Source organism: Paenibacillus provencensis (genome assembly GCF_042678545.1).
Lineage (GTDB): Bacteria > Bacillota > Bacilli > Paenibacillales > Paenibacillaceae > Paenibacillus > Paenibacillus provencensis.
In genome coordinates, this window is the sequence record NZ_JBHTKX010000001.1 from 2,536,176 (window position 1) to 2,766,861 (window position 230,686).

At 44.8% G+C, this 230,686-nt stretch carries 232 protein-coding genes, 2 tRNA genes, 2 pseudogenes and 2 riboswitches (2 of these 238 only partly in view); of the genes and pseudogenes, 54 read left to right on the forward strand and 182 right to left on the reverse strand.

Features of this window, described 5'->3' with window-relative positions; all coding sequences use genetic code 11:
* Positions 1-180 carry the final stretch of a cytochrome C oxidase subunit II gene (locus tag ACFQ3J_RS12210; RefSeq protein WP_251581877.1) on the forward strand. It extends 204 nt beyond the left edge of the window, so only the last 180 of its 384 coding nucleotides appear in the window; its start codon lies off the left edge, out of view; the stop codon is at positions 178-180.
* A gap of 65 nt (positions 181-245) precedes the next feature.
* On the opposite strand, the gene ACFQ3J_RS12215 is transcribed toward ACFQ3J_RS12210, so the two are convergent.
* From ACFQ3J_RS12215 to ACFQ3J_RS12240, 6 genes are all read right to left on the reverse strand, one after another.
* The gene (locus tag ACFQ3J_RS12215) at positions 246-3,191 is read right to left on the reverse strand and encodes a hypothetical protein (RefSeq protein ID WP_251581878.1); all 2,946 of its coding nucleotides are present in this window, start codon (positions 3,189-3,191) and stop codon (positions 246-248) included.
* A gap of 145 nt (positions 3,192-3,336) precedes the next feature.
* A complete protein-coding gene (gene pheT, locus ACFQ3J_RS12220) occupies positions 3,337-5,787 on the reverse strand; it encodes a phenylalanine--tRNA ligase subunit beta (protein ID WP_251581879.1) in 2,451 nt (816 codons plus the stop codon).
* Positions 5,788-5,844: 57 nt separating this feature from the next.
* Complete coding sequence (gene pheS, locus ACFQ3J_RS12225) at positions 5,845-6,879, reverse strand: phenylalanine--tRNA ligase subunit alpha (RefSeq protein WP_251581881.1); 1,035 nt, start codon at positions 6,877-6,879, stop codon at positions 5,845-5,847.
* A 458-nt stretch (positions 6,880-7,337) separates the two neighbouring features.
* Positions 7,338-9,248 carry a ribosomal protection-like ABC-F family protein gene (gene abc-f, locus ACFQ3J_RS12230; protein ID WP_251581883.1) on the reverse strand — a complete coding sequence of 637 codons (1,911 nt, stop codon included), beginning with the start codon at positions 9,246-9,248 and terminating at the stop codon, positions 7,338-7,340.
* Positions 9,245-9,496 carry a hypothetical protein gene (locus ACFQ3J_RS12235; RefSeq protein ID WP_139236941.1) on the reverse strand — a complete coding sequence of 84 codons (252 nt, stop codon included), beginning with the start codon at positions 9,494-9,496 and terminating at the stop codon, positions 9,245-9,247. Before ACFQ3J_RS12235 ends, abc-f begins: the two co-directional genes overlap by 4 nt.
* Before the next feature lie 152 nt (positions 9,497-9,648).
* Complete coding sequence (locus ACFQ3J_RS12240) at positions 9,649-10,800, reverse strand: SGNH/GDSL hydrolase family protein (RefSeq protein ID WP_091154363.1); 1,152 nt, start codon at positions 10,798-10,800, stop codon at positions 9,649-9,651.
* 470 nt (positions 10,801-11,270) lie between these two features.
* On the opposite strand from ACFQ3J_RS12240, the gene ACFQ3J_RS12245 reads away from it, so the two are divergent.
* Positions 11,271-11,744, forward strand: a complete 474-nt coding sequence (locus ACFQ3J_RS12245; protein ID WP_091154361.1) for a ferritin family protein — start codon at positions 11,271-11,273, stop codon at positions 11,742-11,744.
* 122 nt (positions 11,745-11,866) lie between these two features.
* Here ACFQ3J_RS12245 and ACFQ3J_RS12250 read toward each other — a convergent pair.
* From ACFQ3J_RS12250 to leuB, 12 genes are all read right to left on the reverse strand, one after another.
* A tRNA-Gly gene (locus ACFQ3J_RS12250) sits at positions 11,867-11,937 on the reverse strand.
* 10 nt (positions 11,938-11,947) lie between these two features.
* Positions 11,948-12,021: transfer RNA gene (locus tag ACFQ3J_RS12255), tRNA-Pro, on the reverse strand.
* 266 nt (positions 12,022-12,287) lie between these two features.
* Positions 12,288-14,420, reverse strand: a complete 2,133-nt coding sequence (locus ACFQ3J_RS12260; RefSeq protein WP_091154358.1) for a putative bifunctional diguanylate cyclase/phosphodiesterase — start codon at positions 14,418-14,420, stop codon at positions 12,288-12,290.
* A gap of 325 nt (positions 14,421-14,745) precedes the next feature.
* Positions 14,746-15,708, reverse strand: a complete 963-nt coding sequence (locus tag ACFQ3J_RS12265; RefSeq protein ID WP_244533125.1) for an aldolase catalytic domain-containing protein — start codon at positions 15,706-15,708, stop codon at positions 14,746-14,748.
* Between the two features lie 96 nt (positions 15,709-15,804).
* On the reverse strand, positions 15,805-17,109 hold the full coding sequence (locus ACFQ3J_RS12270; protein WP_251581884.1) for a DUF4129 domain-containing protein: 1,305 nt from the start codon (positions 17,107-17,109) through the stop codon (positions 15,805-15,807).
* Positions 17,110-17,112: 3 nt separating this feature from the next.
* Positions 17,113-18,222: a DUF58 domain-containing protein gene (locus ACFQ3J_RS12275; protein WP_251581885.1), complete on the reverse strand. Its 1,110-nt coding sequence runs from the start codon at positions 18,220-18,222 to the stop codon at positions 17,113-17,115.
* A 3-nt stretch (positions 18,223-18,225) separates the two neighbouring features.
* Entirely contained in the window at positions 18,226-19,197 is a 972-nt protein-coding gene (locus tag ACFQ3J_RS12280; RefSeq protein ID WP_251581886.1) for an AAA family ATPase, read from the reverse strand.
* Positions 19,198-19,325: 128 nt separating this feature from the next.
* On the reverse strand, positions 19,326-20,843 hold the full coding sequence (locus ACFQ3J_RS12285) for a leucyl aminopeptidase (protein ID WP_251581887.1): 1,518 nt from the start codon (positions 20,841-20,843) through the stop codon (positions 19,326-19,328).
* Positions 20,844-21,048: 205 nt separating this feature from the next.
* Positions 21,049-22,152, reverse strand: coding sequence for an ATP-binding protein (locus ACFQ3J_RS12290; protein ID WP_091154350.1), 1,104 nt, complete (start codon positions 22,150-22,152; stop codon positions 21,049-21,051).
* 478 nt (positions 22,153-22,630) lie between these two features.
* Entirely contained in the window at positions 22,631-23,047 is a 417-nt protein-coding gene (locus ACFQ3J_RS12295; protein WP_091154347.1) for a hypothetical protein, read from the reverse strand.
* A gap of 277 nt (positions 23,048-23,324) precedes the next feature.
* On the reverse strand, positions 23,325-23,864 hold the full coding sequence (locus tag ACFQ3J_RS12300; protein WP_091154345.1) for a peroxiredoxin: 540 nt from the start codon (positions 23,862-23,864) through the stop codon (positions 23,325-23,327).
* A gap of 289 nt (positions 23,865-24,153) precedes the next feature.
* Positions 24,154-25,233, reverse strand: a complete 1,080-nt coding sequence (leuB, locus tag ACFQ3J_RS12305; RefSeq protein WP_251581888.1) for a 3-isopropylmalate dehydrogenase — start codon at positions 25,231-25,233, stop codon at positions 24,154-24,156.
* A gap of 232 nt (positions 25,234-25,465) precedes the next feature.
* Here leuB and ACFQ3J_RS12310 point away from each other — a divergent pair, with 232 nt between their 5' ends.
* Complete coding sequence (locus ACFQ3J_RS12310) at positions 25,466-26,446, forward strand: aldo/keto reductase (RefSeq protein ID WP_091154340.1); 981 nt, start codon at positions 25,466-25,468, stop codon at positions 26,444-26,446.
* 120 nt (positions 26,447-26,566) lie between these two features.
* On the opposite strand, the gene ilvC is transcribed toward ACFQ3J_RS12310, so the two are convergent.
* The 3 genes from ilvC to ilvB form a co-directional block, all read right to left on the reverse strand.
* A complete protein-coding gene (gene ilvC / locus ACFQ3J_RS12315; RefSeq protein WP_251581889.1) occupies positions 26,567-27,559 on the reverse strand; it encodes a ketol-acid reductoisomerase in 993 nt (330 codons plus the stop codon).
* A 199-nt stretch (positions 27,560-27,758) separates the two neighbouring features.
* Positions 27,759-28,241, reverse strand: a complete 483-nt coding sequence (ilvN, locus tag ACFQ3J_RS12320) for an acetolactate synthase small subunit (RefSeq protein ID WP_170862348.1) — start codon at positions 28,239-28,241, stop codon at positions 27,759-27,761.
* Between the two features lie 3 nt (positions 28,242-28,244).
* On the reverse strand, positions 28,245-29,990 hold the full coding sequence (ilvB, locus tag ACFQ3J_RS12325; protein ID WP_091154334.1) for a biosynthetic-type acetolactate synthase large subunit: 1,746 nt from the start codon (positions 29,988-29,990) through the stop codon (positions 28,245-28,247).
* A gap of 585 nt (positions 29,991-30,575) precedes the next feature.
* Between ilvB and ACFQ3J_RS12330 the strand changes: the two genes are divergently transcribed.
* A complete protein-coding gene (locus tag ACFQ3J_RS12330; RefSeq protein ID WP_091154332.1) occupies positions 30,576-31,028 on the forward strand; it encodes a GNAT family N-acetyltransferase in 453 nt (150 codons plus the stop codon).
* Positions 31,029-31,076: 48 nt separating this feature from the next.
* Here the strand turns inward: ACFQ3J_RS12330 and ACFQ3J_RS12335 are convergent, their stop codons facing one another.
* The 9 genes from ACFQ3J_RS12335 to ACFQ3J_RS12375 form a co-directional block, all read right to left on the reverse strand.
* Positions 31,077-31,493, reverse strand: coding sequence for a hypothetical protein (locus tag ACFQ3J_RS12335; RefSeq protein WP_091154330.1), 417 nt, complete (start codon positions 31,491-31,493; stop codon positions 31,077-31,079).
* 149 nt (positions 31,494-31,642) lie between these two features.
* Complete coding sequence (locus tag ACFQ3J_RS12340) at positions 31,643-32,617, reverse strand: ABC transporter permease (RefSeq protein WP_091154328.1); 975 nt, start codon at positions 32,615-32,617, stop codon at positions 31,643-31,645.
* Positions 32,618-32,619: 2 nt separating this feature from the next.
* A complete protein-coding gene (locus ACFQ3J_RS12345; protein ID WP_251581890.1) occupies positions 32,620-33,699 on the reverse strand; it encodes an ABC transporter permease in 1,080 nt (359 codons plus the stop codon).
* A complete protein-coding gene (locus ACFQ3J_RS12350; protein WP_251581892.1) occupies positions 33,692-35,236 on the reverse strand; it encodes an ABC transporter ATP-binding protein in 1,545 nt (514 codons plus the stop codon). Before ACFQ3J_RS12350 ends, ACFQ3J_RS12345 begins: the two co-directional genes overlap by 8 nt.
* A gap of 140 nt (positions 35,237-35,376) precedes the next feature.
* Positions 35,377-36,411 carry a BMP family lipoprotein gene (locus ACFQ3J_RS12355; RefSeq protein ID WP_251581894.1) on the reverse strand — a complete coding sequence of 345 codons (1,035 nt, stop codon included), beginning with the start codon at positions 36,409-36,411 and terminating at the stop codon, positions 35,377-35,379.
* Positions 36,412-36,849: 438 nt separating this feature from the next.
* Complete coding sequence (gene rplT / locus ACFQ3J_RS12360) at positions 36,850-37,209, reverse strand: 50S ribosomal protein L20 (protein ID WP_076311718.1); 360 nt, start codon at positions 37,207-37,209, stop codon at positions 36,850-36,852.
* Positions 37,210-37,250: 41 nt separating this feature from the next.
* On the reverse strand, positions 37,251-37,451 hold the full coding sequence (rpmI, locus tag ACFQ3J_RS12365) for a 50S ribosomal protein L35 (protein ID WP_091154319.1): 201 nt from the start codon (positions 37,449-37,451) through the stop codon (positions 37,251-37,253).
* A gap of 30 nt (positions 37,452-37,481) precedes the next feature.
* The gene (gene infC, locus ACFQ3J_RS12370; protein ID WP_091154317.1) at positions 37,482-37,976 is read right to left on the reverse strand and encodes a translation initiation factor IF-3; all 495 of its coding nucleotides are present in this window, start codon (positions 37,974-37,976) and stop codon (positions 37,482-37,484) included.
* A 270-nt stretch (positions 37,977-38,246) separates the two neighbouring features.
* Positions 38,247-39,485, reverse strand: coding sequence for a glycosyltransferase family 2 protein (locus tag ACFQ3J_RS12375; protein WP_091154315.1), 1,239 nt, complete (start codon positions 39,483-39,485; stop codon positions 38,247-38,249).
* A gap of 615 nt (positions 39,486-40,100) precedes the next feature.
* Here ACFQ3J_RS12375 and ACFQ3J_RS12380 point away from each other — a divergent pair.
* A complete protein-coding gene (locus ACFQ3J_RS12380) occupies positions 40,101-40,628 on the forward strand; it encodes a phosphatase PAP2 family protein (protein WP_091154313.1) in 528 nt (175 codons plus the stop codon).
* A 53-nt stretch (positions 40,629-40,681) separates the two neighbouring features.
* Entirely contained in the window at positions 40,682-41,815 is a 1,134-nt protein-coding gene (locus tag ACFQ3J_RS12385) for an MGDG synthase family glycosyltransferase (protein ID WP_091154311.1), read from the forward strand.
* A gap of 143 nt (positions 41,816-41,958) precedes the next feature.
* On the opposite strand, the gene trmB is transcribed toward ACFQ3J_RS12385, so the two are convergent.
* Together trmB and ACFQ3J_RS12395 are read right to left on the reverse strand one after the other, a co-directional pair.
* Complete coding sequence (trmB, locus tag ACFQ3J_RS12390) at positions 41,959-42,687, reverse strand: tRNA (guanosine(46)-N7)-methyltransferase TrmB (protein WP_091154309.1); 729 nt, start codon at positions 42,685-42,687, stop codon at positions 41,959-41,961.
* 181 nt (positions 42,688-42,868) lie between these two features.
* The gene (locus ACFQ3J_RS12395) at positions 42,869-43,066 is read right to left on the reverse strand and encodes a hypothetical protein (protein ID WP_251581895.1); all 198 of its coding nucleotides are present in this window, start codon (positions 43,064-43,066) and stop codon (positions 42,869-42,871) included.
* 301 nt (positions 43,067-43,367) lie between these two features.
* Between ACFQ3J_RS12395 and ACFQ3J_RS12400 the strand changes: the two genes are divergently transcribed.
* The 4 genes from ACFQ3J_RS12400 to ACFQ3J_RS12415 are packed head-to-tail and all read left to right on the forward strand — an operon-like array spanning position 43,368 to position 46,903.
* Complete coding sequence (locus ACFQ3J_RS12400; protein ID WP_251581896.1) at positions 43,368-44,321, forward strand: TIGR01212 family radical SAM protein; 954 nt, start codon at positions 43,368-43,370, stop codon at positions 44,319-44,321.
* A gap of 1 nt (position 44,322) precedes the next feature.
* A complete protein-coding gene (locus tag ACFQ3J_RS12405; protein WP_091154302.1) occupies positions 44,323-44,907 on the forward strand; it encodes a tRNA (mnm(5)s(2)U34)-methyltransferase in 585 nt (194 codons plus the stop codon).
* A gap of 56 nt (positions 44,908-44,963) precedes the next feature.
* A complete protein-coding gene (locus tag ACFQ3J_RS12410; RefSeq protein ID WP_251581897.1) occupies positions 44,964-45,935 on the forward strand; it encodes a type I phosphomannose isomerase catalytic subunit in 972 nt (323 codons plus the stop codon).
* Positions 45,936-45,979: 44 nt separating this feature from the next.
* Entirely contained in the window at positions 45,980-46,903 is a 924-nt protein-coding gene (locus ACFQ3J_RS12415; RefSeq protein WP_251581898.1) for an alpha/beta fold hydrolase, read from the forward strand.
* Between the two features lie 176 nt (positions 46,904-47,079).
* Here the strand turns inward: ACFQ3J_RS12415 and ACFQ3J_RS12420 are convergent, their stop codons facing one another.
* The 4 genes from ACFQ3J_RS12420 to ACFQ3J_RS12435 form a co-directional block, all read right to left on the reverse strand.
* Positions 47,080-47,607: a YfiT family bacillithiol transferase gene (locus ACFQ3J_RS12420; protein ID WP_251581899.1), complete on the reverse strand. Its 528-nt coding sequence runs from the start codon at positions 47,605-47,607 to the stop codon at positions 47,080-47,082.
* Between the two features lie 107 nt (positions 47,608-47,714).
* Complete coding sequence (gene odhB, locus ACFQ3J_RS12425; protein WP_251581900.1) at positions 47,715-48,983, reverse strand: 2-oxoglutarate dehydrogenase complex dihydrolipoyllysine-residue succinyltransferase; 1,269 nt, start codon at positions 48,981-48,983, stop codon at positions 47,715-47,717.
* Positions 48,984-48,989: 6 nt separating this feature from the next.
* A complete protein-coding gene (locus ACFQ3J_RS12430) occupies positions 48,990-51,902 on the reverse strand; it encodes a 2-oxoglutarate dehydrogenase E1 component (protein ID WP_251581901.1) in 2,913 nt (970 codons plus the stop codon).
* A 654-nt stretch (positions 51,903-52,556) separates the two neighbouring features.
* A complete protein-coding gene (locus ACFQ3J_RS12435) occupies positions 52,557-54,284 on the reverse strand; it encodes an ABC transporter ATP-binding protein (RefSeq protein ID WP_251581903.1) in 1,728 nt (575 codons plus the stop codon).
* Positions 54,285-54,561: 277 nt separating this feature from the next.
* On the opposite strand from ACFQ3J_RS12435, the gene ACFQ3J_RS12440 reads away from it, so the two are divergent.
* Both ACFQ3J_RS12440 and ACFQ3J_RS12445 read left to right on the forward strand, forming a co-directional pair.
* The gene (locus ACFQ3J_RS12440; protein ID WP_091154287.1) at positions 54,562-55,647 is read left to right on the forward strand and encodes a Gfo/Idh/MocA family protein; all 1,086 of its coding nucleotides are present in this window, start codon (positions 54,562-54,564) and stop codon (positions 55,645-55,647) included.
* 114 nt (positions 55,648-55,761) lie between these two features.
* Positions 55,762-56,307: a cysteine hydrolase family protein gene (locus ACFQ3J_RS12445; protein ID WP_251581905.1), complete on the forward strand. Its 546-nt coding sequence runs from the start codon at positions 55,762-55,764 to the stop codon at positions 56,305-56,307.
* A 152-nt stretch (positions 56,308-56,459) separates the two neighbouring features.
* Here the strand turns inward: ACFQ3J_RS12445 and ACFQ3J_RS12450 are convergent, their stop codons facing one another.
* The 3 genes from ACFQ3J_RS12450 to ACFQ3J_RS12460 all read right to left on the reverse strand — a co-directional run bounded on the left by ACFQ3J_RS12450 (position 56,460) and on the right by ACFQ3J_RS12460 (position 58,442).
* Entirely contained in the window at positions 56,460-56,762 is a 303-nt protein-coding gene (locus ACFQ3J_RS12450) for an antibiotic biosynthesis monooxygenase family protein (protein WP_091154283.1), read from the reverse strand.
* 40 nt (positions 56,763-56,802) lie between these two features.
* Positions 56,803-57,282, reverse strand: coding sequence for a DinB family protein (locus ACFQ3J_RS12455; RefSeq protein ID WP_170862347.1), 480 nt, complete (start codon positions 57,280-57,282; stop codon positions 56,803-56,805).
* Positions 57,283-57,368: 86 nt separating this feature from the next.
* On the reverse strand, positions 57,369-58,442 hold the full coding sequence (locus tag ACFQ3J_RS12460) for an undecaprenyldiphospho-muramoylpentapeptide beta-N-acetylglucosaminyltransferase (protein WP_251581907.1): 1,074 nt from the start codon (positions 58,440-58,442) through the stop codon (positions 57,369-57,371).
* Between the two features lie 124 nt (positions 58,443-58,566).
* On the opposite strand from ACFQ3J_RS12460, the gene ACFQ3J_RS12465 reads away from it, so the two are divergent.
* From ACFQ3J_RS12465 to ACFQ3J_RS12480, 4 genes are all read left to right on the forward strand, one after another.
* On the forward strand, positions 58,567-59,757 hold the full coding sequence (locus ACFQ3J_RS12465) for a MalY/PatB family protein (protein ID WP_091154276.1): 1,191 nt from the start codon (positions 58,567-58,569) through the stop codon (positions 59,755-59,757).
* Between the two features lie 440 nt (positions 59,758-60,197).
* Complete coding sequence (locus ACFQ3J_RS12470) at positions 60,198-61,160, forward strand: ABC transporter permease (RefSeq protein WP_379292911.1); 963 nt, start codon at positions 60,198-60,200, stop codon at positions 61,158-61,160.
* Positions 61,161-61,175: 15 nt separating this feature from the next.
* Positions 61,176-62,045, forward strand: a complete 870-nt coding sequence (locus ACFQ3J_RS12475; protein ID WP_091154271.1) for a carbohydrate ABC transporter permease — start codon at positions 61,176-61,178, stop codon at positions 62,043-62,045.
* 66 nt (positions 62,046-62,111) lie between these two features.
* Positions 62,112-63,740 carry an extracellular solute-binding protein gene (locus tag ACFQ3J_RS12480; protein ID WP_251581909.1) on the forward strand — a complete coding sequence of 543 codons (1,629 nt, stop codon included), beginning with the start codon at positions 62,112-62,114 and terminating at the stop codon, positions 63,738-63,740.
* Between the two features lie 74 nt (positions 63,741-63,814).
* On the opposite strand, the gene ACFQ3J_RS12485 is transcribed toward ACFQ3J_RS12480, so the two are convergent.
* Together ACFQ3J_RS12485 and ACFQ3J_RS12490 are read right to left on the reverse strand one after the other, a co-directional pair.
* Entirely contained in the window at positions 63,815-64,456 is a 642-nt protein-coding gene (locus ACFQ3J_RS12485; RefSeq protein WP_091154267.1) for a hypothetical protein, read from the reverse strand.
* A gap of 168 nt (positions 64,457-64,624) precedes the next feature.
* Positions 64,625-66,079, reverse strand: a complete 1,455-nt coding sequence (locus tag ACFQ3J_RS12490; protein WP_251581910.1) for an N-acetylmuramoyl-L-alanine amidase family protein — start codon at positions 66,077-66,079, stop codon at positions 64,625-64,627.
* Between the two features lie 798 nt (positions 66,080-66,877).
* Between ACFQ3J_RS12490 and ACFQ3J_RS12495 the strand changes: the two genes are divergently transcribed.
* Positions 66,878-68,314 (forward strand): amino acid permease, encoded by a 1,437-nt coding sequence (locus ACFQ3J_RS12495; protein ID WP_251581911.1) that lies wholly within the window; start codon positions 66,878-66,880, stop codon positions 68,312-68,314.
* A 4-nt stretch (positions 68,315-68,318) separates the two neighbouring features.
* Here the strand turns inward: ACFQ3J_RS12495 and ACFQ3J_RS12500 are convergent, their stop codons facing one another.
* The 15 genes from ACFQ3J_RS12500 to ACFQ3J_RS12570 all read right to left on the reverse strand — a co-directional run bounded on the left by ACFQ3J_RS12500 (position 68,319) and on the right by ACFQ3J_RS12570 (position 79,441).
* Positions 68,319-68,807, reverse strand: a complete 489-nt coding sequence (locus ACFQ3J_RS12500; RefSeq protein WP_091154259.1) for an NUDIX hydrolase — start codon at positions 68,805-68,807, stop codon at positions 68,319-68,321.
* A 26-nt stretch (positions 68,808-68,833) separates the two neighbouring features.
* Positions 68,834-69,262 (reverse strand): hypothetical protein, encoded by a 429-nt coding sequence (locus ACFQ3J_RS12505; protein WP_091154257.1) that lies wholly within the window; start codon positions 69,260-69,262, stop codon positions 68,834-68,836.
* Positions 69,263-69,468: 206 nt separating this feature from the next.
* Positions 69,469-70,251 carry a Cof-type HAD-IIB family hydrolase gene (locus tag ACFQ3J_RS12510; RefSeq protein WP_091154255.1) on the reverse strand — a complete coding sequence of 261 codons (783 nt, stop codon included), beginning with the start codon at positions 70,249-70,251 and terminating at the stop codon, positions 69,469-69,471.
* A 67-nt stretch (positions 70,252-70,318) separates the two neighbouring features.
* Positions 70,319-70,966 (reverse strand): ribonuclease H, encoded by a 648-nt coding sequence (rnhA, locus tag ACFQ3J_RS12515; protein ID WP_251581912.1) that lies wholly within the window; start codon positions 70,964-70,966, stop codon positions 70,319-70,321.
* Between the two features lie 122 nt (positions 70,967-71,088).
* Positions 71,089-71,766 (reverse strand): methyltransferase domain-containing protein, encoded by a 678-nt coding sequence (locus ACFQ3J_RS12520; RefSeq protein WP_244533123.1) that lies wholly within the window; start codon positions 71,764-71,766, stop codon positions 71,089-71,091.
* Positions 71,767-72,004: 238 nt separating this feature from the next.
* A complete protein-coding gene (locus ACFQ3J_RS12525; protein ID WP_251581913.1) occupies positions 72,005-72,481 on the reverse strand; it encodes an NUDIX domain-containing protein in 477 nt (158 codons plus the stop codon).
* Between the two features lie 265 nt (positions 72,482-72,746).
* Positions 72,747-73,391 carry a histidine phosphatase family protein gene (locus ACFQ3J_RS12530; protein WP_251581914.1) on the reverse strand — a complete coding sequence of 215 codons (645 nt, stop codon included), beginning with the start codon at positions 73,389-73,391 and terminating at the stop codon, positions 72,747-72,749.
* 14 nt (positions 73,392-73,405) lie between these two features.
* Positions 73,406-73,750: an SdpI family protein gene (locus ACFQ3J_RS12535; protein WP_251581915.1), complete on the reverse strand. Its 345-nt coding sequence runs from the start codon at positions 73,748-73,750 to the stop codon at positions 73,406-73,408.
* Positions 73,751-73,859: 109 nt separating this feature from the next.
* Positions 73,860-74,705, reverse strand: a complete 846-nt coding sequence (locus ACFQ3J_RS12540; protein ID WP_251581917.1) for a nucleotidyltransferase domain-containing protein — start codon at positions 74,703-74,705, stop codon at positions 73,860-73,862.
* Between the two features lie 22 nt (positions 74,706-74,727).
* Positions 74,728-75,153, reverse strand: a complete 426-nt coding sequence (locus ACFQ3J_RS12545; protein ID WP_251581919.1) for a GNAT family N-acetyltransferase — start codon at positions 75,151-75,153, stop codon at positions 74,728-74,730.
* A gap of 1 nt (position 75,154) precedes the next feature.
* Positions 75,155-75,883, reverse strand: coding sequence for an FAD-dependent thymidylate synthase (gene thyX, locus ACFQ3J_RS12550; protein WP_251581921.1), 729 nt, complete (start codon positions 75,881-75,883; stop codon positions 75,155-75,157).
* Between the two features lie 202 nt (positions 75,884-76,085).
* Positions 76,086-76,559 carry a DinB family protein gene (locus tag ACFQ3J_RS12555; protein WP_091154231.1) on the reverse strand — a complete coding sequence of 158 codons (474 nt, stop codon included), beginning with the start codon at positions 76,557-76,559 and terminating at the stop codon, positions 76,086-76,088.
* A gap of 27 nt (positions 76,560-76,586) precedes the next feature.
* The gene (locus ACFQ3J_RS12560) at positions 76,587-77,168 is read right to left on the reverse strand and encodes a DJ-1/PfpI family protein (protein ID WP_251581924.1); all 582 of its coding nucleotides are present in this window, start codon (positions 77,166-77,168) and stop codon (positions 76,587-76,589) included.
* Between the two features lie 491 nt (positions 77,169-77,659).
* Positions 77,660-77,941 (reverse strand): DUF6171 family protein, encoded by a 282-nt coding sequence (locus tag ACFQ3J_RS12565; protein WP_091154226.1) that lies wholly within the window; start codon positions 77,939-77,941, stop codon positions 77,660-77,662.
* Positions 77,942-77,959: 18 nt separating this feature from the next.
* Entirely contained in the window at positions 77,960-79,441 is a 1,482-nt protein-coding gene (locus ACFQ3J_RS12570; protein ID WP_251581926.1) for an alpha-N-arabinofuranosidase, read from the reverse strand.
* A gap of 304 nt (positions 79,442-79,745) precedes the next feature.
* Here ACFQ3J_RS12570 and ACFQ3J_RS12575 point away from each other — a divergent pair, with 304 nt between their 5' ends.
* Positions 79,746-81,482 (forward strand): ABC transporter ATP-binding protein, encoded by a 1,737-nt coding sequence (locus ACFQ3J_RS12575; RefSeq protein ID WP_251581928.1) that lies wholly within the window; start codon positions 79,746-79,748, stop codon positions 81,480-81,482.
* Entirely contained in the window at positions 81,475-83,331 is a 1,857-nt protein-coding gene (locus ACFQ3J_RS12580) for an ABC transporter ATP-binding protein (RefSeq protein WP_379292920.1), read from the forward strand. The genes ACFQ3J_RS12575 and ACFQ3J_RS12580 overlap by 8 nt, the downstream gene beginning before the upstream one ends.
* 137 nt (positions 83,332-83,468) lie before the next feature.
* Here ACFQ3J_RS12580 and ACFQ3J_RS12585 read toward each other — a convergent pair whose 3' ends face one another.
* Both ACFQ3J_RS12585 and ACFQ3J_RS12590 read right to left on the reverse strand, forming a co-directional pair.
* Positions 83,469-84,284, reverse strand: a complete 816-nt coding sequence (locus tag ACFQ3J_RS12585; RefSeq protein ID WP_091154217.1) for an endonuclease/exonuclease/phosphatase family protein — start codon at positions 84,282-84,284, stop codon at positions 83,469-83,471.
* Between the two features lie 7 nt (positions 84,285-84,291).
* On the reverse strand, positions 84,292-85,956 hold the full coding sequence (locus ACFQ3J_RS12590; RefSeq protein ID WP_251581929.1) for a PTS transporter subunit IIBC: 1,665 nt from the start codon (positions 85,954-85,956) through the stop codon (positions 84,292-84,294).
* Positions 85,957-86,308: 352 nt separating this feature from the next.
* Between ACFQ3J_RS12590 and ACFQ3J_RS12595 the strand changes: the two genes are divergently transcribed.
* The 3 genes from ACFQ3J_RS12595 to pgmB all read left to right on the forward strand — a co-directional run bounded on the left by ACFQ3J_RS12595 (position 86,309) and on the right by pgmB (position 90,593).
* Positions 86,309-87,331: a LacI family DNA-binding transcriptional regulator gene (locus tag ACFQ3J_RS12595; protein WP_091154213.1), complete on the forward strand. Its 1,023-nt coding sequence runs from the start codon at positions 86,309-86,311 to the stop codon at positions 87,329-87,331.
* Between the two features lie 298 nt (positions 87,332-87,629).
* Positions 87,630-89,912, forward strand: a complete 2,283-nt coding sequence (locus ACFQ3J_RS12600) for a glycoside hydrolase family 65 protein (RefSeq protein WP_251581930.1) — start codon at positions 87,630-87,632, stop codon at positions 89,910-89,912.
* Positions 89,913-89,936: 24 nt separating this feature from the next.
* The gene (pgmB, locus tag ACFQ3J_RS12605; protein ID WP_091154209.1) at positions 89,937-90,593 is read left to right on the forward strand and encodes a beta-phosphoglucomutase; all 657 of its coding nucleotides are present in this window, start codon (positions 89,937-89,939) and stop codon (positions 90,591-90,593) included.
* A gap of 86 nt (positions 90,594-90,679) precedes the next feature.
* On the opposite strand, the gene ACFQ3J_RS12610 is transcribed toward pgmB, so the two are convergent.
* The 6 genes from ACFQ3J_RS12610 to ACFQ3J_RS12635 all read right to left on the reverse strand — a co-directional run bounded on the left by ACFQ3J_RS12610 (position 90,680) and on the right by ACFQ3J_RS12635 (position 96,753).
* Entirely contained in the window at positions 90,680-91,447 is a 768-nt protein-coding gene (locus ACFQ3J_RS12610; RefSeq protein ID WP_251581931.1) for a hypothetical protein, read from the reverse strand.
* 30 nt (positions 91,448-91,477) lie between these two features.
* Positions 91,478-92,044: a hypothetical protein gene (locus tag ACFQ3J_RS12615; RefSeq protein WP_251581932.1), complete on the reverse strand. Its 567-nt coding sequence runs from the start codon at positions 92,042-92,044 to the stop codon at positions 91,478-91,480.
* Between the two features lie 58 nt (positions 92,045-92,102).
* Positions 92,103-93,248 (reverse strand): DUF4269 domain-containing protein, encoded by a 1,146-nt coding sequence (locus ACFQ3J_RS12620; protein WP_251581933.1) that lies wholly within the window; start codon positions 93,246-93,248, stop codon positions 92,103-92,105.
* 242 nt (positions 93,249-93,490) lie between these two features.
* Positions 93,491-94,759: a cytosine deaminase gene (locus ACFQ3J_RS12625; RefSeq protein WP_091154198.1), complete on the reverse strand. Its 1,269-nt coding sequence runs from the start codon at positions 94,757-94,759 to the stop codon at positions 93,491-93,493.
* Positions 94,728-96,005, reverse strand: coding sequence for a cytosine permease (gene codB, locus ACFQ3J_RS12630; RefSeq protein WP_091154196.1), 1,278 nt, complete (start codon positions 96,003-96,005; stop codon positions 94,728-94,730). The genes ACFQ3J_RS12625 and codB overlap by 32 nt, the downstream gene beginning before the upstream one ends.
* 232 nt (positions 96,006-96,237) lie before the next feature.
* On the reverse strand, positions 96,238-96,753 hold the full coding sequence (locus ACFQ3J_RS12635; RefSeq protein ID WP_251581934.1) for an SRPBCC family protein: 516 nt from the start codon (positions 96,751-96,753) through the stop codon (positions 96,238-96,240).
* Positions 96,754-96,816: 63 nt separating this feature from the next.
* Between ACFQ3J_RS12635 and ACFQ3J_RS12640 the strand changes: the two genes are divergently transcribed.
* The gene (locus tag ACFQ3J_RS12640; protein ID WP_251581935.1) at positions 96,817-96,996 is read left to right on the forward strand and encodes a hypothetical protein; all 180 of its coding nucleotides are present in this window, start codon (positions 96,817-96,819) and stop codon (positions 96,994-96,996) included.
* Between the two features lie 13 nt (positions 96,997-97,009).
* On the opposite strand, the gene ACFQ3J_RS12645 is transcribed toward ACFQ3J_RS12640, so the two are convergent.
* Positions 97,010-97,339 carry a hypothetical protein gene (locus ACFQ3J_RS12645; protein WP_251581936.1) on the reverse strand — a complete coding sequence of 110 codons (330 nt, stop codon included), beginning with the start codon at positions 97,337-97,339 and terminating at the stop codon, positions 97,010-97,012.
* A gap of 351 nt (positions 97,340-97,690) precedes the next feature.
* Between ACFQ3J_RS12645 and ACFQ3J_RS12650 the strand changes: the two genes are divergently transcribed.
* Both ACFQ3J_RS12650 and ACFQ3J_RS12655 read left to right on the forward strand, forming a co-directional pair.
* Entirely contained in the window at positions 97,691-98,752 is a 1,062-nt protein-coding gene (locus ACFQ3J_RS12650) for a YeeE/YedE family protein (RefSeq protein WP_091159006.1), read from the forward strand.
* Between the two features lie 12 nt (positions 98,753-98,764).
* On the forward strand, positions 98,765-98,989 hold the full coding sequence (locus ACFQ3J_RS12655; protein ID WP_091154190.1) for a sulfurtransferase TusA family protein: 225 nt from the start codon (positions 98,765-98,767) through the stop codon (positions 98,987-98,989).
* A 313-nt stretch (positions 98,990-99,302) separates the two neighbouring features.
* On the opposite strand, the gene ACFQ3J_RS12660 is transcribed toward ACFQ3J_RS12655, so the two are convergent.
* Both ACFQ3J_RS12660 and ACFQ3J_RS12665 read right to left on the reverse strand, forming a co-directional pair.
* Positions 99,303-99,872 carry a histidine phosphatase family protein gene (locus ACFQ3J_RS12660; protein ID WP_251581937.1) on the reverse strand — a complete coding sequence of 190 codons (570 nt, stop codon included), beginning with the start codon at positions 99,870-99,872 and terminating at the stop codon, positions 99,303-99,305.
* 30 nt (positions 99,873-99,902) lie between these two features.
* Positions 99,903-100,772, reverse strand: coding sequence for a serine hydrolase (locus ACFQ3J_RS12665; RefSeq protein WP_251581939.1), 870 nt, complete (start codon positions 100,770-100,772; stop codon positions 99,903-99,905).
* Positions 100,773-100,999: 227 nt separating this feature from the next.
* On the opposite strand from ACFQ3J_RS12665, the gene ACFQ3J_RS12670 reads away from it, so the two are divergent.
* The gene (locus ACFQ3J_RS12670) at positions 101,000-102,034 is read left to right on the forward strand and encodes a CdaR family transcriptional regulator (RefSeq protein WP_251581941.1); all 1,035 of its coding nucleotides are present in this window, start codon (positions 101,000-101,002) and stop codon (positions 102,032-102,034) included.
* Positions 102,035-102,216: 182 nt separating this feature from the next.
* Here ACFQ3J_RS12670 and ACFQ3J_RS12675 read toward each other — a convergent pair whose 3' ends face one another.
* The 3 genes from ACFQ3J_RS12675 to ACFQ3J_RS12685 form a co-directional block, all read right to left on the reverse strand.
* Positions 102,217-103,356, reverse strand: coding sequence for a glycerate kinase family protein (locus ACFQ3J_RS12675; protein ID WP_251581943.1), 1,140 nt, complete (start codon positions 103,354-103,356; stop codon positions 102,217-102,219).
* A gap of 64 nt (positions 103,357-103,420) precedes the next feature.
* Positions 103,421-104,719, reverse strand: coding sequence for a GntP family permease (locus tag ACFQ3J_RS12680; protein ID WP_251581944.1), 1,299 nt, complete (start codon positions 104,717-104,719; stop codon positions 103,421-103,423).
* 564 nt (positions 104,720-105,283) lie between these two features.
* Complete coding sequence (locus ACFQ3J_RS12685) at positions 105,284-105,832, reverse strand: hypothetical protein (RefSeq protein WP_251581945.1); 549 nt, start codon at positions 105,830-105,832, stop codon at positions 105,284-105,286.
* A 437-nt stretch (positions 105,833-106,269) separates the two neighbouring features.
* Here ACFQ3J_RS12685 and ACFQ3J_RS12690 point away from each other — a divergent pair, with 437 nt between their 5' ends.
* A complete protein-coding gene (locus tag ACFQ3J_RS12690; RefSeq protein ID WP_251581946.1) occupies positions 106,270-106,929 on the forward strand; it encodes a pentapeptide repeat-containing protein in 660 nt (219 codons plus the stop codon).
* A gap of 115 nt (positions 106,930-107,044) precedes the next feature.
* The gene (locus ACFQ3J_RS12695) at positions 107,045-108,277 is read left to right on the forward strand and encodes an RtcB family protein (RefSeq protein WP_251581947.1); all 1,233 of its coding nucleotides are present in this window, start codon (positions 107,045-107,047) and stop codon (positions 108,275-108,277) included.
* 277 nt (positions 108,278-108,554) lie between these two features.
* Here the strand turns inward: ACFQ3J_RS12695 and ACFQ3J_RS12700 are convergent, their stop codons facing one another.
* The 6 genes from ACFQ3J_RS12700 to ACFQ3J_RS12725 all read right to left on the reverse strand — a co-directional run bounded on the left by ACFQ3J_RS12700 (position 108,555) and on the right by ACFQ3J_RS12725 (position 111,031).
* A complete protein-coding gene (locus ACFQ3J_RS12700) occupies positions 108,555-108,896 on the reverse strand; it encodes an LptM family lipoprotein (protein WP_251581948.1) in 342 nt (113 codons plus the stop codon).
* A gap of 55 nt (positions 108,897-108,951) precedes the next feature.
* A complete protein-coding gene (locus tag ACFQ3J_RS12705; RefSeq protein WP_251581949.1) occupies positions 108,952-109,476 on the reverse strand; it encodes a hypothetical protein in 525 nt (174 codons plus the stop codon).
* A gap of 53 nt (positions 109,477-109,529) precedes the next feature.
* Positions 109,530-109,676 (reverse strand): hypothetical protein, encoded by a 147-nt coding sequence (locus tag ACFQ3J_RS12710; protein WP_170862344.1) that lies wholly within the window; start codon positions 109,674-109,676, stop codon positions 109,530-109,532.
* Positions 109,670-110,263 (reverse strand): HAD-IA family hydrolase, encoded by a 594-nt coding sequence (locus ACFQ3J_RS12715; RefSeq protein WP_251581951.1) that lies wholly within the window; start codon positions 110,261-110,263, stop codon positions 109,670-109,672. The genes ACFQ3J_RS12710 and ACFQ3J_RS12715 overlap by 7 nt, the downstream gene beginning before the upstream one ends.
* Positions 110,264-110,302: 39 nt before the next feature.
* A complete protein-coding gene (locus tag ACFQ3J_RS12720) occupies positions 110,303-110,734 on the reverse strand; it encodes a hypothetical protein (RefSeq protein WP_251581953.1) in 432 nt (143 codons plus the stop codon).
* A gap of 168 nt (positions 110,735-110,902) precedes the next feature.
* On the reverse strand, positions 110,903-111,031 hold the full coding sequence (locus tag ACFQ3J_RS12725; protein WP_280142841.1) for a hypothetical protein: 129 nt from the start codon (positions 111,029-111,031) through the stop codon (positions 110,903-110,905).
* Positions 111,032-111,356: 325 nt separating this feature from the next.
* Here ACFQ3J_RS12725 and ACFQ3J_RS12730 point away from each other — a divergent pair, with 325 nt between their 5' ends.
* On the forward strand, positions 111,357-112,073 hold the full coding sequence (locus ACFQ3J_RS12730) for a metallophosphoesterase family protein (protein WP_285850032.1): 717 nt from the start codon (positions 111,357-111,359) through the stop codon (positions 112,071-112,073).
* Positions 112,074-112,241: 168 nt separating this feature from the next.
* Positions 112,242-113,498 (forward strand): cytochrome P450, encoded by a 1,257-nt coding sequence (locus ACFQ3J_RS12735; protein WP_251581955.1) that lies wholly within the window; start codon positions 112,242-112,244, stop codon positions 113,496-113,498.
* A gap of 70 nt (positions 113,499-113,568) precedes the next feature.
* Here ACFQ3J_RS12735 and ACFQ3J_RS12740 read toward each other — a convergent pair whose 3' ends face one another.
* From ACFQ3J_RS12740 to ACFQ3J_RS12770, 7 genes are all read right to left on the reverse strand, one after another.
* Positions 113,569-114,045 carry a hypothetical protein gene (locus tag ACFQ3J_RS12740; RefSeq protein WP_251581957.1) on the reverse strand — a complete coding sequence of 159 codons (477 nt, stop codon included), beginning with the start codon at positions 114,043-114,045 and terminating at the stop codon, positions 113,569-113,571.
* Between the two features lie 27 nt (positions 114,046-114,072).
* On the reverse strand, positions 114,073-114,672 hold the full coding sequence (locus tag ACFQ3J_RS12745) for a hypothetical protein (protein WP_251581959.1): 600 nt from the start codon (positions 114,670-114,672) through the stop codon (positions 114,073-114,075).
* A gap of 4 nt (positions 114,673-114,676) precedes the next feature.
* Positions 114,677-115,087 (reverse strand): GNAT family N-acetyltransferase, encoded by a 411-nt coding sequence (locus ACFQ3J_RS12750; protein ID WP_251581961.1) that lies wholly within the window; start codon positions 115,085-115,087, stop codon positions 114,677-114,679.
* A gap of 328 nt (positions 115,088-115,415) precedes the next feature.
* Positions 115,416-115,817 carry an RDD family protein gene (locus tag ACFQ3J_RS12755; protein ID WP_091154149.1) on the reverse strand — a complete coding sequence of 134 codons (402 nt, stop codon included), beginning with the start codon at positions 115,815-115,817 and terminating at the stop codon, positions 115,416-115,418.
* A 152-nt stretch (positions 115,818-115,969) separates the two neighbouring features.
* Complete coding sequence (locus tag ACFQ3J_RS12760; protein ID WP_091154147.1) at positions 115,970-116,470, reverse strand: YcxB family protein; 501 nt, start codon at positions 116,468-116,470, stop codon at positions 115,970-115,972.
* A gap of 142 nt (positions 116,471-116,612) precedes the next feature.
* Positions 116,613-116,798: a hypothetical protein gene (locus tag ACFQ3J_RS12765; RefSeq protein ID WP_251581963.1), complete on the reverse strand. Its 186-nt coding sequence runs from the start codon at positions 116,796-116,798 to the stop codon at positions 116,613-116,615.
* A gap of 527 nt (positions 116,799-117,325) precedes the next feature.
* Positions 117,326-118,108 carry an MBL fold metallo-hydrolase gene (locus ACFQ3J_RS12770; protein WP_251581965.1) on the reverse strand — a complete coding sequence of 261 codons (783 nt, stop codon included), beginning with the start codon at positions 118,106-118,108 and terminating at the stop codon, positions 117,326-117,328.
* Between the two features lie 330 nt (positions 118,109-118,438).
* On the opposite strand from ACFQ3J_RS12770, the gene ACFQ3J_RS12775 reads away from it, so the two are divergent.
* Positions 118,439-119,065 (forward strand): hypothetical protein, encoded by a 627-nt coding sequence (locus tag ACFQ3J_RS12775; protein ID WP_251581967.1) that lies wholly within the window; start codon positions 118,439-118,441, stop codon positions 119,063-119,065.
* 33 nt (positions 119,066-119,098) lie between these two features.
* Here the strand turns inward: ACFQ3J_RS12775 and ACFQ3J_RS12780 are convergent, their stop codons facing one another.
* From ACFQ3J_RS12780 to ACFQ3J_RS12795, 4 genes are all read right to left on the reverse strand, one after another.
* Positions 119,099-119,431, reverse strand: coding sequence for a DinB family protein (locus tag ACFQ3J_RS12780; RefSeq protein ID WP_251581969.1), 333 nt, complete (start codon positions 119,429-119,431; stop codon positions 119,099-119,101).
* A gap of 140 nt (positions 119,432-119,571) precedes the next feature.
* Positions 119,572-121,182, reverse strand: a complete 1,611-nt coding sequence (locus ACFQ3J_RS12785; RefSeq protein ID WP_251581971.1) for a PH domain-containing protein — start codon at positions 121,180-121,182, stop codon at positions 119,572-119,574.
* Positions 121,179-121,676 (reverse strand): PH domain-containing protein, encoded by a 498-nt coding sequence (locus ACFQ3J_RS12790; protein WP_251581973.1) that lies wholly within the window; start codon positions 121,674-121,676, stop codon positions 121,179-121,181. Before ACFQ3J_RS12790 ends, ACFQ3J_RS12785 begins: the two co-directional genes overlap by 4 nt.
* A gap of 188 nt (positions 121,677-121,864) precedes the next feature.
* Complete coding sequence (locus ACFQ3J_RS12795; RefSeq protein ID WP_311286238.1) at positions 121,865-122,383, reverse strand: HD domain-containing protein; 519 nt, start codon at positions 122,381-122,383, stop codon at positions 121,865-121,867.
* Between the two features lie 206 nt (positions 122,384-122,589).
* Here ACFQ3J_RS12795 and ACFQ3J_RS12800 point away from each other — a divergent pair, with 206 nt between their 5' ends.
* Positions 122,590-123,027, forward strand: a complete 438-nt coding sequence (locus ACFQ3J_RS12800; protein ID WP_251581975.1) for a hypothetical protein — start codon at positions 122,590-122,592, stop codon at positions 123,025-123,027.
* 221 nt (positions 123,028-123,248) lie between these two features.
* Here the strand turns inward: ACFQ3J_RS12800 and ACFQ3J_RS12805 are convergent, their stop codons facing one another.
* The 14 genes from ACFQ3J_RS12805 to ACFQ3J_RS12870 form a co-directional block, all read right to left on the reverse strand.
* Complete coding sequence (locus ACFQ3J_RS12805) at positions 123,249-123,686, reverse strand: hypothetical protein (RefSeq protein ID WP_251581977.1); 438 nt, start codon at positions 123,684-123,686, stop codon at positions 123,249-123,251.
* Positions 123,683-123,886 carry a hypothetical protein gene (locus ACFQ3J_RS12810; protein WP_251581979.1) on the reverse strand — a complete coding sequence of 68 codons (204 nt, stop codon included), beginning with the start codon at positions 123,884-123,886 and terminating at the stop codon, positions 123,683-123,685. Before ACFQ3J_RS12810 ends, ACFQ3J_RS12805 begins: the two co-directional genes overlap by 4 nt.
* Positions 123,887-123,904: 18 nt before the next feature.
* Positions 123,905-124,336, reverse strand: coding sequence for a GNAT family N-acetyltransferase (locus ACFQ3J_RS12815; RefSeq protein ID WP_091154120.1), 432 nt, complete (start codon positions 124,334-124,336; stop codon positions 123,905-123,907).
* Between the two features lie 42 nt (positions 124,337-124,378).
* The gene (locus ACFQ3J_RS12820; RefSeq protein WP_251581981.1) at positions 124,379-125,116 is read right to left on the reverse strand and encodes a WecB/TagA/CpsF family glycosyltransferase; all 738 of its coding nucleotides are present in this window, start codon (positions 125,114-125,116) and stop codon (positions 124,379-124,381) included.
* A gap of 97 nt (positions 125,117-125,213) precedes the next feature.
* On the reverse strand, positions 125,214-125,372 hold the full coding sequence (locus ACFQ3J_RS12825) for a hypothetical protein (protein ID WP_379292938.1): 159 nt from the start codon (positions 125,370-125,372) through the stop codon (positions 125,214-125,216).
* 211 nt (positions 125,373-125,583) lie between these two features.
* Positions 125,584-129,294, reverse strand: a complete 3,711-nt coding sequence (locus ACFQ3J_RS12830; protein ID WP_251581983.1) for a non-ribosomal peptide synthetase family protein — start codon at positions 129,292-129,294, stop codon at positions 125,584-125,586.
* Positions 129,295-129,314: 20 nt separating this feature from the next.
* Positions 129,315-131,078, reverse strand: coding sequence for a methyl-accepting chemotaxis protein (locus ACFQ3J_RS12835; protein WP_251581986.1), 1,764 nt, complete (start codon positions 131,076-131,078; stop codon positions 129,315-129,317).
* Between the two features lie 166 nt (positions 131,079-131,244).
* Positions 131,245-131,329: riboswitch (cyclic di-GMP riboswitch) on the reverse strand.
* 256 nt (positions 131,330-131,585) lie between these two features.
* Positions 131,586-132,080: a GNAT family N-acetyltransferase gene (locus tag ACFQ3J_RS12840; protein ID WP_251581988.1), complete on the reverse strand. Its 495-nt coding sequence runs from the start codon at positions 132,078-132,080 to the stop codon at positions 131,586-131,588.
* Positions 132,081-132,103: 23 nt separating this feature from the next.
* Positions 132,104-133,594 (reverse strand): GNAT family N-acetyltransferase, encoded by a 1,491-nt coding sequence (locus ACFQ3J_RS12845; RefSeq protein WP_251581990.1) that lies wholly within the window; start codon positions 133,592-133,594, stop codon positions 132,104-132,106.
* Positions 133,595-133,643: 49 nt separating this feature from the next.
* Entirely contained in the window at positions 133,644-134,153 is a 510-nt protein-coding gene (locus ACFQ3J_RS12850; RefSeq protein WP_251581992.1) for a cysteine hydrolase family protein, read from the reverse strand.
* A gap of 103 nt (positions 134,154-134,256) precedes the next feature.
* Positions 134,257-134,574, reverse strand: coding sequence for an AAA family ATPase (locus ACFQ3J_RS12855; RefSeq protein WP_251581994.1), 318 nt, complete (start codon positions 134,572-134,574; stop codon positions 134,257-134,259).
* 38 nt (positions 134,575-134,612) lie between these two features.
* The gene (locus ACFQ3J_RS12860) at positions 134,613-135,233 is read right to left on the reverse strand and encodes an NUDIX hydrolase (RefSeq protein WP_251581996.1); all 621 of its coding nucleotides are present in this window, start codon (positions 135,231-135,233) and stop codon (positions 134,613-134,615) included.
* Between the two features lie 32 nt (positions 135,234-135,265).
* Positions 135,266-135,814, reverse strand: coding sequence for a GrpB family protein (locus ACFQ3J_RS12865; protein WP_251581998.1), 549 nt, complete (start codon positions 135,812-135,814; stop codon positions 135,266-135,268).
* Positions 135,815-135,873: 59 nt separating this feature from the next.
* A complete protein-coding gene (locus tag ACFQ3J_RS12870) occupies positions 135,874-136,509 on the reverse strand; it encodes a hypothetical protein (protein WP_251581999.1) in 636 nt (211 codons plus the stop codon).
* 162 nt (positions 136,510-136,671) lie between these two features.
* On the opposite strand from ACFQ3J_RS12870, the gene msrA reads away from it, so the two are divergent.
* Complete coding sequence (gene msrA / locus ACFQ3J_RS12875) at positions 136,672-137,187, forward strand: peptide-methionine (S)-S-oxide reductase MsrA (protein ID WP_251582000.1); 516 nt, start codon at positions 136,672-136,674, stop codon at positions 137,185-137,187.
* 96 nt (positions 137,188-137,283) lie between these two features.
* On the opposite strand, the gene ACFQ3J_RS12880 is transcribed toward msrA, so the two are convergent.
* From ACFQ3J_RS12880 to ACFQ3J_RS12965, 18 genes are all read right to left on the reverse strand, one after another.
* Entirely contained in the window at positions 137,284-138,153 is an 870-nt protein-coding gene (locus tag ACFQ3J_RS12880) for a phosphotransferase family protein (RefSeq protein ID WP_251582001.1), read from the reverse strand.
* A 21-nt stretch (positions 138,154-138,174) separates the two neighbouring features.
* Positions 138,175-139,146, reverse strand: coding sequence for an ROK family protein (locus ACFQ3J_RS12885; RefSeq protein WP_251582002.1), 972 nt, complete (start codon positions 139,144-139,146; stop codon positions 138,175-138,177).
* A 386-nt stretch (positions 139,147-139,532) separates the two neighbouring features.
* Positions 139,533-140,081, reverse strand: a complete 549-nt coding sequence (locus ACFQ3J_RS12890) for a GNAT family N-acetyltransferase (protein WP_251582003.1) — start codon at positions 140,079-140,081, stop codon at positions 139,533-139,535.
* A gap of 42 nt (positions 140,082-140,123) precedes the next feature.
* Positions 140,124-140,489: a DUF4180 domain-containing protein gene (locus ACFQ3J_RS12895; protein WP_091154095.1), complete on the reverse strand. Its 366-nt coding sequence runs from the start codon at positions 140,487-140,489 to the stop codon at positions 140,124-140,126.
* A 136-nt stretch (positions 140,490-140,625) separates the two neighbouring features.
* Complete coding sequence (locus ACFQ3J_RS12900; protein ID WP_251582004.1) at positions 140,626-141,639, reverse strand: bifunctional glycosyltransferase family 2/GtrA family protein; 1,014 nt, start codon at positions 141,637-141,639, stop codon at positions 140,626-140,628.
* A gap of 1 nt (position 141,640) precedes the next feature.
* Entirely contained in the window at positions 141,641-142,624 is a 984-nt protein-coding gene (locus ACFQ3J_RS12905) for a phosphodiester glycosidase family protein (protein ID WP_251582005.1), read from the reverse strand.
* A 186-nt stretch (positions 142,625-142,810) separates the two neighbouring features.
* A complete protein-coding gene (locus tag ACFQ3J_RS12910; protein WP_251582006.1) occupies positions 142,811-143,584 on the reverse strand; it encodes a class I SAM-dependent methyltransferase in 774 nt (257 codons plus the stop codon).
* Between the two features lie 200 nt (positions 143,585-143,784).
* Positions 143,785-144,042, reverse strand: a complete 258-nt coding sequence (locus ACFQ3J_RS12915) for a GrpB family protein (RefSeq protein ID WP_251582008.1) — start codon at positions 144,040-144,042, stop codon at positions 143,785-143,787.
* 59 nt (positions 144,043-144,101) lie between these two features.
* The gene (locus tag ACFQ3J_RS12920) at positions 144,102-144,329 is read right to left on the reverse strand and encodes a GrpB family protein (protein WP_311286241.1); all 228 of its coding nucleotides are present in this window, start codon (positions 144,327-144,329) and stop codon (positions 144,102-144,104) included.
* A 70-nt stretch (positions 144,330-144,399) separates the two neighbouring features.
* Positions 144,400-144,897, reverse strand: a complete 498-nt coding sequence (locus ACFQ3J_RS12925; protein WP_251582010.1) for a GNAT family N-acetyltransferase — start codon at positions 144,895-144,897, stop codon at positions 144,400-144,402.
* A 19-nt stretch (positions 144,898-144,916) separates the two neighbouring features.
* Complete coding sequence (locus ACFQ3J_RS12930) at positions 144,917-145,234, reverse strand: NIPSNAP family protein (RefSeq protein WP_251582012.1); 318 nt, start codon at positions 145,232-145,234, stop codon at positions 144,917-144,919.
* A 141-nt stretch (positions 145,235-145,375) separates the two neighbouring features.
* On the reverse strand, positions 145,376-145,774 hold the full coding sequence (locus ACFQ3J_RS12935) for a YdcF family protein (protein WP_379292947.1): 399 nt from the start codon (positions 145,772-145,774) through the stop codon (positions 145,376-145,378).
* Entirely contained in the window at positions 145,774-145,971 is a 198-nt protein-coding gene (locus ACFQ3J_RS12940; protein WP_251582014.1) for a hypothetical protein, read from the reverse strand. The genes ACFQ3J_RS12935 and ACFQ3J_RS12940 overlap by 1 nt, the downstream gene beginning before the upstream one ends.
* A gap of 158 nt (positions 145,972-146,129) precedes the next feature.
* Complete coding sequence (locus tag ACFQ3J_RS12945) at positions 146,130-146,621, reverse strand: GNAT family N-acetyltransferase (protein ID WP_251582016.1); 492 nt, start codon at positions 146,619-146,621, stop codon at positions 146,130-146,132.
* A gap of 42 nt (positions 146,622-146,663) precedes the next feature.
* On the reverse strand, positions 146,664-147,176 hold the full coding sequence (locus ACFQ3J_RS12950; protein ID WP_251582018.1) for a GNAT family N-acetyltransferase: 513 nt from the start codon (positions 147,174-147,176) through the stop codon (positions 146,664-146,666).
* A gap of 343 nt (positions 147,177-147,519) precedes the next feature.
* A complete protein-coding gene (locus ACFQ3J_RS12955) occupies positions 147,520-147,807 on the reverse strand; it encodes a nucleotidyltransferase family protein (RefSeq protein WP_251582020.1) in 288 nt (95 codons plus the stop codon).
* A gap of 227 nt (positions 147,808-148,034) precedes the next feature.
* Positions 148,035-148,502: an 8-oxo-dGTP diphosphatase gene (locus ACFQ3J_RS12960; RefSeq protein ID WP_251582729.1), complete on the reverse strand. Its 468-nt coding sequence runs from the start codon at positions 148,500-148,502 to the stop codon at positions 148,035-148,037.
* A 22-nt stretch (positions 148,503-148,524) separates the two neighbouring features.
* Positions 148,525-149,073 carry a GNAT family N-acetyltransferase gene (locus tag ACFQ3J_RS12965; protein WP_251582021.1) on the reverse strand — a complete coding sequence of 183 codons (549 nt, stop codon included), beginning with the start codon at positions 149,071-149,073 and terminating at the stop codon, positions 148,525-148,527.
* 322 nt (positions 149,074-149,395) lie between these two features.
* Here ACFQ3J_RS12965 and ACFQ3J_RS12970 point away from each other — a divergent pair, with 322 nt between their 5' ends.
* Positions 149,396-149,653, forward strand: coding sequence for an excalibur calcium-binding domain-containing protein (locus ACFQ3J_RS12970; RefSeq protein WP_379292951.1), 258 nt, complete (start codon positions 149,396-149,398; stop codon positions 149,651-149,653).
* A 36-nt stretch (positions 149,654-149,689) separates the two neighbouring features.
* Here ACFQ3J_RS12970 and ACFQ3J_RS12975 read toward each other — a convergent pair whose 3' ends face one another.
* The 20 genes and pseudogenes from ACFQ3J_RS12975 to ACFQ3J_RS13070 form a co-directional block, all read right to left on the reverse strand.
* On the reverse strand, positions 149,690-150,085 hold the full coding sequence (locus tag ACFQ3J_RS12975) for a VOC family protein (RefSeq protein ID WP_251582022.1): 396 nt from the start codon (positions 150,083-150,085) through the stop codon (positions 149,690-149,692).
* A gap of 744 nt (positions 150,086-150,829) precedes the next feature.
* Positions 150,830-151,303 carry a VOC family protein gene (locus ACFQ3J_RS12980; protein ID WP_251582023.1) on the reverse strand — a complete coding sequence of 158 codons (474 nt, stop codon included), beginning with the start codon at positions 151,301-151,303 and terminating at the stop codon, positions 150,830-150,832.
* A 12-nt stretch (positions 151,304-151,315) separates the two neighbouring features.
* Complete coding sequence (locus tag ACFQ3J_RS12985) at positions 151,316-151,819, reverse strand: DinB family protein (protein ID WP_251582024.1); 504 nt, start codon at positions 151,817-151,819, stop codon at positions 151,316-151,318.
* A 94-nt stretch (positions 151,820-151,913) separates the two neighbouring features.
* A complete protein-coding gene (locus ACFQ3J_RS12990) occupies positions 151,914-152,360 on the reverse strand; it encodes a GNAT family N-acetyltransferase (protein ID WP_251582025.1) in 447 nt (148 codons plus the stop codon).
* A gap of 51 nt (positions 152,361-152,411) precedes the next feature.
* A complete protein-coding gene (locus ACFQ3J_RS12995) occupies positions 152,412-152,804 on the reverse strand; it encodes a hypothetical protein (protein ID WP_251582026.1) in 393 nt (130 codons plus the stop codon).
* A gap of 66 nt (positions 152,805-152,870) precedes the next feature.
* Positions 152,871-152,966 (reverse strand): annotated as a pseudogene (locus ACFQ3J_RS13000) (GNAT family N-acetyltransferase); the annotation flags it as partial.
* Positions 152,967-152,996: 30 nt separating this feature from the next.
* On the reverse strand, positions 152,997-153,494 hold the full coding sequence (locus ACFQ3J_RS13005) for a hypothetical protein (protein ID WP_251582027.1): 498 nt from the start codon (positions 153,492-153,494) through the stop codon (positions 152,997-152,999).
* Positions 153,495-153,618: 124 nt separating this feature from the next.
* Positions 153,619-154,056 (reverse strand): GNAT family N-acetyltransferase, encoded by a 438-nt coding sequence (locus ACFQ3J_RS13010; protein WP_251582028.1) that lies wholly within the window; start codon positions 154,054-154,056, stop codon positions 153,619-153,621.
* 2 nt (positions 154,057-154,058) lie between these two features.
* Positions 154,059-154,583 carry a low molecular weight phosphatase family protein gene (locus tag ACFQ3J_RS13015; protein WP_251582030.1) on the reverse strand — a complete coding sequence of 175 codons (525 nt, stop codon included), beginning with the start codon at positions 154,581-154,583 and terminating at the stop codon, positions 154,059-154,061.
* Positions 154,584-154,885: 302 nt separating this feature from the next.
* Positions 154,886-155,371 (reverse strand): DinB family protein, encoded by a 486-nt coding sequence (locus ACFQ3J_RS13020; RefSeq protein ID WP_251582031.1) that lies wholly within the window; start codon positions 155,369-155,371, stop codon positions 154,886-154,888.
* Between the two features lie 112 nt (positions 155,372-155,483).
* On the reverse strand, positions 155,484-155,879 hold the full coding sequence (locus tag ACFQ3J_RS13025; RefSeq protein ID WP_251582032.1) for a hypothetical protein: 396 nt from the start codon (positions 155,877-155,879) through the stop codon (positions 155,484-155,486).
* Positions 155,880-156,149: 270 nt separating this feature from the next.
* On the reverse strand, positions 156,150-156,878 hold the full coding sequence (locus ACFQ3J_RS13030; RefSeq protein WP_251582033.1) for a prolyl oligopeptidase family serine peptidase: 729 nt from the start codon (positions 156,876-156,878) through the stop codon (positions 156,150-156,152).
* A 147-nt stretch (positions 156,879-157,025) separates the two neighbouring features.
* Entirely contained in the window at positions 157,026-158,390 is a 1,365-nt protein-coding gene (locus tag ACFQ3J_RS13035) for a tyrosine-type recombinase/integrase (protein WP_251582034.1), read from the reverse strand.
* Positions 158,391-158,532: 142 nt separating this feature from the next.
* Positions 158,533-158,694: a hypothetical protein gene (locus ACFQ3J_RS13040; RefSeq protein WP_251582035.1), complete on the reverse strand. Its 162-nt coding sequence runs from the start codon at positions 158,692-158,694 to the stop codon at positions 158,533-158,535.
* A 192-nt stretch (positions 158,695-158,886) separates the two neighbouring features.
* Positions 158,887-159,291 (reverse strand): GNAT family N-acetyltransferase, encoded by a 405-nt coding sequence (locus tag ACFQ3J_RS13045; protein ID WP_251582036.1) that lies wholly within the window; start codon positions 159,289-159,291, stop codon positions 158,887-158,889.
* Between the two features lie 96 nt (positions 159,292-159,387).
* The gene (locus tag ACFQ3J_RS13050; protein ID WP_251582733.1) at positions 159,388-159,909 is read right to left on the reverse strand and encodes an NUDIX hydrolase; all 522 of its coding nucleotides are present in this window, start codon (positions 159,907-159,909) and stop codon (positions 159,388-159,390) included.
* Between the two features lie 202 nt (positions 159,910-160,111).
* The gene (locus tag ACFQ3J_RS13055) at positions 160,112-161,620 is read right to left on the reverse strand and encodes a peptidase G2 autoproteolytic cleavage domain-containing protein (protein WP_251582038.1); all 1,509 of its coding nucleotides are present in this window, start codon (positions 161,618-161,620) and stop codon (positions 160,112-160,114) included.
* 232 nt (positions 161,621-161,852) lie between these two features.
* Positions 161,853-163,622 carry a B12-binding domain-containing radical SAM protein gene (locus ACFQ3J_RS13060; protein WP_251582040.1) on the reverse strand — a complete coding sequence of 590 codons (1,770 nt, stop codon included), beginning with the start codon at positions 163,620-163,622 and terminating at the stop codon, positions 161,853-161,855.
* 44 nt (positions 163,623-163,666) lie between these two features.
* Positions 163,667-165,547 carry a DNA helicase RecQ gene (gene recQ, locus ACFQ3J_RS13065; protein ID WP_251582042.1) on the reverse strand — a complete coding sequence of 627 codons (1,881 nt, stop codon included), beginning with the start codon at positions 165,545-165,547 and terminating at the stop codon, positions 163,667-163,669.
* Between the two features lie 243 nt (positions 165,548-165,790).
* Positions 165,791-166,621 (reverse strand): MetQ/NlpA family ABC transporter substrate-binding protein, encoded by an 831-nt coding sequence (locus ACFQ3J_RS13070; RefSeq protein ID WP_091154010.1) that lies wholly within the window; start codon positions 166,619-166,621, stop codon positions 165,791-165,793.
* 208 nt (positions 166,622-166,829) lie between these two features.
* On the opposite strand from ACFQ3J_RS13070, the gene ACFQ3J_RS13075 reads away from it, so the two are divergent.
* Positions 166,830-167,864 (forward strand): RluA family pseudouridine synthase, encoded by a 1,035-nt coding sequence (locus ACFQ3J_RS13075; RefSeq protein ID WP_251582044.1) that lies wholly within the window; start codon positions 166,830-166,832, stop codon positions 167,862-167,864.
* A gap of 348 nt (positions 167,865-168,212) precedes the next feature.
* Positions 168,213-169,085 (forward strand): adenosylmethionine decarboxylase, encoded by an 873-nt coding sequence (gene speD, locus ACFQ3J_RS13080; RefSeq protein ID WP_251582046.1) that lies wholly within the window; start codon positions 168,213-168,215, stop codon positions 169,083-169,085.
* Between the two features lie 180 nt (positions 169,086-169,265).
* Here speD and ACFQ3J_RS13085 read toward each other — a convergent pair whose 3' ends face one another.
* A complete protein-coding gene (locus ACFQ3J_RS13085) occupies positions 169,266-169,586 on the reverse strand; it encodes a hypothetical protein (protein ID WP_251582047.1) in 321 nt (106 codons plus the stop codon).
* A 226-nt stretch (positions 169,587-169,812) separates the two neighbouring features.
* On the opposite strand from ACFQ3J_RS13085, the gene ACFQ3J_RS13090 reads away from it, so the two are divergent.
* From ACFQ3J_RS13090 to ACFQ3J_RS13110, 5 genes and pseudogenes are all read left to right on the forward strand, one after another.
* Positions 169,813-170,268: a MarR family winged helix-turn-helix transcriptional regulator gene (locus tag ACFQ3J_RS13090; protein ID WP_251582048.1), complete on the forward strand. Its 456-nt coding sequence runs from the start codon at positions 169,813-169,815 to the stop codon at positions 170,266-170,268.
* Positions 170,269-170,310: 42 nt separating this feature from the next.
* Complete coding sequence (locus tag ACFQ3J_RS13095; RefSeq protein ID WP_251582049.1) at positions 170,311-171,063, forward strand: SDR family NAD(P)-dependent oxidoreductase; 753 nt, start codon at positions 170,311-170,313, stop codon at positions 171,061-171,063.
* A 25-nt stretch (positions 171,064-171,088) separates the two neighbouring features.
* Complete coding sequence (locus tag ACFQ3J_RS13100; RefSeq protein ID WP_251582050.1) at positions 171,089-171,223, forward strand: SDR family NAD(P)-dependent oxidoreductase; 135 nt, start codon at positions 171,089-171,091, stop codon at positions 171,221-171,223.
* A pseudogene (locus tag ACFQ3J_RS13105) lies at positions 171,220-171,393 on the forward strand (SDR family oxidoreductase); the annotation flags it as partial. The gene ACFQ3J_RS13100 and the pseudogene ACFQ3J_RS13105, both read left to right, overlap by 4 nt.
* A gap of 149 nt (positions 171,394-171,542) precedes the next feature.
* Positions 171,543-172,103, forward strand: coding sequence for a GNAT family N-acetyltransferase (locus tag ACFQ3J_RS13110; RefSeq protein WP_251582051.1), 561 nt, complete (start codon positions 171,543-171,545; stop codon positions 172,101-172,103).
* 110 nt (positions 172,104-172,213) lie between these two features.
* Here ACFQ3J_RS13110 and ACFQ3J_RS13115 read toward each other — a convergent pair whose 3' ends face one another.
* The 3 genes from ACFQ3J_RS13115 to ACFQ3J_RS13125 form a co-directional block, all read right to left on the reverse strand.
* Complete coding sequence (locus ACFQ3J_RS13115; RefSeq protein WP_091153996.1) at positions 172,214-172,501, reverse strand: GNAT family N-acetyltransferase; 288 nt, start codon at positions 172,499-172,501, stop codon at positions 172,214-172,216.
* Positions 172,502-172,674: 173 nt separating this feature from the next.
* Entirely contained in the window at positions 172,675-173,445 is a 771-nt protein-coding gene (locus ACFQ3J_RS13120) for a class I SAM-dependent methyltransferase (RefSeq protein WP_251582052.1), read from the reverse strand.
* A 143-nt stretch (positions 173,446-173,588) separates the two neighbouring features.
* Positions 173,589-174,653, reverse strand: coding sequence for an NAD(P)-dependent alcohol dehydrogenase (locus ACFQ3J_RS13125; RefSeq protein ID WP_251582053.1), 1,065 nt, complete (start codon positions 174,651-174,653; stop codon positions 173,589-173,591).
* A 227-nt stretch (positions 174,654-174,880) separates the two neighbouring features.
* On the opposite strand from ACFQ3J_RS13125, the gene ACFQ3J_RS13130 reads away from it, so the two are divergent.
* From ACFQ3J_RS13130 to ACFQ3J_RS13140, 3 genes are read left to right on the forward strand one after another with little or no spacing between them, the layout of a single operon-like run.
* Positions 174,881-175,561 carry a GntR family transcriptional regulator gene (locus ACFQ3J_RS13130; protein WP_251582055.1) on the forward strand — a complete coding sequence of 227 codons (681 nt, stop codon included), beginning with the start codon at positions 174,881-174,883 and terminating at the stop codon, positions 175,559-175,561.
* A 22-nt stretch (positions 175,562-175,583) separates the two neighbouring features.
* The gene (gene uxuA, locus ACFQ3J_RS13135) at positions 175,584-176,681 is read left to right on the forward strand and encodes a mannonate dehydratase (protein WP_251582057.1); all 1,098 of its coding nucleotides are present in this window, start codon (positions 175,584-175,586) and stop codon (positions 176,679-176,681) included.
* A 5-nt stretch (positions 176,682-176,686) separates the two neighbouring features.
* Positions 176,687-177,541: an SDR family oxidoreductase gene (locus ACFQ3J_RS13140; protein ID WP_251582735.1), complete on the forward strand. Its 855-nt coding sequence runs from the start codon at positions 176,687-176,689 to the stop codon at positions 177,539-177,541.
* A gap of 426 nt (positions 177,542-177,967) precedes the next feature.
* Here ACFQ3J_RS13140 and ACFQ3J_RS13145 read toward each other — a convergent pair whose 3' ends face one another.
* Positions 177,968-178,921: a glycoside hydrolase family 43 protein gene (locus tag ACFQ3J_RS13145; protein ID WP_379292964.1), complete on the reverse strand. Its 954-nt coding sequence runs from the start codon at positions 178,919-178,921 to the stop codon at positions 177,968-177,970.
* Between the two features lie 324 nt (positions 178,922-179,245).
* Between ACFQ3J_RS13145 and ACFQ3J_RS13150 the strand changes: the two genes are divergently transcribed.
* The 3 genes from ACFQ3J_RS13150 (at position 179,246) to ACFQ3J_RS13160 (ending at position 181,606) form a co-directional block, all read left to right on the forward strand.
* Complete coding sequence (locus tag ACFQ3J_RS13150) at positions 179,246-180,163, forward strand: ArsR/SmtB family transcription factor (protein ID WP_091153980.1); 918 nt, start codon at positions 179,246-179,248, stop codon at positions 180,161-180,163.
* Positions 180,164-180,377: 214 nt separating this feature from the next.
* Positions 180,378-181,148, forward strand: coding sequence for a threonine/serine exporter family protein (locus ACFQ3J_RS13155; protein WP_251582059.1), 771 nt, complete (start codon positions 180,378-180,380; stop codon positions 181,146-181,148).
* Between the two features lie 35 nt (positions 181,149-181,183).
* The gene (locus ACFQ3J_RS13160; RefSeq protein WP_251582738.1) at positions 181,184-181,606 is read left to right on the forward strand and encodes a threonine/serine exporter family protein; all 423 of its coding nucleotides are present in this window, start codon (positions 181,184-181,186) and stop codon (positions 181,604-181,606) included.
* A gap of 137 nt (positions 181,607-181,743) precedes the next feature.
* Here ACFQ3J_RS13160 and ACFQ3J_RS13165 read toward each other — a convergent pair whose 3' ends face one another.
* The 3 genes from ACFQ3J_RS13165 to ACFQ3J_RS13175 form a co-directional block, all read right to left on the reverse strand.
* Positions 181,744-182,250 carry a GNAT family N-acetyltransferase gene (locus tag ACFQ3J_RS13165; protein WP_091153976.1) on the reverse strand — a complete coding sequence of 169 codons (507 nt, stop codon included), beginning with the start codon at positions 182,248-182,250 and terminating at the stop codon, positions 181,744-181,746.
* A gap of 106 nt (positions 182,251-182,356) precedes the next feature.
* Positions 182,357-183,232 (reverse strand): SDR family oxidoreductase, encoded by an 876-nt coding sequence (locus tag ACFQ3J_RS13170; protein WP_251582061.1) that lies wholly within the window; start codon positions 183,230-183,232, stop codon positions 182,357-182,359.
* Between the two features lie 243 nt (positions 183,233-183,475).
* Entirely contained in the window at positions 183,476-184,660 is a 1,185-nt protein-coding gene (locus ACFQ3J_RS13175) for a PQQ-dependent sugar dehydrogenase (protein WP_251582063.1), read from the reverse strand.
* A gap of 205 nt (positions 184,661-184,865) precedes the next feature.
* On the opposite strand from ACFQ3J_RS13175, the gene ACFQ3J_RS13180 reads away from it, so the two are divergent.
* Complete coding sequence (locus ACFQ3J_RS13180; RefSeq protein ID WP_251582064.1) at positions 184,866-185,957, forward strand: M24 family metallopeptidase; 1,092 nt, start codon at positions 184,866-184,868, stop codon at positions 185,955-185,957.
* A 130-nt stretch (positions 185,958-186,087) separates the two neighbouring features.
* Here ACFQ3J_RS13180 and ACFQ3J_RS13185 read toward each other — a convergent pair whose 3' ends face one another.
* From ACFQ3J_RS13185 to cobD, 12 genes are all read right to left on the reverse strand, one after another.
* Positions 186,088-187,485: an L-cystine transporter gene (locus tag ACFQ3J_RS13185; RefSeq protein ID WP_251582066.1), complete on the reverse strand. Its 1,398-nt coding sequence runs from the start codon at positions 187,483-187,485 to the stop codon at positions 186,088-186,090.
* Positions 187,486-187,910: 425 nt separating this feature from the next.
* On the reverse strand, positions 187,911-189,554 hold the full coding sequence (locus ACFQ3J_RS13190) for a cobyric acid synthase (RefSeq protein ID WP_244533112.1): 1,644 nt from the start codon (positions 189,552-189,554) through the stop codon (positions 187,911-187,913).
* Between the two features lie 19 nt (positions 189,555-189,573).
* Complete coding sequence (cobS, locus tag ACFQ3J_RS13195) at positions 189,574-190,389, reverse strand: adenosylcobinamide-GDP ribazoletransferase (RefSeq protein ID WP_251582067.1); 816 nt, start codon at positions 190,387-190,389, stop codon at positions 189,574-189,576.
* Positions 190,386-190,940, reverse strand: coding sequence for a bifunctional adenosylcobinamide kinase/adenosylcobinamide-phosphate guanylyltransferase (gene cobU / locus ACFQ3J_RS13200; RefSeq protein WP_251582068.1), 555 nt, complete (start codon positions 190,938-190,940; stop codon positions 190,386-190,388). The genes cobS and cobU overlap by 4 nt, the downstream gene beginning before the upstream one ends.
* Positions 190,937-192,022, reverse strand: a complete 1,086-nt coding sequence (cobT, locus tag ACFQ3J_RS13205; protein WP_251582069.1) for a nicotinate-nucleotide--dimethylbenzimidazole phosphoribosyltransferase — start codon at positions 192,020-192,022, stop codon at positions 190,937-190,939. The genes cobU and cobT overlap by 4 nt, the downstream gene beginning before the upstream one ends.
* 204 nt (positions 192,023-192,226) lie before the next feature.
* The gene (locus ACFQ3J_RS13210; protein ID WP_244533243.1) at positions 192,227-192,961 is read right to left on the reverse strand and encodes an ABC transporter ATP-binding protein; all 735 of its coding nucleotides are present in this window, start codon (positions 192,959-192,961) and stop codon (positions 192,227-192,229) included.
* Positions 192,962-193,083: 122 nt separating this feature from the next.
* Positions 193,084-194,130, reverse strand: coding sequence for a FecCD family ABC transporter permease (locus ACFQ3J_RS13215; protein WP_251582070.1), 1,047 nt, complete (start codon positions 194,128-194,130; stop codon positions 193,084-193,086).
* The gene (locus tag ACFQ3J_RS13220; RefSeq protein ID WP_251582071.1) at positions 194,127-195,134 is read right to left on the reverse strand and encodes an ABC transporter substrate-binding protein; all 1,008 of its coding nucleotides are present in this window, start codon (positions 195,132-195,134) and stop codon (positions 194,127-194,129) included. Before ACFQ3J_RS13220 ends, ACFQ3J_RS13215 begins: the two co-directional genes overlap by 4 nt.
* A gap of 194 nt (positions 195,135-195,328) precedes the next feature.
* Positions 195,329-195,545: riboswitch (cobalamin riboswitch) on the reverse strand.
* A 134-nt stretch (positions 195,546-195,679) separates the two neighbouring features.
* The gene (locus tag ACFQ3J_RS13225; RefSeq protein WP_311286267.1) at positions 195,680-196,354 is read right to left on the reverse strand and encodes a histidine phosphatase family protein; all 675 of its coding nucleotides are present in this window, start codon (positions 196,352-196,354) and stop codon (positions 195,680-195,682) included.
* Positions 196,336-197,319 carry an adenosylcobinamide-phosphate synthase CbiB gene (gene cbiB / locus ACFQ3J_RS13230; protein ID WP_251582074.1) on the reverse strand — a complete coding sequence of 328 codons (984 nt, stop codon included), beginning with the start codon at positions 197,317-197,319 and terminating at the stop codon, positions 196,336-196,338. The genes ACFQ3J_RS13225 and cbiB overlap by 19 nt, the downstream gene beginning before the upstream one ends.
* The gene (locus ACFQ3J_RS13235) at positions 197,316-198,074 is read right to left on the reverse strand and encodes an adenosylcobinamide amidohydrolase (RefSeq protein WP_251582076.1); all 759 of its coding nucleotides are present in this window, start codon (positions 198,072-198,074) and stop codon (positions 197,316-197,318) included. Before ACFQ3J_RS13235 ends, cbiB begins: the two co-directional genes overlap by 4 nt.
* Before the next feature lie 3 nt (positions 198,075-198,077).
* The gene (cobD, locus tag ACFQ3J_RS13240; RefSeq protein WP_091153945.1) at positions 198,078-199,166 is read right to left on the reverse strand and encodes a threonine-phosphate decarboxylase CobD; all 1,089 of its coding nucleotides are present in this window, start codon (positions 199,164-199,166) and stop codon (positions 198,078-198,080) included.
* Positions 199,167-199,598: 432 nt separating this feature from the next.
* Between cobD and ACFQ3J_RS13245 the strand changes: the two genes are divergently transcribed.
* Positions 199,599-200,600, forward strand: a complete 1,002-nt coding sequence (locus ACFQ3J_RS13245) for a lipoate--protein ligase (protein ID WP_091153942.1) — start codon at positions 199,599-199,601, stop codon at positions 200,598-200,600.
* Positions 200,601-200,645: 45 nt separating this feature from the next.
* Positions 200,646-201,446: a Cof-type HAD-IIB family hydrolase gene (locus ACFQ3J_RS13250; RefSeq protein WP_091153940.1), complete on the forward strand. Its 801-nt coding sequence runs from the start codon at positions 200,646-200,648 to the stop codon at positions 201,444-201,446.
* 100 nt (positions 201,447-201,546) lie between these two features.
* Here ACFQ3J_RS13250 and clpP read toward each other — a convergent pair whose 3' ends face one another.
* The 3 genes from clpP to ACFQ3J_RS13265 form a co-directional block, all read right to left on the reverse strand.
* A complete protein-coding gene (gene clpP / locus ACFQ3J_RS13255) occupies positions 201,547-202,131 on the reverse strand; it encodes an ATP-dependent Clp endopeptidase proteolytic subunit ClpP (protein ID WP_091153938.1) in 585 nt (194 codons plus the stop codon).
* 18 nt (positions 202,132-202,149) lie between these two features.
* A complete protein-coding gene (locus ACFQ3J_RS13260; RefSeq protein WP_251582078.1) occupies positions 202,150-202,956 on the reverse strand; it encodes an RNA polymerase sigma factor in 807 nt (268 codons plus the stop codon).
* A 196-nt stretch (positions 202,957-203,152) separates the two neighbouring features.
* On the reverse strand, positions 203,153-204,094 hold the full coding sequence (locus tag ACFQ3J_RS13265) for a DMT family transporter (protein ID WP_091153933.1): 942 nt from the start codon (positions 204,092-204,094) through the stop codon (positions 203,153-203,155).
* Positions 204,095-204,225: 131 nt separating this feature from the next.
* Here ACFQ3J_RS13265 and ACFQ3J_RS13270 point away from each other — a divergent pair, with 131 nt between their 5' ends.
* Positions 204,226-205,731, forward strand: a complete 1,506-nt coding sequence (locus tag ACFQ3J_RS13270; protein WP_251582081.1) for an aminotransferase-like domain-containing protein — start codon at positions 204,226-204,228, stop codon at positions 205,729-205,731.
* A 132-nt stretch (positions 205,732-205,863) separates the two neighbouring features.
* On the opposite strand, the gene ACFQ3J_RS13275 is transcribed toward ACFQ3J_RS13270, so the two are convergent.
* From ACFQ3J_RS13275 to ACFQ3J_RS13315, 9 genes are all read right to left on the reverse strand, one after another.
* The gene (locus ACFQ3J_RS13275) at positions 205,864-206,643 is read right to left on the reverse strand and encodes an MBL fold metallo-hydrolase (protein ID WP_091153931.1); all 780 of its coding nucleotides are present in this window, start codon (positions 206,641-206,643) and stop codon (positions 205,864-205,866) included.
* 40 nt (positions 206,644-206,683) lie between these two features.
* A complete protein-coding gene (locus tag ACFQ3J_RS13280; protein WP_251582083.1) occupies positions 206,684-207,133 on the reverse strand; it encodes a hypothetical protein in 450 nt (149 codons plus the stop codon).
* Between the two features lie 228 nt (positions 207,134-207,361).
* Positions 207,362-208,426, reverse strand: coding sequence for a sulfate/molybdate ABC transporter ATP-binding protein (locus tag ACFQ3J_RS13285; protein ID WP_251582084.1), 1,065 nt, complete (start codon positions 208,424-208,426; stop codon positions 207,362-207,364).
* A 308-nt stretch (positions 208,427-208,734) separates the two neighbouring features.
* Positions 208,735-209,316 carry a TetR/AcrR family transcriptional regulator gene (locus tag ACFQ3J_RS13290; RefSeq protein WP_091153925.1) on the reverse strand — a complete coding sequence of 194 codons (582 nt, stop codon included), beginning with the start codon at positions 209,314-209,316 and terminating at the stop codon, positions 208,735-208,737.
* Positions 209,317-209,319: 3 nt separating this feature from the next.
* The gene (locus ACFQ3J_RS13295) at positions 209,320-209,952 is read right to left on the reverse strand and encodes a YigZ family protein (protein WP_251582740.1); all 633 of its coding nucleotides are present in this window, start codon (positions 209,950-209,952) and stop codon (positions 209,320-209,322) included.
* A gap of 124 nt (positions 209,953-210,076) precedes the next feature.
* Positions 210,077-211,432, reverse strand: coding sequence for a glucose-6-phosphate isomerase (locus ACFQ3J_RS13300; protein ID WP_091153923.1), 1,356 nt, complete (start codon positions 211,430-211,432; stop codon positions 210,077-210,079).
* Positions 211,433-211,692: 260 nt separating this feature from the next.
* Complete coding sequence (tkt, locus tag ACFQ3J_RS13305; protein ID WP_091153920.1) at positions 211,693-213,744, reverse strand: transketolase; 2,052 nt, start codon at positions 213,742-213,744, stop codon at positions 211,693-211,695.
* Positions 213,745-214,317: 573 nt separating this feature from the next.
* Positions 214,318-215,214, reverse strand: a complete 897-nt coding sequence (gene purU / locus ACFQ3J_RS13310) for a formyltetrahydrofolate deformylase (RefSeq protein WP_091153917.1) — start codon at positions 215,212-215,214, stop codon at positions 214,318-214,320.
* Positions 215,215-215,245: 31 nt separating this feature from the next.
* Positions 215,246-216,373 (reverse strand): deoxyribonuclease IV, encoded by a 1,128-nt coding sequence (locus ACFQ3J_RS13315; protein ID WP_091153915.1) that lies wholly within the window; start codon positions 216,371-216,373, stop codon positions 215,246-215,248.
* 400 nt (positions 216,374-216,773) lie between these two features.
* Here ACFQ3J_RS13315 and ACFQ3J_RS13320 point away from each other — a divergent pair, with 400 nt between their 5' ends.
* Positions 216,774-217,250 carry a DUF2621 domain-containing protein gene (locus tag ACFQ3J_RS13320; RefSeq protein ID WP_091153912.1) on the forward strand — a complete coding sequence of 159 codons (477 nt, stop codon included), beginning with the start codon at positions 216,774-216,776 and terminating at the stop codon, positions 217,248-217,250.
* 194 nt (positions 217,251-217,444) lie between these two features.
* Positions 217,445-218,347, forward strand: a complete 903-nt coding sequence (locus ACFQ3J_RS13325; RefSeq protein WP_251582085.1) for a TIGR01777 family oxidoreductase — start codon at positions 217,445-217,447, stop codon at positions 218,345-218,347.
* Between the two features lie 10 nt (positions 218,348-218,357).
* On the opposite strand, the gene ACFQ3J_RS13330 is transcribed toward ACFQ3J_RS13325, so the two are convergent.
* The 10 genes from ACFQ3J_RS13330 to ACFQ3J_RS13375 form a co-directional block, all read right to left on the reverse strand.
* Complete coding sequence (locus ACFQ3J_RS13330; RefSeq protein ID WP_251582086.1) at positions 218,358-220,313, reverse strand: DUF6382 domain-containing protein; 1,956 nt, start codon at positions 220,311-220,313, stop codon at positions 218,358-218,360.
* 181 nt (positions 220,314-220,494) lie between these two features.
* Positions 220,495-221,049 carry an A24 family peptidase gene (locus tag ACFQ3J_RS13335; protein ID WP_251582087.1) on the reverse strand — a complete coding sequence of 185 codons (555 nt, stop codon included), beginning with the start codon at positions 221,047-221,049 and terminating at the stop codon, positions 220,495-220,497.
* Positions 221,050-221,065: 16 nt separating this feature from the next.
* A complete protein-coding gene (locus ACFQ3J_RS13340; protein WP_251582088.1) occupies positions 221,066-222,073 on the reverse strand; it encodes a TadE/TadG family type IV pilus assembly protein in 1,008 nt (335 codons plus the stop codon).
* A gap of 42 nt (positions 222,074-222,115) precedes the next feature.
* On the reverse strand, positions 222,116-224,329 hold the full coding sequence (locus tag ACFQ3J_RS13345) for a TadE/TadG family type IV pilus assembly protein (protein ID WP_251582089.1): 2,214 nt from the start codon (positions 224,327-224,329) through the stop codon (positions 222,116-222,118).
* 6 nt (positions 224,330-224,335) lie between these two features.
* Positions 224,336-225,007, reverse strand: coding sequence for a TadE family protein (locus tag ACFQ3J_RS13350; protein ID WP_091153899.1), 672 nt, complete (start codon positions 225,005-225,007; stop codon positions 224,336-224,338).
* Positions 224,994-225,179, reverse strand: a complete 186-nt coding sequence (locus ACFQ3J_RS13355; RefSeq protein WP_091153897.1) for a Flp1 family type IVb pilin — start codon at positions 225,177-225,179, stop codon at positions 224,994-224,996. Before ACFQ3J_RS13355 ends, ACFQ3J_RS13350 begins: the two co-directional genes overlap by 14 nt.
* Before the next feature lie 12 nt (positions 225,180-225,191).
* Positions 225,192-226,067, reverse strand: coding sequence for a type II secretion system F family protein (locus ACFQ3J_RS13360; RefSeq protein WP_379292982.1), 876 nt, complete (start codon positions 226,065-226,067; stop codon positions 225,192-225,194).
* Positions 226,068-226,081: 14 nt separating this feature from the next.
* Entirely contained in the window at positions 226,082-226,876 is a 795-nt protein-coding gene (locus ACFQ3J_RS13365) for a type II secretion system F family protein (protein ID WP_091158984.1), read from the reverse strand.
* 8 nt (positions 226,877-226,884) lie between these two features.
* Positions 226,885-228,138, reverse strand: coding sequence for a CpaF family protein (locus ACFQ3J_RS13370; protein WP_091153895.1), 1,254 nt, complete (start codon positions 228,136-228,138; stop codon positions 226,885-226,887).
* On the reverse strand, positions 228,135-229,337 hold the full coding sequence (locus ACFQ3J_RS13375; RefSeq protein ID WP_091153892.1) for a nucleotide-binding protein: 1,203 nt from the start codon (positions 229,335-229,337) through the stop codon (positions 228,135-228,137). Before ACFQ3J_RS13375 ends, ACFQ3J_RS13370 begins: the two co-directional genes overlap by 4 nt.
* Positions 229,338-229,554: 217 nt before the next feature.
* Here ACFQ3J_RS13375 and ACFQ3J_RS13380 point away from each other — a divergent pair, with 217 nt between their 5' ends.
* The gene (locus ACFQ3J_RS13380; RefSeq protein WP_091153890.1) at positions 229,555-230,307 is read left to right on the forward strand and encodes a thermonuclease family protein; all 753 of its coding nucleotides are present in this window, start codon (positions 229,555-229,557) and stop codon (positions 230,305-230,307) included.
* Positions 230,308-230,458: 151 nt separating this feature from the next.
* On the opposite strand, the gene ACFQ3J_RS13385 is transcribed toward ACFQ3J_RS13380, so the two are convergent.
* On the reverse strand, positions 230,459-230,686 hold the 3' portion of the coding sequence (locus ACFQ3J_RS13385; RefSeq protein ID WP_091153887.1) for a thiol-disulfide oxidoreductase DCC family protein. The gene runs 189 nt beyond the window's last position; only the last 228 of its 417 coding nucleotides appear in the window; the start codon falls outside the window, past its right edge; the stop codon is at positions 230,459-230,461.

Here is a 230,686-nt window from a genome sequence, read left to right on the forward strand (position 1 = left end):
TATGAGAATGTAGAAGGAAACCACGGAATCATTGTACCCGGTCTAAGCCTTCAGCTTGATCGGAATACAACATCAAAAGTCATCACACCGGAAGAAACGGGTGAATTTGAAATCGCATGTTCCGTATTTTGCGGCACGGGTCATTCCACAATGATATCTAAAATCATAGTAGAAGAATAATGGGTAAAAAGCCTGTCCAGCATCGGATTAGATGTTTAAGACAGGCTTTTTCTATAGAGAATGAATCAGCTCTGATCTTGCTCAATCAGCTCGATCCATTCGTTATACTCTGTCTGAAGCTTCGTGTATTCATCTTGCAGCTGGCGATATTCATGAGCCAGATTCTCCGACTTGTCCTGCTGCATCTCACGCTCCACTTCAAGAAGCCGCAGCTGGTGAGCCGTTACCTCGTAACGTTCAACGACATCCTGCAATTCGGACTCAAGGGCCTTCTTCTCCCCTTGTAAGGAATTCAAGCTAGATAAGGCTGTATCCTTCTGTCGTTCCAGCTCAGCCAGCCGATCATCACCTGCGGCAACTTGCTTCTGCCAGCTGCTGACCTCATCAGCTAACTTGCTGCGGTCTTCTTCCCATTCCTGCTGCTGTGCAGCCAGTTTCTCATATTTGGACTGGAATTCCTGCTTCTGACGCAGCGCTTCTTCCTGAAGAAGCATCCAATGCTGCTCCTTATGAGACCACTCTTCGAGCTCAGACCTTAAGCTCTTCTCATGTTCATTCCATTGGTTCTGCTCCGCACGCAGTGAGGATACGGCTTCCTCAAGCTCCTCGTATTTGAGCTGCCATTCAATCGCCTCTTCCTCAGCTTCATTCAGCAAAGATTGACGTTTCGACAATTGATCCTTGACTTTGACATGCTCGGATTCAATAGCAAGCCATTGTTTGCGAATATTAGCCTGCTCTTGTTCGTATTCTGAAATGAGCTGCTTGTACTTTTGTTCCTGACTAACCGATTGCTCATAATCAGCCTGCAGTGCTTCATATTGCTTCTGCAGATCCGGGAGCTGTTTGGACAGTGCTTCTCGTTCTGATTGTACACGCTCCATCTCTACAGCTGCTTGCTCCAGCTCGCTGCGTACAGTTTGCAGCTCTGCTTGTGTCTGCTCCAAACGTTCGGTCGCTTCAAGAAGCTCTGTCTCCAGCTCACTGATCTCTTGTTTATGCTGCTCGGCTGCCATTCTCCAGCTCTTCTCGCTGCCCGATAGGGAGGCTACCTCGTTCTGCAATTGCCGGGTTGCCGCATGAGCCTGTTCCAGCACTTTCTGTAGTCGCCGCTGTTCCTGCTCAGCCTTCTCACCTGCCTGTTTAAGACTGGAAATCTCGCGCTGACTGACGGTATGCTGTTCCTGGACCTTGCGAAGCTGAGCAGCGCTTGCAGCTTCTTTATCTATTGCATCCTGTATTTTGAGCTTGAGCTGCTCAGCCGTCTCCTGTGCCTTGGCTGCCTCCTGCTCCGCTGTGCGGAGTTTAGCTTGAAGGGAGGAACTGTTATTCTTCACATCGGATATCTGCTGTTCAAGCTCCTGGATACGGCGAGTATGCTTAAGGATCGTATCCTGCCCTTGTGAAGCAATGGATTCAAGCTCGGTAGCACGAGCCTGCTCCTGTTCCAATCTTCCGGTAAGCCCCTTCAGCTTATCTTCTTCCTCAGCAAGCTGGGCAAGAGCTTCCTCAAGCTGATTCTCCGCTTCAGCCCGTTCTTCCTCAAGCTGCTTCTGAAGCAGTTCAATATCTTGCTTAAGCTTATGTTCTCGCTCATTATGCGAACGCATAAGCTCTTCCTTAACGGAGTTCAGCTCTTCTCGATATTGCTCATAAGCTGCTGCTTCCGCTCGCTCCGCTTCTTGAACAGCCAAGCTCTCCGCTTCCTTAAGCCGTTCCTCCATCTCGCTCTTCGATTCGCTCAGTCGCTCCTCATAAGCTTCCTTGACTTCGGCAAGATCGCTGTCTGCTTGCAGAAGCTGACTATTCAATTCTTTAACGGATTTCTCCAGCACCTTGATCTGCTCCTCAGCTTGAGCCTTGATTTTGAGGAGATCGGCACCCTTAGCCTCTTCATCCAGCAGCATCTGTGTTATTTCATCAACCTGCTGCGCTTCGGCCGCTGCCTGAGCCTTGATGGACTCGACTTCTTGAAGCTGTTCTTCCTTGAACGCATTTAACTTCGCTGCAGCATCCTCCTCTGCTTGGAGGATACGCGCATCCGCCGATGTCCGTACTTCTTGAATTTTGATATTTAACTGACCAAGCTTATCTTCGCTCGCCTTCAGTGCATTCTTCCATTCCTGCTCCTTGGAACTGAGCGTCTTCTGCCATTCTTGTTCCTTCAGATTCAGCTGCTGCTCCAGCTTGTCATACTTAGCTGCTGCTTGATCTGTTAGTTCCTTCAGCTTGGCTTCATGCTGTTTCTGAAGTGCTGCCTTCTCCGATTGCAGTCTTGACTCTAACTGATTCCGCTCCTCCAGAACTTTGTCCGCTTGTGCGGTCTTCTGCTCAAGCAGCTTCCGAAGCTCCCGCTCCTTGGCAGCAGCTTCTTCGATAAGCTTGTTATGCCTCGCTTCCTGCTCGGCAATTTCATTCTTGCGCCTTGCTTCAAACTGCTCTGTCAGCTCTTTCTGCTTCTGCTGTGTCTGCTGTTGCCACTTCTTCTCATTCTGCTGCGAACGATTGAGGAGCTCATTATAGCTGTGTTCCGCTTTCTTCAGCTCCTCCTCTCGAAGGAGTGTCTTCGACAGCGCTTCTTCCAATTGAGATTTTAATGCACGCTGCTCTTCATTACGCACCTTCTCCAGCTGGGCGAGTGCCTGCTGGGCATTTTGCTTCTCTTTATCCAGAGCAGCTCTTGCTTGTTCGAGCTGCTTTAATTTCTCCATCTGCTGTTCATAGGTATCCTGAAGCTTAGCCAACTCGCTTCCCAGCTGTGTCTTCTCGCCAGTTACCATCTTCAGCTCATTCTTAACCTGTTGAACCTGCAAAGATTCCTCTGCCATATGTACTGCAGTCAAAACGGCAAGTCTCGGCGTATCCAGTCTGGAATGGGTCTTTGATATGGCGTTCATTCTTTCGTCAACCAGGCTTGCAACCTGTTTCATATATTCGGCACTGCTGCCGACCAATTTATAAGAAGTCCCGTAGATGTCTACGGTGACGCGAGTACGATTAGGTGTAGTCACAGTTGTGCCCTCCTTCATGTCTGTCTTGTTGATTCTAAGTTGAAAAAAAATCACATCGAACCTTGATGTTTAAGGATTCGATGTGACTTAGGGCAATTCCTGCAATTTTTTTCTCAAAAAATAAAGGGTAAATCAGGAAAAAAGCTTATTTGCGAAGTTCCGCTCCTGTTTTATCGGACAGATCTGTCAGCACTTTTGTATGAACCGCTGTAATTTCTTCTTCGGTTAGTGTGTGATCCTTGTGACGGTATGTTAGTGCAAGGGCTATACTCTTCTTGCCTTCTCCCACTTTCTCCCCTGTATAAATATCGAATACTTGAACAGATTGAAGCAATTCACCGGCAGATTCCCGGATCGAAGACATCAAGACGCCAGCTTCTATCGACTGCTCTACAACCACTGCAATATCACGGGAAACTGCAGGGAAGCGTGGCAGTTCACGATAGACAAGTGGAGGAAGAGCTTGATCATACAAGGCTTCAAGTGACAATTCGGCGATATACGTATCTCCCAGATCATAGGCCAGCTGAAGCTCAGGATGGACTTGACCAAGTGTTCCTACGAGGACCTGATCCTCCCCGGAAACATTCAGATAAATGGAAGCCGAGCGTCCAGGGTGATAGTCCTTCGGCTGATTCGCAGCGTAGCTGATCTGTCCTTCGAGTCCGAGGTATGCAAATATGGATTCCACAGCACCCTTAAGATCAAAGAAATCGACCTTCTCAGCTGTAATATTCCACTGCTTCTCAATTCGATTGCCGGACAAGAGCAGTGACAGCACTGGAATTTCCTTAGGCTGCTTCGTCAGCGTCTCTTCTTCTGTATAAAAAACGCTGCCGATCTCATACAGGGCGAGGCTCTCCTGCTTGCGATTGCGATTGTACTGCGCTGCTTCCAGCATTTGAGGAAGTGCGCTTGTTCTGAGCACGCTCTGTTCTTCACTCATCGGCATAGCGAGCTTCACAGAGTAGCTGCCTGCTGTCAATGCTGAAAATTGTGTCGCCCGCTCAGGATTAACGAAGGAGTAACTAATCATCTCCTGATATCCTCCATTAGATAAAAGACCACGCAGTGCTCTGCGAATCACCTGAGGCTTGGTGAGCGATCCTGGTGTAGTAGGTCCTTCGATAACCGTTGTTGGGATATTATCGTAGCCGTATAGACGGGCAACTTCCTCAATAAGATCTACATCCCGAGTAATATCTCCCCGGCGTGTAGGTACAGTGACATGAAGCTCATTCTGAGGAGCAGCTTCATATGTGAAATGCAGACGATCAAAGATGGCTTGAATTGCCTCAGCAGATAGCGATGTACCTAGATAGCTATTCACTTTGGAAACAGACAGGGCAATAACTCGTTCTTCATTTGATCCTGCTGTGGACTCCACGATTCCAGGATGTACGTTTCCTCCAGCATACGCACTGATCAGGGATGCAGCACGGTTCAGTGCAGGAATAACAGAGCCAGGATCTACATTCTTCTCAAAACGAAGACTGGATTCGGAGCGCAGTCCGAGTTCGCGGGATGTCTTACGTACGGTCGTGCCGTCAAACTTAGCCGATTCCAACAAGATATTGGCTGTATCGCCCGTAACTTCAGAATTCTGTCCGCCCATTACACCGGCAATCGCCACCGGTTTAACACCATCCGTAATCAGCAGCATCGAGTCTTTCAGCTTGCGTTCCTGATCGTCGAGCGTTACAAATGTTTCACCATCTGTTGCTTGACGAACGACGATATTGCCCCCCGACAGCTGATCCGCATCAAAGGCATGCAGCGGCTGACCATATTCCAGCATCACGTAGTTGGTAATGTCCACAATGTTATTAATTGGACGAATACCAGCTGCTATCAGGCGGTTTTGCATCCACAGTGGGGATGGTTTAATCGTAACTCCACTAATATATCTAGCCGAGTAATGAGTACACAGCTCAGGCGCATCGACTTGTACCGAGATATGATCCGCTGCCGCTGAGCCAGACTCATTGATATCTGCTTCTGGTACCGGCAAAGTAACATCTCTGCTCAAAATGGCACTAACTTCGTAAGCAGCTCCAATCATGGACAATGCATCCGAACGGTTTGGCGTAAGATCAAGCTCAAGCACATGATCATTTAGACCCAGCACCTGCTCGATCGGTGTTCCTACTTCAAGCTCAGCTGGAAGAACGAGAATCCCTTCCTGCAGCTCTTTAGGCAAGAGCTTGTCATTTAGACCGAGCTCTTTGGCAGAACAAATCATTCCTTGTGACAGGACACCGCGAAGCTTGGCTTTTTTAATTTCAAGACCGCCTGGCAGCTTTGCTCCGACAAGAGCTACAGGAACCTTCTGACCTGCATCTACATTTTTCGCTCCGCATACGATCTGAAGCTCTTCCGCAAGTCCTGCATCGACTTTACAAATGTTCAGCTTATCCGCATCTGGATGCTTCTCCTTGCTGGTTACGTAACCCACGACAACTTTGGTCACACCTTGATTCCGATTTTCTACAATATCAATTTCAATTCCCGCACGTGTGATGCGTTCAGCCAAATCCTGCGGTGCAACACCCTCTAGAGAAATATAATCAGATAACCATTCTGTTGATACTCTCACGTTACGATCACTTCCTTCTATTTATATAGGCTTCTAATCCAGCCTGGTTAAATGTAATTATAGTCTGGCAAATTGCTTCAGGAATGAGAGGTCACTGTTATAGAAATGGCGAATATCGTCAACACCATATTTCAGCATCGCAATCCGTTCTACACCCATACCAAATGCAAAGCCGCTGTATTCCTTAGGATCGTAGCCGCCCATCTCAAGTACGTTAGGATGAACCATACCCGCTCCTAGAATTTCAATCCAGCCGGTTTGTTTACACAAACGGCAGCCAGCTCCGCCACACTTAATGCAGGTAACATCGACTTCAACACTAGGCTCCGTGAATGGGAAGAAGCTGGGACGAAGACGAATTTCGGTATGTGCACCGAACATTTCACGCACGAACTGGAGCAAAGTACCCTTGAGGTCACTCATCCGGATGTTTTTGCCGACGACAATTCCCTCTACCTGATGGAACTGGAAGGAATGCGTAGCATCATCGTCATCTCGCCGGTACACTTTACCTGGAACGATGACCTTTACAGGGGATTCGCCTTGCATCGCTAGCATCGTTCGAACCTGTACAGGAGATGTATGTGTGCGCATCAGAATATCTTCTGTGATGTAGAAGGAATCCTGCATATCACGGGCCGGGTGATTCTTCGGCAGGTTGAGCGCTTCAAAATTGTAATAGTCCATTTCAACTTCTGGACCTTCAGCCACTTGATATCCCATACCTACAAATATATCCTCAAGATCCTGAATAACCTTCGTTAGTGGATGGAGCCCGCCTTCTGGCAGACGGCGTCCCGGCAGCGTAACATCAATGGTTTCCTTCGCTAGACGTTTCTCCGTTTCTGCTCTTTGGAATGCTTCTTGCTTCTCCTCAATCACTGCTTCAATGGCACCACGAACGTCGTTTGCCACCTGTCCAATTACCGGACGTTCTTCTGCACTCAGGGCACCCATACCGCGCAAAATTTCAGTAAGCGCACCTTTTTTTCCTAGATATTTCACTCGGATATCGCCAAGTGCTTGTGCATCATTTACGCCTGCGAGCTCAGCAAGCGCATCGCTCTTTAAAGCTTCTAATCTTTCTTTCATGGCGTTCAAATAGCCTCCTTCATAGCCCTAAGATTTTGATCAACAAAAAAAGGCCTTCTCTCCCGATGAAGGGACGAAAAGACCGTGGTACCACCCTTGTTAGATTCATGTACAGCTGTTCACATGGCCATGTTCAGCCATATCCGCTATACGATTTCAATCTCACTTTAGCACGTTCATAACGGGACGTGAACCGGTATCCTCTACTGACAAACACAGTATACGGCACATACCGTTATACCCTGTTCGATGTTCAAGGAACAGCTCCGGAGCGAACTTCGACAGCCTGATTTCGTAGAAACGCTCTCAATCTCTGGCGCTTCCTCCCTGTACAAAAGCACTGTGTACTCTTCTCCATCTTAGCATTTTGTTCATTTAAGTCTTGCCTAGTTTGCTACATTATTATACGCAAATGTGTCTTCTCTCGCAAGCCCTGCAGGCAAAATAGGCTGTCTCCTCTATTTGAACGAACCCTTATCCTTCTTCTGCAGCGCAGCCAGTTTGGAGCGAAGCTCCCGAAGCTCCTGCAGCGTTGCACTGTCCATATAATAAGATTGTACATCAGCGGGTTGCCCAGGATTTGCTTGATCATAACTAGACCCTGTCAGCAATTCATTCAAACGATGCTGCAGCTGAATGCGCAGGTCTTCCTCCTCACGCTCCTCAGGCGTTTCACTTTTCCTAACCAAATGTTCTTCATATTCCTCTACCGTTCCATCAAATATGCGCAAGGGCTCATGCTTACCCATTTGAAGCAGCTGATTGGCCAGCTTTCGAACAAGCGTTCGATCGTGAGACACAAATACTAAAGAGCCTTCGTAGCTGAGCAGCGCTTCCTCCATCACTTCTCTAGTATCAATGTCTAAATAATTGGTTGGTTCATCGAGGACGAGCAGGTTAGAGCCGCTGAAGTACAGCCTTATAAACGCTGCTCTGCATTTCTCGCCCATGCTCAAATCGCCAATCTTCTTAAACACATCATCCCGTGAAAATAAGAAATTGCCCAGCATGGTCCGTGCTTCCGTTTGTGTCATGAATGGATTAATGAGCAAGCTGTCCAGCAAGGTCATCTCGGGCTGAAGTCCTTCAAGCTCCTGCGAAAAATAACCTATTTTGGTTCTGGCATGAAGGTTTACCTCTCCCTTTTGCGGAGACAGCTCTCCCGTGATAAGCTTTAACAGGGTTGTTTTTCCGGCACCATTCATTCCTTGGAGTGCAATCCTCTTTCCCCGTTCAACGGCCAGGTCGACACCGGAGAATACAGGAGTCTGACTACCAGGATAAGTGTACTCTACGTCTCTTAGCTGTACAAAGTTCCTTGCTCCAAATTCCCCTTCCTTTAATTCCACACTGACTTTAGGTCCCTCTCGCGGCCTTTCAACTCGTTCTCCCTCGAGCCTTTCAAGCTGCTTCTGCTTCGCATGATATCTTGATATATTTTTATTGGCTCTTGCCTTGTAATAGCTCGCTGCTATTCTTGATTCTGTGACATTACCTGCATTTCGGTGTGATATCTTAAACCATTCCTGATATTTCCGAATGGACTCCTCCAGTGCTTTTTTGGCAAGCTCCTGTTGACGATATTTAGCAGCCTGCTCTCTCTTCTCGCGCTCCTTCTGCTCTTTGTATTCCTCATAGCCCCCCGGATATTTACGGGTTCCCTCATAAGTAAGCTCACAAATACTCGTGGCTACCCGATCCAAGAAGGTCCGGTCATGCGATACAAAGACGAGCGTGCCTGAATAGGACAGCATCCACTCTTCCAGCCAGGTCATACTCTCATGATCGAGATGATTGGTCGGTTCATCCAGAATAAGCAGTCTCGGTTTTCTGGTTAACAGCGCGGCCAGGCGCAGCCTGGTCTTCTGACCTCCACTAAGTGAAGAGAAGGGGCGATCCCACAGCACTTCGCCAATACTGAGATGTGTCATCATTCGCTCAAGCTCTGCTTCTCTAGCATAACCACCGAAGGCTTCGTATTGCTCGAGTATCTCTCCGTAGCGCTCAAGCGAAGCCGGGGAAGAATCAGGCTCAGAAGCGAGCCGTTCCTCGGCCTCCTGAAGCTCCATTTTTAATGCTCCCCAAGTTCCACTCTCTACAAAGGCAATCTGTTTAACACTCCAATGCTCCTCGGGTTTAAAGTCCTGACGCATGAATCCGATTTCCTCAGACTCAAGATGGACGGTCAGAGTACCTGCCGTCGGCTGCTCACTACCCGTCAGAATGTTTAGCAGCGTAGTCTTACCACAGCCATTACGCCCAAACAGTGCAATACGCTCAGACTCGTTAACCTCCATATTGACATGCCCGAACAATGTCTTACCGTTCCAATCCTTACTAATCTCACGCATATGAATAAGTGTTGTCATACCGTATCTCCCTCTTTCTGTACAAAGCTAAAACACCGCAGGCAAGGAGCCTGCGGCTTAGACGTTCGTCTATAGAAAAAGCGTACTTTAGAGGATGGGAGTACAGGTAAGTACACCTGTCTTAACGTGAGCACAGTAGAGCTGACCGGTCCAAGTATACAGCCAAGCCATGAACGGACAGCACAAATAACCACACGCATTCCATCAGTAGAATTAAGCACACTTGCCCCTAGATACGTCAGCCGCATACAGCTAACCTGCTTCACCATCGGTTTACAGTTATCTTCAGGATTTCGTGTGTTTTACTCCATGATACGTGTGGTTACCTCTCATTCATCATCATTGTTCTTAGTATAGCATGAACTTTTAGAAAGGCAAATATGCAAATGCCTATTTAAGACTACAACGACTTCTCCTGAAACCATTTCAGGAAAGCGTCAGCTACCTGTTTACCTGCTTCCCCATTCGGGTGTGGATCAAATTCATTACTCATATACTTTTGCTGAATACGGTACTCCTCTGGCGCTGTGCAGGACAATAACTCCGCAATATCAAATACATAATCCACGCCTTCAGGCGGTCTCGTGCGAATCGTCTCATTTACCGTACGCCAGTTTTCTTCCCTGTGCTCTGCAAAATTAAACGGAGGTACGGTGAAAAGAATAATTTGAGGCTCTGCCCCCGGCTTCTGCTTCAGCTTCTGGACAATGGATGTCAGATCTTCTAGCAGCTCCTCGCTGGTGCGTGCGCCAATATCAATATCATTGACACCCAGCACCAATGCTACAATATCTCCTTGCCGTGCTTTCTGAAGCCACGAACCATCTGCAGCCGCATCATAGGCCCTTGCCCAACCTGAACCGATGTTCCAAACACTGTTTTCTGCATTTAATCCAGCTGCTATACGTGCTACCCAGTATTCATAGCCATCTTTTAAAGTTCTTACTCCCTGGGTAATAGAGTCTCCCAAGAAGATCATTCGATGCTTCACATCTCGTTTGTATCCTATGAATGCCGGCAAGACCAGCTGGTTCTCCAGCGGTGTAAAGGATGTGCCCGTGTCCTCGGAAGCATGGATCCCTTCTGCAGCATAGGAAGAGACAAGCAGCCCTTCTGTGTTGTATGGAAAAGACTTCCCTGCCGCCTCCGTCGTAATAGTCCAAGTAAATACCAGATCACGCCCCGGCAGCACATCGATCGTGACAGCATCACTCCAAAACTGTTCTCCCGGCTGTACTTGCTTGGTATATTCCCCTTCAAATGTGATCGGGGTGCCCGAGCCTGGAACAACACTCCCATCTCGATTTTCCTGACTGACAGCCACATAGGCGGACTCGATCTTCCATTCTCCGCCAGCCATGCTCCCTCTTGCTATAGCACCAACATCCCAGGTGGAATCCACCGCATTGCTATGCCAAAATTTCATTTCCAGCGGACCGTTCTCTCTAAGCCTGATGTACGTTCGATATGTACGTGTGAATGCGGTTTCCTGAATCATTATAAAATTCGTTGCCGTTGACACGGCAGTTGCAGATACGTATTCCCCTAGCATTTCGATCCATCCTTTTATTCATGATGATATTGGGTCAAGTTTAACTAATCTTCACCATTATACTCCAGCCTCAAAAAACTTTGCTACTCCACATGGGTAAAAAGCCTCACGACGAACCATATGTAAAATGACCGGATATTAGCTGTATTTACATATATTTTTACTGTATAGGGAACGCTGTTCTAAGTAAAAGGAGGTTTTTGTATGCTTAATGCAAATTACTGGCTTAAACACCCTGCACATAATTATGTTCTCATAGTGATTGCAGCCAGTGAAGAGATCTGATGAATGAAATGAAAGAGGATTTGAGTATATTTACTGATCTGAAACCCAGAATTGCCGCGAGTTTTATTTGGTCATATATGGTATAGCTCAGGGTACATTCATTATTATGCATAAGAAGATGATTCAGTTACCTTTTTAGGCATTAGTGCATATATTGACCATTATAAAACTTGGAGGATATTCATATGTACTTACCATACCCTTATTGCTATAGATCTGCCTTCACACCAATATGGTCAATCTCCACTACTGAAGCCATCGAATTAATCAAAGAGGCTGTACAAGGCGAAAGAAACGATGAATTGTTCTATAACAGTCTAATTAATCTTGCTCCTGATCCATATCAAGCCACAATAATCACTGGAATAAGAAATGATGAACGTGAACACAACAGAATGTTTCGACAAATGTATACAGATTTAACGGGACAAGAAATTACGGGAGTGAGTAATGAGCAGCCCGAACAAGTCGAATCTTATCTTAGTGAATTGCAAAAAGCTTTTCAGGGAGAATTAGAAGCGGTTGAGAAATACAGAAAAATTTGGTTTGGCCTTCCACAAAGTATATACAAAGATACGGTTTGGGGAATCATTCTTGATGAACAAAAACACGCAGATAAATATAATAATCTAATAGCTTACAACCTATCAAAAAAATGAACGTCTGAAATTATAGGCAATCGCTCTATTACTTCGAATAATGCATACTGAAAGAATATATCGAATTATAAGCAAACAAAAAACCCCTGCAGGGCAAGGGTTTAAAGTCTTTATAAATGTGAAGCGGGTGATGGGAATCGAACCCACGCTACCAGCTTGGAAGGCTGGAGTTCTACCATTGAACTACACCCGCATATATACAATCGGGATGACACGATTTGAACATGCGACCCCCTGGTCCCAAACCAGGTGCTCTACCAAGCTGAGCTACATCCCGTCATCGTTATGTACTACATTGATTATTTGGTGACAAATATTAATATATCACTATAAGGTATTCCTTGCAATACTTTTTTGATGAAGAGAAGCATTAGAAGCTTTCTAGATAGAATGAACTCACAGATTAAAAAGATGAAATTTGTACCCTTTCGGTGCTAAATTAAACACAATGCTGCGAATCCATTTCTCAAATCATTAGAGCAATAATGCTGATCCTAACTAATATAATTATGTACGTATCACGTTCATTCTATCTAGTAAATTCTAAATACATACTACCGCCTTTAAGAATCGGGCTTCAAAATCTTCAGACTTTAGAGGTTTGCTGAAAAAGTACCCCTGACCTTCATGACAATGCTGCTCCTGCAGAAACTGCAGCTGTTCTTCATTCTCTACACCTTCAGCCGTCACCTTTAGCTGTAAATGCTTAGCCATAGAAGTAATGGTGGACACGATCGCCTTGTTGCTCCGATCCTCCATGAGCTCACGTACGAAGGACTGATCAATCTTTAAGCGATCGATCGGAAGCTTCTTAAGATAATGCAATGAGCTGTAGCCGGTGCCGAAATCGTCAATGCTGATCTGTACACCTAACTTCTTGATCCGATCGAGAACATCAATTCCTTGATCATAGTCCAGCATCGTGCTTTCTGTAATTTCCAGCTCCAGACATGTCGGATCAAGCCCCGTTTCGAGCAGAACACGCTGAATCCGATCGATCAGATGCACATCCTGAAATTGCCTGATGGACAGATTCACAGAGATAGATAAAGATTTGTATTGCTGCTGCCATTTTCGATTTTGTGCACATGCCGCCTCAAGAACCCATTCCCCCAGCGGAACAATAAGCCCACTCTCTTCAGCAATAGGAATAAAATCTGCCGGCGAAATCGTCCCTTTTACCGGGTGCTGCCAGCGAACCAGCGCCTCAACACCAACGACCTCGTTCGTTCTTAGATCGACTTGCGGCTGATATTCCAAGTAAAACTCTCCTCGCTCCAGGCCCTTTCTGATATCATGCTCCATTTGCAGGCTTTTCTGCGCTTCCCGCTTCATCGAGGCTGCATATCGGTTCAAGTCCATTCCATGATCCTTCGCAAAATGAAGTGCTGTATTCGCATTTCGAAGTAATTCTTCAGGTGAGCTTCCGTCAAATGGAAACAAGCTAATGCCGGCAGAAGGGGTAAGATACAGCTCACGGTCTCTCAATAGTAATGGCTCTTTGAATTGCTGTAGGATTTCACTTACTTGCCTGTTTAATAATTTCGTTTCTACAAATTCGCTTAAGACAACAGCGTATCGATCACTGTCCAGTGAGAACACCTCTATTTTACCGCCTCTGTATTGCTTTAGGCGTTCCCCTGTTTTTTTAAGCAATTGATCGCCGAACTGATAACCTAACGAGTCATTTATGATCTTAAATCGGTTAATGTTGATGACAAGCAGACCCACCGTCCGATTCTCAGAATATGCATAATGCATACAATCACTCAAATGTAAGAGCAAAGACCTCCGATTCGGCAATCCGGTTACTTCATTATAATGAGCCATGTAGTTCAACTGCTCTCGGGTGACGGTTTGCCGCTCAAGCGGGATCGTGACATATACGTTGAAATATACCTCTTGAAAAATAAAATAGGCCAGCAGTTGAAAGATCATGGACAGCGTAAAAGAGAGATCAGTTACCTCTTGAACCTGCAATATAAAGCCTTGACTAACAATGCAAAATATCATACCAAGTCTGAGGTTCTTGTTCACATTCATTACTCGTTTTACTCTTGAAAATAGCAGCCCCAAAAGAGCCAGCATTAGAAAAGATAAAAGAGCAATATGTATTACATAATGAATTGGATTTACAATCTCGTTCAAGGGGTCATAAATGCTAAAGATGTAATCAAGATTGTCGTTGTTTTGTAGAAGGAGAAGCAGGACTGCCATATATAACAGGGCAGCGCATAATCCTATAGATTTATGGATGGGACGCTCCTGGGATTTTGGAGAAGAAAACCCGAGATAAAGCATCCCCATTACACAGAGCAAACGCGTCAAAAATACGATAAGAATGACATCGGATGAATCCACCAGCAAGCCGTTTCTGAAGGTGATTCCGCTGTAATGAATGAATAATAGCAATTCCAAAAAACCTGCAGCAAAAAAAACAGAAGCGATATATTGCCCATTATGTGTCCTCTGCCCCTGTTCAAGCAGCCTTGCCTGGTTAAATGCCGAGAAGCAGATAATCAACGAACATAGAGAGATGCCCATTCCGAATAAATTAATAATTTCCTGACTAAGCTCTGAAGATAAGGAAGGCATTATCCATGGATTCAAGATACATAATATAAGACCAGCACCCGCAGTCCATAGGAACTTGGGATGTCTCAATTTAATGCTCATAGCATTTATTGATGCCTCCTAAATATTGTCCATAAAGTACATTTATATCAATGGTAATTCTATAATTCACCGATTAGATCTGACATAATCCAACATTTTCTTCAATATCCACTGGACTATAATACCATTTTATCAGCAAACTTTGTACTATTTTTTTGTTTTATCTATACGTAAATACGAAAATAATAGGTCTAAGGTCATTAAAAATAAAAAGCACTCTCTACAATTCAGTAGAGAGTGCCTAGTCATGGAATGAGGAAGCAAAATACCCAGTGCTCACTTCAGGATTTAGTCGATTAAATTGTTCCTAATCAGATATATACAATCACTTATCAAAGTTCACTTCGGGTGTTGTTAGCGTGTCAAAGAAATCGACAACCCGATCTTTGTCATCTGAACTGCGAAGCGCCATGGCAGAGCGTGGATGCTCGTCAAGATGACCTGTTATCATATACGGAAGGATATAGCCCCACTCTTCTTTCTCACGCAAAGGTACAAGCAGCTGCTCCAGAGCATCAAGTACAGGACGGAGCTTATATTTAGTTCCTTTCAGATGAGCTATCAATAGTTCAGTCGGACAATTTCCGGCAGCACGGCCCATTCCGTATACGGAAGCATCCAGCAGCTCAACCCCAAGTTCAGAAGCGATCAGCGTATTGGAGAATGCCAGCTGCATGTTGTTATGGGTATGAACCCCAAGCCGTTTATTAGGCAAATGAAGCTTGAACTTCTCAACAAGATATTTAATGTCACTGTGATCCAGGCTTCCATAGGAATCAACGATATATACGACATCAACCACGCTCTCATTGATCATCTCGAAAGCTTCAAGAAGCTCGTTCTCCATTACATTAGATAATGCCATAATGTTTAGTGTCGTTTCGTAGCCGCGTTCATGGAAGATGCGCACTAGCTCTAGACCTTTGTCCACATCCTTGATGTAGCAAGCGACACGGATCAAATCCAGCATACTCTCGCTCCGAGGAAGAATGTCGTTTTCGTCTACTCTTCCGATGTCTACCAGTGCGGACAGCTTCGTGTTGCCTTTTTGCGGGATGACCTTTCTTAAGAAATCGTCATTCAGAAAGCGCCAAGGCCCAGCTTTATCGGCACCCTTCAGCAGCTTAGGGGAGTTTTTATATCCGATTTCCATATATTCAACGCCTGCTTCATTTAAGCTCTCATACAGCTTCTGTACAAAATCCACGCTGAAATCCCAATTGTTCACGAGGCCGCCGTCTCGAATCGTGCAGTCTACAATCTTGCTATGATTAGTCATCGTCTTCATTGCTAAGCTCCTTTGTATGCCTACTTTTATTTCTATCATGATACTTGAACGTGGAATGAAAAGTAAAGTGAAGCTTGGCCTAATCTGACATTAAGCTTACTTATGCGCCTGATCAAGCGGTTGAATCTCCTCGGGAGATACTTGCTGTTCTCCATATCTAACTTTATTATACAAAGCAATCAACTGGTGTATCCGATCTCCTCTGTACGGAAAATGCTTATAATTCGTCTCATGTTCTTTAAGCCATTGGCCAAACTCATTAGGCGTGAGTGATGAAGGCAGTGGTCCCGCTTCCTTACCAGCCTGCTCTACAACAGACTTATAATAATAACGAATTCTTTGTTCTGGTTCCACCGGGACTCGTTGCTTACGGAACATGCGAAATATGTCTTTCTTCGGTCTATTCTGGATGGTCTCGGTTATATCGATATAAGCTATTTTTTCTGGCAGTGCAGCCTCCTGTTTGGTTTGGCTTCTAGATCGCAAATATCGGTTCACCTTCTTGAGCAATCTCCACAGTCCATAACCAATGAATACAAAGAAGGCAAGAACAGCGAGCATAACCAGCGCGTTCAGCAGCCAATCCCATACGGGTGATGATTCACTCGAAGGTTCTGCTTCAGCTGGCGGGAATAGAAGTCCTTCTGAAGGAAGCTGGGGTATAGTCTCGGGTATTTCCTTAGAGGGCTCCCCATCAAACAAAGAACGAAACCAGCTCGTAAATCCGTTCCATAAGTAACTAAACATTTCCGATAGATAATTAAATGTCCCCAGGATGATAACTATAACCAGGAAGAGTACCATCCGTATCCGGTTCAGCTGGGAGAAGCTTTTTATTTGTGGTCTCTTGCCTTCAGCGTCTAACGTTGCCCGCCGCATCTCACGTGAATGCCTTGTCCAAACGTAGACTAAAAATCCGACTATACCAGCTGCATAAATACTCATCGCATAATCGTCTATTCTAGGCACTCTCGTGGCAATCAAGCTCAGCGCTAGCAACGAAATAAGTCCCATATATTGTAGACGATCCGCAAGAGCAAATCTTATTCTTCGATTGACCAGAACGAATACGCGATATGCCGCTCCGCCTCCTGCCGCAGCTGCCAGAAGAACAGAGAGCATCATTATACGTTGGTCTGCTTGGGATAGGAGCGTTCCGCCACCGGAGATTAACATTCCAGCAATCATTGCTACACATCCGGCCATAAACTTGTTATTGATTGGTGAGCTAAGCCATATCGCTGCAAGAAGACCTAGCAGGAGCATGAAGAACGTATAAACAGGGCTCACCTGCAGCGCAAAAACAGAGAGCAGTACAATCAGTGGATAGAGATAGATAAGCTCCATCAAGCCCTGCATATAAACTTGAATACGTACCGCTTGATTACGATTTACGATCATTTCTCATCTCCCCGCCTCCATGTACTCTTGAGCCGAATCAACATATACAATGCTGACTTTGTTTCCACCGATTCTCAGACGGCTTAGCTGTTCCTCCATGCCAGGAGATACGAAAGGAGTGATTAATAAATAATCCTGCTGCTCTCCTGAATGAAGTTGCCTGTCCGCCTCATCCATAAGCACCTGCTCCATCGGCATCAAGCACTTCAATTGTACTTCCGCCATGGCCTGCATTATATATTCTGCGTGAAGAACTCCATAGTCAGCATCAATCCGAACCAATGAATTCGATCCTAATGTGTACGCATTGTGCATGAATCCTGTTTTCAGTCCTCTGCTCACTGCATCATTCACCGCGGTTGCAGCATATGATAAGCCTCTCTCCGCCATACCCGGCTTGGTTACGACACTCCACATGTCACTGGATTCCTGAATATTGAATATAATGAGCGTTTGCGGATCCGAGCTGTAGCCTTGTTTATATACCTGCAGTTGACCCGTTCTCGCGCTTGCTGTCCAGTGAATCCGATTCATAGGATCACTCGCTCCATATTCCCTGACACCCAGAATCAGAAACGGATCCTCCACAATCCAGCGGGATACCTCAAGCTCGCCTTGCCAAACTTCATAGCTCGTCGGCATTTCGTGATCAGCAAGAAGTGCAGGGAATACGGTAATCTGTTCGGATACAGGCTGCTTCCTCGCACTGGAATAGACACCCAGAAGGTCACCACCTGTCATCGTCACCGTTTCCAACGGATACACACCGCGGTGCTGACAAGTAAAGAAATGCTTGCGCGTAATTCGAGTATAGGGTTTAAGCGAGAACAGACTTTGATGATTCTGATAAATATCTCCTCTGCTGATTCCGAGCTCAGCACCGGTATGAAATATAAATGATGCCGGCATCATTGCCTCTAAGCGAAGCCAGGGAACAGGAAGTCTCTTCTCATTCGAAATCTTCTCGACCATCTCGAGCTCATCCCCGGCATAACACTGTTTCTTTGCAAACTCGCGCTGATAAGAAATTCTCTTCAATGCGGGTACGCCAAGAACAATGCCTTGAGCGAGAATAAGCAGGAGTCCTACAACAAGAAACCATAGAAGCTCCATCGTTTATTGCACACTGCTTTCTACACTCATTCTGTCACTCGGCACAGGAATTTGTGAGATTATACCGCTGAGCAGCGCTTCTGACTTACCCTCCTGCTGCTTGGATCGATGCTTGAATACGAGCCGATGCGACAGTACCGGCAGCACCAAAGCCTTTATATCATCGGGCAGCACGTATTCCCTGCCTTGTATTGCAGCCCGGGCCTGTGCGGCCTTAAGCAGCGCTTGTGTCCCTCGCGGGCTTACGCCTAGCGCAATATCTGGATGATGTCTTGTTGCGTCAGCAATAGCTATAATATAGCGCATCAGATCCTCCTGTACGCGAACAGCTGTATACACCGATTGTGCAGCGACGATATCACGCTGGGCTACAACCGCAGATACACCTGTCTTGAAATCCCCGCTTACCGTACGCCGCAAAATTTCCACACTTTCCTCCTGAGTAGGATAACCCATACTCATCTTGAGCATAAAGCGGTCCATTTGTGCCTCAGGCAGCGGAAATGTACCTTGATTATCTACAGGATTTTGCGTGGCAATGACAATAAAAGGCTTTTTGAGTTCATGTGTATGTCCATCGACACTAATTTGCCTCTCCTCCATGCATTCCAGCAAGCTCGACTGTGTTCTCGGTGTGGCCCGGTTAATTTCATCAGCTAAAATCAAGTTAGCAAACAGAGGGCCTTCTCGGAATTCAAACTCTCCTTCTTTTTGATTATAGAAATGAATCCCCGTCAGGTCGGAGGGCAGTAGATCAGGAGTAAACTGAACTCGTCTAAATATACAATCTAACGAAGCTGCCATCGTTTTGGCCAGCAAAGTCTTCCCGGTACCCGGTACATCTTCAAGCAGAATATGCCCGGAGGCAATCAAAGCAATCAGCATCAGATCTACCGTGTCTTCTTTGCCCACAATGACTTTTGCCATATTTGATCTTAGCTTGGCCGCCACCTGTGCGATCTCTTGAATATCCATAACGATGTCATGACCTCCCCTTATTCGTAAGCGTTTCCATATAGATACAGTGATTTTACCATAACCCTATAATCCATGCATGTTTTTCCAAATGAAAAAGACCTTGTGAGTCACAAGGCCAGCATTACTTATTGATTTATTACATAATCTGCAATGGTTCTCACCATCGCTCCTGTAGCTCCTTTGGGATGAATGCCTCTCTCTTTCGATACATAGGCAGTCCCGGCAATATCCAGATGGATCCACGGCATTCCTTCTGCAAAAGTACCTATAAATAGACCTGCAGTAATGGAAGCTCCGTATCTTCCCGTACTGTTCCGCAGATCGGCGACCTCGCTTCGCAGCATCTCCTCGAATTCCGTATAGGCAGGCAGCGGCCATACCTTCTCACCTGTTCGTTTGGAGGCTAATATGAATTCATTCATGAACGGGTCGTCGTTAGATACTGCTCCTGTAGCGACGTCGCCGAGGGCTGATACAACCGCTCCAGTCAGCGTAGCTACATCAATGATCCGTGTGGCTCCCAGCTCCTTCGCATACGTTAATCCATCAGCTAACACGAGCCTTCCTTCTGCATCCGTATTTAGAATCTCAACGGTCCTTCCGCTGAGTGTAGTGATAATATCTCCCGGTTTGAAGGCACTGCCGGACGGCATATTTTCGGCTGAGGGAATGACAACAACCACATTCTGCGCTGGACGTATCAGGCATAGGGTATGAAGCGCACCAAGCACCGCAGCCGCTCCGCCCATATCACTTATCATCTCCTCCATCCCAAGACGGGGCTTTAGAGATATTCCACCTGTGTCAAACGTAATGCCTTTTCCGACTAAACCGATAATCTCTCCTTCCCAGGCGGACTTCCCTTGATACTTCAGGACAATCATTCGAGGAGGGTTCACGCTCCCGGACCCTACCGACAGGAGCCCTCCCATCCCCTTCTTAACCATTTCCTGCTCATCCAGCACTTCATATTCAAGCCCATGCTGCTCAGCGAGCCTTTCGGCCGCACTTGCGAGATCACGGGGAACAAGCATATTACCAGGAAGATTTGTCAAATCTCTAGCTAATATCGTTCCTTCTGCGAAAGCCTTGCCCCTCTCCATACCTATATACCACTGCTGCTCATATTCGTCCTGAAACACTTTATCCTGGTGGAAAATAAGCCGCTCGGGACCTATATAGGCCTGTTGATTACGCTTGTAAGTTTTGCGGCGATAAGTTCCCAATATAAATCCCTCGGTGAGAGCATGAGCCACGGCAGCAATATCTTGGGACAGCGAATAAGTGAGTAAGGAGGAAGGTAATGCAAAAACGACTTGATCTGCATTGATCTTCACTGCCATTTTTGCAGCACGCACTGCAGCAAGGCGAAGACCTTCAGGATTCAAAGGATACTGTCCAGTTCCTACTAATATTAGGGTTATTGGCATATCTGACTGCATGACCGGTATTGTAAATAATTGACTCTCAGAGCCTTTGAACAAGCCTCGTACCTTTACAGAGGCAATCGCTTCCTTCCATGCCTCAGGAAAATGTCCCGTAATCCACTCCGCCTCGCTTACCAAACAGATGACTGCTTGCGCTTCAATCAATTCGATCGGAATGTCCGATCTCCATATTGCTTCAAATTTCGCATTCATCATAATATCCATCCTTCAGCTATCTAATTAAAATATGATCTCATCGTATACCGCTATATTTTCATACTACTCCTTTAATATACCCGCCATGACAAATTAAAAAATAGGTACTAGTGTTATTCATTTATAGGCAAAATTTGCTGCCAGAAAGAAAAAAAAGACCAGAAGCAATTTAAGCTTCTGATCTTCTTGAAGTACCTACACCGATTTAAACTATAGGCAAAGAAATCTTGAATTCCGTTCCTTTCCCAGATTTGCTGTCCACCGATATGGTACCTCCATGGTTTTTGATAATTCGATAGCTGACGGACAGTCCGAGCCCCGTGCCGGCTTCCTTGGTCGTAAAGAAAGGATCAAACAGCCTCACTAGTGTATTGTGATCCATTCCCTGCCCATTGTCTCTAATGGAGACCATAACATATTGGCCTTCCTGCTGAGTCTCAATCTGGATAAGTCCTGAATGGTCTTCACCTACATTCTCAATGGCATCCATTGCATTCTTGACCATATTCAGCATGACCTGCTTAATTTGTTTCACGTCAATAGACACATACAGTGGATGATCAGCATTGTACAGCTCTATTTGACATCCTTTCATCAAGCCTTCGCTTTCTGTAAGCAGCACCACTTCTTTAAGTAAAGATTGAACCGGGATTACGGTTTTTTGCGGGGCCGAAGGCTTAGATGAATTAAGGAATTCATAAATAATATCATTCGCTCGATCAATTTCTGTAAGTATAATTCTCGCATATTCATCCTTGCCTAACTGAATAAGGTGAGGTCTTAACAATTGGATAAATCCTCGAATGGCGGTTAGAGGATTGCGAATTTCATGAGCGATGGAGGCTGAAATTTGCCCCAGCATGGCCAGTTTATCGTTCTGATATGCAGTTTGCTCGATTTGTTTGAAATCAGAGACATCCTTTACACTCAGCAGAAAGTTGCCGTCCATCTGATCTCCGTAAGTCATTGTGATGAGCCAGTGCTTCCCATATTCATCAAGTACCTCATGATAGCGCTTACGGTGAAAAATCGTTTCCCTAAATATCCTCATAATCTTTTTCTTTTTGAATCGGCTAATGTATGGATGACGTACGAGCTGAACTACATCACAGCCGAGCAATTGATGGCGCGGCAGCTCTAGCAATCTGGCCATCTGCAGATTAATGAAAGTAAGAACCCCATCCCTATCAAATAACATGATTCCGCTATCCAAATGTTCTAGAATATTCTCATAATTGCTGTTATCTAGATGCTGGAGTGGAAATACGTCGTTTGCAGAAATCAATGTGTTCTGAAACTCACTGATCATACTCAGGCTCCCCCTTTACATGTAAATGGAACTTGCCGATCGGACTACTAATCGTCACATAGATGATGACGAGGCTTCCCGCTATAGAACTAAACCAGCGTCGACCATACAGACAATAGGGGTCTTTCGTGTCATGCTACTTACGATACGCTTCAGATAAGGCACCATTAACATAAGAACTGGAATAAAGTATGAATCACTGCAGTATGGAGGTCTATGAGGTTCGACTTCGGTGCTGGTCATATGCTTACTCGTTGTTAAGCTATGTTTACCGTGATCTACCGTCATGCAGAGTTTTTTGGGGATGTCTATTTAATCATAGACAAGTTTACCAATTAGAGTCAACCGAAGATACTGTCGAATCATTGGATATTAAGCAGATATAACCTTTTCTGTAGAAATTAAAATGTATTTCATCCTAAATCTAAAGCCCCCGTTATTAACGGAGGCTTCATCTTCATGCATAGGTATTACCAGGTTATCGGCCTGTTTGATTTGGCTTGATCTTGGATCGTCTCTTACTCATGACAGCAAGCCTTCGTTTAAGCTCACTCTCCCATTTATGATCTTCTATGACCTTAGCAATGGATAGCAAATCCAATGAAGTATCGATCTGACGCTGTATAATTTCTAGAGGATCTTCGTTCTCCCGGTTTACGCAGTTTTCGTAAATCGTATCTTCATCTTCCATAACATAATCCTGAAAATCAATCTCCGATGCACCATCACCATGTGCATATTCAGCGAGTATTTCATACTCATTCTCAACCTTATAGTGAACTTCCACCCGATTACATACCGGACAAAAGAGCAGGGGAACATTGTGGACCTGCGTTCGGTAATGTTTTAATGTTCCCTTTGTTCCGATCATACTTGCTCCACAACAAAAACTCATTTTGTTCACCCTCCTTGTAGACACAAAACCGGAAGCATTGTATACATTATGTTCAATAGCGTATTCTTTTACCCTATTCGTTATGACAATCCTAATTCCTCTTTCTTAATCGAATCTCCATAAAAAAAGGCTATACTCGTTATAACACGATAATAACCCACATTAATCCGTATTCTAATAAGAAATCGGGACAATATAGGTTTATACGGTGAAAAAAGCCCTCTCAGCGGAAATAACCGCCTTGAGGGCTCACTTAGCTTAGAAGCGATATAACGATTTACAGGTTGTTGTCGCCTGGCTTCCAGTTCATTGCGCACAATCCGCCGGATTGAAGAGCTTGAAGCACACGAAGTGTTTCTTCTACTGAACGACCCACATCGTTGTGGTTAACAACTTGATATTTCAACTCGCCTTCAGGGTCAATGATAAAGAGACCGCGCAATGCAACGCCTTCTTCTTCGATCAATACGCCGTAGTCACGAGCAACTTGCTTAGTGATGTCGGAAGCGAGCGGGAAGTTGATTTGACCCAGGCCGCCGCTGTCTTTTGGAGTGTTGATCCAAGCTTTGTGGCTATGGATAGAGTCTACACTCACACCAAGAATCTCTGTATCCAAGAATTTAAAATCATTATAAGCATCGCTGAGTGCTGTGATCTCAGTTGGGCATACAAATGTGAAGTCTAGCGGGTAGAAGAAAAATACCAGCCATTTACCGCGATAGTCAGACAATTGAACCTTACCAAAATCTTTACCATCACCAGTTACGGTCTCCATTACGAAATCAGGAGCTGTTTTTCCAACTAAACGTTCTGCCATGATTAAAGTCCTCCTTCTCCTATGTAACCAAAAATCGTTTTCTCTCTAAATTATGAAGAGTCCGTGAAACTCTTAATATAAATGAAGAGTTTATGAAACTCTCAAAAAGAGCACAATTAAAATCCTATCATCGCCGAGTTTCAAAGTCAATATTATAAATCTTATTTGTTGATAATTATTATAATTAAGAAAAAAAGAAGCACAGTAAGGCCTCTATCCTCCCTACTGTACTCCTGAATTATCATATTAATTTTAAAATCTCTTCATTAATAAGGCCTCTATGAAACTCTTATTTTACAATCGCCGCTACAATCAGATCTCCCATTTCAGAGGTACTGATCGCCTTGCTCTTGTCTACTGCAATATCACTTGTCCGATGTCCTGCATCCAGCACCTGCGCTACTGCTCTCTCAATCGCATCTGCTGCATCACTGTATCCAAATGTCAAACGGAACATCAAGGCAACAGACAGAATAGTCGCAATCGGATTCGCTAATCCTTGACCTGCAATATCAGGAGCCGATCCGTGTACCGGTTCATATAGACCAAAGCTTCCCTCACCCATAGACGCGGATGCCAGCATACCGATGGAGCCTGTGAGCATAGCCGCTTCGTCACTTAAAATGTCGCCAAACATATTTTCCGTTACAATGACATCAAAGCTTGATGGGCGGCGTAATAGCTGCATTGCACAGTTATCTACGAGTACATGCTCAACTTCAACGTCTGGATATTCTGGAGCAACTTTGTTTACAACTTCACGCCACAAGCGGGAGGTCTCGAGCACATTTGCTTTATCGACCGATGCCAATTTCTTTCTGCGTTTTTGTGCTATTTCAAAAGCTTGACGAACGATCCGCTCTACTTCAGTTACATTATAAACACAAGTATCTACCGCTTCTTCTCCATGATCTCCCTGTCTGCGGAACTTCTCTCCAAAATAGATTCCGCCTGTCAGCTCTCTAACGACCATCAGATCTGTACCTTCAAGCACTTCCGGCTTTAATGTAGAAGCATCTTTAAGGCAATCAAACACGACAGCAGGTCTTAGGTTAGAAAATAATCCTAGCGCTTTGCGGATACCCAGCAATCCTGTTTCTGGACGAAGCTCTTTGGAATTGTTGTCCCATTTAGGACCACCCACCGCTCCGAGCAGAACCGCATCAGCACTTTGACAAACTTCCAGTGTTTCTTGCGGCAACGGGGTTCCTGTCTCATCAATCGCAATTCCGCCAAATAAAGCGTGATTCGTTTCAAAAGTGTATCCGAACACTTCTTCCGTTCGTTTCAACACTCTCTCTGCTTCTGCAACAACCTCTGGTCCGATACCATCTCCAGCAATGACGGCGATTTTTTTGACTTCTGACATGACTGCACGCTCCATTCTAAATAATATCTGCTATATATCTTTGTAACATAATCAGGGTAGATTTGACCAAGATATAGAAGCTATCGCTTTTATAGGTAAAGGCTATAAGACGCTATTCCATTCTATCAATCGTTAAAAATTCACTGTAACACAGTTGAAAGAGACCAAAGAATCCGATTACAATAGACTTGTTATGATGGTTTAATTTCCCTAAATGAGAGGATGAGGGTGGATGCAGTATACGTATTTGGGAAGATCAGGGCTCAAGGTAAGCCGTCTGTGTCTGGGCACGATGAATTTTGGACCAGCAACGGATGAGAAGGAAGCGTTTCGTATTATGGATGCTGCTGTTGACGCAGGCCTCAATTTTTTTGACACAGCTAACATCTATGGATGGGGTGAAAATGCAGGGCTGACAGAAACGATTATCGGTAAATGGTTTAAGCAAGGCGGCGGACGCAGAGAAAAAGTCGTACTTGCCACCAAAGTATACGGCTCCATGCATGACAGAGCAGATGGACCTAATGATGAAGCAGGCTTGTCAGCATACAAAATCCGTCGACATCTCGAAGGCTCGCTTCAACGTCTTCAAACCGATCATATTGAGCTCTATCAAATGCACCATGTCGATCCTAATGTCTCTTGGGAAGAATTATGGGGAGCATTCGAAGTTGGAATTCATCAGGGGAAAATCGGCTATGTCGGTTCAAGCAATTTTGCAGGTTGGCAGATTGCAGTCGCTCAAATGGAAGCCAAAAATCGAAACTTCTTGGGTCTTGTGTCAGAACAGCATAAATTCAGCCTGAATTGCCGACTCCCTGAGCTCGAAGTACTTCCTGCAGCACAAAAACTTGGACTTGGCATCATTCCTTGGAGTCCGCTTGATGGCGGTTTGCTCGGACGAAATGCACTCAAGAAGATCGAAGGAACCCGCAGTGGAGGTATTGCTGAACGTGTGGAGCAGCATCGTACCCAATTGGAAGAGTTTAGCATACTGTGCCGCGAGCTTGGAGAACCGCAGGATAATGTGGCTTTGGCTTGGCTTCTCGCAAATCCCGCGGTTACCGCGCCAATCATTGGACCTCGCACACTCGAGCAATTCGAAAGCACACTGGATGCACTAGAGGTCAAGCTGGACGAGTCTGTTCTCAAACGACTGGATGAAATATTCCCAGGTCCAGGCGGTCAGGCACCGAACGCTTACGCGTGGTAATGAAATTGCAATTCATTTACAGCATTCAAATACAGCAGCAAAAAAGCGGCCTATGCTATAACAGCACGGCCGCTTTACTTGTTGTTGATACGACGATTCATAGAATAGACAACTATAATCTTATTTATGAGTCCAATGCATCATTTCACGCAATTGTGCGCCGACAACTTCGATTGGATGATTCGCTTCGTTACGACGAGTCGCTGTCAGGAATGCACGTCCGGATTGATTCTCCAGGATAAAGTCGCGAGCGAATTTACCTTGCTGGATATCGCTGAGGACTGCTTTCATTGCTGCTTTGGTGTCCTCAGTTACAACGCGTGGTCCAGTAACATAGTCACCGTATTCCGCTGTATTACTGATGGAATCACGCATGCTGGCAAGACCGCCTTCATACATCAAGTCAACGATCAATTTTAGCTCATGCAAGCATTCGAAGTAAGCCATTTCTGGAGCATAACCAGCTTCAGTCAAAGTTTCAAAACCTGCTTTTACAAGAGCACTTACACCTCCGCACAGCACAGCTTGTTCACCAAACAGATCTGTTTCTGTTTCTTCACGGAAAGAAGTTTCAATAACACCAGCACGTGTACAACCAATCCCTTTTGCATAAGCCAACCCAATTTCTTTTGCTTGACCTGTAGCATCTTGCTCAATAGCAATTAGACCAGGCACACCAAAGCCTTCAACATATGTACGGCGAACCATATGTCCAGGGGATTTAGGAGCAACCAGCATTACATCACTGTCTTTAGGAGCAACAATTTGTCCGAAATGAACATTGAAACCGTGGGAGAACATTAGAGTTGCTCCTTTTTTAAGGTTTGGTTCAATTTCATTTTTGTAAACGGAAGCTTGTGTTTCATCCGGCATCAAGATTTGCACAACATCTGCACGGCGAGTTGCTTCTGCAACCGACAATACTTCGAAGCCGTCATTTTTAGCTGTTTCAAATGATTTACCTTCGCGTAAACCGACAACTACGTTTAGACCACTGTCACGCAAGTTTTGTGCCTGAGCATGTCCTTGACTTCCATAACCGATAACGGCGATCGTTTTACCTTTCAATACGCTAAGATCTGCATCCTGTTCATAATAAGTTGTAACTGCCATTGTTAAAGCCCTCCTTTGTATTGTAAAGAAAACCCTGCATGAATGAGCGGGTGTTTCAAGGGACTATAGAACTGTCCGCAGTCTATGCCTGTGGTCCCCTCAAACCCCCGCCCATTCTTCAGGACTGCAAATTCCTGTCGCGGTAAATGACTAAAATGTGATGTTAAAACAGGCTGGCTAATGAATACGAATAGTATATTTATACGTTTCCTCGGATCATTGCCGTTACACCTGTTCTGGATAATTCCCTGATACCATAAGGTTTGATAAGCTCGATCATCGCGTCAATCTTATCTGTATCTCCTACGACCTGCACCATTAAGCTGGAGTTGCCAATATCTACAACCGAAGCACGGAAGGTTTCGACAAGACCCATAATTTCCGGACGAACCGAAGGCTCGGCTTTTATCTTGATCAGTGCAAGTTCACGCGCAACCATCGGATTGGAGCTCAAATTAACCACCTTGATCACATCAATTAATTTGTATAACTGCTTCTCAATCTGCTCAAGTAAATGTTCATCGCCGAGTGTCACGATAACCATTCGGGATAATCCAGCTTCCTCAGACTGACCGACCGTGATGCTTTCAATATTAAAGCCGCGGCGACCGAACAGACCTGATACCCGTTGAAGTACTCCTGGCTGATCATTTACCAGTACGGCAATCGTATGTCTATTCATGATTTATGCATCCCCCATCAGCATTTGATCAATGGTCGATCCCTGCATTACCATCGGATATACGTTTTCTTCCTTGTTAACTACAAACTCTACAAGAACCGGACCTTCCGTTTCGAGCGCTTCTGACCAAATCTTCTGCGCTTCTTCCTTATTAGTAGCACGAAGACCTTTGACACCGTAAGCCTCTGCCAGTTTGACAAAGTCAGGACTTCCAGCTAGATCAATGTGGCTATATCTGTTGTCATAGATCAGCTCTTGCCATTGTCTTACCATTCCGAGCACCTGATTGTTGATAACCACAATCTTAACCGGAATCTTGTTGATTGCACAGATCGCTAGCTCCTGAGAACACATCTGCATACCACCGTCTCCGTTAATAGAGATAACCAGGCGATCCGGATGTGCCATTTGAGCACCAATTGCCGAAGGGAATCCGAAGCCCATCGTACCAAGTCCCCCGGAAGTAACCCATGAACGCGGTTGATTAAACTTATAATACTGAGCTGCCCACATCTGATGCTGACCTACGTCAGTAGTTACAATTGCACTGCCTTCCGTCGTGTCATTCAACATCTCAATAACCCATTGTGGTTTGAGTACTTCATCTGAATCTTTATAGTTGTACAAACGGTCGCCTTTCCACTCCCGTATCTGGTTCCGCCACTCATCTGCTTGTTCTGCACGAGCTGCTTCATGATTGAGCAGTTCAAGGACCGTCTTAACATCTCCTACAATCGGGATGTCTGTAGGTACATTTTTGCCAATCTCCGCAGGATCAATATCAATATGCACAATCTTTGCTCGAGGGGCAAAACCGTCCAGCTTACCGGTTACCCGGTCATCAAATCTGGCACCAAAGTTAATCAACAAGTCTGCTTGCTGGATGGCTTGATTCGCTGTATACGTGCCGTGCATCCCTGGCATTCCCATCCACAGCTCATGACCGCTTGGGAATCCGCCAAGCCCAAGTAATGTTGTCGTTATTGGAATCTCTGTCTTCTTCACAAATTCGAACAATGCTTCATGTGCTCCAGCGTATACAATGCCGCCGCCGGCCAGAATTACTGGTCGCTCTGCTTGTTTAATCGCTTGATGCAGCTTATCAAGCTGAAGCTTGTTAGGCGTAACTGTTGGATTGTAACCTCGCATATTCACAGGTTCTGTCTGCGGAATAAACAGCGTTTTGTTAGCTGATACATCCTTAGGAATATCGATGAGTACCGGACCTTTGCGTCCTGTGTTCGCAATATGAAATGCCTCATGAATCACTCTCGGCAAATCCTCAACTGAACGAACCAGATAGCTGTGTTTCGTGATTGGCATCGTAATCCCTGTAATATCGGCTTCTTGGAATGCATCCGTACCGATCAAGCTCGAAACGACATTTCCGGTAATGACAACGAGTGGAACCGAGTCCATGTAGGCTGTTGCAATCCCTGTAACCAGGTTAGTTGCTCCCGGACCGGAGGTTGCGATACATACGCCTACTTTGCCGCTTGCCCGAGCATATCCGTCGGCTGCGTGAATTGCGCCTTGTTCATGGCGGGTAAGCAAATGCTTGAAATCTTCAAATCCGTACATTGCATCGTAGATGTATAGGACCGCGCCCCCCGGGTAGCCAAAGACGCATTCAACACCTTCTAATAGCAAGCTTCGAAGCAGAATTTCCGAGCCTGTAATGACTTCCGGTTTCATCCATTTCTCACGTAGTTGATCAGTTGATCGCATTTCAGGATTATGCGCATTCATGAAGATCTCCCCCTTCTTAAGGATTACATTAATCTGACATGTTAGACAACAAAAAAACCTTCCATCCCTGCGGACATAATATATGCCTCGCGAGGGACGAAAGGTTGTTACTTCCGTGGTACCACCCAGGTTTGTCAAATTCCTCACGGAACCTGACCTTAGCAAGTAATAAGAAATGTTGGTCAACAGACCTACCCATTCTTCATACCTGTCGTCTGTAACGTAGACTTACGATTTTCCCTATTAGGCGAGGACTTCGCTTGCTTTTCAGGAAAACAGCTCCGAGGTGAGCTCGTATTTAAGGGATTATGGTGGTACTTTCAGCCAAAACTGTCCACTCTCTGCACATAAGTGCCCTTAAAACTTCGTCCTCATCATTGCCGATAAACTATAGCGGTTAAATGTTAGGAACATTATAAGATTCATTTGTAGAAATAGTCAACACTTTATTTTTCAAAATATAGTCAATCCATGTACAAACCTTACTGTATCAGCTATTTTTGTACGAAAAACCGAACATGACCAAGCTCCTTAGGCATATAATGCCCCATCCATACCGTATGCCCCAACAAAGGAGGGTTATCCATGATTCGTAATCGCAGACCTAAGCAAGATGATGCAGCTATCATGGAATTAATTCATAGCCAGCTTGTGCCCATTTCACATATGAGCAAGCATGAGCTCAACTTGATCATTCAGGATATTCCAAGCCGATTGTCCCGAGGGATTACCTTGGTATCATCTGCTACTTATGAATCCAATATTGTTGGTTTTGTACATTTCATGATGCATGGTTCTTTACTATACATTGACATGATGGCAGTTTATCCCAAAGAGCAGCGCAAGCAGCATGGCAAAGAATTACTGAATAAAGCCGAACAATTTGCGGTTTCCCGTGGCTGCAAGAAGTCAAAAGTTATGGTGGATGAAGGAAACAAGAAGGGAATTAATTTTTATCAGAAGATGGGATATAAGTTGCTTCGATATGTTGATATCGGTCGTTGCTACGAGTTCGAGAAAGTATTAGAAGAATGCTAGAATATCGAAAACAATGAACACAATATATTATCATTACTATAGAAATATTTAATAGAAAAATTTATTTTTAAACCCAAATCCTCCATAGCCTTGCCCTGGTCCGTAACCTGGCCCCGGTCCATATCCTGGTCCAGGTCCATAACCAGGGAAGCCACCATATCCGCCACCTGGACCTTTGCCTCCGTATCCAGATCCGCCATGAAATCCTCCCGGACCATATCCGCCTCCGAAGCCCCCGCCAAATCCACCTGCGAATGGCAAAGTTCCAACTGCCAATAAATCAAATAGGACAAGCGGAAGAATCGCCCGTGTACCTGCATCTTTTTCTTCCGTCGGCTGAAGCATAATTTTATTTCCTGTTACGCTAACGAGCTTGCCCGTCACTTTTGTACCATCTTTGCGAACGGCTACGATATTCTGTCCGATCAGTCGCTTTGCGTCCTTAAGACTAACAGAATTATTCATCTTTTACCCTCCTTCTTCTCGTAGGATTCAGAATCATCATATTCGTAAATCGTCCTGAATGTATGTTTCAATGTCCTGCATGTACAAAAAAAAGGTGATGCTTGCATCTTAGAGCAAGCATCACCTGATATAGATGATTAAATATGAAGTTATCGTTTGCCTGGATCGTATGGCTGTCCCAGTGCAGCAGGTGCCGCTGAACGTCCGACCGCAGCTACGAGTACGATGACTGTAAGCAGATACGGCAGCATAAAAATAATTTCCTGGGGAATAGCCTGAGCCCATTCAAACATTTGAATATAGTTGCGGACTGCTTGGGACAACCCGAAGAAGAGAGCTGCACCGAAGGCCCCAATCGGATTCCATTTACCAAAGATCATGGCAGCAATCGCAATATATCCTTGCCCGGAAATTGTATTGTGTGCAAACACATTTGTTGTCGTGAGTGTAAGAACAGCTCCTCCAATTCCGGCAAGCGCACCACTGGCCATAACAGCAAGGTATCTGTATTTTGTTACGTTAATCCCCATCGTATCGGCAGCACTTGGATGCTCCCCTACGGAACGGAGACGCAGCCCGAATGGCGTCTTGTACAGGAACAAGAATGTGAATATAACAAAAAGTACAGCTAAGAAAGTCGATGGATAATGATGAATAAAAACATTACCGAAGAACGGAATTTCTGCCAGCTTCACATCGAATATTACTGGATTCCATTTTTTGAACCCATCAATAAGCGGAGTTTCCCCTGACCCATCAAACAGCAGCTTAACCATATACAATGTACTTCCTGCTGCCAAGAAGTTAATGACGATACCACTTATAATCTGGTCTGCCTTAAAAGTGATAGAGGCTACAGCATGGATCAGAGATACAACCAATCCCAATACAGCTGCTGTAATCAGACCAACCCAAGCCGCTTGTCCACCTGTCATCCCTGCTTCTTGAGCATAATGGGCGGATACACCCGCAGCAAAAGCACCGAAGATCATAAATCCTTCAATCCCCAGATTCGTTACACCGGAACGCTCCGAGAATATACCACCAAGTGCAGCAAATACAAGAGCTGTTGCAAAGACAAGTGTCGTATTAATCAGCTGTCCGGAGAGCGTTATGAAATCCATAATTACAACACCTTCTCTTTCTTGCGCTTCGCATAGAAGGGCTTAAGCACCCAGCGCACGATACCTTGTGCAGCAATGAAGAATATGATAGAGCCAATCACAATACGAATCAGTTCCGGTGGAACATCTGCTGCGAAGCTCATTCCGGCAGATCCGTATGTCAATCCTCCGAATAGGAAGGCTCCCAAGATTACACCAAATGGATGATTCATACCGATAAGAGCTACCGCAATACCGTCGAATCCCGTACCCGGAGAGCCTTGGAGAATCGTTTGATAGCCGAACACACCAAGAATTTGAAAGGCACCGCCAAGCCCTGCCAAAATACCACTAATAAACATGGCTTTGACTATGTTACGATTCACCTTCATACCCGCATACTCTGCTGCATGGTGGTTATGGCCTACAGCACGAAGCTCGAAGCCCTGCTTTGTTTTCCACATGAATACATAGAATACCACCGCTGCGAGAATCGCAATCAGCGTTCCCCAATGAACACGGGAATTACTCATTAGCTCGGACAACCAACCGATCGCAATGGAGGCAGATGGTTGAATCTCTTCAGAGCGATTCTCACCCGGCATAAGCATAAATTGTCTTACGACGAGATTTCCCAGATAAAGTGCAACCCAGTTCATCATAATGCTGGTAATGACTTCATTGACTCCTCGTGTTGCCTTGAGATAGCCCGCAATAGCTGCCCACAGACCGCCAGCCAAAGCCCCTACAATTAATGCAAGCGGCGCATGGATAATCAGTGGTAACCCTGTAAGCTTAATACCGACAAATGCGGATGCGGTCATACCTACGATAAACTGTCCTTCAGCACCGATATTAAAGAGTCCTGCACGGGAAGCAAAGGCAAACGCCAAGCCCGTCATAATGAGCGGGGTCATCTCACGCAATGTTTCCCCAATGTTATACGTGCTTCCAAATACTTTCTCGACTAATGCTCCGTAAGCCGTTATAGGATTATAACCGCCAATAAGCATAACGACTGCACCCAATAGAAGACCCATAATAATAGCAACGAGTGGATATATAATTGAATCCTTAGTGAACCATTTTAATACGCTACTCACTAGATGCACCTCTCTTCACGGTGCTACCTGCCATCATTAGACCCAGCTCTTGATCATTGGTCTCTTCTGGAAGCACTTCACCTACAATATGTCCCTCGTAAATAACCGCAATCCGATCCGAGACATTCATAATTTCATCGAGTTCAAAAGAAATCAACAGCACTGCCTTACCTTGGTCACGCTGAGCAATCAATTGCTTCTGAACGAACTCAATAGCCCCTACATCAAGACCACGTGTAGGTTGGGCAGCAATAAGCAAATCCGGATTCTTGTTCACTTCTCTGGCGATGATCGCCTTCTGTTGGTTACCTCCGGATAATGCGCGTGATAAGGTATCAATGCTTGGTGTTCTTACATCAAAGGCCTGAACCAGCTTCTTCGTGTGCTCCTGTATCGCTTTGAAATTCAGGAACCCTTTCTTTGAATATGGCTCCTTGTAGTAGGATTCCAGCACCATGTTCTCGCTGACAGAGAAGTCCAGCACAAGACCATGCTTATGACGGTCCTCGGGAATATGTCCGATACCTGCTTCCGATACTTTACGGGGCGGCTCATTCGTAATTTCTTTGTTATTCAGCATAATTTTGCCTGAATTCACTTTACGCAAGCCAGTAATCGCTTCAATCAGCTCACTTTGTCCGTTACCGTCAACTCCGGCTATTCCGACAATCTCTCCTGCTCGAACCTGCAGATTCAGCTTGTCCAGTACGGCCATACCTTCTTTATTTTTTGCGGTTAATTCATGGATATCGAGCACCGTTTCCTTAGGAACAGCGGGCTTTTTATCTACCTTGAAAGTAACGTTACGGCCAACCATCTTCTCTGCCAGCTCGTTAGGAGTCGTCTCTGACGTTTTTACCGTATCAATTACTTTTCCTCGGCGGATGATCGTAACTGTATCTGATACTTCCATGATTTCTTTCAGTTTATGAGTAATAAGAATGATGGATTTTCCTTCTGCGACCAGCTTCTTCATGATCACCATCAATTCCGAAATTTCTTGAGGGGTCAATACCGCTGTCGGTTCATCAAAAATCAAAATTTCCGCGCCTCTGTAAAGGGTTTTCAAAATTTCGACACGCTGCTGCATTCCTACAGAGATCTCTTCAATTTTTGCATTAGGGTCGACCTTAAGTCCATATAGCTCAGACAACCGTTTAACTTCTGCCACTGCCTTTTTATAGTTAATATTGAGGCCCAGCAATTTCTTAGGCTCGGAACCCAATATAATATTCTCTGCTACTGTAAATGGCTGCACCAATTTAAAATGCTGATGCACCATTCCAATACCTAGCTCGATGGCTTTATTAGGACTATCAATAATTACAGGCTGTCCTCCAACTTCAATTCCACCTTCATCAGGCTGATATAGACCAAATACAATATTCATCAGCGTCGATTTTCCGGCGCCGTTCTCGCCTAGCAGTGCATGAATCTCTCCCTTATGCAGCTGCAAGCTTATAGAGTCATTAGCGACAATGCCCGGGAAGCGTTTAGTAATTTGCTTCAACTCAACGACAGGAGTTGCTGCACCCATGAGATCACCCTTATAAATTTGATTTGATGGTATTAACCCTAGACGTAAGAACAAGGCTAGTTATATAAACCAGCCTTGTTTTACATCCGTTACATGTAAAATTCAATATTATTCTCACACGAATCAATCAATCGCCGTAATTACTCTGCAGGAATTGTGATTTCACCGCTAATAATTTTTTCTTTGTATTCCTCGACCAGCTCAAGTACGTCTGCCGGTACGTTTGCTGTAGAAGTCTCAGCTACGCCAACACCGTTAGCAGCCAGATCCAGCACTTCTAATCCTGGTTCAAAAGTTCCGTTGACAACATCAAGGGATACTTTCTTAACTGCTTCGTCTACTTTCTTGATCATAGAAGTCAGGGTAATCTCATCACCAAACTCTAGTGATTGGTCTTTGTCTACACCGATAACCCACACATCTTGTCCAGAATCTTTGCGTGACTTCGCTTCGTTAAATACGCCTGTTCCCGTTGCACCTGATGCATGGAAGATAATATCCACACCTTCATTGTACATTGTAGCAGCAGCTGTTTTACCCAGGTCAGGCTTGTCAAATGCGCCAGTGTAGTTAGGGATAAACTCAGCATCTGGATTTACAGCCTTCACGCCTTCTCTAAATCCAATTTCGAACTTCTTGATCAGCGGGCTATCCATTCCGCCGACAAATCCAACTTTATTTGTTTTTGTCATTTTACCTGCAATGACACCGACAAGGAAGGAGCCTTGATCTTCAGCGAACATTACAGACTTGACGTTTGGAGCATCCACTTCACTGTCGATAATCGCAAGCTTAGCTTCAGGGTTCTGTTCAGCAACTGTCTTGATTGCTTCAGCCAGCTGGAATCCAATTCCCCAAGTCAAAGAGTACTCGTCCTTGACGAATGTATTCAAGTTTGTGTTGTAGTCCGCATCGGATTTACTTTGAAGATATTTAACTTCTGCACCTGTTTCTGCATTAACTGCTTCAAGCGCTTCCCAAGCAGATTGGTTAAAGGATTTATCGTTTACACCACCGACGTCAGTAACCATTCCGATTTTTGCAGAAGATTCAGCTGCGCTGCCTCCTCCTTCACCGCTGCCTTGCGAGCTGCTGTCGTTGTCATTGCCGCAACCAGCGAGTGCAACGGAAGCTGCTAGAATCATGCTTAAAGACAAACTTAGTACTTTCTTCATCTTGGAATTGTTCCCCCTTAATATATTCCCTAATTGATATCATACTTTAATCTTCAGATTTACGGATTATAAGCTGGTCCGGGCAATCATTATTTATAAGTACAATTCAATAGGACTGTCCTACTAGAGGTGATTATACAATCAACCCATGTTAAAATCCAGCAGTTTCATGACTTATTTATGAGTTTTTTTAAGAATGTTCATAATTGTAAGCGCTTTATAAGTTATAATTAACACAATTAGGGTTAGTATGTGTAATATAATCTGCCTTAAACGTGACATTTATAGAGTATTTAAAACTTTTCATTTGTATTATTTGTAATATGTAACTCTAATTCGACTATCCTTAATTAAGCCTAGAGACCCACCAAGACATGCACTTTTACTTAGTCCCCATAAAAAAGCCGCCTATGCGGCGGCTCTTATCACTTGAAGAAATTAAGCATTAATTTTTTCCTTAGCTACAACTGCCAAAGAGTTGAATGCATTAATATCGTTTACTGCAAGATCAGCAAGCATTTTACGGTTCATGTCAACTCCAGCGAGTTTCAATCCGTGCATGAATTTGTTGTAAGACAATCCGTTCATGCGAGCTGCTGCGTTAATACGAACGATCCACAATTTGCGGAAGTTACGTTTTGTCTGACGACGATCACGGTATGCATATACCATGGATTTCATAACTTGTTCGTTAGCTGTTTTAAAAATACGGTGTTTAGAACCGAAATAACCTTTAGCAAGTTTCAATACTTTTTTATGACGACGACGAACAACGAATCCGCCTTTTACTCTTGCCATATCAAAGACCTCCCAGAAAATATATGTTAGTAATCAGTGGACTATTTCAGGTTAGCCAAACCTTGTTTCAGACGCTTAACGTCACCAGGTGCCATAACCGGGCTGCCTGCAAGAACGCGCTTCGCGCGCTTCGATTTGTGGGAAAGCAAGTGGTTTCTGTATGCTTTGTAACGTTTCACTTTACCAGTACCAGTAACTTTGAAACGACCCTTCAGGCTGCTGTGAGTTTTCATTTTAGGCATTGTGTATTTCCTCCTCCAAGTTTATCTGGCTCAGGCTTTAGGAGCCAAAATCATAATCATGCTCCGGCCCTCAAGTTTAGGTTGACGTTCGATAGTGCTGAGTTCAGCAACTTCCACTTTCACGCGTTCCAAAATCTTTTGACCGATATCCGCATGGGCGATCTCGCGTCCGCGGAAGCGGACGGAACACTTCACTTTGTCGCCTTCCTTCAGGAACTTGACGACATTGCGAAGTTTTGTTTGGTAATCATGTTCCTCGATGTTGGAACGGAACCAAACTTCCTTGATGTCCACAATCTTTTGATTCTTACGTGCTTCTTTTTCTTTCTTCTGCTGTTCGTAACGGAACTTACCGTAATCCATGATACGGCACACTGGCGGTTTAGCCTGCGGCGCCACATTAACCAGGTCCAGATTAAGATCTGCAGCCATCTGCAATGCTTCGCGAATAGGCTTAATGCCGATCTGCTCTCCTTCAGCTCCGACCAAACGAACTTCCTTCACCCGAATTTCATCATTAATCATGTGTTCTTTACTAATAACTGTCCACCTCCAGATCGTTATCGATAATCCCTATACAGATAAAAAATAAAGGGATGCCGGCAATCTACCGACATCCCTGAACAATCAACAATTCTTCATGAAATTCATTCATAAATCATTGGATCGTTACCAGTCAGCTTAATGCCGATCAGGTGAGAAGTCGGACCTTCTACTTTTGAATCCATATTCCAAAACAATCACCTAAATAATAATACATGTTCACAATAGCTTTGTCAACACTTAATTAAATATTTATCCTTGCTTGCTTTGAACCTCTTCCAATCGAACGACACGGGTATGCTTCGTGTGGCTCCATTGCTTGTTGTTTTGCGTGAAGAAGGCATACAGCGTAATCGGATACCACGATAACAAATAGATCGGGAACAAGATAAGTGAAATGTACACTTTCTTGAAGCGCACCTTCTCCAGAGCCAGAGACAACAGAAACGTAACTACGTTCGCCGCAATAGCAAGGAATCCAACCCATATCGGCAGATAACCATAAATATTAGTAATGTTCGGTCCATTGAACAAGATAATATCCACGAAGCTGATTGCTGTCATGATAAAGGTCAGCAGAACTACATACACGTTAGCACTGTATACCGCGAGGTCAAATTTGACCAAGCTGCCTTGCTTGATACTTTTCCAGATCAATGGGAAGAAGTATCTTCTGGCTACCGTAAAGTGCCCCTGCATCCAGCGAAGACGTTGTCTTGCCGAAGCTTTAAATGATAAAGGCTTCTCATCGAATACCTTAGCATCATAGTTGAATACAGGATATACATCACGATCTACAGCACGCATTGTAAACTCCAGATCCTCAACTAGAGACGTGGCTCCCCAGCCCATATCTCTAAGCAGCTTGCTCTCAAAACACATCCCTGTACCGCCAAGGAAATTCGCCATATTGAGATTATGACGGGACAGCTGCCACAAACGGTTAATATACCAATAGGAAATTCCGTAAGCTGCTGTGATCCAGGAATCTTCAGGATTCTTAGTATCGATATAGCCTTGAATAACCCTAGCTCCTCTGTTCAGGTCATTGTTCATTTCCTGAAGGAAGTTCTTCGCAGCCAAATTGTCGGCATCAAACATGACCACCGCATCATACTGCTTAGGCATGCTCCAGAGCTCTTTAAGCATCCATTCAATAGCATAACCTTTACCGCGCTGATCGGCATTCGTTCTGATACATGCATTCATACCGTGTGCCCGAACGATCTCGGCCGTATTATCTGTACAATTATCACAAATAACGAACACGTCGTACAGTTCTTTGGGATAATCCAGTTTCTTCAAATTTTCCAGCAATGCTCCAATGACTTCTGCCTCATTGTGAGCAGCAACCAATACAGCAAAAGACTTGTTCGGCGGAAACTGTTGTTTCTTTTTCTTTTTAATCAAGCCGAACAGAGAAAAACCAAACTGATACACAGCTAGGAACGCCAAGATCACTTGAAACGTTACAAATATCGCATTAAACATTTGTTCTCTGCTACCCCCTCTTTAAATGTGAGCATCTCTTTTTTTAACACACATCTTTTTTTAATTTCATGACCCTTTTTTGTTTCGTTTTTTATCTTTGCCACTTATTCTTTACTGCCTACTCGATTTTGTATGCTTTCTTTGATTTTGTCAAAATCGCCATAAGTCATCTTCGAGCGAAGAAAACGTTCTTTTGGACTGAAACCTGACAGAAACTACGGTAGGTCTTTCTTTCACAGCGGTTTGTTCTTATTTTCATCCATTTTCACGTTTTTTATTTGGATGCTCTCTTTATTTCTTCTGTTTTTATGAAGCACACATTGAAATTCCATAAAGAGGACAATCTTCTAAATCTTAAACGGATCAAAGAACAAAAAAGTTTGAGTTTTTATAACTCAATTTTTTTTAAACCATCTCAAGCAGCTTGAATCATTTTATATTTTTTTGAACCTCAAAGTCAAAACTCCCGTTTTTTTGTATAATACACATGGGTTATTCTTGATAAGGACATGATTAAAAAATATGATAAACTTAGGTTTACACGGGGCATGTCGGTAAATCACCAACAACCTGCTGACTCCTATGTGGACAGTACATCAAGCAGGGGGACTTATAATGGACCGTCTTTTCGTACGACTTCAGGCGATGGAGCAAAAAATTTTCATATGGATTAACGGACGCCTTCATAATCGATTTCTCAATTTCTGGCTTTATTATCTAACTCATCTCGGTGGAGCCACCTTTACGATCACTGCTTCTCTATTGGTTGGCTTTATCGCACCGGAACCCTTGGGACAAGCCGGTTACATGGCCTTCACCGCACTGGCTATAAGTCATATTCCAGTTGCAGCAGCGAAGAAGCTGTATCCGAGAATCAGACCCTATTTAGCCATACCAGAAACCAATACGTTCCGCAATCCGTTATCCGATCATTCATTTCCATCAGGTCATACTACCGCAATTTTTTCAGTAACGATGCCTTTTATGTTTACGTTTCCTGAAGTGACCATATTGTTGCTTCCTGTCGCTTGCATCGTCGGTTTTTCCCGAATTTACTTGGGGCTCCATTATCCTTCTGATGTCCTAGCCGGGGCACTTATTGGTACTTCAGTCGCATTCGGCACGGTTGCATTGTGGCCCTAACCTAGAGTATCTTTGAATGACAGAAATCAGAGCAAGGAACAGGTGAACAGAGAGTGAGCAAAAAAAGAGTGTTGTTATTATCTGAAGGATTCGGAGCTGGACATACTCAAGCCGCATACGCACTCTCGAGCAGTTTAAGGAAACTCTCATCTGATGTGCAGACGAAAGTGCTTGAACTTGGGAGTTTTCTTAATCCCCATGTTGCTCCACTGATCATAAATGCATACAAAAAAACCGTAACCAATCAACCCAGACTAGTAGCACTAATGTATAAGAGTCAGTACAAGAAACCGATCAACCGCTTCACGACTCTTGCTCTGCACAGGCTGTTCTATACACATACTCGAAGCATCATAAGACAGTTAAAACCGGATATCATCGTTTGTACTCATCCCATTCCGAGTGCGGTCATTGCCAGATTGAAGAGACTGGGATTACAGGTTCCATTATGTACGGTCATTACAGATTATGATGTTCACGGAACCTGGATCAGTCCCGAGGTGAATCGTTATTTGGTCTCAACTTCTGATGTGTTGGATAAGCTAACCCAGCGGGGTGTTGCCATCGAGAAGATTCAAGTAACTGGGATTCCGGTTCACCCTAATTTCTGGGAACATCCTAGCCATGATGAGATTAGAATGAAGTTCAATCTGAAACCCATGCCAACCGTCCTCGTTATGGGCGGGGGCTGGGGGCTGATGACGGATGAAATTGTCAACGAATACTTAGCCAAGTGGCATAAAGATATTCAATTTATTTATGTTCTGGGAAACAATGAAAAATCCCGAATTGCCATGGAACGCAACCCCATTTATCAGCAGCCAAATATTCACGTGATGGGCTTCACACGAGAGGTTGACAAACTAATGGAAGTATCGGACCTTCTTGTGACCAAACCGGGAGGTATGACCTGCTCAGAGGGTCTGGCCAAAGGTATCCCGATGCTGTTTCATAATCCCCTTCCAGGCCAAGAACAAGAAAATTGTCAATATTTCACGGGTCTAGGACTTGGAGAACCCATAAGTTCGCTTAACGTGGTTGAAAAATGGATGAACAAGCTTCTGAATAATTATGCTGATATCGTTCAAAAGCGAAGAAAACATATCCGAGAGATCGAAAAGTTCCATCCCATGCAGAGTGCTAGAAGCATTATTGAACTGGTTGAATCAGAAAGGGTGCCTACATGAGGCACCCTTTTTTATATTTATGAGGACAAGCCGGAAATCATACCGTCAGGCTTTCATTTTCCAGTCCGTATACCTCAGCTGATACAAAAAACACCTTCTCTTAATTGAAGAAAAGGTGTTAAGGAGTGGTTCAACTTCATAATTTATGAAGTGGATTCCTGATAACGATATTTTTTAAGACGAATCTCATTATATTTCTTAAGAGCATCCTCACCAATCAAGACCTCGACACGGTGAATATTCATGCCTTTACCCATGAACTTCTGCTCATACTCCGTCATTACATGCTCCTCATTTAGACCATCCCGATGCAAGTTCAAAGAGATGTTCGTCATTTGCAGACCATAATCCGCAAACGAATTGATCGAGAACTCGAACAAGGTCTCTGAGTCTGTTTTGAAATGGATTTGACCCCGGCTGTTCAGTACTTCCTTATACTTGTCCAAGAAGCGAGGATGCGTCAGACGTCTCCGAGCATGCTTGGATTTTGGCCATGGGTCGCTGAAGTTAAGATAGATTCTCTCCACTTCCCCCTGCTCAAACACATCCAGGATGTTCTCAATGTTGGCAAGAGCCAGCTTCAAATTAGGCGGCGTCTCAAGCTCTTCCTCTGCCCAAGCTATTCTTGCCTTATCGCTGGCACGACGAACGAGCTCATCATACATATCAATACCGATATAATTTACATCTTGATTGCGGTAACTCATCTGGCTGATGAACTGACCTTTTCCCATGCCGAACTCTACATGAATCGGCTTCCCGTTACCAAACAAGTCAGCCCATTTGCCTTTATATTCTTCTGGATTTAATATAACCAGATCCGTTTGACTTTCCAGATTTTCGCGAATCCCTTTTCTGCCGCGTAAACGCATGTCTCTCCTCCGATTTTTCAGTAAAATGTTCCGGCATTAATTGTGCCTAATTATCGTTCAAATGTAAAGTCTTTAAATACGATCGAAATGAGGACCAATTCAAAAGAAAAAGGAATCGTTCGCTGCACTTAGAGTGTACAGCACGATCCCTTCTTCAAATATATTTGGAATTGGGGTCCAACTACTTTAACAGTTCATAGTCTACCTTATCTTGGGTGGAAAAATCAAATGTCTTTTCAAAAGCCTTTCTTATTTTTTTCTTAGCAATAGCTTCTAACTGAGGATTTCCATTAAATTTAACGCCAGTTAGTGCCAATGCTTCATCTGCAGTAAGCTCAACAGAGATTTTATGCCCACCTGATTTTAGACTTGAATTCATGTTAATCACCTCACGAATAGTATGGCCGAGACGAAAAAAATGTATGAATTCTGCGAAAAAATAGTGTGTTTTTCAAGGTCTGACCTCAGCTAAAATATAACATAACTGTGTAATGTTTTGCAAGAGGTAAGCGCTATCTTTTTATGCCCTTTTTATTGAAGTATTTCTGGTTTCTCTAAAGGAGAATTCCCATTTATCGGCGCTTTTTGTTACAATAGAAAATGTGAAAAAAGGGATTTAAATATCCCTTTCTTTTCATTCACCTTTATTTAGTTTAATGAATCAACAAAGGAGTTTCCTTATGAATATGCCTGTTTCAACTCCTCCGCTGCTATGGGGAGAGAAGCGATTTCACACTTGGAATCATGAGATGCATAAGCAGTTTGATAATAAAGTATTTAAAGTCATGCTGGATGCTGGATTTACCTGTCCCAATCGGGACGGCTCCATTGCCAAAGGCGGTTGTACCTTCTGCAGCGCGCGCGGTTCAGGTGACTTTGCCGGTGCGAGACGCGATGATTTAATTACCCAATTCAATACGATTAGAGACCGTCAGCATCAAAAATGGCCAAACGCCCAGTATATCGGATATTTCCAAGCTTATACCAATACTTATGCGCCGGTTGAGCTGCTTCGCGAATATTATGAAGTGATTCTCCAGCAGCCCGGAGTCGTTGGGTTATCCATTGCGACACGACCGGATTGTCTGCCGGACGATGTTGTGGACTATCTGGCTGAGCTTAATGAGCGCACTTATTTGTGGGTTGAGATGGGACTTCAAACCATTCATGAATCCACATCTCGGCTCATTAACCGTGCTCATGATACGAAGTGTTATGAGGATGCGGTGGAGAAGCTGAGAAAACGAAACATTCGGGTATGCACCCATATCATTCACGGACTCCCTCAAGAGACACATGAAATGATGCTTGAGACGACACGCGCTGTGTCCCATATGGACGTTCAGGGCATCAAGATCCATCTGCTTCATCTCATGAAGAAGACACCTATGGTTAAGCAGTACGAGGCGGGTCTGCTTCGGTTCCTGGGACAGGATGAGTACATTAAGCTGATCGTGGATTCCCTAGAGATTTTACCGCCGGAAATGATTGTACACCGGTTAACCGGTGATGCCCCTAGAAATCTGCTGATTGGACCCCAGTGGTCGATGAAGAAATGGGAAGTATTAAACGGAATCGATGCCGAGCTCCGCGCACGTGATACATGGCAGGGTAAATATTGGAGGAAAGCTTAATATGGGTTTTATTTCGGTACTAAGCTGTGCCCATCAGTGGATCGCTGCAAGACTGCGTTCCGGGGATTATGCAATAGATGCAACATTAGGGACAGGATCAGATACGCTGTTCCTGGCTCAGACAGTGGGCGCAAAAGGCCATGTCTATGGATTCGATATTCAAGATGAGGCAATCCGCTTGTCTTCTAGCAAGCTGAACAGTGCAGCGAACAAGGATAAACTCGCTGCCGTCTCCCTCTTCTGTCGCAGCCATGCCGATATGAAAGAGATGATCCCGACAGATAAGCATGGTCAGATTGGTGCCGTGATGTTCAATTTGGGCTATCTTCCTGTAGAACATGCCGATCATAGCGTAATAACTGAAACATCAAGCACAATCACGGCTTTGACAGCTGCTCTGGAACTTCTCAGACCCAAAGGTATACTCACAGTAGTTCTTTACCCAGGACACAAAGGTGGAGATGAAGAAGCGTCCAGTGTCTCTAAGTGGGCTGCTCAATTGCCTACAGACGTTGGACAGGCGGTCATTTATAGACAGCTGCAGCGAGAAACATCTCCTTATCTTATTGCCATTGAGAAAAAGTAATCTCAAGGTTGCCGGGTAAAATCACTATAAACTTCATATGTTAAGGAGAGGACAGTATGACAGCACCATATCCATTGCAATTTGAACCTGAATTTAAAGAGAGAGTCTGGGGAGGACGCGCTCTTGAGCAATTCGGTTTGTCTCTTCCCGAGGGTCATATTGGCGAAGGCTGGATGATCGCCGACCATCCGAATGGAACAACCAAAGTCATGAATGGCGAGCTTGCTGGAACAGGACTTGATGAGATTCGAGTGCAATATGGTGAATCATGGTTAGGTACAAAAGGTGTTTCCGAAAAAGGCGGCCGATTCCCGCTGCTCATTAAACTGCTCGACTGTAATGATGATCTGTCCGTACAAGTGCATCCAACTGATGATTATAAAGGACTGCCGGAGGGAGAGCTTGGAAAGACGGAAATGTGGTACGTACTTGATGCTAAACCTGGTGCCAAGATCATTTACGGGCTCAAAGAACAAGTAACCTACGAGCAGCTACGCACTGCCCTGAATAACGGTACGGTAATGGATACCTTGCAAGAAGTATCTGTCGAGGCGGGAGATTCCTTCTTTATACCTGCAGGTACAGTCCATGCTCTATGCGCTGGAGTTGTTGTCGCAGAAATTCAGCAGAATTCGGACACAACGTACCGTATATTTGATTACAATCGACCAGGACTCGACGGCAAAGCACGGGAACTACATATTGAAGATTCACTGAATGTAACGAAGTTTGAATCTACAGGTGCAACATCCATGAAGACGGATCACGCCGTTCCAGGAGAGTGGCTCACTCTAGCAACATGTCCTTATTTTGTGGTTGAGAAAGGCATTGTCTCCGGTACATGGGAGCTGAATACGACCGAGGACAGCTTTACTATACTCGTCGTATGTGACGGAACAGGCCGTCTTGTATGGGATGGTGGAGCAAGCCTTGCCCTTACAGCGGGTCAATGTTACCTGATTCCATCCAGCCTTGGGAGCTACCAATTGTCTGGTGAAGCTACGGTGCTTCGCTCTTATCTCCCGTAAATTATGGCTAGCACAAGCCAGACATCAAGGAGGGCGACTCAGTCATGCAGGAGTACATGTTTCAATTACAGGATAGTGACGAAGTCAATATCTTTGTATATCGCTGGACTCCGGAAGATCATATACCGGTCAAAGGGATCGTACAAATTGCTCACGGTATGTGTGAAACAGCGAAGCGTTATGAAGAGCTGGCCAGTACATTGACGGACCATGGATTTATCGTCTATGGTAACGATCATCGCGGCCACGGTCTAACCGGCATGGCACAAGGCATGCTGGGCGACGGTGGTCCGGATGTGTGCAATTGGATGGTGAAGGATGTAGCGGAGCTCGGAGAACATATACGCAAAGAACATTCTGAATTACCGCTATTTCTGTTAGGACACAGCATGGGTTCCTTTATTACTCAGAAGTTGATGTATGCACATCCTGATCTGTTTGATGGCTATATCCTCTCCGGAACGAATGGCAAAAGAAGACTTCTCAAATTCGGTCAAAGGCTGGCTGCACTGCAAGCAGGCTTACAGGGACAAGAGCATCGCAGCCTCCTCTTGAATGCAATTATCTTCGGCGGATACAATCGTGCCTTTCGCCCTGCCGCCACTCCCTTTGACTGGTTGTCTAATGATAAAGACGAAGTTAGAAAATTCGTTGAGGATCCGATGTGCGGGGCCATATGCACCACCCGTTTTTTCCGGTGCTTCTTTGATCTGTTAATGGAGATCCATCTGCCCAAACATATGAGCAAGATCCCCAAGGATAAGCCTGTCTATATCTTCTCGGGTCAGCGGGATCCGGTGGGCATGTATGGTAAAGGGGTCATGAGTCTGGTTAAGACTTATCGGAAATTGCAATTTGCCGATCTACAATATCGGCTCTATCCTGACGGAAGACACGAGATGCTCCACGAAGTGAACCGTAAGGAAGTGCAGCATCATATTGTGGATTGGTTGGAACAGCATGTGTAGCAGTGAGTCAGAACTCCTGTATCCTTGGAAACGGATAATCATCTGGCTGAAGATATACCACAATTGAAGCCGATTCATCTATGGAACTAAAAGCCCGAGTAATCTCGTGTATTAAAAAAGCCTTTCTTGTTCAATGCCATCGAACTGTTGCATTGGACAAGAAAGGCCATTCTTCGTTACCAATTCATACGTTCTCGCAGCGATGTAATATGTGCCGTATGATGAAGGCTGTGCCATGAGTACAGTCTCAAACATTCCCCAAGGGTCAGCGACTTCTGTAATCCAGGATGATAGAAGGTGCGATCGTATTGTTCCGGACTCATGGACTCAAGCAGAGCGGTCCAACGCGAATGGAGACCCTCTATAATCGATAATGAAGCGCTTATAGGCACATCCGACACATCTGTTGTCTCTGCCCATAAGGTCTCTTCATAGGGTCTAATAGCGGGCTCATTCTCGGTAAGCGCAAGCTTGAAACGAATAAAGCTGTTCATATGACTGTCAGCAACATGATGAACAACTTGGTTAATCGTCCAACCTTCAGGTCGATATGGGGTAGCGAGCTGTTCATTAGATAAATCTGCAACCGCATCTTGAAGTCTCGCTGGATGCTTCTTAATATTGTCCATCCAAATCCTGCGGTTATCGTTATTAGGTGTATCTTCAACTTCCAAACCGATAGGATACCTCAGATCATTGTTCATTTCCATCCTCCCCTTATATGTACTTCATTAGATTACGACACAGAATAAAAAAGACAGGCGCAGCAAATGTTGCAGCCTGTCCTTAATTATTCAAGAGATACTTAGCATTATCCTTCTAGCAGGAGGGATTCTGGATCCTCAAGCAATTCTTTGACCGTAACCAGGAATCGAACCGCATCACTTCCATCAATGATTCGATGATCATAAGACAGCGCGATATACATCATAGGTCTGTTTTCCATACGCTCATCATCAATCGCTACCGGGCGTACTTGGATTTTGTGCATACCGAGAATACCAACCTGTGGTGAATTCAATATCGGTGTAGAGAGTAATGATCCGAAGATTCCACCATTCGTAATCGTAAATGTTCCACCCTGCAGCTCATTGAGAGACAACGAGTTATTACGTGCTTTGGAAGCCAGTTCTCCGATATTCCGTTCAATCTCAGCAAAGCTGAGACGATCTGCATCACGTACCACCGGAACGACAAGCCCTTCCTTCGCGGATACTGCAATACCGATATCATAGAACTTCTTCACTACAATGTCATCGCCGTCTATCTCAGCATTAACTAGCGGGAATTGTTTGAGTGCACCTACAACCGCTTTAGTAAAGAAAGACATAAAGCCGAGGCCGACATCATGCTTTTCTTTAAATTTGTCTTTACGGCGTTTACGAACATCCAAGATAGCTGTCATATCCACTTCGTTAAATGTAGTAAGCATCGCCGCTGTTTGTTGAGCTGCAACCAGGCGTTTGGCGATCGTTGCACGTCGACGGGACATCTTGGAACGTTCAACCGGTTTCCCAGGGCTTGCTTCTGCTGCTGGAGCAGGAGCAATAGCAGCCTTGCTTGGAGCTGCAGGAGCTGCAGGAGCTGCAGGTACAGAACCATGAGATTTCACGTCATCGGAATGAATGCGTCCGATCGGATCGCGAGCTTGTACTTGGTCAAGATCAATTCCGCGTTCACGAGCTAATTTACGAGCAGAAGGTGTAGCTGTATAGCCATTCGCACCTTCATCTTCCGCTTTGGGAGCCGGCTCATTCTTCACTGGTGCCGAAGCCGGCGCTGCTTCTGAAGCTTGTGGTGCTGGTGCCGGTGGTGCAGAAGCCGCAGCTGATTCTTTGGCTCCTGCTCCTGCTTCTAACTGTGCAATTGTCTCACCAATCTGAACCGTATCCCCTTCTTGATGAAGGATGCTTGTAATTACTCCGCTCTCTTCCGCACTGATTTCAATGTTGACTTTATCCGTCTCCACTTCTAGCAGTACATCTCCTTGATTGACGGTATCCCCTTCTTTAACGATCCATCTGGATATTGTCCCCTCCGTGATGGATTCTCCCATAGCCGGTACTTTAATTTCACTCACAGCAAGCTACCTCCCCAGTGGAATGTTTTTCTTTGAACTTTGCTTCAATACTTTGGACAAAATCTGCTGTTGCTCCACGACATGTACATGTTGGAAGCCGGTTGCTGGACTGGAACGCTCAGGCCGGCCTGCATAATCAAGCTTAACACCTGCAGGCAATAACTCACGGAGTCTTGGTTCCATATACGTCCAAGCTCCCATATTCTTAGGTTCTTCCTGCGTCCAAACGATTTCCCTCACATTACGGAATCTGGCGAGGAAGCGACGGATTTCTTGCTCAGGGAAAGGATATAATTGTTCCACACGCAAGATATGCAGCCAGGACCAATCCTCACCTTTTTCCTTGTCAATCGCCTCTTCAAGATCGATCGCGATCTTGCCGCTGCAAAGAATGATACGCTCCACCTTGTCAGGAGCAGCTCCAAGAATCGGCTCTTGGAGCACCGTTTGGAAGCTGCCTTCGCTAAACTCTTTAGCTGGAGAAGCTACGCGCGGGTTACGGATCAAACTCTTCGGCGACATAAGTACGAGCGGTCTAGCATCATCTGTCTCCGTCAATGCAGCCTGACGGCGAAGCAGGTGGAAGTACTGCGCGCTGCTGGACAGATTTGCTACGATCCAGTTATCATCTGCGCACATTTGCAGGAAGCGTTCCAGTCTTGCGCTCGTATGCTCAGGTCCCTGGCCTTCACTTGCGTGAGGCAAGAGCATCACCAGGCTTGAGTTCTGAGACCATTTTGCACGTCCTGACGATACGAATTGGTCGAACAATACTTGGGCACAGTTGGCAAAATCACCGAATTGTGCTTCCCATATCACCAGCGTCTCTGGTGCATAAACGTTGTAGCCATACTCAAAGCCTACTACAGATTCCTCTGACAGAGGACTGTTATATAGAGCAAAGGAGGCCTTGGCTTGCGGCAAACGATGAAGCACATTATAGGAATCTCCAGTCTCGGAATCATGCAGCACCAGGTTTCGATGAGCAAACGTAGCTCGCTGGGAATCCTGCCCCGTCATACGAATTGGCTTGCCATCAGCCAGGATCGTAGCAAAAGCGAGTGTTTCCGCCAAGCTCCAATCCACTTTCTCACCTTCGTTCAGGGCATTCTGGCGTCGCTGCAGAATACGCTGGAGCTTAGGATATACCTTGAAGCCTTCCGGCCATTTGAGCAGCTCTGCATTAATCTCGCGCAGCTTCTCGATCGGGACCGCTGTTTGCGCATTCGTCAGCCGTTCCGGTCTTTGCAGCTCAGTGCTGCCGGCATCGACCTTGTCATGCACTTCCTCATGGCTTACAGTTCCTTGCTTCACTTCATCGTACGCCTGCTTCAACTGGTTCTGAGCCGCATTTCTCAGATTCGTCAGAAGCTCCTTCTCCCCAGCTCCCGACTGAATCAGAACATCTGCATATAGCTCACATACCGTTGGATGGTTCTTTACTTTGCTGTACACGAGTGGTTGAGTTGTTTCTGGATCGTCTGTCTCGTTATGCCCATAACGGCGATATCCGATTAAGTCGATTAGGAAGTCTTTGTTAAACTTGTTGCGATATTCGCTCGCTAGGCGTATAGCTGCCATACAAGCATCAGGGTTATCGGCATTTACATGAATGATCGGAATTTCATATCCTTTGGCCAAGTCACTGGAGTACATCGTTGACCGTGATGCATCACTGTTTGTCGTGAAGCCGATTCGATTATTTACGATAATATGAATCGTACCGCCATTCTGGTAACCCTTTAGAGATTTCAAGTTCAGGGATTCGGCAACGATACCTTCTCCCGGGAATGCAGCATCCCCGTGCATTAGAATCGTAGCTGCCTTAGTAACATCCTGCTTCGGATAACCCGCCTGTCCTCGGTCATCCTGAGCTGCACGCGCAAAGCCTTGCACCACGGGATTCACATATTCAAGATGGCTCGGGTTATTAGCCATCGTAATCTTGGCTTGAACGACCTCACCCTTCTTCACATAACGTGTTGCACCAAGATGGTACTTCACGTCTCCCGTCCAGCCGTAATTAACGCCAGATGAGCTCTCGGAAGGAACCAGATCTTTATTGTTTGCCTGGTGGAATTTCGAGAAGATCTTGCTATATGGTTTACCAAGTACGTGTGCAAGTACATTCAGACGTCCCCGATGGGCCATACCCATGAGAATATGACTTGATCCTGCTTCGGCCATAATCTCTATTATCTCATCAAGCATAGGAACGAGCATATCGTTCCCTTCAATGGAGAACCACTTCTGCCCTACAAAGTTCTTGTGGAGGAACTGTTCAAACTGCTCTACTTCCACAAGTCTGGCTAGGAGTGACTTACGCTCATCCGAAGTCAGCTGAGCAACCGATGTACCTGACTCAATACTCTGATACAGCCAATTACGCTCTTCTTCATCCTGAATATGGTTGAACTCATAAGCCAGAGGCCCTGTATATATATCACGCAATCGCTGGATTGCGTCTAATCCAGTCATGGTCTGTGAATCTGCATTCTCCCAAATGATTGAAGCAGGAATAGCTCGTAGATCTTGCTCGCTAAGCCCCAGTTTGGATGGAGTAAGTAGGCTCTCTTCTGTCTTGGCATCCAGCTGGAGCGGATCAATATCAGCAACCAAATGTCCGAATCTTCGGATATTTTGAACTAATTTGCCCGCTGTAACCGCTTTCTGTAACAGCTGTAGATCTGCAACTCCCGAACTTGCACTACTCCCTGTGCCTGGTGAAGCAAGTCCGTGATTGTTAACGGGGCCAATATCCACCGGGGGCGGTCCCCATTCTTTAAAAAGCGTGCGGAACTCAGCATCAACTGCTTCTGGGTCAGCACTATAAATCTCAAACTGTTCTTGTACGTAACCGAAGTTTGGTCCGTAGTATGTTTTCCATGGGCTTTGCATATTGCCATCTTCGTTAGCCATTTAACGTTCCCTCCGTCAAAATATTTGGTTTGTGCCAGGACGGAAAATCATTTCTTAAATTTCATAAAAATAAACTCAATTTCTAATTATAAATCAATTTTCCGAAGAAAACATCTATCGCTGTTTCCTCCAGAGATCCCACCGCAAGAAAGGCAGCTGGATGAATTTGTGAATAATGCTTCTAAGCTGTAATTTTCTACTCTTATTTTATAAACTATTGCTGCTGAGAGCATTTCCAATTTTAAAGGTAATTAATGCATTTTTTAGATGAATCACTGCAAACCCCTGCTATATCAGCAAATATTGATTCTATCAAAATGTGATGAAGATGACAAAAAAATAAAGCCCTTTCAATTAATAAAGACATTTGTTTTGAAAAGTGGGCTTTATTGAGTCAATTTCATAATACCTTTAGCTGCTTTGATCAAGAGTATACAGTTTCAAATTCACCTTCTTAATGAGTTATGTAACTGATTTGTTTTTATAAAATTGTTCGTCTTCTCTTCAATTTTAACTAACTCAATTCGTTTTATACTTGTGCATGTTGCAGAAATCCCAAACAACAATCCATCGATAATAGCTAGATGAAAGGGTTTGATTCAACTAGATTTATACCTCTTCATCTAACTAAAACCGAATTATGCAAAATCCTGACTAGCTAAGCTCACTGAATTGTGCCGTGTGCAGCCGGCTGTATACACCTCTTCTCGCTACCAGCTCCTCGTGACTACCTTCCTCTTCAATTCCATTCGACGTAACCACGATAATTCGGTCTGCATTCTTAATCGTAGCCAGTCGATGGGCAATGACAAGTGTTGTTCTTCCCTGTGACAGCTCAGCAAGGGACTGCTGTATCGCCGCTTCTGTTTCCGTATCAAGTGCAGAGGTTGCTTCGTCGAGAATGAGGATCTTCGGATTTTTCAAGAACATTCGTGCAATCGCAATCCGCTGTTTCTGTCCTCCGGATAACTTCACACCTCTCTCACCGATCACGGTGTCCATTCCTTCCGGCATCGCTTCAATTGTTGGTGCAAGCTGAGCAAGTCTAGCCGCTCTCCATATTTCCTCATCACTTGCATCGAGCTTGCCATAGGCGATATTCTCCCGGACCGTACCTGCGAACAGAAACACATCCTGTTGAACGATACCAATCTGTCTGCGCAGAGAAGTGAGAGTGACCTTCGAAGTATCCACACCATCAATGGTGATCCTGCCTTCAGTTGCCTCATAGAATCTCGGAAGCAGACTGCAGATTGTTGTCTTGCCCGCGCCGGATGGACCTACAAAAGCCACGGTCTCTCCTGCTTTAATATTAAGATTGATCTTATTGAGCACCTTGGAGCCGTCATCGTAGCCAAATGAAACCTGCTCATAGTGGATATTGCCTTCAAAATTCGGTGCTTCTCTCGCATCCTTGCTGTCCTTAACATCCGGCTCAGTGTCCAGCAGTTCAATGTATCTCTGGAATCCGGCGATGCCTTTAGGATAGCTCTCAATAATCGCATTAATCTTGTCGATTGGACGGAAGAACACATTCGTCAGCAATAAGAAGGCCGCAAACTGTCCATAAGTTAATTCCCCTTGTAAAATAAACCACGTTCCACAGATCAGTACAAACAAATTGATGCTTCTAGTCAGCATGTAACTGATCGTAATATTCTGGGCCATAATCTTGTAGCTGAACAGCTTGGTCAGCCTGAACTCACGATTATCCAGTTCAAACCGCTGCTTCTCAAATCCTTCATTGGCAAATGCTTGTACAACACGAATTCCGCCAATCGTATTCTCTACACGGGAATTGAAATTGGCAATGTTGCCATACAGTTTACGGAACGCCTTAGTCATCTTGGTATTAAAGTACAGTGCAAGCAAAATGACGATCGGTACTATAATAAAGGTGAGCACTGCAAGCTTCCAATTGATGCCGAGCATGAGCAGAAATGCTCCAATTAAGGTCATGACCGCGATAAATAAATCCTCTGGTCCATGATGAGCCATCTCTCCGATATCCATCAAATCATTGGTTATGCGTGACATAAGGTGCCCTGTCTTGTTGTTGTCGAAGAACCTGAAACCAAGCTTCTGAAGATGATCAAACATCCGGCTTCTCATATCTGTCTCGATATTAATGCCCAGCATGTGACCCCAATAGGTAACTACAAAATGAAGAAATGCAGTAATCACATAGATTGCAAGCAAGCCTGTACAGGCAACAATAATGCTCTCAAAATTACCAGAAGGAAGCAGCTCGTCCACTACATAATTCACGGCGAGAGGAAATCCAAGCTCCATTAGTCCAGCGATGACTGCGCACATAAAATCAATCGTAAACAGAAGTCGGTACGGCCTGTAGTAGGAGAAAAATCTGCGAAGAAAACCCATCACTCTTTTCGGTATTTTTTTGTAAAGAATAGTTCAAATTTTACTATAGCTATCCGTTTGATTAAAGAGAATATGTAAAAATTGCTATACAGGTTTGGTTCTGACTGAATATTTTAAATAGGTAAGCAGAGAATAATAAAACCAATTTACCGTAAACATCCAGGATTAGGTTTCAATTCGTTTCGTGGTGGTAACCTATATTGATTGTCATTTAGACGTTAACAACAGATTCTTTGCCCCTATATACGTATCACGGAGCCTAAAGGAGGAATGATGCTTGAATCGTACAATTAAAATAGGCATTATCGGGAGCGGCGGAATTGCCAGAGCTCACGCAGAGGCCTATAAACAGCTTGATTATGTTGAAGTTGTAGCCGTGGCAGACATTATCCCGGGAAAAGCCGCACTGTTCATTGAACAGACCAACCTTCCGACGGCAAAGGCTTTCGACAATCATCAGCATCTGTTGGAGCTGGATCTTGACGGAGTCAGCATATGCACACCTAATTTCTCGCATCATAGCATCACCATTGATGCTTTGAATGCAGGCAAGCATGTGATGGTAGAGAAACCAATGTCAGTCACACTAGATCAAGGCATTGAAATGGTAGAGACCGCACAGCGTACTGGAAAAATGCTATCCGTAGGGTTCCAGCCTCGTTATGACCCTAATATGCAAGCCATCCGCAGCCTGATTCAGGACGGCCAGCTCGGTAAAGTGTATTATGCAGAAGCAGGCGGCGGCAGAAGACGCGGAATGCCCGGCGGTACCTTCATTCGTAAGGATCTGGCCGGAGCAGGAGCTATGGCTGATATTGGCTGCTATTCGCTTGATATGGTCCTTCATGCGCTCGGGTATCCCAAACCGCTGACCGTTTCTGCTTATACCTCCAATTATTTTGGCACGAACCCAAAATATCATCCGGAATCCCACATCTTTAACGTTGAAGATTTTGGAGCAGCAATGGTCAGACTTGAAGGCGATATTCTTCTCAGCTACAAAATTTCCTGGGCCATGCACATGGACACACTAGGTCCCACGATGTTCCTCGGGACGGACGCCGGGCTTAAAGTGACTCCTGCTGGAAGCGGACCTTGGAGCGGAGGCTGGGAAGGACGGGTAGGCAGCATGACCTTGTACCACGATATCGCCGGTCATCACACAGAGAGCCCGATTCCAATACAGCATCACCAGATCAATCTATTCCATGCCAAAGTATTTGATTATGCTGAGGCCATCCAGAAACGGCTGCCCGCCCCCATTCCAGGTGAGCAAATCTTATATAATCAGGCGATTATTGACGGAGTGCTGCGTTCTTCAGCTGCCAAAAAAGAAGTTGAAATCATCATTCCGGATTTCTAGTGCACAGAGCCTTGTTCTCATTAAGAGAAGAGGGCTTTTTTTCTTCCCATACCATTCGCTTTGTTATATTCTTGGAGGATGATTATCCATTGATAACAAAGGAGCGAGTAAAACATGACTTCGTCTACTGCTTTAATGATCATTGATGTCCAAAATGCCATGTTCTCCTATCCCGATCTATCACTGCATAATGGAGAACAAGTACTGAGCAATATCCAGCGTCTTCTACAGAAAGCCCGTGAGGACGGCCTGCCTGTCATCTACATCCAGCATACCAGCCAAACTGACGACGAATATAGCGAAGGCACACCAACCTGGTACATCCATCCAAGCATTGCCCCTCAGCCGAATGAATGGGTGGTCAGAAAATCGAGCTGGGATGCCTTCTATCAAACGGAGTTGTTAGCCAAGCTCCAAAAGCTGAATATTCAAAAGCTGGTTATTTGCGGTATGCAGACCGAATTCTGTCTAGATACCACATCACGGTGCGCATATAGTCTTGGCTATCATCATAATGTGCTGGTCTCCGATGCTCATAGTACATTTGATAGTAAAGTACTTCCAGCAGCAGATATAATCAAGCACCATAATCAAATGCTGGGCGGGCGTTTTGTTCAATTGATCAAGACTGAGGACATTCTTGCAGAAGGATTTAATTAATCCTTATTATTTCCACAAAAAAACGAGCCATCCCTTATGCTGGAATGGCTCGTTGTCCATTATTCACGATCAGCAGCTACTGGACGGCTACCTGACTACAGTTCCATCGCCAGCCGGATCATATCTACACAACTCAATCCCTATCCACTATATTATGCTGGGCTAAGATTAACTCTCTGAAAGTGCTCAACCACTGGAAACGGCTCGTAATAATGATGAAGCAGCTGCTTCCAATCTAAATATTCAGCCGACCCCCTGAATCCGATCGTATGATCCTCCAAAGTGTTCCATCTGACATGCAAGAGATATTGATGATCTGACTCCATACACTTATATAATTCGTGACCGAGATAACCCGGCATACTGGAAATAATAGTAGACGCCTTGGCAAAGTCCTGTTCAAAATCACTCTCTAATCCTGCTTTAATATATAGCATGGCGCTTTCGAGAATCATAATCTTATATCCCTCCGATGTGGTCAAACCATGTTATGCCTCAAGCCGCTGCAATAGCTTCAAGCTGCTTCATATGATGCCTATCATGCCATATAAAATCTTCAACATAACTCTGTATTGTAAAGGGATTTCCGTCCAGCCCTTGATATTGATAAGCCCAATCCTCATCAACAAGACCGTATAAGTTTCTAATGATCAGCTCTCTATATTTCAGCGTTTCCTGCATAAGCTCTTCAATTGATATCTTACGGGCATACTCTCGCGCAGCTTCATTAAATAGATCATAGTCCAGATGCTGAATCTGAATCTGTTCTTTCTCCCCCGACGCAATCAGCGATATAGCCCCTTCCCAAAAATACCGGTCCCATCTCATCATGTGGCACACCATTTCACGCGCAGTCCACTTGCCTTCTGCAATAGGCTGATCCCAAGGCGCATTCTGCTGCATACTCCATCTGCGAATCCAGTCATGCCATTCATGAAATGAAGCAATCAAAGAATTCTTTTGCACTCTATTCACGGCTTTCATCCCCTCTTCTAGAGAAATCAGTCAAAAATTAATCATGTTAGAGTGGATATTCGTCAAAAAAAGTGGGGTTCCTGCTTTTATTTCACTTCTGCCTGCCTAATCACTTTAATGATATTCTTCATCGCATCAGGTGGGTGGTAAGCAAGCATGTTCTGAATGTATTTCTCTTTATTTCTATCAAGTTCATGTATGGCATTCAGGAGATTGGGCGCATTCAAATCCTCAGCAAGTAAGACACTGGCATAACCTGAGGCCTCAAATGACCGGGCGTTAATAATCTGATCACCACGGCTGACTTTATCCGAAAGTGGGATAAGCAGCATCGGCTTATGAAGTGCCAGGAATTCAAAGATGGAATTTGAACCGGCTCTGGAGATGACCAAATCGGATGCGGCCATTAGATCAGGCAGCTCATCATGTACATATTCGAATACATGATAACCATCTGCTACAGGAGCTTCCCTGTGCTGTCCTTTACCACAAATATGAATAATTTGATAATCATGAATCAGGTCAGGAATAATTCGATACAGTGCATCATTCAAGTTCTTGGCGCCTAGGCTCCCCCCCATAAAGAACAGTACCGGCTTATCATCGCATAAACCGAGCCGGCTTCTGCCACGCTGACGATCGCCTTCTCTCAGCTCCTTCCGCACCATTGCCCCTACATGAACCACATTTGGTCTTCTCAGCTGTGCTGCTGCTTCTTGAAAAGTAGTGCATACATAATCCGCCCAGGGAAGTGCAATTCGGTTGGCCAGCCCCGGAGTAAGATCCGATTCGTGAATGACAATCGGAATGCGCAGTATTCTAGCTGCAAGTACCACAGGTACGGATACGAAACCCCCTTTGGAGAATACGACGCCAGGCTTGATTTTTTTCAAATACTGATAGGCTTCTCTTACACCTTTGAGTACACGCAAGGAATCTTTTGCATTCTCGATGCTGAAATATCGGCGAAGCTTCCCCGTCGCAATTCCCTTGTACTTCACACCTTCAATCTTACTAATCAGTTCGGCTTCAATCCCTTGTCTTGACCCAATATAATGAACACTGTAGCCTAGTTCCTGGTAATAAGGAATCAGAGCCAGATTTACCGTGACATGACCCGCAGAACCCCCGCCGGTAAATACAATTTTTCTAGACTTCATGCACAACACTCCTGTCACATTGCGTTAGCCCGCTGTTTATTAGATAATATTCACAACCGGACACCCATATCCTTCATCGTTACATATACAATCAAACCGTTTTGGAGAAAGCAGGTACATCAACATGCAAAACAAGGATACGAATCATCCGCTCGATCAAAGAATAGATCGCAAGAATTCAAGCTCTGTCAAATGGAACGGACTTCAGCCTTTATTTAGTGCACCTGATGCAATCCCGCTATGGGTTGCCGATATGGACTTTACTGCACCTGAACCCGTGCTCAAGGCGCTTCGTGATATCGTAGATCATGGCATTCTTGGATATGCTATGCCTGCTCCATCATTTAATGAGGCTATCGCTGCCTGGATGGCCAAGCGTCACGGCTGGAAAGTAGAGCCGGAATGGCTTGTATATACCCCCGGTATCGTCCCAGCCCTGAATATAGCCGTTGAAGCCTTCACTGAACCAGGTGACAAAATTATTATCCAGCCTCCAGTATACGGTCCTTTCCACAAACTTGCCAAAACACATGGCAGAGTGCTGGTAGAGAATCCGCTTATTCACGAGCAGGGTGAATATAGAATGGATCTTACGCATCTAGAACAGGCCGCCTCACAGGATGGAGTGAAGCTGATCGTTCTGTGCAGCCCGCATAACCCCGTAGGCCGCGTATGGAGTCGTGAAGAATTGAATGCCGTGATGGAGATTGCTGTGAAGCACGATATTATCGTGATCTCGGATGAGATCCATTCCGATCTCGTATTTGAATCAGGGAAGCATATCCCTTATGCTGTACTCTCTGAAGAAGCCAAGATGCACTCTATCATCTGCACAGCTGCCAGCAAGACCTTCAATATTGCAGGACTGCATACGTCCAGTGTCGTTATCGCCAATAAAGAACTGCGTTTGAAATTCAAAAATATGATCGATAAGCGTTCAATGGGTTCAATGAATCTCTTCGGACTTGCCGCTACAGAAGCAGCTTACCGGGAAGGCGAGCCTTGGCTTGAGAGCACACTCGAATATATTCATGGAAACCTCGAGTACGTGGTCAACTACTTCAAGACCTACATTCCAGAATGCCAGGTGACCATGCCTGAAGCGACTTATCTGCTCTGGATTGACTTCCGCAATTTAGGAATGGAGCATAAGGAATTGTTTGATTTTCTCGTGACCAAGGCGGGGCTCGTGTTCAGCAGCGGGACAGATTTTGGCAAGGAAGGCGAAGGCTTTATGCGAATGAATGTGGCTTGTCCTCGAAGTATGCTGGAAGAGGCTATGCAGCAGCTGCACGAGGCGATGATTAACCGATAATCAGCTAGTCAAGCGATAGAGAGCGTCATGACCGACACGGGTCATCGACGCTCTTTTGTTTTATACATAAACTCACTACACCTCCTCTTCAGAACCACAAGATCAGTTGTTATTGCGCTTCACGGAAGCATTTATTTTAAACAAGCATAAATCGAATCAAATTCATCATTTATGAGTTATGAAAATTGATTCGTGAATAACACAATTTTGCTCTTATATCACTTTTTTGCAGCCTATATCCTTCTAAAAAACACCTCTATGCTCAGAACAGTAGAATATTACGCTCTTCTTAAGCATCTTCGCAAATATTTACATTAAGTATATTTAAAACAAAATATTGACAATGTAAGCGCTTGAAATTAGTATTTATTTACATCGAGTCTGTTCATTAAGGTTCATTTGAGTTTGATGTCGTACATTACTGGGGGAGGAATTGAACCATGGGAATGAACAATCCCTTGGCGGTGAAACAAACCGTACAAACCAAGAGCAAGTTTCACTTTCTAAAAAGAGAGATCATACGTAACAAATATGTGTATCTGATGCTTGTTCCCGTTCTCTTGTTCTATCTTATTTTCTGTTATGGACCGATGTACGGAATACTGCTGTCCTTCCAGAGCAGCTACAGTCCTGCTAAAGGGATTATGGGCGGTAATTGGATTGGATTTGAGAATTTCACGATGTTTTTTGAGAGCTATAACTTCTGGAGGCTCATGGGCAATACCTTGATCCTTAGCTTGCTTAGTCTGGTGATTGGTTTCCCTGCTCCGATAATTCTTGCACTATTACTCAATGAGGTACGTAATCGCTACTTCAAGAGTGCAGTCCAAACCGTCAGTTATTTACCTCACTTCATATCCGTTGTCGTTGTCGTTGGTATGCTTAAGACCTTCTCTTCTTTGGACGGCGGCTTGTTTAATATCATCCGCGGCTTCTTTGGTTTTGAGCCTATTATGTTCTTCACAGATAAAGATATGTTCCGGCCATTGTACATTCTATCCAATGTATGGCAGGGCGCAGGATGGGCATCAATACTCTTCCTTGCAGCACTAGCCGGAATCAATTCTCAGCTGTATGAAGCAGCCAAGATGGACGGTGCCAACCGCTGGAGACAGCTCCTGCACATCACGTTGCCAGGTATTATGCCAACGATTATCGTGCTCCTCATCCTGCGTATGGGCAGCATTATGAATGCTGATTTTCAGAAGATCCTATTAATGCAGACTGCAGCCACTTATGAAACCTCTGATGTCATTTCGACTTTTGTTTACAGACAAGGGATGCTGCTAGGGGATCAAGCCTACTCCACTGCTATAGGTTTGTTTAATTCGGTCATTAACTTTGCCCTCTTACTCGGCGCGAACTATATCAGCCGCAAAGCTAATGAAACCAGTCTGTGGTAGAGAGGTGTGTATACGATGAAAAAATCATTTGGAGAACATATCTTTGACAGCATCAACTATATCTTGCTCATTCTGATTATGGTACTGTGCGCTTATCCGATGCTCTATATCTTCAATTCTTCTATTAGTGATCCAGAACAGCTGCTGGCCAGCCGCTCACTTATGCTGATTCCTGAAGGTCTATCTTTTGAAGCCTACTCAAAGGTATTTCAGAATCCAAAGATCTACAGCGGTTACTTAAATACATTGTTCTATGTGATTGTCGGTACTGCCCTTAACCTGGTGATGACAACTCTCGCAGCTTATGCACTGTCGAGGCCTGACTTATACGGACGCAGCTTTTTCATGAAGCTCATTACATTCACCATGTTCTTCAGCGGCGGTATGATTCCTACCTTCCTGCTCGTTCAAAATTTAGGTCTGCTGGATACAAGATGGGCGATGATCCTTCCCGCAGCCATTAATACGTTCAACTTTATCATCATGCGTACGAATTTTATGAATATCCCGCTTGGACTTATTGAATCCGCCAAAATTGACGGGGCCAATGATTTCAAAATTCTGCTGCGGATTGTCGTTCCACTATCTAAACCGATACTTGCTGTAATGACACTGTACTATGCGGTAGACCACTGGAATGATTTTATGGGTCCGCTTCTCTATCTGAGATCACAGGAACTGTATCCGATTCAAATTGTGCTGAGGGATATTTTGCTCAGTAACAGTACGGAAGCGATGGGTTCTGCGAACGATACCGGATTTGCAATCGGCGAGAATATTAAATATGCCACAATTATTATTTCTACGCTTCCTATTCTGATGATCTATCCTTTCATCCAGAAATATTTTGTTCAAGGAGCACTCATCGGAGCCATTAAAGAATAAAGCTGGTGCATACATGTAGACTTATTGCCGCCCGCTTTAATCTATAGATAATCAAGGAGGGTTCATATGAAAAAGTTCTTGTCCTTAATGTTAACTGCAGTGATGACTACGGGACTGTTAGCCGGCTGCGGAGGGTCCGAGAGTGCAGATGGTCCAGCGCCAGAAGAAGGCGAGCAGGCGATTACGGAAATACCGCTTCCGATTGTAGATGAGCCGATGACTATTAACTATTGGCGTGCAAATGATGCCAAGATTGCTTCTGGCAACGGATTCTCGGATGTGAAGGCTTATCAGGAAAAAGAAAAAAGAACCGGCATCAAAGTCAACTTCACGCATCCTCCCCTCGGACAGCAGAAGGACCAGTTCAACCTGCTCGTTACAGGGAATGAGCTGCCTGATGTAATCTATTACAACTGGGCTGACGTATCGGGAGGACCTGAGAAGCTTCTCGCAGACGGCAGAATTATTAAACTGAATGAATACATTGATCTCTATGCTCCTAACTTGAAGAAGATTATTGAAGAAGATGAGGTTGTCCGTAAACAAATCTCACTGGATGATGGAACAATCTTCATGTTCCCCTATCTTCGCACGGATGCAGTGAAGCTGAATGCCACGACAGGTATTGTACTTCGTAAGGACTGGCTTGAGAAGCTGAATTTAAATACGCCTGCAACCATTGATGAATGGTATACGGTGCTCAAAGCTTTCCGGGAAGAAGATCCAAATGGTAACGGCAAGAAGGATGAGCTTCCCTTCACTGCGAACTGGGGTCCCGGTAATATGAGCAAATTGTATGATTTTGCACCTTCCTTCGGAGTCATAGGCGGATTTCAGCTCAATGGAGATACAGTAGAATACGGTCCAATTCAGCCAGGGTTCAAAGATTTCCTTGAGACCATGCAGAAATGGTATGCCGAAGGATTAATTGATCCTGAAATTATGACCAATGACGGTAAAGCATTTGACTATAAAATAACCAACCACCAGGCAGGCGCATATTACGGTGGGGTATTCAGCGGTATGGCCAAGTATCTCAACCTAATGGCTGATGATCCGGAATTTGATCTCGTTGGAGCTCCTTGGCCGAAGGATTCAGAAGGAATCTCTCGCAGCACCTTCCGTTTCGATACCAAAGTCCTCACGTATGGAGAAGCCATTACCACTTCAGCCGATGAAGACAAGATTAAAGCCATCGTTCAGTGGATGGATTACAATTATAGTCCTGAAGGCCACGATCTGTTTAACTTCGGTATTGAAGGTGAAAGCTACACTGTCGATGGAGACAGCATTAAATTTACTGACACGATCCTTAATAATCCGGATGGATTGACTTATGACCAAGCACTGGCCGGATACGCGTTGTCCATTATGGATGGACCGATGAACCAAGACACACGCTATTTGGATGGTCTGATGGCATTTGAGCAGCAGCAGGAAGCGAATAAGGTCTGGATGGAAGCCGATTATTCCCTGGCACTGCCAACTTTGCGCAAAACGGAGGAAGAGGCTCGAAAAGAGGCACAGATTATGGGACAGATAACCACTTATTTGGATGAAATGATGACCAAGTTCATCTTGGGCGACGAACCGCTTACGAACTTTGATCAGTATGTGGAAACGATTAAGGGCATGGGAATTGAGGAAGTAATCAAGATCAACCAGGATGCATATGAACGCTATCAAGCACGTTAAGAAGGAAATGACTTAATTAGAAAGAGCGAGTAGCGGGAAACCCCTGCACTCGCTCTTTTGTTGTTACCTTCTATTTATAAATAAGCTTCCTTCTTAATCATGTCAAAAAAATTCGTATATGCTCCGACCAGCTGACTTAAATGTTCTACAGATTTTCTGACGTCCATTACCTCCAAGCCATGGCCAGCATCTGGAATCTTAATAATTTCCAATTTATCGGCAGCGTGTGCTTCCAGCTTCCCTCTACTCTCCTCACTGAACAACGAATCTTTCGTTCCATAAATAACGAGTCCGGAAGAACGCAGAATGTAGTCCAGTGTACCGTCAAGCGGGGTAAGATATAGATGCGAAATGCGCCGAGCTTCAATATGCTGTGAGGCATAGCCAGCCAGAAGTGTTCCCAAGCTCTTACTTACAAATACCAGCTGATCGTAGCCTTCACTGTAGTCCTGTACTGTCTCTAATATTTCTTCCTCAAGAATAGATCGCTGTTCACGCTCCAGAGCAACACGCGCGCTTTGAAATCCGTATTCCATTAGCAATACGTCCAAACCTTGCTCAATCGCGCTCTGAGCAGCATAATGCAGAACGGGCAGTTCACAGGAGTAGTTCTGTCCAGGGAGAAATATAACAAGTGTGTCTGAGCCTTGTGTTGTTTGTCTGATTCGTACATCTGTACCCCAATATGATTCTTCATAAAAAGTATGATGTTCCACGAACTACACCTCGCTTTCCGCAATATTACAACCCATTATATCGTAATATGGAAAATAAAAGAATCCATTTTATGAACAAATCAGCTAATGGCTTTTTAAATACAAATGAAAAGCAAAGAGGCATCTGCTTCGTGAGCAGATACCTTCTATTACGTAGAGAGTTATTATTTATAATTTCAAATACTCTTTAATTCCGTCAGCAATGCTTTGAGCAACTCTATCCTGAAAATCCTGATCGAACAAGATGGCTTCCTCTGCTTTATTGGATAAGAAGCCGACCTCGAGAAGAGCTGCAGGCATATCCGTATTTCGCAGTACCGACAAATTGGCTGATTTCACTTTTCGATCCTTTAGCCCTGTTGCTTTGACCATATGCTTATGAATAATATCGGCGAGTGCTTTATCTTCACTTTTCTTATAATAAGTCTCGGTGCCGCTTGCTGATGGGGCTCCAGCTACGGAATTCGCATGAACGGAAATGAAAATATCTGCATTCGCATTATTTGCAATCTTTGCACGCTCCACAAGCTCCGGGTACGTATCACCGTCTCTAGTCATAATCACTTCGATATTGGAATTATTTTGGAGCAGAGCTTCAATTTTTAAGGTGAGTGACAAGGTAAAATCTTTTTCGAGTTTCCCCGTTACTCCAACAGCTCCTCCATCATGAGCTCCATGTCCCGCATCCAGAACGACGATTTTCTTGCCAGAGCCAGAGCCTGTACCTGTTCCCGCATCTGGTGTTTCAGGCAATGGTGCCTCCGGTATTTCAGGATCAAGATCATTTGTGTCGTGATTCAAATCTACGATCAGAAGGCTTGTCCCCTCTTGTGTCACCTTGTATCCGGTAACCTCGTTCATATCAATGACGATTCGAACGGTTGAAGGATCTGTGCTGAATAGAGCATATCGAATCTGTGATACCAGCGGATAATCTGTGACTTGCAGTGAACCCGAGGCTTGTACATTAAGGTCATTACCAAAGTTTGCAGCGAATTCCGTATTCGGAAGATCGACGACAATGCGATCCGGTCCACTCATGGTAAATACACGCGGGGTGACGCTGCTGCTAGTTGCTACGAGCAGCCTGTTCTCGCTAAAACTAATACCGGATATCTGAGCAAGCCCCTGATCAATCTGATCAATCGTCCCTTCTTCGCCTTGTCCCGCATTGCCCGATCCTGTTGGAGGCTGACTCTCTCCCCCTGATCCGCTTAGCTGCTTCAAGCTTGCTGTCTTCGTTTTGTTATCCCAGCTTACCTGTAGGCCAAACTGTTCACCAACGAAGCGCAGCGGTACAAGTGTTGTCTTACTCTTGATGACAGGTGCATTATCAAGAACAACCGACTGGTTGTCCACTAGTGCGTTATTGTCATTAATGACCATCTTGATGACGGTGCCATTTTGCTGTATTGTGACCGTTCCTGTCTTCTGCTCCCAACCGACAGTGTATCCCATTTCTTCAGCGACCATACGGATTGGAATCATTACTGATTTATTGATGATCTCAACCTTGGAACTGTCTGAACCGCCGAGCTTATTGTCATTCAGATATATACTCGCTTGTCCATCCTCCGCATGACTCATACCAGGAAGCACCCACAACCCTACAAAAAACAACATAAACAGCAAAATCCTCTTCAAACTCTAACACATCCTTTTGGTCGTCTTGTAAAATCACCAGCATCCTGCATCCTTTTACATCATCTACTATTAAAAACGCGATTTAGCATGAATTGTTGCATGATCCGTTCTTTATTTTTCGAAGTTTAGGAAGACGAAGTAAATACTACATTTATCGGTTAATTACCGGCATTTGTGAAGAAACGGTAGATTCCGTATCCGATCGATCCGCCTATGACGTTCAAGAACAGATCATCAATGTCCCCCGTTCCACTCTAAACAGCATTTGGGCGGTCTCCAGCAAGATACACTGCGACATTGCCGATTAAATTAATAACTCATTAAATATGAAATTGATTCGTTTCTATCAGATTACTGGCTGAAACATTCGTTAAATATTTAGATATGGTGTGAAAAGGAACCGTATTATAGCGGTAATCAAGCTGGACCGAGCAATTAAAGCCTGCAAACATGAAGTATAGGAGCAGCAAACTGTATGTTATAAGAAGAATGCGTATCATTGTTGTCCGTTGCATCTCTGTGCTACACCTCTAGCAGTATTAGATTGGAGTATGATCTGGAACACAATCTGACAACTTTCCCGAAACGACTGAATTTTCCTGCCTATGATCTATCATAGACGAATTACAATATTTTGCCAATTGGTTCAGACTATTTTTTTATGCATTTTCGAGAAAATTAGACATGAAACAAATACATGTATCATTTGTCGTCATCAGCTCCATATTAAGACACGATTGCAAAAGAGATATGCCACGAGAGGAGGAAGCTTCTTAGATGAGCAGCTGCAAAGAAAGTGCAAACGATCAAGCCAAGAGTGGGCAAAGCTTAAAATGGTGGCAGCTGTCTCTGCTTGGAGTGGCTTGTACAATTGGTACAGGGTATTTTCTCGGTTCTGCTCTAGCCATTGAAATAGGTGGTCCTTCCGTTCTCCTGACTTTTCTGCTGGCCGCTGCAGGTACATATTGTGTATTTGATGTTCTCGCACAAATGACAGCCAAGTCACCAGAACAGGGCTCTTTCCGATCTTATGCCAAAAAGGCTTATGGGCGCTGGGCTGGATTCAGCAGTGGGTGGGTTTATTGGTGCTCCGAGCTGCTTATTATGGGAAGTCAGCTGACAGCACTTTCACTGTTCTCTCGTTTCTGGTTTCCCCAAATTCCTGTGTGGGTGTTTGCCACTGGATTTGCAATATTGGGACTCATTGTCGTTATCATCGGAAACAAGCTGTTTGATCCACTGGAAAGTGTAGCAGCAGTTATTAAGATCGCAGCAATTCTCATGTTCATCGTACTCGGATCAGCAGCGTTATTCGGGTGGCTCTCGGGAGGCATCCAACCCCAAATGCCGTTATCTCCCGGCTTATTATTCCCTAATGGATTGACGGGAGCATGGGCAGCACTTCTATTTTCTTTTTATGCTTTTGGGGGAATTGAGGTCATGGGGCTCATGGCACTCAGATTAAAGGAGCCCAAGGAAGCGCCAAAAGCCGGCAGAACGATGATACTTCTGCTGGCGGTCATATACGTTATCTCGTTGTTTCTGGTCGTTTCCATCGCGCCTTGGCGTGGATTTGGTACGAAGGAAAGTCCTTTTATCCAGGCTTTGGACACCTATAATCTCCCTTTTATACCGCATATTATGAATGGTGTCCTTATCGTTGCTGGGTTCTCTACGATGGTTGCATCCTTGTATGCGGTAACGACAATGCTAATCACACTTGCACAAGATAAAGACGCCCCTCCTCTTTTTGCCAAAAAGGTGAAGAAGCGTTTTCCGGTTTTTTCTTTTGGAATGACTGCAGCAGCACTGTGTGCATCCATCATTCTGGCACTACTGCTCCCAGGGACCCTGTACGAATATGTCACTACGGCTGCTGGCCTGATGCTTCTATTCAACTGGACTTTTATCCTAATCACCGCAGGCAAACTCCTGAAGCTGACCACTTTTGGACAGATCAAAAGATACGGGGGCATCCTTCTCATCCTGCTAGCGATAACAGGAACACTGTTCCATAGCACGAGTCGGCCAGGTTTCTGGATCAGCTTCTTGTTCATCGCCTGTATTGGAGTGATAACCTGGTTTATGCACAGCAAGATCTGGAGTAAAAAAGGAAAAAAAGATCAAAAGCACAAGACGGATAAACATCTCATTGAACAGCTAAAGAAAGATCGTCATCGCTTCCATTCTCGTGTCAGAAAAGCGAAACCTTGATCTACTAATCGCGAACGACTCTATGCTTCAGATAGAACATCAATGCTGCCCGGTCGATATCTGAAAATTGAAGTGGATTCTGTTCCATCATGGAGGCTATAGTCTTCACGTTTACCCAGGCCGGGTTCAGCGATTCATCTCCTGCTTCGAGGAGCTTTCCTTCTGCTTTGCATATAAAATACATCCCTATCGAGTCAATGGGGCCCTTCGTTGTTTGATGTGCACAGAAGGGCTCAACGACCTCGACTTCAAAGTTTGGATTAATGCCAGTTGTATCGACTCTCTTGGAAGCGCCCTCAATGCGAGTCACCTTAAGCCCTGTCTCCTCTTCCACTTCTCTGATTAACGCTTGATGAATCGGTTCATACAGCTCAATTCTGCCTCCAGGGAGTTCAAGACATTCCTGCCCGGTTTTGTTCCGGCTCTGGATAACAAGCTCGGTCCCTTGCTTGCTGTCCCGCTCAACAAAGGCTCTTGCGTTAACGTAGAACATAATCATCCTCCTTCTCGAGATATACTCTAATCATCCAGCTTCCACAACTTAGAATCTTTATTTTGTATAAATACAGCGTTCTTCTGCTTGATTGCTCGCTCGTACAAGCCCATCTCAAAGTCCCAGGCTGAACGTGACAGCTCGATATAACGTATTGCTGTGTTATTCTGGACAAAGACAAGTAACGTGATGGAGTCCAGATGTCGAATAGAGTCAGGTACTTCATCCATATTTCGAACGTCGATAGACGAAGGATCAAGATAAGGACCGAATATGTACAGCTCTTCCCATGCAAATGGGGTCAGTTCAGCAAATTTGATGCGCTCTCCTGCTTGAGCTTCTGTAAGCCTGCTCACCATTTCAGCGTCGTCGTATGGGCGTGGACGATCAATCCAATCCCATAGGAGCATAAATAAGGCTACCAATAATAATAACATATATATCCACTTTTTCATGTAATGGTTCACCCCTTATATGTAAATTTTTTAGTAAAAAGCGAAGTAACCCCTTTTGTCCTATTGTGATATGAAATATGAAATGGGTTACTCATAAGACTTTCTTAAAGTGAAATAAATAGCATTAATGGTTTTCACGGGACAGAAAAAAAGACGGATCCTTATATGGATCCATCTTCTGCTCACTTCAACATATATAGATTAGATTACAGCAAGCCTGCATGCTCCAGGCCTTTGCGAATTCCATGCTCGTCCACCGAGCTTGTCACATGGCTGGCATAGGATTTAACCTCATCATTTGCATTCCCCATGGCAATCCCCAGTCCAACATAAGACAGCATTTCTACATCATTCAAGCCATCACCAAAAGCAACAACCTCATCCTTGGATAGTCCGATATGCTTAAGAACTGCCTCAATTCCCTTAGCCTTTGAACCGCCCGCTGGAATGACATCCATTGCATATTTGTGCCATCTGACAAAATGAAGATCGTCATAACCTGCTTCCTTTGCCGTGTAATGATGCTCTTCATGCTCCTGACAGTACAGGAGTGCTTGGTAGATTGGAGCTTCCTTCCAGTAACCTGTCTTATACCCCGGTACTTCAACTTGAAGCGTTTGGAAGGAAGCGGCTATGAACTCGTGGAGCTCCATATTGGAGAATCCTGCCTCTGCTCCCTGCATGACAATGGGATGATTGTAAGACAGGGCGCTGTTCTCCAGCTTCTCAAGTGTATTCGTATGAATTGGATGCGAATAAATCATCTCGCCTTTATAGACAACATAAGAACCGTTAAGACTAATGAAAGAATCAATACCCAGCTGGGACATGTATTTCGTAAAATAATAGGGTGCTCTTCCAGTAGCAATAAAGACGTCCGTCCCATTGGCCTTCAATTCGTTGATCGCTTCGATCGTATCTTGAGGGATCACCTTCTCATCATTGACTAGTGTTCCATCGATATCAAAGAATACGGCTTTATATGTCATGTTGTAAAATCCTCCAGTCGCTGTACTAAGTACAATTTCGCTTGTTTATTGCAGGCGCATGGCGCACTTATTTTCTACCGTAATCTGCCTTGATTTCTCCCCATACTTTGGTTTCCCATTTTAGTATTTTATTGTTGTAAGTATGGTTTGCAAGCCATTTCTCTGCCCGATCAATCATATCCCAAACCTGCTGGGTTGAAGCATCCCGCTTCAATGTCGTAGCCGCCTTCTTCTGTCTAACCCACTTCATTGCATTAACTGAATCACTGTAAATGGTCTTGCCGCTGCCCTGCTGCTGCAAATAGGCCAGAGCATGTACAATGGCAAGGAACTCTCCAATGTTATTCGTTCCATTCGGAATGGGACCCACACTAAACAAGACATCTCCCGTTCGGGTATCCACACCCTTATACTCCATCGGTCCAGGATTGCCTCTTGTTCCTACGTCCACAGAAATACTATTGTAGTCTACTTCAGAGACAGATGCTGAAGCTGATGCTCCCTTGCTGCTGCCACTGCCTTGAGATTTGCCCGCGCTGTTTCCCCATATGCCTTTCCATCCACTTGCATAAGCTTTTTCAGCCTCTGCTTTGGATTCAAAAGCTTTATATTTTGCCCCAGTTACTCCGTTCACCTGCTGCTGGCACGCTGGCCAGCTAGTGTAGACTCCCGGTGTTTTTCCTTCCCATACTACATAATACTTTTGCTTTGCCATATTTCCCTCCATATGAATCCCTAACGCGTTAATATCTACAATACCTTCTCACAGCCTAAGATGCAAAAAAACAAAAGAACGCCTAAGTTCAGGGTTCATAGAACTCAGGTGTCCTTAATGTATTACATTTTACGTAATCTCAACATTTGGTTCGCCCCGCGCTGAAATTCGTAATTTACATTTACCAATTCGCTTGTCCAGCCCTCTCTTCTCACATATGAATGGATGTCTTCTAGAAACGGGTACCTCCTACCATCCAACTGAACAATGGGATACACCCGAATTTCTTCTCCGGCAACTCTCATCATCTCCTGCAGGGTATCGAGATGAAATTGCATAGATAAACGCTCACCGTACATGAACAAAAAATGTGCGGATAAGATCAGATCAAACTGCTTATCTTGAAATGGCAGCTGCGGAAGTTCCGTCTCGATATAATTCTCTGGATTGGCTTTCATATCTATTATACTGGTTTCAAGAGCTTGAGTACGATGGTCCAGGAGTTCCTTCATTTCGGAGAAGTACGTCCATTCATATTGATCCTTAGCCTTAGACATTTGCTCCATCGCATGCTTAATGTCCTCTTTGCCTTTCTCATACAGTGTATCCCATGGATAAACATAGGCAATATCCGCGGATTTCACATGACCCCCATGCTTATTAGCAACAGCCGTAAAGGAGCAAGCTCCACCAGGACAATCCAAAATGCTCTTTGTTACGATGTCTTCTTTAGAAAGGTGAAACATATACTCATACTCTTCATAGGAACGCCCAATAAAAACGATGCGATCCAAGTCCATTCTACTGCCACTTTGCATACTTCGCTCAGCTCACTCTCTTCTCATTTTGAAGTAACTCCTCAGCTCTCCTCTTTCTATGAATAATATGGATGAGTTCATATTATGTGTTCTAACTTATTACCATATATCCTCCTCTATCAGGAAATAATATTTATTCCACACCTCGTTATATAATCAAACAACCCTTTCTATACACAGAAAGGGCTAGGGGCGTGACTTGAAAGAGAGCAGATGGTGATCAACTCACGATATGCTTGATGCCTTTGGCGGTATCAATGTCCTTCAACTCAGAAATGACAAATACAGGTACAACCATATGCCGCTCTAATTCATCTAGCGGAATCCATTTATACACGTAATCTTTATTTGTTCCTTCAAACTCGGAAGTCTTCTTAAAGATCGGATGCTGAAAGGGAAGCTCAAGAAGGAAAAACATTCCTGACTCATGTATCTGTGTTGTCGGTGAAATTGGCAAATCAATCACATTCTCGATCAGCCATACCTGCTGTTCGCTGATTACAGGCACACCAAGCCACTCATAAATCATCTTTCCAATAGTGTACTCCGGAGAATCCTCAGCCTCTACACTGCCTCCAGGCAAAAACCAATAAGGCTGGTTTCGTTCTCTTTGCAGCAATACTTTGCCTTCGTGAATGATTATTCCTCCTGTTGTTGTGTGATATTGAATTGATTCATGTTCATAGGATATCATCATCACTATTCCTCCTTAGATACAAAGCGACTGAATGAAGATCGGTAGTCTATTCGTCCCACAATATACATAGCTTCTCTCAAATCCGTCCTATCCATGCCTAGTTATAAAGACATTCGTAAATATAATAACAAGCCTGGTAAGGGAATAGTTTGATTTTTTCGTAATTTATTTTTATTTTTTTCTAAGACAGAATCAAATGTATAATGCCTGATTTTCTTTATAGAAAATAAAAAGAAGCAGTGCACCATTGCATCTGCTCCTTTATTTAAATTCCATTCATTCCGGCTGTCTCGGGATAATGCGAAATATCCGCATAAAGCACAACTTTAGGCTTGTTCTCTTCATTAAATACAATCTTGCACAAGGAAGCGGGATGGATATAAGGCAAATCCCATAAGGTTTCAAGTGAGCGCTGTTCTAACCACGTCATCAGCAGTTTAACCACTACCGTATGAGTTACGATAAGAACCGTCTTTCCCTGGTTTACTTTGAGGATATGTTTCAGTTCCTGCTGCGCCCTGTCCATCGTTTCGATGTAAGTTTCTCCACCGTCTGCAGCGAACAATTCAGGTTCCTCCCAAAATTGCTGGTACTTCATCGGTTCCTCCAATTTCAGCTCGTCTCCGGTCCGGCCCTCCCACAGACCCAGGTTCATTTCCCTTAAGTTATCCGTTAGAGTCACAGGTATCTCGCGGCTGCCACGGATTACCTCTGCAGTATGAACTGCTCTGCCGCTTGAGCTTGAATAGATCACATCAATAGGCTCCTCAGCAAGCGCTTCACCGAGCCAGCGCGCTTGACGAGTTCCCAGCTCTGTTAGCGGTGAGTCTTGATGCCCCTGCATTTTGCCCAGTACGTTCCATTCCGTCTGTCCGTGCCTTACGATGTAAATCGTCGTCAAATCTGTCAATTGTGTTCCTCCCATTAAAAGCTTTTGTCTTCCAGTTCCTTCAGTCTGCGCTCGACGACCACAAACAGGAGCAGATTGAACATCAGCATAAGTCCGACCAGAATGCCAAAGCCCTCCATTCCACTGACAAACCTCGATACGAACAAACCGATAATAATATAGAAGATACCTATTCCAATCATCCAGGCTGCACTATAACGATTGGCTTCCTTCCACATGCGTTCACTCTTCATGGAACGATTCGTCCGATAACCATAAATGTGGTTCACTCGTTTTGGGGGTTTAATTCTCATGAATAGTCCTAGAATGATAAAAACAACCCCAACAAAGCTGAACACCACAAGATTCTCCATATCCATAGGCACCCTCCCTTTCACAGCTTAAGTTAGAGGAGCTCTTTGCTGTCTTTCCCGTCCGCTCAGCTGATAACAACCAAGGCGTTACATTCAATTTAGCATGATGTTTCTATTACCAGAACCTTTGGTATTCATTACGAGCGCTTGTTATATCGATATTGGGTCGGTGTATACTAATCAAATCCAATGTTTCGTAGATGAGTTCCGTCAGCATCTCGATTGAATCCTCCATAGGCTGTTCCCAAACCTGAATCATCCTGTGTTCCAGATCTGATGGTTTAATGCACATCTGTTCATATACTTGCAACACACTTTTCCACTTCCCCGGATGATACATTCGATTTAAACCGCATAAAATGGACAGCAACTTCTCTTGGTTTCGAAGCTTACCTTCTATTACGTATAAATGATCATTTCGTTCCGTAAAGGATGCTCTAAGCACTGGCTCAGGGAAGAAATTGAGGTTCGATTCAATTAGAGCAATAGCAAGTCTCTCAGGATATTGACTAAGTCTATCTTTCCAGCCCTTGATCAAGCCTGCAGGATCATATAATGTTCTAGCTTTAAGAATACCTGTCACAACCGTATGGGTATTCAAGCTAATATCATAATCTTCTAGCACTGAATTCAGCTTACGACAGGCAAACCTCTCTGAGAAATATACGACCTCACATTTGATCTGATGTAACCAATAATTGACGGCTAGAACTTCCTCTGTTTCAGCTATGATCTTGCCCTGAGTAATTTGAAGATCTTGTTCCACATATTTCACTAACTGGTCAGAGATTGAGCCTTCTACATAGGCAATAATATCAATATCTGAAGAGGGATAGACAATCCCCGAAGCAACTGAGCCTGTAATAGCAATCGCTTTAACATCAGGCACATGATTCTTGATGCTCTCTGACTTCTCTTGTGCCATGGCAAACAAATAACTGTGCAAGTCCGATTGAACCATCCTTCAGGCCTCCTGTTCAGCTCTATTCTACATCCGTGTCAGATGAACGAAGGAGAACATCGTTACGACTAGTCCAGCCCATACGAGACCAGAAAGCCTTCCCCATCTCATTCGTATCAAGAACCATGATATGCGCACGCTGTATGCCTGCCTCCCGCAGTGTGGCTAGAGCATGGCAAACTAATTTTTTGGCGATGGACTGTCCCCGAAATTCAGGCTCCACTGCTAAATGATACAAATATCCTCTTCTTCCGTCATGACCTGAGAGCAGTGTTCCTATTACGATTCCATTGTTCACCGCTACCTGGCTGAACCCTTGATTCCGCTCCAGATACAGCTGTATGGACTCTCTGGAATCTGCACTGCTGAGCCCCATCCCTTCTGTCCTATTCCAGAGAGCGATGCTGTCCTCATAGTCTTCTATTCTCATCTCACGAAATTCAACCATGTTAGGCTTCCTCCACTGTTATGCTATCTAGGTCGACCATCTCTCTAAGGGCATGCGGAAAAAGCGGTTCACATAAGTTTAATATGGCTTTGGCATACAACTGTATTTCTTTCTGAGCATCATGCATAAGACGCTGGTTCAGGAAATGACACACGGACTGAAGAGATGCCGTCCAATACCAGCGGATATACATGCCGTAAGAAGGCAGGAACAATCTGGCCTGCTCGGCACATGCCCCTCTCTTAAGAGCCTCCTCATACTTTTGTACACCAAGCTCTATGTATTCCACTAACTCCTGAGTCAGCTTCGTTCCCTCTTCTATGGATAGTGGATCCCCGCTGCCTTGCTTTGAATTCTCCGGAGTACTTCTCCATTCATGATGATGTGGAATGTAGAATTCCGGCTCTTCCGTTATGTATCTGCGGCTGGATTCATTCCAGGCCTCCATACAATCCCCTGTTCCCTCCATATGACCAGACCCGATGACATACTTCCACCACTGTCTGGCCACCATGAGCGGGGCATAAACCTCAAACTGAAGCATCACGTGCCGAAATGGAGAGGTATGTCCCTCTCTTGCCAGAAACTGAATAAGACGGACATCTCGATCCGATAATGACGTGGACTCCTTCGCATAGGATACTCTAGCCGCGTTGACAATGGTCAGGTCAGAGCCCATATGATTCACCAGCCTGACATAGCCTTTGTCGAGCACTTGTTCAAATGACATGGATATTCCTTCTTTCTCTAATGTGCTCTCACTATTTTACTGGATTTTCCAGTGTGGTTCCAGCTAACTTTTGAATAGAAAACACCTCTTTTGCTTGTACAAAAGAGGTGTAACATCCGAGCATATAAGCCTTTGCATTTATTACATACCTTATGTTTCCTGAGCTTCTCCAATTTTCATATCATTCCCAGATGGCAGGCTGTCAAAGTAGTTTCTCGTTGTATGAACCATCCAAGCTTAGGCCTCTCAGTATTAAATTTGCAGTTATCGGAGGAAGGCCAATCTGGCGAGACCATACCGACAATTGCCCTACATGATGAATTTCATGAACTGCCACATGGCGAATGACTTCGGCATATGAGAATGAATAGAACATCTTACGATCCATCTCATCAGACCACTGTCTTATGATCGTTTCAACCTGAGGACGGCAGCGCTGTGATAACGCTTTTATCTCCTCTAACGAAGAATAATCCTCGTAAGTATAATGAAACTCCGGAACCCCTTGGAGTCCATTTATCCACGCTTGTTCAATATCTACGATATGAAATAGGGTTCTTAAAATGCTGCCCAAGCCTCCTTCACGCTCCCTAACCAGCTCCTCTTCAGGGACTTGGCTGCACCAGTCGAACCACTCTTCACGTACCTGCCAATTATATTCAAACAGCATTTTCAAAATCAATCAACTCCATCTATTGAAATGCTAAGCAGTTACAATATCGCGTTGTCTATATGGGTAATCCATTTGCTTTCTAATCTGTTGAACTTGTTCATCTGGAACAAATAGACCGAGCACATACAGGCCGAGATCAATCGAAGCGGCTACACCTCCGCCGGTAATAACATGCCCATCCCGTACCAGCCGGCATTTAACGACTTCCTTGCAATGAGGAGCAAGCAGATCATAGTGAAATGGATGCGTTGTCACTCTCTTATCCGTCAGAAACCCAGCGGCGCCGAGCAGCAGAGAGCCAGTACATGCGGACACCTTGAATTTCGTATCAGCCGCTCCTTTAAACCAGCTCATAAACTCATCATCGGATTGAAGGGTTCGTGTTCCTGATCCTCCGGGGACAAATACCATATCATAATCCTTTAAATCGGGCTTTACTTTCGTGACCTTCACCGTCATCCCATGCTCGTCACTAACTTCCTCCTGAATCCCGCATATGTCCCATGTGGTGTTATTTGTTTCTGTACAAGATTTCAATCTGGCAATTACATCATAAAAACCGATAAAATCCAAAAAAGTCATGCCGTTGAATACTACCATAGCTATCTTCACATCGAACACCTCTCTCGAAAAATGATCTTGAAAAGGCACTACACCCTTATTATAGGTTAATTTGTATTATTTGCATCAATTTCATAACTCAAAAGGTGATTTTGAAACCTCATCAATGTACATTCACCAATGATGAGGAGCAAGAATCACCAAGGCCAAGAACGATCGGACCCCAGCATTCGTTGACGCAGCACCCCACAAGCCGGCTCCCACAAAATAAAAAGGTCCGACCTCTGCTTCTACCAAGAATTGCAGTGTCGGACCTATTTACCCTCCCCACTACCTAGGATAGGTGGGAGCTTCCTTCTTCGCCGGCTCATATGCGGAGGAAACGAAATGCTCAGAGGGAGAAGCGGCAGCGTTCGTATTTGGACGGGAATGATTACAACTTAAAATTCAATCCTATCAGTCCAGACCAAGAACGATCGTACTTGAGCATTCGTTGACGAAGCACCCAAGAGCCGGCCCTTGACGCTTCCTTTGGTCTGTTTTTACCTCTCCCACTTAGGCTCAAAAGGATAAGGACAGGTCGCCTCCAGCACCTTGGCCTTCAGCGGAATGAGACAGCCACAATATCGGCAGGTCGTCCCATATATGAATCCATCACAGCTTCTGCATGCGGCAAGGCGCTCTCTGTATAGCTCACGGCTGGCTTCCTCCTTGCCTGTATTGCTCTCTGTATAAGCTTCCTCCAGCTGCTCCAGCTCAGATTCACTGACATGGACGCTTGCGGTACAGCCCTTGCAGAGCTCTGTTTCAGATCTTGTCGTCATCTTGGAAGCCACCCTTTCTTAAGAGACGATTTTGATCACCGCAACGGAAGCCGCTGGAAGTGAGAACCGTACAGCGTTCTGTTCTACAGTGATTCCTTCCAATGCTTTTGGCGCCACTTGCTCTGGGTTGCCAAAGGAGTTGTGAGCATCAAGCTCGCTAGCCGTAAGCACTTGACCACTAATCTCGGCTCCGCTTAAGCCTACCAAATCCAAATCTACGGTAAGGGAATCCTGATGGCTGAGATTACAAGCAGAGACATGAATATGTCCGTTCGCATCCACCGAAGAAGAGATGCTCAGCTGCGGTATCTCATCTGTTCCATTGGAATAGGAAGGGCTCACATAATGCGTTTGCAGCAGATGTGCATCCTGATGCACCTTAAACATGTTAAACACATGATACGTCGGTGTAAGAACCATATTTGCACCTTCTGTCAGGATCATTGCCTGAAGCACGTTAACGATCTGAGCGATGTTCGACATTTGGACACGATCTGAATGCTCATGGAACAGGTTAAGATTAATACCTGCAACGAGCGCATCGCGCAGTGTGTTTTGCTGATACAGGAAGCCCGGGTTCGTCCCCGGTTCAACCTCAAACCATGTGCCCCACTCATCAATGATGAGACCTACCTTTTTCTCAGGATCATATTTATCCATGATGGCAGAGTGCTTAACAATTAATTCTTCCATATATAATGTAGCTTTTAATGTCGTAAACCAATCCTCCGCAGTAAAGCCGGTCGCACTACCCTTCTTCTCCCAGATGCCTGTGCCTGTTGTGTAATAATGAAGGCTCAGCCCATTCATAAATTTACCCGCTTCACGCATGAGCACTTCTGTCCAATGATAATCGGCTGTATTCGGCCCGCAAGCAATTTTGTAGACAGACTCGGAAGTGTAGTTGCGTACGTACGTTGCATAACGACGATACAGATCCGCGTAATATTCAGGTCTCATATTACCGCCGCAGCCCCAGCTTTCATTACCGACACCAAAATATTTAACATTCCAAGGCTCTTCTCTTCCGTTCTGTGCCCGCAGACTCGCCATTGGGGATTGGCCGCCGTTGTTCATGTATTCGACCCATTGCTGCATTTCATAGACGGTCCCGCTGCCCACATTACCACAAATATAAGGTTCGGCTCCGATCAGCTCGCACAAACGCATGAACTCATGTGTACCAATGTGATTATTCTCTTCTACACCACCCCAATGCGTATTCAGCATCCGAGGACGATTCTCATAAGGACCGATTCCGTCCTGCCAGTGATATTCGTCTGCAAAGCAGCCGCCCGGCCAGCGAAGTACAGGTACCTGCAATTCCTTAAGTGCTCCAATCACATCATTACGAATCCCATCCGTATTAGGTATCGGTGAATCGTGACCGACCCAGATTCCCTCATATACACAGCGTCCCAGATGCTCTGAGAATTGACCATAGATATTTTTGTTAATCTGACTTTTTCGAACATCCGAATGTACAACAACTTTAACCATGATATTACCTCCAATTGAATTAACAAAATAATAAATCCATTAAAGTAATTCATCCAACTATGTATCCATAATAAACCTAATATAACCACTGTGTAAACGCTTATTTATATATTTGTAGAAATTATATTTTTGTTAATCCAATGTGGCATATCCCTGTCTCAAATCTGAATCCAAACTATATGACCTGGCTATATAAAAAACAGTAATGAGTCAATTGACATTAAACGATATATCGTATAAGTTAACAGCATATCGTTGTAGTAGAAAAAAAATAACTATTAAACCATATTGAAAGGTGAACTTTATGTCCAGACTGCTTCCATTTTTGAAGCCTTATCTTGCGGCCAGCATCCTCGCTCCGCTGCTTATGCTGCTAGAAGTGTGCATGGATCTTCTCCAGCCGCGACTTATGGCGAGCATCGTAGATGAAGGCATCATGAAAAATGATCTTGCCCATATCAGAGATACGGGACTGCTGATGATTGGTGTAGCACTCATCGGGCTGATCGGCGGCGCGGGGTGCAGCATATTTTCCAGTATCGCTTCCCAAAGCTTTGGCAAGGATCTACGGATTAAACTGTTTGAGCGCATTCAATCCTTCTCGTTTCTTAATCTCGATGTGTTGAAGACAGGCTCACTCATTACACGTCTAACGAATGACGTTGTTCAGCTGCAAACTTTTGTGCAGATGATCCTTCGAACCTTTGTCCGGACGCCTTTGCTGCTGATTGGCAGCCTTGTAATGGCAATACTGCTCAGCCCAAGCTTGACCACCATCTTGTTCGTATCCGTACCTGCACTCTTCCTTATCCTTTTTATATTAATGAAGCGTTCATTTCCGCTCTTTACCAAAATGCAGTCCAAACTGGACAGCGTCAATACAGTGCTTCAAGAGAATCTATCCGGCATTCGCGTGATTAAGGCTTTCGTTCGGAAAGGTCATGAGCAGCAAAGATTTGGTACAGCAAACGAGGAATATACCGACGCTGCAATTCGCGCCAATCGACTAATGGCTCTGAACATGCCGCTGATGACGCTGATTCTTAACTTCAGTATTGTCGCCGTGTTATGGTTTGGGGGCTTGCAGCACTGGGGTGGGGGGCTTGAGATCGGTAAGCTGATCGCGTTTATCAACTACGTGACCCAGCTGCTCATGTCCATGCTGATGCTGAGCAACATGCTGGCTTTTGTATCGCGTGCCAAGGTATCGGCTGATCGCGTAAATGAAGTGCTGGAGACCAAATCCGAAATCGCTAATCCTTCCTCTCCTGTTTATCCGGATGGTGATAAGCGCGGCCGTGTTGAATTTAAAAATGTATCTTTTGCGTACAGCTCTAATGGCGGTGACCTTACATTAAGAGATATCAGCTTCACTGTTCAGCCAGGGGAGACTTTGGCCATCCTCGGTGCTACAGGGTCAGGCAAGTCCTCGCTCGTTAGTCTGATTCCGCGATTATATGAAGCAAGCAGTGGAGAAATTGTTGTGAACGGTGTGAATGTCCAGCATCTCGATCTTAACTACCTCAGACAGGAAGTGGCCATGGTCATGCAGCAGGCTCTTCTGTTCAGCGGTACCATTCGAGATAATATCCGCTATGGGAACCCGGATGCAACCGATGAAGAGATCCTTCGTGCAGCAGCGGCCGCTGAAGCTGACCCATTTATCCGACAGCTGGAGCATGGATATGATACGCTGCTTGGACAAAGAGGCATCAATTTGTCCGGCGGACAGAAGCAGCGGATATCTATAGCCAGAGCACTACTCACGAAACCATCCATATTAATTCTGGATGACAGCACCAGCGCGGTCGATTTGAAGACAGAATCTCGAATTCAGCAGGCTCTGGAGATGGAAATGAAAGATATGACAAGGCTGATTATCGCTCAGCGGATTTCGTCAGTCATGCGGGCGGATCAGATTATTGTGCTGGAGCAAGGATCAATCGCTGCCATGGGCACCCATGACGAGCTGATGCTGACGAGCCAGGTCTATCAGGATATTTATCGCTCTCAGCGTAAGGAGGAATCATCTTATGTCTGATAAGCAGGAGACGAACAAACCCGCTTTTGCAATGCCCGGGCCACGAAGTCCTGGTGGAGGACAGCCCGCCGGTTCAATTAAAGTAAGACCCAGGAATACAGCGGCGACCATCAAGCGAATATGGAATTATCTGAACAAGCAGCGGTCTGCCTTACTTATCGTTTACCTGTTCACCATACTAAGCGCAGTGATCGCTTTGGCTGGACCTTATCTAATCGGGGTAGCAATCGATGATTATATTGTTCCTGGAGATTACACAGGACTGATTCGTTTATGCTTAATCATGCTTGCAATATATCTGTTAGGCAGTATCGTTACCTGGATTCAATCTTATGTAATGACCAGTGTCTCACAAAAAACGGTACTCCATCTCAGAAGCGATTTATTCGCCAAATATCAGGACCTCCCGGTTCAATTTTTTGACACACGGAACAATGGTGAGCTGATGAGCCGGGCGACGAATGATATTGAGAACGTATCAAATACACTCAACCAAAGTGTTACCCAGCTGCTGAATAGTCTTGTTACCCTTGTCGGATCCTTCCTGATCATGCTCAGCCTGAATGTGCCGCTTACACTGGTCGCACTGATCAGCATTCCGCTCGTCCTGATCTCGACCCGTCAGATTGTCAAGCTCACACGTATTTATTTTAAAGGACAACAGCAGCAGCTCGGCCAATTGAATGGCATGATTGAAGAAACAATCAGCGGCCAAAAGGTCGTCAAGCTGTACCGGCGGGAGGAGCAGGAAATCGTAAGATTCAAGGACATTAGCGAACAGCTTAACAAGGTCGGAATCAAGGCTCAGATCGTATCGGGTATGATGGGCCCCTTCATGAACGTCATCAACAACTTAAGCTTTGCGCTTATTGCTGCTGTAGGCGGATGGATGGTGTTTCAGAATGAGATGGTATCTGTCGGGATTGTCGTCAGCTTCCTGAACTACTCCAAGCAATTTGGCCGTCCTATCTCGGAGCTTGCTAATCAGTACAATCTGATACAATCTGCTGTAGCCGGTGCTGAGCGAGTATTTGAGATTATGGATATGAAGTCGGAGTATGAGGACGATAAGGAAGATCACAATAGCGGCAAGACGATTATGAATATCAAAGGTTCTGTTCAGTTTGATCAGGTCTGCTTTCATTATAAGCCGGAGAAGCCGATTCTAACGGATATTAGCTTTGAAGCCCATCCCGGTGAGAAGATCGCCCTGGTTGGTCCGACCGGAGCAGGCAAGACGACCATCGTCAATTTGCTGACCCGCTTTTACGATACAGCGAGCGGGGATATCTTAGTGGATGGCGAATCCATTCGTACACTGGATAAGAAGAGCCTCCGCAAGCAGCTCGGTATGGTGCTGCAGGATGCGCATGTTTTTTCTGGAACCATTAGAGACAACATCGCCTTTGGAAGATTGGATGCAACAGATGAAGAGATTAAACAGGCTGCTGAAATGGCCAATGCCGATCGATTTATTCGTAGATTACCGGACGGCTACGATACGAAGCTCAGTGCAGAAGGCGGCAATCTGAGCCACGGTCAGCGCCAGCTGCTGACGATTGCAAGGGCAATACTTGCAGATCCAGCCATTCTCATATTGGATGAGGCCACCAGTAGTGTAGATACCAGAACTGAGATGTATATTCAAGAAGCGATGAAGACCTTGATGCAAGGCAGAACCAGCTTTGTTATTGCCCATCGGCTCAGTACTATTCAAGATGCGGACCGCATTCTGTATATGGAGCAGGGGTGCCTTGTTGAGCAAGGGACGCATGAGGAGCTGCTTGCCATCGGACCGGAAGGCCGATATTACAAGCTGTTTACCAGTCAATTTCATCAAGCAATCTGAGCGGAACTTGCATAGTCCGAAAAAGAATAAATTCGAATTTGCAAAATCCTGCGAAAATAAAAAGCACACGCTCTGCAGAACTTTCCTGCAGAAACGTGTGCTTTTTATTGATCCGGTCTATTTTATTGCGAATACACTTATATCGTTACAGCCACACCGGAGTGATCAGAGACAATCGGGCTGAGTTTGCCATCCAGTACGACCTTGGAGGACTTAACAGCAAGCTTACGGTTACTGAATACATAATCAATCCGCAGCTTCTGCTTATTATTCTCCCAGCCGGCGATGGCTTTCACAACGGTATAACCCTCATCCTTCTCTTCTGCCATCTCGTAACAGTCGTACCATCCGCTCTGTGTAACATAGTCGTAGCCTTCACCTTCAAGATGGGCTGCATTATTAAAATCACCCATAATGAAGGCCGGCTGACCCTTCACCTTCTCTAGTACAGCCAGTGAGTTATCCCATTGTCCTCTGAAGGATTCCTCATCATGCCACCAGCCATAATGACCATTCACAAACCAGGTTTCTTCTCCTGAGATGACCGTTTTGATCCCTAATATTTTGCGGGTACGGTAATTGTCATAGTCCCTCATTTCGGAAACATAGGCTTCAAAGGCATCGAGGATCGGAGTTTTCGATAAGAAAGCAAGTCCTTCATCATACTTCTCAAATCCCACATGGATCGGGATATAAGTCCAGTAATAATCCATACCGATTTGAGCGCGCAATACATGAGCATAATTATCCGCCTTCACTACCGCTTGATCATCTGTAACGTAGAAGTGTTTCAGATCGTCATCGGACAATGGTACCTCACGCTGTGACTGATTCACTTCCTGCAGCGCAATGATATCAAAATCCTGTGTGCGAATGAACTCGGCCAGCTGATCAATCTTGGTCAGCTGATCCTCCTCCATCCAGGCATGCGTGTTCAATGTTAGAATCTTCAAATTGTAATCACCCTAGTCTGTCTTGAATGTCGGACTTCAGAACGTCGGCTTTTGGACCATAGATGGCTTGAATTCCGTTATCTTTCTTGATCAGTCCAAGAGCTCCGAGCTTCTTCCATTCCTCTTCATTACCCACCGCATTCACATCATTCACAGTAATCCGCAAGCGAGTCATGCAGGCATCCACATCGACAATATTGGATGGGCCGCCGAGCGTGGCAATGATTTGGGCAGGGAGATCATCTCCAGCGGTTGCAGCAGCAGGAATGTTCTCTCCCGCAGCTTCTGCAGTAGACGCTGTCTTATCGGACTCTTCATCCGTATAATTCCCAAGACGTCCTGGTGTAGCCATCTTAAATTTCCCAATCATGAAGTAAGCGATAAAGTAGGAGCCTGCAAAGAATACAACGGTAGTAATGACAAAGTTAATAATATCGGCAACAAGGCCTGCATTGATTGACAGCGGAATTCTAGTCAGCAGCTCGATCATACCGAACGAATGAAGTCTCAGATCAATAATATCAGCCATACCGAAGGCAAGGCCAGTAATGACCGCATATACACCGTAAAGTACAGGAGCAGCAAACATAAACATAAACTCAAGCGGCTCAGTAACTCCTGTCAGGAATACCGCAAGACCAGCTGACAAGAACATGGATTTGTATTTAGAACGCTTGTCCTTATCCACTCTGCGATACATCGCAAGTGCAATACCCATCAGAATACCAGCGCCTGCAATCATTTGCCCTACTTTGAAACGTGCTGGAGTTACGGAGTCCATAAGCTGCTGATACGCCATTGGATCCGCACCATGCAGATTGGCAAGGTCACTTGCCCAAGCAAGCCAGAGCGGATCTTGTCCAGCAACCGTGCCGCCAGCATTACCGCCAGTCAGTACTGTATAAATACCGCCAAGCTCTGTGTAGTTAATTGGAATGGTCAGCATGTGGTGAAGCCCGAATGGCAGCAGCACACGCTCCAGCGTTCCGTACAGAAATGGTGCAATGAATGGAGCAGATTCACCTGAAGTCGCAAGCCATTTACCGAAGCTGTTAATTCCCGTTTGGATAAACGGCCAGAAAGCGGACATGATTACCGCAACAATAACAGACCACAGAATAACAACGAACGGAACGAATCGCTTACCGTTGAAAAATGCCAGAGCTTCTGGAAGCTTACGATAGTTGTAGTATTTATTGAATACAACGGCTCCAAGGAAACCAGAAATAATACCGACGAACACACCCATATTCAGTGCAGGAGCACCAAGTACGGAGGTGAAGTAACCATCTACGGTGATCATTTGCCCAAACAGCGTCGTTGTGGTTGCACCTTCCTGGTTAAGCATATCATTTGATACACCCAGAATGGTACCTGTTGTAATATTAATCAGAATGAAGGCGATGAGTGCTGCAAATGCCCCTCCTGCTCTTTCTTTAGCCCACGATCCACCAATCGCGACGGCAAACAAGATATGAAGGTTGTTAATAATACCCCAACCCAGGTTTTCCATGACACTACCTACGGTGACAAGGAAGGCAATATTCTCTGCAAACATCGCGATCACTTTACCAAGAGAGATCATGATTCCTGCAGCCGGCATAACGGCAACGACGACTAGCAAGGCTTTACCGAATTTTTGCCAAAACTCAAAAGACAGAAGTTTTTTCATATGCGTTACCTCTTGTGTTTTTTATTGTGCAGCTTGGTCTGAATGCCCTGTTGATATCGCATTCAGAAATCCCTTACAAAATCCTATGTTTATAAAGCCGGTGACACTGAGATTGATAAAAAAGCGATTTCATCTTCCTTAAAAATGTGCCATGGCTTAAGAAAAGGAGTTATTGCAAGATCGTGCAACTTTAGTGCAATCGGTTGCAGTGCTATTATAAAATTATTCGCTTTCATTTTGCAACCCATTTTTTAAAGTTCCTAATTTTTTTATTTGTCCTGCATTGTTTTATATGTCTATGTGTGTGTATGATAAATACATCAGAATAACGCAAATTAAAGGAGATTCAGCGATGGCAGTAACAATTAAAGATATTGCTAAACGAGCCAATGTTGCTACTTCCACCGTATCCCGTGTCATTCAGGACAGCCCCAAGATTAGTGAAGCCACCAAGGCACGGGTTCGCAAAGAGATGAAAGCGCTTGGATATGAACCCAATTATTCGGCGCAAAGTTTGGCTAACCGGATGACTCAGTCCCTTGGCATTATTATGCCTGAAGCGGATGTAACTATATTCCAGAATCCGTTTTTTCTGGAGAGCATTCGGGGCATCAGTGAACTATCCAATGAAAAAAACTTTACAATGGCCATTGTGACCGGCAGAGACGATACAGAGCTCTTGTCTCGTGTAAGAATGATGACGAGGGCCAACCGTGTGGACGGTTTTATCGTCCTGTACTCCAAGCCCGAAGACCCGGTTGTTGATTTTTTTCACAATGAAAAAATCCCCTATACCGTTATTGGTAAGCCTCAGCAATATGTTAGTGAAACAACCCATGTAGACAATGACAATTTCCAGGCAGGGAAAGATGTTGTTACATACCTCTATGAGCTCGGTCATCGCCGAATTGCTTATGTTGGAGCAGATACAGCAAGAACGGTGCACAAGGAACGGGTACGTGGATATCAAGCTGCACTTGCCGAACTGAATCTGGAGTGGGATTCCCGTTACTTGCTCGGGACATCGTACACCAATGAAGATATTGCCGCCCTGTTCCAATTGGACACGCCCCCTACGGCCATGATCGTCGGTGACGACATTATTGCGCTGCCTTTGCAAAGAGCGCTGCAGCAAATCGGGATTCGACTTCCGGAACAATGCTCGCTGATCAGCTACAACAACTTAACACTTGCTGATATGATGAACCCGCCACTTACATCTGTCGATATCGATATTTTCAAGCTGGGTTACCAGGCTGCCAAGAGCCTGATTGAGAAAATTCAGGATCCGAAAGAAATGACCAAGCACATTATTGTGCCCCACCGAATCGTGGAACGTGCCTCATGTACGAGGATAAATGAAGATCCATCATAGTCTGAAGATACCTGAGCAAGCTGTTTGCATTCATGAATGCAGACAGCTTTTTTTCATGCAGGCTGTTTTTTTATTGACAGGGCAACCGGTTGCACTATATACTGTAATCGCAATCAAATGATAACACTTACATTTTGGTTTTAAGCTCACCGACTCTGAAGTAAAATGCAGACTTATGACATATGCTGACAGAGAAGAGTTCAATGTTCATAACCACTACTTAAGATTCGCCCACTTCACTGCTAAAAACCAACCAAATAGGTATGGCGTGCTTATACGCTGCCCAAGGAGGATTCAAATGTCATATAAACGTATTTTTGATATCGATGCCTGGAAGATTTCCACAACGGAGCTTCATAAAGAGGACCTGCGCTTGCAGGAGAGCATGACCTCCATAGGTAACGGCTATATGGGAATGCGAGGGAATTTTGAAGAAACATATTCTGGTGATCATCATCAAGGTACTTATATTTCCGGCGTATGGTTTCCGGATAAGACGAAGGTCGGCTGGTGGAAAAATGGCTATCCGCATTATTTCGGCAAAGTAATCAATGCCATGAATTTTATCGGAATCCGTGTCCTTATCAACGGTGCTGAAGTCGATCTGTATAAAGATACAGTGACAGATTTCTATCAGGAGCTCGACATGAAGGAAGGCATTCTTCGTCGTTCATTTACGATCAATGGCCAGGTTCGAATTGAAACGGAGCGCTTCCTCAGCATATCGAAGCTGGAGCTGTGCCTGATCGATTATCGTGTGACCAACCTGACGGATCAAAACATGAATGTTGAGCTGATCCCTTATCTGGATGCAGATACAAAGAATGAGGACGCGAACTACGAGGAAACGTTCTGGGTTGAAGCGGACCGCAAAGTCGGCGAGCCCTATGTTAGCCTTGCAGCCACAACGAAAGAAAATCCATTTGGTGTGGAACGCTTCACCGTCAATTCAACAATGGGCGTTGTCACAGAGAACGTAACTTCCAAGAAGACAGAAGAAGCCGGCCTATTCGCCGCAGTTCATTATGTCTATGACGTTGCTCCAAAGGCAGCAGCAGCGGTTCAGAAATTTGTCGTTGTCACTACTTCCCGTGATATGGCTACAGACCAGCTGATTCCTAATGCTGAAAGCATGATGATGGAAGCCATGAATAAAGGATATGACATGTTGAAAGAGGAGCATATCAATGCTTGGGCTGAGCGCTGGGACAAAGCGGACATCGAAATCTCTGGTGATATCGAAGCTCAGCAAGGAATTCGCTTCAACATCTTCCAGCTCTTCTCCACCTATTATGGTCATGATGAGCGTCTGAATATCGGTCCTAAAGGCTTCACGGGTGAGAAATACGGCGGTGCAACGTACTGGGATACAGAAGCTTATGCAGTACCTATGTACTTGGCGCTTGCAGATAAGCGCGTAACCGAGAACCTGCTTCGTTATCGTCATAATCAGCTTGCAGGTGCTCATCATAATGCACGTCAGCAAGGACTGAAGGGCGCGCTGTATCCAATGGTCACTTTCACAGGGGTAGAGTGTCATAACGAGTGGGAAATTACGTTTGAAGAAATTCATCGTAACGGAGCTATTGCTTATGCAATCTATAATTATACGAACTATACCGGAGACACCAGCTATCTTGTGAATGAAGGCATCGAAGTCCTCGTTGAAATCAGCCGTTTCTGGGCAGATCGGGTTCACTACTCCAAGCGTGCTGGCAAATATATGATTCACGGTGTAACCGGACCTAATGAATATGAGAACAACGTAAACAATAACTGGTACACGAACAAGATCGCAGCTTGGGTCTTGAAATATACAATGGACAGCTTGTCTAAAGTAGCTGAAGCAAGAACACAAGAGCTTGGCTTAACCGAGAGCGAACTGGCGAAATGGTCGGATATCGTAGAGCATATGTACTTCCCGTATGATGAAGAGCTGGGTGTATTTGTACAGCATGACACTTTCCTGGATAAGGATCTGCGTCCGGTATCGTCGCTTGCGAAGGAAGAGCTGCCGCTAAACCAGAAATGGTCTTGGGATAAAATCCTGCGTTCACCGTTCATTAAGCAAGCAGATGTACTCCAAGGCATTTACTTCTTCGGGGATCAGTTCACGATCGAGGAAAAAGAACGCAACTTCAGCTTCTATGAGCCGATGACGGTACACGAATCTTCTCTGTCTCCTTCCATTCATGCTGTGCTTGCTGCCGAACTGAAGATGGAAGAAAAAGCAGTGGAAATGTACAAACGCACAGCGCGTCTTGATCTGGATAACTACAATAACGATACTGAAGACGGTCTGCATATTACATCCATGACAGGCAGCTGGCTTGCGATCGTCCAAGGATTTGCCGGGATGCGCACCTATAACGAAAAACTCAGCTTCTCTCCGTTCCTGCCTAAAGGCTGGACGAAATACAAGTTCCATATTAACTACCGGGATCGTCTGCTGAATATCAGTGTAGAACAGGATGAAGTGAAGATTACATTGGTAACCGGTGAACCACTCACGATGGAATTGTATGGAGAAGAAGTCGAGATTACGAATGAGTCTGCGTTAGTAACAACAATCGCATCTTAAGCGAAGAAACGGGTGAATGTTAACGTGAAAGCAGTTATTTTTGATCTAGATGGCGTGATAACCGATACAGCGGAGTACCACTACCTTGCCTGGAAGAGCCTTGCAGATGAGCTTGGACTTCCTTTCGATAAAGAATATAACGAGAAGCTCAAAGGCGTAAGCCGGATGGAGTCTCTTGAGCTGATCCTTGCACTTGGAGATGCTGAGTACACAGATGAGCAGAAATATCAGCTTGCCGATCAGAAGAATGAGCTGTACAAGGAAATGATCAAGAAAGTAACACCGGCAGATCTTCTGCCCGGCATTGAGAGCCTGCTCAAGGAATTAAAAGAAGCCGGTATTCTTATAGCACTCGCATCTGCGAGCAAGAATGCTCCGTTTATTCTGGATCGGCTTGAAGTGACGCATTACTTCGATCATGTCGTGGACGTAACACAGATTAAGAATGGCAAGCCTGACCCAGAAATTTTCTTGACTGGCGCAGCCGAGCTGGGCGTCCTGCCTTCCGATTGTGTAGGCGTTGAGGATGCAGAAGCTGGCATCGAGTCTATTCTCTCCGCTGGTATGTATGCCGTTGGTGTGGGTACACCTGCTCAGATGCAGAAGGCTGACCTCATAGTATCCTCCACATCAGAGCTTTCATTGGATTTACTGAAGTCCAGTCATACGAATAAAGTTTAACATTGATATGTAATAAGAGCCGCTTCCTTAGTGAAGTGCTCCCTGTTTACTCGACAGGAAGCACTTCATTATAGGAGCGGCTCTTTTCATGGTTTAGCTGTTGCAATTTGTCTATACTTCTTAAGAGCGGCTACAGACACATCGGGCTGAATTCCGGTCATTTTATATATTCGCTGAGCCCAATCCTCTATGTGATGAAGGGGAGATTCCGTGATGAGTTCTTGGTTGCTGCTAATAAAGCTCCTTCCCCCTTCGTACTCCCAATGGACCACTTCATTCTCCATCGGGACTCTCATCTCTACAAGTGCATTACGCAGCAAGGACTGGGAATGCTCTCCTGCAGCATTCAAATCCTGAAGCACAACCGGCGTGAGATCAAAGACCTGGCTGCTCGTCTTGCCATTCGGTCTGACCCAGGTGAAGGATAAGTGATTGCTTCCCTGATTATTAAGCTTTATTCTGCCACCTGTAATAAATCCGCTGAGCGCCTCTCCTCTGTACTCGTCAGGCATAAAGTCCATAAGAATCGGTTCAATCCATTGATCCCCCAAATCACAAAAATACCTCCGGCCTTGCTCGTCCAGCGCACATACCGCTGCATGAGCCTCCTCTGTTCCAAAGCCTTCTCCTATGGCATAAGCCTCAATCCCGGCCTGCTGGAACTCATCAATGAGCCAGATGGCCAGATCAAAGCAATTACCCGAGGTGCCGTATCTCTCACGATGCTCCTTCATAAGTGCTACACTGCGTTGACGGTCGGAGGACTGATCATAATACCATGCCTTGGTCAGCGTTTCCATGGGGAAAGCATCGAATTTATGCCATACTTCAAGAATCTGCTTCGGTGCATTCATCTTCATATTTCCTCCTCATATTCCATCGAATCATTGCAATGCAGGAAACGAACTATCGTATTCCCGATATTGTGGAAGTAAAATCTCATTCGTAAGTGCAAGCGCCTCAGCCCTGTCATTCGCGGGATAAGCAATAACGTATCCATTCTCACCGCTCCATGCACTAGCCCCTTCTTCCTTCTGTTGATTTACCTGGATCGCCCCCTGCTGGAAATCATTTTGCTGATTTAGCAAGCCGTACATGAATGATCCCGCGTGTTGATCGCCAGCCTCATCCCTATACGGATAGTGATACATAATCATCCCGGAGTAATCCAATTCTGATAATTGCAGCGTATACTTTGATTCTTTTGAAATCGGGTTGACCTCGCCCTCAATCTCAATCTCTCCTTCAAAGGTTCTTTTACCAAGGAAGGTCGTATCGATCTCTCCATTTACCTGAACCTGTACTGGCTTCTCAATGGAAGGGCTGCCTAGGCGATACTTCACTCCTTGTACATCCACATGAATCTTCTTAGGGAATAGAGGGTATATCAAATAAACAACAAGAATCAGTACACCGGTGACCCAAATGGCAATGCCAAGTATATGCTTCAAGCTGCTCCCCTCCTTATTCCATAACAGGATATCCCGTAATCTTCTGCCTAAATGTGTCTTACCATAGCTGTCTTGTTCGGATATAGGTCTCGCCTTCATACGGAAACTTCATCATGAACTGAAGATCCTTCACAATATACTCTTTAACAGGCTCAAATTCTTTAATATGAGCGGATAAATTATAAAAATAATTCAATATAAAGGAGCTGACAAAAGTGAAAAATTTCTCTCCCAGCTTCTTAGGTTCTTCGGGTAGATGGCATATCCATTCCACATCTCGAACTTCAACAGCACCAATGTGAGGCATAGTATCATAGAATTCATAATCTTCATGATCATCCTCGATCACACTTGCTTCCAAGACTGGAATGAGCGAGGGGGTTTCTTTTTTTACATCGACCAAGGTACATTTGAAGGTAAATTCATCTTTCCCATAAATGGTCAGATGTGCATAGTTCTCATTAACTCCTTGAGAGACATGAATGGCATGATTCTCTATGTAACGCTGAAAACTGTACTCTCGATTAGGTCCAAAATCAGGGTCAATGTCAGCCGTTGATGGTTTATAAGAATACTTACTCTTTTTCACAAGCTCACTTATACTTCTGATATGATTAGAACTGCTTTCATATACACCACATGCCTGCTTGATCTCCTCGTCTGTCCAGTTTTCCAATTCTAAAATGGCCTCGTAAGCATCTCCTTTCTCTTCAAGTCCAAGAAGACTCGAAAATGCCGGTTCTGTCTTCGTTCCTCCTCTCTTCATGGATACAACTAAGCTTCGAAAGTCTTCGCCAGCAAGCTTCAATACCCGGTCTTCAATGAGCATATGCCTGTAAGCATTCTGTTCAGAGGTAGGAATCGGCTGACCAAAAACTTCAATATCCCAACCCTCTAATCTAAAACCGGCTTTCATCCGTCTAATACCGCTTACGATTTTCTCGGATATTTCAAAGCCTTCGCATTCTCCAAACTGATCTGTCAGCCGCTCTCTAAACTCAGCAAAATCGTAAACCTCGCAAATGATATCCAAATCGCTTCCCTCAATATTGAGTGCAATGGGGACAGTTCCTGTAAGAGTGGGGTCGTAGACTTGCAATATTTCCATGACTTTGAATTGTTTAAGAACTCGGAATGCATCCTGCTGCGCCTCATTCCCATCTATTAAATAACGTATGTCTTTATATAAATGTTTGTTTTCCATGGTGGTTAACCCCTTCAATTTATCTGTACAACAACCGTACCTCACGATCTACACAGCAAAGCCAGCAGCATATGGGGTAAGTTATCGTTGTATATTTAGAGTATACAATTCAATGCCTTTCTTTTCCATGAAGATCAATCATGGAGTGGCCCTGTGTGCGGAGCCCACGAATAAGGAAAAAACCTGCATGGAACGCTCCATACAGGTTTTCTAACAGGTTAATGTATATGATTCAAAATCATTTATCGATTAAAGTTTACTTTCTCTGGACCTTCATTTAATACAATTGAAGTTTCCTGCGGCTTCGTTTCCGCAATTTTACGGCCTTCTTTGAAGGAATACAGAACTGCAGCCTGTTTGCGGACAGCCTCGTATTCATTCTCTGCAGATAAAACGATGAAGCTTGCCGGCTTCCCGGCTTCGATTCCGTATTTATCTTCGATATGAAGTGTTTTTGCACTGTTTGTAGTAATAAGGTCGATCGAATTGACGATCTGATCGTAGCCAAGGAGCTGTGATGCATGGATTCCCATGTGCAGCACTTGCAGCATATTGCCTGTTCCGAGTGGATACCATGGATCAAAAATATCATCATGCCCAAAGCAAATATTAAGACCCGCCTCCTGAAGCTCTTTGACACGCGTCAGTCCTCTTCTCTTCGGATACGTATCAAAACGTCCCTGAAGATGGATGTTCACCAGTGGATTGGAGACAAAGTTCAGTCCGGCCATTTTTAACAATCTGAACAGCTTATACGTATAGGCATCATTGTAGGAACCCATTGCTGTCGTATGACTTGCAGTCGTGCGTGCACCGTATCCGCGCTCATAGGCTTCCTTTGCCACAACCTCTACGAACCGGGACTGCTCATCATCGATCTCATCACAGTGGATATCTACGAGCCGGTCGTATTTCTCGGCAAGATCAAACGCAATCTTCATCGACTCTACGCCATATTCTCTCGTAAATTCGAAATGCGGAATTCCGCCGACCACATCAACGCCCATCTTCAGTGCTTCTTCCATCAGCTCGGCCCCATTCGGGTAGGAGAGAATCCCTTCCTGAGGGAAAGCCACCAGCTGGATATCCACATAAGGTGCCATCTCTTCCTTCACTTCCAGCATCGCTTTGACTGCGGTCAGGCTTGGATCGGTTACATCGACATGAGTACGGACATGCTGAATGCCTTGAGCGATCTGCCATTTGAGCGCTGTCTTGGAGCGTGTCTTCACATCCTCATGCGTCAACGATGCCTTGCGCTCCGACCAGCGCTGAATTCCTTCAAAGAGCGTTCCGCTCAGGTTCCACTCCGGCTCACCTGCTGTCAAGGTCGTGTCGAGATGAATATGCGGCTCGATGAATGGAGGCAGTACAAGTGAACCGCTGACGTCCAGCACCTCATCGTTAGTGCCAGTTACCGGCTCCTGTGTAATTTGTTCAAACTTACCGTCTTTCACAAGGATATGCCACAGGCCCTCTTTACCCCGCAATTTCGCGTTCTGTATGATCATTTGTCATCACCTTTTCTTTAGATACTTTTGTAGAGAATACGGACATGAGTACAATGTACACGACTGCTGTACCAATCAGCGCATTAAGCGGTGTAATACCTGGAGCGAGCTGTGCAAAAGCAACCCCGATTGCCCAAGCGAGCATCGCCAGCCAGTTTACCTTTTTAAAGTTCATGGTGGCATATTCCTTGTACGTTCTGCGTTTGACGAAGAAATAATCTGCAATAATGATGGCACCGATGGATGGAACAGCCGCACCCAGTACATTTAGAAAGCCGACGAAATTGTTGTACATCCACATTGCAAACACCGTGCCGACAATCCCGTTTATAATAACAAAGAACTTCTTGGAAATCTTCGTAATGTTCGCAAAGCCTAAACCCGATGCATACAAAGCATTGTCATTGGTCGTCCAAATATTCAAGCCCAGTACGATAATCGCCGGAATGAGCAGACCCTGCAGGAACATGACTTCTGAAATATCGGCCAGGTTATATGCCATCGCTCCCACAGCGCCGAACAGGAACATTAATGAATTCCCTAGAAAAAATGCAATCACCGTTGCAATGACGGCTTGCTTAGACGTTTTGGCAAATCTGGTAAAGTCCGGAGTCAGTGTCCCCCCGCTGATAAATGATCCGATACAGATCGTCATAGCCGCGGCCACGGACAAGGTTTGTGTTGGTGTGTACTCAAGCAAGCCTTGCAGCCCGCCAAGTGTATCAACGCCCTTTAACATCGAGTAACTGCCGAGGATAGCAATAGCCGGAACTGCAATGTAGCCCAGAATAACTAATGATTTCATACCAAAGATCGCCGTCGCCGTCATCGCCAGACCGAAGATGAAGATGAGTAAATTTACATCCCAGTTCATTGCCTTCGCTACAGGAACAGCAAACATTGCCACGCCTACGCCGAACCAGCCGACCTGTGTAAAGCCAAGCAGGAAGGAAGGCAGATAGGAGCCTTTTTCACCAAAAGAATATTTAGCCAGCAAGTGGGTCGAGAGCCCCGTCTTGGCTGCGATATGTGCGAGTGCGCCCGTGTAAATACCGAGCACCAGATTTCCTGCCAGCACGATCAGCATGAACTCCGTGAAGCTGAGGCCAATGCCCAGCTCTCCGCCCGCCAGCATGCTTGCTGAGAAGAAAGTAAAGCCCAGCATAACAGATAGTGTCTTCCAAAAATGATTTCTCTGCGTTCTCGGTACCGCCTGCAACGAAAACTCTTGATCGTTCTTACTCATCAGAATACCCCCAAATAAAAGTTTCCTGATACCAAAAAGAGCAGAAAAAAGAGGCTAATTGCCGTCGTTACACTGACAATTAGCCTCATTTATACATCATAATCCGCGCGAATATACAGAGCATCTCTAGATAGAATACGCCCTACTTCACGCCGATTACGAAAATCCGCTGTCCTTGCCAGCCTCTCTGGACTGATTTAAAGGTACCAGTATTTAATTACGTCCTATTATTTTAGAAAATCAGTCCTGTGTCAATGTAATTATTATCCATACTTCGAATTTTGCTGAACTCTCCACTCTCAAGCCATCGTTTTAACTGTTCATTCCGATGCTCTAAGAATCGCTTCATATACGACTCAAGTACCCATCGTTCCGCCATTTTTCCCAACACGCCAAAAGGGGCTTCAAATATTAGTACATCCTTCATTTGGGTATACTCGTGATCTATGGATGAGAAATAATGCTGATGTGTCATGCTGCGGAAAGCACCTGATTGCATCTCGTCAGTAAAATATAGCGGACGCTTGTAAGCTGTCACTTCGGAGGTCAATCTTTGCCTGACGCCAAAATGAGTGGCCTCAAAGGTTACTGTCTGTCCAGATTCAATGAAGCCATTAGTCACTCCTGCCACAGCCTGCTCTCTGGTATGCTTCCATACCGTTCTGGGATGAAGGCTGATATTTCTGGCAGCATCAAAACAATGTTCTATTGGTGCCTGGATGATGATGCTCGTTTCCAGTGAAACCATACCGATTCAGCTCCTTCATTTCCTGAAATATAACAAAATATCAAATGACTGAAGCATCGCTTGATGATTAACCGCATGTTTGTACAGAGGCATAGCCGTCGGTTCATACAGGACAATAAGGATAACCAATCCGATCCACAGAAGAGCGTGGGATACACGGATCTTCATCCTTTTGATGAACAACAGATTGCCTGGTATCCACGCCAGCAGTATAAGAACCAGGGAAGCAATTACGAGCATTAGCGGGACATATCCTTCACTTAACCAATAAAGCAAACGGAGCCAATAATACGTAAGTAATGAGAGGATGAAATTGTATAACAACAAAACTATAATCTTGCCGTAAGCGTTCATCCAGGGACTCTCTCCTCCGCCAAGCAATAATACGCTGCATGTGATAACTCTTACTTGTTAAACGTCTTTGGTTAAGCATTTGTTTCCTTCCTACTTGTTCTATTGCTGCTAAATAACTCTTCCAAAATATTATATCCACTCCGAAAATCAACCGGATAATCGTTTTCTCATCATCAGTAATTGCAAATGTCATTTGCATCGAAGATGGATCAAACCTGCCGCTTTCGATCAATCGCTTCATATCCTTATCATTATCAAGGTCTTGTAACCTTTGGATGGTTCTTTTAATAACACTTCGATCTTATCGCCATTCCCATTGTCATGTTCGATCCGTACTCTGGGTTTTACTAAATACACTTTACATTGGATCAAAATAGCACTCTCCTTACGGAAATCGGACCTATTCAAAATATATCATACTTATATGTGGAATATCTTCTAATCTATGGATTTTATGGTTGAAGATACACTGTTGACGTTGCACTTTTATATGTTAGAATCAGAATACAAAGAAAGCATAGTAGTTTACTAGTATTTAATAATAAATGCTATGAGAATAAGGAGAGTGAGCAAGTTGTTACAAATGGTCATTACAGGACTTTTGTGCGGCGCCCTGCTGGGGTTCGTCATGCAGCGCGGCCGGTTCTGTCTGACAGGCGGATTCAGAGATATGTACATTGCCAAAGACAATCGCATGTTCTATGCGCTGCTTATTGCAATTTCTGTACAAAGTATCGGGGTATTCGCATTAATTCAGACAGGTGTCCTTCAATATGATGCTGGGGAATTTTCATGGGTAGCCACCATTCTTGGCTCGTTTATTTTTGGTATCGGCATTATTCTTGCAGGAGGTTGTGCGACAGGCACTTGGTACCGTGCAGGTGAAGGTCTGATCGGCAGCTGGATTGCGCTCTTCGGTTACATGGCTATGGCCGCGATTATGAAATCCGGTCCGCTGTCTCCGGTTAACTCCAGCTTAAATGAGGTTGCCACGACCACGAACTCCATTCCCGCAACGTTTGGTCTGTCGGTATGGCCGTTTATTGTATTACTGGTAGCCGTTACGGTATTCTTGGTAGTGAGACATTTGCGCAAGCCGAAAGTGTTCATTCCAACACTGAAGCCTAAACGCAAGGGTATTGCCCACCTCTTGTTCGAGAAACGCTGGCATCCGTTTGTCACTGCTATTCTGATCGGACTTATTGCCCTGCTTGCATGGCCGCTCAGCGCAGATACAGGAAGAAACTTCGGCTTGGGTGTAACTACACCTTCCGCAAATATCTTGCAGTATCTCGTAACCGGCGATGACGGGTTTATCAACTGGGGAGTCTTCCTCGTTCTAGGTATTTTCCTTGGATCCTTTGCTGCTGCGAAGGCAAGCAAGGAATTCCGCTTCCGCGCTCCGGATGCGAAGACAGCCGTAACCAGCTTCGGCGGCGGACTGCTTATGGGCTTTGGCGCAAGCTGGGCCGGAGGCTGTTCCATCGGTAACGGTCTCGTGATGACGGCAATGATGACATGGCAGGGCTGGATTTCTCTGGTCTTTATGATTCTGGGTACATGGACTGCATCTTATTTTGTATTCATACGTCCACGCAAAAAAGCGAGCGCTGGTGCCGCCGCTTCAACAACTGCAACTGCTTAGGAGGAATTTAACATGCAACAGAAACTACAAGTTCTCGGAATGGTATGCCCATTTCCACTAATTGAGGCAAAAGAAGCGATCAAAACATTAAATAGCGGCGACGAGCTCGTCATTGATTTTGATTGTACACAAGCGACAGAGAGCATTCCGCGCTGGGCTGCTGAAGATGGACACACCATCTCCAACTACGAGCAGCTGGACGATGCCTCTTGGACCATCACTGTGAAGAAGAAATAAGCTAAAGCTTATATGAAAAGCGATCCTTTCAGGCTAACTGATCAGGATCGCTTTTTTTTGAGTAAACAAGAGTTTGATTTCATTAGAATTTAATTATTACTTCTGTCTCCATAATCCCCACGATCATTGTGTTTATTCAGATAGATATCTAATGCTTTGATTCCACGGCGAGCAAGCTTGATAAATAATATGAGACAGTATATTCCAAGTGCAAGTGTACCTAAGTATATTAACAAACCAAAAAATCCAAACGCTGAGGCTGTTTGCATTCGATATCATCTCACTTTCATTCATTTTGTTTGTCTATGGGTGCTCAGATCCTAATTCTGAAGATGCCGGTTTCCCTTAAAAAATCATTTCTCGTGACGTCTGGCTCCCCAAGAAATTGCCGATAGCTATTAATGGTCCCATCATGGCTGACACAATATACTGTTCTCTTAAAGCTGCTGATCCACCTTATAAACTTGTCTGCCTGATTTTCAAATTGCTCAGTGGAGATGGTATTAATTCCTTCCTTCCAGAGCGCCTGCTCGGACGACAAAACTGTAAACTCAGGATAGTAAGTGGATAGCTCATCCAAAGTGTATATCTTATCGCAGCCAAGGGGCTCCCACTCTGGATTTTGCGGAAACATTCTTGGCCCGAGAAGCGGCGTAACATATTTCTGTATAGAGATGTCCTTACTCCATATATTTACCGTTTCTATGGTTCTTCTTGTAGGACTTGCTACGACGACATCTTCGGAACTAAGCGGGTACAGAGTGCCCATTTGTTCTGCCTGCTGAATCCCGCTCTCTGTCAAAGCAGGCTGCATCATATGCAGCTGGTTGGGCCAATCCGAGGTATGTTCCCCTTCAGCATGTCTAATAAACACGAGCTCCATGTGAGATCACTCCTGTTCACGGAATCTATCTCAATCATCCAATTCTTGACTGTCGCTCAGCAGCTGATCATAAATGACCTTGCCGATTCTTTGAACCACGGGATTACCGATACGCTGAGCTTCCTCATATATTTCCGTTGTCATAACCTCTGTCATCACCGCCACGGCAAGCTCTCTGCCTGGTATCAAGAAGTACCCTGTATCATGTGTAACATTGCCCGCTTCTCCTGTCTTATGTGCGATCAGCATGTCACCAAGCACAGCGCCAAATTTCGTATTCACCTCTTGCTTGGACATCCATATAAGCAGCAGCCGGCGAGAATATTCCGAGAGAAGCTCCCCTTGATATACAAGTTTAAGAAGACGCGTGAGCTCTTGAGCATTTGCATAATTGTCCAATTCAGGAGAATGAACAGGCGCAAACATTTTGCGTCCCAGCTGCGTCCGGTGTATCCCAAGTCCTTCTAGCAAAGCTCTTACCCGCTCAAAACCAACAACATCAATTAGGACATTCGTTGCCGTATTATCTGACTGTGCGATCATGAGTCTTGCCAGCCTTCCTATGGTAGCTCTCAAAGGCATAACTTCCTGCTGAAGCGAGCCCGAGCCTCCCACTACATCCTCACTTCTCACGACAGTCTGATCTTCAAGACAAATCTCACCCCGATCAACCATTTGCAATAGCGCACAGGCAATTGCCAGCTTGATCGTGCTTGCTGATTTGTACTGCTCTTCTGATCCGATCAAGAAGCCTACATTTCCTGCATTAACGCTTAGATCAACCACACTGACCGTCACACGTATGCCACCTTGATGGGCTTGTTCTATCATCGGATGAAGCTGTTTCATGATGTGATGAAGCGAGTCTGCACATAAGTCCTCTGAGGAAGATTTCAGCATTAGGAACAGCTCCTTTACATGATAAAGTTTCAGCAGCTTCCAATATGTTAACATCGACCAAGATATGATTACCATATTTTATTCAAAAAGGGATAGGCTCCCTCCACTCTCTATTCACATGTTATTCTCACAACCCTTCGTTCAACTGCACAAAATAAGCTATACTTCTGATTAGATAGACTAGATAGGCATGAAGCTGAGAAGCTATACACTAGAAAGGGAAGAAAATGTATCAATTATCCGAGGCATTAGCACAAGATATTGTAGACCGCATGATGAAGGACATTCCGTATAATATCAATATTATGAATGACAAAGGCATTATTATTGGCAGCGGCCATCCCAGCCGAATTGGCACAGAGCATCGCGGAGCCATCAAAGCGCTTGAAAGCGGGGAAATGGTGGAGGTATGGGAGGATCAGCGTTATGAAAAAAAGGGAACGAATGAGCCCATCGTTATTAATCAAGTCCGCGTAGGCGTTATCGGCATCTCGGGCAGCCCGGAGGAAGTACGCCCCTTCTGCAGCATTGTAAGAACAACCGTCGTGCTGCTGATTGAGCAAGGGATGGCACTAGAATCGATGCAAAATGAAGCTAATCGAAAAAAGGCATTTCTAGAGGTACTGCTGCACCATCAAGGGATCTACTCGCAGAAGCTGCAGAAAAAAGCGCTCGCCTACAACATTGACCTGCTGCTGCCGACAACCATCCTATATATTGATCATGCGGGGATGAATGCTGATATTTCCAATATTCTCCTTATGTATCCTTCCTTTATCATTGAGGAAGATATATGCATCATTCTTGTTCAGGATGTGAAAGAGATTAAGAAAGTAATCAAGCAGCTGCTGCAAAGCCAGCCTATTCTTAAGATCAGTGTCTCACGGCATGAAGCCCATATAGCAGACAGTTATCATCAAGCCAAATCCGCAATGAAGGCAGCCCATGCCCTGCATCTTCCCGAACGGATCATTCTGTATGATCAGATCGAGTTCTTGGTGAAATTAAGCGAGACTGAGCTTAGCGGCTCCGAGCATCTCATAACCAAATTGGAGGACAAGGAATCCGTAGATCTGCTCGATACCCTAAGAGTATATATCAATAACAACTGCAGTGTATCCGACACTTCCGCAGAGCTTACGATTCACCGAAACACGCTGCAATACCGACTGAAGAGAATCCACGATCTTACGGGCAAGGACCCGAGAAATACGTTTGATTTGTTTGAGCTGACTCATGGACTGCTCGCGCTGTATAAATAAACAAGGCACTGCCCCAGCTAACATATCAAAAAAAGCACACACCGCGTTTTTTTACACTGTGTGTGCTTCTCTTTATTCTCTATTTTCCTTCTCGTACTCTCTAACTGCTCCTAATTAATCTCTCTCTACTTTACTCTGTTTATCTATCCTATCCTTACTCTGCATATCACTCTGGCTTGGTGCTAAGCCAGCTTCAAGATCCGGCCAATGTTCTCACAGGTTCTCTCCACGTTCTTGGGTCCATCAGCTAACAGCTTCTCGATATCTGAAGCACCTGGCACGATGCCAAAGATCGCATCAATTCCTTCTTCGTATAACACTTCAACACCTTCACCAATATATCCAGCCAGTGCAATAACTTTCTTGCCCTCCAGCTTGGCTGCTTTCGCAACACCATAAGGCGTCTTGCCAAATTGGGTCTGGAAGTCCATACCGCCTTCCCCGGTGAGACAATAATCCGCAGATGCCAGCTTGCTGCGAAGTCCGGTGTACTCAATGACGATGTCGATTCCACGCTGCAGCGTCGCCTGTGTAAAGATAAGCAAGCCTGCGCCAAGTCCTCCTGCAGCACCTGCTCCAGGAATGTCACGCACGTCTTTGCCAAGCTGTTCCTTAACTACCGCTGCATAATTTGCAAGATTAGCATCCAGCGTGGGCACCATCTCTGGAGTTGCTCCTTTTTGCGGTCCAAAGACATGCGAGGCTCCCGTTTCTCCACACAGTGGATTCGTAACATCACAAGCAACGATGATTTCTACATCTGCAAGGCGTGCATCCAGTTCACTCATATCGATCGTGGCAAGTTTACCGAGACTCCCGCCGCCGCGCGGCAGCGTGTGTCCTTCCTCATCCAGAAACTTCACACCAAGCGCTTCTGCCATACCCGCACCGCCATCGTTTGTTGCACTGCCGCCAATACCAATAATGATCTTCTTGATACCTTGATCAAGACATTCCTTAATCAGTTCACCTGTGCCATAGGTAGTTGTAATCAGAGGATTTTTCGTTTCCTTCGTTACCAGATGAATCCCGCTTGCGGAGGCCATCTCAATCGCAGCCGTCACGCCATCTCCCATAATTCCGTACTTTGCGGTAACGGTCTCACCTAACGGTCCTGCGACCTTTTTTTCCACCATTCTACCGCCTGTTGCGTCAACGAGAGATTGAACGGTTCCTTCTCCGCCATCTGCCATAGGAACATGTACATAATTCGCTTCTGGAAATGCTTTGCGCAAGCCTGCCTCCATTGCTACACAGACTTCCTTTGCCGTCATGCTTTCTTTGAAAGAATCGGGTGCCAGCAAAAATGTCGGTTGTTGCATCCTCTCACCTCATAAGTTCATATTTTTTATTCTCATAAAAGTGAATTTAATTTCTTAGCTGCTCTTATAATAAAAATCCGTAGAGCAATGTAGCTACAATTGCCATCGTACCGCCGACAATCGCTTCATATGGCACAAGTCCCATACGCTGCTTAATCGTCATGTTCATACTTCCTGCGGTCACGTGGAAATAGTTACCTTGCGGCAAGGAGTCAATAACTGTCGCACCTGTGTGAACCATTGCCGCCGCTGCAAGAGGTGCAGTACCCATATTCAGGATGGCTTCACCAAATGATCCGGTTGCTAGGATAACACCTGTTGAAGTTGAAGCGGTTGCTGCGGCCATCAGAATACCTGCAATCGGTGCAAGGAAAGTACCTGAAATACCGGAAGCTTCGATAATACCTACGACCTGGATGGATAGATCCGAATTTGAGATAAGTCCTGCAATTCCACCTGCACCGAGCAGGATGAGAACCGTTGCGGTCATTTTATTAAGTCCGGATGCGGAGTAGTCCAGGATTTTGTTTGCTTTTCCCATCGCCAGCATCCCGATAATCCCTGCGATCGGCAGGATATACATTGCGTCTACTTTAAAGCTGGCAAGCAAATCGATGCCCAGGATAGAACCAATTGGGTTGATCATGAGCAACACGACAGCGACGAGCGGTGCCACAACGGCTGTTTTGAGCGGCGGGTATTTGGAAGTATCGACCTCATCATCATTTACCGCTTCTTCAGCCGATACCATCACACCTTTATTTTTGAGCATGGATGCTACAATTACCGTTACAGCGAGTCCGAACAGAGCAGGAATGAAGCCTGCGATCATTACTTGACTCAAATCGAGATTAAATCCGTTTGCCGCTGCAATCGTATTCGGGTTAGGTGAAATAATATTCCCTGCCTTACCCCCGCCTGAGAGGGCAAGCAATAGAGCAATCTTCGAAATGCCCATTTTGTTACCCACGGACAGAGCAATCGGTGCGACGATCAGTACTGCGACGGGAATAAATACACCTACGGCAGTAATAATCATCGTGGCAAGTGCAAGGGCGAGAATCGCTTTGCCGCCGCCAAATTTCTTCACAATCGCCTGAGCAATTGTTTCGGCTGCACCTGACTCCATCATTACGCCGGCCAGAACCCCTGCGGCGAGCACTCTCAGAACCGTACCCATGACACTTTGTGTTCCACTGACCAGTACATCTATGGTCTCCTGCAGATTGGCTCCGCCAATCAATGCTCCAATAATTGCACCCAAAAATAATGCATACACCGGATTCAGCTTTCTCAAGATGAGGATGATCGCAATGGCAAGCCCGACGAGCGCCCCGATCCAACTGATGGTTAATCCGTCCATCTTTGTATGCCCCCTTATGTTTATTTATGAATTCGCTTTCTTTTTGAATACGCTTTCAGTATAAGATGAATTGGTGGTAAGAGATATTGATAAACGGACGATTTTTATTGTGCATTTGCACAATACTACTTCATTTTAATTACAAAAGAAAAACGGAGCTCTGCGCTCCGCTTTGATCATTCTCCTATGAGTATATTCTTATCCTTACCAGTCAACCAGTTTTCTTCCCTGTAGATCTCTTTCTCTATGTATTCCTTAGTTCTGCGGTCTAGGTATTATTCCATTCAACTTCCTTCATTTTGAGGTCTCATAGATCTCCTTCTAATACGAATTCGGTTAGACCTGTTTGACTTCTTGTTTCATGCAGCTCACCCTGCTCAGGACCAAAGTGATATATTTTCAAAAGGCAAAGCACCTCTCCCTCAGTTCCGAAGGAACTGTTTAAAGAAAGATGTATTTCTGTAGGGCTAATGTTCGAGGGTCACTGTTTACTGTGTCTAATTAGATGTTAGGAAGGTTTATGTGAATGTTAACGTAATGGATGGCAATCTGCCTAAATGAGGTTTAGATACCCGCTTCCTTCATCCGCTGGAGAATTCCAACAATGCGAAGTCCTTCCACATCACTGACCGTAATTCCATACTTCTCCTGAATCCGGGTAATCTTTTTGAGAAGCGAAAATTTTGAGTCACAAAAATCAAACAGGGATGCATCGTCTGAAATGAACATGCCGTAATACTCCAGCCCAAAGATTTCTTTGAAAAAGATAATCCCTTCGGGCTCCAGCTCATTAATCTGATCTACGCTTGCATATACGATGCCCGCCTTGCTTCCCGGCCGAGGAAGCTCTCCGCCCCGCTCCAAATAGGCTTCAAAATTTCTCTGCAGATTTGAGCAGGCCGCCTCCCTCGTGTCTCCTTCGCCTCGCATCCAGTACCAATTGAGTACTCTGGCCTCCCAAGGATACTTTTTAGAATAGGAGTCTGACTCAGGTTGAATTTCTTGATTTATAATTTCAATCGGATAGTCACGAAGAGACCAATTTGACTTAAAGAAGGAAGCCGCCATCTTATATGCTGTTTTCCATGATTCTGTCAGTAATTGTTGTTTCATCGTTCATAACTCCCTCATTTATATGCTTGGGTGATATTATCCTCTATTATAACAAGCTCATACCTAATCTTCGAATGTTTGGGCATGAAGATGAAGCTTGTATATCTATTAGACAAAAAACCATCACAATTAACGAGGAATTTCGAACTTTTTCTTATGCCGGATTGCTCGCCGCAGGAAGCTTTATCCCGAGTTCTCGCAAACGCTCCTCCGTAGTTTGTTGTTTTGACATATAGACAACCAGCTCCTCGATAAGATAGATGCTTCTTAGACTGCTTCTTTCGTTCGATTGGATTCCCATATTATAACTTGATTGAATTAAATCTTCACCCCATATCTCAGCTTATATGCCAGTCAACCGTCAGCTAAAGCTGCTATTTCTGATACAATGAAAATCAATGTGTATGTGAATTATTTGAAATGAACGGAGGAGTATCATGTCCCATTCCGAAACTAAACCTGTCAAAATCGCCAAACCCAAGCTTCCCAAGCAGCTCTCGTCCGTTAAACTGGCTAATTCCACGATTCTTGATCGCGCTGAATATGGCCAGGCCTTGTGTCAGGATGAAGAGATCATGGATGTCATAGCCGAGAAAGTAACCTTTGATCAGATGGTATTTGAGAACATCACCTTCAGCAGTACCTCTCTTCTGCATGCAGAATTAACAGATGTCGTCTTCAAGAACTGTGATTTATCCAATATCAACTTCAGTGATTCCGTCCTGCATCGGGTTCAGTTTACGCATTGCAAAATTATCGGGATCGACCTTACCGCTGCAACGATGCGGAATGTGTCTTTTCAAGCGTGTGCCGGAGATTATGCAACGTTTCGTTTTGCCAACATGAAAAATATCTCTTTTCAGAAATGCTCACTCATCAAGTCGGATTTTTATCATTCGGAATTTGCCAGCATTGAGCTGATCGGCTGCATGATTGACGGTACACAGTTCACCGGTGCGAAGCTAAAAGGCATCGATCTTAGCCAAACTGAATTTTTCAACCTCGGTGTGACGATGGAGGATTTGCAGGGCTGCATTATTGCACCGGCACAGGCACTTCTGTTCTCCAAAATATTTGGTCTGGTCATCAAGGAGTAATTCATCACACAGAAAAAATAATTTAAACGGTTTTTTATTCCTGTCAGAAATAGATCAATGTTATATTATTACAATCTTGGTTTTTTGCGTTTGCAAAGTAAAAGGAGTTATCAATATGATTGAAGCAATTGGAAAATACAACACGGCCAAAATTTTTACGGATACGATCGATGAAACGGCATATGCTCAAGTGCTTGAGCTGTGCAATCAGAAGGCATTTGAAGGTGTCCAGATCCGCATCATGCCCGATACCCATGCAGGAAAAGGCTGCGTGATCGGATATACCGCAGAGCTTGCGGGCCGCGTCGTCCCCAACCTCATCGGTGTGGATATCGGCTGCGGAATGGAAGTTACTTATCTCGGAACGATGGATATAAATTTCGAAGAGCTGGATCACTTTATACGTCATCAAGTGCCGCATGGCCATTCCATTCACCAAAAAGTCGCCCACCCTATTCATAAGCTCGTGCTGGAGCAAAAAATTGAGCACATCTCCAGTAAAACAGGTACGATTTACGAGAAGCATCTGCGAAGTGTGGGAAGTCTGGGCGGAGGCAATCATTTTATTGAAATTAATGAGGATTCGGCAGGCAACAAAATCTTGGTAATCCATTCCGGAAGCCGCAATCTTGGACTTCAGGTGGCCAAATATCATCAGAAAAAAGCCGAGCTCTACTGTACAGACCGCATCAAGGACCTGACACATCTGCAAAACGAGGAGATCGGTCTACTCAGAAAATCAGGCAATCTCGAGGCGATCCCTGCCGTTATTGATCAATATAAAGCGCTGATGGAAGTGTACCAGGTTCCCAAACCGCTCATGTTTCTAGAAGGAGCCGGGGCCGATGAGTATTTAGCAGACATGTATGCAGCGCAGGAATTCGCCCTCTTAAACCGGCAAGGGATGTCCAGAGCCATCTCGGAGTTCTTGAATTTGAACTATAGTAAACTAGAGAAATTTACGACTATCCATAACTATATTAATCCAGAGGACAAAATTATTCGCAAAGGGGCTATCTCTGCCAAAGCAGGTGAGAAGGTCATCATCCCTATTAATATGCGTGATGGCTCCATTATCGCCATTGGCAAAGGCAATCCAGACTGGAATCATTCAGCCCCGCATGGAGCAGGACGACTGATGAGCCGTTCCAGAGCCAAGGATATTTTGCATATGAACGATTTCAAGGACACCATGCGCGGGGTATGGACCTCATCCGTAAGCACCGCAACTCTCGATGAAGCGCCCATGGCCTACAAGCCTATGGAAGAGATTCTAGAGAATACAGCAGATGCATTGGAGATTGTAGAGATTATTAAGCCGCTGTACAATTTCAAAGCGAGTAATTAATTTGAAGAGAAGCACACAATTACCTTTCGAGGTAATAGAGTGCTTCTTTTTTATGGTTATCTATTCATTTCAGCTACTAATCGTGGATGGAACTGCCCCTTCTATATGTTAATTCTATCAATCTATGCATTCTAATGATATTACACATTCCTTATTTGCTAGAGTTGCATATGTTGCATAGTAAGGAAGGGTTATATATGAAAAAAGAAGCTTATGTATCTCAAACTTATCCGCGCTTACCTTATTTAGTGAGGATTTCTACACAGCTCTGATGAAGCTATCTGCGTGTAAATCCTTTGCCAACAACGGTTTCATTATCCAAGTCAACATAAACTACGAGATCTCCCATAGTATCCGTGCCGGTATGATTAAAAGTTACAGCATACACGTGGTCATGGCCTGCGTTACTATACATATAGGACTCGTTCTCCTCGTTAACGCTTACTTTCTCTACGATGGAATCTTTCGGACTGACAGGTATTAAATCTTGCTCTTCATCTGTAAGGCTGCTGTATGCCACCATTTCGAGCGATGTTTTTTCATTAGATGAAATCAAATTACAACCTGCTAAGGTGAATAATATCACCATTAACACCGGAATGAATATAAACTTTTTCAATATCAGCACTCTCCTTTGACTTCGTCAAAAGCCGTCCTTCATCCATGGACTCTCGCTAAATATAGTCACGTTGATGAAGGAGCTTAAGATAGGCTTCGTAATTGTCGTTACCTAAATGGCATTCGGCTTCATGGACACCTCTTAGTATGTATAATTCCTGCTGCAGCTGCTGGCTCATCCCCTGAAGTGTAAACCCAGAAATGTACTGTCTATCTGCACTTTCTATAATGATCCGAAGCAGTCTGCCCTGCCTTATCTTTCTCCACAGCCGTTCTGCACCTGTCAGGGAATCCTCATCGGATGAATCCATTTTATGTGCGATCTGCATTTCCTTTATCATCTCTTGCTCCTGAGAAGTAAATATGGACGAAAGCAGCTGACTGTTATTCACATGATAGATTTTTACGATATGATCGTACTGGATTAGAGGGTCATTTTTTAAATCCGTCTTTTCTAGTGGATTCACTACAACAACACCAAATTTGGTTTTCAATCGTGTGTCCGCTTCATGAATGGTGTATCTGGATGGTAAATTGGATGCCTTAAATCGTTCGTGCAGCTCGCTTACTTGAATATCCAAATAAAGTGCCCCCTTTAGTTTTCTTATTTCCTCAAGTATCGAGAATAGTAACTTTAATCCCGGTTCAATAACTTCAGATTATTCACGATATAATGAATGCCGGACAGAAGCGTCACCAGCGAGGCAATCAACATCATGATCTGATCAAGTACACATACTACCGTATTCATATCGAAGGCGGAAGATTCCTGGCTCAGCACTTTAATAGCTCATTAATTGTCTCAATCCACTGTCCGTCCGAATCTGCCAATATAGTCTCCCATCCCTTCTCTCTTGCAGGAATCAAATTACGCTCTTGATCATCAACAAAATAGATCTCTACAAATTGTTCCAGCCTGTCGTGCAAATTGTTGTAAATAGAAGCATCCGGTTTGCACATGCCAACCTCGCTCGAAATGGTACAGGATGTAATATAGGGCATAGGCGGTGCCAATACTGGAGTTAACCATTCATGTCTGTGATTACTTAATATATGTATGTTAGCTTTTTCAGACCATTTCGCTACCCATTCCGCAGCAGGCAAAAGCCTCAAATGCGCTTGTACTATCCTCCTCATTAACTCATCACTTTGGTTTAATTGTTTGCTCTGCCTTCTTACCCACACGTAGAATTCCGCTTCCGAAACACGACCAGACCATAACGACTCCCTAAGCTCTTGTTTGAATCTGCGGACTATACTTTCGCCAGAGACTAGATCTGTTAACGTCAGTTCACTCCAGTAGCCAGGCGACAAATTAGCCGTTATGACACCACCGGCATCAAGCACAAGCTGCGGTTTAAGATCCATATGGATGACATCCTCTACCTGATATTTTGTGCATTCGCATTACTTTGGGTTCACCTTAAGTTTGACGACATAAGTACCTGTCCCAGCAGGCCACTCTCCATATACCACGATGAAATAGGTGCCCGGCTCAGAAGGGGTTCGAATCTTATTATCTTGTATCGGAAGGCTGATCCGCTCCGCAGCTGTCACTTGTTCAGCCGAATACTCGGAAGGCTGAACAGAGAAGGAGAGAATTATATCTGTTTCAGGAGTTACCTCATATCTCTCATACTGGTTGGCTAATTCCGTTGGTTCGGGTGCATCTGCTACCCCACTCGTCCAGACATATGTGCCTTTATGGAACAGAATTTCCTGCTCATCCAAACGCCCAATCAGATCAGGAGGCTCAGTTAAAAAGAAAGACCTAGAAGTTATGTAAATGACAGCGAGGAACAATAGCCCTCCCGCAGCTATTAGTACCCTCTTATTCATTTATTTTATCCTCCCTCCTTTTTCGACGCGAACTCGATAATTTCTAACCTTTAGATTATGTTGAAAATATTGGTTTTTCTATTATTCTACACTAATGTATTCAACTCAAAAACCCCCGCATTCACATGCGAGGGGATTCAAGCTGAATCTTATATCCTATTTAGGATCCTAAACATCTACAGCTGTAAAATTACCAAAGTAATATAGCATAAATGCAGCTAACAATAGAACAGCAACAATAATTCCGACAGTGATCTTCTTCTTGCGTTTGGTAAGATGTTCTCTATTTCCTGCCATATGAAGTCTCTCCCTTAATTGTTATCTTGATACTTATATAAACGTTTAAAGAGAGTTATAAACGACAGGCAAGGCAGAATTCATTCCTTACTACTTTCTTTTTGGTATGGATGCCGTAATGAAATCCTGATCCTTGAGCATTTTGGCGAGGTACAGCATCTGTCCAGCGATAATAGCTTCCTCTCCCTGTTGCCATCCGAGTATATTTATCTTAAATTACAGAAAACAACGTCATTTTCCACTATTTGATACATAATTTCTTTTAGCTATAATGTAGGCTGCTGTAACAAGATATATCTGGAAAGGAGAGCTTGCTATTCGAACCTTGGTCATCAGTGATATTCATGGCTGCTACGATGAATTTAACGCATTGCTGCATACAGCAAATTACATATCAGAGCAGGACAAGCTCATACTCCTCGGTGATTATGTAGATCGCGGACCGAACAGTAAGGAAGTACTCAACCAAATTATACAGCTTCATCAGGAATATGGTGTCGTTACACTAAAGGGAAATCACGATCAGCTGTTCCTGGATGCGATGCTGCTGCAGGAGGATGATCGCTGGCTAAAAAACGGCGGCTACCAAACGATCGAGAGCTATATGGGAGTTTCCTACTTCGAGGATCACCATTTTAATAAAAATGCCTATAAAGAAGCCAAAGCCTATATTATGGAGCATTATCCTCAACATCTGGAATTTCTTCAAAGCTTGCCTTACTACTATGAAACCGACACCCATCTGTTCGTCCACGCAGGCATTAATCCATTCTATGCGGATTTCAAAGAACAGCCGGAGGAGGATTTTATATGGATACGTGAGCTTTTTCATCATCATCCAACGAATCTGGATAAACCGGTCATTTTTGGTCATACACCGACTGTGCATCTGCACGAAACGGCCAGCATTTGGTTTCAGGAAGATAAGATTGGGATTGACGGTGCATGTGCTTATGGTAAACAGCTGAACTGTCTCGAAATTGCGGAGGATGGCACATATCAGACCTATTCAGTGTTCAAAGGGGCTAAGCTGCCTCAATAGCCGCTTCGCTGCACATAATAGATTCGTTCTCTCTAAGCTCTAAGTTCGTAGCTATATATAACTATTTTGTATACATAATACATAAAGCTCTCTGTCTTGTTTAATTCTACTGGAGAAGGGTACTTAATGATGTATCTTGTCATTCCCCTTACTAAGGAGGCGTAAACATTGGCTGAAGAGAAGCTCATACCTAAAGAAGAAGGCCTGGACCACAGTCTAAGTGTACTGCGTGAAGGCTATCTATACATAACAAATCGGACGATTGGTTTTCAGTCAGATATTTTTGAAACAAGGCTTCTTGGTGAACGCGCGATTTGTCTGCGGGGAGAGGAAGCCGCCAAGCTGTTCTATGACAACGATAAATTTGAAAGAATTGGCGCAGCGCCGAAGCGGGTCATCAACACTCTATTTGGTAAAGGCGGCGTTCAAACCTTGGACGGAGAAGAACATCATCATCGCAAAAACATGTTCATGTCCGTCATGTCAAAGGAAGCCCTTGCCCAAATGCGGACAATCACTCGCAAGCACTGGGCTCTCGCAGCTCAGCGGTGGGAGTCCATGCCGAAGGTGCAGCTCTACGAAGAGGCACAGGAGCTTCTGTGCCGGGCTGCCTGCGAGTGGGCAGGTGTGCCTTTGCGAGAAGATGAAGCACAGGAAAAGGCAGCTTGGTTTGGTGCTATGATTGAAGCAACCGCTGCGATAGGTATGAAGCACATGAAGGGCAAGAACACCCGCACTAAGGCGGAAAAATGGATCAGCGGCTTGGTTGAGCAAGTTCGCGCAGGTGAAATAGAAGCACCCGAACAGAGCACACTGCACACGTTCGCCATGCACCGTGATCTGCAGGGAGAACTTCTCGATTCACAAACTGCTGCCGTAGAAATCATTAACATCCTGCGCCCGATCGTCGCGATAGCCATTTATATCTGCTTCACGGCACTCGCGGTTATTCAGCAGCCTGAGGAACGCAAAAAGCTCACGAAGGCCGAGAAAGGCGCTCTCCAGAATTTTGTGCAGGAGGTACGCCGATTCTATCCCTTTTTCCCGTTCCTGCCTGCACGTCCGACCAAGGATTTTACTTGGCAAGGATATAGATTTGAGAAGGGTGTTCTAACTCTGCTTGATCTGTACGGTACGAACCATCACCCGGATCTGTGGGATTATCCTGAGAAGTTCAGACCGGATCGCTTCCGGGATTGGAACGGAAGTCCGTTCAATTTCATTCCGCAAGGCGGCGGAGATCACTACACCGGACACCGCTGTGCCGGAGAATGGATCACAATCGAAATCATGAAGGAAAGTCTCGATTATCTCGCGAACAAAATGGAGTATGACATCCCACAGCAGGATCTGAGCTTCAGCTTCCATAAGATGCCCTCTCTGCCGCACAGTCGTATAGTCATGATCAATGTGAAGGCGGTATAGAGAATTCATTTTTCATTACAACCAATACGGTTATTGAAAAATATGAAAAGATGATCGTAAACTTCTACGCTCATCTTTTCATATTTTTATATTTGTGAATCCAGTCCTTTGACCACTCTACATAAGATACAGCTTGAACCTCTTCTAGAGTTTTCCCTTCTAATGACCAATATCCACCAGCAGATAGGGCTTCCCCATGTGGATGCGATGTTCCTCCTATGGGCCTCTCGTCCACATTATAAACATACACATCAACTTTCCGAGCTGTGAGCGGATGATTTGTAACAATGAACTTTTCAATACTTATGTTCTTTCCGAAATAGTGGGAGGGACTGGAACTCTGTAACCCCCAATACATCATATATGGTAAAGAGACAATGATCTCTTTAGTTAGTTCGTATTCATCAATACGTCCTTCATAAGATATGACACGATATCCTTTATTCTCAAGATAACTTTTTAGAAAAAGTTGTTCCTCTGGTATCTCATTATTCTCAGAACATCCAATAAACAAAACGAATAAAAGTATTGAAATTACATATTTCAAACCTTCAACCCCTCATTCATTTAATGTCTATGGCTTGTCCAATAATTCAGCAGAATGGGAAATCGATAGCTCCACTGTATCTGAATATGATCGGCCTTCAATATCTTCCCATGTAATTAATACAGCTGTAGACTCATAGGTATCTGCATTCTTCTTCAGCTCATCATACGCATAACTCCCGGTATTGGTGCCAAGCTGCTTCACATTATCTTCGATATCAATACTTTCCATTGAAGCCTCATCTACAGCCTTCGCTGACCAGCCAAATACATTTTCTCTGCTGCCCGTGTCCAGCTGTTCGTAGAAGCTCACATCAAAGTGGCGAATTTTTTGAAGATCCTCGGAATCCCCCATGTAGGACAGCTGTGCTTTCCCTCTCATAATCTGGCCTGCTCCAATCAGAATTGTATAGTCCTTAACATCCCACAGATCTCCGCTGCCCCTTAGAATATACATTTTTACGTCTTCATTCGGTGTCGTTTCACCCATACTTTCATGGGTCTGTGACTGAAATGAGAAGATCCCCGCAAGGACAGCAAGCACATATCCTAGAAAAATCAGTAAACCTATGATCAATACAATTTTATATTTTTTCTTCCTTCCATCTAATATCGCTCTGTTTTTCATCAAGTTAATGCTCCTCTCCCCTTGATCTCCATACGCCTCCTCTACATCTATTAAATCCGCTCTCTATGTAAAACGATTCATGCTGATCCGCAAAAGTGACAGTAACAATGGGTATTCGTGCAGTATCTGCCGCATTCAGCAACGCCTGAACTAACTGCTTGCCCAGGCCCTGTCTCTGGAAATCCGGATGGATTATAATATCCTCCATATAGCCATGCTCAAGTCCTGTGCCGGCAATATAACCAAATGCGATAAGTCTACCATTCTTATCTCGTGCGCTTCCCCATAACAAACATCTCTCAAATAAGATCGGATAGTCCTGCTCTCTCCTGTCCCATCCGACAGACTGCCGTAAATCAGGCACCTCATGAGCTTGAATCAAATCATTGATCAGAATCGGAATTACAGAACTCACAGCTGTTGCCTCCTTCCTCGCTTAGCCTAAAAAATGACCGGGTCCTTCAGCTCTGACCATTGCATCAACGGTTTTCCCAGCATATTTAGGGTGATCGTCCCATCCATGATGTGCTGAGTGGAAGGACTGGTGAGATAGTGCTCCAGCATGAAGCTATTAATTCTGCATAAATATCTTCCGGAATTTCGTAAGCAGTATTCTGTCCTCCAAATGATGATATAAAGATGGACGCTTGTTATATACAAAGAGTTGTGAAAAAAAAAGCCCAACCCGCCTATAGAGTTCTTAATACGATACTCTTAGCGTATTGAGCAGCCATACCATTTTTTTATGTTCGTACGACTTCCGTACCTGCGATAAAATCATGGATTGAGCGTTTATCCTCCCTTATCGCTATCATTAGTGCACTGATAATTATTCCAATTCCAAACGTGATCGCATAAACCAGACCGGCAACGACGTCGCGCAGCAGCATGGTGCCAATTCCGGGAGGCCCTTCGTTAGATACCTTACGAATTTTAATACCGCAAATGTATTTGCCTACTGTACGTCCGCCCCAGAATACAGGCATAAGCAAGGTGTACAAAAAGCTAAGCGTATTATTCAGCCAATTCTCCTCTACGTTCCCAACTATGAAAGAGGTCACAATTGCCAAAGGGATACCGATTATAATCGCATCCAGCAAAGTAGCACCAAAACGAATCCAAAACCCAGCCGGTTCATTTACCATGACATTCACTCCATTTCGTGTGTATCTTCTAGATTGTATTCAGAATGATTAATATTTATATAACGAAACGAAGGGGAATAAGTTTCGTTGGAATTAAAAAAGCTTCATCCGAATTCAGAGGAGCTTTTCTCAAAATTATAAACCCATAGCCGTTATCCCCAACGACGATTGGCGTACTTCTCCACGAATTGTCTAAATTCAGTTTGCTGCGCAGTGTTAGCAAATCCCCGTTTCGGAACACCAATGCCCTGTGTGTCATTCACAAAAACATAAAAGTATTGAGTATCTTCACGAAGATGCGCTACCTTGCTCCATGGGTAATTCGTTTGGTTAATTGATGTTGTCTCCGTAAAGCCCTGCTCATTTATTTCAATCGTATGCTCACCGATAAGGCCTTTGTTTGTCTTTACATGTCGCTGTACTTTAAACTTCACAGAAAAGACGAGATATAAATCTGCAAGTATGCCAATTAGCAGTCCAAGTATAATTGATACCTCCCAAGACCTGCCGAGCACCTTTAGTGCAGTACACATCAGGATTGGCAATAGGATCATAACCAGAAGGATCATATTCTTGAACTGAGGCATATGAAACATCACATATTTGTTGAGCTTCCAATAATCGTCTTTTGTAAAGTCTATATTAATTTTCATCTAATACTCCTCTTGCCTATTCAGTATTCGGTCCGATGACAGCTTGTCTTCGGCAATCCCTATTATGATACTCCATTATCTCTGATTTGCACCAGCTTTTAATAGAAAGCTGCCGCGAAACAAATCTGCCCGGCATTTGTTATCATTGATCTATTGAGTCTTGGCGCGGTGTACGCAGTTCTTCATCCCTATTTCTCAGATATTCATTCATCTCTCTTAGTTCTCTTAAGATCAGCTTATTATATCGGGTGTTCTTGGAATCATCAATTGCGAGCTTAATCATAAAAAATGTAATAATAAACCCGATAATCGAAATGATAATACTCAACTTTATCCCCCTGTTCTTGGTGCCTTGTTATTCTCGATTTCTTGGCATTGTACTTTCGAACCTCTTCCACGCTTCAGTTGGCCCCAATGCATATCCATCCATTATACTGTATCTGGTATCAATATCATCGGATTTTATCCATATCGAACTGAAATCCTTTGAAATGTGAATAGAACCTGCCGTCTGTTGCACTTTATCTTCGCCCCATCGAACAATATGATGAACATATTCCCGAGCATTTAAGTCAGCCGCAATGCGATAAGTCAACTCCTGATCTACCGTTACATTGCCTACAATTCGATGTTTGCCCGAGAGCCGTTTATACCTCTCACCTACTATATGTATCGTCGTCTTCTGCTCATATGAATCTTCTGTGGAATAAATTACGCTATTAAATGTTCGTTCGAACGGAGTACCGCGGTGATACCAAACCAGACCGAGGATAACGAAGGCAAGGCAGGCAGAGATAAAATATTTTTCATATTGCTTGACTTTATTTACAATAGAAATGGTTTCATCTCCTTTTTTTAAAATTGCACACTAAACCTGCCAAAATGATGTACTCCGGTTCCGAATTTAACGAGATCATTCTCTTTCATATACGTTGCCGCTTTTTTTACTTCCTCTAAAATACTTGGGTCAAGTCCTAATGTATTATGAGAACCATACACCATCTTGACGCCAGGGATCTCCGCAATTCTCTCTAAGGAATGAACTAGATCCACCGGGCTCGTAGAAGGATAAAAAGCATATACCGGGGTTTCGTCATAGAGCAGATCACCAGTAAACAAATAACCGCTATTTTCGTCAAATATAGAGATGTGACCTGGCGAATGCCCAGGCGTATGATATATGACAATCCTTCTGTTACCTAGTTCGATGAGATCACCATCCTCTATCAGACCTGTCGGCCTCCCCTGAAATGGTTTATATGTATCCGGATTAAAGGTTTGTGGTGTAGGCAATGTAATATCTCTGCTCATATCCTTTCTGATCTGCTCGATGGTTAAGCCTTGAATTCCGTTGACTAACCAATCTTCATCTGCGGGATGAACGTAGATCCGTTCAAATTCCCCATGACTTCCAATATGATCTGTATGGACATGTGTCGTGATGACATCCACAGGCAAGGTCGTAAGTTGGTCTGTCACTCTTCTAATATTATCAATGCCGAGACCTGTATCAATTAGTGCAGCCCGCTCATCCCCCAGCAATAGGAATGAATGCACCTTCTCCCAATGTCCATATTCACTGATTGCGTAGGTGCGATTGTCGATGCGCTGTACCGTAAACCATTCATCCTTAATCATCGTAGAAGCCTCCTTCAAAAAATAAACATGAACAACACACGTCCAACATGCTGCACAATGCAACGGCAGGATAAAAAAACAGCCAGGTCCCACAAGGAAATGGCTGTTCAACTCATTGAAGTTTATTGTATTAACAGGTTAAGAGCTTACTCAGTCTGCTCGTTTAGCCTGGCTTGCATGAATCTTCATGATTGCATACTTGCATTGGTTCATCGACTGAATAATTATATCATTTCACCTCAAGTTTAGTAAGAAAAAAATGAAGTTCTTTTCTCAGCCATCTTTGCTACACTTGTACTTAGAACTCACGATATTGAAGAAGGTGTCTCCATGCAGCTTGAATTTGCTTATTTACCCCCAACATATTATGCTGATCTGCCTAATCCGGGCGGTTATTTCCCGTTTACATTTAATCAGGAGCATGCTCCGTATATTATGGATTTCATAAGTACGGACTCTGTCTACTTCTATGAATCCAGTGCTCCGCTATTATTGGAATGGATGAACAACCTGAATACTTATCCGATCTGCTTCTGTCTGAATGTCTCATCTATCTGGCAGGAGGATCTCACACAGCTGTGTACGCAGCATTCATTAGAACACGTGGTGCTTGATAAAAAGTTCACGTTATTACGTATTACAAACAAGGGACAGCTTGCCAGCGCACTGCCGCTGCTTCTACATATGGCAAGCTGCAATGAACTGGTAGTCTGGTCGATTGGCACGAACGAGATTCCCTTTACCATTGAGGCAAAATCTGTGGCAAATCGGAGCGGTAATCTGAGCCAGGATACGATTGTCATTGATATGACGAAAGCCAAAACGATCTTCTGGCCGGGATACGACGGTGATTTTCTCTCTGTCCTATCTAATGATCCATGCTTCTCTAATATATCGAAGATCAAGTCTACCTTTCCTGCAGGCGTTGAATTGATCGAGATTGAATTGTCCTCATAGCAAGTGTTTACCCAGTATTAAGCCAGTTAACAATCACAGCCACCCTTTGCGAGATAATAATGCTTCAATTTGAGCGGAGTGATGTTTATTATGCCAAATGAATCTTTGCAGTGCCGTGTCTAGAGTGATCGTTCCCAGCACTTCGGTTCGGAGCTTCCGGCTAAAATCTTCATCTGACAGGCTGCTTACGAGAACATAGAATCGCTTGTGTAAGATGGCAAGCAAAGTTATGGACTCATCAACCGCAATTCCCCTATAATCTTCAAGATCCGCCCATCGGTCTTCCTTGTAAGAGCTTGCGATCGGCACATCCTCGGTAAGTGCGCGTTTAAACCGAATATAGGCATTCAGGCCCAGTGGGTACAAATTGACCTATAGGATAACGTAGTGAATCCATGAAAGCACCAGCTCCCTTCAATAAATAAAAATAACCCAGCCGTAAACCACGTGGAATATAGGCTGAGCTATTTTCTAAAAATATCCGCTATTGTTATTGTACTTGTTATTCAACGCTCATGAAGTGTTGAAATATCCTGAGTCCGTTCCATATACCACATGTAAAAGTGATCTGCGGCTTCCACAGGCACATCTTGAGCTTTGTGATGAAGGACAGGCTTAGCTCGATTGGTTGTTTGGATCGAAGCCAGATCGAGACGCCGCTGGAGAATGCCTTGTGTTACTTTTACTTCTATGATCTTGGCTCTTTTGGAGATAAACAAACTTGTAGAAAATCCTCCGCTCTTGAATTGAACGAAATGCTCTCCAATGCTGTATCTGCAGTTGAGATAATCCAGCACTCTCCATACCACTACACAGACAAGCAAGCTAGCGGATAGTACCCACCAAGCTTCATTCCAGCCAAATAGATTCGGCCTAAAATAAACAAGCAGCGCCGTAGCAATGATCCAGATCCAGCTTGGCCTCACAAGACGCAGCCCTAATGATGTACGAGGCAAACGCTGCATTTCGAGCGTTACTTCGTAGGCCGGCAGCATCTCTGGGATAATGGAGTGAACTTTACTTACCGGTAAAAAAGGATATAGGCTGTTTACTTCATGCTCCGCTTCCCCGACACTGCCTGCCGTGACCAGCTTGACCTCTGCAAGTCCGAGCAGCCTCTTGATAAAGGACTGCGTGATTTCAATCGCCTGTACCTTTTCTTTTGCGATGGAAAACGCCGTTTGCTCCATAACCCCTTTGGCAATATATATCCGCTCTTCATCTGAAGAAATCTCAAAATTTCCATACTTGAGGAATGTAGTCACGATCCCAAGCATGACAGCCAGCACGATGATTCCGGCGATCACTAATGTGGTCATCCACCAAGAGGACAACACCGTAGACAGTATACCCTCGGCCTGCTCCTCGATATCGATAAATTCCTGCACATTAGAATACAGCGTCCCCACAATGGGAATAAGCACCAGGAAGCTAAGTGAGGTAAAGGAAGCTTTTAATACCTCCTTCTTGGTCGGCTTGAAATGAAGCGTGCGCTGCTGTACTTCAGGAGTTTGTTCAGAGGTACCATTAAAGGCAGTGTCTTCGACCTTATCAAACGAGGCTTCTGCTGCCTGATCTGCTTCCAAATCTATCTCGCTTGCATCGCTTGGGACAGTCTCCGTTTCGTTTATCGTGTTCTTGGAGTTCATAGCAGAAGCCACACGTTCTTTATTTACTTGGTCAGCGATGTACTTCTCCAAGCGATCTGCTTCAGCACGAGAAATCACATGAAACTCTACAGCCGCTTCGTCACCCGTCATCCCTGTCTCGAACCTGATGGAGGTCACCTTAAAGATCCGATGAAACAAAGATGCATGCCGGTTCACATTCTGGATCTTTCTAAATGGAATCGTTCGCTTGGATTTAACGAATACCCCTTGTTCAAGATAAAAGGAGGTATCATCTAGGCGATAACGCTCCGTGATCCATCGCCACACGATGGTAATAAGCGAGCCAACAATAACAAGATAAAACATCCATCTTCCGTAGATTACCCACTTCGCTTCGGAACCCATTTGGATAACAAATAACAGAATAATGACCGAGAACGTATTTTTGATCAGCTTCCATACTTCAAACAAAATTAACAGTGGATGATAACGTTGATCTTCGGTCATTCATCCACCTCTTTTATTTTAGCGTAATAAGCGATTTGATCTCTCAGGTCCAGTGCAACCTGCTCAGGTAGTATGGGAATGCTGTGTGAAGATCCCATCGTATCCACCGATAATGCATACAACTTGTGTTTGCGAAGCAGCGGTCCCTGTCGGGTAGCAACCGATTGAATCTTGGTCATGGGAATCAGCTGATGCACCTCGGTCAGTGTACCAAACTTCATCTGTAGAAACTGCTCCGACACATCATAGCGCCAGTGGGCGTATAGCAGCTTCGGACGGATCAAGATATCCCAGACGGCGAACAATACTAAGATTATTGTGAGTCCAATGAGAACCCAGCCGATCCAGGCATACCAGGAGAAATAAAAATTCAGAAATAACAAAACCCCGAGTATAACAAAGCCTATAACATTACTGATTACGGCACTAATCCACCATATTTTGACCGCATTGTCTGCTAATCGCTGCTGCGGCTCTTTCGTTTGCGAGTACAAACTACCACCTCTTATTCCGACCATCCTTATGTCCTTGGTCTTTGTTTCGTCTGAATGATCGCCTACCGACAATTTTTCATATGTACCTTGTATCTAATGTAACAGGAGAATACTCATTTGAAAATGAAAGCTAGCTCATAGATTTGTATGACTTGTTTCTACGTGCTTCTCTTTAAGTAAAACAACTTCTAAAGACTGAGAATCGCTATATTCCAGGCATTCAGTTCCTCGTAGGCTTCCCGAAGCCAAGGATGAATGACCTTAAGTGAGTCTTTTCTTTCCCACAAATATTGAATATAGCAAAATGCCGCTTGAGGCAGAGAAATCTCCAATGCCTCCTTCAATTGCTTCAGGTATGGAGGTTCGCCCACCTGATCCCAGACTATTTTATCTGCTACAAACAATACCTGATCCAGCTGTGTAGAATGGGATCTCACGGTCGTATGACAACCCACTGCCTCCAGTATTTCCAAATCATAAATTTGAAAAATACGTTCCGCCATCACCTTAGAGAGCTTCTGATGGATTATCATCGGGAAAGCTTCTTCCTCGGATAATATCTTAATACCTAGCTCTCTAGCTGCATCTATTCTTTGGTTATTTAGAAAAACAGCACTGATGTCATGCAGCCAGCCTGCAATCTCCGCCTGTTCTTCATCCGCTCCAACCATTGCAGCTACTCGACGTGACTCTGCTCCAACTTCCATACAATGCTCCGCTGTCTTTGGGCAATGATTGGAGAGCAGGAATTGATATACACTGACTTTAAATCTCCTGTCATTGTCATGTTTAAGGTAAGCTTCTCAAGAATAGAGTCCATTACTGCATCCTCCCTGTACTCCTTTTCCTAACTTTTCTTCGAAGTCATGTGTCTATATACTGTAAGTACCTTTAGGAAAGGATGAAATATAAGTTGAAGACAAAAAAGAAGTGGTTTGTACTGTCGAGTAGTCTTGTTCTGGTGCTGGCGCTTGGTATTTGGTACGTTTTAAGTTCTCATATTTTGCTAGGATGGTCAACTCCATCTAAGCAACAGGAATATTACACAGGTACTATTGTTGAAATAGTTAAGGAAAATTCTATAATTGATGGTGATAAAGTACTTCATTCTATAAAGCTCGACACCGGAGATGTGCTAACAGTAACCAAAAATACTATGTTCTTTGAACAAATAAGTGATGTCAAACGAACAGAATCTGATTTTGGTGTCATACAAGAAGGTATTGAAGTCGAAGCATGGAGCAGACAAGTCAATAATCATATGTTTGAAGCATTTGAAATAACAGCGATCTCACCATTCAACAAAATCGGTTATCGAACTCAAGATCATCTTTACTCTTTAAGTTTATGAATTGATCCGGTTCTGAATCTTGGATTTATATTTTTGCCTAATCGACTTTATTACTAGCAGTAAGCTATAAATTGCAGCAATTTCTGTTCTTTGGTTACCGTCAAATGCCTGTCTTCCCGGAATGAATAATACCAATAACACGGTCAGCCAGGCAGATAGATTCAATAATCGGAAATGGATATACATCGTGAGATCTCACCATCCTTCACAGAAATTACTTTTCAAGAGACATCTTTCCAATGAACTGGTAATACCTGCTCGGTTGTAATTTTAAAATTTTCAAAGTCGAGGTCCGCATCAATGATTTGATGCTTGTTCATCTCTTCCGTGTTTACATTAAACTGACCTTCAATATACACGGAAGCTTCCGACTCTATCGTTTCATTCAGCTCAACACGGATGCCTTGACCTTCTAATAAATCCATTGCCGCTTTCGACAGTACCGGTTCAATAGATGAAACATTGACGGGCTCCTCGCTCCAGTTCCATAAATGAAAATTATAGGATACGACGGTTCCGTCAGCTCCTCCGCCGAACATAAGAAGGAAGGATCTGACTTCAAGACCTTCCTTCTCTTGTTCACTTGCAAAGGAACAGCCGGTAATGATTGAACCAAGTAGTAACAAAATTAGAGCAAATATTATTCCTCTCTGTCTCATTTATCCCCCTTGCTCTTCACTTGCATGTGAATTCTTCGCTGTTCCTCCAGCTTTAATTTGATTTGATTAATGTACGAATCCAGCACTTGAATCCGGCGAAAGCTAACGAAATGAATACACTGAAGCAGCACATAAAGTACGGTGAGCAAGTCCCCGTTTTCCCTTAGCTTCTCACTGCTGGAATGTACTAGCTTTTCCATATCCGCCTGCCTCCTACATTACTTTATCTCTCGGTCATGAATGACGCCGAACATGCCGGTCATGCCTTGATGCACATTTAATCCATATTTCTGATAAAAGCTTTCTTTGCCCTGAGCTGAAAATAGACCTACAAATGCCTTCTCAGCCGCATGGGCACTTAAATATTGCTGAATCGCCCTCATGATCAGCTGGCCCAGCCCCTTGCTCTGATGCTCAGGCTTCACGACAATATCCTGTATGTAGAAATACATAATACCATCGCCCACGATTCTCCCCATGCCTACTGCCTCTCCTCTATATTCAATAACAACGCCATAGCAGGAATGTTCCAATGATTGTTCAGCTGCATCAAAATTCATCACCTCTTCCCAGCCCACTGAACTGCATAGCTCTATATACTCCTTCACGCTCGGCATTCTGTCGATCGTTTGATATTCAGGTTCGGACATTGTTGTTCTCCTATTCGTTATCTTGTTGTCTGATCACATGTCTTAATTCGAATCTTTGTAAAGAATTGCCTTCACTGCAAATCTTGGCAAGATCAGCTGTCGTCTCCACCTTGAAGGCTGGCTCATGAGTCTGTACATCCACTCCAGGTTCAGCTTCTGCCAGATGCGCGGCGCTCTTTTTACTTTTCCGGCAATAATATCAAGCGTGCCTCCAACGCCGATCGCGATCCGTGCATTCAGTTGATCTCTGTGCTTATCGATCCACTCTTCAGCATAGGGCGCTCCGAGAGCGACAACAAGCACATCAGGGCTTGCGCTGCTGATCTCCTCTAAGATACGGCCTTCCTCAGAAGGATGGAAGAAACCATGATGTCTCCCTTTGATAATGGCACCGGGATAGGCTGTTCGTATGTTCGTTTCCGCTGCTCGGCTGGTCTCTTCATCCGCACCTAGGAGATAGAAGGACCACTTCTTCTGATGCCCCGCAGCAAGAAGATGATAGAGAAGATCACAGCCCGTTACCCGCTCAGGTAGCGGATCTCTTTTTACCCGGGATACCATAACGATTCCTGCACCATCCGCAGTTAGCAGCCCTGCCCGATCTACAATTTGACGAAGCCCAGCCTGATGCTGACAGGACATTGCGATCTCCGGGTTCAAGGTAACGACGTGAAAAAGCTCTTCTTTCTGCTTCTCTATGACTTCGCTCAAGATTTGAACCGTTTCTGTCATCGTGATCTTTGGAACCGGAATGCCCATAATTTTCGAATAGTTCTCCATGATGATAACCTCACTTCTATACTATATATTCATCGTTCATATTCATCGTTCGCTGTTTCATTTAGTCCTAATGCGTTCTCGTATATCTGCACTAACTCTAGTAGGTTCCTGATAGATTTGTAAGGATTATGTTCGATATGTTAGCATCGGCCTCGGGAAAATACATCGTAATGAACTTCGAGATATAGTCATCAATGGAAGCTTGTCGATCGGATAATGTATCGTCCAGGTCAAAATTCAGTGCTCTTACCGGCACATAGATCCCTCACCTTCTTTATTCCAATGGGTAAAAAAAGACCCGGCCTTCAGATAGCTTCTATCTTGGGCCGGGCCTCGGAAGTCATTACGAGCTCACTGAAAGCCCATCGTTCCATTATTATACAATTATTGAATACGGCTTGGAAACCTAAACTCGATATTCAGGATATCCCTATTATTTCTTTGAGTTCAATCAATTTCACAACTTATCAAATGGTAGGTTTAATAAAATATCCAATCTCAACCGCATGATCTATCAGCTTATTAAAGTACGCCGCGTCTGGCTCTGCACACTGCACCCCGGTGCCTTCAAGGAACTCCATCGTCTGCGGACAAGTGTACCGGAACATGGAATTCTTCGCCCCATCCCCTTCCAGCTGAGCTATCGCGAGCTCAACTCCTGCTGAATCCTTCGGTTCATTGGGATTGAGCAGCCAGCCTTCAAACTCTTTCAAGTCCATTAGCGTGATGTCATAGCCAGCGTCCGTAAAGTACTCAACCATGCGCTCGTATGGAATCGTAACCGGATTACATATGTGAAAGACTCTTCCTACGGTCTCATCCTGAAGCGCAAGCGCCGTAACGGCTTGTCCTGCGTAGTCGATCGGAGTCATATCCACTTCCCATCTGACCCGAGGTGCTCTTCTGAGCAGAAGCATCGCCTTCAGCATTCGGTAAAAAGCGTTGTTATCAATATTGTTCTGGAATACTCCATTATCCGATCGACAGGATAAATTGCCTACCCGATAAACATTCACCGGTATCCCTTCTTCGCCCGCCTTAATGACCAGCTTCTCCGCTTCAAGCTTGCTGTTCGTATATACATTCTCGACAGATGATGTCATGTAGCCTGTGCCTTGAACAATGTCAGCCCATTGTCCATTCTCAGCGAGCTCTTCCGGAATACCAAGTGTGGAAATAAAGTGGAACCGGATGTCGCTTCCTTCTCTTGCCAGTGACAGCAAACGATTGGTGCTCTCTACATTCACATTGGCGAAATGCTCGGCATCTCCAAAGTGTCTCACATCGGCACCGCAGTGGATGATAGAATCAATCTGCTTAGCCACAAGCATTTGGTCTGCCTCATTCATTCCCAGGTTCTCCTTCTCCAGATCACCTTCCAATACGACAACCCGGTTCTCGATCCATTCCGCAGATTCACTGCCAAAGTAGCCCTGCATGATTTGAACCAAACGTGCATATGGATCCACCCCCGAAGAAGAACGAACCAGACAATACACGATGGCATCTGAACGATGAAGCAGCTCTGCCAGTAAATGAGAACCCAAATATCCGGTTGCTCCTGTCAGCAGAATGTTTTTCTGTGCATAGCTCTTCGTACTGAAGTGATCTGCAGTACCAATGACCGCCGGATGTTCCGCTAAATCCTCAACCGGGCGATTGACGATAGCCGCATCCTTGTCTTCCTTCTCAATCACCTTGCCAAGCTCCTCAATCCGCTCGGCCATTTTCGCAATGGTTGGATACTGGAAGAAGTCATTGATCTTGAGCAATGGATAGCTTGGCTTCAGCAGAACCAAAATCTCAAGAATCTTGAGGGAATACCCGCCAATTTCAAAGAAATCATCATGAATGCTGATTCTCTGCTGATCCAGCACCTGTTCCCAGGCCGCCGCAACGGCTTGCTGAGTCTCATTCTCCGGTGCCACATATACTGCAGCATCCTCATCTGCCATGAGTTCATAGGCTGCGAGTTGTTTACGGTCGATCTTGCCTGTAGGAGACAACGGCATGTCCACTACATGCTGCATATACGTAGGAACCATATACCCTGGAACCTTCTTGCTAAGATATTGAACAAGATCCTTTTTAGGTATGACAGCACCATCGTTCGTTGTATAAAATGCAGCTAATATCTTCGAACCGTCCTCCGTAACAGGAATCACAGCAATGTCCTTTATATTCTCGTGCTTGGCAAAACTATCTTCAATCTCGCCAATCTCGATTCGGAATCCTCTGATCTTAATCTGCGAATCTCGTCTTCCTCTATATTCAACCTGTCCATTCGGCAGCAGCCTCACCAAATCTCCGGAGCGATAAAATTTCTTCCCTGAACCCGGTCTGATCGGATCTGAGATGAATGCTTCCTTCGTCTTCTCCGGCTGGTTCAAGTAACCTTTAGCTACTCCAACCGAGCTGATGAGCAGCTCTCCTGTAACTCCAATCGGACATAGTTCATTATTGCCGTCCACAATATACAGCTCGTAGTTGGCAAGCGGAGTCCCGATCACAATGGTCGAGACATCCTCAGACACTTGGTAGTCCACCTTATGTCCTGTAGCAACCACAGTGATTTCAGTTGGACCATATAGATTCGTTACAGGGATCTGCAGCTTCTTCTGGAACATTCTTACCGTTTCACCCGTCAGTGCTTCTCCACCGACGGTAATACTCTTAATCTTCTGAAATTTCATTCCCGCATCTTCGGGCAGATAAGCGGCAAGCCGGTTAAAGAATACGGTTGGCAAAATGGCAATACGGGTCGCTTCTAACTGCTCGACGGCTTCTGTAAAAGCATCGATAGAGAATCGCTCTTCATCGGATAACAAATGCAGCCTGGCACCGCTCCCGATTGAACCGAATATATCATACACGGAGGCATCGAAGCTGAAGGTAGAGTATTGCAGTATTACGTCCTCTTCCGTCAAGCCAAGATCCTGCTTGGTAGCCATCGCCAAATTGACAACACCTTTATGTGCAATAAGTGCTCCCTTCGGCTTGCCTGTTGATCCCGAAGTGTAAATGACATAGGCCAGATCATCCTCTTCGATACGGATCGCTGGAGCTTTCTCAGAGTATGACTCGTCAAGCTGATCCAGGCAGACGATCTCTGGTCTATGCTCAAATCCGGCAAGCAGTGAGTCCAGCTTCTGAATATAGCTGCTCTCTGTTAGAATCACCTTCGATTTCGTATCTTCAATGATATATGCATTTCGCTCCTCCGGATGGGTCGGATCAAGCGGAATATAAGCTCCTCCAGCTTTCATTACACCTAGCAGGCTTATAATGGTCTCTAAGCTTCGCTCCATAAAGAGGGATACAAATTCTCCTTTACGTATTCCCTTCTCCAAGAGCATGTTTGAAATTTTGCTGGACAACAGATCAAGCTCTTGATACGTAAGCTGATCTGCATTCGCGGACAAGGCTGTCCGGTCTGGAAACTGCGCTGCTATTGAAGAAAACATGGACACGATCGTCGCTTGCTCAGGGAGATCCATCTTCGTGTCATTCAACTCATCGTAGGCATTCCAGTCATCATCAGTCAGAATAGGCAGACTGGAAATGGAAGTATCCATATCTTCAAGCACTCCGCTCATTAGCCGCTCAAAGTGCTGAATGTATCGATGAATTGTATCTTGCTTGAACAGCCGCGAATCATACGATACATGAAGGAGCCAAGAATCTGGCCCCTCCTGCACATCCCAATCTAGTCTGCTGGCTCCATGACGTGGATTGATACCGTATGTCGTTTGATAATTAACCGTATACCCTGCTATATGCTCCATGTCCGCATGGCTCAGCTCTGTCGACTCCATATGTTCAAGCTTATCCCGCACCAGCTCGTAAACACGTCTAAACGAATCTGCTCCACTTATGGAGATACGCAGGGGAAGAAGCTGTTCTCTTCTGTTTTGCACACCAATCAGCATATCATTGTCCTGAGTCATTCGGTGCAGGAATACCGCGTATCCGGCAAGCATCCATGCCTTCATATCATATAGTTCACTGTAACGCTTCAGCATTACGGGCTCGAGGTTCAGTACATGCTCTGTCTGAGCTGCTGCCTGCTTTGCATAGTTCAATGACCCATCTGTATACAAATGAAATCCGGGCAAAGGCAGCTGCAGCTCGTCAGACCAATACTGCTTGCTTTGTTCTAACAACATGGTGGTATTCAACAGATATCAGCTCCCTTTATTTATTGCACTCTAAGTTTGTCTACTAGTGTTTCTAATTCGCTTGCTACCTCGTTCATTTGTTCCGCAGAATCAAAAATCTTGGCAAAAGCAGCCTGCTGCTCTTGAGCACTTCGCTCAATTTGACCGGAGACTGCCGAATTTTTCTCAGCCATATCCGCAAGTGATTTAATCGCAGCCGTAATTTGCTCGGTCTCCGCTACCATCTGCTGTGTAGCTGCAGACACTTCTTGAATTTGGCTTGTGACCGAATCGGTTGAAACCAGGATGCCTTTGAAGATCGAGCCTGTTTCTTTGACGATTTCAATTCCTTTGGCTACATTTTGTTCTCCATCACCAATCGCCTCTACAGCGAGTGCCGTCTCATCCTGAATGTATCCAATCAATTCGGCAATCTGATCTGCTGATTTCTTGGATGCTTCGGACAGCTTCTTCACTTCATCCGCTACAACTGCAAATCCACGTCCCTCTTCACCGGCTCTTGCCGCTTCAATACTTGCATTCAGAGACAACAGGTTCGTCTGAGAAGCAAGCTCTGTAATCACTTGAACGATCTGGCCAATTTCGCCGGAACGCATCTGCAGCTTCTCAATAATATCGACCGAGTTCTTAACCGAACGATTAATTGAGTTCATCTGCTCAATGACCTGATCCACATTCTGATGTCCAACCTCGGATTGCTCCTTCATCTGCAAGGAGATCTCGGACAGCTCGGAAGTATTCCCTGCAATTGTAGTTACACCCGATGAGATTTCTTCGAGCGAAATGACACTCTCCGATATCGACACACTTTGCTTCGCGACACTATCGGACATTTCTTCAATATTTTTCGTAATATCTACGGTATTTTCATTGTTAACTTCAACGGCATTGAACAAGAATTTGGATTGCTCCGCTGATTGCTCAGATACTTTCTTAATTGTAGTAACCAGACTATTGATGTTACTAGCCGTAGTGTTGAATTTCTCGTTGACTTGTCCAAGCTCATCATCACTGGTTCTCAGCTGTACGGTAAAGTCGCCCTTACTCAGCTTATCTAGTGCTCCCATCAGCTCTTTGATTGGCTTGAAGGTCTGTCTAATTGTGATGTATTGCAGTGCCAGAACGACAACTAAGGTAATAAGCAGTGCAAGAAGTGTATAAGTCAGCAGCTCCTGCTTGCCCGTTGCAATCAGACTTGCGTCCACATCAATTCCCATATATGCAAACACTTCGCCAGCTCCATTCACAAATGGATACAGTACCGTAATCCATGTACCGTAATCATCGTTGTAAGCTGCGGTGTAGGCTATTTCCTTGGTTTCGAGCATCTCCTTCACGCCGTCTGCATGAATTTGAGGCTGAGCATACATATCACCCAGGTTCATATCTTCTGCAGCAAAAATCTCCAGAACAGCGGTTGGCAAGGCGATAATTGATGTTTGCGTGCCGCCTTCCAGCTCCGGTCCAAAGATATATCCTTGTGCTACGTTTGGATGTGTCTTGGATAACTCATCGAATACACTTGTGATTTGCTGTTGGATTGGAGAATTCGGATCCGGATTATTTTTCGCTGCTTCCGCATCTTCCACAGATATCTGGCTTCCCAGAGCCTCCATTAATTTTCCGGAATCCGATTGAAGCTGTTTGGTTAATACATTGCCTTGAATAAATTGACTACAGCCAATGACGACAGCACCTGTAATAATGATATAGAAGCTTGTTAATATCATATTTCTAGTAACAATGCTCAGGTTTTTGAAGCTCCATTTTTTTAACTTACTCATGTCTGACATTTCTCTCCCTACTCATCCATATGTAGTTTCTACTTCATCTTGAATCGCATGTTAAACCTTCCATCCTTGATTCTTGGCTCATTCTTCCTCCTTTCTTGCACGGATCGCTTAGTAAACAAAAAAATGAACCTATGGACAAAATAAGGCCATGGCTCATTCAAGCAACTGGCTGACATTTCCTTGCGGAAGTAGTCCCTCTAGCTTTGCGTCACTGCTTTTCAACAGCTTTGCCACGTATTCAATTTACAGATAGTACTTAAGAACTACCTAAGCTTACCACAACTAAAAGTAAACTAGTGTTCACTTTTTCTAATCGGTTTTTTTCACTGTTTTTTTAATACTATAAGACTATATTTCACTTGAAATCTCGATAAAAATTATAAATGATTGTCGAATCATGTTTAGTTAAACGGATGAGGTCCTGATTAATACATTGCTATTTACAATCATACTCATGCATATAGTTCGTCCGCTTATTTCACTTTAGCGAAAGAGGAGTTACTCCTTCTCATACAAGTTAATCTTCCAGCCATTGTCCCAGTGGAGCAGTTTCTTATGTGAATATCCGGTCGCTGCATAGTACTGATTCAGCCTGTCATTCTCTGCCATGCAGTCCAGCCTAATCTGTTTCATTCCTTTACTCCGTATGTAATCCTCGGCCCACAACAGCAGCTCTGTGCCTATTCCTTGACCCGCATGTGATCTGCTGACAGCAAACTTGTGGATGTATCCAGACGATTCTGAATCATCCAGCTCTCCCCAGACAACTGGGTCAGACCAGCAAATGTACAGTGTTCCTACGATGATACCTTCCCTTTTTGCCACAAATAGTTCTAATTCACGATCCATAATCAATTGTTCGGTCATCGCGAGGTTAAATTCATCAGGATGCCACTGGTTGATTCCTTTGGCCTGGATCCAGCTGGCTGCTCCTTTCCACAGATCCAATATTTCTGAACTGTCCGATAATCTTGCAGGGAACACTTCAAGCATTTGCCCTATCCTCACTTTCTGCATTAGTTAATAATAAAGCTCTGAATTCTCTTGCCTTGTTCGTATCTGACCGTAATACTCTCGCTTACAGCCCCAGAGAGTAGTATCCGATTCCAGAACAGTATTGCTGGAAAGTTATTTTGTAATTGATTCAATTCCCATTTCCCTTTAGCTGAAAAGAGGACAGCTCTGGCTGCCTGAGTTCCAACTCCCGCTCTTCTAAATTTACGAAGGATAAAAAAGTGAGCAAGTTTATAGCTCCGATCATCCTCCAATTGCTTTACAAGTACAAAGCCTGCAATCTCTCCATTGGCCTTGATCAGATAAGCATTATAGTCCTCATGATTCTCCCAATATTTATTGAGATCCGATAATATGGGATAAGTACCTTGTTCACTAATTTGCTCGTTTGTAAACTCAGTAAAATCATATATATAGAACTGCACTAAATTCTTTATTACTGGTTTATCTGCCGTCAGTGCCTGTAATACTTCTACTTTCACATTTGTTTCGTTGTTCAATAGATTATCAATCTGTTTAGGCAGTGCCTTTACCATCTTATATCTTCCCGGCACCGGCTTATATCCCAGCAGGTCTCGATTGATGTGAAGCATGGGATGGTTCAGAGAGTCATTATTCGTTCGCAAGTACTTGATGTTCAACTGCTCCGCAAGCTTTACAGCACTCATTTTTAATGCGAATCCAATCCCTCTGCCTCGGTACGCTTTATCTACTCCTGTATATTCGTGGTACATGCTCTGCGTGGAAGACTGATGCAGTAGATGCGCTACTCCAACGAACCGATCTTCATCCAGGGCGATCAGAACATACTCGGGCCTTGCGCCGGGCAGTTCCAAGGTCCACTTCTTCCATTCATGATAATCAAAATAATCTCCGCTAATTCCTGGAATATCTCTGCTCGTTACTTTATACAGCTCATACAGCTTCCGTTCCGCATCGGACTCTTCCATCTCGGATAAAGGTTTGATAACAATAGAGGACTGGGGTGGTGAATACATCGATCCCAAGCAGCTATCATTCGGCAGCTCCAAGACAGATTCAAACAGATGTCTTTCTTGCTCAAATCCACGATGTTCGGCAAATACAATGGAGGAAGCATCATTATCGTTCACTTCATAATTCAGCTTGCTTGCTCCATTCAGGACAGCCCAATTCTCAAGCTCTTTGTAAAGTGCTCGGCCAATGCCTTGCTTGCGGTAATCCGGATGAACGGCCAGAAGATGATTCAGCTCTCCTGCCTCGGTCCAAGGTGCTCTCCAGGATATACCATAGCCTACAATCTCGCCCTTCTCATTCACTGCTACCAGGCGATACCGGTCGAATCCGGCAAGCAGCCCGTCCTCATTGATCCATAGTGATCCGGTATCAGGAATCTTAGCATCCTCATCAGCCAGATTCTCTGCAGTTGTTGGTTCAGAGAAGACATAGCCCAGAATCTCCGCGATCGAAGCATAATCGTCTGGAGTCCTGATTTTACGAATGATATAGCTCATCGTTTTCCCCCAATCTCATTTTCATCCGCATAAAAAAGCCCACCGTGTGTTAACTCTTCGGGTGGGTCAGGCTGGCTGCAAATAGCTCAATGACAGAATAAGATATAATCTGCCTGTCACGATATGTAGTTAGAACCGCATCTTCTCTCGAGCTTAGAATACCTCCTTGCAGCATCGCGGTGTTGAAGCCTCTTTCAATTGCTCCGTTATATGTGAAGAGGACACAGTGCTCCGCCGCAAAACCGGAAACGATGACAAGCTCTACACCTTTCTCTTTAAGGATCGATTCAAGCTCTGTCTGCCAAAAGGCGTTGGAATTGACCTTGTTAACGGTGATATCTCCAGCTTCTATATGTATGTCTGATATAAAATCATAAGCTGCATCGTCTGGATGATCTGCACCTTCTATATCCTTGATATGTACGACAACCTGATCATTCAAGCGAAGCCGATCGGCTACGTAATTGATATATTCGCAGGCATTGTCCTTATCCTGCGGTTTAACCTGGTCCTTCAGTAATAACTCCTGCATATCCACGATAAGTAAAGCAATCTTCAAATTGTATCCCCCATTCAATTTCATCCTTGTAATTTACTATACTTCATCAGGGTTATTTCGTCTTGGTAGTAAACTTCTATACCTATTTTACATAGTACATTCTTCAGGCTAAACGCTGTCCTTCTTGTCTCAACATGAAGTGATGATATGTCGTACCTGCTCTACGACCTGCTCCATCGTTATGCAGTACCCAGCTCAGAATGACGTAATCAAATGTGGAATTCGTAAGATAATTACGAAGCAGATAGGTAATGTTGTCCATGACCATTCGAATGTTCTCCTCACTGAACACCCAAGGATTCATCATCCAGAACCAGTCTCCATCGAGCCAGACGGATTTGTCCAGCGATTTATGGACCTCTTTGCTTATCGTTGTTTTGCCGACAACCATCGCTCCGTTAATAATAACTAATTTCTTCATTGTTGATTTACCCTTCTAGCTTATACTACATTTCCACTCTAATCGCAAAATACGTCCCTTGAAGGATCTCTCAAGAAATTGAACAATTCCTTAATCTGCTTCTCGGTGTTTCTGTCGATCGAGAGCTCCGGCAAATGATACTCATCAAAAAATCCAACCTCCGACGTTTCCACACCTTCCTGCGGTTTGCCGCCAATGAGCTCACATAGAATAAAGAACTTGTAGATATAAAAAGGGGACGGCGGATGATCGTGAAACTTCTTATCATATACGCCAAGCAGGCGGACAGCCTTTACTTCATATCCGGATTCTTCTCGTACTTCCTTAACAACGACCTCTTTGGGAGACAGACCGATATCCGCCCAGCCGCCAGGGAGCGCCCATGCACCATCGATCTTTTCTTTCACCATTAGAATCTTGTTGTCCTGAAAAACAACCGCTCGAATGTCCACCTTCGGTGTTGCATATCCTGTCTCGCTCGCGAATAGATCCCGGATTTGATCGACTTCCACATCCACATATTCTCTCATGATTTCAATGCTGAGTGCTCTGAGCTGCTCAAAACGTTCTAAATCATATACGTCCTTCGAATAGGCAAGACCCGTTTGACTAATGGCCTGAATCTGCTGTGCCCATGCGAGCCACTTAAGCTGTTCCATTTACGCATCCCCTTTTAATATGGACTAGATCACTACATCAAGCCCTTGCTATGAAGCCTTGTGGTTAATCCCTTATCTTCTCTCGCCTGCTGGATCGTATGAGTAATAAAATCCGATTTCCCTTCGGTATAGGCCACACGGTCATATGTATGCACTGCTTGCAGCTTCTTCTTGAGCCGATCATATTCCTGCTTGACTTCTTCATGGGATTTCAGATACTCGCGAAACAGCAACTGGTTGCTCCAATGTGTACCCTTGAACTTGTACACGTGCAAATGATGAGTCCCAGCTCTCCATTTTCCTTTTCGAAAAAAGAGCCTCTCTGGAAATTCGGGCTTATGCACATATTCATATCCGATCTCTGCCAAATGCTCAATAACCGCCTCGTTCACCAGACTCAGCTCCTCCACTCCGGCCATCATATCAATGGTGGGTTTTGAATCCAGACTAGGGACAGAGGTGCTGCCAATATGTTCTATAAAGACTGGAAGACCTCCAAAGCTATCTAGTATTTCCTTCTGTTCATGCTCGTAATCCTGCTTCCACTCCGCGTTGTATGGAGTAATAATGACTTGTTCCATGAGTGGTTCCTGTTCCTTTCATCGTACGTATGTATTCAGCCAGGGATCGACCATTTCTCCTATAGTGGATATTGAAGAAGGATTTGCTCGCTCTTCAGCTCTTCTTGAAAAAGATAATTATGGTCTGCGCCAATGACACATAGTATTTTTTGGTGTGGGTTCGCCTTGATCGCATTCTTAGCTCGCTGAATCATAATCTGATTCCTTACTACCCATCTAAAATTCATTGCTGTCGGATTAATTTCATACATCCATTCATATTTCTGCTTCGTTATTTGATCAAATTCAGTGGAGTTAAATGGAATATGGCCATATGACCAAGTATCCATTTGCCTCTTAAACCATTCATCATCCTGCTTCTCCAGCTCTCGCCGTCTCTCTTCCGGAAAAGGCATAAAAGGATCGAAATCATTCCATACATCCAGCTCAAACCAGTCAATGGGGACGAACTCAACGGCTTGCTCCTCACAATATGGAAAGATCAGCTCCCAGTATTCGCTCGCAGGCTCGCCCCAATAGCCCCTATCCTGCTTGTTATTCAAGTACTTCTGCCAACTGTCAGGATGAACTTCACCACATATCAGGTCAGGCTTAAAGCGATGGATCACTTCTCGGTACAGATCAAGAGAACAATGATACTGCTCTCTTAAGCTCTCATTATGAATCGTTCCCAGAATTCCAACAACGGGTTTCATGAAACAAACATCCCCTTTAGTTCAATATTTAAATATTTTCTATTCAAGAAATCCCAGGAGTAATAGCACGGTATATCAATTCCATCTGTCCTCAGAGGGATGAAGTTTGGTATACTGAATGACAACTATACATTATTAGACTTACTGAAAGAGGTTGGACACATGGAAAAAGCAACATTTGCAGGCGGATGCTTCTGGTGCATGGTGACTCCATTTGAGGAGCTGCCCGGCATCCACGGTATCGTATCAGGTTACACAGGGGGCTCTGTAGAGAATCCTACATATGAACAGGTCAAAACCGGAACGACAGGTCACTATGAAGTCGTTGAAATTACGTTCGATCCAGAGCTATTTCCATACGAGAAGCTATTGGAGTTATATTGGCCACAAATTGATCCGACTGACGAAGGCGGGCAATTCCATGATCGCGGCAGTCAGTATAAGACAGCTGTTTTTTATCATAATGAGCATCAGAAGGAGCTTGCTCTGGCTTCCAAAAAAGAGGTGGCAGAAAGCGGGCGTTTTGATAAACCGATTGTCACCGAGATCCTGCCAGCCGCAACTTTCTATCCTGCTGAAGAATATCATCAGGACTACCATAAGAAGAATCAAAAGCATTACAAGGAAGACCGTGAGAAATCAGGACGCGATGAGTTTATCGCGGAAAATTGGAAGTAGAAGCTCGCTGATATTATAAAGTTTAAAAAGAGCCAGACTGTGTAAAGCCGAGGGAATTTCGCTTTTACAGGTCTCGGCTCTTTTTTAAGGTCTGTTTTATAAACTTATATCCTCGGTGAGATACTTGTTTAGTTTAAATATGCTCCTGACCCTCTTCACCGTGTCTTTTCCTTTCAATAGATCGCTCCCTCTGCTGAGCAGCAGCCATCTGAGCGTGGCAATCGCTTCAAACAGATCCAGCTCTTTATCCGCATAAGCGGTTTCCGATAAACATGCGGCCCGATAAACGGATGCATTCCTGTCTCCCGCATAAATCCGCATAACAATGACAGACCAAGCGATATCATATCTCGCATCCCCCAGCTGCCCATTCGTCCAATCGATGATCTTGTACTGCCCTTCCAGCTCCAAAATGTTGCCAAGGTTAAAATCACCATGAATCACACAGTGATGATTCAGATCTGCAAGCTCAAGCAGCGGTATTAGAAGGCGCTTAATATCCTCATGCTGATCAATCGCCGGATAAAAATAGGACATGAAATCATACTTCGGCAATAAGTCACTATACTCCATCTCTACCGGCAGCTTATGTAAATCGGTCAGCATTTTGGCAAGCTCTCGGACAACCGCTGCACCCAACCGGGTAACAGGTGCTCCATCATAAGGAGTGAGCAGAACCTGATTGCCGTTCAGATCATAGCCCCAGCCTAGCGGCCTCGACACAGGCAATCCATGACTGTGCAGAAGCTCAAGCAGCTTGTATTGACGCCGGATATCCGGTCTGGAATCCCGGTTCCATATTTTGAGCACGAGGCTGTCATCCTCTTCATCCGGCACAATCTGGAAGACTTCGGCTTCTAGACCCGCTTCTAACGGGGTCATCACTGGAGAACTGCTTGGCTTACACAGCACATCGACCAGGTCATTTTTTTCCTCCCAGCGAATATCAAATAGTAAATTACTCATGGCAACACTCCATTCTCTAATTTATCTGTGTTGTAATCTCTCAAGTGCATACACTGCTGCGCCGATCATTCCCGCTCTTCCACCAAGCCGGGCTTGTTCAATCCTGCAGGTCTCTCTTGATAATTTTAACGCATGACGATGAACCGTTTCTCTCACGGTCCCCAGCAGCCGTTCTCCTGCCGCCGACATACCGCCTCCAACAATGACAATCTCCGGGTTGAACAAATTAATGACGTTAGCTAAACCGAACCCGAGAATCTCACCTGTCTCATGCATTACTTCCCTGGCAGTCTGATCGCCCAGATCGTAAGCATCTGAGATCATCTTGGCTGTAATCTCGGTATAATCCCCCTGCACCCAATCCTGAATAATACTCTGCTGACCCGGGGCAAGCTTCTCAAGCAGCGTATTTACCATTCCGACAGCCGATGCATATCTGCCAAGGCATCCCGAACTGCCGCATCTGCAAGGACGTCCTTCTCTATACATATTCATATGTCCAATCTCACCCGCACTGGAGGTCGTGCCATAGAGGACTTTTCCATCGGAGACAATCCCGGATCCAAGGCCTGTTCCCAGCGTAATTAGAAAGATGTTCTGGTAACCTGCACCTGCCCCATGACGCCATTCTCCATATAGATTTACACGTACATCATTATCAATATAGACAGGGAAATTGAAATACTCCTTCATATGTTCCACAACAGGGATGTCCTCCCAATCTGGAAAATTCGGCGAAAAAATAGAGAACCCTGCTTGAGGATCCAGCAGTCCCGGAATTCCCATTCCCATAACCGCGATATCCGTCTGCGGCAAATTCACGGAAGCGAGCATTTTTTGTACAGTTTCTGCGATATTGGATAATACATAGGCTGGGCCTTTTGCAGCTTCCGTCGCCACACTCAGCTCTATTAATGTCTCAAATTGTTTTGTGTAAATAGCTGCTTTCGTATTAGTTCCACCTAGATCGACACCGATAATATATTTGCTCATTTGTCTGCTCCTACGTACATAAGTATTTTTCACCTATAAAAAAGAAGTCCTTACGGACCCCTGTTTGTATAAACTTCATTATTTTCTATAAACTTTAAATCCAAAATAACATAATAGAGAAATAATGGATATCCCCGTCAAAATCTCTACGTACTCATCCTTAGAGCTTGTTGGAGAAATTTCAAATAGGAAAAGGAAGGTAAATCCCGCTCCATCAGTCGGTCCGTTTAACAACAAAACACTTAGGATCATGGAGAACCCAAACACAAAAAGAGACAGCTTAGACCCATACTGCTCATCTTCCGATTTGAAAATAAAGATTAGAGAAAAGATAAAGCAAATAAATAATAATACCAGCAACATGCCATCACCTGCTTCTATTAAGTCTACTTGTCTATATAATCGTTCACCTGACACAGCCATACCATATGTGCTGAGCCTGCCCCCCAGTAATCCTCTACAACAACATACGGCTTGCCGAATTTTCGCAGCCACTTCTGCTGTGCCAGCTTATAGCCGCTGTCCAGACAGAACTGATCGACTCCCTGTTCATTCAGCAGTATCAGCAGCGCCTTGATCAATGCCGAGCCTATACCCTGCCCCTGAAGACTAGGAAGTACATATAAACTGCCCAACTCACCCACATGATCCAGTGCATGCCCTGTGCATGCTTTAATATCCTCTCCACAAGGCGAATACGAGATAGTACCCACGACCGTATTATCCTGCATCGCAACAAGAAAAAGGGTATCTTCAGCATCGGATTGAAGCGCCCTCTGTAGAAGCTTCTTCTTAAGTTCAATTTCCTCGCGAAGATCTTCCTCCAGATGGGCGATGCCTTCTTTTTCAAACGTATCCGGTATGGTCTTCTCAAAAACAAAATTAACCTTCTCGACATCCACCGAAGCCACCGATATTACTTGTACATTGCTCAAGAGATTGCTCCCTTCCTCCACGACTTTCGATTATGCGAACTGTTAAACCCTGCTTAATTTCTCAACCGCCTGCTCCTCATTGTCCAGGAAAAAGATATGTCTGCCCTTATTGCTCTCATATATAAAATCCTTTAGGCTCTTGCTCTCATATATTGAAAAATCCCCCACGATCGCGATCGCCGTCTGATAGTTTACAAATTTCTGCATGATCTCACCGGCCAGCTTCGTCTTCAGATCAAAGAACGGCTCTGCAATAGCTGATTTATTCAGCACAATTCGGCTGGAACCCGTCTCATACTTCACTGTTGCCATAAGATCCAAGGCAGATTGAACATCTTCGATCAATAAGCTCTGATCACGTACAACAGCAATCTCAACTCCATTGCGATGAACAGTCGATACCTCCATCACTATTCCTCCTGACTTCAATAGGACGAACTCCTATATACTGAAAGACAAGCAGCATGCTTAACCCCGCATCCTCATTAAACACGGTTTATTCATTTTCCACAACCGATACCCTTCAAGCATTTAAGCTAGCCGGTTAATAGACGAACCTGCGTTGTGCCCAATAGCTGAACACAAAGATGGACGCCTCCGTCATCACCTTCGCTGCGAGCAGAGGGATAATTAATTTTTCATTGTAAAAGTAAAGCAGTCCATAATTCAGCAGCAATATAAGCAGGACAAGTGCAAAGTACTTGGGAAGGGATTGATAAATTCTCTTTGCATGGGCTCCCGTAAACACATATCTTCGATTCATTGAATAGTTGAACACAGAGCTGCACAGCCTTGCGGCGACCACCGATAGCAGCAGACTGCTGCTAAAGTAATGAACGATGAACAATAATGCAAAATCGAGAAGCGCAGACAACATCGACGAAGTGCTGAACAGCAGAATCGGATAATAGATCCGCAGCGAATCAGCAACAGGGCGAAAGTGAGATGACTTATTCTCATCCAAATAAACTGTATCTATATATTCCTCAATTACAGGATAACCTGCTTTGTTAGCGGTCAGCAGCATGTTCATCTCATATTCGAATCGTTCGCCGGGGATGTCAGAGAGCCAGCTCAGCATAGATAATGGGAATCCCCTTAGTCCCGTCTGCGTATCGTACACTTTATTTCCCGTCGTCAATGCAAAAACCGATCTCGTTACCGTGTTGCCGAAACGGCTTCGGAGAGGGACCCTGCCGCTGAAGCGGCGGCTGCCGAGCACAATGCCCGGTGCGTTCTGCTTCTGTACTGCCTCATATATTCGCTGTATATCATGCGGAAGATGCTGACCGTCACTGTCAGCCGTAATGATGGGACCAGGGAGTCCGTTTTTTTGAATATGCTCAAAACCTGTTTTTAATGCGCGTCCTTTGCCAAGATTAGATTCATGGGTGAGGATGGTACAACGCAGAGATTTTACCAATGCAAAAATCTTGCTGTATGCCGGGCCGCTGCCATCGTCGATAACGACAATCGGTCCCAGTTCGCAGCGATGAAGCTGAATAATCAATTCAAGCAGACGGTTATCCGGTTCATAGGCAGGAATTAGAATGGTCATCTCATTCTCCCTCCGCTACATACAGGATATCGCTGACACCGCGTTCCTCATTTTTACCTTGAGGATTGTTCACGACCCTGCCCATGAATACCATTGTTGAGGAGCCGCCGCCATCCAGATTATAAGCCTCTGTTGCACCGAGGTTATCCATCAGCTCTGCAAGCTCGTCCAGCGTCATTCCGCGACTGTAGCCTTCTTTTCTCCCATCCACCACGACAAAAACATAATGATTCGGTTCAATCATACCGATCGCGGTTCGCGGGTTCGCCGCCTGAATGGATCGATTACCGAAATTATTGTCAATCTTAACATGACTGAAATCTCCGGCAATTTCACCGTCCTGGATGAGAATCGGTCCAAAGGACAGCGTGTGAACTGCCCCGTCGGCCAGCAGCTCAGAGGAAGAAACTTCTGTCTCGTTATATGTCTGCATGGACCCATCCGTAAACAGTGCCATAGCATCTCTCACCGGAGCATCCCGATATAGCGTTCCATTTCGGATAATGACTCCGTCGCTCCGGAATCCATAATAGTCTCCGTTGATCGCAAAGATCGCATTTTTGCTTGAAGCGATACTTGAGGTATTCTCGATAATATTCGTTCCAAAGCTGTCATTCGCGAATGCCGTGCGTAGTATCTCCGCATTTTTAAGTACGACGTCAGCTACATAGTAAGTAATCTGATCCGCACCCGATCCGGTTTGTACCTGCTCGATCTGAATCTGAATATCATCACTCGTATAGTTCCAGTCATCATACTTGGCAGTAGTACTGGTGGATGCAGCGGTGTCGGCAGGCTCGGTTCCTACTGTTTCAGCTGTTTGATTGGAATCTACGATCTCATCCGTGATAACAACCTCGACATGTTCAATGAGATAGCGATTGGCAAGCCCATATAATATAGCTCCCACGATAATCAGGATAATTAAAGAGATAATCAACCCTTTTCTTTTCCGTATTCGACCTTGCTTCAGATAAGCTTTCATAAGAAGTCCCCTTTACATATGTTCTAAGGCAGAGTATATAAAGGGTTGCTTAAATGAATCTGAAACAAGATGAAGATCTAAGTTCCCATCTTATCGTAGTAACTACACTTCGATTTTTGGAGACTGTATAAAAAAGATGGTCTTTCTCTCTTAATAGAGAAAAACCATCTAAATATTTCCTATCGTCTAAGCTTTTTTGCCCAAATATAAGGCAACCCTATGATCCTTTTGGATTGTACCGCCTGCTCGGTCAACGGACTCCTGGATTCGGTGGAACAGTTCATCTTTAACTGACTTCGGAAGCTGCCTGTGCTTGGAGTTTGTATTAAGTAAGGATACATAATCTGAGCTGGTGAGTGTCTGTATTTCCTTATACTCTTTTACAAGCAGATTGTTAAAAAGCCCCGACTTGTCAGTAATCCTTCTTCTATCTTCAATGATTTCCTCAGGAGAAGGAAGAGCAGCGTCATTCAAATGAGGAGCAAGGTCACGGTAGTGAAGACGAATCTCCTGATGGAGGTCATCATACATCGGAACGTGTACCGTCCAGAAGAATGCCATTGAACCTGTAGGTTTAAGCAGCTCCCACACTCTCCGATATCCAAATTCAGGCGCAATAAAATGAAAAGCCGTTCCCGATATCGCGAGGTCAAAAGGTGAACCTTCTCCATTCCAATCTTCAAATGCGGTATGAATTACTTTTACCGAAGGATACCCTTTGAATTTCTCTGCAGTAAACTGCGCCAATTGATCACCAAGCTCAACACATGTGATATCCGTAAAACCTTTAGCCACGAAGCCTCCGGTCGCCTGTCCAGTCCCGCAGCCAATTTCGAGGATCTTTTGGCCTTGTTTCAGGCTGGAATAATCAGCAATGTCATTGAACATTTCCTTTGGATAAGCTGGTCTAAACCTCTCATATTCACTAACGATATAATTGAAGGTTTCTTTATTCTCCATACTGCTTCGCCTCCAGCCTGATCTAACTATTTAACTATACATAGCTTGATATCGGTCGAGGTCATTGGTTGCTCTTTTTCATTTCGTTATTATCATTGATTACAATGGCAGCTGCCGAAACGATATGCTTTGGTGGGTTCATCACTCTGCTCCTTCTTTGTTTATTATCTTACCTATGTATGGCTGGCTGAGAAACGTGTTTAATAATCCTCTTTGAATGGTCTCCAACCGATCTTTTGACTCCATAAATTTGCTTTCATTAAAATGTCCCATACGATTTCCGATTTTCCTTCTACATAATTTCCCCGTTGATCTCTGTATAGATTTGCGAGTTCATATTTGACCTCAGCATACTTCATTTTTGCATCTTCATGCTCTCTCAAATAATCTCTAAACAGTAAATTTAGCTGTTCTGACCAACTTCCAACTTGTCGTACATGAATATGTGTTCTTCTCATTCCTTTTTTTTCTCTAAAATATCTCTTGGTCGAATCAAATTCATAATACCTTTGGTTGCTTATGAAATTGATTCAGTTAAATCAGGATTGTCTTTACGATATTCATATCCAATCTCTTGAAGTCCAGAAATGACTTCCTCGATATTGTCCAAGTCCGACACTGAAATTTGTACATCAATAATAGGCTTGGCTGCTAATCCCACTACAGCTGTGGAGCCTATATGATCAATCCTATGTATGCTACTTCCCAATTCACTTACGATCTGACATCGAATTTCGTTATACAATTTAGGCCAGCTATGATTTTAAGGCTCTATGATTACGGGGTCTTTCATCCTGAGATCACCATCTTGGAATTTAGATTATATTCACTTTTGCAACCATTGTTATCGATGTGTCTACTTTGCCTACCTTCTCAAAGTAATATCGTTGATAGAGTCTCATCGCTGCCTCATTATTTGGATCTACACTTAATGAGATTCTTTCAATGTTCCTCATCTTGGCTTCTTTAAAGAGTTCATACATCAAAGCGCTTCCAATTCCGAGTCCTCTGTATTCTTCTATAATCGCCATTCCTAGCTCCGGTATGTCATGATCGACGTATCCAAATCCTTTATTACTTTCATTAAAATACCGAGCTGTTATTGATCCAACTGACTTGCCTTCTTTATTGATTGCAATAAAGCCAAAATCTCCATCCCGTCCCCAGCCTTCTACATACTTTGAAATGAACGGATCATGGATAATTTCTTTGCTAAACGGCACCTGCCCTTCTGGAACATACAGCGATTCGTATAGCATATCCCATAAGAAACCAATGTCCCCTGCTTCAATAGGTCTGATACTATAATTCATCGCTCGTTACCACCTTCACCTATATCAAAGTTTTTAAAATGGTTTGTTCCCTCTTTACTGTTGTTGTAAAAAACTCCTGTTTAATATCCTTCAGCAATGCTTCCTGTAGTCGATCTCTTCCGATCGCATCCAACCGTTGTTGAACCTTGCTGACATGCTCTACATCAGACTTAATCTTGCTCTCAATTTCATCATATTGTTCTAACGAATCATATTCCCACATAGCAAAGATTTCACTAGTATCTTCATTCAATGTTGTTTGCCATCTTCCAATGAGTCTTACTCCGTACTTCAGCTGGGTTGGTAATAAGACCTCGTTAAATAGAATCAATTTCATAATGAATCAACTTGGAGTATTATGAAATTGATTCTAAAGAATTAAACTCATCTACAATTGAACTAGCGACAATGTAAGTCTTCCTCCGATAGATCATTTTCACACCTACTTTGATCGATTTATTTAGATGCCGTTTTGGAACTAAATTTCATAATCTATGATCTTATTTGTTTTCGTGTAATATATTAGTCCTTCTACTTCTTTCATTACTCTTTGAGTACCTTGCCGACTCTCCCACCAGTTCGTGGGTCTCGTACTGTTATCTTGAGCAGGACATAATGAGTACTCAGTGTGCTCCGGCATATAGGTCTTCAATGTTAAGTAGCAACGTCTGATATGGTAAAAAGTAGTGACTATGAGTATTCTTCTAATATTATGGATTCCAAAATACTCATCGAGTAATTCCTTGGATTTCAAGACATTATCTATCGTGTTCTTGGACTGAGTCTCAACTATAATATCTTGCTCGGGCACTCCGAGTTCAACCGCTTTATTTTTCATAGATATAGCCTCGGGCTCCACGAGTGCTCCTCCAGACATTAATATCTTGGCGAACGTCCAGATTTATATAATTCAACTGCGTGTGGAACTCGATATTTATTGGCTGACAGGCTACCAAATACAAAAATAAGATCACCCGGCTTGCCATCATCTTCAATTCCATTGAAAAGAATGCGGGTTAGCAAATCTTTATTATCCATCGAAATACGATCCACAGACATATCAGATATTTTCATTCTCGTGTCCTTTCGTATGTTTTTAAAATCTTTGGTATAACGTTGTCGAACTTATCAGGAAATAAATTCGCTATCAAAATCTTATGATGAGATGATGAACTTAAGATGCGTCAGGCCGCGCTGCGTGTTGATAATACGCTCAGAAATTTATTTCTTCTTTAGTTTGAAGTCGAAAATGTTTGAATTGGCCCTTCCCAATCTTCCTCCCTTACTTCTTCGTAATTCCCGTTTGTATATCTTTCAATTGTCTTCCTCCAAAACGCCTGCGCCGGTGTGTTTGCTTCAATTTCAGCTACTTTCCAGATCCCCCTAAAATCATCAAAAATTTTATGGGCTGCAGTCTCACCTACTCTTGATTTTCTGTACTTTTTCATTACGAAAAATTCTGCCATCGAGTATGTCATCTTATTTGATTCGTCCTCAACCAATGATCTTACGAGAGCGAAACCTGCTAGTTTATCTTCCACCATAATGAAAAAGGGATATCTGCCATCCTCTGTCCAATAATGATCTAAGAATTTATATTCGTATAATCCGTTTGAATTTATATCATCCTCGGGATCGAACTCGCTGAAATCATATTTGTATAGCTCAAGAAGATTGCGTAGTATAGATTTTTGTTCATATTTAACCTTTTGAATTGAGATCATGGTTGTTCTCCTCAGTAAAACTTATTCATACTTCACATGCATTTATGTATCTGCCGGTTCATTTCTTACTGTTAATTTCATTGCTACAAAATCTACTTTTTCGTCTCCTACTCGACTTTTGAACCCTTGTGATTTTACAAATCCAACCCGTTCATAAACTTTAATTGCGCGCTCATTAAATGCAGCGACTACGAGTTGAATGCTAGATATTTGATATTTCTCTGTAATAAACCTGATAGAACTATCCACGTAATCAACACCATTGCCCATACCAGTGCGTGAAGGAGCTAATCCCAGGCCAAGGTCAACACACTTATCATCATTGTAAATCCCTACTTCATAACCTCCTGATACACGGGCTGATTCTCCAATACAAATAAATCCAAACAGCTCATTATCACTATTTAATACGTAGTAATATTCACCATTCATTAACTCAGAGATCGTTTCCTCGGTGCCATCCATGTTATAGAACGAGTAGGATTCTTCATATGTCCATCCAGCAATTGACACAGCGTATTCTTCTGTCATTGAATAATAACGAAACGGTAGCATATCTATTATTTGCTCCCTCTTAAAGTGTGTTCATACTTGTTCTCGACAAACGAGTATTCGATTCTTCTTACATCCAACGTAGATTTATGAGTCAATCCGCTTAATTACCACTCTTGCGATCCAACAGCGTTCTTTGTATATTCAAATAAAGACCAAGTGCTCTAACACTTGGTCAACATATTTGGCATGATTGGGTGATCCCTGTTTAGCCATTTACGACATTGAGACCACCTTAAGCGGCCGGCCTTATTAATGATAGCAAGTATGATTTCCTTCTGGAATATTTTCTAAGTGATCCCCTCTTCTTCTTGAAGAGCTTTCAATAGAGATTGTCTTAATCGATTCATTGAAATTGTACCTCACTCAAAATTTCATCCTTCATGTATGGTTTTAATGCCTTTACTGTAACAAGATCCACTGATTTATTAAAAATAGTCTCCAAATAATCTTTGAGCTCTATAAATTCGAATCCGACGGGTCGTGTAAATTCAACTAATATATCAATGTCACTGGATTCAGAATGCTCATCTCGCGCATATGATCCAAACACTCCAATCTTACTCACATGATATTCTCGATTTAAAAACTCTTTCTGCTCTTTGAGTATTCTTTTAACTTCTTCTCGCATCATCAACATCACCTCAATGAAATAAGAATTTATCTCCATTATATCCTAAATGATTCAATACGGTTCTGCAAAAAGATTTCACCTGCTGTACTTATATCAGCGAAGGCAGGCAAGAGACTTAAAAAACATACAGACCAGATACAATCCACTCAGCCTTGCAAGATTTCAGACATCTTCTTCTGGTAACCTAGAGTATAGAACCGCAGGAGATACAAGGTTAGCTGATAGAATCAACATTTATTGAAAGTACCTGAACCATAATTCTTAATGGTTTTATCTAATGTCTCATTGCTTTTCTCATTCCAAATAAAACTCATTTCAAAGGTGCCTTGTTCGAAGAACAAAGGAAATCTTCGTTTAAACCAATCCTGTATAGGCAGCTTTGGTACATCTTCAATCTCTACCCAACGTAATTCCCCTTCAGGAGGATGATCCAGCAGATTACCCTCAAATGAAGTCGCCAGATAATTAAATACCATATATCTCAAGCCTTTATCCGGTTCGCAGAATTCATCGAGGCCTTTATAAATAATGTCCTTAACGATTAATCCTGTCTCTTCACGTACTTCACGAATCGCACCATTAACTATACTCTCTGGAAAATCCACCTTTCCTCCGGGAGCTATGTATCCTGGAAATCCAAGCTTATCGGGTCTATTTATTAATAGGACCTTCGATCCGTCCTGTATCATACACATCGTGTATATTTTATGAGTTACTTCAGATACCAACCTGTTCACTCCTCTCTCTATATTCACTTTCTAAAATAGAAAATAAATAGGAGTCATGAAATTCACCTTTAGCCCATATATGCTCCCTTAAGTGACCTTCCATTTTCATTCCAATTTTTCGTAATACTTTCTCCGATCCAATATTCCTTGGACGACAAGTTGCATAGACTCTATGTATATTGAAATTTTCAAATGCTAGTTTCAGTAATGCGTTGGATGCTTCACTAGCATAGCCGCTGCCCCAATACTCAGAATTAAAACAGTAACCAATCTCCGCATTTTTCTCTCTGATATAAATTCCGCAGCCACCTATTAATTGTTTTGTTTCTTTTAGAATGACAGCAAATTCAAAATCTGTTCGATCATTAGATTGTTGCAATACAATCTGTTGACTTACATATGACTTCGTCTCATCTTCATTATTAGGCCCCCAAAGCGTATATTCCGTTACTTTAGGGCAGGATGCATACTTATGTACATCAATCCAATCTTCTATGATGAAATCACGAATCATTAATCTTGAGGTCTCCATGTGCATTATGAATTCTCCTCTATATATGTATTATTTGCTTAGGGTATTAAAACATGGTCCATATCAATGCGTATCATCTGATCAATTTAATTAAATATATCTAATAGGGTTGGGATAAAACTCCCTGTACCCGTACCTACCTCTAGAACATTACCGGCTCTATGCGAAGCAAGCTTGTTTTTTAGTCTCATTATTAACCTCACTTAGGTTTAAATGTTTAGCTCGACTTTCATATGATGTTTGTGCATAATTAGCACATAAGTTTGTTTATTACATTTTTATACATATCTTTTTGTTTGACACTTGAATATCGCAGGAGGGTTTTCCATTGAAAAAAACGTTCGCTTTTTTGCTGGTATCCACTCTTTTTGTTGGATCCGTTAGTTCTGCCGCTGCCAAACCTGAGGTGATTACTTACAAGAACTGCACTGAGTTAAACAAAGTCTATAAAGGCGGGGTAGCCAAATCTGCTTCTGTTAAGAACAAAGGCGGGAAAACTAAATATAAGCCCTACGTATCCAAAGAATTATATGAAGCGAACAAGAAAAGCGATCGAGACAAAGATTTTATTGCATGTGAAAAATAATACCGCAGGACCTTCTCTATCGAAGGTCCTTTACTATCAATATATCAACTCGCAATCATGATGCTCCCAGACATCAAATAAATTACCGTCAATATCTTCTATTACAAAGAATTTCCCATACTGTCCTTCATCACTAATATTTCCGACTTTAACATCCTCTGATTTTAAATAGTTATGTAATGATAGGATGTCATTCGTGAAAAAAGTGATGACCCATCTTTTTTGATTGCGCACTTCAAACATGGCTCGTGTATTATTTTCGCTCTGAATCAAGTCTAGTATTGGTCTGTTATCCCTAAAAAGACTTAAAAATCCTTCTCTCCGATTTCTAATATTAAAACCAAAATGTTTAACGAACCAATTTGCTGATTTTTCTAAATCTTTAACAGGGATCACATTGTAGGCAATGCCTAGGATTTTTCCAACCTCCATAGCCAGAACTACCTCCGATTCGTTCTATAGCTCTTATAGCTCTCTAACAAACATATCTTCTTGTTGCTCACATAATTTCTTGAATTTGTTTCATGTGTTGTTCGTCATGTTGTACAAATATTTTTGTATAAGATTCAACAGTGTATGCTCGCTTTCCCTTACCAATTGCAAACCGTAACTCAGGACTTAGATTCCGTAAAGATTCTACTAATTCACGTCTTGTATCTCTAAAATCTTGCATTAATGATTCAGAATTCTCACCTGCCGATCATCTTATCCAATGTTTCACCATTTATTGTTGCATCAACCTTCGCAATAAAATCTACAAACTTTTTTAAGATCTGAGACATCCCGTCATCACCTCTCCAAATAAATCGGACGAATATTTATTACTCTATTTTTCCAAGATTACTAAAGAGCAAGGAGCATTCATTTGGCTTCCACTCATTCCACATTGACTAACAACTTTCCAGCCTTCGGATAGCATTTGATTCAACTCTTCTAGATTATTTTTCTTTTCTGTTAAGAAATAAAACGACAATGGCTTTTTGCAAGATCGATCACCCTTTCTCACTCATTTACTTACTTCATTATGCTTGATTGTATAACTATCTAATATTCCATACTTTCAAGTAATTTCCTTTAATTTCTAGGACATAACTTGACACTGTATAACAAAAAAAACCGCATTCAGCGGCTGGTAATGTTTTGAAATAACGATCTTGTACGTAACTTTGGAATCAATCATCTTTCGTGTAACCTATCCCATTCCTTCCAAGACATGATTTCTAGATCAGGTCTCGGCTCGTCATCTAACATAGCAATAAATTCGACGGAGTGACCATCCGGATCATCAAAGTAGATTGAAACAGCGGCCATAAACGGGAATACCATTAAATCATCTGAACGATCGCCATAGAAATTAGTGGATTCGATTCCAAGGTCATTTAAATAATCCATTGCATTGATGATATCCTCTAGTTCAACTCTAAAAGCAAAATGCTGACGCTGTATGTCTCTAGTAGGATAATTTTCTCTGATACCAAGCATAGACTCTCCAGGTTTGCCAACCCAGTAAAACTTCGACTTTCGATTCCGATCTTCATGAAGTGGAGTTATGTTTAGCAATCTCTCATAAAATTCTGCAGAAATCTCATAGTTACTCACATTTAAATGTGTTTCGAATAATCCTTTAATCATTTCCGTATTTACTTTCATGCTGATTTACTTTTAATGCCATACTAACTGACCCTTTCTTATCTTTGCTGCATATATTATTTGCCCTGTATGGTAATGAATCTCTCTTAACATTGCGATCATTAGGTTAAGAACAGTTGTTTGATTATTTACTTGGCTATATGTGAGAGGCGGACGATTGATAAAGGGTAGAGATAACAACAATTCTTGATTCTCATTGAGGTGTTCGAGATATTGGATGATGATATCAAATGCTTCCTTTATCATTATGTAAGCCTGTTCTTTAGTCATTATTAGTCCACGTTCAAATTCCTTCTCTCTATCCCTTGAATCAGGTATATTATAAAGGATTGTTTCAATTCGCGAGTGAACACAACCTCGAATATGAGCAACCAGATTAGCAATACTATTACTTTCCGCATTCGGTGACCACGTAATATCTTCATCTGACAGTTGTTCGATGACTTGAAGGGTCCATTTCCTTTCAGACTGAAATTTGACTAACATACTTTCAATTACTTCGGATGCCATATCCATTAGAACACCCCTTCATAATAAATACTAACGTTCCTGTAGCCACGCACTGTGAATTGAATACCGATTAGACAATGGATATCCCCTTCTGGTTCTCTTAACTCAAGTTCTTATTCAGAAACACCAATCTATCTATCTCCGTAAATCCATTCTTTTTATAAAAAACTTCAGCTGGTATTCCTCGATCCGTTAACAACGTTACGTTACTTATCTCATCTGACTCAAGCTTTTCTATTAGGAATCTCATAAGAGCTGATCCTACACCGGTTTTCTGCTTCTGCACACTGACACACATTTCGTTTATGAAAAACTCTTTTCCACTCCACCAATGCTTAGAAGTACCAAAGATAAAACCAATCATTTCTTCCCCATCTACAGCAACAACGCCTGTGAATCCAGGGGTATTCGTGAAATCTATCAAATATCGATAAGCAGTGTCTGTTGACCATTCATCATTCCACGGGTCTTGATTAAAAACATTTATAAAAGTATCTACACATTGTAAGATGTCATTTCCATCAAATAATCTAAGTTCTAGTTCCATAACTCAATCCACTCTTTTCATAGATTTATTATGTTCTTTGATATAGCCTCATTAATCACTCAGTGTTCCCCATATGACTGATATTGCAGGTTTCGTCTTTAATAGTAGTGTTCTTACACCTTGTTCTTCATCAAAATAGAAGTTCATAAATTCCATTCCAGACCGTTTTTCAATGTCTATTCCCTTAATATTCTCTAAAGTTAGATCGACTAAAGAGGCTGTACCTTGTTTCCATACGACCCTGCTCCAGCGATGACTAGGTTCGATCTCAAAGTATAATTCCCCATTGGGTCTACATAATTTATATGTATTGTTGTTATAAAAAAATGGTACTTCTTCATCAAGTTTTGTTGGTTCTGATTCAAAGAGTTCCATTAGTTCATGTTCTTGAGGAAAAGGCTCCATTATTTTATTCTCCTGTTCTTTTTCCACTCTAATAATCACAAATCTCTTTAATCTTCCATTGATATATTCGTAATCTCTTAATTCTCCTTCAGGTTTAAACCCTAATTTCTCAGGAATAGCACGACTCTTCGTATTAGCGGTAGCTACACCAATTTCAATTTTGTTAAGTTTAAGTTCAAGAAATGCATGATTTATTAGTAATTTAACAGAGTGGGTTTCTGTGTATGTTAGTTAACTTCTACTAACGTCAACTTTAGCTATATATTTCTTTGCTTCTAATATGATTTGCTTCCTTACTTCTACTTCATTTGGTTTATGATACTGATCATCATACTTAATTCGGTCAAGGTCTTCATCAATGTTCACCCAAGTTATCAAATCTTCTGGGTAATCCAGTTCAGAAACAACTTTAAATATATCCCATACAATATCATTAGTATTCCTTGAATTACTTATTATTTCCTTACAAAGGTAATACAAATATGTTCTAGCACACTCCTCATAAACAGGAATACTAATTCCTAATTCAAATAAAAATTTGTTGAAATAATCTTCGAAACTAAACAAACTTTCATTAGAATCCATTGATAAGATCTTGTATAAAGTTATTGAATCAATATCAGCTACTGCTAAAGAATTAGCCCACTTCAAATAGTCTGTAGTTGTTACCCTATTTTTATATCTTTTATAGTAAAGAAGGTTTGTTTCTTTAGTGAGTATATCTGTCATTTAATGACCCACCTCATAACTTTGGGATATTCCATTCATCAATCATTTACTTAGTTCTTTGATTAGGTACATCAGCAGATCATCATCAACATTCACTTGATGTTCAGGCTTAACTTCAATATTCTTATATACAACCTCTGCCATCCATTACATATCCGCGCTTGTTATACATAATTTGAGCGTTCCCGTAATCTTTATATAGTCCTACTCCTAGACCAATAGATTTGGATTTCTTTGATGCTATTCTTTCAAACTCATCAAACATCACACTTGCGATTCCCTTTCTCCTAAACTCCTGAAAAACATTGAGGTCATTTATCTCCGGTATGTTTTCTCGTTTAAAATATGAATAGTCCGATTCGAACAATAAGTGGCAGCAACCGGCCAAGGTATCTTCATAGTAGGCTAGTAATGTAACTCTTTTTCCTTCCAAATTCTCTTCTAAACAATTAAAAAAATAATCATTCGAGGTATACCATGGATATCTCTTTGAGAATTCTATGTCCAATAAGGATACCTCTTCATCATTTGAAAGTTTTCTAATTGATATTGGATTTGTCATCTTTAGTCCCCTTTCTCTCGATTTATAGAAGGGCTGGTACCGAATGGATGAATATGGTTTAGATTCGATATCACTTCTGGCATTGCATCCATAAAATATATTATTAACTCTCTCATCTTCTCTTCAAAATCTTCACTATCGGGTGCACCAATGTTTATAGCTGTACTCTGGTCTTTATATACTTCATTGAATAGATAAATGTCTTTATTATATTCATTCTTTATAAATTCCTTATGTAGTTCACTCATACCAATGATTATGTCATATTTAAGAAATGCTTCATTATCGAATTGTGTTCTTTTAAACTCAGATGTATCGATATTCATGCTATTCATTATTTTAAAATGAAGATCCGAATATTTACTAATATCACTATTTGCTCTTATTCCTGCAGATGCCACTTGTACATCCGAGATAAGATTCTTCCTCAGATAATCCTTACAGATAAACTCAGCTATTATGCTGCGAGTATAATTGTCTGTACATAAAAACAAAATTTTCATTGGATCGATCCACTTCCTTTCCATTCAATTGCTTCTTTCGGTCCGCAGCATAGTTAGTTTGTTATACACCGGCTCTCTTGAGCTAACCCTATATCCTTACGGATTCAACCTCATGTTTGTATAGTATGCATTGAATCCGATCTCTTCCCAAAACCTTCTGCCCCTCGGGTTAACTTCGATATTGCCTACTGATATAATACTGTCTTATATAGTAGGTTTTATTCTCCCTATTATTTATGTCCTCTCTTTCCTGGTATAAGGCATACCCTACTGCTGATCGCCTAGTTGAGCAGGAATGATACTCAGAGTTTCCATGTTTTGATCCATCATTTCCTTGAACTTAGCAATTGTTTTTTCAGTAACATGATCTGTCCAATATGATATGCATTATGAATACTTAGATTAGATACCACTCCCCACCATGGAGCATTATAATATGATGGGATTACAGATATAAGTTTTGAATCTGTGCTTTCCTCAAGTGCCCTATTCCAGCGATAAAAGACGTTTTCTAGTCTCTGAAGGGTCTTCTTCCACTCAAGATCATCTATAGAATGTGGATCAACATAAAACGTATCATCATTATTTAATGAGCTTTCCAACTCAAAATGTCCGGCGTTATATCGTTCAAGCCATTTCTCATTCCAGAAAATAAGGTGATTCACGATCGACCAGATTGATGATTTACTTTCCGTCTCCCAAGCAGCTTGTGCTCCATTTAAGTCTATTAGGATCTCATGTAGAGGAATAAACCAGCTCTTATCGTTATAACAAGCGTTTAATTGATCTAATAGAATAGATTTATAATTCATACCTTTCTACGCCTCCTTTATTCCAATTCTGAATCAGACGAGTATAGCCTTCCAGGTCTGTGAGTTGAATTAACTTCACTCTCTGCTCCCCCTTGCAAATCAGGCAATACTATCAATTTTTAGGAGTAGGGACTGCTGGATTATGTTCCTCAAAGAAAACCGATAAATATTTAATAGCTTGGTCGGTATTACCATAATACTCATTTATATATGGTCTAACACTCAATCTACGTTCTTCTTCAATTTTAATCTTCTCATTGTTAAGTTGAATCTTTGTCAACTTATTTGCTTCTTCTTGTACTGTTACCTGGTCTCTAACCCCCTTCATACTTAAATAAATGCTAAAGTAGGTAATTCCCCCTCCGATAATTGCCCCATAAAATCCAATCCAATCGTTTGAAGTTGTGATATTCACAATTTTGACTGATACAATAAGTCCAACAATAAAAGGTGAAAAAATAATACCGATCCAAATGTACCGAAGTAATTTTTCTTGTTGTTTATTCATTAATCTTATCTCCTGAGAATGCTCATATTTTGTATCACTTTGCTAGTTTCGGAGGTTTCGTATAACGTTCTTGTATTTACGACGTCCCTCCACCTTAAGCCTGAAGGGCGGCCGCGATGCGGTTAGGTGGAGGGATGTGTCCGGCTGAATTCGCTTCCCTGCTGCTGAAATGCTCATCCCCGAATCGGCTTCTAACTCCAGCCGGACCGAGGGACGAATGTCCCGATGCGTGAATATGGTGTTATAAGCAGTTACTGCCATCTTGAGTTGCTAAATGTCCGTCCGTTCATACAACCATTTCTTAGCTTCTTCTAACATGCTTAATGTAATTTGATGATTCACCTTAGAATACTCAACAAATTTTATTGAATCTAATAGATTGTTTTGTTCGATCATCTGCATGAAATATTTCTGGCTATCGATCGGAATAGTCGTATCTTCTGTTCCATGTAAAATTAGCAATGATTTATTCTTCAAATTTTCTATTGATTTAGCCGGGTCCAGCTTATGAATTGAATCTCTATCTATTGAAATCCAAGGACTTCTTCTGTCCCTTTCACATGTGAGTTCCTCAAATCTTTCCCAAGCACATGAACCATTCATTACGATTGCAGATTTAATATTTAAGTTATTTGAAAAAATACCAGCAGCTGAAAAGCCGCCAGCAGAATTACCTATAACTCCCACTATCATTTCTTTTGCAGTTAATTCAGTAATAAGATTTCTGGCCTCTTCAACCGTCTGAATAACGACATTCCAAAAATGTTTTTGCACTTCCTTGGGGTCAAAGTAGTTAAGTTTTCCTCTAGTTCCGTGAAACGGGATTTCAGGTATGATGACCGTGAAACCCCAATCAGAAATCAGTGATCCAAAGAATATGTAATCATTAATATTTGAAACCCATCCGTGATATAAAATGACAATGCCGTTAGATGAAATGTGAGGATCAATCCGTATACAAGGAATCCCTGCGATTATTAGTTTATGATAGTTATTCATATGCTCCCCTTATTCTTTATGTGCACTGCAGTAATTGCGTATAACTCTTTTATCTCTGAACTTCGTGAATAACACTTCATGTTGATGATTCCCGAACCTTTTAATCTTCCATAATGATTATACTTTATTACCATATATTTGTAACCGCTAGGTTTTCAGCCCATCACTTATCCGATCGAGCGGGCTTTGGATCTTGCGAATATGTTTATTGCTTACGTGGGTGTAGCGTTCAGTTGTCGATGAGTTTAAGTGACCAAGCAGCTCCTGAATATATCTTAGATCCGTGCCTGCTTCAAGCAGATGGGTAGCGAAGGAGTGTCTAAGTACATGTATTCCTGCATCCTTCTTAATTCCTGACCGCTTCAAGGCCTGGTTGAACACTTTTTGAAGTGAGCGCTCTGTGAGATGCTTTCCTTTTGTTTGACCAGGGAAGAGCCAGTGACCCGGTTTTTCACTCAGGATGTACGCCTGAACAATTTCCCATGCCGCATTAGAGAGCATCGTATACCGATCCTTCCTGCCTTTACCCTGCCGTACAAGAAGTGTACTTCGGGAAATATCCAAATCGCTGATCTTAAGACGTACAACCTCACTTACTCGTAGCCCTGAAGAATACGCCAGATAGAGCATGGCTCGATGCTTTAGATTATCTACTGCCTGCAAGATTAGCATCACTTCCTCTTCGGACAATACGTAGGGAAGTTTTTTTTCGGACTTTGGCCGGATATACTCATGTTTTTGGGCGCTTTGCTTTAATACTTCCTTAGCCAAAAAACGTAACGCACTGATCGCCTGATTTACATAAGCGTGCGAGTGCCCTTGATTAAGCAAATACTGAGTATACCACTGTACATCGAGCCGCCCAGAATGAACAGCTTTTCCGTTAGGCTCATCTGGCATGTTTGTGCTCTTGGCCTCTATATACCTCCTTACATGTCCGCAATAAGCTTTTGTTGTCTTTGCACTGTATCCTTTCAGCCTGAGAGCGAGCCGAAGTTTTTGATTAATACTGGTTGCAAGTACGGCTGTATCATCGAATGACTGAGCTTTGTTAATCAAAGTTTCAGGTTCAATAAGCCCTTCAGTTAGCTCATCAATGGTTGATGCCTTAGATGCTTCTGCTCTATTAATAGTTACTCCCTGGCTCCTCTCGAATAGTTTTGATGTCATAGATGCAGGAGCTTGATGCTCTTCACTAGAGGGGATTTTATACTTAGTCTCTAAGTTAAGTTTCCTATTCTGCATAGGCCTAACCTTTTCCATTAATACTGACCAGATCTCATGCTGTTTCAACGCATCACTTACGACAATTTCCAGTGTGGAAAAACAGTGATATATCTCCATCACCACTTTCTCAGTGTAAGGATAGAGCCAGTGCTTCTTTTCCGGATTCCAACAGCCTCCTTCTATTTTTCTAAGCCGCTTAACGTCAGATAGATCAAAATGATCCAGCTTGATGGATAGCTGTTGATCTTCCATACGATTTTTCAGAATATCTACAATAATTTTCATTATTTAATTGGTCTCCTTTTCTAAGTTTTATCCGGGATAGAAGCACAAGATTTGTAACAATATTCAGACACTTCTGCAACACGAAAAAGACAGCCTCATCACGAGCCTGTCAGTGCCGATACTTTCAGACAATGTTAGATCTTTACTTTTTACTTTTCTTAGAAGCCATCCAGAAGACAAGAATCACTACCGGAATGAAAATAAACCAAGGGATGTTGATCGTGCTCTGTGTGATGAAGGCAAGAACCATTAATCCGATAACTCCAAAAATAAGCCAGAGACAACCTCTGCCGAACGTTTCCATGACTGCATTCTCCTCTGCTCATTGTGTTTATGATGTTTATGTTGGAGCTCCTTACATATGTATGAACGTTTATAGTTACACATATGTTGGATTCGGAATAAAATTGGATTCACTTCAAAAAATGCTGCCCCCACCGTTACAGCCTATCACACATACTTTTTCAGGTCATAGCGTAACTGTTATGGATCAATATCATAGCTTCTTGGTAAGCAGGATCTCCATAGGTTCATTCTCTTGCATCAAACAGCCGGTGTCTTTGTACCCCAGCTTGCGGTAGAAATGTTGAGCGCCTTCATCCGATTGTGTCGAGGTCATTACTGTATTGTAGCCTTGCTGTCTCATTAACTGCTCCCAATAGAGGACAGTCTCTTTACCGTAGCCTTTGCCACGGTAAGGTTCATCAAGCCAGATCAAGTTCATGAACGGAATGTTATCCCAAAAGTAGCCATATCTCATCCACCCCATGACCTCAGAGGAATCCCTGAGAATAAAAATCTCATTATCTCTAATCTTGCTGGCTATAAGCGACTTAGCGATATGCTTATCACGGTCTGCGATGTATGTATAACCTGCTTCGGTTGCAAAATCAATCTTCATGAGATCCCCACTTTCTCTAAAAGTATATAAAAATGATGACCCAGCCTTGGACTTTTTTGTGTGAGACTGAGTCACTTATTAACTAACTTAGGGCACTTACTTCCCTGTCCTTACGATATGGGCAAGCCTATACATTTCCGCAATATCATACCGCTTGATCGACTCAAATCTTCTTACTGCCTCATCAATATCTACGAGCTTCACCAGAGATACCTTCTCTCCATCTTCGGGGTTCAGCGGCTTAGCTACGATCTTCACTTCTCCATACCCAAGTAGACGAATAAAGTTCGGATGCGGGATATGCGGGCGATAGGCAGCTTCGGCTGAAGAGGAGCACTGAAAATGACCAAACGGCTGATAGGATACAAGCTCTGCCCCGAGTTCTTCCATCAGCTCACGTCTTAAGCCGTCCATATAATGCTCACCCGGTTCGAGTGTACCGCCGATCAGCTCCCATCTGCCATCCTCCAGCTGCATGACGACATACTGATCACCAACGACAGGAATGATACTGATGTTGCTGATCAGCGATTCATCCGGAGTCTGTTCTATATTCAAATGAGCCGTCACAGCTCCCCAATGAATCGGTCCGCTCAGTGTCTTGAATTGCTGCATCATCTCGTTCAATATAGGCCACCTCTTCTGGTTCATTATGTTTGCTTAAGCTTATAACAGAAGTAGAAGATTTGCATCCTCCAGACAGAGTTACAATCTGGTGAAACAACATATTACTGCAGACAATGTAAAAATATTGACGCTATACATATCTGCGGTTTTGATGGGATGGAAACTAAGCATCACTTCAACATTCCCCATCATCCTAAAAAGTCCTTCCGATCAGCACAACAATCTGTGCTTCTCCTGTTCTCAGCAGCACATAATAACCTTCTGTCGAAGCGGTTGCGATACCATTCTGACCAACATTGCACAGCTGCCCCGGCTTGCACGATCCATCATCTCTGACCCGCAGCTTGCCAAGCATTCCGACCGCAACCCACTCCGGTCTTTGCATCCTAGGAATGTACGCTTGCTTCGGATTCCAAGCAGGATTTAGCATGGGTTGAAGCTCTGTTCGCTCGGGAGCGAGGACGGCTCCTTGTTTGTCCAATAGGGCAGGCACGGTTACTTCATGATATTTCGTTCTACCCCACTCATCGGTTACATATCTACCCTGCCAGCCCATCTCGCCTGAATCCGCAAGATAAGCAGGAACCGCACTGCTCACGCCCAAGATATATCGATCTCCCGGACTAGCAATTCTAACCCGATCGCCTTCCAGGGCAATAAAATAGCCAGGTTCGATGTGCTGCCCATCTACCGTCTCGAACATTTCTGCATAATCCGCAGCAGGGCTGCTCACCGTACCGTCGATTCTTACATCTCCATTGCTTAGTATCTTGACAGCCAGCCCAGGTGCTTCAGCGCTTGTCCCATTCGCCAAATACCAAGAGTACTCCAGCTCATTGGCTGCTCCGAATCTTCCCATGATGTGAACACCTTCAAGTCCATTGGTAGTAGTACTTTGTCCTTCGGCATGAGCATAGTTGCTGTCAGCTACCGTATTGACGCCTTCTGAATGAGAAGCGAGTCCACCAGCTGTGGTGATTGCTCCTTCGGCATGCGCCGCTTGACCGCTGGAAACACTCTGATTACCCTCCGCATGAGACTGGTCACCACTCGCCACCGTACGCTGTCCTTCCGCATGAGTAAAAGCACCGCTGGCCAGATTCAGGTTCCCTTCGGCGTGAGAAGATCTGCCGCTTGCCGTGTTGTTCTCGCCCTCAGCATGGGCTGCCTGTCCAGATGCAGTCGTCTCCAAGCCTTCAGCATGCGAATCAAGACCGCTCGCAATGGTCAATTCACCTTCCGCGTGTGCATTAATGCCAGCTGCGATCGTAAGTCCGCCTTCGGCATGGGAGTTCTGCTCAAGCGCTGATGTTAGAAATCCCTCGGCATGCGAGTTGACCCCATCTGCAATGGTGGCTTGGCCTTCCGCATGCGCATAGAGCGCACGCGCCATCGTACCGCCGCCCTCCGCATGAGAAGCCGATCCAGATGCAGACGTAAAATATCCTTCAGCATGGGCTGCTTCTGCACCAGCTATGGTCTGCTCCCCTTCGGCATGAGAGTATAGCCCGGAGGCGATGGATGCTCCTCCCTCTGCATGTGAGGCATCTGCCAGCGCTTGCGTTAAGTAGCCTTCAGTGTGAGCCGCCGTCTGCGTTGCTATCGTATCCAGCCCTTCTGTATGTGACGAGCTACCGATTGCCACCGTGTTGGTCCCTTCCGCTGTGGAACATGCTCCTACCGCCTGTGAATTGCACAACATCGTACATCTTCCTTTCCAGAATCTTTGATTCTATTATTCTATGAAAGAAGTATGAACAATGCCTGGGACATTGCTAGGCAGGAAGTTTCTTTTTTTAGAAACGCGGTTATGACTACGTTTTTTTGCACTTCATTAAATTCCTTTAGTGATGACTAATCTGACAACCGATCATATCAAAAAAGACCTGCGAACAAGTCATATAGATGAACTCGTTCGCAGGTCTTCTAACAGCCTATATAGCCTTAGCTTCCGTTCCAAGCGGCATTGTAAAATAAACCGGCTTTTGCGCTTCATTTTGTTGATATACCACCAGCAGCAATGTTCTGCCTTCGGCAGCACCCGGAGTGCCTCCAGCCAGAACTTTGTCCAGATGGAACGGTAAAATCTCCAGTACAGCATGCTTCTGCAGCTCTTTTTCACTGAGTGCCATGCTCTCGTATACCGAAGAAATCTCTTCAGGATGATCGATTAGGCGCTTGATATACCCTGACCAATCGCTCTTCTCCAGCGTAAGATCCCACCATATTTTGCGCGGCTTGTATTTGTGTCCAAGGAAGTAATCCAGCTTCATCAGACCAAGAATGACGTCCATGTTCGCCGTACCCCGATCCTCCAGGAATGCACGCAGACGGGTGAACAAATCCTCCAGCTGGTGACCGATCTTCTGCCAGCCCTGCCCTTCCCAGTAATCCCCGAACTCCTGGAAGAAATCAAATGGCGAGGTGAATTCCTGCTCCATCAAGTACCCCAGTGTATGATCCATCCGGTGTGCGTTCCAGTATTTCTCCAGTACATCCTCCAGCCGTTTTAATCGGACGATATCGCTGAATGGAAGCACATCACTTCCCAAAATCTCATACGGCGCATGCTCCATATAGGAATAATTGTACTTGTCCGCATCAATTCGGAGGCCCGTCCCCCGCAGCATTTTCAAGAATCCGAGCTGAAGCTCTTCTGGACCTAGTGCAAATACATCGTTAAAGGTCTTACGGAACGTATCGTAATCCTCAAGTGGAAGTCCGGCGATGAGATCCAGATGCTGATCGATCTTACCGCTCTCCTTGATCTTGCTCACCGTACGGCTCAGCTTCGTAAAGTTCTGACGGCGTTTCACGAGCTCGTTCGTCGGATCATTCGTGGACTGAACGCCGATTTCGAACCGGAATATGCCAGGCGGGGCATGCTCAGCCAGATAATCCAGCACCTCAGGACGCATAATGTCGGCCGTGATTTCAAATTGGAACACACAGCCCCTGTGGTTCTCAATAAGGAACTGGAACATTTCGAGCGCATAATCACGCTTGATATTAAACGTCCGATCCACGAATTTGATCAGCTTAGCGCCGTTATCGATCAGATATAGAATGTCCGCCTTGGTACGCTCAATATCGAAGTACCTCACACCGACCTCAATGCTGGACAGACAGAACTGGCAGCTAAACGGACAGCCGCGGCTCGTTTCGAAATACACGACTCTTTTGCCCAGATCAGGAATATCCTCTACAAAACGATGTGGTGATGGCAGTTCATTCAAATCAGCCTTTGGACGACCCGGCATAACAATGACCTCATCGCCCTTGCGATAGGCAAGTCCATACACGAAATGGTATTTTTGCGTCGTCTCAATCTCCGTCAGCAGCTGGTGGAAAGTCTCTTCCCCTTCGCCCACAACGATAAAATCCACGTTTGTCAGACGATCCATCCAGTATTCCACATCATAAGACACCTCAGGCCCGCCAAGGATGATTTTGACCTCGGGCATGACCTTCTTCAATATATTAATGACCTTGATCGTCTCTTCGATATTCCATATATAGCATGAGAATCCGATAACGTCTGCCCCGCGCTGATACAAATCGGATACGATGTTCATGACCGGGTCCTTGATCGTATATTCAGCAAGCTCAATATTAAAATCTTTCTCGCTATAAGCCTTCAGGCAGCGAATCGCAAGAGATGTATGAATATACTTCGCATTCAGTGTCGATAAAATAACCTTCATTCTGCACAACCTTTTCCCTGGGGTATTATACAATTAATCATCGTCTAAAAATCATAATCATCATAACGCTCATCTTCAGGAGCTACGCCCTGATTCACGAAGAAATCCAGGAACGGCTGTCCGTATTTCCGGAATTTTACTTCCCCGACCCCTTTTATCTTCAGCATGTCACGTTCGCTTTGCGGACATACCACACTCATCTCTCGTAGTGTCGCATCATTGAAAATAATATAAGAAGGCACATGCTCTTTCTCCGCCAGCTCCCTGCGAATCAGCCTTAACTGCTCGAACACCGTTTCATTGACTGCCGAAGGCGATGTATCCCGGCTCACACGGCTGCCCCTGCTGCTGCGAGAGGACGCTGACGCACTTACTACGCGGGCAACACGCTGCATCACTTCACGCTGCCCTTTGAGTACTTCTACCGCCAGCGGCTGCAATCTTACTACGGGATACTGTCCTTCGGATAGCATAAGATATCCCTCCGACACCATGACGTTAATAATCTCCGATATTTCCTTCTCTGAGCGATTGGACATGACGCCATGCGTAGGCAGTTGGTCAAACCCATACTCCAACACCTTCTTGTTCCGCGACCCCTTCAGCACCTGAGATACCATCGTAATGCCGAACCTTTCACGCATCCGGTGTATGCAGGAGAAGATCTTCTGCGCATCAACGGTCATGTCGATTTGCTCCCGGTCATCCGTACAAGAGCTGCATATGCCGCAGCCTGTACCGTCGTGAACCTCGCCGAAATAGTCCAGCTGTGCACTGCGAAGGCATTTGGTCGTGTAGCAGTAATCAATCATCTGCTGGAGCTTCCGATAATCATTGCGCTTCCGATCCTCGTCCTGGAATTCGCCCTGCTCAATCAGAAATTTCTGGGTCATGATATCCTGTGCACTGAACAGAAGAATACACTGACTCGGCTCGCCATCCCGTCCTGCACGGCCTGCTTCCTGCACATAGGCTTCCATATTTTTCGGCATATTGTAATGAATGACGTATCTTACGTTACTCTTGTCGATCCCCATGCCGAATGCATTTGTTGCCACAACGACTCTTATATCATCGAATAGAAAAGCCTCCTGGTTCCCCGCACGTTCATCATCCGTCATACCGGCATGGTAACGCCCTGCTGCAATCCCCGCAGATGTGAGCCGGCTGTACAGATCATCCACATCCTTACGGGTTGCGGCATAGATAATACCCGCCTCATCCGCATGCTCACGGGTGTAATCCATAATATACTCCTTCTTGTTCTCACCGCGCAGCACCTGCATCGCCAGATTGTCCCGTCCAAGTCCGGTGACGAATGTTTCAGGCTCTCGAAGCCGAAGCAGCTCCAGAATATCGTCCATAACGGCAGGTGTTGCCGTTGCTGTGAAGGCAGCCACGATCGGGCGCTGCGGCAGATAATCCACGAACGGTGCTACCGCCAAATAGCTCGTCCGAAAATCGTGTCCCCACTGGGATACGCAGTGTGCTTCATCCACAGCAACGCAGGAGATCGGCAGGGCAGCCATCTCATCACGGAACCAATCCAATTCAAGACGCTCCGGCGCTATATATAACAGCTTCAGCTCTCCGCGCTGTGCTGCCCGAATTCGGTCATTCACCTCACGTCCAGTAAGTGTACTGTTGATATATGCTGCAGGCACGCCCATCGCGAGCAGCGCATCCACTTGATCCTTCATAAGTGATATAAGAGGAGACACCACCAAGGTCAATCCCGGATGCAGAAGTGCAGGAATCTGATAACATATCGACTTCCCGCCGCCTGTCGGCATAATACCAAGCGTGTCTTGCCCTCTCAATAAACTCTCTACTATTTTCTTCTGTCCTTCCCGAAAGTCGGGATAGCCGAAATACGTCTGAAGCAGCTCACGCGCTTCATCCATTGTCCGCTCTTGTATACTCATTGTCCGTTAACTCCTCACCTTTTTCCTAATATGCCCAATTTGACTTTGCTTAAGGAAAAAGAAAACATCATCTCTCAATCTATTAAGTGTACCGAACTTCCCTGCTCTACATCAAGATACCTGATGCATTTCATTTCGAAACTGCTCAATTCAATTTCAGATTAATCATATAACACAAAAAAGGAAGGAAGCCATCTCAAGGGGATGACTTCCTTCCTTTTTTGAACATATTAGATATATTAATCAATCCATCCATTCCGGTTCGTCATAGCCTGGGAAATGCTCATCCACCAGCTTCTTAAACTCGGTGGATTGAATATGCTCCTTCAAGCTGCGAGCAAAGTTTGTCCCTTGATCCTTGCTGCGCACGACCAGCTGGTCCAAGAATTGACCCGGAACATCCTCCACATCAAGTGCATCCTGTTCAGTAAGCCCTGCCTCCACAGCAATATGCAGCGGTGCAACAATAAGTGCTTCATTCTTGATACGATCGGCGAGCTGATCATTTGCTGCCTTCTCAAACTTTAAATTTTTCGGATTATCTGTTACGTCTGTTTCCACAGACATCTCGGATAATGACGCGCCTTTGCGGATGCCAATCAGATCCTCGTCCTCCAGCATCATCAGAGCTCGTCCCTGCATGAGTGGATCCTCTGGAATAATGACCGTACTGCCGTCTGCAATCTGATCCTCGTCCTTAAAAGTATTTGAATACAGCGCAAGCGGCTCACTCGGAACACTTGTTAAGGTCGTAAGCTGTTCCTTGCGATTATCCATAAACGTATTAATATAGGCATCAATTGTACCTTCTTCAAGCTTCGTTGCTGCCTCAGAAGGATCCTTTATTTCCGTTACCTGCAAGGTGTACCCTTGCTTCTCAAACAGATCCTTGATTGTCTTGTCTACAAATGGCTTGCTGTTACCAGCAATCACGATTTGCTGATCCTCATCGATGCTTTCCTTGCCTAGGTCATTGCTGTTTTCTTCTACCAAATGATCACCACAGGCGGCGAGCAGCAAGCTAAGTATAGCGAGAAGTGCTAATAGATGAAACTTCTTTTTCTTCATATTCATGATGTCCTATTCTCCCTTTTCTTCATACTCTAATAAGGTTTCATACTAGAGCTTATTCTATGCATAATAATGTCTGCACGAGCAACCTCCCCGAACTCAGGCGATCCGTGCAAACTTTACCTCTTGTGTGGTATATTAACCAGGATATCAAGAACTAAACGCTTGATGGATTTGCCGTATTTTTAACCGAACCAGGAGGCCTTAAGGCATGCGAAAAAAAACGAATTACCAAGGTACAGAGGATGGCTACAGCAACCGTCCGCCGTCAAGCTCTAATACCAGATCACATAAAGCCAACAAAGGACATACTTCCAGCTTCAAAAGAACTGCCAAATCCCCTTCGGGCAAGTCAGCTTCCGTAAAGCAGACGACCCTGCAGGCCTACATCGTTCAAGAGAACTCCGAGCTGCTCTCCTACCTGCTGTCCATCTTGTCCAATAAGAGCCGTAATGCAGTCAAGGCACTATTGTCACGCGGCCAGATTTCTGTTGATGGGAAGGCAGTAACCGCCTTTAACCATCCTTTAACCAAAGGTATGAGAGTCACGATTGATCAAGAGAAGAAAGAAGAAGCTCCTCCTCTCATCGGACTGACGATTCTGCATGAGGACGACGATATCATTATCGTGAACAAGGATTCCGGCTTATTATCCGTTGCTTCTGATAAGGAACAGGAGCTCACAGCTTATCGCCAGCTGATGGCCCACGTGCGTTTATCTCATCCTGCTAACCGAATCTTCATCGTTCATCGTCTTGATCGAGATACATCGGGTGTGATGATGTTTGCGAAGAGCGAAGAAATTCAGCAAGCCTTGCAAAATGCTTGGCGCGATACGGTCGAAGAAAGAACCTACGTAGCACTTGTGGAAGGCAAAGTGAAGCAGGACCAAGGAACAATTACCTCTTATTTAAAAGAGAGCAAAACACTTAAAATGTACTCCACTCCTTATGCAAATGATGGACAAAAGGCAATAACGCACTACAAAACACTGCTGACGGGAAGTGATTATTCACTGCTTGAGATACAGCTCGAGACTGGGCGCAAGAATCAGATCCGGGTTCATATGGAGGAATTGGGTCATCCGGTTTCAGGGGACAAGAAGTATGGTGCAAAAGGCCGTGGTATTGGCAGACTCGCTCTTCATGCGAGAGTGCTGGCCTTCACCCATCCGGGAACAGGTAAGCCGATGCGGTTCGAGACACCGATTCCAAAAGCATTTCTCAGACCTTTCCCATCTAAATAATTGGATGGTTCTTATTTGTAAAGGCTGTTCCCATTTCCCAATGCTCACATTGGTTCAGGGAACAGCCTTTACAAATTACATATACTCGAGCGAGCAAAGGCTTCAAATAATTACTGTTCTGGACTCTCTGGAGTATAATACTCTCCGAAATATATACTTTATTCGTAATCCGGAGTAAACTTAATTCCTTCGGATAAAATGGAAACCGCGTCTATGCGTAGCCGCGGTTCATTGCACTAATTTTTCATTTAATTATCTAAAGTCTCTTTAATTCCATGCTCTTCTGGGTAAAGTAAGTACAGAACTGTACATGTTACTAGCGATACTTGCGACAGGGGGCAAGCATGAATGGCACTTACACCAGAACAGCGTATTGAACTCCATGGGTTTAACAATTTGACTAAATCCCTCAGCTTCAATATGTACGATGTATGTTATACGAAGACCAAGGAAGAACGCGAAGCTTACATTGAATATATCGATGAACAATATAATGCAGACCGATTGACCCAGATTCTGACGAATGTATCCAACATCATTGGAGCGCATGTGCTTAATGTGGCGAAGCAGGACTATATTCCTCAAGGGGCAAGCGTAACCCTGCTCGTATCCGAGGGACCTGTAGGCGATGCTGAAGAGGAATCTTTTGAAGAATCACCCGGTCCTCTTCCAGATCATGTGGTGATGCATTTGGACAAGAGCCATATTACCGTTCACACCTATCCGGAATTCCATCCATACGAAGGAATCAGTACCTTCCGTGCGGATATCGATGTATCCACTTGTGGAGAGATTTCACCGCTGAAGGCTCTGAATTATCTTATTCATTCGTTTGATACCGATATTATGACGATCGATTATCGTGTCCGCGGATTTACCCGTGATATTGACGGAAACAAGCTGTTTATTGATCATGACATTAGCTCCATTCAGAACTACATTCCAGCCAGTATCCAGCAGCAATTTGATATGATTGACATCAATGTGTACCAGCATCATATTTTTCACACCAAATGTAAATTGAAGGAATTTGATCTGAACAACTATTTGTTTGGCTATACGAAGGACAAGCTGAGTGTAGAGGAGCAACAGGAAATTACGGAGCAGCTCAAGACAGAGATGGACGAAATTTATTATGGCATCAATATGGATGCTGGCGTCATTGACGAAAATGCAGAAGAAGATTTTATTTACGAGCGGGCAGTTGATATGGAAACATGAGATGGATGAAAAAAGGATAGCCTCGCCAGAGACTGGAGCTTTGGCGACTGCTATCCTTTTTTGTTAGATGATGAAATTGCTCTATTGACGCAACAAATGGATATATTTTAATTCAATTTATTGCGCAATTTATTGACGCAATGATTTGAATCACTTCAACTCAAATAATTGCGCAATTTATTAACGCATGAATTTCACAGCAAATTTGGCGGCTTCATGCACCTCTTGCACAAAAGCCCGGTTTTCCTTCTCCCACTCCTGCTCATCATCCAAGGCAATTTCCTCTATGAATTCATTTAGCAGCTCCGCCAGCTCCTTTTTAGAAGGCGCATTGCCTGCATTTTTACCTCTAAGTAACTTGACTACAGAACGAACGACGCTGAGACTCTCCTTGATGTAAGAATATTCGTCACGATCCCAAGCCTTCGGGTTGTCCATATCCAGGAATACAATCCATTGATCAAGTAAGTCAGCTGCTCTTTTAGATGTCATTTGTACCATTCTAATTCGATTCTCCATTTCTATCCCTTAAAAGTTTCCTTGCCCTAACGATAACCGTTGACCATAAAACTAGCAAGCCCGTTTCACAGACTATGTATAAATTTCGGCCTATATGGAAGCATAAACCAAGTTGACGTCAGCTAATAATTTATTTAAACTAAAATTGTTAATAGCTCTTAATAATTAAACACTATAAATAATATTTAGATCTCGAGGTGAACGATTAGTGAAACAAGAATTGCTGTCTGAGCTAATTAGCGGCTATATGATGAATTTTGTGGCGAAATATGCAAAGATTCTGGACAACGAGCTAACGTCCTCACAGTACTTCATCCTTCGCACACTTGCTCGGGAAGGTCCTCAGACTTCGACTTATTTTGCAGGCTCACTAGATGTGACGATGCCAGCCATTACGAATCTTAGCAACAAGCTGGTACGCAAAGGTTATATTGAGCGACGGAGTTCTGAGTCTGACAGACGCAAGATCGTGCTGCATATTACGGAACAAGGCATGGCATTCGAGCAACAAATGCTGGATCGGTATAAGGAACTCACCAATGGACTGTGGTCCGATTTCTCAGAAGAAGAGCTCGATCTGCTCATTGCCGCTTATAAGAAGATGATCAAGCATCAGAACATGGATCAACACACAGCTTCTACTCGATCAGAAACTGTCAATTAAAGCAGCTTGTAATTGAAATTCATTACTTGGGAGGAACAAGTCATGGGAAGATTAGATAATAAAGTAGCGATTATTACAGGAGCAGCAGGTGGTATGGGCAAAGCAGACGCCATTCTTTTTGCTCAGGAAGGAGCTAAGGTAGCCATTACCGATCTTCAAGAAGACAAAATTCAAGAAGTCGTAGCCGAGATCAATGCTGCTGGCGGAGAAGCCATCGGATTCAAGCATGATGTTACTTCCGAAGAAAGCTGGATTAACATTGTTAATGAAACCGCTGCCAAGTTTGGGAGGATCGATATTCTAGTCAACAACGCTGGTGTGTCCAACGCGACTCCTTATATGGATCTTACAGTTGGGGGCTTCGAGAAGACCATGTCCATCAATGTGACCAGCATCTTCCTGGGTCAGAAGTATGTCATTCCACATATGATCGAAGCAGGAGGCGGCTCCATCGTTAACATCTCTTCGATCGCCGGCTTGACAGGCGGCAGCGGTGCAGGGCCCTATACAGCAAGTAAAGGTGCTGTACGGATGCTGACTAAAGCGACAGCAGTCGATTATGCGAAGCACAATATTCGTGCCAATTCTGTTCACCCTGGTTATATTGAAACACCGATGACTGTTGAAATGTTCAAGGACGAACGTATGACACAATGGTTCCAGTCTCAAACCCCGCTCCCTCGACTTGGTAAAGCGGAAGATATCGCCAGAGGCGTATTGTTCCTGGCATCGGATGAATCCTCCTATATTACTGGAGTGGAGCTGCCCATCGACGGAGGATATTTCGCGAAATAATTCTATTCTGGGGAGTGCTGGTATCATGTCTAATCATAAACAAATCGCAGTCATTACAGGTGCGGGTAGCGGAATCGGCCGAGCGAGCAGCATCCAGCTGGCGAAGGACGGTTATACCGTTGTTCTCGTCGATTATAATACGGAATCCGGAGAAGTGTAGCTGCATCGTTCCAGTAAGGCGGGTACGTGCCTGAAGAGCTGTCCAACATGAGAATGGGACGCCCTGCGGAGTCAGACGAGATATCCGGTGTCGTCTCCTTCATGGCCTCCCCTGCTTCCAGTTACATGACGGGCTCGATTGTGACGATTGATGGCGGTCTTACACTTTAATTGGACGTATCCGAATTTAAAAGTTTCGCATAAAGGCTGTATCTGCATTAGGCAGGTACAGCCTTTTCTTGTAACGCAGAGATTATCCAGCAAAAATAGACTATAATAGGTTAGAATGAGTGTTATTACGAGAGGAGTGCTGAGTAGACATGGATTATACTTCGAACCCGAACAACTGGTTCCATGGAAATAAGGTTCGGCTTGCCGCAGCGATTCAGCAGGATGCGCAAACACTTGCAGGTTATACAGAAGACTATGAATATTTGAGAAATTTGGATACCGATTATGCTGTTCCGCAAACCGTTCAGGAGAATGAACCCAAGAGTGCCCGGATGGATCACGGCGTTGAATTTATGCTGCGTACGATTGATGAAGACCGCCTAATCGGTTTTGTCGCTCTGCACAGCATCGAGTGGAACAACCAGTCGGCCAGACTTGCCATTGGTATCGGTAAGGCCAAGGACCGCAACAAAGGATACGGCAGTGATGCACTTCAGCTCATATTGCGCTACGCTTTTTACGAGCTGAATTTGAACCGGGTCAGCCTGGATGTCATTTCGTATAACGAGATTGCCTATCATGCCTATAAGAAAGCCGGCTTCGTCGAAGAGGGCCGTATGCGCCAAGCGGTCCTGCGCGGAGGTCAGAAGTACGATCGAATCTTGATGGGCCTGCTGAGAGAAGAATGGGAAGCTCGCCAGCCATCCTGATCTCCTATGAGTAGTCGGTTTTGCAAACATCACGATATTAAAAAAGATAGATACAGCATATAAAGTGTATGCCATATCTATCTTTTTTGTCGCATACTTCTACCGGTTCGTTAAACCAGCACATCCTGCAGTTCCGTATGCTTATCCATTACACTGCTGGCAAAAGAACACATGGGAACAACCTTTAATTGATTATCTCTCGCATATTGAACGACCCGCTTCACCAGATCAACTCCGACACCTTCACCCCGTAGCTCTTCTGACACAAAGGTATGGGTAATCATGATGACGCCTGGCCCTTCTCCACCTTCACGCCCTGGCTCAAATCCAATGGTCGCGGCCTTTTCGCCATTCTGCTCTACGTAGAACTCATTGGCTCCCTGCAATATTTCACTCATGATATGTAACTCCTCTCTATACCGGATCTCAGACTAACATGCCTCAAGCCTATCTACATACTCTTACACAACATCATCCAAGAATGACGCACGCTCCGGTAATTGCAGCTTCTATATAGTTCTGGCTGCGTGAGTTGGTCTCACATATCTAGCTTGCCAATATGCGCTATAATTTATGATTTAATCGCTTTGATTCGAATCCGCTTATAATCGATATACCATACTCCGTCATGAAATAACTCTGCTCTCGTCTTGTCCGCGATTTTCTGATATATATGGATCTTCTCTTTTGCATCTATCCCTTTAAAAAATGAACTCGAAAAACCACTAAGCCAGTGTTGCAGCCCCTCATCTCCGTCATGCATCGGCGTCGGCCGATCGAAATGAACAGCATATGCTACATGGAACCCCAGCGCTTCGAGGAGTGTACTGTACTCGCCGATGCTTGGGAAATACCACGGGTTCAACTCAGATGCATGGATATTGTACTCCTCTTCAAGCACCTCATAGATTGCCTGGGTTACGATCTGCACATTACCCTTGCCTCCGAATTCCGCCATAAATCTCCCTCCAGGCTTCAGCACCTGATAGATGCTTCTTGCTGCTCCTTCCGCGTTCTTCATCCAATGCAGCGCAGCATTGGAGAATACAGCATCATAGTAGGCTTTATCTCCAATATACTGCTCCGCATCTCCTTGTATAAACCGAAGATGAGGGTATTTGTCACGAGCCTTGGCCAGCATATCAGGAGACATATCCATCCCCGTAACCTCGGCCCCGAAGCCAGCAATCTCATTCGTCAGATCACCGGTCCCGCAGCCGATATCCAGAATCCGTTCACCCTTGACCGGTGCAAGCAGGCTAACAACGCCCTTCCCCAGCTCCGATACAAATGAAAGCTTGCTGTCATACAGCTCTGAAGCCCATACTTGATCATTATTCATTCGGGAATCACTCCTCATCCTGACATTCTAGAATGATCCCATTATGACACAGCGGCTGGGCTTACCTTAAATACTCGTTTCCTATGGAGCTTATAGTCCTGAGCTATACCGATTGCGAGGGTTCTGGTTATTGACTCAGCCGGTTAATTCTCCATTCCATTCGGGTATACAATGATCTTGAGACTCCCGCTCTTGTTATGAATAGCCCGCTCCATCGCTTCCTGAGTCTCTTCCAAGGTATAACGGTCTGTAATTAGTGAATCGGCTGGAATCTCACCCGAAGCGAGGAACTTGATACCATCCGGATAGGTGTTGGCATAACGGAATACACCATAAATGTCGATCTCATTATCTGCGATGAACGGAACGTTCAGTGGAATTTCATCCTGGACAGGAAGTCCGACAATGACGAGCTTGCCTCCTCGGCGCAGCGAAGACAGAGCTGAACTCAGCGCCCGTGAACTCCCTGCGGTCTCCCAAGCCGTATCTACACCGATTCCGCCTGTAAGCTCCTTAATTTTAGCGTTGGCATCCTCTTTCGATACATTAATGGCATGTGTGGCTCCCAGCCTAAGTGCTGCATGAAGCCGAATATCCTCAAGATCGGTAACGATAATCTGGCTCGCACCGAAGGATCTAGCGGCAGCCACCGCCATCAAGCCTACCGGCCCCATCCCCATAATGGCAACCGTAGCGCCAGGTTTAAGCTCACAGCGATTCGCAGCATGGATTCCCACCGAGAACGGTTCAACAAGTGCTGCTGCTTCATAAGAGAGCTCATCCGGAATCGGAAATACGAAATCCTCCCGAATCGCTAAATATTGAACGAAGGCACCATCTACAGGAGGAGTAGCCAAAAATTCAACCTCAGGACACAGATTATATCTGCCTTCTTTACAATAACGGCATCTGCCGCAGGTTACCCCGGGCTCTATGGCTACTCGGTCTCCTGTCTTCACACGCTTCACATGATCTCCAGTCTCTATTATAATTCCTGCACATTCATGACCCAGAATGATCGGCTTCTCCACAACAAATCTTCCGATTCTGCCATGCTCATAATAATGAACATCTGAACCACATACCCCAACCGCCATAATCTTGACCAGCACTTCGTCCGGTTTCACCTCAGGTATTGGCAGCTCCTTGAGCTCAATGTGACCTGGTTTATCCATAATTGCTGCTTTCATTAGCTTTAGTTTCTCCATAATAGACACTCTCCTTGATCGTATGAATTGAAGGAATTAAAAATGAACGCGGTTACATAATTACGGTTCAGTTCCCCAGTTGATCAGGTAGTACAGCTAAATATCTTTAGCTTCTTCAACCTGCCACAGAACTTATTCTCAAGTTTTCTTAAACAAAAAGACAGCTTCCTCTTTCATACTACCATACTTGTATGGTAGTATGGTGAAGAAATGAGGTGAAATTTTAAATGGATTTACATATTCGTCCTCAGCCGACTTCCACAAGAGAAGCCGTGTACGATGCATTGAAGGACCAAATTTTGAATTTTGACCTCATTCCGGGAACAAGCATATCCGAGAAAGAAATTGCATTAGCTTTTAATGTCAGCCGTACACCTGTACGAGAGAGCTTTCTCAGGCTGGCCGGAGAAGGACTGCTTGACGTGTATCCTCAGCGCGGTACGATGGTGTCTCTCATTGATCTATCCCTCGTTGAGGAGGCCCGCTTCATGAGAGAGCAACTGGAATGCGCCGTTGTTCGTCTTGCGTGTCATCAATTCTCGGAAGTGGACATCCAGGAGCTTGAGCTGCTGCTTATCAGACAGCGTGCTTCCATGGAAGCACAGGATAACAAATCGATGTTTGAGCTCGATGAAGCCTTTCACCGCACCTTATTTACACGATGCAGCAAGAGTAATACTTGGGCCGCCATGCAGCAAATGAATGTTCACATGAATCGAATCCGCAAGCTGCGTCTTGCAGCCGATCAGGACTGGCAGCATATTTATGATCAGCATCAGCAGATGGTGGATTCTATTTCCAGACAGGATGAGGAGCGCGCGGTAGCCCTCATGAAGGATCATATGAACCTGGCTATTCACGATGAGCGTTTCTTAAGAGAAAAATTTCCAAATTATTTCAAACCTTGACCAATGAAAGGTGGCTGCTAACATGAAAATGGTGTTCCGCTGGTTTGGCGAAGGCAACGATACGGTCACTCTGAATCAGATTAGGCAAATTCCAGGCGTCGAAGGTATCGTATGGGCACTGCATGATGTTCCTGCTGGTGAAGAATGGCCGATGGACAAAATTCTCGAGATAAAGTCTCAAGCCGAACTGGCCGGACTTCATCTCGATGTTGTTGAAAGCGTGAACATTCATGAAGATATCAAGCTGGGTCTTCCCTCCAGGGATCAGTACATCGAGAATTATAAGAGAACAATAGAGAAGCTTGCCCAGGTCGGTGTTAAAGTGATCTGCTACAATTTCATGCCCATCTTTGACTGGCTGCGGACTGACTTATACAAGGAAGGACCTGACGGCTCGACTGCTCTCTTCTATGAGAAAGCACGAATTCACAACATTGATCCCTTTGATCTGGTTCATCAGATCAATCAGGATTCACAGCTGACAATGCCTGGCTGGGAGCCTGAGCGCCTGAAGCACCTGACCACTCTATTTGAGGCCTACACGAATGTAACGGAGGAAGACCTGTGGTCCAATCTGGAATATTTCCTGAATGAGATCATTCCATTTGCTGAGGCTCATGACATTAGAATGGCCATTCACCCGGACGATCCGCCATGGTCCATCTTCGGTCTACCGCGGATTATTACGAGTCAGGACAACATCCGACGTTTCCTCTCTATTTATAACAGTCCGAACAACAGCATTACGCTCTGCAGCGGCTCGCTCGGCTCAAATCCAGGGAATGATATTGTTTCCATGATCCACGAGTTCAAGGATCGAATTCCATTTGCCCATATCCGCAATGTCAAAGTATTTGATAACGGTGACTTCATGGAGACCTCCCATCGTACTCAGGATGGAACGGTCGATATTACGGGAATTGTCCAGGCATACCATGACACCGGATTTACCGGTTATGCACGTCCAGATCATGGACGGCATATATGGGATGAGAAATGCAGACCTGGTTACGGGCTGTATGATCGTGCGCTTGGCATTATGTATTTGTGGGGCCTATGGGACGCCTACGCCCGAATTAAAGAAGGAAATACGCTGGAAGAGCAGGTGAAGAGTATATGAGCAGCCTGAAATCACAGCCAAACCACGCAAGCCTTGCCGGAAAAGTGGCCGTTATCACTGGAGGCTCCGGTGTGCTGTGCCGTGTAATGGCTGAAGAGCTGGCAAGACAAGGAGCCGCAGTCGCCATTCTGAACCGAACGGCGGAGAAGGGAACCGAAGTCGCTGATAAGATTAATCAGAATGGCGGCACCTCCATTACGGTGGCCTGCGATGTAACGGACGAACAGAGCGTAATCTCTGCTGCCGACACGGTCGCACAAGAGCTTGGCCTCTGTGACATTCTAATTAATGGGGCTGGAGGCAACCGTCCGACGGCCATCACGACGAATGAGATTTTTCAGACTAAGGATCTCACAAGTGAGGATACCGTCTCCTTCTATGATCTGAAAGTCGAAGGATTTCGAGGCGTCTTTGATCTGAATATTGTAGGCACGCTGATTCCGACTCAAATATTCTCCAAACAAATGCTGGGCAGAGAAGGCACAACCATTATCAATATTTCTTCGATGAGCGCCTACTCCCCCATGACCAAGGTTCCTGCCTACAGTGCGGCAAAAGCAGCGATCAGCAATTTCACGGAATGGCTGGCCGTTCACCTCGCTGAAGCAGGCATCCGCGTCAATGCAATTGCACCAGGCTTCTATCTCACAGAACAAAATGAGAAGCTGCTGCTCAATGAAGATGGAAGCTTGACCGAACGTTCGAACAAGATTATCTCCCACACTCCGATGCGCAGGTTTGGCAAACCGGAAGATCTGCTTGGTACACTGCTGTGGCTGGCCGATGATAATGCATCCGGCTTTGTTACAGGTACTGTCATACCGGTCGATGGAGGCTTTAACGCCTATTCGGGTGTGTAGTTTCATAGAACTAATTAAATTACACACAGGTCTGCGTACATACGCAGGCCTTTCTTATGATCAATAGCTCAAACTGACATCTATCCCCTGTATTATCCCTCCATACGTATCTGTCCACGCTCACAAGCCTCCGGTAATTCTCTGCATATCATCGGCGCATAGGTATTCACCTAATCCTTCGATGTCACATAGGCTGGAAAAAACGGAGGAATATATAATGAATCAATGGGTTGCCATCTATGGATCTGATTTATAAGTCGAATTTCGGTGAAGACCGAGACTATTAGCTTGCCTAATTATACAAAATAACAAAAAGAACAGCTAAACTCTTCTCACTCATGTTAGCTGTTCTGGTAATACTCTTATCATTTTATTTTAGTTAGTATTAAACTTAAATCTAAAATTCCTAACTCTCACGAATCACAATTAGTAGCTCGGCCAACCGTCCGGCCAATTCAGATCACTGATCAAGAGTTTAGGAGCCCCGTTATCGTCCGCATCATAGGCATGTCTCACAATCACATTGGTGCTATAGATGTCCTGTCCGCCTGGTCCCTTCCACTTCACATTACCCGAATCGAGTACTGTACCCCCGCCGTTCAACATATTAACACCGTTCTTATCCACGTACGGCCCGGTGATGCTGGTTGAGCGGCCATATACAATTTTGTAAGTGCTGTTCACCCCTTGGCAGCAGGAATCAATCGAAGCGAATAAGTAATAATAGCCGTTACGGTAAACAATGCTTGGTCCTTCAATAGCTCCATTGTTCGAAGGTCTCGCAGCAATGGAATGGATGCTGCCCGTCGGCTTCATCGTGTTTTTATCCAGTTTCGTAAGCTTGATGCCGCTCCAGTATGAGCCGAACGCAAGCCATGGTTCGCCGTTCGCATCAATGACGAGATTCGGGTCAATCGCATTATAATTGTTAGACGTCGTAGTCCGAAGCACTAAACCATCATCTCTCCACTGCCCTGCCCCTACACTGGAAGCGGATGCAAGACCGATCGCGGACTGGTTGGAGCCGAATGTCGAGATAGAGTAGTAAAGCCATACTCTGCCGTTGTATTCATGAATATCCGGTGCCCATACGTCGTTATGGGTTTGATTCGGTACATAGGAGCTCCACCATGAAGGAGGACTTAGGAAGATCTGAGGAACCCGGTACCAATGGGTGCCATTGTCTGATTTCAACACCTGAATGCCTTGCCCTGTCGAGAATGTATACCAGCTGTTCCCTTCCTTAATGATACTCGGATCATGTACCCCAATATCGCCTGTCAAATTCCAAAAAGCTGCAAAGCCGGGTGAACTGAGTCCGAACACGGACACCGATGTAGCGAGTGCTGCCGTAAGCAGCCACTTCTTTAACTTTTTCACTGAATATCACCGCCATGAATGGATTAGAGTCACTCAATTTAATTTAAATAAATTTAAATCATTTTATACTCAATAAGATTATAAAAGCGTTTACATTTTGCTGCAACTAAAATTTTACATTTTGTTCATCTTTTTTGAAGTGCCGCTTACACTTCTCGTCCTTTCTCATTCTTTCATGTTGTTCGCTTGGCAAAAATAGCTTAGAATGCAATTATCATCAATATTACATTATTACCATGGTCTGCTATTTTATCTGGTAATTTGTATGCTGACTCACTACATAATCTACAAAACTCTCATTACTCGTGGAAAGGAATTCTACATATGATCTACATAAAAGATTTAATGTCCGGCATTCATATATTCAAGGCACTTAGTTCGGATGTCAGAATACAAATTATAGATATGCTGTCCAAGCACCAAAGCCTGAACCTGAATGATATTGCTACTAGGCTTAACCTGACAAACGGTGCAATTACGATGCACATCAAGAAGCTTGAGGAGAGCGGCCTGATCAACATTAATACTGCTGTTGGCAAGCACGGGATCCAGAAGATCTGTTATCTGAATGACGATAAGCTGATGGTCGATATACGGAGTCAGGATATACATAACAGATATGAAGCCGAAATCAAAGTAGGACATTACAGCAACTATAAGGCTGTACCTACCTGCGGCCTTGCTACGAAAGACAGCATCGTGGGCGATTTTGATGAACCGAGATATTTTGCTGATCCGATGCGAATTGACGCTGAGCTGATCTGGCTGTCGGAAGGCTTTCTCGAATACCGGATTCCCAATTACCTCAAATCAAATGAATCGTTCAAAGAAATTCAATTCTCGATGGAGCTGGGTTCGGAAGCTCCCGGATTTAATAACAACTATCCTTCCGATCTCTATTTCTATTTGAACGGAATTGAGCTGGGCTGCTGGACGAGTCCGGGGGATTTCGGAGATAAGAGAGGAGCATTTAACCCTGAATGGTGGCCTCCGCATCTGAACCAGTATGGTATGCTCAAGCTGATTCGAATTAACGAGGAAGGCAGCTATGTTGACGGATGCCGAATCTCGGATGTCACCTTGAAGGATATCGCGCTTAACTACAAGAGTGATATTCTGTTCCGTATCGCGGTAACCGATCATCCTGTGAACAAAGGCGGCCTTACCGTATACGGCAAGCATTTCGGCAATTACAGCCAGGACATTCTGGCGCGCGTATTGTATACTGTCGAAGGCGAATAAAGCTTTACAATCCTATAAAGCTTCATAACCCCATTGAGGTCTGCAGCACTCGCGATGCTAATTATATAATTCGCGAAGCTAGCAGGCTTTTATTACTTGTATCAGAGGGAATACCTATCGTCTGCATCATAGTGCATATGGAAATAATGGAAGTTATGATAGAATAAAAGTTCTGATTTGTCAGGAAAATTAATGATAAAGGATGCGTAAATCGATGGAACCTTCGATAACAACAGATAGGAACAGCATAACGATGGAGATTATCGAGGTATGTCTGCTTGCCGGAAAAATTATGCTCCAAAGCGGAGCTGAAACCTATCGTGTAGAAGACACGATGATGAGAATCGCTTCTGCATATGGAATGTCTAACTCGCACAGCTACGTTACACCAACGGGAATCATCTTCTCCACTGACGGTTTGCAGCCAGCCAAGCTGATCCGCATATCGGAACGGACGACCGACCTGCATAAGGTAGCTGCCGTCAACAACGTTTCCCGCACAATCGGTAGAGGCGAGGCAAGTCCTACAGAAGCTTATCATCAGCTGAAGGATATTGAGAACGAGTCGGTACTGTACCGAGTTATCGCGCGCACCTGTGCCGCTGCACTGGCCAGTGGCTGCTTCACCATCATGTTTCAAGGTGGATGGACAGACTTTCTGCCCGCCGTATTGTGCGGGGGTGTCGGATACGCAGCAGTGAGCCTTTTTCAAAGGCTGTCACAGGTTCGCTTTTTCGCGGAATTCACCGCCTCATTTATTATCGGTCTTCTAGCTCTTGTCATGGTCCTCATACGAGTCGGCAACGAGCTGGACAAGATTATTATCGGCTCCGTCATGCCGCTCGTACCTGGACTTGCCATCACGAATGCTGTCAGGGATTTGATGGCAGGGCATCTCGTGTCAGGTCTTTCCAAAGGGGCAGATGCTTTTCTGACGGCGTTCGCGATCGGTGCTGGAATTGCCGTCGTCTTCACTATTATGTAAACGAAAGCTGAGGTACGAACATTATGTTTATTCATATCGTGGAACAAGCTGTAACCAGCTTTATCGCTTCCCTTGCCTTTGGAATCATCTTTAACGCACCTCGAAAAATGCTGTTCCCCTGTGGAATAGTCGGTATGCTCGGATGGATCATCTACGATATTATGGAACCTGGATATGAGGCCGTCTCCGCTACCTTGATGGCAACACTGGTGATTGGTGTATTAAGTCAAGTCTTTGCCAGACTTTATAAGCACCCGGTCATTATCTTCAGCGTAGCGGGTATTATTCCACTCGTTCCAGGAGGAATGGCATACAATGCCATGCGTTATTTTGTACAGAACGAGTATACGGCTGCCGTGGAGCTAGCTGCCAAAGCGCTCATGATTGCAGGGAGCATCGCTGTCGGTTTGATCTTATCCGAGGTGCTCAACCAGGCTTTCCGCAGAAAGCCAGCTTAGTTACAGCTATAAAAAAAGAACTCGTGATCTGCTGAGGAGTATAACATCCGTACACCTCTAGACCTGAGTTCTTTTTATATTGGCATTTACCGTGTGCAGCAGATTAACATGTGCTAGCCCTAATCAAGCAGAATAGTTTAATCCAATTTCTTGCCCAGGATGGCTAGATCACGCCTTACACCGTCCAGAACAGCAATCTCTGGATAGTAGCCCCACTGTTCAAAGCCGTATTTCTTCAGTAAGCGAAGGCTTGGTTCATTATGTCCGAATACAAAGCCCAGCATGGTCGTAACGCCCAGCCGCGGACTTTCCTCAATTACTTTTTCAATGAGTCGGCTTCCCGCTCCGGTTCCTCTGAAGGCTTCGTCAACGTAGATGCTGACCTCTGCCGTACCGTCGTAAGCAGGTCTTCCATAGAAGGAGCTTAAGCTGACCCAGCCTGCTATCTGTTCATCATACTTCATCACCCATAGGGGACGCTTATCCGGTGTATGCTCCTCAAACCAAGGTATACGGCTCTCAACTGTGACCGGTTCGAGGTCAGCCGTAACCATTCTCCCTGCAACGGTTGAATTGTAGATCGCAACAATAGCAGGCAAATCCTCTAGTTGTGCATAGCTGAATGTAATGTTCGGTTCCTTCACTGCTGTTATCCCCCACTAAAATCATTTTTTAAAGATTAGAATAACAGAGAAGCCCAAGGATGATCAATAGAGATTCATTTTCAGAAAAGAATCCTCATCAAAATGCTTAAGCCCTGCTGGATAGCTCCAGATCGTAAGGCAGCCCGGTCTGCTCTGCACTCCAGTTCCATAGGAACTGGGATGTCGCCTCATCCATCGCATGCGGCTTCAGCTCCTGAATCTTCTCCTCATAAAAATACTCGCCTGTAACCCCTTTCACTTCTGGACGAATCGCTAGAAAGATGGCGGTTCTGGCCCCTTCCTCCGGCGAGAGGAAGAAAGGTGTCTTCCCTAAAAAGGCCATGATCTTCGTACCGAAGCCCGTATTGCGATTAACACCGATACTGGTACCTACCGCCCCGGGATGAAGTGCATTGACTGTGATGCCTGTGCCTTCCAGCCGATAGGCCAGTTCTCTAGTGAACAGCACATTGGCCAGCTTGGACTGACCGTAGCTCTTCACCACGTTAAACCCCTTGGTTAGATGCGGATCTTCCTGATGGATCTTGCCAAATTTATAGGCACCTGATGCCACGTTAACTACTCTTCCTTCTATCGCATGCAGTAGACTTGGAAGCAGCAGTCTTGTCAGTAAATAATGGCCTAGATGATTCACGCCAATTGCCATTTCGAACCCATCCGATGTTTCCTCTCTCTTCAGTGAGACCACACCTGCATTATTAATAAGCACATCCAGCTTCTCATGGACTGATTGGAATTGTTCAGCAAAGCGGCGGATGCTGTTCAAGGAACCCAGATCAAGTGGCATTAGCTCAATCTGCTTTGAGCCCGTTGCGGCTATAGCTTCATTCAGCGCTTTACGTCCTCGCTCTTCGCTTCGGCACGCCATGATAACATGATACCCTTGCAGTGCTAATTCAATTGTCGTCGCAAGGCCCATGCCGGAATTGGCTCCAGTTACGATGGCTGTTTTTGATTTCATTTGCTAATCATCCTTTCAGCAGGAAACATGCAGCTGTTGTTCATGTTATAGCTTATATAATGAGGTTGGTTGATTCGGACTTCCTATATCATACCTGAATCTATTTCATAAATCATTAAACGGAGAATTTGAAACTATATATAGACAAACAGTACCATTTTGATCTATATATCCTCTTGATTAAAAGCAACTCAGGGTATACGAAATTGATTCAACTTATAAATATCAAATAGGAAAAAGCTATCACTCAGTAGGTTCTAAAGCAATGATTCGATCATCCTCTTCCTCTGGATCTCCTCTTCCGTCCCTGTTGTTCGTCAGCAGATAAATCGTGCCATCAGGACCCTCACTTACACTTCGAATCCGGCCCCATTCGTTCTCGAACAGCACTTCTAGTAGAGGCTCTTCACTTGCCCTGCCTTCTTCATCCAGTTCAAATCTGAGCAGTGCCTCTCCCCGAAGTCCGCCTACAATGAGCGAGTTCTGCCAAGGGCCCTGAGTAATGAACGTCATTCCCGAAGGAGCCCATGTATCGGTTCCACTGTGAACGAGCGGCGAGGTCATCCCCTCCGCCCGCTCATCTCCCTCGATTAACGGCCACCCATAATTGGATCCCTTCTCTATAAGATTCAGCTCATCATAATTCGATTGTCCGTGCTCTGAGCTGTACAGCTGCCCTGTTTCAGGATGCCAGGCAAGCCCCTGCGCATTACGATGTCCAAGACTATATACTTCCGAATCCTTCATCGGATTATCGTCAGGAATCGAACCATCAAGGTGAATACGAAGGATTTTGCCCCCAAGGATCGTTTCATCCTGAGCCATGTCGGGCTCATAGCGTTCTCCGGTCGTGATGTACAGCATCCCGTCTGGGCCTATCTTTAAACGGCCACCGTTATGATTCACACCGCCTGGTATGTCATCCAGCAGCACCTTGTCTATCGCGGCCTCTTGATCCGTCAGCTTAAGTCTGAGCACCCGGTTGAGAATGTCTTGTCCCTCACGGTAAGAGTGATATACGTATACATATTGATTCGACTCATAATCAGGATCCACAGCGAGTCCTAACAGGCCGCCTTCTCCTTCATCTGCAAAAGGAGCGTCAAATGCCAGCACCGGTTCACTCAGCACTTGTCCGTTCTCAATCATACGCAGCGTGCCGGGCCTTTCCGTAAACAGCATTCGACCATCCGGCAAAAAATCAAGCTCCCAAGGCACATGAAGTCCGGCAGCCAAGGTCGTTATTTCATAAGGAAATGAACTGCCGTCTTCCTGCTCCTCCTCCGAAGCAGGCTGTTCCACCTGAGTATCCGGTGCAGTCGGTGCAGGATTGCTTGGACCCGGCTCTTGAGCTGTCTGATTAGAACAAGCGGCAATTACCAGCGACAAGAGACTGATCCCTGGCATCATCAAGTACTTCTTGTTCATTCTTCACTCTCCCTATTCTCCAATTTTTTCAAATATTACCCTGTTGGGCACTTCCCCAATCTTTACTGCAGATGACTGGCTTTAACCTGCCTCATGGGAATCACTTGTTTGTTTTTGGGTTTTTGCCTCATAAGCTTTATAATAAATAGCGATGACGAAATTTTAAGGGTATCTCATAATCTAAATATAAAAGCGGGGGACCATTATGACAAATCAACCTATTACTTTACTGGAGCAGGCTATTTCAGAACAAGGATACGACTGTGTGCTCATTACAGATCCTAAGCACGTCTATTATTTAACTGGATTTGCAAGCAATCCACACGAACGCTTTCTTGGGCTACTGCTGGTAAAAGGAGAAGAACCTACTCTGATCGTACCTAGCCTCGATGAAGACGCAGCAGCGGCAGCTTCCTCTGTGAAGAAGATTGCGACACATCAAGATACAGACAATCCGTATCTCATCTTGCAGAAGTTTCTTCCTCAACACTTGGATACGATGGGGGTTGAAAAAGAAAATCTGTCGCTCGCTCGTTACGAAGAGCTCGTTCAATATGCCAATGCCAAGAGCTATGCCGATGCAGGTCCACTGCTGCGCAAGCTGCGTGTTCGCAAGGCTCCGCACGAAGTGGACCGGATGAAGTTCGCTGCCCAAATGATTGAGGAAGTGCTGCGGAGAGGCTTGTCCCATGTGAAGGAAGGCGTAACGGAGATCGAGCTTGTAGCAGAGATGGAATATCAAATGAAGAAGCTCGGCGCTTCCGGTCCGTCTTTTGACACTATGGTGCTAACAGGACCGAATACCGCTCTACCTCATGGAGTTCCAGGCACCCGCAAGCTGCAATACGGCGATCTGCTCATGTTTGATATGGGGGTATATGCGAATGGATATGCTTCTGACATTACCCGTACATTCGCTTTTGGCGAGCTGTCACCTGAGCTTACGAACATATATAACACGGTCCTTGCAGCCAATCTGAAGGGGATTAAAGCCGTTAAGCCAGGGGCTACTCTTGCTTCAGTCGACTTGGCAGCAAGACAAGTGACCATTGATGCAGGTTACGGCGAACGCTTCCTCCATCGCCTCGGTCACGGTCTGGGTATCGATGTGCATGAGTATCCATCCGTGCATGGAGCGAATCAGGAGCTCTTGACTGAAGGACTGACCTTCACCATTGAACCTGGCATCTATGTACCGAATCTCGGGGGAGTACGCATAGAGGATGAAGTCCTCGTTACAGCAGATGGAGTCAAACTGCTAACCAGCTTCCCGAAAGAGCTGCAAATATTGGGCTAAGGTCTCACATAGAGACAAACTGCCATAGATCGCTTGATAGGACTTGTGATTGGTTGCGACTATAATGTAATCCAAAAAAAAGAGCGCGGTTCCCTCGATTTTTGCCAAGGGACCGCACTCTTCATTTATTTTAAGCTTCTGCTGGAGCATCCAATTCCGTATTCGGACGATTAAACGTATCTCGATCATTCTCTTTCAAGATCTTGCTGGTAATGAGACCGGACGTGATTGAACCATTAACGTTCAGCGCCGTACGCCCCATATCAATCAGCGGCTCCACAGAGATCAGGAGCCCAACCAGAGCAACAGGCAGGTTCATCGTGGAGAGTACGATCAGTGAAGCAAATGTCGCTCCGCCACCTACACCAGCTACACCGAAGGAGCTAATCATGACAACCAAGATGAGTGTAATGATAAAATCCCAGCTGAGCGGATCAATGCCTACGGTAGGAGCGATCATAACCGCAACCATAGCTGGATAGATCCCTGCACAGCCGTTCTGGCCGATCGTTGCGCCAAAGGAAGCGGACAGATTTGCAATTCCTGCGGATACACCCAGTTTCTTCGTTTGAGTCTCCACATTTAGCGGAATGGTTGCGGCACTCGAACGGGACGTAAACGCGAAGACCAGCGTGGTCATCACTTTTCTGAGATACGCTATCGGATTGAATCCAAATACGGTAACGAGAATAAGATGAACCACAAACATAAGCAGCAAGGCAACATAAGAAGCGATAACGAACTCGCCGAGCTTCAAGATCTCCTGTGCATTTGTCGTTGCGGTAACCTTCGTAATCAGAGCTAGAATACCATATGGCGTCAATCGCAGCACCAGAGTTACGATACGCATGACAACGGCATAAAGTGCATTAATCATTTTACGGAAAGTATCCGCCTGCTCTGGCTTCTTCCGATCAAGTCCAAGAACGGCAATACCTACAAAAGCAGAGAAAATAACGACTGCAATTGTCGAGGTGCTGCGTGCACCTGTCATATCCTCGAATGGATTGCTGGGAATAAACTCCAGAACCTGCTGAGGAATGGTCATATCCTCTACATCAACGAGCTGCTCTTCAAGTCTTTGGGTTCTCGCCGTTTCCGCTTCACCGCTCTCAACATTGATGCCTTCGAGGTCGAAAGCAAGCGTGACACCGATACCAATGCTTGCAGCAATGGCGGTAGTAATAAGCAATGTTCCGATAATCGAGAAGCTCATCTTCCCGATATTTTGATTACCCTTCAAATTCATGATGGCAGATATAATAGATACCACAATTAGTGGAATGACGATCATCTGCAAGAGGCTTACATAGCCGGAACCGACGATACTGAACCAGTCTATACTCGTCTCTATGGCACCAGAGTTTGCCCCGTAAATTAGCTGTAGTAGTATTCCGAATACAAGACCCAAGCCCAGACCTGTAAATACACGCTTTGTAAAAGATATATGCTTCTTCTGCATCCAATACAGAAGGCCAATTAACACAAGCATCACTGCTACGTTAATGATTACCTGTAAAGTTTCCATCCAATTGACTCCCTTCAACTTACAATGATTTGCTGTTCCCTTATGTATATATTCAATATGCTTTATTCAAAAGGGCCGGTAAGCACCTTACAGCATATGTTACTATAGCATAAAGCCGACTATTCGGGTAGACTTTTTTCAAATAAATTTTATAGTCACTTACTTATTTTCATTTCAAGCTTATTTCGATGTTTAATTTTTAGCTATGCTTAGGATGGTTTATACTGATTTTGGTTATACCTTCTCCTTCAAAATATTGCATAATTATATATAATCAGACGAAGGTTACGTTAATAATTCTCAATAATATCCATGCACAAGAACCCGAGGCTGTTCATGATGGACAGCTCCGGGTTTGTCTCCGTTATCTATATACTTTTGGATTTACTTTTCGATAAGTTATAACTGGATTCTTCATGGTTCATCTAGGAATTCAATATCTGATAAATTCTCTCCATATCAAGATGCTCTCTTACCACACCTGCTACACGATCAAATTCCTCGTATTTCCGCTCCTTCGCCGAGAAGGTCGAGAGAACGGGAGGAAGTCCCTTCCGGCTCCGAGTCTGATCCAGCCAGGACCTGCGCAGAGCATCATTCTCAAATAATCCGTGTAAATAGGTACCCCACACCATATTATCCGATCTAACCAGACCTTCTAGATGGGGCGAAGCATAAGGATTAGAGTTAGAGGAATCATCCCTTGCCGGAGGGTCTGTTTCAGTCAGCCTGAACAAGGCGTTATAGTCATAATCCACTTGATGTTGGTCCATTCGCTCGGAAACTCCCATATGAATTTCATAGGCCTCGATCGGAGCTTCATTGATAATCGAACATGTACTCTCCAGCGGTAACATCTGTCCATCCAGCAGTTTTCCAGAAACTCTTATCGTTCGCTTTTCCTTCAAAAATGTAGTCCTGATCGGCAGCAGTCCAAGCCCTGCTTCTTCCTGAACACCACTCTCCACCGCATAAGGATCGGAGAGTGAATACCCAAGCATTTGATAACCGCCGCAAATCCCGACGATTTGGGTGTGATGCTCTTCCAAAAGCCTGAATAAGGCCTGATCCAGTCCTCTCTGCTTCAGGAACTGAAGATCACTGATTGTATCCTTGGTGCCCGGCAGAATGACGATATCAGGTGTGCCTAGCTCATCAGCAGAATTCACGTAACGAAGGACCGTATCCGGCTCCCAGCGTAAAGGATCAAAATCCGTAAAGTTTGAGATGCGAGGGTAACGAATTACGACGATATCCAGTTGCTTCTCCTGCTGCTTCTTATATTGCAGCTCGTCGAGCACGACCGAATCCTCAGCTTCAATCCGCAGATCCTGAATATACGGAAGCACGCCAAGCACCGGAATACCGGTACGAGCTTCAAGCCAGTCCAGCCCCGGCTTCAGCAGAGCAAGGTCTCCCCGGAATTTGTTAATGATAAAGCCTTTGACCCGCTGGACTTCATGCGGTTCAAGCAGCTCAAGTGTACCTACGATGGACGCAAATACGCCTCCCCGATCAATATCGGAAATAAGGATAACCGGAGCATCTGCCCAGCCCGCAAGATTCATATTGACAATGTCACGATCCTTCAAATTGATCTCTGCCGGACTGCCCGCCCCTTCCATCAGGACGATATCATGTTCTGCACGCAATCGATCGAGCGCCTCCAGCACAATCGTCTTCGCTGTGGGAAGGAACTTCATGCGGTAATCCATCGCACTCATCTGCATCGCGGGCACTCCATGAACGACAATTTGAGAATGCATATCCTTGACTGGCTTAATAAGTATCGGATTCATGTCCGTCGTCGCCGGAATCTCACATGCCTCTGCCTGTACTCCCTGAGCTCTGCCAATCTCCTTACCGTCCAGTGTTACATAGGAGTTGAGCGCCATATTTTGCGATTTATACGGAGCAGGCTGATGACCATCCTGCAGGAATATACGGCATAGCGCTGTCGTTACAATGCTTTTTCCAACGTCTGAAGCCGTACCCTGCAGCATGAGAACAGCTCCATTTTTCGCCTTCTGCTCCTTACTTTGTTTTGTATCCGAGTTGATTCCTGCCATAACGATATGTCTCCTCCCCCTAAGCTGCAATATGTAGAACCATGGTCAGCATCAGCAGACCGAGCGTCTCCAGGCCTTCATTAAGCGCTCCGTAGGTGTCCCCTGATAATCCCCCGAGACGTGTGCTCATTCGGTCAGCGGCCAGTCTTCCTATCGCCCACATGACGATCGGAACGATGATAAAGGCAATCAGTACAGGAACCTGTGCAACAGCACTCGGCGAATGATTAATTATGCTGATCATACTTAATAAGACCATAGACATACCGATAGCCCATCCAAGCGATTGGTTAAAAAAACGGGTAGGGATTGTGCCAAACATCGCTGCAAGTCCTTCTCCGGCTCGTGCAGAAGGATATCTAAATATTGCATACACCATGAAGAACCTGCTCCATATTAGTGGGAGGATTGCCATCCCCATCATGATCGGCTGATGAATGAAGCTGACAAGCAAGGAGGCCTTAAGCATCAGTAGCAGCACACAGGCGATGACCCCCATGGCTCCAACCCGGCTGTCCTTCATAATCTCCAGCATACGCTCTCTCGAACGGTAGCTGAGAAGCGCATCCGCCGAATCCATCCACCCGTCTAAATGCAGTCCACCGGTAAGCCATACCCAGACGACCAGCGTAACGATGGAAGCAGGCAAGGACGGCAGCACCAATCCTGACACTATACCCGCCACCCATAGGATGAGCCCGATACAAATGCCAACCAATGGATAATAAACGGTGCTACGCTGCATCAGTTCAGGTGTAAAATCAAGATTCATCTTCACCGGAAATCGGGATAAAAATTGAAAAGCGGCTGCCGCCGCCTTTACTTCATCCTTCATACTCTGTACTCCTTGCTCTTCAATTCAATGGCAATTCCTGCGGTTACTAGAAATACCTCTTCACTAACTGCCGCCATTCTCTGATTCAGAATTCCGGCCATATCCCGGTACAAGCGTCCCAGCGGATATTCCGGTACAATGCCGTCCCCTACTTCATTGGTAACTAGAATGATAAGACCCGGATAAGTTCGAACACTGTTTACCAGCCTGTCCATCTCCTGCAGGATGACATCATGGCCCTCTTCTTCCTTCGACAGTATCATATTGGACAGCCATAAGGTCAGGCAGTCCAGTAATATTGTCGGTGCCGGATAGGTCGCTTGCCCAATGCTCTCCAGTGTATCCGCGACTTCGATCGGCTCTTCTATGGTGTGCCACAGGTAGGCTTCATCAGATCGCTGAAGGCGGTGCGCTGAAATGCGCTCCTTCATCTCTTCATCAAACGCCTGTGCCGTTGCCAGATAGATCGCTTCAGATGAACGACTCATACACAGCCTCTCCGCAAACGTGCTTTTTCCACTGCGCGCGCCGCCAGTAATAAGTATGGTCATGGTGTGCTCACCTCGGGATCCACATTGCTCCCGGAAATGCCTGCGCTTGTGAATGTCGCCATCTCCTTCATTAATCGGGTGGCAGCTTCAATGATATGCAGACATAGTACGCCGCCTGTCCCTTCTCCGAGACGCATGTCCAGATGGATCATAGGTGATAGGTTCAGCTCCTTCAGTAGTCCTGCATGTCCCCGCTCCTCCGACTTATGAGAGGCAATCATATAATGAATGGACAGAGGAGCAAGTCTTGCAGCAATCAGCGCAGCTGTTGTAGAAATGTAGCCGTCAATGACCACAGGACATTTCAATGCGCTGGCAGCGATAATAACACCGGTTAGTCCCGCAATATCAAGACCACCGACCTTCGCGAGTACACCCAGCGGATCGTTTGAATCGGGACGATTCAGCTCAATAGCCTTCTTTATTACTTGCTCTTTATGCTTCAGACGCGCATCGTCAATTCCCGTTCCCCAGCCTGTAGCAGCTTCCACATGAACTCCGGTCAGCACACTGGTTACTGCAGCGCTCGGTGTCGTATTTCCGATGCCCATTTCACCTGTGACAAAGAGTCGAACACCTCTGTCATACGCATCCTTTACGACCTCAATCCCTGCAAGAATGGCCGTCACCGCTTCCTCTCTGCTCATCGCAGGGCCATGCGCCATATTTGCTGTTCCTTCACGAACAGATCGCTGAACCAGCTCAGAATGCTCGATGTCTCCATTGATCCCGATGTCTACGCATATAACCTCTGCAGCGGCCTGACGGGCAAGAACGTTCACCGCCGCTCCACCGGCAAGAAAATTATGTACCATCTGCTGGGTTACGACTGCCGGAAATGCGCTGACTCCTTCTTCCACTACACCATGATCTGACGCCATAACAATGACCGCTTTACGGTCAAAGGACGAATGAGTCTCTCCCGTAATTCCCGCCAGCCGAACAACCAGCTCTTCTATTTTGCCAAGACTCCCCGGCGGCTTGGTCAGCTGTTCCAAATGCGCAGCTGCGGCCTGCCCAGCTGATGAGTCAAGCGGCCGAATTTGATGTATCCAATCCATCAATATTTGTTCTCTCTCCATCTCCACGCACTTCCTTTATGTTAAATCCTCTTTTTTAATAGATTATAACGAAAAAAGGGCATGCACGTGAACCTCTCCACCTAAATGCATACGCACTATAGATGAAGCTCCTCTGAATATAGACAACCCCTTCTTTTCAGAGGTGGATTTTTGGATTTCTCGAATAAAGTAACGAGCTGCTATATTGTCGCTCTTATACCGAGCCTAGTCTTTTTTCTTAAGCAGGAATTGTGGAAGCTCATGGTGTGGATGATGAATCATGACGGGATCGACCTGGAACAGACTTCTCAAATGCTCCTCTGTGACACATTCTTCGGGGTTCCCTTGCATGAAGCTCTCTCCTGCCTGCAGTCCATAGATGCGGTCGCAAAAAAGCGAAGCCAGATTAAGATCGTGCAGCACGGCGACAATGGTAATCCCCGTTCTTCTACGCCAATCAGCGAGGAGTTCCATGAACTGGAGCTGATAATGGATATCAAGATAGGTCGTCGGCTCATCCAGCAGCAAAATTTCCGGCTCCTGAGCCATTACCTTGGCGATTGCAACCCTCTGTCTCTGACCTCCGCTTAATTCAGTAAGCAGACGATCGGCAAAAGGAGACAGCTCAAGCTGTTCAAGCACGCGATCCACCACCTCTTCCCCATCAGCCTGATCCCGTCCCAGCCAGTCCTGATAAGGATACCTGCCCATGGCTACAACATCTCTTACAGAATAATCAATCTCGGGCAGCCCGTCCTGCTGCAATACAGCAATAAGGCGGGATAACGCTCGCCTGCTGTATTCTCTAACCGGCTTGCCTTTGATTAGAATAGAGCCGGAGCTCGGGAGTAGAACACCGGACAACAAATGAAGCATTGTGGATTTACCGCTGCCATTGGGTCCGACGATGCCCCACCATTCACCCGGATGTACCGTGAAGTCAATATTACGAAGTGCCATATGGTCTCCATATGCTTTGGCAGCTGACTTCAATTCAAGCACCGGCGTGGAGGAATGAGCTGGCGCGGGCAAGCCTTGTGGATTAGAGCAGATGATCTGCTGCTCAGCCTGAATTCGTGAATTCATTTCATTCCTCCCCTTCGCAGTTTCTTATTGCGGTGCAGCAGGTAAGCAAAAAACGGTGCTCCTACAAACGCAGTAATGACCCCTAGCGGGATCTCGACCGGTGCAAGAATGGTTCTCGCCCCCATATCGGCCCACGCCAGAAAGATGCCTCCCAGTATTGCCGATAGCGGAATAAGGAGACGATAGTCCGGTCCGACCAATAGCCGGAGCATATGCGGAATCACGAGTCCGACAAATCCGATGACTCCGGCTACCGACACAGCAGCGGCGGTCAGCAGGGTAGCAACGATAAGAACAGAGAGCTTGAGCCATTCTACCTTGACTCCTAAATGTGCGGCCTGCCTCTCACCGAGAGCAAGCAGATTAAGCGCCCTTCCCCGGCTCCACAGGAATAAAATTCCAATCACCAAGTATGGAAAAAGGATGGCCGTATAGGACCATCCTCGTAAGCTGAGGCTTCCCATCGTCCAGAATAGAATCTGATTCACTGTATCCTTGGACATGGCTGTTAAGAAGGACACAAACGCCCCAAGGAAGGACTGCATGATTACACCGGATAGAATCAGGCTGTGCGTCGGAATCTTACCGCCTTCACTTGCAAGAGCGAGCACCGCCCACAACGTGAACATCCCTGTTGCAAAAGCAACCAGAGGCAGCATCCATTCTCCAAGAACCGCATATTGCAGGCCAAAATAGATCATCACTGCTGCGCCAACCGATGCACCGGAGGACACACCGAGTATATACGGGTCTGCCAGCGGATTTCGCAGCACGCCCTGGAAGGCAGCTCCTGCCGTGGCAAGCGCTGCCCCCACCAGCATACCGAGCAGTACTCGGGGAAGCCGGACCTTCATAATAATCTGCTCCGAGGAAGAATTCCAGATTGGCTCAATTGGCTCCGAAACCCAAGGTAAATGATTGACAAGGATTCCCACAATATGGCGAACAGGCAGATCCACTGCTCCAATAGCCAGACACAAGAGCAAGGTCAGCACCAGCAGGAGAGTGCCGGCAATTCCAAATCCTGCTAGCTTCGATTTCATTGAAACAGATCCGGATAGATCGCTTCAGCTACAACTTTCAAGCCTTCGGTTACACGTGGACCCGGACGGCTGAGCAGATTGGCGTCAATAGAGAAGACTGCATCTTCTTTAATGGCCGAAATTTCATTCCAGCCATCGCGAGCCTTAATAATTTGATCCAGCGTTTGGTTGTTATCATCAACAACATCGCTTGCATACAGGATCACATTAGGATTAGCTTGAATAATCTTCTCTTCACTGATCTCATTCCAGCCCTCTGTATCACCTGCTACATTCACGCCGCCGGCAAGGGTTATGACTTCATCCATAAATTCGCCTTTGCCTACTGTCCAGCCTGGGGAGAATTCAACATACACCTGCTTCTTATCTTCATCCGACAGTGAAGCAACTTGATCCGATACTTCCTGGATATCAGCTTTCATTTTATTTACAACTTCTGCAGCTTCCGCTTGGCGGTCTGTAATTTGGCCATATACTTCAATATTCTTCATGACATCATCGATTGTTTTAGGGTCTGTTTTGAAGATGACAATGCCGAGATCTCGCAATTTTTGCACTGCTGCCTCATCCATGGAAATTCCCGTGAACACGATATCAGGCTCAGCCGCGATAATGGCTTCGGCATTTGGTTCATAGAGACTTCCCATCTTTGGCTTGGAGGCTGCTGCTTCCGGGTAATCGTCAAAATCAGATACCCCTACAATTTGCTCATCGAGTCCAATGGCGAAGAGGGACTCTGTTTCTGCTGGAGATACGGACACGATTTTTTCTGGTGCTTGTTCAAACGTAAACGATTCTCCGGTTGCATCCGTTAAGGTCAGCGGATATTCGGTCTCGCTGTCACTATTCGTCTCCGACCCTTGATCGGCTGCTTGTCCTGCTTCCTGCTGGGTAGCTTGTCCCGTTCCTTCAGACGTTTCCGTCTCGGTGCCGCATGCAGCGAGCATCAATGCCATCATTAATGTGAGCAGCAAGGATAATACGCTTTTGTTCATTTTATTCATGACTCTCTCCCTTTCAGATCTGGTTAATTAGTAATAATTACAAAGCCTAAGTCCTTAAACTATCCACCTGAGACTTCCAATCCCATAGCAAAAAAACCTTGGTCCATAAGCCAGGATCAAGGTTACGTCTCGCATCTGCCCCTTAAAAATGGGCATAGAACATCGCAAAACGTATCCTTTCCTCGAAGGATCGCACGCTTCCTTCCGTCAAGGCAGGTCTCCTGACTACCCAGGTTTGGTATGGCTGGACAGCTTCCCTTCCCATTTCTCGCATAAGAAACAGTGGATATTTCGCTGTCTGCCCCTGGTATACAGTGGCGGGACCGTGCCGGATTTGCACCGGCTTCCCTTTTAACCTGAACAGCTGTATTAACGTCATTTGCTGCCAGGACCTTGTCGGCTCTTATTCGTTTTTGCAGTATAAATTCTAAATCATGCATCCTTGTTCAAGTGCCTAGTGGCCTTAACTTCTGTTGTTGATTATAGGGGAATGGCTGTATTTCTACAACCCAAGTTTTCCCTTGAAGAAGGGCTTCCCCCCTAGATTACTTATACAAAATCTCTCCGCTCAGCTGTCCTGCTTGAAGACGAAGTCGAAGCACCTGCAATTCTCCTGGACCAGACACTACAGAGTTGAAATTGCTATTCTGTACATACGTTGACATCAGCTGCCTGATGACACCGCCATGCGTAACCATAAGTACCTTCGGATATGAAATATCTTTACTTGCACAAGTATGCTCTGAGCGATGATCCATCCCATGCTTGTTCTCCAGAATTGGCAGCAACCTGTTGTCCACAAATTGAGATACTCGCTCTCGGAAGGCGGTAAAAGCCTCTGCACCCGGCGGCGTGATCCGCTCCGGATGATCGATCCAGCTGCGGTAAGCGGGGTTGCTCTTGAGCATGTCATAGGTCGAGCCTTCCCATTCACCAAAGTGATACTCTCGGATCCGGTGGTCCCTTATAGCCTGATCCACAAGATGCGGCGCAATGATCTGAAGGGTATGCTCCGCACGAATCAGATCACTAACGAACACATACTGGAATGTCAGCTTCTCTTGCTCAATGTGAAGTCGGAGCGGCTTCAATTCAGATGCGGCATTACTGAGGAGAGGCACATCGGTATGCCCCAGATATCGCTTCTCCATATTCCATTGGGTCCTCCCGTGTCTGACGAGATAAAGATCAAGGCCTGAGTTCATGTCCACCACATCCATTCGATACCGAAGATGGAGAGAACAGATAGAGCAGCACAGAGAATCAAGACAAACAAACCGGAAGCGATAAGCATCATTGTGATGCTCGTCTTGATGTGTGCAGCCTCAAGCGTATGATAAGGCTTACCCATATAAGCACGGAAGGATTCCACGCCGTGATATACGTTGTATCCCCCGAGCCGGATTCCAATTGCGCCTGCGACTGCCGATTCGGGGTATCCGCCGTTTGGACTCGGGTGCCTGCTTGCATCCTCCTTCACCGTACGAATGCTATTCTCGACATGCAGTCCTAGAATGCGAGCCGAAGCAAACAGCAACAGTGCGGAAATTCGAGCAGGAAGATAGTTGGCTGCATCATCAAGCCGGGCTGAGGCTTTGCCAAGGTAGAAATATTTCTCGTTCTTGTAGCCTACCATCGAATCAAGCGTATTGATTGCACGGTACGCCATCGCTAGAGGAGCTCCGCCGATCAGAGCATAAAATAAGGGAGATATAATGGCATCGACGATATTTTCCGCAATCGTCTCCACCGTTCCCCTGACCATCTCCGGCTCATCCAAATGTGCCGTGTCCCGGCCTACAATCATACCAAGCGACTTCCTTGCCTCGGGAAGATTTCTGACTCTTAAATGCTTGTATACCTCGATTCCCGCCTCCTTCAGTCCCTTGGCTGCAATCGTGGTTGCAATCAGGACGATTTCGGCAGTAATGGCAAGATAAGGATGAACTAACGCAAGCAGCTTCAGTACAGCCCAGGTGATAAGAAAAGAACCGCCTGCGATGATAATCGGGAACAGCAATCCTGCGAACAATAAGCCCTTATCTGAAGCTACTCTGGAACGAATCGACTTCTCCAGTGCCGAGATCGCTCTGCCCATACCAATGACCGGATGAGGAATCCATCTTGGATCACCGATGATCCGGTCAAGAATATATGCAGAGAGAAGAATAATCGCCAGTGTCATTTTGCCTTCTCCTTTCCAGCCAGTAGACTTTCAGTTACCGTCGCGTATACGAGGCGTCCGATACAGGAGCCAAGCTCTGTAGCTGTGCCCGCATAAGCATGGATTTTGTCCGGTATGCTTCCATCCGGTCTCAATCCGCTGACACCAAGTACAACGGCGTCTGTTGTTGTTCCTGTAGCGATCATTCCACTCTCAGCATCCTTGACTCCGAGGTCCTGCAAGGCACAAGCCTTTGCTTCCACTGCCGTTTGCAGAGCATTGACCATGGCATAAGAAGTCAGCTCACCAGCAATAAACAGCATCGTATTTATCGTGCCCGGAGTATAAGCCGCGGGAAAAACAGTTCTTGGAGACGACGCTCTGGCTGCATTGCCGGCACCCGCTGTCGTGCAGCAGAAGACAACGGCATGGTCAGTAATCTCCTCTAAGACAGATGCATGTGTAAGCTTCACCGCTGTCAAAAGACCAGCCGTGCTTGCTGCTGGGAGCTGCCACTTGTTTAAACGCACTTCGATCTCTCCTGCAGGATCATCTGACGCAAAATGCTTATCTACATATATATTGACCGCACGATCAATCCGGCTCATGCCTCCGCCATAAACACTGCTCGACAGCGATTGTACAGTTTGTGGCGATTCCACTAGCAGATACGCATTGTGGTGCTTCGTAAGCTTGAGGCCAGGCCAGAATGTAGAGGAATAAATTGCTGGAATAGCCTGGTTAGAAGCTAAGCTATGTAAAAAAGGTGTTGTCATTATCTATTGCTCCCCCAATAATAATCGCAGCACTTCAAGAAACCGGCTATTGTCCTGCCGCCCCTTCACCGCGATACGAACGGATTTGTCGTTGAGACCTGCATACATGGCACAGTTTCGAATAAGAATGCCTTGCTTCCCCATCGACTCTTGCAGGGATAGAGCGTTCCAGCCTTCCGGTGTCTCCAGCAGTAAGTAATTAGCCACACCCGGATATACCTGAAATCCAAGCGAGGTCAATTCGGTAATCAGACGGTTTCGCTGCTCCTTAATGCAAGCCTGGGTCTGCTCTTCATATGCGCTGTCCTCCTCTAGACAAGCTTCACCTGCCAGCAGAGCCAGTCCGTTTACGCTCCAGGTTACCTGTCTTCTAGACATTGCCGATATGATATCAGGATGGCCTATCGCATACCCAAGGCGAAGTCCCGGGATCGCATAAAATTTCGTCATGGAACGAATCACAATGACATTCGGGTACTGCTCCAGGGACCCGGTCAGTGTCTCACGCTCATGCTCTGGTATAAAATCGATAAAAGCTTCGTCAATTACAACCTGGACACTCCGGCCTCTTGCATGGGAAGCAATCGCTTCCAGCTCACTTCGGGAATATTGGCTCCCGTTCGGGTTATTTGGCTGACCGATAAATAGCAGCTCTACTCTATTGAGAAGATGCAAAATCTCAGACAGCTCAGCTCTATAATTCAGCTCTTTATGCCCATATATGTACTCTATTCGGCTTCCATACTGCTCTGCCAGCTGACGATACTCCGAGAATCCCGGTTCAATGATGCCTACTGCTGCAGGTGTAAATGCCTGGATAATAAGCGCCATACATTCGGCAGCCCCGTTGCCGATCAGAAGCTGGTTCTGAGACAGCTTCAGCTTGGCTGCAAGCTTGTGCTTAAGACGGCGATGGCCCGGATCGGGATAGCGAAGGATGTGATGCATCCCTTCTGTGAGAGCTCGTGTAACCGCAGGAGGCGGACCAAGCGGATTGATATTGGCACTATAGTCGAGGAAGTCCGCTGGTGATCGTCCGTATTTTACTGCCGCGGTCTCCACATCACCGCCATGTCCATAAACCTCTATCACAGGTGTCCCTTCCTTTCTGCTAGACGACTCTTGTTCGTGTATCGTATACAATTTAATGCAAACGCTCCGCGACTCTTACTCGCGTATCCTATACAATTTAATGTAAACTCTCCGCGACTCTTACTCGCGTATCCTATACAATTTAATGTAAACTCCCCGCGACTCTTACTCGCGTATCCTTTACAATTTAATGTAAACTCCCCGCGACTCTTACTCGCGTATCCTATACAATTTAATGTAAACTCTCCGCGACTCTTACTCGCGTATCCTATACATTATGAAGCTACAAATAATCACCCGTCAACAGCATTTCCTTTTGTGTCCTACACCCAATTCGTTTACAATAGGGATGGAGTGTTACAAGACACCAAGGCTTCAGGCATACGTCCTGTCCTTGCCTACATATTGAACTATATATTGGAGGAATAGACCATGCTGTTTATTGACAACCAAGGGATTACAGACCCGCGCATCAATCTCGCGATTGAGGAATACGCCCTCAAGCATTTATCCCTGGATGAGAGCTATCTGCTGTTCTACATTAATGCTCCATCCATCATCATCGGCAAGCACCAGAATACCATTGAAGAAATCAACCAGGAATATGTGCAGGAGCATGGGGTTCAGGTTGTTCGCAGGCTGTCTGGCGGCGGTGCGGTGTACCACGACCTCGGCAATCTGAACTTCAGCTTCATCACCAAGGACGACGGCAACTCATTCCACAACTTCCGCAAATTCACCCAGCCGGTGGTTGAGGCGCTGCACAGCCTCGGCGTGAATGCAGAGCTTACAGGGCGCAACGACCTTCAAGTCGGCGAACAAAAGATTTCGGGCAATGCACAGTTTGCCACACGCGGCCGGATGTTCAGCCATGGCACCTTGATGTTTGACCTTAATTTGGAGAACGTGGCCGCTTCCCTCAAGGTCAATCCAGAGAAGTTCAAATCCAAGAGCACCAAGTCTGTTCGCAGCCGCGTAGCTAACATCAGCTCCCTGATGGATCAAGAGATGACGATAGTGGAATTCCGTGAGGAGCTGCTTCGACATATTTTTGGCATGGAGGCAAATGAAGTTCCTGAGTACAAGCTGACCGAGCAGGACTGGGAGAAGATTCACGAAATTTCCAAGGAACGCTACCAGAACTGGGATTGGAACTATGGCTTGTCACCCGAAAGCAATGTGAAGCATTCTAAGAAGTTCCCGGTCGGGATCATCGATCTGCGTATGAATATTAAAGAAGGCCGCATTGAGGACATCAAAATCTATGGAGATTTCTTCGGAGTAGGCGATGTTGCCGATATCGAGGATCTGCTCCGCGGCAAGCGTTATGAAGAACAGGAAGTACGTGATGCTCTCAAAGATACAGATATCAAGCATTATTTCGGCAATCTGGAATTCGATGATTTCATCGGTCTGGTATTCCTGGAGGAGTAGAACTGACCCACTAAATATAGATAGATAATTGAGGAGAGAGAAGCCATGACTTACAAGCTGATTGCCATCGATATCGATGACACACTGATTAATGATGAGAAGGAAGTTACGAATCCCACACAAAAAGCACTCGAGGCTGCTGTGGCCAAGGATGTCGTAGTTACTCTCGCGACAGGACGCGCTTATGCTTCTGCACAAGCGATTGCCCGTCAAACTGGACTTAACGTACCGATCATTACGTACCAGGGAGCTCTGATCAAGAATTTGATGGACGAGAAAGTACTGTATGAGCGCTACGTTCCAATGGAAGCTGCTCGCAAGCTGTATGAGTATTGCCTGGAGCACAATCTGCACCTGCAGACTTATATTGACGACAAGCTATATTCCCGTGAAGAGAATGAGAAGCTGGTTGATTACTGCAAGCTGAACAAAACTCCGTACTACATTGAAGCTGATTTTGTAAAAATGATTGAACAGCCAGCACCTAAGCTGCTTATCATTGATGATCCGGATTATTTGGACAAGGTGGCTGTTGATCTGCGCGAGCTGCTTGGTCCTGAAGTGCATATTACCAAGTCCAAGCCGCATTTTCTCGAAATCATGCATCATGAAGGAACCAAAGGACATGCGTTGACCTTCCTTGCGGATCATTTTAACGTTGATCTTAAGGATACGATTGCGGTAGGCGATTCCTGGAACGATCATGAGATGCTGGAAGCTGCAGGTCTCGGGGTTGCCATGGGAAATGCCATTCCTGCTCTGAAAGAAATTGCGGGCTATGTTACGCTGAGCAACAATGAGGACGGCGTGAAGCATGTCATTGAGAAGTTCATTCTACAGGCTTAAGACCATATAGATAATACAAATACCCGGCTGCTTACAAACATAGTCCTGTACTATGCAGTATGGCACCCGGGTATTTTTATATCTCAATATACCAAACTTGTTATGATGGCCTAGTAATCACCTTATCCACCAGGCCATATTCTACAGCTTCTCCTGCAGTCATGAAATGATCGCGATCGGTATCCTTCTCAATGCGCTCGATTGGCTGGCCCGTAGACTCCGCGAGAATCCGGTTAAGCAGCTCTCGATGCTTAAGGATTCGATCCGCTTGAATACGAATGTCAGAGGCCTGGCCTCGGCTGCCGCCATGCGGCTGATGAATCATGATCTCACTGTTAGGTAAAGCAAACCGTTTGCCTTTGGTTCCTGCGGTTAACAACATCGCGCCAAAGCTTGCCGCCATCCCCGTGCATATGGTGGATACATCAGGTTCAATAAATTTCATGGTGTCGTAGATGGAAAACCCTGCGGTCACAGAGCCCCCAGGGCTGTTGATATACAGTTGAATATCCTTCTTCGGATCTTCTGCCGTCAAGAACAGCAGCTGGGCAACGATCAAATTCGCCATTTGGTCTTCAATCTCGCCCGAGATCATAATAATTCGGTCCTTCAGAAGCCTGGAGTAAATATCGTAGCTGCGCTCCCCCCGGCTCGTTTGCTCCACAACATAAGGAATGGTAGACATTTATGTTTCTCTCCTTTTTTATGCCACCATCTCTAACCGTGAGATCAGCTGCAGGCTGTCGTACCTTGCATTCGTAAGCTGAGGAGCTGTGCTGCTGTGCATTTTCATGCCGAGTACTTGACTTGTCACCATCATCACATCTGCTGCGCCGCCAAGCCCCAGCTGTATGATACGCTCGGTGTCACCTATACGAAAAGCACCAAGGTAATCTCTTAGGCGTTCTGCATCCTCTTCAAAGACGGGGCTCACTAAGACACCGGGTTCATCCAATTGTAACTGCCGCTGTCTTTCTTCTGCGATGACTTCTCTTGCCCTGCGAAGAGCTGCCTTTACGGCTCCTTCCGTAGAATCGAGCAAATTAGCGGCCTCTCTCGCCTTATAGTTAAACAGCTCACAGAGAATGTATATTGTCCGCTGCCAGTCCGTCAGCTGCGACAGGAGCACCTGGAATGCTTCTTCCAGAGCCAGGCCATCGCCGAGCTCTTGATGAGAGCAGCTGTACTGCTCTTTTTGCTGATCCAAGAGCTCTCTTCGCCTTGCTTCCTTACGCAAGCCATCGACCCAGACGTTATGCGCTGCACGAATCAGATAACCCTCCATTGAAAAACCTTCTCTTTTGCTCAAACCCGCGGCATGCGGCAGTAATCTGACATAAACCTCCTGGCACAAATCCTCAGCATCCTCTTTTGATCCGGTTAGAGACAGGCAGTATTTATACAGGGATAACATCATCCCTTCGGTTAATCCCACCATCCGCAAATGGTCGTCACCACTCGCTGACTTTAGAAATATTTGATACGGTTCGGATCTTACAAAGGCCATCATTCGGGGCCCCCCTTTGTTTAGTCCTTATAAGTACTTATACTGTGAAGACGTCTGAGACCACCAGAAAGATACGCAGAATGATTTATAAAAAATCAAGAAATAAATGCCTGGTCGGTGTATTTAGGTTGCAAGCGTAAAGCGTAACTTATTGTGACATTCTTATTACATTGTCATGCATCTCCAATTGTCATTCGTATTACGTTGTCATGCCTCTTCCGTCTGCTTCGCTTTTCCGATGACTTCTAAGCAGGATCCACTCTGTTAGTGTATGCCAATTCGCCATGATAAGGCCGCCAATAATGATTACCGAGCCGAAAGCAGTCAATAGGGTTACATGTTCTCCATAAAATAACATACCTACACCAAGTGCAATCATTGGAGAAATATATAGCCAGGTCGACGGAAAGAGCGGCCCTGTTTTCGTGACCAAGAAATAAAAAAGGCTGTGTCCAATCATAGAGCCGAATATCGTCAAATAGAGGACCGACCCCGCTGCTCCAGACGACAGAAGAACTTCCGGATCAGGCTGTTCTGTGATGAAGGATATAATCAGCAGCATAAGTCCGCCATACAGCATTTGAGCACCATTCACCGCAAGCGGCGAATAACCGCTCAGTCTGGATCTCGTTGCTCCTGAATATACAGAACCTGAGGCATAGAATACCTCACCAATCAATACCGCGCAGGCACCTGCCAGCCACATTCCCCCTGCCTGTATCGTCAGTTCAGGAACCAGTATAAGAATAACGCCGACAAATGCGGTTAAGCAGCCCAGCAAAGAGAGCGCTGAGGCTTTCTTTTTGAGAACCCATGTCTGAATTCCTATAATCATGATGGGTCCGGTAGCAGACAAGACAGCCGCCACGCCAGAACTGATATATTGTTCTCCATAGTATAGCCCAGCAAAGGTCATAAAGGTTAAGCAGCTGCCTATAATAATAACTTCTTTACGAAGTAGCAGCTTAATGCTTGTTTTTCGGCTGCATAGACACCATACAAACAGAATGGCTCCTGCGAGACAGAACCTCACCCCAGCCGCAAAAAACGGCGGAAGACCTGCATCATTTCCTATCTTGATCGCCAGGAAGGTCGTACCAAAAATTAAACACATGCTCAGATAAGCAATAAATAAACGCATTCTACTCCAGCCTCCTCGTCTATTGCCACATTGTAAGCGAAATGGAATAGAACAGGAGGTACAGAATAGAACAGTTTATGATCATAATATCGTACAATGGAATAAAGGCATCAGTGGATGAGGTGGATAAGATGAAAAATAAACGCTCGGAGTTTCTAACAAAGGAACCTTTATCACAGCAAGTATACGACTATGTTCATCTGCGGATTGAGCGGGGGGATTATGCTCCAAATGACCGGCTTCCTTCAGTGCGGTCGCTCGCAGAGCAGTTTGGAGTACATCGACTGACCGTATATAAATCGTATCAGCAGCTCGTCAAGGATCGTTTCATTTATGCTAAAGATCGTTCAGGTTATTATGTATGCCCGTGCAGTATAGATTCGGCAGATGTATTCCGTTCGCGTCAGAAGGGGAATCCAGTGCAGACACTCACGGCACAGCCCTTGCGTACAGCCACAAGCCAGCTGAAGAAAGAGGAATCATTACCCTTCCTATCCCTGACCCGGCGAACCCATGTGTTATCAGCACTGCATCAGCAGGAGGTTACGTATCAGTTCTCCAAGGCACTGATCGACCCCTCTCTGCTACCTAATGCTTATATGTCCGAGTACGTCAAGCAGGTGTTTGATATGTATCCCAAGCTGCTCGGCACCTATTCCACCGTGCAAGGAGACTTCCAGCTCCGAGAAGTCATGGCAGAATACTTTAACGCACGGCACCGCATGTTCTTGTCACCAGAGGATATCCTCGTCACATCCGGAGCCACACAGGCCATCGATCTTGCAGCACGGATGCTCATTAAACCTGGCGATGTTGTGCTCGTTGAGCGTCCCACTTACAGTACGGCCATTGATATCTTACGACAGGCTGGTGCGCGTATCGTCACTGTAGAGATGCGGCCAGACGGATATGATATGGAGCTGCTTGAGCATATTATTGTGGAATCACGCCCGCGGCTTATGTATGTTAATCCCACTTATCATAACCCGACAGGATATGTTCTCCCAGAGGAGAAGCGCAAGCTGCTGGTTGAGCTAGCTGAACAATATCAGTTCATTATTGCAGAAGATGATACGACGTATGATATGTATTTTGAAGAAGAGCCTCCTCTGCCGATCTACAGCTATGATACGGAAGGAGTCGTCATGTACATTCGCAGCTTCAGCAAGTACGTGGCGCCAGGTCTACGCATTGCCTTCATATTGTGCAAACCATGGCTTATGAAGGAAGCACTGACTCTTAAATCACTGACGGACGGCGGCTCACCGCTGCTTGGTCAGAAAATTTTTCAGCATTACTTCACTTCATCCCGTATGCAGATTCATATGGAGAAGCTGCGAATTGCGCTTAGCTTACGAAAAGAAAAGATGGAGCAAATGCTGACAGAGACAGACTGTCAGTGGATCAGCCCAGACGGAGGTCTCGACCTGTGGGTCCAGCTCCCTGCTCACATCAATGCAATCACCCTGCTTGAGAAGAGCCTTGAACAGTCGGTTGCCTTTGTTCCCGGTCCCTTCTGCGATCCGCTTCCGCACGGCTCGGAAGCTTATATCCGGCTCAGCTATTGTTATACAAGCGAGAAGCAAATTGAAGAAGGAATGGAGCGACTGCTGATAGCGTACGCGAAGCTGCAATAGCACTTCTTAAACAGACTGCACAAAAGCGAACCGTGATCTCATGTTCTGTAACAAGCTTCATTACAAGCTGAACTCCCCATCCTGACCGTGTCTTTGCATCCAGGCTCATCAATTCGAACATGTAATGCCGCACTACACTAGAATATGAGTCATTCCTGTCCGGGCAAGTGTGATGTCCGGCATAAGATCATACTTCTGCCGGACATCCACATCATGTGACATATGTGTAAAAATGGTTTGCTTAGGCTTAACCCGCCGAAGAAGCTCCTGTGCTTCCATCATGTCATATACAGAGCGGGTATGAAACTCAGCCAGCTCATGATAAAAGCTGGTCCCAAGCACTAACAGATCCAGATGATGGAGCTGCTGCCTTTCCTGTTCATTCAAATTGATGGAATCCGAGCAATAAACCCAGCTGTAACCGTTCTTCTCCAGGCGGTATGCGTAGGAGTATCCATTTTTGCCATGATTGACCTTCCAGGTGCGGATCTGATATCCGGCCAGCTCAACTCCAGAATCACAAGGCTGCATTCTAATATGCCGGGACAGCCAGGGGAACTGCGCTTGGATCGTTTCAAGTACCTCCTGCGGGGCGTACAGCTCCCCTTTTTCCCCAAGCCACCTGCAGGCATCCGCCCACTCCGGCAGTCCACCGATATGATCAAAGTGAGGATGCGTGACCAGCATCGTGTGCAGCTGGCGCTTGCCCAGCAGTTCCATTTGATGCGCGAAATCCGGACCTCCGTCAATCATGAACTCACCCTCTGGCCCATGGACAAGCACGGAGGAACGGTACCTGCGGTTGATCCCGGTTCCCCTCGCTTCCATGCATACCTCGCAGTCACAGTATAGTCTTGGAACTCCCATCGCATCTCCTGTGCCCAGAAACGTTAGTTTATCCGTTGTCGTCATACGTCGTCATTGTCCTTCCTGCCGATGCTTAAGGCTTTTTTTATGACATTCCCCGGAGCCTTAAAGTAAGCTCTATATAACCATCTGCCGTATCGCTCTCTTCTGCTACATGCCAGTTGGAAGCAAGCGCCTCTCTAAGCTTCTCTGCCTGCTCTTCAGATAGTACGAGACGGTCTACAAGACCTTCTGCTGCGTTAAAATCCTTCCCCGGCGTCAGATTAAACGTAATTGCAATCCAATTCTTAAGTCCATTGTTGGTATTGAACGTGATGCGATATCCATCTTGAATGGCCCGTTCAAGCTCCTCCCCATGCTCCTTGGCATACGAAAGAAAAGTCTCGTAAGAATAATGCTCGCGTTCTGCTTTGGTAAAAGCGGTCAAATCCCCGGTACGAAGAGCAGCAAGTATTTCTTCCTCTGTGACACCGTAACGACGCGCATGTTCTAATAATATTGCTGAATACTGAGATAATTTAACTTGATTGGTCATGGTTGATGATACACCCCTGAATTATGTATTAAATGATGTAGTATACGAATCTGTACCTATTATAAAATGAATGAACGCTTCTTTTAAAGCTTGGGGATTATTCCAGTATTCTTGAATATGAAGCGATGATTAAATATTGCGGATTGAACAAAACAAAACCCTGCACGTATCACACGTCAGGGTAATAACACAGCTTCCTATGTGATTAATGTCCTAGCAGCGTGATGTCTAGATCGTTACTGGCATTGGATCACGCTTCAAACTATTCTCCACCATCCAGTTGTCCCGATCATTAAACAGATACGCTCGATGAACAAGCACACGAACCTCCTGGCCAACCGAAAGGGTTTCTTTCTCAAGAGAACGATAAGTGATCAGCCGATGCTTGCCTACCGTGACTTCCACAAGCCACTCACTCCCACGGAAATGAAGAGCTCTTACAACGCCTTCCTCCGTGGCAGATAGAAGTGTGAACTCATTCTCTTTACCTACTTCAATATATTCAGGACGGATGAGGGCCTTCGCATCACTAGAAACAGCTTCGATATCAAAACCTTTTAGTTCACGAGCATGCTCGACAATAGTGGACTCTCCGATAAACGAAGCGACAAATGGTGTTTCCGGGCGCTTGTATATGTCCCAAGGCGTTCCCTTCTGCTCCAAAGCACCTTGATTAATGATCATAATCTCATCAGCTACTTCTATAGCTTCATCCTGGTCGTGGGTAACGAAGATCGAAGTAATTCCAACCCGCTCAATCAATTCACGGAGCCACGAACGAAGCTCCTGTCTGATCTTTGCATCAATCGCGGCAAAAGGCTCATCAAGCAGCAGCAGCTGCGGCTCAGGAGCCAGCGCTCTTGCAAATGCAACACGCTGTCTCTGTCCTCCGGACAGTTGATGAGGATAACGCTTCTCAAAGCCGCTTAGACCGGTAAGCTCCACAAGCTCCATAACCCGAACCTGGATTTGTGCTTTCGATTGCTTCTTGACCTTAAGTCCAAACGCTATATTCTCAAATACCGTCATATGTTTAAATAGCGCATAGCTCTGAAAAACAAAGCCGATTCCCCGTTCCTGTGGAGGAAGGTCATTAACGAGCTGTCCATGGAAACGGATTTCACCTGCGTCCGGATGTTCAAGACCGGCTAATATGCGCAAGATTGAAGTTTTACCTCCACCACTCGGTCCAAGCAAACCGATGAGATGACCTTTTACAATATCAAAGGAAACATCCTTAACCGCATGAAAATTCCCAAAATGTTTATTTAACCCACGGACTTCAACGTGCATATTTCCCCATCCCCCAATTTATTCCCTAGAAAAGCGCTAGGAATTACTTTATTTGATACTTTACCAAATATAAGGGGATTACGTCAATCATTTAAAGTCGTTATTATAAACAAGACAAGCACTTTCACATTTCACCGTTATGACAATGCAACGTTATGACATTTCACCGCTCTGAAGTATGTAAGCGTGAATAGGCCTTATGATTTCATTTATTGACTTATTTCACAGATAATGAGGCGGCACAGCGGGGTACAATGTTTATGCATAACGGCTGTCCAACCACCAATGGTGATGAGTGATAATGACAACTAAATTCTGTTGCACATAATCTTTACGTGGGAAATGGCTTCTTGTCTTACGTCCTCAAATTGAGAGCGGTCTTGAATATAATAAGAAATGAAACCGTGAATAGATAAAAACATACTGTGAGGTAATTTCAGCTTCTGATCTGGCGTATATTCCTGACCATTCATATGATAGCGGATAATGGTTGCGAATAACTCATAACATCGGTTCTGTTCTGCACGGCAATATGCCAGCAGCTCTTCATCCCGAATCATAAACATGATTTCGTACTGATATGGATTCTCCAGTCCAAACCGGATAAATTCCATCATGACATGCTCAGGCTTAGACAATCCTTCGCTTGATTCTCTCGCCATGGCTTGCAGCAGCATCTGTCCCAGATGATTAAAATCCTCAATCACAATCGCGTAAAACAGTTCTGCTTTTTCCTTGAAGTGATAATATAAAGAACCATGACTGTACCCTAGATGCTGTCCTATACTACGCATGGAAATCGAACGATAGCCCTTCGTTACGAACAGATGCCTCGCCGCTTCCAATATACGTTCCCTTGACAACTCCTGTTCCACTGCTCTTCTAGCCATATCTTATTCCCCTTCAATAAAATAAAGCTGCTGTCCCTCCGTGATTACAGATTGACCTTGTGTTAGATCGATCACAAAATCTATAAAACGCTCTGCTTCACTATCGACTGGAAGACATGTCAGCCTGACTTTGTCAGTAAATGTTGTTTCACCCATCCGAGTCTCTCTGCCTCTCAGCTCATTCTCCACTTTTCCAAGCCACGTGTAATCAATCTCTACAAATACTTCGCGATGCAGCACCTTCGTAATGGCTTCACCGGCTTCAATGGCAGCAACCGCACCGTCAGTATATGCACGGATAAGACCGCCTGCACCAAGCATAATACCGCCAAAATATCTAGTAACGACAATGGCGACATTTTTGAGCCTCTGGTTCTTGATCACCTCCAATATTGGTTTACCTGCGGTTCCGCTTGGTTCGCCGTCATCGGACTGCTTCTGAATCTCATCACGCTCACCGATCATATAGGCTGAACAGTTATGCGTTGCATTCCAATGCTTTTTCTTGATTTCTTCGATAAAAGAAACTGCTTCCTCCTCGGTTTCCACAGGCTTGATATGGCCGATGAAACGCGATTTCTTGATTACAATTTCCTTATCTCCCGACATTCGAACCGTACGGTAACGCTCAATCATCATTTCTACTACCTTTCTGCTAACATAACTAGATTTATATTTTTAAGAAAGCAGCTCATCCAAGTGCGGGTGAACTGCTTTCTTAGTTAAACACGTAATTTACATATATTCCTGATACCCTTGATTATTCAGATAGTCTTGCTTCAAGCTTCGCTTTTTCTTCTTCGTAGCCAGGCTTGCCAAGGAGAGCAAACATGTTCTTCTTGTAAGCTTCAACCCCTGGCTGGTCAAATGGATTCACGCCAAGCAGATAACCGCTGATGCCACAAGCTTTTTCAAAGAAGTATACCAGATATCCGAAAGAATATGGAGTCATATCTGGAATATTTACGATAAGATTCGGTACTTGTCCGTCTGTATGCGCGAGCAGTGTTCCTTGGAACGCTTTTTTGTTAACGAAGTCCATCGTTTTGCCTTCCAGGAAGTTCAGTCCATCCAGATCGTCCGGATCGGATTCAATCGTAATATGGCTTGGAACCTCTTCGACTTGAATGACCGTTTCGAAGATATTGCGGCTTCCTTCCTGGATGAATTGACCCATGGAGTGAAGGTCTGTAGAGAAGTCGACAGAAGCAGGATAGATTCCTTTGAAATCCTTCCCTTCGCTCTCCCCGTACAGCTGCTTCCACCACTCGGATACAAAATGCAGAGACGGCTCGTAGTTCACGAGAATTTCTGTACCCTTGCCTTTACGGTATAGAGCGTTACGAACAGCCGCATATTGATAGCTTTGGTTCTCGGCTACGTTCGGATTGCTGTATTCTTTTGAAGCGTCAGCAGCACCTTGCATCATTTCTTCAATGCTGATACCCGCTGTAGCAATCGGAAGAAGTCCTACCGCAGTAAGTACCGAATAACGGCCTCCTACATCGTCTGGAATGATAAAGGACTCATAGCCTTCCTCAGTCGCCAGTTTTTTGAGTGCGCCTTTTGCTTGGTCTGTCGTTGCATAGATGCGCTTACGAGCTTCTTCTTTGCCGTATTTCTTCTCCAGCGCTGCGCGGAATATACGGAAAGCAATCGCCGGTTCTGTTGTCGTACCGGATTTGGAAATGACGTTCACGGAGAAGTCTTTACCTTCGATAAGCTCAAGCAAATGGTTGACATATGTAGAGCTTATATTGTTACCTGCGAAATAGATCTCTGGTGTTTTGCGCTTCTCTTTCGGCAGCTCATTGTAGAAGGAATGAGACAGCATTTCAATCGCTGCGCGTGCACCGAGGTAAGAACCACCAATACCGATGACGATCAGCACATCAGAGTCGCTTTGGATCTTCGCAGCCGCTTTTTGAATACGAGAGAATTCCTCTTTATCATAATTTGTCGGCAGATCGATCCAGCCAAGATAATCGGAACCTGTTCCTGTTCCGTTATGAAGCTGTTCATGTGCAAGACGAATCGGCTCTGCGAAATAGTCCACTTCATGCTGTCCAACAAATTCAAGTGCTTTACTATAATCAAACGTTACTTTTTTTGCCATGATAATAAATACCTCCCTATAAAGTTGATTCCTCATTAATGAAAACTAAGCCAAGGAACAACTTATGACTTAGAATACTGTAAATTGTATAAGCTGGCAAGTTAACAGGCATCCGTCATTCTGACCGAATGGGAGCCTAATAAAGTGCTGGTGCTACGCGCTCACATGACAATAGTCACGTTATTTAAAAAGGGTAAAGCTGCCGTATGGGCAGCTTTACCTATTTACTTAAGCTCTTGTTGTGTGCAGCTTGTTGTCAATTACAGCAATGCTTTGATGCGGCTGACAACATTCTCAACAGTGAAGCCATATTCTTTAATTACGCGATCGCCAGGCGCAGATGCACCGAATGTAGAGATTCCGAGGATATCTCCAGCGTCGCCGACATATTTCTCCCAGCCCATTGGATGAGCCATTTCAATAGCAAGACGAGCTTTAACATCAGGAAGAATAACGGATTCTTTGTAAGCTTTGTCTTGTTTCTCGAACAGATCCCAGCTCGGCATGCTGATAACACGTACCGCAATACCTTCTTCGGCAAGCGCTTCTTGAGCTTTGACTGCAAGCTGAACTTCGGAACCTGTAGCAATGATTTGTGCAACAGCTTTGCCGTCTTTTGCTTCGGATACAACGTATGCTCCGCGTTTGATTCCTTCACGAGCAGCGTCTACTGTTCCAGCAAGGATCGGCAGGTTTTGACGAGTCAATACCAGAGCTACCGGATTCTTTTTGTTCTCAACAGCATAAGCCCATGCTGCAGAAGTTTCGTTACCGTCAGCAGGACGGATCACAGTCAGGTTAGGGATAATACGCAGGGAAGCAAGCTGCTCGATCGGCTCATGCGTAGGACCGTCTTCACCAACAGCGATACTGTCATGTGTAAGAACATAAGTTACAGGCAGATTCATAATTGCAGACAAGCGTACAGCTGGACGCAGGTAGTCAGTAAATACGAAGAACGTACCTCCGAATACTTTAACGCCGCCATGCAGCGCCATACCGTTCATTGCTGCTGCCATACCGAACTCACGTACACCGAAGTAGATGTTACGGCCAGAATAGTCTGCAGGTGTGAACTGTGCAATGTTGTTCAGGTGTGTCATGGTAGAGCTCTCAAGGTCAGCAGATCCGCCTGTCAGGTTAAGAACGTTTGGAGCCAGTCCGTTCAGTGCATTACCGGAAGCAACGCGAGTGGAAACTGCTTTGTCTTCGGCACTGTACTTAGGAAGGTCACGATCCCATCCTTCTGGAAGCTCGCCAGCTACTGCGGTTTCGAACTGAGCTGCAAGCTCAGGGTAAGCTTTCTTGTACTCAGCAAATTGCGCATCCCATGCTTTGTTCGTTTCAATTCCGCGTTCTTTAACTTGTGCGAAATGAGCACGAACTTCGTCTGGAACGAAGAAATCTTCTTCATATACCCATTTGTAGAAGTCTTTCGTCAGCTTCGCTTCCTCAGCACCCAGTGGTGAACCGTGTGTACCGCCATGACCGCCTTTACCTTGTTTGTTCGGGCTGCCGTAACCAATTACAGTCTTCACTTCAATCAACGTAGGACGGCTGAGATCAGCTTGAGCTTCCTTGATCGCTTTTTCTACCGCAGGCAGATCGTTTCCGTCTTCTACGCGAAGAACTTGCCAGCCGTAACCTTCAAAGCGTTTTTGTACACTTTCAGAGAAGGAGAGGTTCAGTTCGCCATCAAGAGAAATATCGTTGGAATCGTACAATACAACGAGTTTGCCAAGCTTCAAGTGAGACGCAAGAGATGCTGCTTCATGGGAAACCCCTTCCATGAGGTCGCCGTCGCCGCAGATCGCATAAGTAAAGTGGTTTACGATATCAAATTTATCTTTGTTGTAAGTCGCACCCAGCTGAGCTTCAGCCATCGCCATACCTACTGCCATTGCAATACCTTGTCCCAGCGGACCTGTAGTCGCGTCGACACCTGCAGTATGACCAAACTCAGGGTGACCTGGAGTCAGACTTCCCCATTGACGGAATTGCTTGATTTCTTCCATAGGAAGATCATATCCGCTCAGGTGCAGCAGGCTGTACAGCAGCATGGAGCCATGACCTGCAGACAGCACAAAACGGTCACGGTTAATCCAAGTTGGATTCGCAGGGTTATGGTTCATTGTTTTTGCAAACAATTGGTAACCCATTGGCGCAGAACCCATTGGCATACCTGGATGACCGGATTTGGCTTTCTCAATTGCGTCAATCGCTAGAGTACGTACTGTAGTAATAGACAAGTTATCGATTGTCGAATTTTCATTCTTGTGAATGCTTTGTTCTTTCGTTTGTTGATCAGTCATTTTTTGTCCTCCTCATAATCTCAAAAAAGATGTCAGGATAAGCAAACGGACTTACACTCAGGCGACTTAAAACTTAACTTAAAATGACAAACGAGTTGATTTAAAGCAAGTTAATCCGCTTGAATGTTTCAATTTGACTTATTCGTTTGCTATTGTATCACTTCACGTCCAGTTTTTCCATACCGTTCTTCACATCCAATAAATTTCATCCACACATCGACAAAAGTATCTCCTCTTTGGAGAAAAGCATACCTGATTGGAAGGAATACAAAAATAGGCAATGAAAAATAGCAAAATTTTTGTAAACAAGACTTATGCATCAATCCTAATAAGACAGTTCTCTTCTACATTATCCGACTTTCATTAAACCAAAACAAACTCCGCGTAAAAGAATCAATTTCATAACACATAAGCAGCTAAAAGTATTATGAAATTGATTCATATACGAATATTTCTGGAACATGACAAAAACTCTGGAACACACAACAATTTCGGGTCGCATAGCAAAAAAAATCGCCGCGGCTCACGTCACCGGGCGATTCTTCCTGTTACTCTATATTGGGTTTTAATAGATTAAAATACAACGGTCTTGTTCTCATGAACGAGAACACGATCCTCTACATGCCATTTTACAGCTCTCGCAAGGACAACTCGTTCAATATTGCGGCCGATCCGCTTCAGCTCGGGTACATCATCCCGATGGCTTACACGTTCAACGTCCTGTTCAATGATCGGCCCTCCATCCAGCTCTTCTGTAACGTAATGGGCTGTAGCTCCAATCAGTTTAACTCCCCGTTTGTAAGCTTGGGCATATGGCTTGCCGCCGACAAACGCAGGAAGGAAGGAATGATGGATATTGATGATGCGATTGCGGAAATGTTCGATAAATGTTGGTGAAATGATCTGCATATAGCGGGCAAGGATAATGACATCAATGTCTGCGCCGATCACTTCAAGCTGACGCTGCTCTGCTTCTTTTTTTGTATCCGGTGTCACCGGAATATGATGATAAGGGATACCGAAGGACTCTACATAAGCCTTCATATCTAGATGATTGCTTACAACAAGCGCAATTTCTGCATCCAGATCACCGGCTTGCCATTGCCAGAGAAGCTCTACCAGACAATGATCCTCTTTGGACACGAAGATCGCCAGCTTTTTCCGGCGGCTTACGCTGGAGATTTTCCATTCCATTTTGAACTGGGAAGCAATTGCTCCAAAGTCAGCCTCCAGCTGAGGAAGACGACCCATTAGCTGAGGCAGATCAAATTCTACACGCATAAAGAACATACCGCCATCCGGGTTCATTGAATATTGATCGGATTGAACGATATTGGCTCCGTGCTCGAATAGAAATTTGGAGACCGTGGCCACGATTCCCGGACCATCAGGACAAGAAATCAGCATTCGAGCACGATCCGGGTGTTCGTGTGCTGGGTGTGCAGTTACGTTTTTAGTATGAATATCCATTGTGAAAATACTCTCCCCCTTGATATAACTCCTATGCTTTGACCATAGCTTCCTTGCCTGCAAGCCAGGCAACCAGGCGATGATTCAGTGCCTCCTCAGACAGCTCAGGGAACAGGTCCGCACCGGCAGCAAGATCATATAAACGCTCCAGTGGTTCCCGCGGGTCAGCCTTCTTGGCTTTGGCATCATTCTTGAGTACAGTCCATGTGTCTAGAATAAAGCTGCGTGAATGAATATCCTGTCCGTTGAAGAAATGGTCCAGCTTCTCTACATCTCCCCAAAAAGCGTTGCCAAACCGTTCCGTTACATTGCCGCGAAGCAGCGCAATTTCCGCTTCATACATTGGACGCTGCGTCTTCGCATCTTTACCGATCCACGGCGTTTCAAGAATGAATGGGCGACCAGCAAGCAGTTCATGATGAACAATTCGATGAATGGTATCAAAACCAATCCAGCCGGAGCCGATCGGAGCATGTCTGTCCTTCCGTGCACCTGTAGGGTTCTTGCTGTCATTGATATGCACCACAGCGATCCGGTCTAATCCTACGGTGCGGTCAAACTGCTCAAGCACACCATCCAGATCATTGACGATATCATAGCCGGCATCATGAATATGGCAAGTATCCATACATATGGTCAGTCGCTCGTTATGCTCGACTTTATCAATAATTTGTGCGATCTCTTCGAAGCTGCGGCCCATCTCTGTGCCTTTGCCAGCCATCGTTTCAAGGGCTATGTTGACATCCGTTTCACGCACACCGTTCAGCACCTCATTCAAGCCCTCGGCAATACGCTGAATGCCATATTCTGCATCCTTATCTGTAAAAGCACCCGGGTGAAGAACGATGTTCTTCACCCCAATCGCGTGGGTACGACGAATTTCTTCCTGCAGGAAGCTGACCGCAAGCTCATAAGTGTTGTCCTTGTATGAACCCAGATTAATAATGTATGGTGCATGGACTACAATATCCTCGAAGCCTCCGCTAAGCATGGCTTGCTTGCCTTCTTCGATAAACATCGTCTCCATTGGTTTACGGCGTGTATTTTGCGGAGCTCCTGTATATATCATGAACGAAGAAGAACCGTAGCTTGCCGCTTCTTCCGTAGCTGTCAGCAGACCCTTACCTGAAAAGGAAACGTGGGAACCTATTTTGAGCATCTTAATTTACTCCCCCTATAATTTAGGATTTAGGATTGTGCAATATCCAAGTTAATAGAATGAACACAAGTACTGTATCCAAAGATTTATTGCTTATTGTAACTTGATTGAGGAGGTCAAGCAATATCATCAAGAAATGAAAGCGTGAAGGAAGCTATCGAAAAAGAAGCCTGTGTGCGATATAATTTCTATAACAGGGCATTTTTTACAATAAACCTTCTCTAATGTCTCATGAAAAATTCATTTACATATTTATGCCATTTTAAACCTGATAGATTTATTTCAGGATTTATGCAAAATCCTTATTTTCATAGTATGACTCAAATTTATAATACGTTAGCTATGTTCGTTAATTTCTGTGGCCTGTCTCTTATTCTATTGAAACTTAGAGGTGAAGCAAATGGACTTTCTCTTGTTAAATGATAAGTTAACGCTGTCTGTTCCAGTCATCAATAACTGGTTTATGAACTCGATTGCATTCTGGACCTTTATCCTGTTAGGTTCTATGGTCATTGGCGGATTTTTTATGTTTCGCAAGTTTCTCAAGGTGCTTCCAAAGGCTGACGGCAAATCCAAGCTGGACTGGCAGAACCACTGGGTCGAGTCAAGCCGGCACTTATGGACAGAGGATGCCAAATCATTCTTAGATGAGCTGGTACAGCCTGTTCCAGGACCCTTCCGGGATATCGCGAAGCACTCTATTGCCGCCGAGATTGGAAAGATCGCTTTGGAGTGCGGTGCTGCCGAAGTTACCCGAGATCACTGCATCAAGGGATATATCGTGGCGACACCCTCCAGAGATAATAAATTTCTGATTCATTTCCTCGACAAGAAACAGATTGATTATCAGCCATACAAACATTTAATGAATAAATAACGAGCAGCACTCTAATATGGAGATCATATGAAATTTTCGTTCATCAAATGCTTATTGGAAGGTAATGTGTCTTAAACAGTCAGCCTCTGTATTTGGTTGTCTTGGGTTAACTAAGCATTGGCGTAATCCATGCCGTCCAAGGGAACACGAAGCAGGAGGCTTGTCTTTTTTTCAAGTCAGGAGGACTAGAGACCATGAATTATGCAATCAGTGGAGGAACGGGATTCATCGGAAGTCATCTCGCGAATCTATGGCTAGAACAAGGCCATCAGGTTATGATCATTACCCGGAATGCAGATAAGGCGAGAGATTCTGCGAGCCGGGGAATCTCTTATGTCACCTGGGAACAGATCAATAAGGACCCCAGCACGCTGGAGTCCTTGGACGGAGTCGTTAATTTAGCCGGAGAAAGTTTGAACCAGCGCTGGTCCGACAAAGTAAAGCAGAGAATTCTTCAGTCACGGCTACATTCTGTTCACCAACTGGCTGATGTGTTAGATCGATTGGAGTCTAAGCCGAAGGTTATTGTACAATCCTCAGCGATCGGTATATATGGAACCTCGGATACCCAAATATATACGGAAGCCTCCTCAATTGAGCCTATAGATTTCTTATCTGATGTGTGTCATCAATGGGAAAATGCAGCTAAACAGAGATTGGACTATTCCAGATTAGTTATTGTAAGAACCGGTCTAGTACTGGGTAGCAAGGGCGCTTTTCCACTTATGCAGCTTCCATATAAGTTAGGCGTCGGCGGACCGATTGGCAGTGGAAGACAGTACATGTCCTGGATTCATATTGCGGATATGGTGCGATTGATTGATTTTGCTGTTCAGCATGAAAAAATTTCAGGGCCGCTGAATGCGACAGCCCCTTATCCGGTGAGCAATGATGAGTTCGGTAAAACCATCGGACAAGTTCTCCACAGGCCCCATTGGTTCCCTCTACCTTCCTTTGTACTAAAGACGGTCCTTGGTGAGATGTCCTTCCTTATACTTAAGGGACAGAAGGTTCTGCCGCAGAAGGCACAGAATTACCATTTTACATTCAACTACCCGGAACTCCCAGAAGCCATTGTGCATGAGATACGAAGTTAACTTAGCTAATTCAATGATGCGAAATATTAAGATGAAAAGTATACTTTGCCTTGGCTATAACGAAGCTGTCTCCATCTTGGAGAATGTATTCTTTGTAAGGAACCATCGCTTCATCCTGAAACAAAGTTCCGTTCACTGAATTTAAATCTTTGACTACGTACCCTGAATCCGATCTGCTGATCTCTACATGAGCACGGGAAGTGCCGACTCCTGCTTCAACATAACTGGCGACGTCATTGGACCTTCCGATGATGAAGCTGCCTTTGCCAACAGGGATTGTATCCACACTTCCTTCTGGTGAGCAGCGTTCCAGATAAGCTATACTCTCGTTCGCCATACTTGAGCTTGTCGTCTCCTGTCCCATCTTAGATAGAAGCACCGTAGCCTGTACTTTTGCGGCAGATAGGATCTGGGTGGTATGCTTCAGCGAATCATAGTAGCTGGTATCAGAGCCTTCACTATCTTCTTGTATGACATCATTTGAATGATCCATGGCTGTCTTGTGCATATCATAGCGGCTGTGAGTCACGTCATTCGAGCTCTCATATATAGCTGACTCATTCGCTGAAGCATTCATAGTCCCAAGGCCAGCTTCCGCAGCCATATTTCCCTTATTCCATCGCCACCACTCGCGAGACTCCCCCTTCTTCCTGACGGCAAGCCAGTCCCTTGCTGCTGTTAGAGTGGATGAATGCTCTCCCGTGTCGGTCTCTGAAGACTTGTCTTTTACTGTAAAAGAAGGCAGACGAATCCCCCGAGCAGACACATAGGCAAGAATCACGAATACGATGGTAATCACCATACATACGATAAGACGTGTAGAAGTGGGCCTATCCATGTATATAAATCTCCAAACGACAGATGAGGCCAGCAAACAAGCAAGCCAGTAATACATTGGATTAACAGGCTTCTTAACCGTATCCCCTTCTGTTAAAGACAACGCAACACTATTTGATTTTTCAAAGCTTGGTGTATCAAACGCTGTAAAAATAGAACCTTCTGCAGCAAGCGGCATATCCATGTGCAGCCTCATTTCATGCTCGTTTGAACCATCGGCCTTATTTGCCTGCATCTTCTTCTGGTGCTGAAACGCATCGTCCTGCGGATAGCGTGACTGCAACGGCGGCGCATATGCATCACCAGTTCTTTGAAATTGAGAACTACGCTGTTCTGTCTGAGGATTTCCGTGATGCGGCTGTGGGTTATATGCTATAGGACTGTGTGCCTGTGGGCTGCGTGCTTTTGGGCCGTGTGCTTGAGAACCTTGTGATTTAGAACCGTGTGATTGTTGTGCTGATGAATTGCTTGCTTGCGTTATATGAGTCTCACCTGCTTGAAGCATCTGTAATTTACGCATGTCGTGCATCTGAGGGAGTGCGCCACCTAATGTATGCTCCGTCAACAATTCAAGCAACAACTCGTTTAATGCAGACAGGTGAAAATGATCTCCGGCGCATAATTGCAGCACACTCTGCAGCCCGTTCCCCTTTAACTCTGTAACATAAGGCATTAATCTTACGATCAACTGGTACAGCTGCTCGGAGACCTTCTCCTGATCAGGCTGTGCTTGAAAGGGCACATAACAAATTTTGATCTTCCCCTCTTCCATCTCACCTTCCATAAACATATAATCCTCATGCAGTAGAAATTGACGTTCATCCAGCATGTACAAACGACAATCGATCAAAGTATGAGTCACCTGCAATAGCAAATTATAAAGTGCAGAAAGTGTTACCCTTTCACTTTTCACAACGTGAGAGAGCATTTTACGTCCCGTAATATCATAGCTGAATGTTATAGTGCCATCGATATCCCTCATCTGCATTCTCAAGTGCCCGGGAATATCATTATGCATAATCATGTTTACTTGGACCTGGCTCAAGTCGCTACTTGCAATGCCTTCCTTCTTCCCCACAATCATCAACACTCTGTCGTTATGTATAAAATCTCTGGATAGCCCCTTCATGGTACCTCTCCTTCATATCTGCTAAATACCTTCAGACCATAGCTCTGTCGAACCTATTTATAGTGAATCAATTTCATAACTCATTAAAAAGGTGATTTCGAGACTAAATATAGACAAATTAAATCATTTTGATCTATAAATACCCTTGATTTAAGCAGCCAAAGGCATTATGAAATTGATTCTAGTAATGAAAATTTTGTACATAAGCAATGATTACCCCGGGAAGTACGGCAAGCATAAAGGGAAATCGAACCGATGCCTCCGTACTGTTAACGCTTATAACCCCTTCATTTCCCGTCTTGCCGACACTAACCGCCCTTGTCAGTCTCTGGACAAACATCAAAACGCTGTGGCTTCTTCTCATTCTCATTCTGAATACGGCCGCTCTTCTTCTATATATCAAGATAAGAAGACCAATTGCACCGGATATGAGAATGGAATACAACATGACTTGCATTGTGAACAAGGCCCCTGTCCAAGCTCCAATACCGCCAAAAATCTTAACATCTCCCGCACCTACCGCACCTAAAAGGTATAGTATCATCATCAGTCCAAAGCCCACTCCAAGACCAATAGCCGCTGTACTAAAGCCTGCAATTCCTCCCAAGATTAAATGTACAATCAAGCCGCTCAGTATCGAAGACATTGTCAAGATATTAGGTATCCGCATGGACCGAATATCCGTTATAAACGCTGCTATGACAAAACCTCCACAAGCTATATAAGCTATCTCCATTACTTATCCTCTCTCGTCATGATCTTTTGACAACGTCAAACCTTACCTCAATTCTGGAACCGTCGCTAGTCTCGATCACAAATGGCCAAGTCCCAGGCGTCGTTCTCGTCCCCACAAACCATGTCCATTCCACGAATCCGTTCTCGTCCGCAGTTGCCCAGCCCACATGCTGTGCTGAACTCTCTCCTGTCTTATAGAAGACAGATAAGTTGGCTGACGCGCCAGGTGTTATTTTGGCACGTATCGTCGCATGCCCGGCTACATAAGCGGGATTGGGCTTGGCAATAATCTCTACGCTGCCTTTAGTGCCGCTATCCCCATTTGTGCCTTGATCATCTTCGTCTGTAGCACCAATCCAGATCCTTTCTGTTGCACCGGCCTGAACCCGCAGGCTCTTATTCAGAAACGGAACTTTGATTGGTAATTCGTAGGTGAGTTCTATACCAAAATAAGGATTGGACTTGTCCTGAAGATTAGGAATGTCTACTCCATTGACGTGTAGAGAATCGTACTCAAGTATCGTATCCTCAATCACCGGTTGAATTAACGGTTTAATAACCGGATCTAGAACCGCCTCCGATACCGAGGCCTGAAGATGATCCAGCGGCTCTTGTCCGCTTGAAGCAGCCATGGAAGCCCATGATCCGATCGGGTCAGGCAGAGTGGATGCATATTCAGTCACCCAATCCGTTAACGACAGCTTGGGCATGAGTACATCCGCAGGTGAGTCTCCGGGCAGCACCTCTCCTAAACCTGACTCTATCGAACCCGCAGATTCTATGGCGATAGCTACAGGATAGATATGTGACGATATTTTTTTGACTGTCTCGGAAGCTGCTGTCTGCAATGCGGTTGAGAACAATGTCATCTGAACGAAGTAGATCAAGAACACAATAAAGAATATAAAGACAGGTAGAACCAGAGACGCTTCAACAACAATGCTGCCTTGATCCTTCCCATCACGATTGACTATATTATCCTTGGATCTCTGAGAAGATTCTCGACTTTTCCATGTATATGCCATAATAGTCAAACCCCTAATTCCTCTGGTTATGAAGCAATTCAGTTAATATGCATAGTCTGATTGGAGTGAAATATAAATGTGTCCATCCTCTATTCGGTCGGCGCTACCACTCATAGTCCCTATTGCTCTCATTATGCCAGGTAGAAACCACAGCCTCATTCTCATTTCGGCCTGGCTAGCTGCATACGTGTACGTCTTGTTAAGGTCGATCTTCGTGTTCAGGCGAATAATGGCACTCATACGAGACATCTTCCTGTCATTATTGCTGTGCGCCAGTAAAAACAATCGAAGATGATCTCTATATGTAATCGAAATCTGCTTCGCATACTTGGACAGCTCTACCTGACCTTCATCCGCCAGCTTCTGCATATCAGCGAGAGCCTCTGTAAGACCATGGAGAATTGCTTTTGATAATACGAGCAGCGGATTTCCAAGCTTGCTGTTCTCAACAAGGCCTTCCATTGTTCTTATCGCAAGCCGAATCGTAAACACCTCTGTATAAGCAGCAACGATATTGCCGTATGGATTGTGGAATCCATAAATGATGTATTCCAGCTCCTGACTTTCCGGAAGAAAGAACGTTTCTGGACTCATCGTGCTATTATTCATATCGCTGCCAGCAATCATCGATAAGTTAACCGATTTGAAGTAGTGCAGAGCGTACTCATTCTGATAAAGCTCATCACTTACTACATCAAGGAGATTCGACATTCCACCAAATAATTGATCCATATCTGCCATCGCCTCACCTCCGGCATCATAGGGATCCTGTGAAATCTGTTTTTCCGAAGGAGCTGCACCGCTTGCCTGATTCTGATTGAAGCTAATATTTTCGTTATAATATCCTTCCAGCTGCTTGAATTGCTCTGTTGCCTTCTCAATCCCGGCAGTAGCAACCAGCAGCTTGATTCTGTTCTGCGCTTCCTTCAGCTTTTGCTCTGACTGCTTGTCCACCTTGGCTCTTTCTTTGTCTGCAGAATGGTAATCATCAATCTGATTGGCTGCCTGATCGATCACATTTCCGCTGCCGGCTGCAGCATATCTGGCGATATATTGTTGTATTTCACGGTTCGCAGTCAGAACATGCTGTCTTTTACGATGAGAATCACCATCACTTAATTGACTAATCGAGCTGGAAGAGACAGTAATCGATTGATGAGCCGCCTTAAAATCTCCTAGCTGCTCGTCATGACCATTTGTAAACTCAGCAAACTCCGAGTCCTTCCGGACTAACTGATCTGTCTGCTTGCGAAGTTCATCTCCGAAGCTGCCAACACCGGATGATGAAGCGCCTGTACCTGGTGTCTTGGCCTTACCGACGTTATCGTATGCGGCATTAGCCGCTCTCATCTCGCCTTCCTTAATGACCTGCTTCATCTGTTCATTTATACTCTTGGCTTCCTCAACTCGATCATTCGCTTGGCTTAATGCCTGCTGATGTATCATGAGAGCCTCTTGATTCTCACGATTAATGCTTGCCACGATCCGATTCACATCTGACCGATATTCGCTCAGCTCAAACATATATATTCGATCAAGCGGTTCCCTGGCCTCATCTTCCGTATACTTCGAATAATAATCGCGATACTTCGCAGAGGCATCTGCTGCGCTGTTAATTGCCCCACCAAGCGGGCTGTCACTGAAGTATGTACTTGGCGGGTTCATCACCAATTTGGCCAATGGCGCGGCCGTTTTGGCAGCTTCTCGTCTTCTTTGAATTGCCTCTTCAAGCAGACGTTCACGCTGGTCATACAGCTTCTGGAGCTTCCGCAGGACATCTACCGAATGTGCAGCCTGCTTCATTTCCGCTGATAACGGTTTGAACCTCGACACAGCCTCTACCATAAAATCAACTGGAGCCTTATATTTCATCTCCTCTTGTATCTGCTGATTGAAGTTCTCGAATTGTCCAAGCTCCCGCTCAAGAGCAAGTCCAGACTGAACAACCTCCATACCGATTAAAGGAAATCCATCCTCATGCGGCGTGGGCTTAGTACTGTCATTTAGCACTTTGGCAAGAACATAGTCTCCTTGATCGCCTTCATGGGCGAACAGCCCATACCTTTCCTGAAGCTCAGGGATATAAGAGGACATCACGGACCGAGCCGCAGCATGGACCAGTCTCTCAGCCTGTACTTTCATAGCAGCAATTCGGGCATAGTCGATAAATACAGCGACAAACAAGAACACGACGGCAAGCACCATCGCCAAAAATATAGTCACCGCTCCGGACTCGGAGTCACCTCGTCTAAACAAGCTCTTTCACATCCCAGCAAATTTTTGCAAAATCTGTGCGACCTCCGAAGGATTCCCCGGTGTACCCATTCCCCCAAATCTTGCTCCGTAATATCGCATAAGCTCTACATTTCGAATGAATTCATCGGGCTCTACAACCGTGGATTTGCCTGAATGTTGTATCCGTTGATCACCCGAGAATAAAAAATCGACCATAGGCAGCCTCACATTTTGGTTCAGTTTGGTCCAGACTTGGCGATCCAGCATCTGATTCGCATATTCCATCTGACCGCTGTACAACACTGGCAGAGCTGCTCCGGATTGACTCAGCTTCTTGATGGGCAGATCGTCACTTGCAGCTCCTCCAGGAAGCTCCATCCTTGTGATTTGACCACCGCTGACTGACCCGAAGAGCGCACCAATCATATGATCGTCTGCAAAACGCCAATACAGGGGATCAGCTTCACCTTCCGGGTAAGATCCGGTCCTGGCGTCTTTGTGGCTGTTATCCCAGCTATATGATGCACGTTCTGCTGTTGCTGAAGCATACTGCATAAGTGCCGATTTCTGGTACAGCAGCACACAAAAAAACATAAGCACACACAAGGACAACAGAATGACAGGAAATACGAGAGAAGCTTCAATTGTGAAGCTCCCCTCCTCTCCTTTCAAATGGTTATTGCCTTTAGAAGAATTCATTACTTTTGTTCGTAACACTCTCAAGCAGGTTCTCAACCAAAGCCTGGATCTGATCCTTAAAAATAAGAGCTACGATCAAGATCACACCTATTATCAGGATCATCTCAAGCGTTCCCAACCCATCCTCTTCCTTCCAAAAGTCTGCCATTTTTCGTTTGCACAATGCTAACATTATCGTATCCCCCTATAAATTCATCATCATAAATGACGGTGCTCCAACCATAACGACAATGACCAAAAAGATCACCACCATTGGAAATACCAGCTTGGAGGAAGCCTGTTCACCGCGTGTTCTGCTGAGTGATTTGCGCTTGTCCCACAGCACTCTCGAAAGATCACGGAGTGAAAGAACAAAATCCCCCCCGCCTCGTCTAAAATTCAGAAGCACGGTTGTGGTAAAAATGGAGACCTCCTGGACTCCACATCGTTTGCTGAACTGCTCAAATGCCTGTTGAAATGAGTATCCATTGTTCCACTCTGCCACCATCTGGCCTAGCTCGATATAGAGAGGGTGAGCCGAACCTTTTTTTCGTTCCGTGCAGTGAAGAATCGCTCTTTGGACCGTCTCGCCGGCGCTAACAAGCAGGACAATTTTGTTAAGAAATTCAGGAAGCTCCATTAAGATATCCTGCTCCCGCAGCTTAACCTTGTTATGCAGATCCTTCATTTGGGCAAACGGAATTACGCCTGCAAGCAATGCTCCGGCAATGAATCCTAAGGGATCTCCCTCAAGGCACAAAGTGAGCAGCGCCCCCGCGATAAGAGACATCCAGCTGTATACGAGCATTTCCGCAATAAACATTAAAGTCTTCTCATTGCTATGCTTCAGACCATACACTCTTTGCACCGAGTGCTGTATCCGGTACACCAGCATTGGCAGCCTTCTCGTCATCTGCAGCTTCTCTACTAAATTTAAAAAAGGAGCATGGAGTCTTCGAAAACGAATACCTTTCATTACGATAGAATCCAGTACGCGGTATCTTGAGCCCGCCCGTTGGTTAAAGATGATCCACCCTAGAGCGAGTATAATGACAGTAATAACACTGCATGTAATCATCATGTTTTATATTCTCCCTACACCCGTACATCCATAATTCGCTGAACCCAGATGAAGCAGCCAAATAAGATAAGAAGTGCGATACTTGATATGATATATCCAGCCCCAGAATACAATGGTGTCAGAAAATCGGGTGAAGTCAGGCTTAAAAAAATCAAAAATAAAAATGGTGCTGCAAACATGGCCTTGGATTCAAACTTCTTCTGCGCAATGGTCACAGCGATTTCCTGCTTAATATCCAGCTTCTCTCCAATGACGGATGAGGTTCTGCGTACGACTTCAACCAAATCGCCACCCGTACGTTTGCAGGTAACAAACACATCCGCAAAATTAGTGATATCCTCCATTTGTGCACGGTCAGCAAAATCTCTTAATGCATCTTCAATGGGTTCGCCATATTCCATCCTTGTACATATGATAATCAACTCTTTAATAAGATCGTGGTCTGCTTGAGGGTCCAGCATTCTAAGATCATGCACCGCCTCACGAAAAGCATTCTCCACCGATTTACCTGCAGCAAGAGACGATGATAATGAATACAGCGCCTGTTTAAAATGAAGACTAAGCGCCTCTCTCCTCTTGTTAAGCAGATAGACATTATAGTATCTCGGTGTGAGAAGAGCAGTGATTGACAGAAGCAGTCCCAGAATCCAGTGATGGTAAAACAAATAGCCTATCCCGAAAAATAAAATGGCACTTGCCGCGATACAGCCGGCTCTCTGCCAAAAGGACAACGTGTGCTCCATATAACGTGGTAGCTTCTGAAGAGCAGAAGCCTTCACAGTCTTATCTGCAATCCTCGCTGCTTCCATTTGACGATTCATACGTTCCTTACCTCACTCTCCCCCTCAAGAACAGGGTCCTGAATCCCTGCCGCCTTGAGTTTATCCTGATGTACAAGAATTCCGGAGGAACGTGCAAGCTGCCCTTTGATATGTCCATTCACTTCATGCAGCTCCTCGAAACGGTACAAGGAATTCAGCTGTATCTCCCCGTCCTTCATGCCAACAACCTCACTAATCTCCGTCACTCGTCTGGAGCGGTCCCGGAGACGTGATAAATGAATAACAATATCGATAGCAGAACTGATTTGCTGTCTGACCACTGCAACAGGCAAGTCAGCTCCGCTGAGCACCATTGTTTCCAGTCGTGAGATCATATCCCGAATACTGTTTGCATGGCCCGTGGACAGACTCCCTTCGTGTCCAGTATTCATGGCCTGCAGCATATCCAGCGCCTCACTTCCTCGGACCTCACCGACAATGATTCGGTTGGGACGCATACGCAGAGAGGAGCGGATTAAATCCCGAATGGATATCTCCCCTTTCCCCTCTGTATTTGCATTGCGTGTCTCCAGCGACACGAGATTCGGAACGGTAACGATCTGAAGCTCAGCTGAATCTTCTATTGTAATGATTCTTTCGTCTGGAGGTATGAACTGAGACAATGCATTAAGGAAGGTTGTCTTCCCCGACCCGGTTCCTCCACTGATAAAGATGTTGTATTTGCTTCGAACAAGCTTTCTGAGCAGCTCTGCAGCTTCGTCGCTAATGGCTCCTATTCGAATAAGGTCCTCCATACGCATTGGCTTGTCCGGAAATTTCCGAATGGTCATCGTGGGCCCTTTTAACGCGACAGGCGGCAGCACTATATTCACCCTTGAACCGTCCTTTAGCCTGGCATCCACGATTGGAGAGGATTCATTCACGATTCTATTTACACCGGAGACGATCGTCTGAATGATATCCTGCAGCCGCTCTTCCGATTCAAACATAACAGGTGCTTGGCGCACTTCTCCACGCTCTTCAATAAATACCTCGGTATGCCCATTGATCATAATTTCTGTAATATGCGGATTGTCAATCAGCGGCTGAAGCACATCAAGACCACGAAAGGAATCATATAGTCTTCTAATTAGTGCATGCTTCTCACCAGAGGTTAAATGAGTGAGCGCAGAATGGTGGAATACCCTTGCCTCAATATGCTCCATCAGCTCCGAGTCACCCGCCGCAGAAGTGACATCAAGAGTTGCTCGAATCGAGTTTCTTAGTTCTCTAAACGAAGTATCCTTCATAACGAATATTCCTTCTCCAATATTCCGGCAGCCTCGCATAATCTCCGCATTTCTTTTTGATAAATCGGTGACCCGAGCAGCAATTCCGGCTCTCTCATCTGCTTCCATGAAGGAATATATGGCAAATAAAAGCAGGTTTGTATATACTCATCAGGCATCGTATTCACAACCGTTCCCGTATACCGATTAATGACATATGTGGACTTCTCCTGAATTTGAGCATACCTCGTAGGATCAAGCTGCTCTTGATACTTCACCCACTCCGAGGCCTTACCTAACGTAAGGATATCATCAGACAGAAGCCAGATCAGCAGATTGGAACTATCCATTAAGGCTTCAGCTCTCTCATCCCATACCGAGTCATGGTCAATAATGATATATTGATATTGTTCTGATTCAATCAGGACTTCTAGCAGGGCATAAACATCCGACTTCGTGAGCTGACGCATCTCATTCCGGTTCCTGGCCGGGTAGAAATAGTGTGATTTAATCTGTTCATTCCACATAACGTAGGATCTGATATCAACTCTATGTTCCGAAGCCTTTCCTCCTGAACGCCTTGCTCTGATAAGATACATTAGCCTTGAGAAGGCTTCTTCCAGCTCTTCTTCACGCGCTGCCTGATGGCTTGTCTGCAGGAAAGGCTTGGTGCTGTCGAGTGTCTCCAAATTCAAATAAAATACTGAATATCCTGCACGGCCTAGTTGCTTCGCAAGGTTTAAGGCAACCGTCGTTTTGCCGCAGCCCCCGGATGCCGACGTGACCCCAATCACCAATGACTCATCTCCGGATAATTTGCTCACCAAACGAACGGTGCCTGAGTTTGAAACAGCTTCTTCCCAAGCTCCAAGCAAAACAAACAAAGGCTGGTACTTCATCACAAGGGGCAGGTCTCCATCAGTAGAACGCTGCTCAGCCAGTAATAGAATCGGGACACGCTCTTGATCTAATCCATCCCGCATCAGCTCTATAAATTCCAATTCACCAACAATCAAATCCGGCATCGATGCACGAGTCTGCTCACTCATATATCTCATCATCGCTTCCGGTTGCGAGAAGGCCGTGACATGAAACTTCCTTGAATATTCGCTTCCTTGCACATAATCAAGCACTGCATCTACGTACTCACGTGTTCTACTTGCCAGCACTACCTTCCTAATGACCAGATGCACCTCTCCCTTCGAGCACAAAAAAAGCACCGTCCATCTCCCGTATCTCATACGGTAAAATGGACGGTGCTTCCGTCACGTGCTGTTTAATTTATTGATAGATTAGCATAATATTCCATGCTGAGCAAGCACAATTTATTATCCTTCTCTGTCAAATCAAACATTTGTTCTCTTTTTTCTGATTATATAGTAGAATATTGAGATGCCTGCTCCCTACATAACAACACCTTAGAATGGAGTGATCAATATGTCGAAGAAGTGGGCAGTCCTATGCATTCTATGTATCTTCGTAATCATGATGGGTTGTACACCGCAAGATGAACATGAATTCCCACGGGTTCCCGTTACGCTGGATCGAGCCGTAGATGGAGATACATTCAATGTCATGTACGAAGGCAAGAGCCAATCAGTTCGTATGCTGCTCGTGGATACCCCGGAAACCTCTCATCCGAAGCTTGGTGTTCAGCCTCTGGGTAATGAAGCGAAAGAGTATACCAAACAGGCGCTTGAACAAGCAGACCAGATCGAGCTGGAGTTTGACATTGGGCCCAATCGGGATAAATATTCTAGACTGCTTGCTTATGTGTATGTCGATGGTGTCATGCTTCAGGAATCACTGCTTGAACAAGGCTATGCACGAGTCGCCTATATCTATCCGCCGAATGTGCGGTATGTAGATCAATTCGAAGCCATACAGAAAGACAGCCAGAACAAAGCCATTGGAATATGGGAATATGAAAATTATGTCCAGGAAGACGGCTTCCACAAGGAAAAATACAAATCCGAACCTGCCTCAGGTTCAAATGACGACAGTGCACCTAATGACTATTCCGGTCAACAGCCCGATCTTTCTTGTACTATCAAAGGTAATATCAACTCCAGCGGAGAGAAAATATACCACACCAAGGAGTCCCCTCAATACACAGCAACCATACCTGAGGAATGGTTCTGTACAGAAGAAGAGGCTGAACTGGCCGGTTTTCGTGCACCCAAAAAATAACCCAGTGGAGATGCAGCTTGAATTTATTAGCCACACACGACTAATCCGGAAAAGTTTACAACTCTAGCAGCATGTACAACTCTAATAGCTTTCTCAGCTCAGAAAAAAATCCGTCCTTCAAATGTTCTGAAGGACGGATTTTTTACGCGTATTACAAAAATCGCTCCCGAATTTCCGGTGTCGGCAGCATACAGGCATCTTCCCCATCTCGTCCGAACCAGCGATATCGATTGCGGGCAACTAGGTTATACACTCTATCTCGAATAAACTTCGGTACAATGATGCATCCATAAGCCAAGAAATAAGGAAACTTCAATCTTCGGGCTACCTTTAGCGCAGCCGTTGAGCGCGTGTGATATATTCCTTTTTCTATATATAC

What these genes read in the sequence shown, in the direction of transcription:
- ACFQ3J_RS12565 (WP_091154226.1), bottom strand. Translation starts at nt 77,941, where the DNA reads ATGACGACAAGATCTGAAACAGAGCTCTGCAAGGGCTGTACCGCAAGC.
- ACFQ3J_RS12695 (WP_251581947.1), top strand. Translation starts at nt 107,045, where the DNA reads ATGATTGAAGCAATTGGAAAATACAACACGGCCAAAATTTTTACGGAT.
- ACFQ3J_RS13325 (WP_251582085.1), top strand. Translation starts at nt 217,445, where the DNA reads ATGAATTATGCAATCAGTGGAGGAACGGGATTCATCGGAAGTCATCTC.
- ACFQ3J_RS12350 (WP_251581892.1), bottom strand. Translation starts at nt 35,236, where the DNA reads ATGGGTGCAGCAACTCCTGTCGTTGAGTTGAAGCAAATTACTAAACGC.
- ACFQ3J_RS13175 (WP_251582063.1), bottom strand. Translation starts at nt 184,660, where the DNA reads ATGAACAAGAAGTACTTGATGATGCCAGGGATCAGTCTCTTGTCGCTG.
- ACFQ3J_RS12675 (WP_251581943.1), bottom strand. Translation starts at nt 103,356, where the DNA reads ATGCAACAACCGACATTTTTGCTGGCACCCGATTCTTTCAAAGAAAGC.
- ACFQ3J_RS13360 (WP_379292982.1), bottom strand. Translation starts at nt 226,067, where the DNA reads ATGATGATTACATGCAGTGTTATTACTGTCATTATACTCGCTCTAGGG.
- ACFQ3J_RS12980 (WP_251582023.1), bottom strand. Translation starts at nt 151,303, where the DNA reads ATGAAAGTAAATACGGAAATGATTAAAGGATTATTCGAAACACATTTA.
- ACFQ3J_RS12260 (WP_091154358.1), bottom strand. Translation starts at nt 14,420, where the DNA reads ATGAGCATTAAATTGAGACATCCCAAGTTCCTATGGACTGCGGGTGCT.
- ACFQ3J_RS13040 (WP_251582035.1), bottom strand. Translation starts at nt 158,694, where the DNA reads ATGGAAACGTTCGGCAGAGGTTGTCTCTGGCTTATTTTTGGAGTTATC.
- ACFQ3J_RS13005 (WP_251582027.1), bottom strand. Translation starts at nt 153,494, where the DNA reads ATGACAGATATACTCACTAAAGAAACAAACCTTCTTTACTATAAAAGA.
- ACFQ3J_RS12775 (WP_251581967.1), top strand. Translation starts at nt 118,439, where the DNA reads ATGCAGCTTGAATTTGCTTATTTACCCCCAACATATTATGCTGATCTG.
- ACFQ3J_RS12380 (WP_091154313.1), top strand. Translation starts at nt 40,101, where the DNA reads ATGGACCGTCTTTTCGTACGACTTCAGGCGATGGAGCAAAAAATTTTC.
- ACFQ3J_RS12535 (WP_251581915.1), bottom strand. Translation starts at nt 73,750, where the DNA reads ATGGATATGGAGAATCTTGTGGTGTTCAGCTTTGTTGGGGTTGTTTTT.
- ACFQ3J_RS12270 (WP_251581884.1), bottom strand. Translation starts at nt 17,109, where the DNA reads ATGATCGTAAATCGTAATCAAGCGGTACGTATTCAAGTTTATATGCAG.
- ACFQ3J_RS13320 (WP_091153912.1), top strand. Translation starts at nt 216,774, where the DNA reads ATGGACTTTCTCTTGTTAAATGATAAGTTAACGCTGTCTGTTCCAGTC.
- ACFQ3J_RS13130 (WP_251582055.1), top strand. Translation starts at nt 174,881, where the DNA reads ATGGATTTACATATTCGTCCTCAGCCGACTTCCACAAGAGAAGCCGTG.
- ACFQ3J_RS12845 (WP_251581990.1), bottom strand. Translation starts at nt 133,594, where the DNA reads ATGAGCTATATCATTCGTAAAATCAGGACTCCAGACGATTATGCTTCG.
- ACFQ3J_RS12435 (WP_251581903.1), bottom strand. Translation starts at nt 54,284, where the DNA reads ATGGGTTTTCTTCGCAGATTTTTCTCCTACTACAGGCCGTACCGACTT.
- ACFQ3J_RS12785 (WP_251581971.1), bottom strand. Translation starts at nt 121,182, where the DNA reads ATGACCGAAGATCAACGTTATCATCCACTGTTAATTTTGTTTGAAGTA.
- ACFQ3J_RS13055 (WP_251582038.1), bottom strand. Translation starts at nt 161,620, where the DNA reads ATGTTGTGCAATTCACAGGCGGTAGGAGCATGTTCCACAGCGGAAGGG.
- ACFQ3J_RS13125 (WP_251582053.1), bottom strand. Translation starts at nt 174,653, where the DNA reads ATGGAGAAACTAAAGCTAATGAAAGCAGCAATTATGGATAAACCAGGT.
- ACFQ3J_RS12865 (WP_251581998.1), bottom strand. Translation starts at nt 135,814, where the DNA reads ATGGAACAAGTCATTATTACTCCATACAACGCGGAGTGGAAGCAGGAT.
- ACFQ3J_RS12450 (WP_091154283.1), bottom strand. Translation starts at nt 56,762, where the DNA reads ATGATTCTCGAAAGCGCCATGCTATATATTAAAGCAGGATTAGAGAGT.
- ACFQ3J_RS12600 (WP_251581930.1), top strand. Translation starts at nt 87,630, where the DNA reads ATGTCATATAAACGTATTTTTGATATCGATGCCTGGAAGATTTCCACA.
- ACFQ3J_RS12575 (WP_251581928.1), top strand. Translation starts at nt 79,746, where the DNA reads ATGTCCAGACTGCTTCCATTTTTGAAGCCTTATCTTGCGGCCAGCATC.
- recQ (WP_251582042.1), bottom strand. Translation starts at nt 165,547, where the DNA reads ATGAGTATACAAGAGCGGACAATGGATGAAGCGCGTGAGCTGCTTCAG.
- ACFQ3J_RS13335 (WP_251582087.1), bottom strand. Translation starts at nt 221,049, where the DNA reads ATGGAGATAGCTTATATAGCTTGTGGAGGTTTTGTCATAGCAGCGTTT.
- ACFQ3J_RS12395 (WP_251581895.1), bottom strand. Translation starts at nt 43,066, where the DNA reads ATGAATTCAAGTCTAAAATCAGGTGGGCATAAAATCTCTGTTGAGCTT.
- ACFQ3J_RS13015 (WP_251582030.1), bottom strand. Translation starts at nt 154,583, where the DNA reads ATGGAAAGGAAGTGGATCGATCCAATGAAAATTTTGTTTTTATGTACA.
- ACFQ3J_RS12475 (WP_091154271.1), top strand. Translation starts at nt 61,176, where the DNA reads ATGAAAAAATCATTTGGAGAACATATCTTTGACAGCATCAACTATATC.
- ACFQ3J_RS12505 (WP_091154257.1), bottom strand. Translation starts at nt 69,262, where the DNA reads ATGAAAAAGTGGATATATATGTTATTATTATTGGTAGCCTTATTTATG.
- ACFQ3J_RS13290 (WP_091153925.1), bottom strand. Translation starts at nt 209,316, where the DNA reads ATGGCTAGAAGAGCAGTGGAACAGGAGTTGTCAAGGGAACGTATATTG.
- ACFQ3J_RS12635 (WP_251581934.1), bottom strand. Translation starts at nt 96,753, where the DNA reads ATGGTTTCACTGGAAACGAGCATCATCATCCAGGCACCAATAGAACAT.
- ACFQ3J_RS12300 (WP_091154345.1), bottom strand. Translation starts at nt 23,864, where the DNA reads ATGGCAGAACGTTTAGTTGGAAAAACAGCTCCTGATTTCGTAATGGAG.
- ACFQ3J_RS12665 (WP_251581939.1), bottom strand. Translation starts at nt 100,772, where the DNA reads ATGCTGAAATCTTCCTCAGAGGACTTATGTGCAGACTCGCTTCATCAC.
- ACFQ3J_RS13020 (WP_251582031.1), bottom strand. Translation starts at nt 155,371, where the DNA reads ATGAATTATAAATCTATTCTATTAGATCAATTAAACGCTTGTTATAAC.
- rpmI (WP_091154319.1), bottom strand. Translation starts at nt 37,451, where the DNA reads ATGCCTAAAATGAAAACTCACAGCAGCCTGAAGGGTCGTTTCAAAGTT.
- ilvC (WP_251581889.1), bottom strand. Translation starts at nt 27,559, where the DNA reads ATGGCAGTTACAACTTATTATGAACAGGATGCAGATCTTAGCGTATTG.
- ACFQ3J_RS12925 (WP_251582010.1), bottom strand. Translation starts at nt 144,897, where the DNA reads ATGAATTATAGTATCAGACCTATTGAAGCAGGGGACATTGGTTTCTTA.
- ACFQ3J_RS12945 (WP_251582016.1), bottom strand. Translation starts at nt 146,621, where the DNA reads ATGATCTCAATTCAAAAGGTTAAATATGAACAAAAATCTATACTACGC.
- ilvN (WP_170862348.1), bottom strand. Translation starts at nt 28,241, where the DNA reads ATGAATAGACATACGATTGCCGTACTGGTAAATGATCAGCCAGGAGTA.
- ACFQ3J_RS13010 (WP_251582028.1), bottom strand. Translation starts at nt 154,056, where the DNA reads ATGACAAATCCAATATCAATTAGAAAACTTTCAAATGATGAAGAGGTA.
- ACFQ3J_RS12725 (WP_280142841.1), bottom strand. Translation starts at nt 111,031, where the DNA reads ATGGCAGGAAATAGAGAACATCTTACCAAACGCAAGAAGAAGATCACT.
- pheS (WP_251581881.1), bottom strand. Translation starts at nt 6,879, where the DNA reads ATGAAAGAAAGATTAGAAGCTTTAAAGAGCGATGCGCTTGCTGAGCTC.
- ACFQ3J_RS12235 (WP_139236941.1), bottom strand. Translation starts at nt 9,496, where the DNA reads ATGCGGCTGACGTATCTAGGGGCAAGTGTGCTTAATTCTACTGATGGA.
- ACFQ3J_RS12960 (WP_251582729.1), bottom strand. Translation starts at nt 148,502, where the DNA reads ATGTGTATGATACAGGACGGATCGAAGGTCCTATTAATAAATAGACCC.
- thyX (WP_251581921.1), bottom strand. Translation starts at nt 75,883, where the DNA reads ATGTCATTTGAACAAGTGCTCGACAAAGGCTATGTCAGGCTGGTGAAT.
- ACFQ3J_RS13155 (WP_251582059.1), top strand. Translation starts at nt 180,378, where the DNA reads ATGGAACCTTCGATAACAACAGATAGGAACAGCATAACGATGGAGATT.
- ACFQ3J_RS12480 (WP_251581909.1), top strand. Translation starts at nt 62,112, where the DNA reads ATGAAAAAGTTCTTGTCCTTAATGTTAACTGCAGTGATGACTACGGGA.
- ACFQ3J_RS12795 (WP_311286238.1), bottom strand. Translation starts at nt 122,383, where the DNA reads ATGGAAGTTGGAGCAGAGTCACGTCGAGTAGCTGCAATGGTTGGAGCG.
- ACFQ3J_RS13225 (WP_311286267.1), bottom strand. Translation starts at nt 196,354, where the DNA reads ATGGATGTGGTGGACATGAACTCAGGCCTTGATCTTTATCTCGTCAGA.
- ACFQ3J_RS12745 (WP_251581959.1), bottom strand. Translation starts at nt 114,672, where the DNA reads ATGAAAAACAGAGCGATATTAGATGGAAGGAAGAAAAAATATAAAATT.
- ACFQ3J_RS12420 (WP_251581899.1), bottom strand. Translation starts at nt 47,607, where the DNA reads ATGAACAATGATCTGAGGTATCCTATCGGTTTGGAAGTTGAAGATACA.
- ACFQ3J_RS12465 (WP_091154276.1), top strand. Translation starts at nt 58,567, where the DNA reads ATGCAAAACAAGGATACGAATCATCCGCTCGATCAAAGAATAGATCGC.
- ACFQ3J_RS13330 (WP_251582086.1), bottom strand. Translation starts at nt 220,313, where the DNA reads ATGAAGGGGCTATCCAGAGATTTTATACATAACGACAGAGTGTTGATG.
- ACFQ3J_RS12915 (WP_251582008.1), bottom strand. Translation starts at nt 144,042, where the DNA reads ATGAGAAGAACACATATTCATGTACGACAAGTTGGAAGTTGGTCAGAA.
- ACFQ3J_RS12975 (WP_251582022.1), bottom strand. Translation starts at nt 150,085, where the DNA reads ATGGAGGTTGGAAAAATCCTAGGCATTGCCTACAATGTGATCCCTGTT.
- ACFQ3J_RS13115 (WP_091153996.1), bottom strand. Translation starts at nt 172,501, where the DNA reads ATGAGTGAAATATTGCAGGGAGCCAATGAGTTCTACGTAGAGCAGAAT.
- ACFQ3J_RS12375 (WP_091154315.1), bottom strand. Translation starts at nt 39,485, where the DNA reads ATGTTTAATGCGATATTTGTAACGTTTCAAGTGATCTTGGCGTTCCTA.
- ACFQ3J_RS13280 (WP_251582083.1), bottom strand. Translation starts at nt 207,133, where the DNA reads ATGACCAATCAAGTTAAATTATCTCAGTATTCAGCAATATTATTAGAA.
- ACFQ3J_RS12965 (WP_251582021.1), bottom strand. Translation starts at nt 149,073, where the DNA reads ATGCACATGGAGACCTCAAGATTAATGATTCGTGATTTCATCATAGAA.
- ACFQ3J_RS12690 (WP_251581946.1), top strand. Translation starts at nt 106,270, where the DNA reads ATGTCCCATTCCGAAACTAAACCTGTCAAAATCGCCAAACCCAAGCTT.
- speD (WP_251582046.1), top strand. Translation starts at nt 168,213, where the DNA reads ATGGCACTTACACCAGAACAGCGTATTGAACTCCATGGGTTTAACAAT.
- ACFQ3J_RS13260 (WP_251582078.1), bottom strand. Translation starts at nt 202,956, where the DNA reads ATGATGGCCTTTGTAAGATCCGAACCGTATCAAATATTTCTAAAGTCA.
- ACFQ3J_RS12835 (WP_251581986.1), bottom strand. Translation starts at nt 131,078, where the DNA reads ATGAGTAAGTTAAAAAAATGGAGCTTCAAAAACCTGAGCATTGTTACT.
- ACFQ3J_RS13060 (WP_251582040.1), bottom strand. Translation starts at nt 163,622, where the DNA reads ATGAAGGTTATTTTATCGACACTGAATGCGAAGTATATTCATACATCT.
- ACFQ3J_RS13070 (WP_091154010.1), bottom strand. Translation starts at nt 166,621, where the DNA reads ATGAATATGAAGAAAAAGAAGTTTCATCTATTAGCACTTCTCGCTATA.
- ACFQ3J_RS12820 (WP_251581981.1), bottom strand. Translation starts at nt 125,116, where the DNA reads ATGGAGAACTATTCGAAAATTATGGGCATTCCGGTTCCAAAGATCACG.
- ACFQ3J_RS12860 (WP_251581996.1), bottom strand. Translation starts at nt 135,233, where the DNA reads ATGGAACAGCTTAAGTGGCTCGCATGGGCACAGCAGATTCAGGCCATT.
- ACFQ3J_RS13275 (WP_091153931.1), bottom strand. Translation starts at nt 206,643, where the DNA reads ATGACGACAACGGATAAACTAACGTTTCTGGGCACAGGAGATGCGATG.
- ACFQ3J_RS13355 (WP_091153897.1), bottom strand. Translation starts at nt 225,179, where the DNA reads ATGTTAGCATTGTGCAAACGAAAAATGGCAGACTTTTGGAAGGAAGAG.
- ACFQ3J_RS12590 (WP_251581929.1), bottom strand. Translation starts at nt 85,956, where the DNA reads ATGAAAAAACTTCTGTCTTTTGAGTTTTGGCAAAAATTCGGTAAAGCC.
- ACFQ3J_RS12840 (WP_251581988.1), bottom strand. Translation starts at nt 132,080, where the DNA reads ATGCTTGAAGTGTTCCCTGCAAGATTATCGGACAGTTCAGAAATATTG.
- ACFQ3J_RS12405 (WP_091154302.1), top strand. Translation starts at nt 44,323, where the DNA reads ATGGGTTTTATTTCGGTACTAAGCTGTGCCCATCAGTGGATCGCTGCA.
- ACFQ3J_RS12240 (WP_091154363.1), bottom strand. Translation starts at nt 10,800, where the DNA reads ATGCTAGGGGAATACGTATCTGCAACTGCCGTGTCAACGGCAACGAAT.
- ACFQ3J_RS12770 (WP_251581965.1), bottom strand. Translation starts at nt 118,108, where the DNA reads ATGATTAAGGATGAATGGTTTACGGTACAGCGCATCGACAATCGCACC.
- ACFQ3J_RS12910 (WP_251582006.1), bottom strand. Translation starts at nt 143,584, where the DNA reads ATGGAGAATAAAGAAACCTTCAATTATATCGTTAGTGAATATGAGAGG.
- ACFQ3J_RS13190 (WP_244533112.1), bottom strand. Translation starts at nt 189,554, where the DNA reads ATGGCAGGAATCAACTCGGATACAAAACAAAGTAAGGAGCAGAAGGCG.
- cobS (WP_251582067.1), bottom strand. Translation starts at nt 190,389, where the DNA reads ATGAAGGATGAAGTAAAGGCGGCGGCAGCCGCTTTTCAATTTTTATCC.
- ACFQ3J_RS12990 (WP_251582025.1), bottom strand. Translation starts at nt 152,360, where the DNA reads ATGGAACTAGAACTTAGATTATTTGATGGAAATGACATCTTACAATGT.
- ACFQ3J_RS13050 (WP_251582733.1), bottom strand. Translation starts at nt 159,909, where the DNA reads ATGATGCAGCAATTCAAGACACTGAGCGGACCGATTCATTGGGGAGCT.
- abc-f (WP_251581883.1), bottom strand. Translation starts at nt 9,248, where the DNA reads ATGACAACACTTATTCATATGCGTGAGATTAGTAAGGATTGGAACGGT.
- ACFQ3J_RS13210 (WP_244533243.1), bottom strand. Translation starts at nt 192,961, where the DNA reads ATGGCACTTCGTAATATTGACTTCACGGTACATCCGGGTGAATGGTGG.
- ACFQ3J_RS12625 (WP_091154198.1), bottom strand. Translation starts at nt 94,759, where the DNA reads ATGATCATACAGAACGCGAAATTGCGGGGTAAAGAGGGCCTGTGGCAT.
- trmB (WP_091154309.1), bottom strand. Translation starts at nt 42,687, where the DNA reads ATGCGTTTACGCGGCAGAAAAGGGATTCGCGAAAATCTGGAAAGTCAA.
- rplT (WP_076311718.1), bottom strand. Translation starts at nt 37,209, where the DNA reads ATGGCAAGAGTAAAAGGCGGATTCGTTGTTCGTCGTCGTCATAAAAAA.
- ACFQ3J_RS12410 (WP_251581897.1), top strand. Translation starts at nt 44,964, where the DNA reads ATGACAGCACCATATCCATTGCAATTTGAACCTGAATTTAAAGAGAGA.
- ACFQ3J_RS12885 (WP_251582002.1), bottom strand. Translation starts at nt 139,146, where the DNA reads ATGAGCAAATATATTATCGGTGTCGATCTAGGTGGAACTAATACGAAA.
- ACFQ3J_RS13035 (WP_251582034.1), bottom strand. Translation starts at nt 158,390, where the DNA reads ATGAAAATTATTGTAGATATTCTGAAAAATCGTATGGAAGATCAACAG.
- ACFQ3J_RS12815 (WP_091154120.1), bottom strand. Translation starts at nt 124,336, where the DNA reads ATGTCCGAACCTGAATATCAAACGATCGACAGAATGCCGAGCGTGAAG.
- ACFQ3J_RS12545 (WP_251581919.1), bottom strand. Translation starts at nt 75,153, where the DNA reads ATGGTTGAATTTCGTGAGATGAGAATAGAAGACTATGAGGACAGCATC.
- ACFQ3J_RS13150 (WP_091153980.1), top strand. Translation starts at nt 179,246, where the DNA reads ATGATCTACATAAAAGATTTAATGTCCGGCATTCATATATTCAAGGCA.
- ACFQ3J_RS12330 (WP_091154332.1), top strand. Translation starts at nt 30,576, where the DNA reads ATGATTCGTAATCGCAGACCTAAGCAAGATGATGCAGCTATCATGGAA.
- ACFQ3J_RS12490 (WP_251581910.1), bottom strand. Translation starts at nt 66,079, where the DNA reads ATGTTGTTTTTTGTAGGGTTGTGGGTGCTTCCTGGTATGAGTCATGCG.
- ACFQ3J_RS13185 (WP_251582066.1), bottom strand. Translation starts at nt 187,485, where the DNA reads ATGGAAACTTTACAGGTAATCATTAACGTAGCAGTGATGCTTGTGTTA.
- ACFQ3J_RS12715 (WP_251581951.1), bottom strand. Translation starts at nt 110,263, where the DNA reads ATGGATCTTAAACCGCAGCTTGTGCTTGATGCCGGTGGTGTCATAACG.
- ACFQ3J_RS12510 (WP_091154255.1), bottom strand. Translation starts at nt 70,251, where the DNA reads ATGACATATAAAGCCGTATTCTTTGATATCGATGGAACACTAGTCAAT.
- ACFQ3J_RS12950 (WP_251582018.1), bottom strand. Translation starts at nt 147,176, where the DNA reads ATGCTACCGTTTCGTTATTATTCAATGACAGAAGAATACGCTGTGTCA.
- ilvB (WP_091154334.1), bottom strand. Translation starts at nt 29,990, where the DNA reads ATGAATGCGCATAATCCTGAAATGCGATCAACTGATCAACTACGTGAG.
- clpP (WP_091153938.1), bottom strand. Translation starts at nt 202,131, where the DNA reads ATGTCTACCATTCCTTATGTTGTGGAGCAAACGAGCCGGGGGGAGCGC.
- ACFQ3J_RS12880 (WP_251582001.1), bottom strand. Translation starts at nt 138,153, where the DNA reads ATGAGTAATTTACTATTTGATATTCGCTGGGAGGAAAAAAATGACCTG.
- ACFQ3J_RS12595 (WP_091154213.1), top strand. Translation starts at nt 86,309, where the DNA reads ATGGCAGTAACAATTAAAGATATTGCTAAACGAGCCAATGTTGCTACT.
- ACFQ3J_RS13220 (WP_251582071.1), bottom strand. Translation starts at nt 195,134, where the DNA reads ATGAATAAAATGAACAAAAGCGTATTATCCTTGCTGCTCACATTAATG.
- ACFQ3J_RS13300 (WP_091153923.1), bottom strand. Translation starts at nt 211,432, where the DNA reads ATGGCAAAAAAAGTAACGTTTGATTATAGTAAAGCACTTGAATTTGTT.
- ACFQ3J_RS12495 (WP_251581911.1), top strand. Translation starts at nt 66,878, where the DNA reads ATGAGCAGCTGCAAAGAAAGTGCAAACGATCAAGCCAAGAGTGGGCAA.
- ACFQ3J_RS12895 (WP_091154095.1), bottom strand. Translation starts at nt 140,489, where the DNA reads ATGGAGGTATCGACTGTTCATCGCAATGGAGTTGAGATTGCTGTTGTA.
- ACFQ3J_RS12500 (WP_091154259.1), bottom strand. Translation starts at nt 68,807, where the DNA reads ATGTTCTACGTTAACGCAAGAGCCTTTGTTGAGCGGGACAGCAAGCAA.
- tkt (WP_091153920.1), bottom strand. Translation starts at nt 213,744, where the DNA reads ATGACTGATCAACAAACGAAAGAACAAAGCATTCACAAGAATGAAAAT.
- ACFQ3J_RS12400 (WP_251581896.1), top strand. Translation starts at nt 43,368, where the DNA reads ATGAATATGCCTGTTTCAACTCCTCCGCTGCTATGGGGAGAGAAGCGA.
- ACFQ3J_RS13215 (WP_251582070.1), bottom strand. Translation starts at nt 194,130, where the DNA reads ATGAAATCGAAGCTAGCAGGATTTGGAATTGCCGGCACTCTCCTGCTG.
- ACFQ3J_RS13110 (WP_251582051.1), top strand. Translation starts at nt 171,543, where the DNA reads ATGGATTATACTTCGAACCCGAACAACTGGTTCCATGGAAATAAGGTT.
- ACFQ3J_RS12655 (WP_091154190.1), top strand. Translation starts at nt 98,765, where the DNA reads ATGCAACAGAAACTACAAGTTCTCGGAATGGTATGCCCATTTCCACTA.
- ACFQ3J_RS13025 (WP_251582032.1), bottom strand. Translation starts at nt 155,879, where the DNA reads ATGAATAAACAACAAGAAAAATTACTTCGGTACATTTGGATCGGTATT.
- ACFQ3J_RS12870 (WP_251581999.1), bottom strand. Translation starts at nt 136,509, where the DNA reads ATGAAACCCGTTGTTGGAATTCTGGGAACGATTCATAATGAGAGCTTA.
- ACFQ3J_RS12295 (WP_091154347.1), bottom strand. Translation starts at nt 23,047, where the DNA reads ATGAGTTTTTGTTGTGGAGCAAGTATGATCGGAACAAAGGGAACATTA.
- uxuA (WP_251582057.1), top strand. Translation starts at nt 175,584, where the DNA reads ATGAAAATGGTGTTCCGCTGGTTTGGCGAAGGCAACGATACGGTCACT.
- ACFQ3J_RS13170 (WP_251582061.1), bottom strand. Translation starts at nt 183,232, where the DNA reads ATGAAATCAAAAACAGCCATCGTAACTGGAGCCAATTCCGGCATGGGC.
- cobT (WP_251582069.1), bottom strand. Translation starts at nt 192,022, where the DNA reads ATGGAGAGAGAACAAATATTGATGGATTGGATACATCAAATTCGGCCG.
- ACFQ3J_RS13380 (WP_091153890.1), top strand. Translation starts at nt 229,555, where the DNA reads ATGTCGAAGAAGTGGGCAGTCCTATGCATTCTATGTATCTTCGTAATC.
- ACFQ3J_RS12685 (WP_251581945.1), bottom strand. Translation starts at nt 105,832, where the DNA reads ATGAAACAACAATTACTGACAGAATCATGGAAAACAGCATATAAGATG.
- ACFQ3J_RS13340 (WP_251582088.1), bottom strand. Translation starts at nt 222,073, where the DNA reads ATGGCATATACATGGAAAAGTCGAGAATCTTCTCAGAGATCCAAGGAT.
- ACFQ3J_RS12290 (WP_091154350.1), bottom strand. Translation starts at nt 22,152, where the DNA reads ATGATCAGTGAGTTTCAGAACACATTGATTTCTGCAAACGACGTATTT.
- ACFQ3J_RS12755 (WP_091154149.1), bottom strand. Translation starts at nt 115,817, where the DNA reads ATGGTAAATGAACCGGCTGGGTTTTGGATTCGTTTTGGTGCTACTTTG.
- ACFQ3J_RS12280 (WP_251581886.1), bottom strand. Translation starts at nt 19,197, where the DNA reads ATGGATATTCAAGAGATCGCACAGGTGGCGGCCAAGCTAAGATCAAAT.
- ACFQ3J_RS12540 (WP_251581917.1), bottom strand. Translation starts at nt 74,705, where the DNA reads ATGGTTCAATCGGACTTGCACAGTTATTTGTTTGCCATGGCACAAGAG.
- ACFQ3J_RS12670 (WP_251581941.1), top strand. Translation starts at nt 101,000, where the DNA reads ATGTATCAATTATCCGAGGCATTAGCACAAGATATTGTAGACCGCATG.
- ACFQ3J_RS12245 (WP_091154361.1), top strand. Translation starts at nt 11,271, where the DNA reads ATGTACTTACCATACCCTTATTGCTATAGATCTGCCTTCACACCAATA.
- ACFQ3J_RS12640 (WP_251581935.1), top strand. Translation starts at nt 96,817, where the DNA reads ATGATTAACCGCATGTTTGTACAGAGGCATAGCCGTCGGTTCATACAG.
- ACFQ3J_RS12340 (WP_091154328.1), bottom strand. Translation starts at nt 32,617, where the DNA reads ATGGATTTCATAACGCTCTCCGGACAGCTGATTAATACGACACTTGTC.
- msrA (WP_251582000.1), top strand. Translation starts at nt 136,672, where the DNA reads ATGGAAAAAGCAACATTTGCAGGCGGATGCTTCTGGTGCATGGTGACT.
- ACFQ3J_RS12650 (WP_091159006.1), top strand. Translation starts at nt 97,691, where the DNA reads ATGGTCATTACAGGACTTTTGTGCGGCGCCCTGCTGGGGTTCGTCATG.
- ACFQ3J_RS12355 (WP_251581894.1), bottom strand. Translation starts at nt 36,411, where the DNA reads ATGAAGAAAGTACTAAGTTTGTCTTTAAGCATGATTCTAGCAGCTTCC.
- ACFQ3J_RS12265 (WP_244533125.1), bottom strand. Translation starts at nt 15,708, where the DNA reads ATGAAGACGATGACTAATCATAGCAAGATTGTAGACTGCACGATTCGA.
- ACFQ3J_RS12460 (WP_251581907.1), bottom strand. Translation starts at nt 58,442, where the DNA reads ATGAAGTCTAGAAAAATTGTATTTACCGGCGGGGGTTCTGCGGGTCAT.
- ACFQ3J_RS13180 (WP_251582064.1), top strand. Translation starts at nt 184,866, where the DNA reads ATGACAAATCAACCTATTACTTTACTGGAGCAGGCTATTTCAGAACAA.
- ACFQ3J_RS12285 (WP_251581887.1), bottom strand. Translation starts at nt 20,843, where the DNA reads ATGATGAATGCGAAATTTGAAGCAATATGGAGATCGGACATTCCGATC.
- ACFQ3J_RS12760 (WP_091154147.1), bottom strand. Translation starts at nt 116,470, where the DNA reads ATGAAAATTAATATAGACTTTACAAAAGACGATTATTGGAAGCTCAAC.
- codB (WP_091154196.1), bottom strand. Translation starts at nt 96,005, where the DNA reads ATGAGTAAGAACGATCAAGAGTTTTCGTTGCAGGCGGTACCGAGAACG.
- ACFQ3J_RS13235 (WP_251582076.1), bottom strand. Translation starts at nt 198,074, where the DNA reads ATGACAACACCTTTTTTACATAGCTTAGCTTCTAACCAGGCTATTCCA.
- ACFQ3J_RS13315 (WP_091153915.1), bottom strand. Translation starts at nt 216,373, where the DNA reads ATGCTCAAAATAGGTTCCCACGTTTCCTTTTCAGGTAAGGGTCTGCTG.
- ACFQ3J_RS13265 (WP_091153933.1), bottom strand. Translation starts at nt 204,094, where the DNA reads ATGCGTTTATTTATTGCTTATCTGAGCATGTGTTTAATTTTTGGTACG.
- ACFQ3J_RS12610 (WP_251581931.1), bottom strand. Translation starts at nt 91,447, where the DNA reads ATGAATGCACCGAAGCAGATTCTTGAAGTATGGCATAAATTCGATGCT.
- ACFQ3J_RS12415 (WP_251581898.1), top strand. Translation starts at nt 45,980, where the DNA reads ATGCAGGAGTACATGTTTCAATTACAGGATAGTGACGAAGTCAATATC.
- ACFQ3J_RS13085 (WP_251582047.1), bottom strand. Translation starts at nt 169,586, where the DNA reads ATGGTACAAATGACATCTAAAAGAGCAGCTGACTTACTTGATCAATGG.
- ACFQ3J_RS13285 (WP_251582084.1), bottom strand. Translation starts at nt 208,426, where the DNA reads ATGCACGTTGAAGTCCGTGGGTTAAATAAACATTTTGGGAATTTTCAT.
- ACFQ3J_RS13370 (WP_091153895.1), bottom strand. Translation starts at nt 228,138, where the DNA reads ATGAAGGATACTTCGTTTAGAGAACTAAGAAACTCGATTCGAGCAACT.
- cobU (WP_251582068.1), bottom strand. Translation starts at nt 190,940, where the DNA reads ATGACCATACTTATTACTGGCGGCGCGCGCAGTGGAAAAAGCACGTTT.
- ACFQ3J_RS12680 (WP_251581944.1), bottom strand. Translation starts at nt 104,719, where the DNA reads ATGGACGGATTAACCATCAGTTGGATCGGGGCGCTCGTCGGGCTTGCC.
- ACFQ3J_RS12855 (WP_251581994.1), bottom strand. Translation starts at nt 134,574, where the DNA reads ATGAAGAAATTAGTTATTATTAACGGAGCGATGGTTGTCGGCAAAACA.
- ACFQ3J_RS12580 (WP_379292920.1), top strand. Translation starts at nt 81,475, where the DNA reads ATGTCTGATAAGCAGGAGACGAACAAACCCGCTTTTGCAATGCCCGGG.
- ACFQ3J_RS12570 (WP_251581926.1), bottom strand. Translation starts at nt 79,441, where the DNA reads ATGGTTAAAGTTGTTGTACATTCGGATGTTCGAAAAAGTCAGATTAAC.
- ACFQ3J_RS12660 (WP_251581937.1), bottom strand. Translation starts at nt 99,872, where the DNA reads ATGGAGCTCGTGTTTATTAGACATGCTGAAGGGGAACATACCTCGGAT.
- ACFQ3J_RS13030 (WP_251582033.1), bottom strand. Translation starts at nt 156,878, where the DNA reads ATGAATAACTATCATAAACTAATAATCGCAGGGATTCCTTGTATACGG.
- ACFQ3J_RS12985 (WP_251582024.1), bottom strand. Translation starts at nt 151,819, where the DNA reads ATGGATATGGCATCCGAAGTAATTGAAAGTATGTTAGTCAAATTTCAG.
- ACFQ3J_RS12810 (WP_251581979.1), bottom strand. Translation starts at nt 123,886, where the DNA reads ATGGAAAAGCTAGTACATTCCAGCAGTGAGAAGCTAAGGGAAAACGGG.
- ACFQ3J_RS13350 (WP_091153899.1), bottom strand. Translation starts at nt 225,007, where the DNA reads ATGAATTCTTCTAAAGGCAATAACCATTTGAAAGGAGAGGAGGGGAGC.
- ACFQ3J_RS12805 (WP_251581977.1), bottom strand. Translation starts at nt 123,686, where the DNA reads ATGAGACAGAGAGGAATAATATTTGCTCTAATTTTGTTACTACTTGGT.
- cbiB (WP_251582074.1), bottom strand. Translation starts at nt 197,319, where the DNA reads ATGACACTGGCGATTATTCTTCTCTCTGCATATATTCTTGACCGGATC.
- ACFQ3J_RS12525 (WP_251581913.1), bottom strand. Translation starts at nt 72,481, where the DNA reads ATGATGATATCCTATGAACATGAATCAATTCAATATCACACAACAACA.
- ACFQ3J_RS13100 (WP_251582050.1), top strand. Translation starts at nt 171,089, where the DNA reads ATGTCTAATCATAAACAAATCGCAGTCATTACAGGTGCGGGTAGCGGA.
- leuB (WP_251581888.1), bottom strand. Translation starts at nt 25,233, where the DNA reads ATGTCAGAAGTCAAAAAAATCGCCGTCATTGCTGGAGATGGTATCGGA.
- ACFQ3J_RS12905 (WP_251582005.1), bottom strand. Translation starts at nt 142,624, where the DNA reads ATGAAAGCTTATCTGAAGCAAGGTCGAATACGGAAAAGAAAAGGGTTG.
- ACFQ3J_RS13270 (WP_251582081.1), top strand. Translation starts at nt 204,226, where the DNA reads ATGAAAAATAAACGCTCGGAGTTTCTAACAAAGGAACCTTTATCACAG.
- ACFQ3J_RS13250 (WP_091153940.1), top strand. Translation starts at nt 200,646, where the DNA reads ATGACTTACAAGCTGATTGCCATCGATATCGATGACACACTGATTAAT.
- ACFQ3J_RS13045 (WP_251582036.1), bottom strand. Translation starts at nt 159,291, where the DNA reads ATGAAGATTGATTTTGCAACCGAAGCAGGTTATACATACATCGCAGAC.
- ACFQ3J_RS12930 (WP_251582012.1), bottom strand. Translation starts at nt 145,234, where the DNA reads ATGAAATTGATTCTATTTAACGAGGTCTTATTACCAACCCAGCTGAAG.
- purU (WP_091153917.1), bottom strand. Translation starts at nt 215,214, where the DNA reads ATGGATATTCATACTAAAAACGTAACTGCACACCCAGCACACGAACAC.
- ACFQ3J_RS12935 (WP_379292947.1), bottom strand. Translation starts at nt 145,774, where the DNA reads ATGTCTGGAGGAGCACTCGTGGAGCCCGAGGCTATATCTATGAAAAAT.
- ACFQ3J_RS12940 (WP_251582014.1), bottom strand. Translation starts at nt 145,971, where the DNA reads ATGAAAATATCTGATATGTCTGTGGATCGTATTTCGATGGATAATAAA.
- ACFQ3J_RS12520 (WP_244533123.1), bottom strand. Translation starts at nt 71,766, where the DNA reads ATGGACTTGGATCGCATCGTTTTTATTGGGCGTTCCTATGAAGAGTAT.
- ACFQ3J_RS13120 (WP_251582052.1), bottom strand. Translation starts at nt 173,445, where the DNA reads ATGAATAATGATCAAGTATGGGCTTCAGAGCTGTATGACAGCAAGCTT.
- ACFQ3J_RS12310 (WP_091154340.1), top strand. Translation starts at nt 25,466, where the DNA reads ATGCAGTATACGTATTTGGGAAGATCAGGGCTCAAGGTAAGCCGTCTG.
- ACFQ3J_RS13245 (WP_091153942.1), top strand. Translation starts at nt 199,599, where the DNA reads ATGCTGTTTATTGACAACCAAGGGATTACAGACCCGCGCATCAATCTC.
- rnhA (WP_251581912.1), bottom strand. Translation starts at nt 70,966, where the DNA reads ATGGCAAAGCAAAAGTATTATGTAGTATGGGAAGGAAAAACACCGGGA.
- ACFQ3J_RS12470 (WP_379292911.1), top strand. Translation starts at nt 60,198, where the DNA reads ATGGGAATGAACAATCCCTTGGCGGTGAAACAAACCGTACAAACCAAG.
- ACFQ3J_RS12620 (WP_251581933.1), bottom strand. Translation starts at nt 93,248, where the DNA reads ATGGAAAACAAACATTTATATAAAGACATACGTTATTTAATAGATGGG.
- ACFQ3J_RS12720 (WP_251581953.1), bottom strand. Translation starts at nt 110,734, where the DNA reads ATGAATAAGAGGGTACTAATAGCTGCGGGAGGGCTATTGTTCCTCGCT.
- ACFQ3J_RS12445 (WP_251581905.1), top strand. Translation starts at nt 55,762, where the DNA reads ATGACTTCGTCTACTGCTTTAATGATCATTGATGTCCAAAATGCCATG.
- ACFQ3J_RS12275 (WP_251581885.1), bottom strand. Translation starts at nt 18,222, where the DNA reads ATGGAGCTTCTATGGTTTCTTGTTGTAGGACTCCTGCTTATTCTCGCT.
- ACFQ3J_RS12430 (WP_251581901.1), bottom strand. Translation starts at nt 51,902, where the DNA reads ATGGCTAACGAAGATGGCAATATGCAAAGCCCATGGAAAACATACTAC.
- ACFQ3J_RS12335 (WP_091154330.1), bottom strand. Translation starts at nt 31,493, where the DNA reads ATGAATAATTCTGTTAGTCTTAAGGACGCAAAGCGACTGATCGGACAG.
- ACFQ3J_RS13365 (WP_091158984.1), bottom strand. Translation starts at nt 226,876, where the DNA reads ATGGAAGCAGCGAGGATTGCAGATAAGACTGTGAAGGCTTCTGCTCTT.
- infC (WP_091154317.1), bottom strand. Translation starts at nt 37,976, where the DNA reads ATGATTAATGATGAAATTCGGGTGAAGGAAGTTCGTTTGGTCGGAGCT.
- ACFQ3J_RS12955 (WP_251582020.1), bottom strand. Translation starts at nt 147,807, where the DNA reads ATGATGCGAGAAGAAGTTAAAAGAATACTCAAAGAGCAGAAAGAGTTT.
- ACFQ3J_RS12900 (WP_251582004.1), bottom strand. Translation starts at nt 141,639, where the DNA reads ATGACCATTCTAATTCCTGCCTATGAACCGGATAACCGTCTGCTTGAA.
- ACFQ3J_RS13295 (WP_251582740.1), bottom strand. Translation starts at nt 209,952, where the DNA reads ATGATTGAGCGTTACCGTACGGTTCGAATGTCGGGAGATAAGGAAATT.
- ACFQ3J_RS13075 (WP_251582044.1), top strand. Translation starts at nt 166,830, where the DNA reads ATGCGAAAAAAAACGAATTACCAAGGTACAGAGGATGGCTACAGCAAC.
- ACFQ3J_RS13095 (WP_251582049.1), top strand. Translation starts at nt 170,311, where the DNA reads ATGGGAAGATTAGATAATAAAGTAGCGATTATTACAGGAGCAGCAGGT.